This is a genomic window from Anaerolactibacter massiliensis, assembly GCF_900290205.1.
In the GTDB taxonomy this organism is placed as follows: domain Bacteria; phylum Bacillota_I; class Bacilli_A; order Erysipelotrichales; family Erysipelotrichaceae; genus Bulleidia; species Bulleidia intestinalis.
Genome location: NZ_OLMH01000001.1, coordinates 55,142 through 285,827 on the forward strand (window position 1 = coordinate 55,142; position 230,686 = coordinate 285,827).

General features: G+C 48.9%; 221 protein-coding genes, 2 tRNA genes, 1 other RNA gene and 3 other annotated features (2 of these 227 cut by a window edge). Of the genes, 154 read left to right on the top strand and 70 right to left on the bottom strand.

The genetic code is table 11. The features are described 5' to 3' along the window. Positions 1 to 2,602 carry the 5' portion of an insulinase family protein gene (locus tag C7E00_RS00320; RefSeq protein ID WP_105302383.1) on the bottom strand. It extends 269 nt beyond the left edge of the window, so the window shows 2,602 of its 2,871 coding nt (coding positions 1-2,602); the start codon lies at positions 2,600 to 2,602; its stop codon lies beyond the left edge, outside the window. Between the two features lie 102 nt (positions 2,603 to 2,704). On the opposite strand from C7E00_RS00320, the gene C7E00_RS00325 reads away from it, so the two are divergent. Together C7E00_RS00325 and C7E00_RS00330 are read left to right on the top strand one after the other, a co-directional pair. After that, entirely contained in the window at positions 2,705 to 4,288 is a 1,584-nt protein-coding gene (locus tag C7E00_RS00325) for an NAD(P)/FAD-dependent oxidoreductase (RefSeq protein WP_105302384.1), read from the top strand. A gap of 6 nt (positions 4,289 to 4,294) precedes the next feature. After that, positions 4,295 to 5,302 (top strand): nucleoid-associated protein, encoded by a 1,008-nt coding sequence (locus C7E00_RS00330; protein WP_105302385.1) that lies wholly within the window; start codon positions 4,295 to 4,297, stop codon positions 5,300 to 5,302. On the opposite strand, the gene C7E00_RS00335 is transcribed toward C7E00_RS00330, so the two are convergent. Genes C7E00_RS00335 through C7E00_RS00365 form a run of 7 tightly spaced genes read right to left on the bottom strand, consistent with a single transcriptional unit; the run spans position 5,303 to position 12,144 of the window. Further along, complete coding sequence (locus C7E00_RS00335) at positions 5,303 to 6,028, bottom strand: PrsW family intramembrane metalloprotease (RefSeq protein WP_105302386.1); 726 nt, start codon at positions 6,026 to 6,028, stop codon at positions 5,303 to 5,305. 2 nt (positions 6,029 to 6,030) lie between these two features. After that, positions 6,031 to 6,885 carry a 16S rRNA (cytidine(1402)-2'-O)-methyltransferase gene (rsmI, locus tag C7E00_RS00340; RefSeq protein ID WP_105302387.1) on the bottom strand — a complete coding sequence of 285 codons (855 nt, stop codon included), beginning with the start codon at positions 6,883 to 6,885 and terminating at the stop codon, positions 6,031 to 6,033. After that, positions 6,882 to 8,099, bottom strand: coding sequence for a regulatory iron-sulfur-containing complex subunit RicT (gene ricT, locus C7E00_RS00345; protein ID WP_105302388.1), 1,218 nt, complete (start codon positions 8,097 to 8,099; stop codon positions 6,882 to 6,884). Before ricT ends, rsmI begins: the two co-directional genes overlap by 4 nt. After that, positions 8,096 to 9,220 carry a hypothetical protein gene (locus tag C7E00_RS00350; protein WP_105302389.1) on the bottom strand — a complete coding sequence of 375 codons (1,125 nt, stop codon included), beginning with the start codon at positions 9,218 to 9,220 and terminating at the stop codon, positions 8,096 to 8,098. The genes ricT and C7E00_RS00350 overlap by 4 nt, the downstream gene beginning before the upstream one ends. Continuing rightward, entirely contained in the window at positions 9,210 to 9,842 is a 633-nt protein-coding gene (tmk, locus tag C7E00_RS00355) for a dTMP kinase (protein ID WP_105302390.1), read from the bottom strand. The genes C7E00_RS00350 and tmk overlap by 11 nt, the downstream gene beginning before the upstream one ends. Before the next feature lie 18 nt (positions 9,843 to 9,860). Then, positions 9,861 to 11,459: a HAMP domain-containing sensor histidine kinase gene (locus C7E00_RS00360; RefSeq protein WP_105302391.1), complete on the bottom strand. Its 1,599-nt coding sequence runs from the start codon at positions 11,457 to 11,459 to the stop codon at positions 9,861 to 9,863. Beyond that, positions 11,449 to 12,144 (bottom strand): response regulator transcription factor, encoded by a 696-nt coding sequence (locus C7E00_RS00365; RefSeq protein WP_105302392.1) that lies wholly within the window; start codon positions 12,142 to 12,144, stop codon positions 11,449 to 11,451. Before C7E00_RS00365 ends, C7E00_RS00360 begins: the two co-directional genes overlap by 11 nt. Before the next feature lie 179 nt (positions 12,145 to 12,323). Here C7E00_RS00365 and C7E00_RS00370 point away from each other — a divergent pair, with 179 nt between their 5' ends. Further along, the gene (locus tag C7E00_RS00370) at positions 12,324 to 12,836 is read left to right on the top strand and encodes a QueT transporter family protein (protein ID WP_105302393.1); all 513 of its coding nucleotides are present in this window, start codon (positions 12,324 to 12,326) and stop codon (positions 12,834 to 12,836) included. A 16-nt stretch (positions 12,837 to 12,852) separates the two neighbouring features. Beyond that, complete coding sequence (locus C7E00_RS00375; RefSeq protein ID WP_105302394.1) at positions 12,853 to 13,674, top strand: M15 family metallopeptidase; 822 nt, start codon at positions 12,853 to 12,855, stop codon at positions 13,672 to 13,674. Between the two features lie 86 nt (positions 13,675 to 13,760). Here the strand turns inward: C7E00_RS00375 and C7E00_RS00380 are convergent, their stop codons facing one another. From C7E00_RS00380 to C7E00_RS00395, 4 genes are read right to left on the bottom strand one after another with little or no spacing between them, the layout of a single operon-like run. Further along, entirely contained in the window at positions 13,761 to 14,459 is a 699-nt protein-coding gene (locus tag C7E00_RS00380) for a 5'-methylthioadenosine/adenosylhomocysteine nucleosidase (protein WP_105302395.1), read from the bottom strand. A gap of 8 nt (positions 14,460 to 14,467) precedes the next feature. Continuing rightward, positions 14,468 to 14,947, bottom strand: coding sequence for an S-ribosylhomocysteine lyase (locus tag C7E00_RS00385; RefSeq protein WP_105302396.1), 480 nt, complete (start codon positions 14,945 to 14,947; stop codon positions 14,468 to 14,470). A gap of 1 nt (position 14,948) precedes the next feature. After that, positions 14,949 to 16,907 carry an alpha/beta hydrolase family protein gene (locus C7E00_RS00390; RefSeq protein ID WP_105302397.1) on the bottom strand — a complete coding sequence of 653 codons (1,959 nt, stop codon included), beginning with the start codon at positions 16,905 to 16,907 and terminating at the stop codon, positions 14,949 to 14,951. After that, complete coding sequence (locus tag C7E00_RS00395; RefSeq protein ID WP_105302398.1) at positions 16,904 to 17,443, bottom strand: NUDIX domain-containing protein; 540 nt, start codon at positions 17,441 to 17,443, stop codon at positions 16,904 to 16,906. The genes C7E00_RS00390 and C7E00_RS00395 overlap by 4 nt, the downstream gene beginning before the upstream one ends. 71 nt (positions 17,444 to 17,514) lie before the next feature. Between C7E00_RS00395 and C7E00_RS00400 the strand changes: the two genes are divergently transcribed. Beyond that, positions 17,515 to 17,931, top strand: a complete 417-nt coding sequence (locus C7E00_RS00400) for a nucleoside 2-deoxyribosyltransferase (RefSeq protein WP_105302943.1) — start codon at positions 17,515 to 17,517, stop codon at positions 17,929 to 17,931. Here C7E00_RS00400 and C7E00_RS00405 read toward each other — a convergent pair whose 3' ends face one another. The 5 genes from C7E00_RS00405 to C7E00_RS00425 all read right to left on the bottom strand — a co-directional run bounded on the left by C7E00_RS00405 (position 17,932) and on the right by C7E00_RS00425 (position 23,019). Continuing rightward, the gene (locus tag C7E00_RS00405) at positions 17,932 to 18,699 is read right to left on the bottom strand and encodes a tyrosine-protein phosphatase (protein WP_105302399.1); all 768 of its coding nucleotides are present in this window, start codon (positions 18,697 to 18,699) and stop codon (positions 17,932 to 17,934) included. A 128-nt stretch (positions 18,700 to 18,827) separates the two neighbouring features. After that, complete coding sequence (locus C7E00_RS00410) at positions 18,828 to 19,880, bottom strand: hypothetical protein (protein ID WP_105302400.1); 1,053 nt, start codon at positions 19,878 to 19,880, stop codon at positions 18,828 to 18,830. Then, positions 19,880 to 20,776: a phosphodiester glycosidase family protein gene (locus C7E00_RS00415; protein ID WP_105302401.1), complete on the bottom strand. Its 897-nt coding sequence runs from the start codon at positions 20,774 to 20,776 to the stop codon at positions 19,880 to 19,882. Before C7E00_RS00415 ends, C7E00_RS00410 begins: the two co-directional genes overlap by 1 nt. 66 nt (positions 20,777 to 20,842) lie before the next feature. Further along, positions 20,843 to 22,426, bottom strand: coding sequence for a 2,3-bisphosphoglycerate-independent phosphoglycerate mutase (gpmI, locus tag C7E00_RS00420; protein WP_105302402.1), 1,584 nt, complete (start codon positions 22,424 to 22,426; stop codon positions 20,843 to 20,845). 113 nt (positions 22,427 to 22,539) lie between these two features. Beyond that, positions 22,540 to 23,019, bottom strand: a complete 480-nt coding sequence (locus tag C7E00_RS00425; RefSeq protein ID WP_105302403.1) for a PTS glucose transporter subunit IIA — start codon at positions 23,017 to 23,019, stop codon at positions 22,540 to 22,542. A 187-nt stretch (positions 23,020 to 23,206) separates the two neighbouring features. Between C7E00_RS00425 and C7E00_RS00430 the strand changes: the two genes are divergently transcribed. Continuing rightward, on the top strand, positions 23,207 to 24,373 hold the full coding sequence (locus C7E00_RS00430; protein WP_105302404.1) for a PhnD/SsuA/transferrin family substrate-binding protein: 1,167 nt from the start codon (positions 23,207 to 23,209) through the stop codon (positions 24,371 to 24,373). A gap of 69 nt (positions 24,374 to 24,442) precedes the next feature. Here the strand turns inward: C7E00_RS00430 and C7E00_RS00435 are convergent, their stop codons facing one another. From C7E00_RS00435 to C7E00_RS00445, 3 genes are read right to left on the bottom strand one after another with little or no spacing between them, the layout of a single operon-like run. Beyond that, on the bottom strand, positions 24,443 to 25,882 hold the full coding sequence (locus C7E00_RS00435; RefSeq protein WP_105302405.1) for a M20/M25/M40 family metallo-hydrolase: 1,440 nt from the start codon (positions 25,880 to 25,882) through the stop codon (positions 24,443 to 24,445). Between the two features lies 1 nt (position 25,883). Further along, positions 25,884 to 26,537, bottom strand: a complete 654-nt coding sequence (locus C7E00_RS00440; RefSeq protein WP_105302406.1) for a hypothetical protein — start codon at positions 26,535 to 26,537, stop codon at positions 25,884 to 25,886. Between the two features lie 10 nt (positions 26,538 to 26,547). Beyond that, positions 26,548 to 27,321: a DUF5058 family protein gene (locus C7E00_RS00445; RefSeq protein WP_105302407.1), complete on the bottom strand. Its 774-nt coding sequence runs from the start codon at positions 27,319 to 27,321 to the stop codon at positions 26,548 to 26,550. A gap of 147 nt (positions 27,322 to 27,468) precedes the next feature. Between C7E00_RS00445 and C7E00_RS00450 the strand changes: the two genes are divergently transcribed. The 6 genes from C7E00_RS00450 (at position 27,469) to C7E00_RS00475 (ending at position 33,128) form a co-directional block, all read left to right on the top strand. Then, complete coding sequence (locus C7E00_RS00450; protein ID WP_105302408.1) at positions 27,469 to 27,672, top strand: hypothetical protein; 204 nt, start codon at positions 27,469 to 27,471, stop codon at positions 27,670 to 27,672. A 362-nt stretch (positions 27,673 to 28,034) separates the two neighbouring features. Further along, positions 28,035 to 28,817 (top strand): phosphonate ABC transporter ATP-binding protein, encoded by a 783-nt coding sequence (gene phnC / locus C7E00_RS00455; protein ID WP_105302409.1) that lies wholly within the window; start codon positions 28,035 to 28,037, stop codon positions 28,815 to 28,817. After that, positions 28,814 to 29,659, top strand: coding sequence for a phosphonate ABC transporter, permease protein PhnE (phnE, locus tag C7E00_RS00460; protein ID WP_105302410.1), 846 nt, complete (start codon positions 28,814 to 28,816; stop codon positions 29,657 to 29,659). The genes phnC and phnE overlap by 4 nt, the downstream gene beginning before the upstream one ends. Before the next feature lie 16 nt (positions 29,660 to 29,675). Further along, positions 29,676 to 30,521 (top strand): PhnE/PtxC family ABC transporter permease, encoded by an 846-nt coding sequence (locus tag C7E00_RS00465; RefSeq protein WP_105302411.1) that lies wholly within the window; start codon positions 29,676 to 29,678, stop codon positions 30,519 to 30,521. Positions 30,522 to 30,623: 102 nt separating this feature from the next. Next, positions 30,624 to 32,144 (top strand): bifunctional metallophosphatase/5'-nucleotidase, encoded by a 1,521-nt coding sequence (locus C7E00_RS00470; RefSeq protein ID WP_105302412.1) that lies wholly within the window; start codon positions 30,624 to 30,626, stop codon positions 32,142 to 32,144. Positions 32,145 to 32,153: 9 nt separating this feature from the next. After that, positions 32,154 to 33,128 (top strand): hypothetical protein, encoded by a 975-nt coding sequence (locus tag C7E00_RS00475; protein WP_105302413.1) that lies wholly within the window; start codon positions 32,154 to 32,156, stop codon positions 33,126 to 33,128. Between the two features lie 45 nt (positions 33,129 to 33,173). Here C7E00_RS00475 and C7E00_RS00480 read toward each other — a convergent pair whose 3' ends face one another. The 6 genes from C7E00_RS00480 to C7E00_RS00505 are packed head-to-tail and all read right to left on the bottom strand — an operon-like array spanning position 33,174 to position 39,564. Continuing rightward, entirely contained in the window at positions 33,174 to 34,010 is an 837-nt protein-coding gene (locus tag C7E00_RS00480; RefSeq protein ID WP_105302414.1) for a hypothetical protein, read from the bottom strand. Between the two features lie 60 nt (positions 34,011 to 34,070). Further along, on the bottom strand, positions 34,071 to 34,433 hold the full coding sequence (locus C7E00_RS00485; RefSeq protein WP_105302415.1) for an FtsB family cell division protein: 363 nt from the start codon (positions 34,431 to 34,433) through the stop codon (positions 34,071 to 34,073). A 54-nt stretch (positions 34,434 to 34,487) separates the two neighbouring features. Further along, entirely contained in the window at positions 34,488 to 34,760 is a 273-nt protein-coding gene (locus C7E00_RS00490) for an RNA-binding S4 domain-containing protein (RefSeq protein WP_105302416.1), read from the bottom strand. Further along, positions 34,747 to 38,166, bottom strand: a complete 3,420-nt coding sequence (mfd, locus tag C7E00_RS00495; protein WP_167836403.1) for a transcription-repair coupling factor — start codon at positions 38,164 to 38,166, stop codon at positions 34,747 to 34,749. The genes C7E00_RS00490 and mfd overlap by 14 nt, the downstream gene beginning before the upstream one ends. A gap of 31 nt (positions 38,167 to 38,197) precedes the next feature. After that, a complete protein-coding gene (gene pth, locus C7E00_RS00500; protein ID WP_105302417.1) occupies positions 38,198 to 38,776 on the bottom strand; it encodes an aminoacyl-tRNA hydrolase in 579 nt (192 codons plus the stop codon). Continuing rightward, positions 38,773 to 39,564, bottom strand: coding sequence for a hypothetical protein (locus C7E00_RS00505; protein WP_135358118.1), 792 nt, complete (start codon positions 39,562 to 39,564; stop codon positions 38,773 to 38,775). The genes pth and C7E00_RS00505 overlap by 4 nt, the downstream gene beginning before the upstream one ends. A 166-nt stretch (positions 39,565 to 39,730) precedes the next feature. Here C7E00_RS00505 and rpmH point away from each other — a divergent pair, with 166 nt between their 5' ends. The 4 genes from rpmH to C7E00_RS00525 are packed head-to-tail and all read left to right on the top strand — an operon-like array spanning position 39,731 to position 41,798. Next, the gene (rpmH, locus tag C7E00_RS00510) at positions 39,731 to 39,865 is read left to right on the top strand and encodes a 50S ribosomal protein L34 (RefSeq protein WP_105302419.1); all 135 of its coding nucleotides are present in this window, start codon (positions 39,731 to 39,733) and stop codon (positions 39,863 to 39,865) included. A gap of 37 nt (positions 39,866 to 39,902) precedes the next feature. After that, positions 39,903 to 40,235, top strand: a complete 333-nt coding sequence (rnpA, locus tag C7E00_RS00515) for a ribonuclease P protein component (protein ID WP_105302420.1) — start codon at positions 39,903 to 39,905, stop codon at positions 40,233 to 40,235. A 22-nt stretch (positions 40,236 to 40,257) separates the two neighbouring features. Next, positions 40,258 to 41,157, top strand: coding sequence for a YidC/Oxa1 family membrane protein insertase (locus C7E00_RS00520; protein WP_105302421.1), 900 nt, complete (start codon positions 40,258 to 40,260; stop codon positions 41,155 to 41,157). Beyond that, complete coding sequence (locus C7E00_RS00525; RefSeq protein ID WP_105302422.1) at positions 41,154 to 41,798, top strand: Jag family protein; 645 nt, start codon at positions 41,154 to 41,156, stop codon at positions 41,796 to 41,798. The genes C7E00_RS00520 and C7E00_RS00525 overlap by 4 nt, the downstream gene beginning before the upstream one ends. Positions 41,799 to 41,829: 31 nt before the next feature. Here the strand turns inward: C7E00_RS00525 and C7E00_RS00530 are convergent, their stop codons facing one another. After that, complete coding sequence (locus C7E00_RS00530) at positions 41,830 to 42,831, bottom strand: aldose epimerase family protein (RefSeq protein ID WP_105302423.1); 1,002 nt, start codon at positions 42,829 to 42,831, stop codon at positions 41,830 to 41,832. 526 nt (positions 42,832 to 43,357) lie between these two features. On the opposite strand from C7E00_RS00530, the gene dnaA reads away from it, so the two are divergent. The 7 genes from dnaA (at position 43,358) to gyrA (ending at position 53,884) form a co-directional block, all read left to right on the top strand. After that, complete coding sequence (dnaA, locus tag C7E00_RS00540) at positions 43,358 to 44,737, top strand: chromosomal replication initiator protein DnaA (protein ID WP_105302425.1); 1,380 nt, start codon at positions 43,358 to 43,360, stop codon at positions 44,735 to 44,737. Between the two features lie 162 nt (positions 44,738 to 44,899). Beyond that, positions 44,900 to 46,033: a DNA polymerase III subunit beta gene (gene dnaN / locus C7E00_RS00545; RefSeq protein WP_235897249.1), complete on the top strand. Its 1,134-nt coding sequence runs from the start codon at positions 44,900 to 44,902 to the stop codon at positions 46,031 to 46,033. 14 nt (positions 46,034 to 46,047) lie between these two features. After that, entirely contained in the window at positions 46,048 to 47,853 is a 1,806-nt protein-coding gene (gene pepF, locus C7E00_RS00550) for an oligoendopeptidase F (protein ID WP_105302426.1), read from the top strand. A gap of 204 nt (positions 47,854 to 48,057) precedes the next feature. Then, a complete protein-coding gene (gene yaaA, locus C7E00_RS00555) occupies positions 48,058 to 48,258 on the top strand; it encodes a S4 domain-containing protein YaaA (RefSeq protein WP_105302427.1) in 201 nt (66 codons plus the stop codon). Then, a complete protein-coding gene (gene recF / locus C7E00_RS00560) occupies positions 48,255 to 49,340 on the top strand; it encodes a DNA replication/repair protein RecF (protein WP_105302428.1) in 1,086 nt (361 codons plus the stop codon). Before yaaA (C7E00_RS00555) ends, recF begins: the two co-directional genes overlap by 4 nt. Further along, positions 49,340 to 51,340, top strand: a complete 2,001-nt coding sequence (gene gyrB, locus C7E00_RS00565) for a DNA topoisomerase (ATP-hydrolyzing) subunit B (protein WP_105302429.1) — start codon at positions 49,340 to 49,342, stop codon at positions 51,338 to 51,340. Before recF ends, gyrB begins: the two co-directional genes overlap by 1 nt. A 12-nt stretch (positions 51,341 to 51,352) precedes the next feature. Next, positions 51,353 to 53,884 (top strand): DNA gyrase subunit A, encoded by a 2,532-nt coding sequence (gene gyrA / locus C7E00_RS00570; RefSeq protein ID WP_204378530.1) that lies wholly within the window; start codon positions 51,353 to 51,355, stop codon positions 53,882 to 53,884. A gap of 37 nt (positions 53,885 to 53,921) precedes the next feature. Here the strand turns inward: gyrA and C7E00_RS00575 are convergent, their stop codons facing one another. From C7E00_RS00575 to C7E00_RS00585, 3 genes are all read right to left on the bottom strand, one after another. After that, entirely contained in the window at positions 53,922 to 54,863 is a 942-nt protein-coding gene (locus C7E00_RS00575; protein ID WP_105302430.1) for a DUF1848 domain-containing protein, read from the bottom strand. An 11-nt stretch (positions 54,864 to 54,874) separates the two neighbouring features. After that, positions 54,875 to 55,111, bottom strand: coding sequence for a hypothetical protein (locus C7E00_RS00580; RefSeq protein ID WP_105302431.1), 237 nt, complete (start codon positions 55,109 to 55,111; stop codon positions 54,875 to 54,877). 150 nt (positions 55,112 to 55,261) lie between these two features. After that, positions 55,262 to 56,095 carry a hypothetical protein gene (locus tag C7E00_RS00585; protein ID WP_135358119.1) on the bottom strand — a complete coding sequence of 278 codons (834 nt, stop codon included), beginning with the start codon at positions 56,093 to 56,095 and terminating at the stop codon, positions 55,262 to 55,264. Positions 56,096 to 56,285: 190 nt separating this feature from the next. Then, positions 56,286 to 56,502: a binding site (T-box leader), on the top strand. Between the two features lie 32 nt (positions 56,503 to 56,534). Here C7E00_RS00585 and serS point away from each other — a divergent pair. The 40 genes from serS (at position 56,535) to C7E00_RS00785 (ending at position 92,031) form a co-directional block, all read left to right on the top strand. Continuing rightward, positions 56,535 to 57,839, top strand: coding sequence for a serine--tRNA ligase (gene serS, locus C7E00_RS00590; protein WP_105302433.1), 1,305 nt, complete (start codon positions 56,535 to 56,537; stop codon positions 57,837 to 57,839). A gap of 304 nt (positions 57,840 to 58,143) precedes the next feature. After that, a complete protein-coding gene (locus C7E00_RS00595) occupies positions 58,144 to 58,710 on the top strand; it encodes a YdcF family protein (RefSeq protein ID WP_167836404.1) in 567 nt (188 codons plus the stop codon). Between the two features lie 248 nt (positions 58,711 to 58,958). After that, positions 58,959 to 59,044, top strand: an RNA gene (gene ffs, locus C7E00_RS00600) — signal recognition particle sRNA small type. Between the two features lie 6 nt (positions 59,045 to 59,050). Continuing rightward, positions 59,051 to 59,551 carry a nucleoside deaminase gene (locus C7E00_RS00605; RefSeq protein WP_105302435.1) on the top strand — a complete coding sequence of 167 codons (501 nt, stop codon included), beginning with the start codon at positions 59,051 to 59,053 and terminating at the stop codon, positions 59,549 to 59,551. Positions 59,552 to 59,618: 67 nt separating this feature from the next. Next, positions 59,619 to 61,352 (top strand): DNA polymerase III subunit gamma/tau, encoded by a 1,734-nt coding sequence (dnaX, locus tag C7E00_RS00610; protein ID WP_105302436.1) that lies wholly within the window; start codon positions 59,619 to 59,621, stop codon positions 61,350 to 61,352. Between the two features lie 2 nt (positions 61,353 to 61,354). Continuing rightward, positions 61,355 to 61,654, top strand: a complete 300-nt coding sequence (locus C7E00_RS00615; RefSeq protein WP_105302437.1) for a YbaB/EbfC family nucleoid-associated protein — start codon at positions 61,355 to 61,357, stop codon at positions 61,652 to 61,654. A gap of 3 nt (positions 61,655 to 61,657) precedes the next feature. Further along, positions 61,658 to 62,251 carry a recombination mediator RecR gene (gene recR, locus C7E00_RS00620; protein ID WP_105302438.1) on the top strand — a complete coding sequence of 198 codons (594 nt, stop codon included), beginning with the start codon at positions 61,658 to 61,660 and terminating at the stop codon, positions 62,249 to 62,251. A gap of 22 nt (positions 62,252 to 62,273) precedes the next feature. Next, positions 62,274 to 63,941: a formate--tetrahydrofolate ligase gene (locus tag C7E00_RS00625; RefSeq protein ID WP_275656047.1), complete on the top strand. Its 1,668-nt coding sequence runs from the start codon at positions 62,274 to 62,276 to the stop codon at positions 63,939 to 63,941. A gap of 16 nt (positions 63,942 to 63,957) precedes the next feature. Then, on the top strand, positions 63,958 to 64,869 hold the full coding sequence (locus C7E00_RS00630) for a hypothetical protein (RefSeq protein ID WP_105302439.1): 912 nt from the start codon (positions 63,958 to 63,960) through the stop codon (positions 64,867 to 64,869). Continuing rightward, positions 64,859 to 66,739 (top strand): tRNA uridine-5-carboxymethylaminomethyl(34) synthesis enzyme MnmG, encoded by a 1,881-nt coding sequence (gene mnmG / locus C7E00_RS00635; protein WP_105302440.1) that lies wholly within the window; start codon positions 64,859 to 64,861, stop codon positions 66,737 to 66,739. Before C7E00_RS00630 ends, mnmG begins: the two co-directional genes overlap by 11 nt. Next, entirely contained in the window at positions 66,736 to 67,353 is a 618-nt protein-coding gene (locus C7E00_RS00640) for a hypothetical protein (RefSeq protein ID WP_105302441.1), read from the top strand. The genes mnmG and C7E00_RS00640 overlap by 4 nt, the downstream gene beginning before the upstream one ends. Further along, on the top strand, positions 67,343 to 68,608 hold the full coding sequence (locus C7E00_RS00645) for a glycoside hydrolase family 10-like protein (protein ID WP_105302442.1): 1,266 nt from the start codon (positions 67,343 to 67,345) through the stop codon (positions 68,606 to 68,608). Before C7E00_RS00640 ends, C7E00_RS00645 begins: the two co-directional genes overlap by 11 nt. 55 nt (positions 68,609 to 68,663) lie before the next feature. Further along, complete coding sequence (gene rsmG / locus C7E00_RS00650; protein WP_105302443.1) at positions 68,664 to 69,362, top strand: 16S rRNA (guanine(527)-N(7))-methyltransferase RsmG; 699 nt, start codon at positions 68,664 to 68,666, stop codon at positions 69,360 to 69,362. A 12-nt stretch (positions 69,363 to 69,374) separates the two neighbouring features. Further along, a complete protein-coding gene (locus tag C7E00_RS00655; protein WP_105302444.1) occupies positions 69,375 to 70,181 on the top strand; it encodes a nucleoid occlusion protein in 807 nt (268 codons plus the stop codon). Between the two features lie 19 nt (positions 70,182 to 70,200). Further along, a complete protein-coding gene (locus tag C7E00_RS00660) occupies positions 70,201 to 70,992 on the top strand; it encodes a ParA family protein (RefSeq protein ID WP_105302445.1) in 792 nt (263 codons plus the stop codon). Continuing rightward, on the top strand, positions 70,992 to 71,897 hold the full coding sequence (locus tag C7E00_RS00665; protein ID WP_105302446.1) for a ParB/RepB/Spo0J family partition protein: 906 nt from the start codon (positions 70,992 to 70,994) through the stop codon (positions 71,895 to 71,897). The genes C7E00_RS00660 and C7E00_RS00665 overlap by 1 nt, the downstream gene beginning before the upstream one ends. A gap of 81 nt (positions 71,898 to 71,978) precedes the next feature. Next, positions 71,979 to 72,869 (top strand): fructose bisphosphate aldolase, encoded by an 891-nt coding sequence (locus C7E00_RS00670; protein WP_105302447.1) that lies wholly within the window; start codon positions 71,979 to 71,981, stop codon positions 72,867 to 72,869. Between the two features lie 85 nt (positions 72,870 to 72,954). Continuing rightward, entirely contained in the window at positions 72,955 to 73,347 is a 393-nt protein-coding gene (locus C7E00_RS00675) for a holo-ACP synthase (protein ID WP_105302448.1), read from the top strand. 174 nt (positions 73,348 to 73,521) lie between these two features. Further along, positions 73,522 to 73,869, top strand: a complete 348-nt coding sequence (locus tag C7E00_RS00680) for a hypothetical protein (protein ID WP_105302449.1) — start codon at positions 73,522 to 73,524, stop codon at positions 73,867 to 73,869. 4 nt (positions 73,870 to 73,873) lie between these two features. Further along, complete coding sequence (locus tag C7E00_RS00685) at positions 73,874 to 74,593, top strand: F0F1 ATP synthase subunit A (RefSeq protein ID WP_235897246.1); 720 nt, start codon at positions 73,874 to 73,876, stop codon at positions 74,591 to 74,593. A gap of 20 nt (positions 74,594 to 74,613) precedes the next feature. Continuing rightward, on the top strand, positions 74,614 to 74,853 hold the full coding sequence (locus C7E00_RS00690; protein WP_105302450.1) for a F0F1 ATP synthase subunit C: 240 nt from the start codon (positions 74,614 to 74,616) through the stop codon (positions 74,851 to 74,853). Between the two features lie 16 nt (positions 74,854 to 74,869). Next, entirely contained in the window at positions 74,870 to 75,385 is a 516-nt protein-coding gene (gene atpF / locus C7E00_RS00695) for a F0F1 ATP synthase subunit B (RefSeq protein ID WP_105302451.1), read from the top strand. After that, the gene (locus C7E00_RS00700) at positions 75,375 to 75,920 is read left to right on the top strand and encodes a F0F1 ATP synthase subunit delta (protein WP_105302452.1); all 546 of its coding nucleotides are present in this window, start codon (positions 75,375 to 75,377) and stop codon (positions 75,918 to 75,920) included. Before atpF ends, C7E00_RS00700 begins: the two co-directional genes overlap by 11 nt. Beyond that, entirely contained in the window at positions 75,917 to 77,443 is a 1,527-nt protein-coding gene (gene atpA / locus C7E00_RS00705) for a F0F1 ATP synthase subunit alpha (protein ID WP_105302453.1), read from the top strand. The genes C7E00_RS00700 and atpA overlap by 4 nt, the downstream gene beginning before the upstream one ends. Before the next feature lies 1 nt (position 77,444). Next, complete coding sequence (atpG, locus tag C7E00_RS00710) at positions 77,445 to 78,299, top strand: ATP synthase F1 subunit gamma (protein ID WP_105302454.1); 855 nt, start codon at positions 77,445 to 77,447, stop codon at positions 78,297 to 78,299. 12 nt (positions 78,300 to 78,311) lie between these two features. After that, the gene (gene atpD, locus C7E00_RS00715; protein WP_105302455.1) at positions 78,312 to 79,703 is read left to right on the top strand and encodes a F0F1 ATP synthase subunit beta; all 1,392 of its coding nucleotides are present in this window, start codon (positions 78,312 to 78,314) and stop codon (positions 79,701 to 79,703) included. Further along, entirely contained in the window at positions 79,700 to 80,101 is a 402-nt protein-coding gene (atpC, locus tag C7E00_RS00720) for an ATP synthase F1 subunit epsilon (protein ID WP_105302456.1), read from the top strand. Before atpD ends, atpC begins: the two co-directional genes overlap by 4 nt. A gap of 390 nt (positions 80,102 to 80,491) precedes the next feature. After that, complete coding sequence (locus C7E00_RS00725) at positions 80,492 to 80,893, top strand: Hsp20/alpha crystallin family protein (RefSeq protein ID WP_105302457.1); 402 nt, start codon at positions 80,492 to 80,494, stop codon at positions 80,891 to 80,893. Between the two features lie 46 nt (positions 80,894 to 80,939). Then, positions 80,940 to 81,362, top strand: a complete 423-nt coding sequence (locus C7E00_RS00730) for an Hsp20/alpha crystallin family protein (RefSeq protein WP_235897245.1) — start codon at positions 80,940 to 80,942, stop codon at positions 81,360 to 81,362. Between the two features lie 195 nt (positions 81,363 to 81,557). Continuing rightward, positions 81,558 to 82,103: a hypothetical protein gene (locus C7E00_RS00735; protein WP_105302458.1), complete on the top strand. Its 546-nt coding sequence runs from the start codon at positions 81,558 to 81,560 to the stop codon at positions 82,101 to 82,103. Between the two features lie 10 nt (positions 82,104 to 82,113). Continuing rightward, positions 82,114 to 83,436 (top strand): tRNA uridine-5-carboxymethylaminomethyl(34) synthesis GTPase MnmE, encoded by a 1,323-nt coding sequence (mnmE, locus tag C7E00_RS00740; RefSeq protein WP_105302950.1) that lies wholly within the window; start codon positions 82,114 to 82,116, stop codon positions 83,434 to 83,436. Positions 83,437 to 83,438: 2 nt separating this feature from the next. Continuing rightward, entirely contained in the window at positions 83,439 to 84,221 is a 783-nt protein-coding gene (locus C7E00_RS00745; protein ID WP_105302459.1) for a TatD family hydrolase, read from the top strand. After that, on the top strand, positions 84,208 to 84,741 hold the full coding sequence (rnmV, locus tag C7E00_RS00750; protein WP_105302460.1) for a ribonuclease M5: 534 nt from the start codon (positions 84,208 to 84,210) through the stop codon (positions 84,739 to 84,741). The genes C7E00_RS00745 and rnmV overlap by 14 nt, the downstream gene beginning before the upstream one ends. Beyond that, positions 84,734 to 85,579, top strand: coding sequence for a 16S rRNA (adenine(1518)-N(6)/adenine(1519)-N(6))-dimethyltransferase RsmA (gene rsmA / locus C7E00_RS00755; RefSeq protein WP_105302461.1), 846 nt, complete (start codon positions 84,734 to 84,736; stop codon positions 85,577 to 85,579). Before rnmV ends, rsmA begins: the two co-directional genes overlap by 8 nt. Next, positions 85,576 to 86,430, top strand: a complete 855-nt coding sequence (locus tag C7E00_RS00760) for a 4-(cytidine 5'-diphospho)-2-C-methyl-D-erythritol kinase (protein WP_105302462.1) — start codon at positions 85,576 to 85,578, stop codon at positions 86,428 to 86,430. The genes rsmA and C7E00_RS00760 overlap by 4 nt, the downstream gene beginning before the upstream one ends. An 18-nt stretch (positions 86,431 to 86,448) precedes the next feature. Continuing rightward, on the top strand, positions 86,449 to 87,390 hold the full coding sequence (locus C7E00_RS00765) for a bifunctional UDP-N-acetylglucosamine diphosphorylase/glucosamine-1-phosphate N-acetyltransferase GlmU (protein ID WP_105302463.1): 942 nt from the start codon (positions 86,449 to 86,451) through the stop codon (positions 87,388 to 87,390). Positions 87,391 to 87,469: 79 nt separating this feature from the next. Beyond that, positions 87,470 to 88,438, top strand: coding sequence for a ribose-phosphate diphosphokinase (locus tag C7E00_RS00770; protein WP_105302464.1), 969 nt, complete (start codon positions 87,470 to 87,472; stop codon positions 88,436 to 88,438). 251 nt (positions 88,439 to 88,689) lie between these two features. Beyond that, positions 88,690 to 89,919, top strand: coding sequence for a toxic anion resistance protein (locus C7E00_RS00775; protein WP_105302465.1), 1,230 nt, complete (start codon positions 88,690 to 88,692; stop codon positions 89,917 to 89,919). A gap of 62 nt (positions 89,920 to 89,981) precedes the next feature. Next, positions 89,982 to 91,190 carry a MalY/PatB family protein gene (locus tag C7E00_RS00780; RefSeq protein ID WP_105302466.1) on the top strand — a complete coding sequence of 403 codons (1,209 nt, stop codon included), beginning with the start codon at positions 89,982 to 89,984 and terminating at the stop codon, positions 91,188 to 91,190. 127 nt (positions 91,191 to 91,317) lie between these two features. Beyond that, positions 91,318 to 92,031 (top strand): CHAP domain-containing protein, encoded by a 714-nt coding sequence (locus tag C7E00_RS00785; protein WP_105302467.1) that lies wholly within the window; start codon positions 91,318 to 91,320, stop codon positions 92,029 to 92,031. A 58-nt stretch (positions 92,032 to 92,089) separates the two neighbouring features. Here C7E00_RS00785 and C7E00_RS00790 read toward each other — a convergent pair whose 3' ends face one another. Beyond that, positions 92,090 to 92,485 (bottom strand): hypothetical protein, encoded by a 396-nt coding sequence (locus tag C7E00_RS00790; RefSeq protein WP_105302468.1) that lies wholly within the window; start codon positions 92,483 to 92,485, stop codon positions 92,090 to 92,092. A 72-nt stretch (positions 92,486 to 92,557) separates the two neighbouring features. Here C7E00_RS00790 and C7E00_RS00795 point away from each other — a divergent pair, with 72 nt between their 5' ends. The 3 genes from C7E00_RS00795 to C7E00_RS00805 all read left to right on the top strand — a co-directional run bounded on the left by C7E00_RS00795 (position 92,558) and on the right by C7E00_RS00805 (position 95,822). Continuing rightward, the gene (locus C7E00_RS00795) at positions 92,558 to 93,472 is read left to right on the top strand and encodes an ROK family protein (protein ID WP_105302469.1); all 915 of its coding nucleotides are present in this window, start codon (positions 92,558 to 92,560) and stop codon (positions 93,470 to 93,472) included. A 7-nt stretch (positions 93,473 to 93,479) separates the two neighbouring features. Next, positions 93,480 to 94,484 carry a hypothetical protein gene (locus C7E00_RS00800; RefSeq protein ID WP_105302470.1) on the top strand — a complete coding sequence of 335 codons (1,005 nt, stop codon included), beginning with the start codon at positions 93,480 to 93,482 and terminating at the stop codon, positions 94,482 to 94,484. 72 nt (positions 94,485 to 94,556) lie between these two features. Further along, entirely contained in the window at positions 94,557 to 95,822 is a 1,266-nt protein-coding gene (locus C7E00_RS00805) for a coiled-coil domain-containing protein (RefSeq protein WP_105302471.1), read from the top strand. 253 nt (positions 95,823 to 96,075) lie between these two features. Here the strand turns inward: C7E00_RS00805 and C7E00_RS00810 are convergent, their stop codons facing one another. The 4 genes from C7E00_RS00810 to C7E00_RS00825 form a co-directional block, all read right to left on the bottom strand. Then, positions 96,076 to 97,377, bottom strand: coding sequence for an IS3 family transposase (locus tag C7E00_RS00810; protein WP_105302472.1), 1,302 nt, complete (start codon positions 97,375 to 97,377; stop codon positions 96,076 to 96,078). Between the two features lie 20 nt (positions 97,378 to 97,397). Next, positions 97,398 to 97,838: a hypothetical protein gene (locus tag C7E00_RS00815; RefSeq protein WP_105302473.1), complete on the bottom strand. Its 441-nt coding sequence runs from the start codon at positions 97,836 to 97,838 to the stop codon at positions 97,398 to 97,400. 13 nt (positions 97,839 to 97,851) lie between these two features. Beyond that, on the bottom strand, positions 97,852 to 99,786 hold the full coding sequence (locus C7E00_RS00820) for an IS3 family transposase (protein WP_105302474.1): 1,935 nt from the start codon (positions 99,784 to 99,786) through the stop codon (positions 97,852 to 97,854). A 112-nt stretch (positions 99,787 to 99,898) separates the two neighbouring features. Then, complete coding sequence (locus C7E00_RS00825; protein WP_105302475.1) at positions 99,899 to 100,099, bottom strand: cold-shock protein; 201 nt, start codon at positions 100,097 to 100,099, stop codon at positions 99,899 to 99,901. Between the two features lie 242 nt (positions 100,100 to 100,341). Beyond that, positions 100,342 to 100,549: a binding site (T-box leader), on the top strand. Positions 100,550 to 100,590: 41 nt separating this feature from the next. On the opposite strand from C7E00_RS00825, the gene metG reads away from it, so the two are divergent. The 5 genes from metG (at position 100,591) to C7E00_RS00855 (ending at position 105,713) form a co-directional block, all read left to right on the top strand. Further along, the gene (metG, locus tag C7E00_RS00835; RefSeq protein WP_105302477.1) at positions 100,591 to 102,540 is read left to right on the top strand and encodes a methionine--tRNA ligase; all 1,950 of its coding nucleotides are present in this window, start codon (positions 100,591 to 100,593) and stop codon (positions 102,538 to 102,540) included. A gap of 190 nt (positions 102,541 to 102,730) precedes the next feature. Beyond that, positions 102,731 to 103,096: a GntR family transcriptional regulator gene (locus C7E00_RS00840; RefSeq protein WP_105302478.1), complete on the top strand. Its 366-nt coding sequence runs from the start codon at positions 102,731 to 102,733 to the stop codon at positions 103,094 to 103,096. Continuing rightward, positions 103,083 to 103,967: an ABC transporter ATP-binding protein gene (locus tag C7E00_RS00845; protein ID WP_167836405.1), complete on the top strand. Its 885-nt coding sequence runs from the start codon at positions 103,083 to 103,085 to the stop codon at positions 103,965 to 103,967. The genes C7E00_RS00840 and C7E00_RS00845 overlap by 14 nt, the downstream gene beginning before the upstream one ends. Continuing rightward, positions 103,960 to 105,426, top strand: a complete 1,467-nt coding sequence (locus tag C7E00_RS00850; protein WP_135358120.1) for a hypothetical protein — start codon at positions 103,960 to 103,962, stop codon at positions 105,424 to 105,426. The genes C7E00_RS00845 and C7E00_RS00850 overlap by 8 nt, the downstream gene beginning before the upstream one ends. Before the next feature lie 2 nt (positions 105,427 to 105,428). Next, a complete protein-coding gene (locus C7E00_RS00855) occupies positions 105,429 to 105,713 on the top strand; it encodes a winged helix-turn-helix domain-containing protein (protein ID WP_105302481.1) in 285 nt (94 codons plus the stop codon). Between the two features lie 109 nt (positions 105,714 to 105,822). Here the strand turns inward: C7E00_RS00855 and C7E00_RS00860 are convergent, their stop codons facing one another. From C7E00_RS00860 to C7E00_RS16710, 5 genes are all read right to left on the bottom strand, one after another. Then, positions 105,823 to 106,524, bottom strand: a complete 702-nt coding sequence (locus C7E00_RS00860) for a hypothetical protein (protein ID WP_105302482.1) — start codon at positions 106,522 to 106,524, stop codon at positions 105,823 to 105,825. Continuing rightward, positions 106,512 to 107,147: an ATP-binding cassette domain-containing protein gene (locus tag C7E00_RS00865; RefSeq protein WP_167836406.1), complete on the bottom strand. Its 636-nt coding sequence runs from the start codon at positions 107,145 to 107,147 to the stop codon at positions 106,512 to 106,514. The genes C7E00_RS00860 and C7E00_RS00865 overlap by 13 nt, the downstream gene beginning before the upstream one ends. After that, the gene (locus C7E00_RS00870) at positions 107,134 to 107,751 is read right to left on the bottom strand and encodes a hypothetical protein (RefSeq protein ID WP_105302484.1); all 618 of its coding nucleotides are present in this window, start codon (positions 107,749 to 107,751) and stop codon (positions 107,134 to 107,136) included. Before C7E00_RS00870 ends, C7E00_RS00865 begins: the two co-directional genes overlap by 14 nt. Next, positions 107,748 to 108,539, bottom strand: coding sequence for a hypothetical protein (locus tag C7E00_RS00875; RefSeq protein ID WP_105302485.1), 792 nt, complete (start codon positions 108,537 to 108,539; stop codon positions 107,748 to 107,750). Before C7E00_RS00875 ends, C7E00_RS00870 begins: the two co-directional genes overlap by 4 nt. Positions 108,540 to 108,897: 358 nt before the next feature. Next, a complete protein-coding gene (locus C7E00_RS16710; RefSeq protein ID WP_135358121.1) occupies positions 108,898 to 109,065 on the bottom strand; it encodes an AgrD family cyclic lactone autoinducer peptide in 168 nt (55 codons plus the stop codon). Positions 109,066 to 109,165: 100 nt separating this feature from the next. Between C7E00_RS16710 and C7E00_RS16715 the strand changes: the two genes are divergently transcribed. From C7E00_RS16715 to C7E00_RS00985, 21 genes are all read left to right on the top strand, one after another. Continuing rightward, on the top strand, positions 109,166 to 109,603 hold the full coding sequence (locus C7E00_RS16715; RefSeq protein ID WP_105302486.1) for an accessory gene regulator B family protein: 438 nt from the start codon (positions 109,166 to 109,168) through the stop codon (positions 109,601 to 109,603). Between the two features lie 85 nt (positions 109,604 to 109,688). After that, positions 109,689 to 110,960 carry a DDE-type integrase/transposase/recombinase gene (locus C7E00_RS00885; RefSeq protein WP_105302487.1) on the top strand — a complete coding sequence of 424 codons (1,272 nt, stop codon included), beginning with the start codon at positions 109,689 to 109,691 and terminating at the stop codon, positions 110,958 to 110,960. A gap of 216 nt (positions 110,961 to 111,176) precedes the next feature. Further along, the gene (locus C7E00_RS00890; protein ID WP_105302488.1) at positions 111,177 to 111,869 is read left to right on the top strand and encodes a LytR/AlgR family response regulator transcription factor; all 693 of its coding nucleotides are present in this window, start codon (positions 111,177 to 111,179) and stop codon (positions 111,867 to 111,869) included. 401 nt (positions 111,870 to 112,270) lie between these two features. After that, positions 112,271 to 113,110, top strand: a complete 840-nt coding sequence (locus C7E00_RS00895; RefSeq protein ID WP_167836408.1) for a GHKL domain-containing protein — start codon at positions 112,271 to 112,273, stop codon at positions 113,108 to 113,110. Positions 113,111 to 113,466: 356 nt separating this feature from the next. After that, positions 113,467 to 113,862 (top strand): hypothetical protein, encoded by a 396-nt coding sequence (locus C7E00_RS00900; RefSeq protein ID WP_135358122.1) that lies wholly within the window; start codon positions 113,467 to 113,469, stop codon positions 113,860 to 113,862. Positions 113,863 to 113,984: 122 nt separating this feature from the next. Continuing rightward, positions 113,985 to 114,692 (top strand): hypothetical protein, encoded by a 708-nt coding sequence (locus C7E00_RS00905; RefSeq protein WP_105302491.1) that lies wholly within the window; start codon positions 113,985 to 113,987, stop codon positions 114,690 to 114,692. After that, positions 114,683 to 115,318 (top strand): hypothetical protein, encoded by a 636-nt coding sequence (locus C7E00_RS00910; protein WP_105302492.1) that lies wholly within the window; start codon positions 114,683 to 114,685, stop codon positions 115,316 to 115,318. Before C7E00_RS00905 ends, C7E00_RS00910 begins: the two co-directional genes overlap by 10 nt. Further along, on the top strand, positions 115,290 to 115,943 hold the full coding sequence (locus C7E00_RS00915) for an ABC transporter ATP-binding protein (RefSeq protein WP_105302493.1): 654 nt from the start codon (positions 115,290 to 115,292) through the stop codon (positions 115,941 to 115,943). Before C7E00_RS00910 ends, C7E00_RS00915 begins: the two co-directional genes overlap by 29 nt. Then, the gene (locus C7E00_RS00920; RefSeq protein ID WP_105302494.1) at positions 115,925 to 116,584 is read left to right on the top strand and encodes a hypothetical protein; all 660 of its coding nucleotides are present in this window, start codon (positions 115,925 to 115,927) and stop codon (positions 116,582 to 116,584) included. The genes C7E00_RS00915 and C7E00_RS00920 overlap by 19 nt, the downstream gene beginning before the upstream one ends. A gap of 307 nt (positions 116,585 to 116,891) precedes the next feature. After that, positions 116,892 to 117,665, top strand: coding sequence for an NAD kinase (locus C7E00_RS00925; RefSeq protein WP_105302495.1), 774 nt, complete (start codon positions 116,892 to 116,894; stop codon positions 117,663 to 117,665). 44 nt (positions 117,666 to 117,709) lie between these two features. Further along, positions 117,710 to 119,266 carry a PTS sugar transporter subunit IIABC family protein gene (locus tag C7E00_RS00930; protein WP_105302496.1) on the top strand — a complete coding sequence of 519 codons (1,557 nt, stop codon included), beginning with the start codon at positions 117,710 to 117,712 and terminating at the stop codon, positions 119,264 to 119,266. Between the two features lie 56 nt (positions 119,267 to 119,322). Continuing rightward, a complete protein-coding gene (locus C7E00_RS00935; RefSeq protein ID WP_105302497.1) occupies positions 119,323 to 121,692 on the top strand; it encodes a helix-turn-helix domain-containing protein in 2,370 nt (789 codons plus the stop codon). A 16-nt stretch (positions 121,693 to 121,708) separates the two neighbouring features. After that, positions 121,709 to 121,909, top strand: a complete 201-nt coding sequence (locus C7E00_RS00940) for a DUF4339 domain-containing protein (protein WP_105302498.1) — start codon at positions 121,709 to 121,711, stop codon at positions 121,907 to 121,909. A 37-nt stretch (positions 121,910 to 121,946) separates the two neighbouring features. Beyond that, a complete protein-coding gene (locus C7E00_RS00945) occupies positions 121,947 to 123,107 on the top strand; it encodes an iron-containing alcohol dehydrogenase (protein WP_105302499.1) in 1,161 nt (386 codons plus the stop codon). Beyond that, positions 123,104 to 124,033: a DUF2238 domain-containing protein gene (locus tag C7E00_RS00950; protein WP_204378531.1), complete on the top strand. Its 930-nt coding sequence runs from the start codon at positions 123,104 to 123,106 to the stop codon at positions 124,031 to 124,033. Before C7E00_RS00945 ends, C7E00_RS00950 begins: the two co-directional genes overlap by 4 nt. 110 nt (positions 124,034 to 124,143) lie before the next feature. Further along, positions 124,144 to 125,559 (top strand): hypothetical protein, encoded by a 1,416-nt coding sequence (locus C7E00_RS00955; protein ID WP_105302500.1) that lies wholly within the window; start codon positions 124,144 to 124,146, stop codon positions 125,557 to 125,559. Between the two features lie 243 nt (positions 125,560 to 125,802). Further along, positions 125,803 to 127,140 (top strand): cysteine--tRNA ligase, encoded by a 1,338-nt coding sequence (gene cysS, locus C7E00_RS00960; RefSeq protein ID WP_420808591.1) that lies wholly within the window; start codon positions 125,803 to 125,805, stop codon positions 127,138 to 127,140. Then, complete coding sequence (locus C7E00_RS00965; protein ID WP_105302501.1) at positions 127,140 to 127,523, top strand: Mini-ribonuclease 3; 384 nt, start codon at positions 127,140 to 127,142, stop codon at positions 127,521 to 127,523. Before cysS ends, C7E00_RS00965 begins: the two co-directional genes overlap by 1 nt. After that, positions 127,520 to 128,233: a 23S rRNA (guanosine(2251)-2'-O)-methyltransferase RlmB gene (gene rlmB, locus C7E00_RS00970; RefSeq protein ID WP_105302502.1), complete on the top strand. Its 714-nt coding sequence runs from the start codon at positions 127,520 to 127,522 to the stop codon at positions 128,231 to 128,233. The genes C7E00_RS00965 and rlmB overlap by 4 nt, the downstream gene beginning before the upstream one ends. 92 nt (positions 128,234 to 128,325) lie before the next feature. Continuing rightward, positions 128,326 to 128,928 carry a sigma-70 family RNA polymerase sigma factor gene (locus C7E00_RS00975; protein WP_105302503.1) on the top strand — a complete coding sequence of 201 codons (603 nt, stop codon included), beginning with the start codon at positions 128,326 to 128,328 and terminating at the stop codon, positions 128,926 to 128,928. A gap of 233 nt (positions 128,929 to 129,161) precedes the next feature. Then, positions 129,162 to 129,992: a GH25 family lysozyme gene (locus tag C7E00_RS00985; RefSeq protein ID WP_105302505.1), complete on the top strand. Its 831-nt coding sequence runs from the start codon at positions 129,162 to 129,164 to the stop codon at positions 129,990 to 129,992. Here C7E00_RS00985 and C7E00_RS00990 read toward each other — a convergent pair whose 3' ends face one another. Beyond that, positions 129,993 to 130,598 carry an IMPACT family protein gene (locus tag C7E00_RS00990; RefSeq protein ID WP_105302506.1) on the bottom strand — a complete coding sequence of 202 codons (606 nt, stop codon included), beginning with the start codon at positions 130,596 to 130,598 and terminating at the stop codon, positions 129,993 to 129,995. A 65-nt stretch (positions 130,599 to 130,663) separates the two neighbouring features. Here C7E00_RS00990 and mutL point away from each other — a divergent pair, with 65 nt between their 5' ends. From mutL to C7E00_RS01040, 10 genes are all read left to right on the top strand, one after another. Further along, on the top strand, positions 130,664 to 132,472 hold the full coding sequence (mutL, locus tag C7E00_RS00995; protein WP_105302507.1) for a DNA mismatch repair endonuclease MutL: 1,809 nt from the start codon (positions 130,664 to 130,666) through the stop codon (positions 132,470 to 132,472). Beyond that, positions 132,469 to 133,380, top strand: a complete 912-nt coding sequence (gene miaA, locus C7E00_RS01000; protein ID WP_105302508.1) for a tRNA (adenosine(37)-N6)-dimethylallyltransferase MiaA — start codon at positions 132,469 to 132,471, stop codon at positions 133,378 to 133,380. The genes mutL and miaA overlap by 4 nt, the downstream gene beginning before the upstream one ends. After that, a complete protein-coding gene (locus tag C7E00_RS01005; protein WP_105302509.1) occupies positions 133,370 to 133,981 on the top strand; it encodes a zinc ribbon domain-containing protein in 612 nt (203 codons plus the stop codon). Before miaA ends, C7E00_RS01005 begins: the two co-directional genes overlap by 11 nt. A gap of 124 nt (positions 133,982 to 134,105) precedes the next feature. Continuing rightward, entirely contained in the window at positions 134,106 to 134,804 is a 699-nt protein-coding gene (locus tag C7E00_RS01010; RefSeq protein WP_167836409.1) for a Bax inhibitor-1/YccA family protein, read from the top strand. 149 nt (positions 134,805 to 134,953) lie between these two features. Continuing rightward, a complete protein-coding gene (locus C7E00_RS01015; protein ID WP_105302511.1) occupies positions 134,954 to 135,310 on the top strand; it encodes a hypothetical protein in 357 nt (118 codons plus the stop codon). Between the two features lie 60 nt (positions 135,311 to 135,370). Next, on the top strand, positions 135,371 to 136,072 hold the full coding sequence (locus C7E00_RS01020) for a hypothetical protein (protein ID WP_105302512.1): 702 nt from the start codon (positions 135,371 to 135,373) through the stop codon (positions 136,070 to 136,072). A gap of 10 nt (positions 136,073 to 136,082) precedes the next feature. Next, on the top strand, positions 136,083 to 136,736 hold the full coding sequence (locus C7E00_RS01025) for a CpXC domain-containing protein (RefSeq protein ID WP_105302513.1): 654 nt from the start codon (positions 136,083 to 136,085) through the stop codon (positions 136,734 to 136,736). 61 nt (positions 136,737 to 136,797) lie between these two features. Beyond that, on the top strand, positions 136,798 to 137,901 hold the full coding sequence (locus tag C7E00_RS01030; protein WP_167836411.1) for an LCP family protein: 1,104 nt from the start codon (positions 136,798 to 136,800) through the stop codon (positions 137,899 to 137,901). Continuing rightward, on the top strand, positions 137,898 to 139,454 hold the full coding sequence (locus tag C7E00_RS01035; protein ID WP_105302515.1) for an ABC-F family ATP-binding cassette domain-containing protein: 1,557 nt from the start codon (positions 137,898 to 137,900) through the stop codon (positions 139,452 to 139,454). Before C7E00_RS01030 ends, C7E00_RS01035 begins: the two co-directional genes overlap by 4 nt. A gap of 15 nt (positions 139,455 to 139,469) precedes the next feature. Next, positions 139,470 to 139,631: a hypothetical protein gene (locus tag C7E00_RS01040; RefSeq protein ID WP_275656048.1), complete on the top strand. Its 162-nt coding sequence runs from the start codon at positions 139,470 to 139,472 to the stop codon at positions 139,629 to 139,631. Here C7E00_RS01040 and C7E00_RS01045 read toward each other — a convergent pair whose 3' ends face one another. Continuing rightward, entirely contained in the window at positions 139,632 to 140,702 is a 1,071-nt protein-coding gene (locus tag C7E00_RS01045) for a GGDEF domain-containing protein (protein WP_167836412.1), read from the bottom strand. A gap of 137 nt (positions 140,703 to 140,839) precedes the next feature. Further along, positions 140,840 to 141,907 (bottom strand): hypothetical protein, encoded by a 1,068-nt coding sequence (locus C7E00_RS01050; protein ID WP_105302518.1) that lies wholly within the window; start codon positions 141,905 to 141,907, stop codon positions 140,840 to 140,842. 449 nt (positions 141,908 to 142,356) lie between these two features. On the opposite strand from C7E00_RS01050, the gene C7E00_RS01055 reads away from it, so the two are divergent. Genes C7E00_RS01055 through C7E00_RS01065 form a run of 3 tightly spaced genes read left to right on the top strand, consistent with a single transcriptional unit; the run spans position 142,357 to position 144,105 of the window. Then, the gene (locus tag C7E00_RS01055) at positions 142,357 to 143,181 is read left to right on the top strand and encodes an HAD family hydrolase (protein WP_167836413.1); all 825 of its coding nucleotides are present in this window, start codon (positions 142,357 to 142,359) and stop codon (positions 143,179 to 143,181) included. Positions 143,182 to 143,194: 13 nt separating this feature from the next. Beyond that, positions 143,195 to 143,710: an IS1/IS1595 family N-terminal zinc-binding domain-containing protein gene (locus tag C7E00_RS01060; RefSeq protein ID WP_105302520.1), complete on the top strand. Its 516-nt coding sequence runs from the start codon at positions 143,195 to 143,197 to the stop codon at positions 143,708 to 143,710. Next, positions 143,707 to 144,105 carry a (deoxy)nucleoside triphosphate pyrophosphohydrolase gene (locus tag C7E00_RS01065; protein WP_105302521.1) on the top strand — a complete coding sequence of 133 codons (399 nt, stop codon included), beginning with the start codon at positions 143,707 to 143,709 and terminating at the stop codon, positions 144,103 to 144,105. The genes C7E00_RS01060 and C7E00_RS01065 overlap by 4 nt, the downstream gene beginning before the upstream one ends. Before the next feature lie 14 nt (positions 144,106 to 144,119). Here C7E00_RS01065 and C7E00_RS01070 read toward each other — a convergent pair whose 3' ends face one another. Continuing rightward, positions 144,120 to 147,338: a DEAD/DEAH box helicase gene (locus C7E00_RS01070; RefSeq protein WP_105302522.1), complete on the bottom strand. Its 3,219-nt coding sequence runs from the start codon at positions 147,336 to 147,338 to the stop codon at positions 144,120 to 144,122. Between the two features lie 120 nt (positions 147,339 to 147,458). On the opposite strand from C7E00_RS01070, the gene C7E00_RS01075 reads away from it, so the two are divergent. The 3 genes from C7E00_RS01075 (at position 147,459) to C7E00_RS01085 (ending at position 149,065) form a co-directional block, all read left to right on the top strand. Beyond that, positions 147,459 to 148,067, top strand: a complete 609-nt coding sequence (locus C7E00_RS01075) for an MATE family efflux transporter (RefSeq protein ID WP_105302523.1) — start codon at positions 147,459 to 147,461, stop codon at positions 148,065 to 148,067. Between the two features lie 26 nt (positions 148,068 to 148,093). Next, complete coding sequence (locus tag C7E00_RS01080; protein ID WP_105302524.1) at positions 148,094 to 148,294, top strand: hypothetical protein; 201 nt, start codon at positions 148,094 to 148,096, stop codon at positions 148,292 to 148,294. Between the two features lie 498 nt (positions 148,295 to 148,792). After that, a complete protein-coding gene (locus C7E00_RS01085) occupies positions 148,793 to 149,065 on the top strand; it encodes a helix-turn-helix domain-containing protein (RefSeq protein WP_167836414.1) in 273 nt (90 codons plus the stop codon). Here the strand turns inward: C7E00_RS01085 and C7E00_RS01090 are convergent, their stop codons facing one another. The 3 genes from C7E00_RS01090 to sdaAB form a co-directional block, all read right to left on the bottom strand. Continuing rightward, positions 149,066 to 149,524: a CHAP domain-containing protein gene (locus C7E00_RS01090; protein WP_135358123.1), complete on the bottom strand. Its 459-nt coding sequence runs from the start codon at positions 149,522 to 149,524 to the stop codon at positions 149,066 to 149,068. It abuts the gene before it with no gap. A gap of 572 nt (positions 149,525 to 150,096) precedes the next feature. Further along, positions 150,097 to 150,963 carry an L-serine ammonia-lyase, iron-sulfur-dependent, subunit alpha gene (gene sdaAA / locus C7E00_RS01095; RefSeq protein ID WP_105302527.1) on the bottom strand — a complete coding sequence of 289 codons (867 nt, stop codon included), beginning with the start codon at positions 150,961 to 150,963 and terminating at the stop codon, positions 150,097 to 150,099. 1 nt (position 150,964) lies between these two features. Next, complete coding sequence (gene sdaAB / locus C7E00_RS01100; RefSeq protein WP_105302528.1) at positions 150,965 to 151,636, bottom strand: L-serine ammonia-lyase, iron-sulfur-dependent subunit beta; 672 nt, start codon at positions 151,634 to 151,636, stop codon at positions 150,965 to 150,967. Between the two features lie 223 nt (positions 151,637 to 151,859). On the opposite strand from sdaAB, the gene C7E00_RS01105 reads away from it, so the two are divergent. Both C7E00_RS01105 and C7E00_RS01110 read left to right on the top strand, forming a co-directional pair. Next, complete coding sequence (locus C7E00_RS01105) at positions 151,860 to 152,519, top strand: HAD family hydrolase (protein ID WP_167836415.1); 660 nt, start codon at positions 151,860 to 151,862, stop codon at positions 152,517 to 152,519. After that, positions 152,510 to 153,133, top strand: coding sequence for a histidine phosphatase family protein (locus C7E00_RS01110; protein ID WP_105302530.1), 624 nt, complete (start codon positions 152,510 to 152,512; stop codon positions 153,131 to 153,133). Before C7E00_RS01105 ends, C7E00_RS01110 begins: the two co-directional genes overlap by 10 nt. Here C7E00_RS01110 and C7E00_RS01115 read toward each other — a convergent pair. Continuing rightward, the gene (locus tag C7E00_RS01115; RefSeq protein WP_204378532.1) at positions 153,124 to 153,696 is read right to left on the bottom strand and encodes a TetR/AcrR family transcriptional regulator; all 573 of its coding nucleotides are present in this window, start codon (positions 153,694 to 153,696) and stop codon (positions 153,124 to 153,126) included. The two genes, C7E00_RS01110 and C7E00_RS01115, sit on opposite strands and share 10 nt — an antisense overlap. A 247-nt stretch (positions 153,697 to 153,943) precedes the next feature. Here C7E00_RS01115 and C7E00_RS01120 point away from each other — a divergent pair, with 247 nt between their 5' ends. The 6 genes from C7E00_RS01120 to C7E00_RS01145 all read left to right on the top strand — a co-directional run bounded on the left by C7E00_RS01120 (position 153,944) and on the right by C7E00_RS01145 (position 161,256). Next, positions 153,944 to 156,007, top strand: a complete 2,064-nt coding sequence (locus C7E00_RS01120) for an efflux RND transporter permease subunit (protein ID WP_105302532.1) — start codon at positions 153,944 to 153,946, stop codon at positions 156,005 to 156,007. Positions 156,008 to 156,034: 27 nt separating this feature from the next. After that, on the top strand, positions 156,035 to 160,033 hold the full coding sequence (locus C7E00_RS01125; protein WP_105302533.1) for a prolipoprotein diacylglyceryl transferase: 3,999 nt from the start codon (positions 156,035 to 156,037) through the stop codon (positions 160,031 to 160,033). A gap of 116 nt (positions 160,034 to 160,149) precedes the next feature. Beyond that, on the top strand, positions 160,150 to 160,302 hold the full coding sequence (gene rpmG / locus C7E00_RS01130; RefSeq protein WP_105302534.1) for a 50S ribosomal protein L33: 153 nt from the start codon (positions 160,150 to 160,152) through the stop codon (positions 160,300 to 160,302). A gap of 15 nt (positions 160,303 to 160,317) precedes the next feature. Beyond that, positions 160,318 to 160,503, top strand: a complete 186-nt coding sequence (secE, locus tag C7E00_RS01135) for a preprotein translocase subunit SecE (protein ID WP_105302535.1) — start codon at positions 160,318 to 160,320, stop codon at positions 160,501 to 160,503. A 2-nt stretch (positions 160,504 to 160,505) separates the two neighbouring features. Further along, complete coding sequence (gene nusG / locus C7E00_RS01140; RefSeq protein WP_154504377.1) at positions 160,506 to 161,087, top strand: transcription termination/antitermination protein NusG; 582 nt, start codon at positions 160,506 to 160,508, stop codon at positions 161,085 to 161,087. A 93-nt stretch (positions 161,088 to 161,180) separates the two neighbouring features. Beyond that, positions 161,181 to 161,256: transfer RNA gene (locus tag C7E00_RS01145), tRNA-Asn, on the top strand. A 281-nt stretch (positions 161,257 to 161,537) separates the two neighbouring features. Here the strand turns inward: C7E00_RS01145 and C7E00_RS01150 are convergent. The 3 genes from C7E00_RS01150 to C7E00_RS01160 are packed head-to-tail and all read right to left on the bottom strand — an operon-like array spanning position 161,538 to position 165,248. After that, positions 161,538 to 162,839 (bottom strand): IS3 family transposase, encoded by a 1,302-nt coding sequence (locus C7E00_RS01150; RefSeq protein WP_105302536.1) that lies wholly within the window; start codon positions 162,837 to 162,839, stop codon positions 161,538 to 161,540. 20 nt (positions 162,840 to 162,859) lie between these two features. Then, positions 162,860 to 163,300 (bottom strand): hypothetical protein, encoded by a 441-nt coding sequence (locus C7E00_RS01155; RefSeq protein WP_105302473.1) that lies wholly within the window; start codon positions 163,298 to 163,300, stop codon positions 162,860 to 162,862. A gap of 13 nt (positions 163,301 to 163,313) precedes the next feature. After that, positions 163,314 to 165,248, bottom strand: coding sequence for an IS3 family transposase (locus tag C7E00_RS01160; RefSeq protein WP_105302474.1), 1,935 nt, complete (start codon positions 165,246 to 165,248; stop codon positions 163,314 to 163,316). A gap of 228 nt (positions 165,249 to 165,476) precedes the next feature. Between C7E00_RS01160 and C7E00_RS01165 the strand changes: the two genes are divergently transcribed. The 14 genes from C7E00_RS01165 to C7E00_RS01230 all read left to right on the top strand — a co-directional run bounded on the left by C7E00_RS01165 (position 165,477) and on the right by C7E00_RS01230 (position 175,599). Then, positions 165,477 to 166,721 (top strand): ABC transporter substrate-binding protein, encoded by a 1,245-nt coding sequence (locus C7E00_RS01165; RefSeq protein WP_105302537.1) that lies wholly within the window; start codon positions 165,477 to 165,479, stop codon positions 166,719 to 166,721. Positions 166,722 to 166,817: 96 nt separating this feature from the next. Next, a complete protein-coding gene (locus C7E00_RS01170) occupies positions 166,818 to 167,693 on the top strand; it encodes a branched-chain amino acid ABC transporter permease (protein WP_235897242.1) in 876 nt (291 codons plus the stop codon). Between the two features lie 12 nt (positions 167,694 to 167,705). Then, positions 167,706 to 168,779, top strand: coding sequence for a branched-chain amino acid ABC transporter permease (locus C7E00_RS01175; RefSeq protein ID WP_105302538.1), 1,074 nt, complete (start codon positions 167,706 to 167,708; stop codon positions 168,777 to 168,779). Further along, positions 168,772 to 169,551, top strand: coding sequence for an ABC transporter ATP-binding protein (locus C7E00_RS01180; protein WP_105302539.1), 780 nt, complete (start codon positions 168,772 to 168,774; stop codon positions 169,549 to 169,551). Before C7E00_RS01175 ends, C7E00_RS01180 begins: the two co-directional genes overlap by 8 nt. Positions 169,552 to 169,556: 5 nt before the next feature. Then, positions 169,557 to 170,261: an ABC transporter ATP-binding protein gene (locus C7E00_RS01185; RefSeq protein WP_204378533.1), complete on the top strand. Its 705-nt coding sequence runs from the start codon at positions 169,557 to 169,559 to the stop codon at positions 170,259 to 170,261. Positions 170,262 to 170,266: 5 nt separating this feature from the next. Then, positions 170,267 to 170,950, top strand: coding sequence for a CBS and ACT domain-containing protein (locus C7E00_RS01190; RefSeq protein WP_105302541.1), 684 nt, complete (start codon positions 170,267 to 170,269; stop codon positions 170,948 to 170,950). 62 nt (positions 170,951 to 171,012) lie between these two features. Next, the gene (locus tag C7E00_RS01195) at positions 171,013 to 171,465 is read left to right on the top strand and encodes a hypothetical protein (protein ID WP_105302542.1); all 453 of its coding nucleotides are present in this window, start codon (positions 171,013 to 171,015) and stop codon (positions 171,463 to 171,465) included. 14 nt (positions 171,466 to 171,479) lie between these two features. After that, a complete protein-coding gene (locus tag C7E00_RS01200) occupies positions 171,480 to 171,998 on the top strand; it encodes a nitroreductase family protein (protein WP_105302543.1) in 519 nt (172 codons plus the stop codon). Between the two features lie 130 nt (positions 171,999 to 172,128). Beyond that, a complete protein-coding gene (locus C7E00_RS01205; RefSeq protein WP_135358124.1) occupies positions 172,129 to 172,518 on the top strand; it encodes a hypothetical protein in 390 nt (129 codons plus the stop codon). Positions 172,519 to 172,524: 6 nt separating this feature from the next. Beyond that, positions 172,525 to 173,019, top strand: coding sequence for an RNA polymerase sigma factor (locus C7E00_RS01210; protein WP_105302545.1), 495 nt, complete (start codon positions 172,525 to 172,527; stop codon positions 173,017 to 173,019). Further along, on the top strand, positions 173,003 to 173,632 hold the full coding sequence (locus tag C7E00_RS01215) for a hypothetical protein (protein ID WP_105302546.1): 630 nt from the start codon (positions 173,003 to 173,005) through the stop codon (positions 173,630 to 173,632). The genes C7E00_RS01210 and C7E00_RS01215 overlap by 17 nt, the downstream gene beginning before the upstream one ends. An 87-nt stretch (positions 173,633 to 173,719) precedes the next feature. Beyond that, entirely contained in the window at positions 173,720 to 174,460 is a 741-nt protein-coding gene (locus C7E00_RS01220; RefSeq protein WP_105302547.1) for a TVP38/TMEM64 family protein, read from the top strand. A gap of 21 nt (positions 174,461 to 174,481) precedes the next feature. Next, the gene (locus tag C7E00_RS01225; protein WP_105302548.1) at positions 174,482 to 175,033 is read left to right on the top strand and encodes an LOG family protein; all 552 of its coding nucleotides are present in this window, start codon (positions 174,482 to 174,484) and stop codon (positions 175,031 to 175,033) included. Next, a complete protein-coding gene (locus C7E00_RS01230; protein ID WP_105302549.1) occupies positions 175,030 to 175,599 on the top strand; it encodes a DUF4352 domain-containing protein in 570 nt (189 codons plus the stop codon). Before C7E00_RS01225 ends, C7E00_RS01230 begins: the two co-directional genes overlap by 4 nt. Here C7E00_RS01230 and C7E00_RS01235 read toward each other — a convergent pair. Further along, positions 175,590 to 176,870, bottom strand: a complete 1,281-nt coding sequence (locus tag C7E00_RS01235; protein WP_105302550.1) for a DUF308 domain-containing protein — start codon at positions 176,868 to 176,870, stop codon at positions 175,590 to 175,592. The genes C7E00_RS01230 and C7E00_RS01235 overlap by 10 nt on opposite strands. Positions 176,871 to 177,002: 132 nt before the next feature. Between C7E00_RS01235 and C7E00_RS01240 the strand changes: the two genes are divergently transcribed. Continuing rightward, entirely contained in the window at positions 177,003 to 179,300 is a 2,298-nt protein-coding gene (locus C7E00_RS01240) for a Tex family protein (protein WP_105302954.1), read from the top strand. Between the two features lie 226 nt (positions 179,301 to 179,526). Here the strand turns inward: C7E00_RS01240 and C7E00_RS01245 are convergent, their stop codons facing one another. Further along, entirely contained in the window at positions 179,527 to 180,366 is an 840-nt protein-coding gene (locus tag C7E00_RS01245; protein WP_105302551.1) for a pyridoxamine kinase, read from the bottom strand. Next, positions 180,363 to 181,784, bottom strand: coding sequence for an MATE family efflux transporter (locus C7E00_RS01250; protein ID WP_105302552.1), 1,422 nt, complete (start codon positions 181,782 to 181,784; stop codon positions 180,363 to 180,365). The genes C7E00_RS01245 and C7E00_RS01250 overlap by 4 nt, the downstream gene beginning before the upstream one ends. A gap of 198 nt (positions 181,785 to 181,982) precedes the next feature. On the opposite strand from C7E00_RS01250, the gene ppk1 reads away from it, so the two are divergent. From ppk1 to C7E00_RS01300, 10 genes are all read left to right on the top strand, one after another. Continuing rightward, complete coding sequence (ppk1, locus tag C7E00_RS01255) at positions 181,983 to 184,172, top strand: polyphosphate kinase 1 (protein WP_105302553.1); 2,190 nt, start codon at positions 181,983 to 181,985, stop codon at positions 184,170 to 184,172. After that, a complete protein-coding gene (locus C7E00_RS01260; RefSeq protein ID WP_105302554.1) occupies positions 184,169 to 185,827 on the top strand; it encodes a nucleoside kinase in 1,659 nt (552 codons plus the stop codon). The genes ppk1 and C7E00_RS01260 overlap by 4 nt, the downstream gene beginning before the upstream one ends. Before the next feature lie 31 nt (positions 185,828 to 185,858). Beyond that, entirely contained in the window at positions 185,859 to 187,625 is a 1,767-nt protein-coding gene (locus C7E00_RS01265; protein WP_135358126.1) for a DUF4091 domain-containing protein, read from the top strand. Positions 187,626 to 187,639: 14 nt separating this feature from the next. Continuing rightward, positions 187,640 to 188,092 (top strand): thioredoxin-dependent thiol peroxidase, encoded by a 453-nt coding sequence (gene bcp / locus C7E00_RS01270; protein WP_105302556.1) that lies wholly within the window; start codon positions 187,640 to 187,642, stop codon positions 188,090 to 188,092. After that, positions 188,089 to 188,844 carry a peroxide stress protein YaaA gene (gene yaaA, locus C7E00_RS01275; RefSeq protein ID WP_105302557.1) on the top strand — a complete coding sequence of 252 codons (756 nt, stop codon included), beginning with the start codon at positions 188,089 to 188,091 and terminating at the stop codon, positions 188,842 to 188,844. Before bcp ends, yaaA (C7E00_RS01275) begins: the two co-directional genes overlap by 4 nt. 87 nt (positions 188,845 to 188,931) lie before the next feature. After that, positions 188,932 to 189,507, top strand: a complete 576-nt coding sequence (locus tag C7E00_RS01280) for a ferritin family protein (protein WP_105302558.1) — start codon at positions 188,932 to 188,934, stop codon at positions 189,505 to 189,507. 186 nt (positions 189,508 to 189,693) lie between these two features. Further along, on the top strand, positions 189,694 to 191,154 hold the full coding sequence (locus C7E00_RS01285) for a GGDEF domain-containing protein (protein WP_167836416.1): 1,461 nt from the start codon (positions 189,694 to 189,696) through the stop codon (positions 191,152 to 191,154). Between the two features lie 72 nt (positions 191,155 to 191,226). Then, entirely contained in the window at positions 191,227 to 193,161 is a 1,935-nt protein-coding gene (locus C7E00_RS01290) for an IS3 family transposase (protein WP_105302474.1), read from the top strand. A 13-nt stretch (positions 193,162 to 193,174) separates the two neighbouring features. After that, positions 193,175 to 193,615 (top strand): hypothetical protein, encoded by a 441-nt coding sequence (locus C7E00_RS01295; protein ID WP_105302473.1) that lies wholly within the window; start codon positions 193,175 to 193,177, stop codon positions 193,613 to 193,615. Between the two features lie 20 nt (positions 193,616 to 193,635). Continuing rightward, positions 193,636 to 194,937, top strand: a complete 1,302-nt coding sequence (locus tag C7E00_RS01300; protein ID WP_105302472.1) for an IS3 family transposase — start codon at positions 193,636 to 193,638, stop codon at positions 194,935 to 194,937. 493 nt (positions 194,938 to 195,430) lie between these two features. Here C7E00_RS01300 and C7E00_RS01305 read toward each other — a convergent pair. The 3 genes from C7E00_RS01305 to C7E00_RS01315 form a co-directional block, all read right to left on the bottom strand. Next, positions 195,431 to 195,507 (bottom strand) — tRNA-Pro (locus C7E00_RS01305). Between the two features lie 55 nt (positions 195,508 to 195,562). Next, on the bottom strand, positions 195,563 to 196,912 hold the full coding sequence (locus C7E00_RS01310; protein WP_105302560.1) for an MATE family efflux transporter: 1,350 nt from the start codon (positions 196,910 to 196,912) through the stop codon (positions 195,563 to 195,565). Positions 196,913 to 196,950: 38 nt separating this feature from the next. Next, positions 196,951 to 198,732 (bottom strand): glycerophosphodiester phosphodiesterase family protein, encoded by a 1,782-nt coding sequence (locus C7E00_RS01315; protein WP_105302561.1) that lies wholly within the window; start codon positions 198,730 to 198,732, stop codon positions 196,951 to 196,953. Positions 198,733 to 198,800: 68 nt separating this feature from the next. On the opposite strand from C7E00_RS01315, the gene C7E00_RS01320 reads away from it, so the two are divergent. Together C7E00_RS01320 and C7E00_RS01325 are read left to right on the top strand one after the other, a co-directional pair. Beyond that, entirely contained in the window at positions 198,801 to 199,970 is a 1,170-nt protein-coding gene (locus C7E00_RS01320; RefSeq protein WP_167836417.1) for a CapA family protein, read from the top strand. Positions 199,971 to 200,030: 60 nt separating this feature from the next. Next, positions 200,031 to 202,433, top strand: a complete 2,403-nt coding sequence (locus tag C7E00_RS01325) for a phosphoketolase family protein (protein WP_105302562.1) — start codon at positions 200,031 to 200,033, stop codon at positions 202,431 to 202,433. A gap of 85 nt (positions 202,434 to 202,518) precedes the next feature. On the opposite strand, the gene C7E00_RS01330 is transcribed toward C7E00_RS01325, so the two are convergent. The 6 genes from C7E00_RS01330 to C7E00_RS01355 all read right to left on the bottom strand — a co-directional run bounded on the left by C7E00_RS01330 (position 202,519) and on the right by C7E00_RS01355 (position 209,408). Further along, complete coding sequence (locus tag C7E00_RS01330) at positions 202,519 to 204,129, bottom strand: glycoside hydrolase family 13 protein (RefSeq protein ID WP_105302563.1); 1,611 nt, start codon at positions 204,127 to 204,129, stop codon at positions 202,519 to 202,521. Continuing rightward, a complete protein-coding gene (locus C7E00_RS01335) occupies positions 204,130 to 204,675 on the bottom strand; it encodes a carbohydrate-binding protein (protein ID WP_105302564.1) in 546 nt (181 codons plus the stop codon). Further along, entirely contained in the window at positions 204,659 to 206,293 is a 1,635-nt protein-coding gene (locus C7E00_RS01340; RefSeq protein ID WP_105302565.1) for a glycoside hydrolase family 66 protein, read from the bottom strand. Before C7E00_RS01340 ends, C7E00_RS01335 begins: the two co-directional genes overlap by 17 nt. Next, positions 206,290 to 207,114, bottom strand: a complete 825-nt coding sequence (locus C7E00_RS01345; protein ID WP_105302566.1) for a carbohydrate ABC transporter permease — start codon at positions 207,112 to 207,114, stop codon at positions 206,290 to 206,292. Before C7E00_RS01345 ends, C7E00_RS01340 begins: the two co-directional genes overlap by 4 nt. 2 nt (positions 207,115 to 207,116) lie before the next feature. After that, positions 207,117 to 207,983: a carbohydrate ABC transporter permease gene (locus C7E00_RS01350; protein ID WP_105302567.1), complete on the bottom strand. Its 867-nt coding sequence runs from the start codon at positions 207,981 to 207,983 to the stop codon at positions 207,117 to 207,119. A gap of 90 nt (positions 207,984 to 208,073) precedes the next feature. Further along, on the bottom strand, positions 208,074 to 209,408 hold the full coding sequence (locus C7E00_RS01355) for an ABC transporter substrate-binding protein (RefSeq protein WP_105302568.1): 1,335 nt from the start codon (positions 209,406 to 209,408) through the stop codon (positions 208,074 to 208,076). A gap of 155 nt (positions 209,409 to 209,563) precedes the next feature. On the opposite strand from C7E00_RS01355, the gene C7E00_RS01360 reads away from it, so the two are divergent. Both C7E00_RS01360 and C7E00_RS01365 read left to right on the top strand, forming a co-directional pair. Then, positions 209,564 to 211,339 carry a cache domain-containing sensor histidine kinase gene (locus tag C7E00_RS01360; RefSeq protein ID WP_167836418.1) on the top strand — a complete coding sequence of 592 codons (1,776 nt, stop codon included), beginning with the start codon at positions 209,564 to 209,566 and terminating at the stop codon, positions 211,337 to 211,339. A 4-nt stretch (positions 211,340 to 211,343) separates the two neighbouring features. Next, the gene (locus C7E00_RS01365; RefSeq protein WP_105302570.1) at positions 211,344 to 212,858 is read left to right on the top strand and encodes a response regulator; all 1,515 of its coding nucleotides are present in this window, start codon (positions 211,344 to 211,346) and stop codon (positions 212,856 to 212,858) included. A 76-nt stretch (positions 212,859 to 212,934) separates the two neighbouring features. Here the strand turns inward: C7E00_RS01365 and C7E00_RS01370 are convergent, their stop codons facing one another. Both C7E00_RS01370 and C7E00_RS01375 read right to left on the bottom strand, forming a co-directional pair. Then, positions 212,935 to 213,408, bottom strand: a complete 474-nt coding sequence (locus tag C7E00_RS01370) for a pyridoxamine 5'-phosphate oxidase family protein (protein WP_105302571.1) — start codon at positions 213,406 to 213,408, stop codon at positions 212,935 to 212,937. 53 nt (positions 213,409 to 213,461) lie between these two features. Further along, positions 213,462 to 214,025 carry a TetR/AcrR family transcriptional regulator gene (locus tag C7E00_RS01375; RefSeq protein WP_105302572.1) on the bottom strand — a complete coding sequence of 188 codons (564 nt, stop codon included), beginning with the start codon at positions 214,023 to 214,025 and terminating at the stop codon, positions 213,462 to 213,464. Between the two features lie 124 nt (positions 214,026 to 214,149). Here C7E00_RS01375 and C7E00_RS01380 point away from each other — a divergent pair, with 124 nt between their 5' ends. From C7E00_RS01380 to C7E00_RS01400, 5 genes are read left to right on the top strand one after another with little or no spacing between them, the layout of a single operon-like run. Beyond that, entirely contained in the window at positions 214,150 to 215,880 is a 1,731-nt protein-coding gene (locus C7E00_RS01380) for an NAD(P)/FAD-dependent oxidoreductase (RefSeq protein WP_105302573.1), read from the top strand. Continuing rightward, entirely contained in the window at positions 215,867 to 217,126 is a 1,260-nt protein-coding gene (locus C7E00_RS01385; protein ID WP_105302574.1) for an NAD(P)/FAD-dependent oxidoreductase, read from the top strand. The genes C7E00_RS01380 and C7E00_RS01385 overlap by 14 nt, the downstream gene beginning before the upstream one ends. Continuing rightward, complete coding sequence (locus C7E00_RS01390; protein WP_105302575.1) at positions 217,123 to 217,488, top strand: DUF1667 domain-containing protein; 366 nt, start codon at positions 217,123 to 217,125, stop codon at positions 217,486 to 217,488. Before C7E00_RS01385 ends, C7E00_RS01390 begins: the two co-directional genes overlap by 4 nt. A gap of 4 nt (positions 217,489 to 217,492) precedes the next feature. Continuing rightward, positions 217,493 to 219,238, top strand: coding sequence for an FAD-binding oxidoreductase (locus tag C7E00_RS01395; RefSeq protein ID WP_105302576.1), 1,746 nt, complete (start codon positions 217,493 to 217,495; stop codon positions 219,236 to 219,238). Between the two features lie 6 nt (positions 219,239 to 219,244). Further along, a complete protein-coding gene (locus C7E00_RS01400) occupies positions 219,245 to 220,816 on the top strand; it encodes an FGGY-family carbohydrate kinase (RefSeq protein ID WP_105302577.1) in 1,572 nt (523 codons plus the stop codon). Positions 220,817 to 220,876: 60 nt separating this feature from the next. Here the strand turns inward: C7E00_RS01400 and C7E00_RS01405 are convergent, their stop codons facing one another. From C7E00_RS01405 to C7E00_RS16720, 5 genes are all read right to left on the bottom strand, one after another. After that, entirely contained in the window at positions 220,877 to 221,842 is a 966-nt protein-coding gene (locus C7E00_RS01405; protein WP_105302578.1) for a hypothetical protein, read from the bottom strand. 76 nt (positions 221,843 to 221,918) lie between these two features. Further along, positions 221,919 to 222,617, bottom strand: a complete 699-nt coding sequence (locus C7E00_RS01410; protein WP_105302579.1) for a YiiX/YebB-like N1pC/P60 family cysteine hydrolase — start codon at positions 222,615 to 222,617, stop codon at positions 221,919 to 221,921. Positions 222,618 to 222,812: 195 nt separating this feature from the next. Beyond that, positions 222,813 to 224,081 carry a GHKL domain-containing protein gene (locus C7E00_RS01415; protein ID WP_105302580.1) on the bottom strand — a complete coding sequence of 423 codons (1,269 nt, stop codon included), beginning with the start codon at positions 224,079 to 224,081 and terminating at the stop codon, positions 222,813 to 222,815. Beyond that, positions 224,081 to 224,776 (bottom strand): LytR/AlgR family response regulator transcription factor, encoded by a 696-nt coding sequence (locus C7E00_RS01420; RefSeq protein ID WP_105302581.1) that lies wholly within the window; start codon positions 224,774 to 224,776, stop codon positions 224,081 to 224,083. The genes C7E00_RS01415 and C7E00_RS01420 overlap by 1 nt, the downstream gene beginning before the upstream one ends. Positions 224,777 to 224,780: 4 nt before the next feature. Beyond that, positions 224,781 to 225,365 (bottom strand): accessory gene regulator B family protein, encoded by a 585-nt coding sequence (locus C7E00_RS16720; RefSeq protein WP_105302582.1) that lies wholly within the window; start codon positions 225,363 to 225,365, stop codon positions 224,781 to 224,783. Positions 225,366 to 225,581: 216 nt separating this feature from the next. Between C7E00_RS16720 and C7E00_RS01430 the strand changes: the two genes are divergently transcribed. The 4 genes from C7E00_RS01430 to C7E00_RS01450 form a co-directional block, all read left to right on the top strand. Further along, positions 225,582 to 226,568: a phosphodiester glycosidase family protein gene (locus C7E00_RS01430; RefSeq protein WP_105302583.1), complete on the top strand. Its 987-nt coding sequence runs from the start codon at positions 225,582 to 225,584 to the stop codon at positions 226,566 to 226,568. 103 nt (positions 226,569 to 226,671) lie between these two features. Then, positions 226,672 to 226,906 (top strand) — a binding site (T-box leader). Positions 226,907 to 226,976: 70 nt separating this feature from the next. Then, positions 226,977 to 228,299, top strand: coding sequence for a branched-chain amino acid transport system II carrier protein (brnQ, locus tag C7E00_RS01440; protein ID WP_105302585.1), 1,323 nt, complete (start codon positions 226,977 to 226,979; stop codon positions 228,297 to 228,299). A gap of 37 nt (positions 228,300 to 228,336) precedes the next feature. Next, positions 228,337 to 229,581 carry a nickel-dependent malate racemase, LarAH6 family gene (gene larAH6, locus C7E00_RS01445; RefSeq protein WP_105302586.1) on the top strand — a complete coding sequence of 415 codons (1,245 nt, stop codon included), beginning with the start codon at positions 228,337 to 228,339 and terminating at the stop codon, positions 229,579 to 229,581. A gap of 37 nt (positions 229,582 to 229,618) precedes the next feature. Next, positions 229,619 to 230,686: the 5' portion of an alanyl-tRNA editing protein gene (locus C7E00_RS01450; protein WP_105302587.1), read on the top strand. The gene runs 96 nt beyond the window's last position; only the first 1,068 of its 1,164 coding nucleotides appear in the window; it begins with the start codon at positions 229,619 to 229,621; its stop codon lies beyond the right edge, outside the window.

Sequence of the window (230,686 nt, forward strand, 5' to 3'; positions counted from 1 at the left end):
TCAGATCGTCCGAAGAAGCTGCCATTTCGCGGATCGCTGCCGGGACGTTCTGATAGACACTCAAGGACTTTCCGGGAGTCGGATCGCGATAGCTCCAGCATCCGGTGATGCCGCTCGGAGAGACGAGGAAGCCGGTTCCGTAGGCTCCTCCTTTTACGCGGATCTCTGTCCAGAGATATCCGTAAGTCATCATATGGGCTAGTACTCTTGCGTGTCCGCTGTATTCCGGAAGACGGATCACGGAAGCACTGTAGCCGATCTGAGCAGGAATCTCGATGCCTTCTCTTGGATCAGTGAGCAGCGGATAGTGGACGACACAGCGCTGGAATGGAATGTCATTCAGGGAATCGATGATTCTCCTGCATTCCGGAAGATTCTCTTCTCCGGAGATGCTCATGGTCAGCCGGTTTCTGCTGAAGATCACTTCCTGGTACATCTCTGCTTCATTAACGAATTCTGCGGAGAGCTGATCATAATGGTCGGCAAGCTCGCTGATCTTCTGTGCAGCGGTGATGCCGCTGAAGTATTCTTTTGCGGCATTATCGGCCGTGAAATGTGCAGCCGCTCTCAGAATTGCCGCACTATGCCCGCCAGCGATCAGGGTCTGGCGGTACTGTTCCTTTTCCTGCAGGACCATCGGCTGAATCATCGCCGGATCCAGAATAGTCTCCTGCAGAATCTCAAGAATCAGATCCACTGCTTTCGGAAGGTTTTCCTTCAGCACGCTGCAGGAACAAGCCAATACCGGAATGCAGGCATCCGGATGGCCGGCTGCGGCATAGACGTCTGCGTAGAATGACAGGTTTCCGACATAGCGGCGGATCTCCTGCTGCAGTTCCGGAAGAGTATGCGATTTCGTCGGCAGCCTGGACAGCAGATGGGAATACATGCCTGCATACGGAAGCTGTTCTTTTCTGAGACCGGCAGCGCTAAAGTACAGATTCAGATAGACAATGCCGCTGTCGCTCTCTGGATACAGCAGGATCGGAACATGGTGATATTCCTGTTCTTCCGGCTCCAGCGGAATCGGCTTTGCGGAGACTTCAGAGAGGCTGAGCTTCGGAAGAGAAGCTTTCTGCTCCGGAGTATCCGTGCCTGCCTGCCACTCATCCAGTTCGAGGTTCTCGGCAATATACTTGGTGATCTCCGGTCCCCAGGATTCCTTGACGGAATGAAGACGGGCTGCTTCTTTCTCGGCTCTCTTCTTTCCGAGATCCGGATCCGGGAGCGTGATCAGCAGAGAGAGATGATCAGGATCCAGGAATTCTTTCAGCAGATTCTCGAAGTATCCGGATTCTGTTTCTGCACGCAGTTCCTGATAGCAGCTGCCGCAGTTCAGATACAGTTCCGGATCGCCGCCATACATCCATGAATTATAGGAAGAAGCTGCCAGCATGACTCCGGCTGGTTCTTTCGGTTCCCGGTAATGGAATTCGTTCTGGCTGAGGGCAGCCAGGATAGCTTCATGATCAAGGCCATGTTCCGCAAGGTCACTGAGGGTGTCTTTGATAACTTTCTCTGCTTTTTCAGCAAGGGCTTCATCAGTATTGCGGACAATGACTGCGGCATATGGCTGCAGCATCGAATCGATGACCGCGATCTCGACATCCTGCCCCGCCCCTGCTTCGAGGACTGCTTTCTTCAGCGGAGACTCATTGTGTTCTGCAAGCACGCTGGAAAGTACATCCCAGGCCAGCAGTTTCTTCACGTCTTCATACGTTCCGATCACGCGGCCGAAGGTGATCTGCGTCTTGTTCTTCGGATCTTCATCCGGTGCGATTTCATAGAAGTTCTTTTTCCTGCATGCAGGTACATCTTTCTGCATCGGAATTGCCGGGGCACCATTGCTGTGGTCATAGTCCCGGAAGTATCCGTCAATCTTCCCGAGCACTGCATCGATGTCCAGATCTCCATCGAGGAAGGTCATGGAGTTGCCGGGATGATAGAAACGCTTATGCGTTGCCAGGAAGTCTTCATAAGAGAGGTCCGGAATATGTTCGGGATCTCCTCCGGATACATATTTATAGCAGTTATCCGGGAACAGAATGCGGTTCATCTCGTCGATGATGGTTTCATCGACGGAGGAGAAGGCGCCTTTCATCTCATTGAAGACGACGCCTTTATAGACTGGTTCGTCTTCCGGGTTGCGGATTTCATAGTGCCAGCCTTCCTGACGGAAGATATCCGGATTCGTATAGATGGCCGGGTGCAGAACGGCATCGAGATAAACGTCCATCAGATTCAGGAAGTCTCTGGGGTTGCGGCTGCTGACGGGATAGAAAGTCTTGTCAGAGCCGGTCATCGCATTCAGAAATGTCTGCAGAGAAGATTTCAGAAGATCGACGAATGGTTCTCTGACCGGGTATTTCCGGGATCCGTTAAGCACAGAGTGTTCACAGATATGAAATACGCCGGTATCGTTTTCCGGGATCGTGCGAAAGCCGATGCAGAAGGTCTTGTTTTCTTCTGCCCGGGCGAGCCAGCAGAGCTTTGCGCCGGTCTTTTCGTGTTCCATTTCATAGAGGGTTCCATGACGGTCTTCGAGCGGGCGTATGCGGGTCACGCGGAAGCCGTGCAGTTCATCATTGAGATTCAATTCCATGGGCAATCCTTTCTTTCCTTGTCCTATTCAGTGTATCACACTGCGCATCCGGACAAGTCTCTGGCGCCGCATGATAGAATAGTCCCGGAATGGAGCTGGAATATGCTTAGAATTGAAGTTCATACCCCTGTTTCTGATCAGGCAGATCCGATTGAGACCGCGATCAGGGAACATCATATCAAGGCTGCAGATGTGCATTCTGCAGAGATTGTTCATCGTTCGTTAGACGCAAGGGCCAAAAGAGCGCCGCGCTATGACTGGCAGATTGATCTGGAGCTGGAGAACGAAGCTTTTTATCTGAAGAAGCTGAAGGCAAGGCACACTGAGCCGTATCACTATCAAGTGCCTGAGGCTGGTTCAGAGGTTCTGGAGACGAGACCGGTCATTGCCGGGTTCGGCCCGGCAGGGATGGCGGCTGCTTATCTGCTTGCGGCGAAAGGATACCGGCCGATTGTCGTGGAACGGGGTCCGGCAATTGAAGACCGCAAGGCAGCGGTGGATTCGTACTGGAAAACCGGAGTGCTGGATCCGGAGAGGAATGTGCAGTTCGGTGAAGGCGGTGCCGGGGCATTCTCAGATGGAAAGCTGACGACCCGGGTCAAGGATCCCAGAGTGCGTCTGATTCTGACAGAATTGGTGAAGGCTGGTGCGGATCCTTCGATCATATGGATGAATCATCCGCATATCGGCACAGATGCGCTGTGCGGGATTGATGAGAATCTGAGAAAAGCAATCGAAAGGATGGGCGGAGAAGTGCGATTCATGACGAAGCTGGAGCAGATCGTCACGGATCATGGTTCTCTGAAAGAAGTGAAGCTGAGTGACGGGAGCGTGCTTCCGTGCCGGATGCTGATTCTTGCGATCGGTCATAGTGCCAGAGATACGTTCCGGATGCTGGAGGAGTGCGGGGTGCCGATGGAGGCGAAGCAGTTTGCGGTCGGGTTCCGGGCAGAGCATCTGCAGTCCTTCATCAATGCCAGACAGTACCGCAGCATTCCGGAGGGAACCGTTCTGCCGGCGGCGGAGTATCATCTGAGTCATACGTCTTCGCTTGGTAAAGGCGTATACAGTTTCTGCATGTGCCCTGGGGGATATGTGGTCGCGGCGGCGAGTGAGAAAGATACGGTGGTCGTCAACGGTATGTCGTATGCGGCAAGAGATGGCAGGAATGCCAACAGCGCCCTGGTCATTCAGACGGATGCGTCGGATTTCGGGGAAGGCCTGATGGCAGGCGTGGAGTTCCAGGAGCGCATGGAACATCTGGCCTTTGAAATGGGAAACGGAAAAGCGCCGTGCGAAACGATTGCGCATTATCTGGATCCTTCAGCCGGCAATGAGATCTTGGATGTGGTGCCGACCTATCCGCTGGGGGTGAAGATGCTGGATCTGCATCCCCTGCTGAATGAACGGATGAATCAGAGTCTTGCAGAGATGCTGGTGCATACCGAGAAAATCTTCCCGGGGTTTACGAAGAACGGGGCATTATTTACCGGCGTGGAGACGAGAACGAGTTCACCGGTACGGATATTGCGGAATCTTTCAACAATGGAATCAGAAGTCGCGGGATTGTATCCGTGCGGAGAAGGTGCCGGGTATTCCGGCGGAATTGTTTCGTCAGCGATTGACGGCGTGAAGGCAGCGGAGCAGATCATTGCCCGCTTTGCACCGCCGGAAGGATTGGAGTAAACAGTGATGTCAGAAGAACAAGATGAGGAACTGATTCTGCATGCGGCAGTGCTGCATATTCTGGATTTCAGGACCGGGGCTTCGGTATATTCCGAGCAGGTTCTGGATCTGGAGGATGAAACGGTATTCAGCTATGTGATGCATCAGATGGTGCGGGCGGTCAACGATATGCAGAACCGGGAAGGAACGTTCCGTGAGGACAGTTCCATGAAGAGAGTTCTGGAGCAGTATGCAGAGGGTGAACTGGATTTCCTTCCGTTTTCGATGCAGGCGGCGCAGACTGCTGAAGAAGTCATGAAGACGTATCTCGATCTGCCAGCAGACTGTCTGGTGCTGGACTATGAGCAGAATGGAAAGAGATATGCAGGCATCCTGTTCCTGGAAATTTCCAAAGCATTCACGCAGATCACGGAGCAGAATGAGCGGACGGTGAATACGATTCTCGAGTCGTATTCCGTGCTGCCTGGATTCTCGAAGAAGATCCGCTCAGCTGCCTTTGTATGCCTGGATGATTTCTCGATCCGCTTCCTGGATGAAGCTTCGAAGAATGCTGATTCTTCTCTGATGCAGGAAGTGCTCGGGTGCACGTCCGGAAAGTCTTCCGAAGAAGTGCTGAAGACGCTGACGAAGATCACGGAGCAGGTGGCAGAAGAACATGAAGAAAACCCGGCACTGATGGTGAGCCGGGTCAAGAACTATCTTCGTCAGACGACCGAATCTTCGCCAAGTGTGACGACGGAAGATCTTTCGTCTCATGTGTTTTCTGAATCAGAGGAACTGAAGACTGCGTTTGAGAAACGGGCAGAAGAAGAAGAGATTCCGGAAGAAGTGGTTCTGCCTAAGACTGCTGCAGTGAGAAAGCTGAAGAACCAGAGAATCCGGACGGATACCGGAATTGAGCTGACGTTTCCGACCGAATATTTCAGCAGTCCGGATTTCATCGAGTTCACGAATCATCCGGATGGAACGATTTCTATCGAGCTGAAGCATATCGGAAAGATCACGAACCGGTAGTCAGATGGCTAAGTCTTCCTGGGATTCCTTCTTCACTTCCCGGTAGACATAGCAAAATAGCGCGATGACGAAGATGGCAAAGACCGCGGTGGACAGAGATGTATTCACCATGATGCAGCCATCATAGAAGGCATGAAGCCCGGCAGCGGAAACAAATCCGGCCAGCAGGTTTCTGCTTCTGCCGACGTCGTCGCCATAGACGTCGCATACTTTTGCGCGGCCGTAATAGGAGCCGAGGAATACTCCGAAGGACAAGTGCGCAGGAATGGCGAGCAGAGCTCTTGACAGAGCGATGCTCAGACCATACTGAGCGATATAGAGAATATTCTCGAACGCCGCAAAGCCGAGGCTTACGAATACTGCATATACGACCCCGTCAAAGCGGTAGTTGAAGGCGGGCTGATTCCAGCTTCTGCGTTTCAGGAAATAGAACTTCGCTCCTTCTTCTGAGATTCCTACGAGGATGGCATCCGCGATTGCGGCAGATGCGGTTCCTTCGGAGATGGGAAGGGACGGAATCAGAAGATCTTCGCCGATCCATTCGAGCACCATCGCTGCAAGGGCAGCAAGCACGCCGCCGAACAGCAGAGAGACTAAGAGCCTGGCTGGCTCTTTTTCAATCTTGTCGTTCTGATAGATGAAGCGGAGCAGGACTGCGGCCGGAGTGATTGCGGCAGCCAGATAAATCAGCGCAGTGACAATCGGCAGGTCGTATACATGGCTCATAGTCAGTTCTCCTTGCTGTGGACAAGCTCGTAGATCTTATTTTTCGAAAACCCGGTTTCGGCAGCGACGTGCCGGATGGCTTCGGATTTGGTCATGCCGAGGGCAACATTCTCATTCACTTTGGAGAGAATCATGCCATAGTCAACATCTTTGGAGTAGTCATCATGGTTTCCGTCCATGATCACGACCATCTCCCCTTTCAGCTCTTCGCTGACTTCAAGCAGTTCCTTCACGGTGCCGCGCAGGAATTCTTCATGTACTTTCGTGAGTTCTCTGGCCAGGCAGCATTTCCGGTCGCCGAATACCTCGAGGCAGTCTTCGAGCATTTTCGTGATGCGATGGGGTGCTTCATAAAAAATCATCGTCATCGAATAGCTGCGGTATTCCTGCATCTTCTTTTTCCGTTCATGCGAAGAGGACGGCAGAAAGCCGATGAAGATAAATGGCTGCGCAACTAAGCCGCTGGCCACCAGGCCATCGAGCATCGCACTGCATCCGGACAGCGGAATGACGTTGTATCCGGCGGCGGCAGCTTCGGTCACGATGCGCTGGCCGGGATCATTAATGAGCGGATAGCCGGCATCGCTGATCAGGGCAACGTTCTGGCCCTGCGACAGCAGGTTCAGAATTCCTTTTGCACTGGAATCTTCGTTGAAGTTCTGATAGGCGATCAGCCGCTTATGAATTTCGAAATGCTTCAGCAGCTGACCGGAAGTGCGGGTGTCTTCGCAGGCGATGACGTCCACGCTGTTCAGCACTTCCACTGCTCTCGGGGTCATCTCATTGAGATTTCCGATCGGAGTCGGAACCAGAAACAGGGAAGGCTTCTCATTTTCAAAGCTCTTCTGGCGGTTCACTTGGCTTCTTCTTTCTCTGTCTCTGCCTTCTTCTTGGACTTGAAGCTGCGGACAGTCACATTCGGATTATTGGTTTCAGTATGCACCGGGTGCTTCGGACGGCGCGGCCCTGCCGTGCGGACTGCGGGTTTCTTCGGTGCAGATGCCTGCGGTTTCAGGCCGGCATGGGCATCGTTTCTTCTCGGCTTGCGGCGATCGGAAAGATCAGAAGCCGGAGTGACTTTCTTCGACTCGGAAGAGATGCCGCGGTTCTTCTCGGAATTGGTAGCCCGGAAGTCGGTCGGCGTCTCGACATTTCTGACGCCCGGGGCGATATGAGCAGGCTTTCCAGCAGAGCGCTGGGGACCTTTTCTGCCGACGGTCACGCCTTTGCGGACAATGGCCTTCGTGCGGAGGTCTTCAATCGAGATGACCTGGTAGGTCTCGCTGTTTTCAAGGCGGGCTTCATTGGACATGACATTCATGGATGCGACCCGGTACATGACGCCGTCATATTCCACGTGGGCACCCATTTTCGGCAGGCCTTCAGTCAGCTCTTTGTAGTTGTCGTTTTCATACTTCAGGCAGCACATCAGCTTGCCGCACATGCCGGACAGCTTCTCCGTATTCAGGGCAAGCAGCTGGGTCTTGGCCATGTTGATGGAAATGACGTCCATATGCGTCTTGAAACGGCTGCAGCAGCATTCCATGCCGCACATGCCGATGCCGCCGACCATCTTCGCCTTGTCGCGTTCGCCGATCTGGCGCAGTTCAATGCGGCAATGCAGCTGTGATCCGAGGCGTTTCAGAAGTTCCCGGAAGTCCACGCGCTGCTCAGACTGGTAGATGAACAGGATCTTGGAACGATCGAGCATGTATTCTGCTCTCAGCAGGTGCATATTCAGGCCGAGGTTCGTGATTTCTGCATTGCAGATCTCATAAGCTTCGCGGGAGTATTCCTTGTTGGTTTCATAGTCCTGCAGGTCTTCTTCATCGGCAATTCTGAGTATCGGTCTCTGGGGCATGCGGCATGGCACCATCTTGCTGGTGCACTGCGGGGTACCCTGGACTCTGCCGAGCTCGACACCCTGCTGGGTTTCGACGACCACGGCATCGCCGTTCTTCAGGTCCGGATTTTCCGTTCCGAACGAATAGGCCCGGCTGCTGTTGTCAAATTTCACGGATACGCTGTAGGTATAGTTCTTCGGCGTTTCCGCTGTTCTTGGTTCATTCATGATTCTACCTCCATCCGGTACATGGCCTGGGCGAATAAGAGGCTGAGGTCATTGTTCCGGTTCACGCGGTCGCGTTCTTCCATGGCGATCCGCAGTCTGCGTTCATAGATGCGCGGACTGTCGTTCATGGCAGCGCTTACTGCATTATGATACCATGCCGGTCCATCTGCGTCATGAACGAGCACGGACTTGCAGAACTGCATGACCATGCTGAAAAACAGCTGGAGCATATCGAGATTGGCATCTCTGGCATCGGCTGTCTTCACGGATTCATCGGTCTTCGAAGAACGGACCCGGTATCTGGCTTCATAGTCCACGACGAGAAGGCGCTGATCTCCCTGCACGTTCAGATACTGCTTCAGCATCTGCTTGGCAGTCTGATAGGCATAAGAGGCTGCCTGGTCGCCCATATTCCGGAAGTCGGAAGAGATGCCGGACAGGAAGAATGCGTCTTCGGGGTCCAGGCCTGCCTGTTCTGCCGCCTTGCGGTAGACATCGGCAGGCAATGGCCGGAACGGAACGATCACGCAGCGTGACCTGATAGTAGGAAGAATCCCCTCTGCATGGTCCGCAGTCAGAATGGCATAGACATCTCTGGCTGGTTCTTCGAGAAACTTGAGCAGGCTGTTCTGAGCACTGTCGCTGCTGTTCTCCATATGATCGATGATATAGACCTTCACGCCGCCTTCGGCAGCAGTGACGGAGAAACGGCTCTGGATCTCATCTGCTTCGTCTTTGGAGATGGCACTTTTCCGGTATCCGTCAATGAGAATCAGCGAACTGTAGTCGCCTGCGGCCATTCTGGTGAAGATCATCTGCTTTTCTGCAGAAAGATTTTCTTCTTCCGCAAGGCCGGTCTCTGTCTTGGCAAACAGGCTGCCCGCAACCAGAAAAGCCATGTCTTTCTTCAGGGAGCCTTTCGGCCCGAGAAACAGACATGCATGCGGGAGACTGCCGGTCTTCAGAGCCTGATCCAGAAAGCGGTATGCGGTTGGTTCATACTGGGCAAGAAGCTTTCTGATCTGTACCCGGTTCTGCCGGGACTCTGTTTCCTGTTCGATTCGCTTCGAGGCTTCCGCAATCTGTTCTTTCTCTTTTGCGGTCAGCTTCTTAGTCGCCATCCAGAAATCCTTTCACTGCTTCATAGGCATTCTGAATCACTTCTTCGACAGGTTTTGATGCGTCGATGAGAATCATGCGTTCTCTGTATTTCGAGATGACCTGCTGATAGCCTTCATAGACTGCCTGATGGAAACTGAGCTTTTCCTGATCGAGACGATCGAGATAAGCCCGATGATGGCTGATACGATCGAGTCCGGTCTCTGCATCAATGTTCAGGAAGATCGTTTTGTCAGGCATATGATTTTCAATCGCGAACTGATTGATGTCATAGACTGCCTGGATGCTGATGCCTCTTCCGACGCCCTGATAGGCAAGCGAGCTGTCAATGAACCGGTCGGAGATCACATGGATGCCCTGTTTCAGGGCGGGCAGAATCACTTCCACGAGATGCTGGCGGCGGCTGGCAGCGTAAAGCAGCGCTTCCGTGCGCACATCCATGGCCGTATTCTCGGGTTTCAGAATGACATTGCGGATCTGCTCGGCAATTTCGGAACCGCCTGGTTCTCTGGTATAGATGACCCGGTATCCGTCTGCCTGAAGCTTTTCAGTGACAGCGGTGGAGACGGTTGTTTTGCCGCTTCCGTCCGGGCCTTCGAAGGTAATGAATTTTCCTGTGCTCATAGAGCGATTATACCACGCTCAAAGAGTCCTAAGATGGATCGCGAAGCGGGTCTTCCAGGTCTCTGTTTCCGGAAGCAGCTCGATGGTTCCGCCTTCTGCTTCGATGATTTTCTTCGTGATTGCCATGCCGAGGCCGCTGCCTTTGGAATTGCGGGCATCATTGCCGGTCACGAATGGTTCGAAGATATGTTCTCTTGCATAGTCGGAGAGCCCGGAGCCGCTGTCTTCCAGAATCAGAACTGCAGTCTTTTCCTCTTTCTGCAGGGAAGCATGAATGACAATTCCGGCAGCATTATGACGGATCGAATTATTCACGATATTGTCGAGTGCTCTATGGAACAGAGCGGTATCCAGCATGCATGGAATCTCGGTTTCCGGCAGATCTGCTTCAAGCGTATCTCCTGAAAGCTCGCATTCCGGGTATTTGCCAGCCAGGTATTGACGGACCATTTCGGTCAAGTCCGTCTTCTGCAGATCAAGATGATAAGCCGGGTGATCCATCTTCGAGAACGTGTGGAACTCATTGATCAAGCCGGTCAGCTGCTCGCTTTTTTCTTCGATCAGCGACAGATACTGTTTCTCCTGGGACTCCGGGATCACGCCATCCCGGATCGCCCTGGCATAGCCTTCGATCACGGTGATCGGAGTCTTGAGATCATGCGAGATATCAGCCAGCATCTGCTGTTTTTCCTGCTCAGCCTGACGGCGTTCCTGCTCTGTTTTCTCAAGACGTGCACTCATCGTATTGAAGCTGTCGCACATCTCTGTGAATTCTGCTGGACCGCGATAGGCGATCTGCTCACCGACATTTCCTTCTGCAACCTCGGTCATCGCTTTCGACAGCATGGTGATAGGCTTGCGGAACCATCTGCTCAGCCACAAAACGAATACGAGCAGAATGATCACAAATGCTGCGATCAGAATCACGTCATACATCTGGATCACAAGATCAATCTTTGAATTCTCTCTGACCGTGCTGACCTTGGGAACTCCGACCAGAACGACGCAAGGTGATCCATCCTGCATGGTTTCGGAATAGACTGAAATCGTGCTGCCGCTGCTTTCGCCGATCAGCACCATGCGCAGGGTTTCTGAAATATGATCGCCGACCGGAATCTTATCCAGAGTGCTGTACGTAACCGTTCCGGTTGATACATCCACCAGAAACATTCCTTCAATGGAAAATGCACTGCCCTCTGCCGTGCTTTCCGGGCTGTAGGCAATGTATTCTCCCGTTTTCGCGCCATCTTCTTCCTGGTATTCCGTATATCCGATATAGCCATCGCCAATCGAAAGAATCGAAACATCCTCCGCATTGAGCAGAAGGTTTTCTGGTGATCCGGAGGATCCCGAGATGGGAGTTCCGTCTTCGCCGATCAGAAGATACCAGCCATTGCCATTCAGCCAGTTTTTCGGAATCGACGATTCTTTTCCATCCGCGGCATACTGCGCGATCTCTTCCCCATGAACAAAAGCAGGATTGGAATAGGAATTCGTGATGAGCTGGTTCAGGAACTTGCCGATGCCGCCCAGGGCTACCAGCACGATTGCCGCAAAGCAGGCATACTGGAAGACCAGCATCCAGAACATCGAGATGTTCTTTTTCTTATTTTTCATATTCAAAGCGGTATCCGAGCCCTCTTACCGTATGGATATACTGCGGGTTCTTCGCATCGTCTTCAATCTTGTCGCGGAGATTGGAGATATGGACCATGATCGTATTGTCATCGCTGGAAAAGTAGGTTCCGTTGATGGCGGTATAGACCTGCATCTTCGTGAATACGGTTCCCGGTTTCTCCATCAGCATCGACAGGATCCTGAATTCCGTCGGCGTCAGCGGAATGTTCTCTCCGCGCTTGGTCAGCGTCATGCGCTTCTGGTCCAGGACCAGATCTCCTGCTTCCAGCACTTCCGGAGAGGTTTCAGCTGCTCCGAGCTTGTAATACCTTCTTAACAGTGCTTTGATGCGGGCAATGATCTCAAGCGGGTTGAATGGCTTGGTCATGTAGTCATCTGCCCCGAGATCCAGTCCGATCACTTTATCGGAATACTGATTTCTGGCCGAAAGAATCAGAATCGGAAGATTGCTTTTCTCCCGCAGTTTCTGTGTCACGGCCCAGCCGTCCATCCTGGGCATCATCAGATCCAGCACGGCCAGATCGACCTTGGTCTTCTCCGCTATCTGCATGGCTTCGACCCCGTCTTCTGCCAGGCTGACTTCCCATCCTTCTTTTTCCAGATACAGCTTCAGAAGCTGCGCGATATCGCTGTCATCTTCTGCTACGAGTATGTGATATGTCATATGCACCTCTTGCACAAAGATTACCACGCAGATGCGAGGATTCCCGGTTTCTTAATGATATTTCAGAAAACGGAATCGACAGAAATCGAAGGCTGGTGTATTGTAAGTAGCCGAGGCAGAAATGCCTCCGTCAGTAGCGGCTACCTGACGTACACCTAAAATAAGGAGATTTTTCATCAATGAAACTGAATCAATTTACCCGCACTGCGATGATCGCAGCCATTTACACCGTTCTCTGCTTTATTCCGGGGTTATCGCTGATTTCCTTCGGAGCCATCCAGGTCCGCATTGCCGAAGCCCTCACGCTTCTGCCGCTGATCTATCATGACGGCATCTACGGGGTTACGCTGGGCTGTTTCCTGGCAAACCTGATCGGGGCTGCCACAGGCATCAATCCGACCGGATTCCTGGATGCCATCGTCGGCACCCTTGCAACCTTCTTAGCAGCTGAGTGCACGTATCACCTGAGAAATAAGCTGGTGAAAGGCATTCCTCTCTGGAGCATCCTGATGCCGGTCGTCTTCAACTTCTTCTTCGTGGGAGCAGAGCTTGCAGTGCTTTATATGCCGGACAATAAATTCCTCGGCACGATGATCTTCGGGGCTGAGGTTGCGGTCGGAGAGCTGATCTCCGTCTTCGTCGGCTATCTTCTGATCAGAGCACTTGAGAAACGCGGCCTCTTCAGAAGCTGAAAGGAGCCAGAAATCCATGGCACACAGAAAGAAAAGAATAGTCCGAATCGGCCGCATTCTGGTTCTTTTCGCAATTGCCGCAGGAATTGCGGCAGCAGTGTTCTATGGATTTCATATGATCCGTACGAGAAATCAGAAACAGGAAGCAGCTCAGGTTTCGCCCTCGGCACAGCCGGCTGCAACGCCTTCTGCTTCAGCAGAGCCGACCTATGATCCATCGTTATTCACGGATACCGACAGCCTGTTATTGATCGCAAACAAGAGCCACCGGCTTCCGGAAGGATATGAGCCTTCTGATCTGGTGGATGTCAATACGCTCGGGGGACATGGAAACATTGCCCCGATGATGAGAAAAGAAGCAGCGGAAGCGGAAGCAGAGATGACGGCAGCTGCTGCCGAAGATGGAATCTACCTGCAGTTCAGCAGTGCCTACCGCAGTGAAGAATACCAGTCGGAACTCTACTGGGGCTATGTCGCATCAGATGGACAGGAAGCTGCAGACACCTACAGTTCCAGACCCGGGTATTCCGATCATCAGACTGGTCTGGCAGCAGACTTCGTGGAAAACGGAAGTTCTGACTTCACCGCCGGCTTCGAGAATACCGAGAGCGGAAAATGGCTTTATGAACATGCCTGGGAATACGGGTTCGTGATCCGCTACCCGAAGGGCAAGGATGAAATTACCGGCTATACGTATGAGCCATGGCATTACCGCTATATCGGCAAGGACTGGGCAGCAAAGCTTCATGCGGTAAGCCCGGATGAAACAATTGAAGAATACTTCGGAGTATCCGGAGGAACAGAATATACGGATCCGATCAGCACTCCTGCTTCCTGAAGCGGAGTGCTTTTCTGAGATCGGAGTAGCGGAACGGCAGCTGCAGAAGCTGCCAGCTATGAAAAAGGACCGCGGTCTGCGATCCTTCAGTTTATTTTCTTCAGCATCTCGAATACTAAGCTTGCGCAGTGTTCTGCAGCCTTGGCTTCGAATTCGTCATAGGAGACCTGGACGCTTTCATCTGCTTTATCAGAGATTGCCCGGATGATGACGAATGGAATCTGATTAAGCCAGCATACCTGGGCTATGGCAGTTCCTTCCATCTCCGTGCAGTCACCATGGAACTGTTCTCTGAGTTCCATCTTTTTCTGATGGTCTGCGATGAAGGCATCTCCGCTCAGGATTCTTCCTTCAAATACCTGAACGTCCGGTGCTGCTTTCCGGATGCCTTCGACAGCCAGCTTCCGGAGGGTTTCATCGGCTGGAAACTGCACGATGCCGAGCTGAGGAATCTCGCCGGACTGATAGCCGAAGACTTCCGCGTGGACATCATGGTACATCGCATCTTTCGATACGACGAGATCGCCGATATTGATATCGTTGTTCAGAGAACCTGCGACACCGGTATTGAGGACATGCGTGACATGGAATACCGTGATCAGCAGCTGCGCGCATACGCCGGCATTGACTTTGCCGACACCAGAGCGTACCAGCACGACTTCCTGGGTTCCGATGGTTCCTTCGATGAAGGTCATCCGGGCGATTGTTTTCTCCTGGGTGATGTTCATCTGTTTCTTCAGAGAAGCGATTTCTACTTCCATCGCTCCGATGATTCCGATCTTCATTAGCTTCCTCACTTCGGATAGACCAGATGGGCCTGGTCGATATGTTTCAGCGTATTGTTCATGTAGCGTCTGGCAAGATATCTGGCCATGTTCAGATTCTGATCCAGATAGTTGCCGCAGTCTGATGGAGCAGCGCCCGGAATATCTCCTTCATAGTCCTGGATGAATGCGAACATCCGGATGATCAGCGGAAGAATGTCTTCGGAGCTGTAATTTCCTGCTAAAAGCAGGTAGAACCCGGTTCTGCATCCCATCGGGCCGAAGTAGACGATCCGGTCCTTATACTCCGGATCATTGCGCAGAAAGGTCGCACCGAGGTGTTCAATTGTATGAACCTCGGCAGTATTCATGACCGGTTCCCGGTTCGGGGCTGTCATGCGCAGATCGAAGGTCGTGATGACCGTATCTCCGTACTTGTCTTTTCTGGAGACATAGACTCCTGGTTCCAGGAGCAGATGATTGATCTTAAAGCTCGTGATTTTTTCCATTTCAGTTCTCCGTATGCTGGGTGAACCAGACAGTGATTTCGTTCAGTCTGCGGATGCGATGCTTCGGCTTGCCGGAACGGCTCAGTTCATGATTCTCGCCATGGAAGATGCACATTCTGGTTTCAACGCCGCGCACCGTGAGGGCCTGCATCATCTGCATTCCCTGTTCCAGCGGGCAGCGGTAGTCTTCATCGCTGTGAATGAAGAGAGTCGGAGTCTTGCACTGATCGGCATACTTCAGAGGAGAGTGTTCCCAGAGCTTCTCATAGTCATTCAGTCTGGAAGCACCGCACTGATCCGGTCCGAAGTACGGACCGATATCAGAGATATAGGACATCGAGATCCAGTTGGAGATGGAGCGCTGGCTTGCCGCACAGCAGAAGCGGTCGGTATGCGTGATGATCCAGTTGGTCATGAAGCCGCCATAGCTGCCGCCGGTTTCGCAGACTTTCTTCGGATCGATGTTCGGATACTTCTTCAGCACGGCATCGGTGAAGTCCATCAGATTCCTGAAGTCGACGGATCCATACTGATCACGGATATCGGCGAAGGCATCTCCTCTTCCATCGGAGCCTCGGATGTTCGTGAAGAATACGACGAATCCTTTCGCTGCCCAGACCTGCATCTCATGGAAGAAGGTTTCTCCGTAGACTGCTCGCGGTCCGCCATGAACATCAAGTACGGCGGGATACTTCTTCTTCGGATTGAATCCTTCCGGAAGAAGCACCCATCCCTTCAGCTTCTCTCCGTCTGAGGTAAAGGAGAGCGGCATCGGTCTGGCAATGTATCTGTCCTTAAGAAGTTCATCATTCAGATTCGTGACGCGCACGGCTCTGCCAGTTCCTTCCTGCACATAGACTTCAGCGACATGATTCCAGTCCTGATAGACTGCCGCAAGCTTCTTTCCTTTCACATCAAAGCTGCCGGTCATGCCTGGTTTGTCCCAGACGGTCTTCTGATGGAACTTCTCATCGAAAGAATAGATGCAGGTATGATCCATCTCGGTGGCTTCGGTATAGAGGAAAGATCCATCCGTGCGGAAATGTCCGCTGTCTTCCAGCGTATCGCCGCAGACGCTGTTATTCAGCGAGACTTCCGGGCGATAGACTTCGGTCAGCTTCTTATCTTTCAGAAGATACAGATTCATCGTCTCATTGACGCCATAGGCTTTCATGTCGGTGGCTTCTGCATACAGCTGTCCTTTCTGAATCCAGAGAGAGCCGAAAGAATGATCATTTCTGCCATAGAGAACCGCAGTTCTTCCGTGCTTGGTGTCATAGCTGTATACCTTTGAAGTCAGCGGCTGATTGCCAGCCCATTCCATGCCTGTGTAATAGAGCATCTCGCCATCTGCCATCAGGAAGCCGGTATCGAAGTCAGGCTTCGTGATCCGTTCGACCTGAAACTCTGGTTCTGTCTTCACTAAGAACAAGGCCGTGCGTCTGCGGTTCGTGAAGCCCATGCCGTTGAACCAGTATGGAACTTCATCCACGACCTGGTAGTCTGCTTCGGCTTTCTTCTCTTCGCTTCTGCGTTTCCTGGTTTCTTCATCTGCGCAATAGGCATCCGGATCTCTGCTGTCGATGAGGCCGAGTGCCGCATAGATCGGTCCGCTGACTTTCTTCATGGAAGTCAGAATGAACGGCAGCGTGATCCATGGTTCTGCTTCAGAGCCATGGATATTCAGACGGAACAGCTCTGTGGTTCCTTCTTTTCCCTTCGGGCTCTTCCGTTTCAGAATCAGGGTTTCATTGTCCTCCCAGAACAGAGAGGAAGCGTCCAGGGAATAGGTCATCTGTCTTGCCTTTTTTCCATCATAGAGCCAGACCGACGTATGATACGTATTCTCTTCCAGATCGCCTTTCGTCACATCAAAGCTGAGGTTCTTTCCATCCGGGCTGTAGTTCAGATTGCCCGGAATCCGGTATTCTGCAATATCGCTGATTTCAATCGGTTTCATACTTGTGCTTTCATCTCCCTGACCAGAAAGGTCATTGCAATCGTCTTGGCATCCTGGATCTTTCCCTGCACGATCAGAGCGGTGATTTCATCCAGAGTCATTCTTGATACATTGAGATATTCATCCGGATCCAGATGCTGGCCGCGATACTCGCCTTTGCGGCAGTAGTACATGTCGATGACTTCTTCATCATAGGCCGGGGTCGGCATCATCCTGCCAAGATACGTGAAGTCGGTTCCTTCATATCCGGTTTCTTCGATGATCTCTCTGGCTGCAGTCGTGAAGGGGTCTTCTCCCTTCTCTTTCTTGCCGGCCGGGTATTCGATGGTTTCCGTGCGCTGGGCATATCGCCATTGCGTCACGAGAAAGAATTTCCCTTCTTCGTCTTCCATGGCAATTCCTACGCCGCCCGGGTGTTCCACGACTTCCCGTTCGACGATCTTTCCATCCGGCATCTCTGCCTGGTCCATACGTACATTGATGATTTTTCCGCTGTATACAGTCTTTTCAGACACTGTTTTCTCTTTCAGATCCATGCGTGCCTCCTGCTTCAATATCTTAACGCAGGAAGCACTTTTCTGCGATAATGGGGAACAGAGGGAAGTTTATGAATCAGAAGGTATATTTTGCAGGATCAATCCGCGGCGGCAGAAATGATGCACAGCTTTATCAGGAATTGATTGCGCATATCAACAAGACCGATCACGTCCTGACCGAACAGGTCGGCGATCTGAAGCGTTCCATTCTCGAACAGGGCAGAGGAAAAGATCAGGCCATCTATGAACAGGATACAGCCTGGCTCAGAGAATGCGACCTGGTCATTGCCGAGTGCACGCATCCATCTTTAGGAGTCGGATATGAGATGGCTTATGCCGAGCAGTATGAAAAGCCGGTATATATCTTCTACCGGCATCAGGAATGCGAACTCTCGGCAATGCTTGCCGGAGATCCGTATTTCCATATTCAGTCTTATGAGATGAAAGCAGAGCTGTTCCGGATGATCGATGAGATCCTGAAACAGTGATCAGACCAGATACATATCCATGATCCGCTTCAGTCTGGAACGGTCCAGGCCGTATTCTTCAATCAGATAATTGGAATAAGATCCGTATTTCTCTTTAATGCCATCCAGTACTGCCTGGCCGATTTCTCTGCGCACGCCGGTCTGCATCTGAATCAGAGTTCCGAGTTCAGGACTCTTTTCGATCTGGTCATGGTATTCCTGCATGGTGGAATCAATGATGTCTTTCCGGTAGTCATTGGACTTCAGATAATCCTGAAGAATTGTTTCTTCCGGAATATTGAGTGCCATCAGAAGAACCATGGCTGCGACGCCGGTGCGGTCCTTGCCGGTTGCACAGTGAAATAATAGCGGTGTCTTTCCCTGTTCGATTGCGTTCATCAATGCATGCAGGGCTTCATTCTCAAATGGCATTGCCGCATAGTAGCGGACCAGTTTCCGAAGCTGCTCTACCGCTGCCTCGCCGGTCTGATGCATGCCATTGGGAGAGAAGTCGATCTGTTCCCCGAACTTGCTGACAGTATTGCTGTGCTGGATGATTTCCGTTCCTGGAACGATCGGATCCGGATGTCGCTTCTGTTCATAGTCTGCTCTCAGATCCAGGATATACTTCACATTCTGGTCTTTCAGAGCCCCGAGTTCTTCTTCATTCAGATGATAAAGACCGCCGGAACGGAAAAAGATCCCTTTTCTGATCTTCCTGCCATCTTTTGACTGATACCCGCCGAGATCGCGGACATTATTTTCCTTATTGATCTGATTGATTTTCATATTCAGAACACCTTGTTTTCATCTTAGCAGAGATTTGTGAGAATGGGATGAAAATGCATGGATGATTCCTGCGTGCAGGTATAAAAAAACCGACTCCGCTCTGGAATCGGTTTCCTGTCTGTTTCAGATCAGTATGTCTTCTGATTAGGGTTCAGCGTGCTGTCGACGCCGAAGCCTGCGATTTTCCAGGTGCCTCCGACATTGAGCATCGTCATCTGATAGCCGCAATGCCAGGTCCGGTCGACATCTCCATTGGAAGCGTAGTAGTCGAAGATGACATTGGCAATCAGGGAATCATCTGACTGCTTGACGATCTTCAGTGCTGCTTCATTGGAATAGGCAGGGGTTCCATGGGCAGTAAACCACTGGTTCTGAACTCCGGAGACTCTCTGATAGAAGTCGCTGTCGGTGATGGAGATTGCCGCAACGGCTCCGATGCCGTTGTCCTGGGCAGGCCAGCCTGCGCAGATCTTGGCGTCGCTGATCAGCGTATTGGCGAGATCGGTATCAGAAGCTGCGTCTTCGCCGACATAGATCGTATTGCTGGTGACGTCCTTGATCGTGGTGTATCCGCTCTTGCCGCTTACTTCGACAGTCGGTTCGCTGATCATGCCATCGGCTTCATAGACATCGACAAGCGGTGCAGAAGAGGTATCCGAGAGGCCGCTGTAATTGTCTGCCGGAACTGCTGTCTTGGTCTGGTGAGCACCAGCATCAAGTCCGTTGATCGTGATGGAGAGACCGGTCGGAGCTTCAATGGTATAGTCTTTCTGTTCGTTGAAGATGGTTGCAGTTGCCCATGTTCCATCGCTCTGCTGAACAGAACGGAGATTTGCGATATGGACATTGTCGGAATTGTAGAGCTTGTATTCCTTGACGGTATCGCTGTCGTTGACAATGGAATACTGCACGCTGGAAAGTCCGTCATAGACTGAATTCAGGGCAGCGTTGTAGTCGTTTTCGGTATTGAGGTGATCAACAACCTTCAGGGATTCGGTATAGAGGTCAGTACCCGCCTGGTATGCACCGATGTATTCCTTGATCAGATCTGCCGGAGCAGCTGCTTCTTCAGCAGTGGCGCTGATGAGGTTCTTCGGCATCACTCTTCCGAAGACAAGTCCGCTGACAGCTGCAGCAGAGATGACTGCGATTGCTTTCTTCCATGAAATGCGTGCGCTCATCAGTTGTTTCCCTCCCCTTCCTTGACCAGGAATACGGTAGGCAGATTGCGTGATCCGTACATGGATACGGTGTTGTTCACGTATTCGCCGTTATACATCATGGCACTGGAGTTGCCGCCGTCGAGGTTTGCGGCATTGATGGCATCATAGGCCTGGAATACCTTCACGACATCGCCGTATTCTGCGCCGAAGGAAGAAGGTCCTCTGCCATCGATGACCAGCAGCAGGAAGGTTCCGTCACCTGCCTGGCCGATGGCAGTACGAGGATTGAGCATCGCCAGGTTCGTGGTGCTGTAATCGAAGACGTCTTCGTAGTTATTGATATAGATCGGTCCGAAGGTCACTGCTTCCTGGACGCCCCAGCTCAGAGCATCCTGAGCAGTTGCGCCGGCGCAGACCAGCTTATTGTCTGAATCGATGCCGATGATATCGGAGTATTCCGTCAGACTTCCGGAGACGAGCTGACCTTTATGGATTACGATGCCCTGAGGCTGGCTGCCGTCGCCATGTCCGCCGACATCGATGAAGCCGCCGGCATTGATGCCTGCAACGGCATTGAAATCTTTCATATAGGTATCCAGATCCGGAGCAGCGCCGCCGCTGGCCAGGTTCGGATTGACTTCGACGGTGATGTCGCTCGGGTCGTGGATGAGCATCATCCAGCCTTCATAGGTAGAGCCGGAGATGTGCTCGATGCGGATGTCATCAATATTCTCGTCACCGGTGAATTCCGTGACTTCAATGTCAGCAGAAACCGGCTTGGTTTCACTTCCTCCTGAATTGGAGGTCGAAGCAGCAGCTGCAGTGCTGGAAGCTTCTCCGCAGCTGGTGCATACCAGAGCAGAGATGACGGCTAATACCGAGAGCTTCACGCCGTGCTGGGTATGATTCTTCATATTCTGTTTTCCTTTCCCATAAAAACGGGGAGCCGGAATATCCGCTCCCCGGAAAGTAATTCTGAATTACTTGATGATGGATTCGAGCCACTGTTCTGGCTTCTCGAAACCGAGCAGCTGAACAACAGTAGCAGCCACATTGGCAAGTCCGAAGTCACCGTCCTTGATCTCGGTTCCTTCCGGTCCGTTGTAGATGGCGAACGGAACTCTTGCCAGGGAATGCGAAGTCTTCGGCTTCGGTGTTCCATCCGGGTTGGTTCCCTTGTCGTACATCTCATCGGAGTTGCCATGGTCAGCAACGACAATGAGCGTATAGTCTGCTTTTTTGCAGGCATCCATGATGCGGCGCAGAGACAGGTCGACTGCTTCGACACCGATCAGAGTTGCTTCATAGTTTCCGGTATGGCCGACCATATCGCCATTCGGATAGTTGCAGCGCAGGAACTGATACTTGCCGCTCTCAATGGCAGCGATCATCTTATCGGTGACTTCTTCTGCCTTCATCCACGGCTTCAGATCGAACGGGATGACATCAGAAGGAACTTCTTCCCAGGTCTCCAGCTTGTCATCGAACTTCTCGGAACGGTTGCCATTCCAGAAGTAGGTCACATGTCCGAACTTCTGAGTCTCGGAGCATGCATAGCTGTAAACACCCTTCTTGACGAGGAACTCGGACATCGTGTGCTCGATGTGCGGCGGTTCAACCAGGAAGTGATCCGGGAGCTTGAGGTCTCCGTCATACTGCAGCATGCCTGCGTAGTAGACCTGCGGCTTCTTCGGCATCGGGAACTTGTCGAAGCCCTTGTTCATATAATCAAATGCCTTGGAGATCTCGACTGCACGGTCGCCGCGGAAATTGAAGAGAATCACGGAATCGCCGTCATCAATCGTTCCGACCGGCTTGCCATCCTTGGCAATGACGAATCCCGGCAGATACTGATCGGTATAGCCGCCTTCACCGCGGTAGGTTTCGATTGCTTCTTTTGCGGAAGCGAACTGTCTGCCATCGCCCATCACATGGATGTGCCATCCTTTTTCAACCATGGACCAGTCTGCTTCATAGCGGTCCATCGTGATGACCATACGGCCGCCGCCCGAAGCGATGCAGCCATGGAATGTATCATCATTGAGTTCCTTGAATACTTCCTCGAGCTGATCGACATACTTCAGGGCAGAAGTTTCCGGAACATCACGTCCATCGAGCAGGGCATGCACACGTACTTCATGGATGCCTTCCTTCTTGGCTTCCTTGATCATTGCGATCAGATGGGAGATGTTGGAATGCACGTTGCCATCGGAAAGCAGACCGATGAAGTGCAGCTTTCCATCATGTGCCTTCACATAGTCTGCAGCACCCTTCCAGGCATCGCTGCTGTAGATCTTTCCGGACTCGATGCTCTCATTGACAAGCTTTGCGCCCTGGGAGTAGATCTGCCCGCATCCTAATGCATTATGTCCGACTTCCGAGTTGCCCATGTCCTTGTCGCTCGGTAAGCCGACTGCAGTACCGCTTGCCTTGATCGTGGTATGCGGCCATTTCGTCATCAGTTCATCAATCTGCGGCTTGTAGGCATGAAGCACAGCGTTTCCGTTGTCTTTGTCTGTCCAGCCGACACCGTCCATAACTACCAGTACTACCGGTTTGCTCATATGTGTTCTCCTTTTCTTACCGCTTATTAATATAGCACACCGGCACTGTCCCTTCGGAAGGATTTCACAAAGCATTTATTAAGGTTTGGTAAAGAAAAAACCGGTTTCCCGGTTCAGTCTTCTCCGTATTCGATGATCGGTTCCGAGCAGCTGCGCTCCAGATGAATTTCGGTGCGCGTATGATCGGCTGCACATGGCAGAACGGTGATGACGCTGGTATCGAATTCCTTCTCATTGCTGGAAAGATCGAGTTCCAGGATCGGCTCGCCATGGCGTACCTTGGCTCCGCGGTTCTTCAGAATTCTGAGGCCGCGGATTTTCTGATCCCGGCTGCAGAGTCCGATTCTTACTTCGATATACTGGCCGTCAGCAGTACGGATCTGGAAGAGCTTGCCGCTGCAGTCAATGCGGGTGACTACTCCGTCTGCCGGAGCTTTCACCACGCCGTTTTCCGGCATGACTGCAAAGCCATCACCGATCATCCGCTCGGAAATCTGGTGATCGTGAACCATTGTAATCGGATAGATCTTTCCGATACATGGTGAGTAGATCTTCCCGTAAGCTGCCTTACGGCGGAACAGCTGTAATAACATAATCCCCCGAATGCTGTAAAAACAGCGCTACAATCTGCTAATTTACTCGTTTTTGATGAAAATGCAACTTCATTGGTGAAGTAAATTCTTACAGGAATGCATGTAACAATTTACTTGATGGTCAGTATTGTAAGAGCTTGTGCAATGCAAATATAATGTTCACGTGTTCAATACACAGGAGGAAGAAATGGAAATCAAGAAGTCTCTGGCTTCACTGCTGGCCATCGCAATGCTGGCAGGCTGCAGTTCTGGATCTGCAGCAACCTCAACCGCCGAAGCATCTTCTGATGCATCTGAAGAGGCAGCTACCGCAGCTGCAACTGCTGCCGCTGATGATGGTTCTCAGACCAAGGCAGCACCTGCTGAAACGGGATCCAAGGACATCGACAAGCTCACATTCCAGTTCGTACCGTCCAAGGACGCTGATGTCATCATCACCGGTACTGCTGGCCTGGACAAGCTGGTCATTGATGAAATGGCAAGCAAGGGCTACAACATCGGTTCTGTCGATATCTCGGTCGGTACTTCTTATGAAGCAACGGGTGAAGCTCTCGCTGCTGGCACAATCGATGTAGGCTGGCTGCCGGGCGGAACTTATGCACTGTATTCTGATGAGTGCGATGTCGTCCTGACTGCTACCCGCAATGGTCTGTCCAATGACTCCACCAATCCGGCTGACTGGAATGGCGAAGCAAACGCAACGAAGAAAGATGGACCGCAGGTTACTTATTATCGTTCTCTGATCTATGCTACTCCGTCTGAATATGGCAAGCAGCTTGCTGAAAAGGTCAACAATGGCGAAGCTCTTACCTGGGATGATCTGAACCAGGCTAACTGGGGTGTCATGAATGTTTCAAGCTCTGCTGGCTACATCTATCCGTCTCTCTGGCTCATGAACAACTATGATGGCAAGAAGATCACCGATCTCGATCATGTTCAGACTCTGGATTCCTATGGCTCTGCATTCCAGCAGGCTGCAGCTGAATCCCTCGACATCATTGTCTGCTATGCAGATGGCCGCAACGATTACGAAGCAGCGTGGACGCTGCCGACGGATCAGCAGGATGACACCGGCAAGCAGGGCATGGGACGTTCTGATTCCATCTGGAATGAACTGAATGTCATCGGTGTCGGCGACAAGATCTACAACGATACTGTCGCTGTTACCATGGCTAATCCGGATATCTACAACACCGAATTCATCACAGCTCTGCAGGATTCCCTGATTGATATCATCGGTACTGAGGAAGGAAAGAACATCTTCTCCGTATATTCTCATACCGGATATCAGAAGGCTGTCGATTCTGACTACGACATCGCTCGTGCTGCTCTGAAGGCAGTTGACGAGAACTGAATTCAGTCAATCATCTGCAATTGAAAAGATCGCGTCTGCGATCTTTTCTTATACCTGCATGAATGTGTTTCAGAGATTCCAGTTCTCTAAGAAGTACTGATAGAAATCAATTGCATCGCTCAGTGATCTGAGATCGGCATTCTCATTGTCACTGTGCATGCATGCAAGCTGCTGTGAAGTTAATCGTAACGGATAGAACCTGAGACAGTTCTCCGTCAGCTCTGCAAAGTGGCGATTGTCGGTTCCTCCGGTCATCACATAGGGAGAGATGCCGCAATCCGGGAACTTCTTTCTGATACAGGAGACCAGATACTGATACACGGCAGAATCCTGCGGAGTGACTGGCGAAGCTTCTCTTGAACTCAGCACTTCCAGCTCCAGATCATACTTGTCTGCCTTCTGCTTCAGGATTGCAAGACTGGTCTTCAGATCCTGGGTGAATCCGGTTCGAAGATTTGCGATGACATACGCTTCCGAAGGAATGACATTCGTCGCATCCGATCCTTTCATCTCTGTAAAGCAGATCGTCGTTCCAAGCAAGGCGTCTGCCTGAGCATTCACCTTCCCCATGGCCTTCGTCAGCAATCCCTTATACAGCCAGAGATTCGAGAACAGATACCGCATCGGGAATGAGAAGGAAGGCGCCATATCCTCGAACATCGCTTTCACATGCGGCGTGAACTTCCGTTCATACAGATGCGAATGATTCACTTCATGCATGAAGTCCGCAAGCCTTGTCACCGTGGTCGTCGCATGCGGCGCACTGGAATGTCCGCCTTCTCCCTTTGCGGTGATCTTCACATCGGCATAGCCTTTCTCCGTGATGCCGATGACGGCATACGGCCGATCCATTCCGGCCATTGCCTTATCCACAACTGCTCCGCCTTCATCCCAGGCACAGGCAAGCTTCACGCCATGTTCCTTCAGATACTGGACTGCAGTCTCTGCACCTGGTCCGCTGTTCTCCTCATTGACCGAATATTCCAGCCAGACGTCCCGTTCCGGAACGAATCCCTCTTTCAGCAGATTCTCGATTGCGGACATCTGGCAGAACTGATTGCACTTATCATCCATGACCCCTCTGCCGTAGATCTTTCCTTCATGAATCTCTCCGCCATACGGAGGATACTTCCAGTTCTTCTCATCAGCAGGAACCGTATCCTGATGTCCCATCATCAGGATAGCAGGCAGATCAGAATGCTTTCCTTTCCAGTGATAGAGAAGCACGCCATCCAGTACTGTTTTCTGAAGAGTCTTCGTACAGAGCGGGAATAATCCATCGACTACCTGGTGGTAGGTATCAAATGCAGAGAGATCTTCGCCAGGCAGTCTCGAGTCGGTATGAACCTGGATGAGCTTTGCAAAACGATGTCCCATCTCTTCCAGTTCTTCTTCGTTTCTGGAAGAAGGCAGACGTTCTGCTGCAGGTGATGCTTTGCAATATGCTGCGCGGAATAAGGTAACTGCAAGAAGAATCAGCAGAATGATCAGTATGATAAGTCCTGCCATATCAGATCTTTCCTCCCTTGTACAGCAGATGTCCGATTGCCATGGAAATCACGGCAAGGACAACGACCATGATCGAGACCATCGAAGTAAGCGAAGGAACCAGCCAGAAGATCACTGCAGCAAGGATCCATGGAATGATGGCAATCTTCGGATACTTCCGGATATAGACAAAACCCATGGCCCCGAACAAAGCAGAGACAACCGTCTTGAAGGCAGGCTGCAGAACCGGATTTTCTAAGAGCGGCGTCAGCGGAACAATCAGAAGGACGCCGGCGGCGATGACCAGGGTCGTGACAATCGTGCTCGAAGCGATTGCAATCGTGGAGATCACTTCGTTTTCATCGGTTCCCACTTCGGTTCCGGCAATGTCTCTGGCATTCATGGCACATGGTACTTTCAGGTTGGCAAGGTTGCCCGAGATAAAGCCGAGATACGTTCCGCCGGTTCCTAATAATGGTGCATAGGTAATCACTTCAAGGATTCCGGAAGGAATGTACTGAATCAGCATGGCCATGAGTGCTGCCCAGTAGCCGTCATTGAACGTGAATGAAGTATTGAAGACGAGGCAGACAATGAATGGCACTGCAATCATCAGGCCGAGCATGATGAATCCGGAGATTCTCCCGAAGCGATGCATCTGATCGTTATAGTTCATAATCTTCACCTCACAGGAATGTGCTCATGCCGGGGAACAGGAACTGGCCGAGAACGGCACATGCCATTCCGATCAGCATGCTGAAGGATAATGCATAGCTCTCCAGCCACTTGATCTGTTTCTTCTTGATCAGCATCTGGAAGAATGACATCGCTGCCATAGCAGTGCCGAAAGCGATGAGCGGAAGGATATTCGGTGTTCTTGTTTCTCCGGATACCTGCACCGATCTGAGATAGGACACTGCATCGCCGAGATATGCAGCGATCATGCCGATGAACATGGAAGACAGAAGAATATCTGATGCTTTCGGATCTCCTTTTGCCTTATTCAGAATCCTGTTCTGGTACTTTCTGAAGAAGAATAATGTGAAGATGAGACCGGACAGGATGGTCACGCTCATGCCGAGAACGATGGAGGCATAATCTCCTGCGGTCATCATATTGCTCGGCAGTTCTCCGATGCCTAATCCTTTGGCAAGGTTATTGGCCGTGGAGCTTTCATAATGCAGGGCGCCTAGAACGCTCAGTCTGATCCACGGGATCGGAATGCCAAGCGATGGTGCTAATGCCAGAACGCCGATCAGAATGCCGATGCTCGGCACGATCGTGAAGCTCACAGATGACTGCACGGCCTGTTTCATCACCTGTTCGTCCATGCCGATCTCCTTGCCATGTTTCCATGCTTTCTTCAGGTAGAGAACTGCCTGAATCAGCACTCCGCACACAATGATGACTGCCAGGAGATACATGGGAAAGGAATTCGCTTTTTCCAGAATCTGTTCCATATGGAAATCCCCCTGTTATTACATGTGATTATAGGGCACATTATCCTTTCGTGAAAACGGTTTCCTGTTGTTCTGAATTATGCATGCATGGGAGATGGATATGGATCAGGCGGATCCTGCTCTGGTAAAATAGTACCGGAGGACTTTATGGAAGATAGAGAATATGTCCGCAGGAATGAAGACCGGGATCTGGATGACCGGGATATGGTCCGGGAAGAAGAGATTCTTGCCCAGGATAATGTGAAAAGACATACCGGAGGATTCCAGGTCGTGAATACGATTGTGAGATGTCTGTTATTGATTGCGGTGGTTTTTGTGCTGATCAATCTGCTGATCCGGGCTTTTGCTTGAATGAATGAATTTCCCGGGCTGGACAAGGAATCATACCAGCCTAAGACCTTGAATCGAAACGCAGGAAACATTTCTGAAGAGCCTTGAATAGCTGCATCATTTCAAAACACAAAGAGGCGTTAAACCATGATGTTTAAAGGGTTTGCGCCTCTTATTCTCTTCTGAAACTGTCGAATACAGAATGATATATAAACATATCGGAAAACAGGGAAAATAACCTGAATTGTCCTGAGATCATAAATAGTGCTCAAAAACAGCAAATTCGGTTTTCATACCAAAAAGCCTCAGTGAGTTTACTGATTTATGCTTTCAACTGGCCAATCTTCTATTACAATATAGCCGTTAAACAAGGGGATAACTTCATGAGTATAGAGTTCAGAGATGTATCGAAGACCTACCCGAATGGGACCAAAGGGCTCCAGCATGTGAATCTCACCATCGAGCAGGGAGAATTCGTTGCCATCATCGGTCTTTCCGGTGCTGGCAAATCCACGCTGATCCGCACGATCAACCGGATGATTGATGTCACGGATGGTCAGCTGATTGTTGATGGAACAGATGTGATGACGCTGAAGGGAAAAGAGCTCAGAAAGTTCAGACGGAAGATCGGCATGATTTTCCAGTCGTTCAATCTGATTACCCGTTCTACGGTCATCAAGAATGTGCTGACTTCGAATGTTCCGGATATGCCATGGTATAAGGTGCTGTTCGGATATTATTCCAAAGAGCAGAAGATGAAGGCTCTGGAAGCACTGGATAAGGTTAATATCCTGGACAAGGCATACAGCCGCTGCGATGAACTTTCCGGAGGCCAGATGCAGCGTGTTGCTCTGGCAAGAACGCTGAATCAGAATCCTTCGATCATTCTGGCTGATGAGCCGGTTGCGTCCCTGGATCCGATCATGGCAGATGTGGTCATGAGCGACTTTGCAAGAATCAATCAGGATATGAATATCACGATTCTGCTGAATATTCATCATGTCGATCTGGCGATGAAGTATGCTACGAGAGTGATCGGAATCCGTCAGGGACATGTGGTCTATGATGGTCCTGCTTCCAAAGTAACCAAGGACGTTCTGGATGAGGTTTACCAGGGCAAGGAAATTCCTACCACGGAAAATGATAAGGGCGGTAAGAAAGCATGAGCACCGCAGAAAATTCCAGGCCTGCTCTGTTTGACCGGATTTTCAAGCCGGAGCATATCATTCTGGAAAATGGGCATACGATTGATCGTCCGAAAAGCAGAATGCCGCTCATTCTGACGGTACTGGTGATCGTGGTATGGATTTCGGTTGTCGCAACCGGGTTCAATTTCCATACGATCATTGACCGCAGGAATCAGCTGACGGTCATTCTGAGTCAGATCTTCCAGCCGAAGTGGAGCTATCTCGATAAGGTATGGAAGCCTTTGATTGAAACCATCAAGATGTCTCTGATGGGCACGGTCATCGGCTGCCTGCTTGGTCTGCCGATGGCGATCTTCGCTTCCACGAATATCAACAAGAATAAGCCAGTGGTCGTGATTCTGCGTCTGATCCTGGCCGTGCTTCGTTCCGTGCCGACGCTGATCTATGCATATATGTTTGCATTGATCTTCTCGCTTGGCGCATTTGCCGGAACGATTGCGATCGTGATCTTCACGCTTGGCATTGTTGCCAAGATGCTCTACGAGTCCATTGAGACCATCGACATGAAGCCGTATGAGGCAATGGTAAGTTTCGGTGCCAATACGCTGCAGGCGTTCTGGGCTGCGTGCATGCCGCAGATTCTGCCGACATATCTGGATGACTGCCTGTACTGCTTCGAGCTGAATGTTCGTGCTTCTTCGATTCTCGGCTATGTCGGTGCCGGCGGTCTCGGCGTGCTGATCCGCGAACGGACCGGTCTTCGTGATTATACGGATCTTGGAACGGTATTGCTGACGCTGTTCGTGGTCGTGCTTCTGATCGACTGGCTGAGCGACTGGCTGCGTTCCAAGCTGTCATGAGGAAGGAGGTTCCTAGATGAGTACAAAGAAAGAAAGCGGTGCAGAGCAGTCTGCCCGCATCCTGGAAACGCTCCAGGCAGAGCCGAACTACTTCTGGGCACGATTCATCACGTTTCTGATCCTTCTGGTTCTGGTCATCTGGAGTTCTTCTTCCATTCATTACAACGGGGTTGCCAGCAAGGGTTCTGAGGTTGCTTATGGAATTCTGAACGGCATCACGCATCCGGATCAGAGCATGCTGTTCACAACTTCCACGTCCGGGGTTCCTTATCTGATTCTGCAGACCATTGCGATTGCAGTGCTCGGCACGATCTTCGGCGGAATTCTGGCGATTCCGGTATCATTCTTAGCTTCGACGAATATCGTTCCGAAATGGCTTGCTTATATCTTCCGGGCACTGATTCTTCTGATACGCACGATTCCGTCTCTGGTATGGGCTCTTGTCTGGATCCGGGTTACCGGTCCTGGTCCGTATTGCGGTGTCGTCACGCAGTCGATCTGCTCGATCGGCATGATTTCCAAGATGTACATCACTGCTATTGAAGATCTGGATACCGGCATTCTGGAATCCCTGGATGCGGCTGGATGCACGACATTCCAGAAGATCAGATGCGGCATTCTTCCGCAGTTAAGTGCAAGCTTTATCTCGACGGTCATCTACCGCTTCGATATCAACCTCAAGGATGCGACGACGCTTGGCATCGTTGGTGCGGGCGGCATCGGTGCTGCTCTGGTCCAGGCGATTTCAGGAAACCGCTGGTCGATTGTCGGTTCGTTCCTGATTGCGCTGATCATCCTGGTCCTGATCATCGAATGGTGCTCCACGAAGATCCGGGCAAGACTTGCTCACGGCAGACAGTAATGTCAGTTCAGAGATGCGGGATTCCGCATCTCTTTTCTTGTTGAGAACGCATCAGCGTTTCGCCTATAATACATACGCAGATTGGGGATACAGACAAAGAAGATGAAAAACAGAATCCGGATTCTTGCGACCAGTGATTTGCATGGTTCGATTTATCCATACAGCTATGCCGATGGCAGTGAAACTGCCCAGGGCATGGCAAGACTTTCTACCTTGATTCAGTCGCTCAGGGATGACAATACCCTGCTGATTGATAATGGCGATACTCTCCAGGGAACGCCGCTTACCTATTTCCACTACCGCTATCATCATGACTGGATCTGCCCGATGACGACGGTCATGAATCTGATGGGCTACGACTATGTGAACATCGGCAATCATGACTTTGACTATGGCGAGCAGGCATTGCAGAATCATCTGAACCTGCTGAAGGCACCATGCATCACGAGCAATGTCAGCATCTCCGGTACCCCGCTTGGTCCGAATTACGTGATCAGGGAGATCGGCGGAAAGAAGCTTGCGATCTTCGGTGTAATCACCCAGTATGTTCCGCACTGGGAAGCGAAGAAAAATATCCGTCATTCAAAGTTCAGAGATGCGTATGAGACTGCTGCGAAGACAGTGGAACTGATCCGCGGCCTGGAGAAGCCGGATTATGTGATCGGGGTCTATCATGGCGGGTTTGAACGAGATCTGAAGAACGGATATCCGGTGGGCGATCTGACCGGGGAAAACGAGGGCTATGAGATGATGCGCTCGATTCCTGGTCTTGATATCCTGATTTCCGGCCATACGCATACCGCGGAATGCGGAAAGGCGTTCCATACGGTCTATACGCAGACCACCGATAGTGCGAAGGATCTTGCCTGCATTGATATTTATACGGATACCGGAGTGATTGAGCCGCAGATTCTGAAAGCAGACTGCGAACCGGATCAGAAGATTCTGGATGCAGTCATGAATGAGGAAGAAGAGTGCCAGAAGTGGCTGGATACGCCGATCGGCACTTCTAAAGTAAATCTGCAGATCACGGATGAGATGGATGCCCGCCTGCACAAGAGCCAGTGCGTCACGTTCCTGAATATGGTGCAGAAAGAAGCGACCGGGTCTGATCTGTCCTGCACGCCGCTGTTCCTGCATGCGACGGGATTTCCTTCTGAAATCACGATGCGCAATATTGTGAGTACCTATCTGTTTCCGAATACGCTGGTCGTGAAGGAAATTTCCGGGAAAGTGCTGAGAGAATATCTGGAGAAGGATGCGGAGTTCTGGTCGATCCGCAATGATGCGATCATCGTTTCGCCATGGATGGACTACCCGAATCCTCAGCATTACAACTATGACATGGTTGACGGGATCGAGTATACGATCCGGGTTTCGGAAGATCCCGGGCATCGGATCGAAAAGCTGACTTATCAGGGACATGAGGTCACGGATGACATGTCCTTTACCATGAGCATGAATAATTACCGGGCTTCCGGGGGAGGCAATTATTCGATGATCGCTTTCTGCCCGACGGTCAAGGAAGTTCCGATCTCTATGGTTGAGCTGATTGCAGATTATATTCTGGAACATAAAGTGATTGATTTCACGCCGGTGAACAATATCACGGTCGTGAAGTGAGGGGGTTCTATGAGCAATGTGTTTGATGTCATTCTTCTGACTGCCCTTCCGGCCAGCGGAAAGTCTGAAGTCAGAAGTTTTCTGGCCAATGTCGGGAAAGAACGACTCCAGAAAGAATTTCATATCGGCGAGAATCTGCAGCTGGATGATTTTCCTTATGTGAACTTCATGCGGCTGATTGATACAGCCCTTGCGGAGAATGGTTCTGAGAGAATCTTCTATGCGAGTGATGAAGATCCTTTCTATGACAGCAGAGACTGGGGCACTCTGATTCAGCTGCTGAATGAAGACTATCATCATCTCCTGAACCGTGAAAAGCTCTCTTCTGCAAGTCCTGCAAAGACCCTGTTCGAGCGGATTGACCGGGCAGCGCTGGCGGTTGGAATCCCGCCCCGCTTAGAGAAGCTGGATGATGCCCTGATTGCGAAGATTGCAGAAGCACTGGATGAGGAAGCACTCCGGATTCAGCATCTGACGGAAGATCAGTATACGGAGGACATGAACGATAAGACGATCATCATCGAGCTTTCAAGAGGAGGTCATGATGGGGCTTCCTTCCCGCTGCAGAATACCGAAGGCTATCAGTATAGCCTGCCGCTGTTTGCGCCGGATCTGCTGAGTCATGCGGCGGTTCTCTATATCCGCGTGGATCCGGAAGAGTCGAGAAGAAAGAATGCAGCAAGGTTTGATCCGGATGATCCGCAGTCTTCGCTGCATCATATGACGCCGGTTAAAGTCATGCTGAATGACTACGGGTGCGATGATATGCCGTATCTGATTGAACAGAGCAGAAAAGCAGATTCTGTCACGGTAAACAGCTACGGAAATCTGATCGATCTGCCGGCTGGAGTTTTCGACAACCGGACAGATCAGACGACCTTCTTAAGAGAAGATCCTTCTCATTGGGATCCTGCGCGGATTCAGAAAGTCAGCGATTCTCTCCGCAAGGCTGCGGATGCGATGTGGGCTGGCTATCGCCATTAATCAAAACAGGTCTTCATGCAGTTAAATGCAGAGGACCTTTTATTATTATTCAATTGCTTTCCTGCTCTGAAGGAAGCTCAGGACTCCTGCTGCAATCGGCCAGATCAGCCAGCTGACTGCCCAGGTTCCTGTCGCAAAGCTGAAAATCAGATAAATCGCTGTGACAGCTCCCCAGAAAGAAGAGACAGAGGCATTGTCTTTTTTGGCTTCCTGATTGTAATGTCCTTCCTGAAGCAGGCAGCTGAACCATATGCGCAGCGAAGAAGTGCGGACCAGAAGAGAGACTCCGTATCCGATCATGACCATCATGACTGCACACATCAGGAGTATCAGGGTTTCGCTGTCTTCATTCAGCGCAGCTCCGAGAATCACCGGAGCAATGCTGAAGACAATGAAGAGAATGCCTTTCGTCTTTGTATTCTGATTGGCTTGCTCAAAAGCTGTCTGCTGTTGTTTCAGCCAGTCCTCTGCCCCGTATTCCAGTTCAAATGATTCTTTCTTACAGGACTCATAAGGCTTCATGCGCTTTGAGGAAGAAATGAGCATGATGATTCCAGAAGCGATGAATGCCATCATCAGAAGCAGGCTCAGAAGAATTGCCGCATCTCCCAGAGTTCCCAAGGCAAGAACCGGAGCGATGCAGCAGATTTCCATCATGACTCCGATCCCGGTATTTCTCGAAGAAAGTCTGGCATCTTCTATGCATCTGCGTACTTCTTCATTGGAAAATACTGGCAGAATCTCTTCTTCTTCAGGTCTTTCCTCTCCCTGGATGTCATCATCCTGGAAGAGTTTCTGATTCTGATCATTCAGATAGTCTCTCAGCGGATTTTCGTCTGCATATGGAATCTGTGATAATTCCTGTTTCTGCTGTTCTGCCATCTCTTTTTCCCCTCATTGTTCCCCGAAGAACAAAAGAAAGAGGTTCCCCTCTTTCCATGGTCAGTTGCTGCTGCTTTCCGGCAGATAGAACACCTGCTCATCGTCTTTGGTAAGCAGATAAGTTCCTCTGGCATAGCTTGCGACATAATCCGGATCTTCCAGCTTTTCTTTCTCTGTGGTCAGATAAGAATTCTCATCCTGTACCTGCTGGTACTTGTCCTGCACTTCCGCGAGCTGCTTTTTCAGGTTGATGGTAGTATATACCTCTTTGAATACTTCCAGCAGCAGATATGCAGAAGCACCGATCACAAGGAAGCAGATGAACTTCAGAAACGGTGTATACTGCTTTTTCTTTTTCGGCTTTGCCTGTGTTTTCGTGTGTTTTGATGCAGGAGCCTGGTTCTTTTTCTTATTTTCTGCCATTCGTCTGTCCTCCTTTCCTGGTAAAGCTATTTATATCATGATTCAGGAATCCCATCAAGATTCCTCGGGCTTCATGATCGTTTCTTCCGAGACGACTTCATACATGTCCTGGGCGTCTGCTTTCTTTTTCACTTCTTCCGTGGAAAGAACGCGGACAGTCAGTTTCCGGTTTCCGAAACTGATCGTGACCAGATCTCCGGCATGTACCTCATGGCCTGGCTTGGCGGTCTTTCCGTTGATTTCTATTCTCTGATTCTCGGCGAGTTCCTTGGAGATCGTGCGCCGTTTCAGAATTCTGGATACTTTCAGATATTTATCTACTCTCATTTGCGCGGAGTGCCTCCTTTGCATGCATGATCACATCAGCTGCCAGACTGACGGTGCTCTTCATCTTCGGCAGGGTTGCAGAAATCTGACTGTCCGTGTAGCGAAGTGCAATATCCTTATTCAGATCGCTGAAAATCCTGAACAGCTTCACGCCATCAACCTGCTGGCTGAACAGCTTTGAAAATGTGATTCTCGTCTGACCTTTGACATCCCGGCAGCTGTCGACAGAAGGATCATTCACCAGAATATCGAGTCTTCTCTTATCAAACAGAGCCTGCACTTCTGAAGGAAGCTTGCCATACTGGTCGGTGACTTCTTCCCGGTATTGTTCCAGCTGCTCTATCGAGCAGATCTGATCGATTTTCTGGTACATCGAGATCTTGTCATAATCATCCGGTGCGAAGTTTTCCGGAATATAGCTTGTCTCCGGAATGACAGCATGGCGGAGTTCCTGCTTTTCTTCCTTGACGATGCCTTTCTTCTTCGCAATGGCTTCTTCCAGCATCTCGATGTACATATCAATGCCGACGGTATCGATAAATCCGGACTGATCCGGACCGAGCAGGTCCCCTGCTCCGCGGATCGTCAGGTCTCTCATCGCAATCTTGTAGCCAGAGCCTAGTCTTGCAAACTCCTTGACTGCCTGCAGACGCTTGGATGCGGTCTCGCTCAGCTGTCTGCGCGGCGGAATCAGAAGATAGGCATAAGCGACTCGGTCGCTTCTTCCGACTCTTCCCTTGATCTGATAGATCTGGGAAAGACCGAAGTCCTGAGCATTCTCGATGATCATCGTATTGGCATTCGGAATGTTGATGCCGTTTTCGATGATGGTCGTGCAGACCAGCACATTGATTTCATGCCGTGTGAACTGCATCATGACATCTTCGATGTCTTCCCGGTTCATTTTGCCATGCACGATGCCGATTCTCGCATCCGGAATCAGAGACTGCAGGGTGCGGGCAGTATTGTAGATCGTATCGATGCTGTTATAGAGATAGAATACCTGGCCATTTCTTGCCAGCTCTTTCTCGATGGCGTCTACGATCAGGCCTCTGTTCTTCTCCACGACATAGGTCTGCACATTGTAGCGATTATCCGGCGGGGTTTCGAGCAGAGACAGAGACCTGATGCCGACCAGGCTCATCTGAAGCGTTCTCGGAATCGGAGTGGCACTGAGCGTCAGAACATCAATGCCGTTCTTCATCTCCTTGATCTTTTCCTTATGCTCCACGCCGAAGCGCTGTTCTTCATCTACCACCAGGAGACCGAGGTCCTTGAACTGCACGTCTTTCGAAAGGATGCGATGGGTTCCGATCAGGATATCCACCCTTCCTTCTCTTGTATCTTTCAGAGTTTCCTTCATCATCGAAGGCGGAACAAACCGATCCAGCACCCGGACTGTAAACGGATAACCGGAAAACCGTTCTGAGAACGTATGATAATGCTGTTCCGCAAGGATCGTAGTCGGACAGAGGACAGCAACCTGCTTGTTCTCGCTAGCTGCCTTGAAAGCTGCCCGGACTGCGATCTCGGTCTTGCCGAAGCCGACATCGCCGCAGATCAGACGGTCCATCGGCTTGTCGCTTTCCATGTCACGCTTGACGTCTTCGACTGCTTTTGCCTGGTCCGGAGTCAGTTCATACTGGAATTCTGATTCGAATTTCTTCTGTTCTTCGGTATCCGGCTGATAGGCATATCCGATATGTGTTTCCCGGCTGGAATACAGGGAAACCAGACGTTCTGCAATGTTGGTGACATCTGCTTCGAGGCGTTCTTTCGTCTTTTCCCATTCGCCGCTGCCAAGCTTGTTCAGCTTCGGAACGACGCCTTCTCTGGAAACGAATTTTCTGACCAGGCGGAACTGTTCCAGAGGAACCAGCAATTCGGCATTGCCGCGGTAGATCACCCGCAGGAAGTCTCTTTTGACGCCCTGGATTTCCCTGGTCTCTATGCCCATGTACTGGCCGACGCCGTGCTGGGCATGGACAATATAGTCTCCTGGTTCCAGTTCTTCATAGGAGTGGATGACTTCTGCACTGCGGAATTTCTTTTCGAATCTGCCGGTATGATGATGAATTTCAAAGAGTTCTGAAGCAGTGATGACTTTGAGATTCTTCTCAGAGATCTCAAATCCCTCAGCCAGCGGATTCATCAGAATCTGGAAGCCTTCTGAAAGAGTACTGTCATCTGTTACGAGCTTGTACGGATGCTTGTATTCAATGCAGGCATCAATGAGCCTCGGCATTTCTTTTTCTTTGAGGCAGAACAGAACTCTGGAACCATCGTCCAGCAGCTTCAGCTTCAGATCCAGCGGCTCATTCGGCAGATGAATCTCAGAGATCCCGGAAGTTTTGTCATAGTACGGGTCTTCTTCCATACTGCGGCATCCATCAGCGACGCGGTGCAGATCATGCCACATGGAAAAACGCGGCAGCAGCTTCTTCTCCTGCACCATCTCCTGGATGTAGCTGGTAGTTTCTTCGATCAGTCTTCTGGTGCTTTCCTCAATGGCAGTGCGATCTGACCAGATCACCAGCGGATGATCCATGTAATCCAGAATCGAAGCGGTCTGATTCAATAATGCCGTATACGGATACATGCCGGCCTGAATCACACCATTCTTCACTAGTTCCAGATCGGTTTCCACGGATCCTCTGAGTGCATCGTCCCCTTTTTCTTCCAGAAGCCGTTCTGCTTCTTCCGTGATTTCCTGTACCTGGTCTTCGGTAAACAGGATATCGGAAGCCGGAACAATCTCGACATGATCTGCCGGGGTGATTGTCTTCTGCGTGGATTCATCGAAGAAGCGGATGCTGTCGATCTCATCATCAAAGAATTCAATCCGGATCGGATGATCATAGTTGATCGAATAGACATCTATGATACCGCCTCTAGCAGCAAACGAAAGCGGCTGATCAATGTGGCTGGCCTGCATGTATCCCCCTGCCTTCAGGCGCTTTCTGATTTCTTCCATATCTGCGTGGTCGCCTGGTTTCAGAGAAATGCAGCTGCTGCGGAATACTTCTGGCAGCGGCAGATGTCTCAGAAGCCCGGACGGGCTGGTGATGACAATCTGATCCGGACGATTCAGAAGTGATGCAAGGGTTTCTACTTTTCCTGCCATCATCTCCGGAGAAGAAGCAATTGCTTCAACTCTCAGAGATTCATCCGACCCGAAAAGCGCACATTGTCCTTCCTGCAGGAGGGATGATACCCTCTCATACAGTCTCTGTGCGCTGTAGAGATTATTTTTCACGACCAGAATCGGCCTTGGATTCTTCAGATAGGAGGCACTGAGAATCAGTGCTTCCTGAATCAGAGAATTCAGAGGCAAGGTTCCTCTGCCTGCATTCAGCTGTCTCAGAGCAGCATTGTCTTTCAGCTCTTCCAGCAGCTGTACCGGCATTCCAGATTCTTCCTGCAAACCATACCTCCCCTCATTGTTTCAGTCTGATATTGTATTTTGACATCACCTGATCAAATGGTTCGCTCACCCAGGCTTCTGCTGCTTCTGCTGCATCCTTCAATGCGGCCTGGTAGATTTCCTGTTCTGCTTTCGGAACCGGAGAGAGCACCCAGTCTGGTACTTCTTCGTGCACGCCTGGTTCACTATGGCCTACGCCGATGCGGATACGGGCAATCTGTTCAGTTCCTAATGCACTGATGATCGACTTCATGCCTTTCTGTCCGCCGCTGGATCCGTTCTTCCGGATCCGGACGGAACCGGCAGGCAGATCCATATCATCATGCAGAATCAGAATATCAGAAGGATCGATGTGATAGAAATGAACTGCCTGGGCTACTGCTTTTCCGGACTCATTCATATAAGTCAGCGGCTTCATCAGAATCACGCTCTCACCATGAATCACAGTCTTTGCAATCAGAGCATCCCATTTCTCTGTGGTTATATCCGTACCAAGATTTCTGCACAGATAATCCATGGCAAGAAATCCGCTGTTATGCCTGGTCTTCTCGTATTCTTTTCCGGGGTTTCCGAGTCCTGCGATCAGCTTCATTTCGCTTCCTCATCGGACGGTTTTTCTTCCGGTTCTTCTTCGCTCTTCTCTTCCGGAAGCTTCACATCCAGTTCTTCCAGCCAGCGCTCCCCTAAGCGCTTCTCGGAGAATGCCTTCATATCATCTACCAGGCTGTCAAAGCCTTCCTGGTTTCCTTCGTTCTGATAGATCTTTGCCAGCATGATCGTGATGCAGTTCTTATAGATACCGATCATATTGCGGCTGTAGCGGTATCCGCCATAGTCTCCATCCAGAACTTTCCGGAAGAAGTCCTTGCCGCAGTCATCTTTGTTCTCATACAGTTTCATCGCTGCCTGGTGCATGGCCAGCAGCAGCGTATCGGATAGCTGGCCGGATACGGTCTCCATCTTCTCTTCCAGAAGATTCAATAGTTCCGTATTCTTCCGGTAATAAAGACGATTCGGAATCGCCATATACAGATAGAAGAAAGAATCTTCATTCAGATCATAGCCGGAATCCTTCTTCGAAAGATCCCCGATCAGAACGGAAAGATCCAGGGCTTCAAGGTCTTTTCTGAAGTTATCATCCTTTTCGTAGAGAGTATCTCCCCAGAGCTTCATGACATATCCCTTCGCTCTGAATTCCGGGTCTTTCTGACCTGTGACATAGGCTTCTGCAGCCGGGAAGAACTGATCCGGTTCATGAACCAGATCAAGAAGATCAAGGATCTTCTGGTTCTTCTTCTGCCTTCCGTATAGTTTCACTACTCTCAGAATCATCACGATCATGAATGCAAACAAGATCAGTGTCATCAGTGTTCCTGTCATCAGTTTCTGCTCCTCATATGCTGTTCTATTATATTTCATTCAGGGGGCTGAATATACAGCCGAAAACCTTTTCATTATGCGAAAAACTTTGCATTGACAATCGAAATGCCCATAAGTATGATATATAAGCGATTGTTCTTAATAAAGAAGCGGGAGGTGGCATGAAATGAAAAGAACATACCAGCCGAGCAAGAGAAAAAACAAGTCGACCCATGGATTCAGAGCTCGCATGAGCACTCCGGGTGGACGTAAGGTCTTAGCTAGACGCAGAGCAAAAGGCAGAAAAGTTCTCTCAGCTTAACAGAAAGTGCCACCAGTCAGGTGGTATTTTTTATCTTATGAAGAAGAAAAACAGAGTTCGTAAATCCCAGGAATTCCAGTCCCTGATCCACGGCGGGAAAAAAGAAGCAAACATGAGCTTCGTGCTCTATCATGCCCAAAAGAAAGAAGAAGAAGCCAGAATCGGTATTTCTCTTTCGAAAAAGATCGGGTGTGCAGTGGATCGGAATCATATCAAACGCCAGGTCAGGATGATGTGTCAGGATCTGATCGACTTTTCTTCATGCCCGCAAGATGCCATTCTGATTGTGCGTTTCGGATATAAGAATCTCGATTATGAAGCCAATAAAAAGAACTTGGAAAAATTGTTCCTAAAGTCTACAATGAAATAGTTCTATTTATAAGGAGAACCTAATGAAATTCAATTCTTCCCGAATGAAAAAAGTCCTTCTCCTCAGTGCCGTTGTTCTGTTTGCGGTTTCCGCCGCCGGATGCTCGGTTCCGACTGATGAGACAGGTGCAGTAAAGCAGATCACCTCCTCCACGACGTTCAATGAAACAATGAATTCCGAGAACTGGTTCAGTGCCATTCTGGTCTGGCCGATGGCTCAGGTGCTGAATCGTCTCGCTCCTTCGATCGGCGTTGCGGGTGCAATTGCCGTGCTGACCATTGCTGTCAATGCGATCCTCCTGGTATTCACGCTGAAGTCCACAATTGCAACCCAGGAAATGCAGATGCTGCAGCCGGAGATTGAAAAAATCACCAGGAAATATGAAGGCAAAACCGACCAGGCATCTCAGATGCGCATGGCTCAGGAACAGCAGGCATTATACAAGAAGTACAACATCAATCCGTTCAGCATGATTCTGGTTACATTCCTGCAGTTTCCGATCATCATTGCGATGTATCAGGCTGTACAGAGAGCGACTGCAGTCAAGACCGGTACCTTCATGGGATTCAGTCTTGAGACAAAAGTGCTCGATGGAATCCGCGGGGGAATGTGGGGATATCTTCTGATCTTTGCAATCATGGGTCTGGCACAGTATGTATCGATGATGCTGCCGCAGAAGCTATCCAAGAAGCGGGCAGAAGCAGAAGCTGCCAAGCATCACCGCCGTCCTGATGCTCCGGCAAATTCTTCTCAGCAGAAGATGATGCAGATCTATATGCTGGTCATGATTCTGGTATTCGGTCTCATGTGGCCGGCTGCCATGTCTGTATACTGGACGATCTATTCACTGGTTACTATTGTGAAGACACTCATCGTGCAGAAGATTGTTGATGATAGACAGGCAAAGGAGGCACAGGCATGACCAACTATACTGGTACGACTCTGGAAGAAGTTCTGCAGAAGGCTGCAGAAGAAAAGAACTGCAATGTCGAAGCTCTGTCCTATACCGTGACAGAGCAGAAAGAGGATTCTGTTTCTGCTGATGTCTTCAGCAAAGATGATGTCAAAGAGTTCCTGTTTGATTATCTCGGCAATTACTTCATGGGCATCGATCTTGATATCGAGGTTGCCATTGAAGAGCGCGACGGAAGCTTCATCGTCAATCTGAATGCAGATAATAATGCTGTTCTGATTGGCCGTATGGGCAAGACGCTTGCCGCATTGAATACGGTGGTAAGAGGGGCTGTCAATTCTGAGTTCCGCAAGCGCATTGATGTGCTGATTGATGTCAATCACTACAAAGAAGACCGCTATCACCGGATTGCGTCTATTGCAAAGCGTACTGCAAAGCAGGTGCAGCGTTCTCATATTGATGCAGCGATGGATCCGATGCCGAACGATGAGCGCAAGGTGGTTCATAAGACGCTTGGAGAATGGCACAATATCAAGACGGAATCCGAAGGAGAAGGGGCAGCTCGTCACGTTGTGATCAAGTATGTTCCGGATGAAGAAACGGCAGAGCCGGAGTCCTCAGAAGAGCCTGCGGAAGAAGCAGCAGAATAGTTATGAAAAAAAGAGGAGCGATCCTCTTTTTTTAACGTCTGTTCAGTTCCATCCGGATGACCCAGCTCTTTGTTTCTCCGGCATGGAGAATCGGTTTCGGGCTTACCGGGAGATTGATCGCATCTGGGAAATACTCCGGCTCAAAGCATACTGCCCCGTGATCATTCATGACTTCCTGATGCTTGCCGATCTCACCATCCAGATAATTGCCGGTATACATATGCATGCCTGGCAGATCTGAATAGATCTTCAGATCGAGGAAGTCCGTACGGCATTCAGCAAACATACGGATGCCGGTGCCAGGTACTGCATAATGATGATCTATCCCTTTATTTGCAAGAATCTGCGGATCCTCTGATGCAAATGCCTGGGCAAGAGGATGGAACTCCCTGAAATCAAAATCTGTCCCTGCGACTGGTTTCAAAGGCAGCAGAGCAAGTCCGTCCGGATCATCATCCGCATATTCTGATGCATTCAGCTTCACTTCATGATCAGAGACAAGTCCGATGCCATTGAGGTTGTAGTAATTGTGATTGGTGAAGGCAAATACCGTATCCTGATCACTGCATGCGGTGACCTTCATCTCAACTTCATCTTCCAGAAGGGTATAGGTGACGGTGACATCCAGATTTCCAGGATAGCCTTCTTCCTGATCTCTGCTGATGCGATGGAAAGAGATTGAATGATCAGTTCCGCTGACTTCATAAAGCCTGCGGTCAAATCCCCAGCCGCCATGGAGATTATGCTTTCCTTGATTCGCCGGAATATGGTATTCCGTTCCATTCAGAACAAACATGGCGTTTCTGGTGCGATTTGCCGTCCTCCCGATAAAGCCGCCCATATGGCTGCCGGAAGAGAGATATCCTTCGGCATTATCATGGCCGAGCAGAATATCGATCCCTGTGCTTTTATCGATCAGAGACACCATAGTTGCCCCCAAATCAGATACCTTCAGAATCAGATTGTCATTTTCCAGCGTATAAAGGGAGACTGGATTTTTTTCTGAATCCAGACCGAATGAGATTTTATTCATTGCTGTTACCTCGTCATCACCATTATAACCATGTTCGCAGATTTTCGTCTTCTGTTAAGTGCATGTATTTTTTCCACATTTCGCAATTCCGCATGAATATGCCAGTTTTTCCACATTTCGGATCTGTTTTCCAGGGTATTTTAAGACAGTTTTCAACAAAGAATCCGCCATGTCTGAGTTTCAGTTTTCCACAATTGTGGAAAACTGTTGTTTTCTCATAAAATCGCATGATCATAGGCTTTTTAGATGTGCAGAACTTGTTGAAGATTTTTCTGTTTCTCAGACTTTTCAACATTTTTACCGGTTTTCAACATCGTGGAGAGATTCTCCACAAATCTTTCCACCGCAAAAGTTGTGGAAAACTGTCGATAACTTCAGAAAAGCCTTATTTATGCTGTATATTTAGCATATATTTGATTGTGGAGAAAAAAGTTATAAACATTTTTGCTGTGGATTTTATCCACAGCCGGGACTAAGATAGATCTGCATCAATTCCATTCATTTGATATGCAAGAAGGATTTTTTTATGAGCAGAAGCCGTGATCAGTATCTGAGCGATCTCTGGGATCAGACACTGAATGATCTGATAGCAAACCAGAAAGTAGAACCGGAGATCATCAATGCGTTTTACCGGACTGCGCATCTGGCTGAGCTGAATGATACGAAAGCAATCATTGTAGTTGCCAATATCATTGCTCAGCAGATTGTCTCGCAGTCTTCAGAACTCATCGGGTCTGCATTGATTGAACAGCTGAATCTGGATCATCCTCTGAATGTTGAAATCGTTCAGGAGTCTGATTTCCAGCGCCATTCTCAGGTCACTGAAGATGACATTGCTGAAGTCACGAATGATGAAGAATTCGCTTCCATGCCGATTCAGCCGGATCGTACGTTTGATAATTTCGTGGTCGGCGACTGCAACCGGGAATCTCAGGCGGCAGCACTTGCCTGTGCCTATAATCCCGGCAAGTATTTCAATCCGCTTTTCATCTATGGAAATTCCGGTCTCGGCAAGACACATCTCCTGATGGCGATCGGAAACTATGTAAAGAAGAATTATCCGGATAAGAAGGTCTATTATATTGAATCGCTGAAGTTCGTGGATAAGGTAGTCAAAGCCATTCAGAATAATAAGATCGATGCGTTCAAGCAGTATATGAGCAGCATGGATGTGCTGCTGGTCGATGATATCCAGTTCCTGGCGGGAAAAGAGAAGAGTCATGAAGTGTTCTTCTCCATCTATAACGAACTCGTCAATAACCGCAAGCAGATCTGCATCGCTTCCGATCGTCAGCCAAAAGAGATCAAAGGTCTGGAAGATCGTCTGATCAGCCGATTTTCCAGCGGTCTGTCCGTAGGCATCGATTCGCCCGAATTTGAGACCAGCCTGGCGATCCTGAATATGAAGATCAAGAACAGCGGCAATAATATTGAAGAAGTCGATGAGAGAGGGCTTGCCTATATTGCCAGCAATTTCTCCGGCAATGTCAGAGACCTGGAAGGGGCATGGAACCGGGTTCTGTTCTATGCCATCATGTTCCAGGAAGATAAGAGCTGCATCAAGTTCGAAACCGTCGTCAATGCCTTGAAGAATCAGGCAGTCGTATCAGATAAAACCGGTCTTTCTCCTGGAAAGATCATCAAGGCTGTCGCAGACTACTATGGTCTGACGAGACAGCAGATCACCGGCAAGACGAGAACAAAAAATATTTCCAATGCGAGACATATCTCCATCTATCTGTGCCGGAAGCTTCTGGATCTCTCTTATATCAAGATCGGAGAAGAATTCGGCGGCAGAGATCACAGCACGGTAATCAGTGCCTGTACCAAAGTCGAGAAGCAGATCAGGAAAGATACTGCAATGGCAACAGCCGTCGAGGAGATCAGAAAACAGCTGGGCAGCTGATTATCCACGATTCCGTCCACTTTATATCAACTGGCCGGAATGCTAAAATAAGCCCATCGGACCGTCATAATTGCAGGTTCTCCACAATTTCCACAGTCCTAATAATGATGATTTACCAGAAAAGAATATATATACATGCGCGCAAGACATGGAGGCGAAACTATGAGCGAAATGAATTTCCAGATCAGCAGGGATAAGTTCTACAATGCACTGACCATTGCGTCGAGAGCAATTTCTTCCAATTCACCGGTTCCTGCACTGACTGGAATCCTGATTACTGCAAGTGATAACGAGCTGCTGCTGACCGCAAGCAACGCGGTGATTTCCATTCAGATGACTCTGAGTAACGAAAAGGATCCGGATCTTGGTCTCAGCATTTCCGGAGAAGGATCGATTGTCATTGAATCCAGATTCCTGATGGACATCGTCAAGAAGATTGACAGTGATCAGATCAAGATCGAGATCATCGATGGAACGCTGACGCATTTCGAAGGAAATAAAGCAGAATACAAGATCAACTGCATCCGTCCGGAGGATTATCCTTCCATCGACTTCAGCGAACCTTCCACGAAGTTTGAGATCAATTCCGGAACGCTGAATGAGTTCATCACACAGACAGTTTTCGCTGCTGCAGTCAAGGAGACAAGACCTGTTCTGACGGGCGTGAACTTCAATTCGGATGGCAAGGAGATTGTATGCACTGGTACCGACTCCTATCGTCTTTCCAGAAGAACTGCTCCGATTGCTTCGGATCCGTTCATGATCACGGTTCCTTCCAAGACTCTGAATGAAGTGAAGAATATCTTCGCAGAAGATCAGACCGTGAAGGTGGCGCTGAATGACAAGAAGATCCAGTTCTCCAATGACAAAGTGATGCTGCAGTCCACGCTATTGGAAGGAGACTTCCCGGATACGAATCGCCTGATTCCGAACGATTTCACGCGGACCATGTTGATCAACAGAACGGTGCTGCTGGATGCGCTGGATCGAGCAGCGTTTATCAAGACGGATAACATCTCGACGATGAATCTGCAGATGACCGGAGCAGATGATATCTCTCTGTCCAACCGCAGCCAGGAGATCGGCGAGTTCCATGAAGTGCTGAATGCAGTGAGCTATGAAGGAGATCCTCTTGATATCAGCTTCTCGGGTCAGTACATGATGGATGCGCTGAGAATCTTCAAAGGCGAGAATGTGAAGATTTCCTTTACGGGAGTCATGAAGCCGTTCATCATCACGGAAGAAGATGATTCCAGCGTGATTGAGCTGATTCTTCCGGTACGTACCTATATGTGAGAAAGAGGAAAGATATGAGTGAAGAACTGAAAGAACGCAGAGAGATGGATCCTGAATTCCAGTGGGATCTGTCCAGTTTCTTTGTGAATGATGAAGCATGGGAAACTGCATTTGCAGAATTTGAAAAAGACCTGGATCAGATTTCTTTCTATCGCGGCAAGCTGAAAGATGCAGAGACCATTGCAGCATATCTGAAGAAAGAAGCAGAATCTGAGATCAGGCTGGAGAACCTGTTTGTCTATGCAAGCTCCAGGCATGATGAAGATACGCGAGACAGCAAAGCGCAGGCGATGTACAGCCGGGCATACGGACTCTATGTGAAGATGATGTCCGCAGCAAGCTTTGCAGAACCAGAGATTCTGAGTCTCAGTGATGCAGAGCTCGAGAAAATCAGAACTGCAGATTGTCTGAAGGACCATGCATTCTATCTTGAGAATCTGATCCGCCGCAAGAAACATACGCTGACCGCATCAGAAGAACAGCTGCTTGCCGGATTCGGCGAAGCATTTGCGGCAAGCTCAAATGCGGCGGGAGCCTTGATGGATGCGGATCTGACGTTTGAAGCTGCCGAAGATTCTGCTGGCGTGAAGCATGAGCTTACCGAGTCCAATTACATCCTGCTGGAAAACAGCCAGGACCGGGTGCTGCGCAGAAATGCATTCCGTAATTTCTATGCATCCTACAAGGGACATATTCATACGTTCGCTGCGACTTATACCGGGGCTGTGAAGACGGCAACCGCTGAAGCTGCTGCCCGTCATTATTCCAGTTCCAGAGAAATGGCGATGGAGAGTGATCATATTCCGGTATCGGTTTATGACAACCTCGTCGATACGATTCATGCACGCATGAATTCAATGTATCGGTACGAACGGCTGAGAAAGCGGCTTCTGGGAGTGGATGAGCTTCATTACTATGATTTGTATGCACCGTTAGTGAAGGGTGATACAAAGCATTATACGTATGAAGAAGCCCAGAAGATGGTTCTGGAAGCTGTGAAGCCGTTAGGAACGGAATACGGAAATACGGTAGCGCAGGCATTCCGGGATCACTGGATTGATGTGTATCCGAATAAGGGCAAGCGCGGAGGTGCATATTCTTCCGGCAGCTATACGAGCAATCCGATCATTCTGACGAACTTCACCGGCACGCTGGACAGTGTCTCCACCATTGCGCATGAGATGGGTCATTCCATTCATTCCTGGCTGACCAGACATACTCAGCCGGTATGGTATGAGAACTATACGATGTTCGTGGCAGAAGTTGCTTCTACGGTCAACGAGAATCTTCTGATCGAACAGCTGCTCAGCAGGGAACAGGAACCGATGAAGCGTCTGGCGCTTCTGAATCAGTACCTCGAAGGATTCAAGGGCACGGTATATCGGCAGACGATGTTTGCCGAATTCGAGAAAGAAGCACATGCGATGGCAGAGCGCGGAGAATCTCTCGATGCAGAAGCACTGAATCAGGTTTATCAGAACCTGATCAGACTGTATTTCGGAGAAGAACTGACGATGGATGATGAGGTTCAGTATGAATGGGCAAGAATTCCTCATTTCTATTCTCCGTTCTATGTCTATGTTTATGCGACTGGATACAGCACTGCCGCAGCGCTTTCTGAAGGAATCCTGAAAGAAGGAGAGCCGGCTGTGAAGCGGTACCTGGAGTTTCTTTCCATGGGCAGCAGTCAGTATCCGATTGATGAGCTGAAACATGCTGGTGTGGATCTGACGACGCCGGCACCGATCAATCAGGCTATTGATAAGTTCGATCGGATTCTGGAAGATGCAGAAAAGACAGCTGACAGAGCTGGTCTGTGACAGGCAATAGGAAATCGGTGATTCCGGTTTCCTTTTTTTATCATTCAGAGTATATGCATGCATGATGTTTTATGAGGGTGATCGGCATAGGTTTTTTCAAGCTGGTTCAGAGGGTCTGAAAACCGCCTGAAAGCGCCAGTTCATGCGGGTTTTGTGGTATAATAGATAAGGTCTTGAATGACCTGGAAATGAGTTCTCTGAAGCATGGCTGAAATACATACAGAATACATCAAGCTGGACCAGTTTCTGAAGCTAGCCGGCGTCATTAAAACGGGCGGAGAGGCTAAGCTTTTTATTGCGTCCAATGATGTTCAGGTAAATGGGGTCCATGAGGATCGCAGAGGCAGAAAGCTTTATCCTGGTGATATTGTCACTGTGAATGGGCGGAAGTTTTCGGTCGGATGATTGTGACAGATCTTCATCTCCGGAATTTCCGGAATTATGAGTCAGAGCATCTGACATTGTCTTCGGGTCTGAATCTGATTACCGGATGGAATGCCCAGGGAAAGACGAATCTTCTGGAAAGTCTGGTTTATCTTTCTCTGACCAGATCGCATCGGGTCAGCAGCGAGATACAGCTGATCAGGGATGGCTGTGCGTTTGCGGATATCGGATGCACGGTTGTCGACGCAGAAGAGAAAAAGCTTCGGGCAGTGATTCATCATGGCGGACATACGCTTTCCGTGAACCAGGTTCCGGTGAAGAGAAGCAGCGAGTTTGTAGGGCTTCTGAATGCGGTTCTGTTCAGTCCGGATGATCTTGGCGTTTTCTCGGATGCGCCGAGAGAACGGCGGAGAATCATGGATCAGGAGATTTCGAAGCTGAATGCGTCGTATGTATATCAGATGAACCGGTACCGGAATCTTCTGAAGGAGCGCAATACGCTGCTTAAGTCGTATCAGCCGGATCTTGCTTATCTGGATGTGCTGGATGAGCAGATGATCCAGGAAGAGATTCCGATCATCAGAGCCAGAAGGGCGTTTGCGGATGCGATCAATGATACGATCCAGAGTCATTATCAGGATCTGTCCATGGATCAAGCAGAGGCCTGCGTGGTGTATCAGACCAGTTTTGCTGAAGAGGATCTTGAGAAAGAGCTGAGAACGCTCTATCAGGAGAATCGTTCCAGAGATCTGGATAATCATGTGACCGGGATCGGAGTGCATCGGGATGATCTGGTTTATATGCTGAATGGAAAGAATGTGGTCCTGGCTGCCAGTCAGGGACAGAAGCGCCTGATGATGCTGGCATTCAAATGTTCCATTCTGGATTATATTTGGAAAGAGACCGGAAAGAGTGCGGTATTTCTGCTGGATGATGTGCTGAGCGAACTTGATATGAAGAGACAGGTGAGACTGATTGAGCGGATACAGAAGCCCTATCAGTGTGTGATAACGGCTACGGAGGTTCCGGCGTTTCTGAGAGATGGAACGCATAAGGAATTCCGGATCGAACATGGCCATGTGCTGGATGGGAGGAATACGTGATGGATGAGCAGGAAAAGAATGTGACAGTTCCCGAGGAAGAAGATAAGGACCATGCGGTTCTCGGAGAAGAGCTGAATACCAAAGTGACCCATGAGTACAGTGACAGTGATATTCAGGTTCTGGATGGTCTGGAGGCTGTCAGAAAGCGTCCTGGCATGTATATTGCGAGTACTTCTGCAAAAGGTCTTCATCATCTGGTATGGGAAATTGTCGATAACGGAATTGATGAGGCAATGGCTGGGTATGCGGACACGATCCGGGTGACGGTAGACAAGGATAATATCATCACGGTAGAAGACAATGGCCGCGGCATGCCGACGGGAATCAATGCCAAGACCGGAAAGTCCACGATCGAGACGATCTTCACGGTGCTGCATGCGGGCGGCAAGTTCGGCGGCGGTGCGTATAAGGTGTCCGGCGGTCTGCATGGTGTCGGTGCTTCGGTCGTCAATGCATTAAGTGAATGGCTGGAAGTCTATGTATATCATGAAGGAAAGATCTATTTCATCCGGTTTGAGCATGGCGGTCATCCGGCAGAGCCTCTGAAGGTCATCGGCGACTGCGATCCTGCAAGACATGGATCTACCGTACGGTTCAAGGCAGATCCGCTGATCTTCAAGGAGACTACAGTCTATGATCACAATACGCTGAGAGACAGGCTTAGACAGCTTGCGTTCCTGAATAAAGGAATCCGGCTCGTATTTGTCGATGAACGGGAAGAGGATCCTGAAAAGAGAAATCATGAGTTCATGTTCAAGGGAGGTCTGAAAGAGTATGTTTCCTTCCTGAACAAGAATCATACGGTGATTCATCCGGATGTGATTTACTGTGAAGGTCATGAGGATGGCATCGAGGCTGAAGTTGCAGTTCAGTACAATGATGGCTATCAGCCTGCGGTCTATACGTTCTGCAACAACATTAATACGGTTGAAGGCGGAACGCATCTCGAGGGCTTCAATCTGGCTCTGAATCGTGTGATCAACAAGTATGCCAGAGATAACGGATTTCTGAAAGAGAAGGATGACAATCTCACGACGGATGACTGCAAGGAAGGAATCACGGCGGTCATTTCCGTCAAGCATCCGGATCCGCAGTATGAAGGACAGACCAAGACGAAGCTTGGAAACAGCGAAGTGAGAAAGATTGTTTCGGATATCTTCGGCACTTCTCTGGAACGCTTCCTGATGGAGAATCCGGACCAGGCAAAAGCGATCATGGAGAAGGCTACGCTTGCATCCCAGGCGCGTATGGCTGCGAAGAAGGCACGTGAGCTGACTCGCAGAAAGAGTGCGCTGGAAGTAGGTTCTCTGCCTGGCAAGCTGGCAGATTGCTCGAGCAAGGATGCAAGTATCTGCGAAATCTATATCGTCGAGGGTGACTCTGCAGGCGGTTCTGCCAAGCAGGGAAGAGATTCTCATTACCAGGCGATTCTGCCGCTTCGAGGCAAGATTCTGAATGTCGAGAAAGCGCGTCAGCATCGGGCGTTTGAGAATAATGAAATCCGTTCCATGATTACTGCATTCGGATGCGGGATCCTGGATGAAGTGGATACGAGCAAGCTGCGTTACAACAAGATTGTCATCATGACCGATGCCGATGTCGATGGTGCGCATATCAGAACGCTGCTGCTGACGTTCTTCTATCGCTATATGAAGCCGATTGTTGAGCAGGGCTATGTCTATATTGCACAGCCGCCTCTGTATAAAGTGCAGAAAGGCAATGCGGTGAAGTATGCATACACGGATCATCAGCTGGAAGTGATCAAGGCTCAGATGGGTTCTGGTCTTGGCATTCAGAGATACAAGGGACTTGGTGAAATGAATCCGGAACAGCTCTGGGAGACGACCATGGATCCGAAGAACCGGACGCTGATCCGGGTGACGATTGATGATGCCGAGGCTGCTGATCAGAACTTCAGCATGCTGATGGGAGAAGAAGTGGAGCCCAGAAAGAATTTCATCATTGAGAATGCGAATTTCGTAGAGAATCTGGATATCTGAGGAGGGTGAACTATGGCTAGAGATGATTACATGGAGTTTGACGAGTCACAGTTTGACCCGGGGCATATTACTGAAACAGAACTGTCCAAGGAAATCCGCAGAGACTTCCTGGATTATTCGATGTCTGTTATCGTTGCCCGTGCACTTCCGGATGTAAGAGATGGACTGAAGCCGGTACAGAGAAGAATTCTGTACTCGATGAATGAGATGAACAACGGCCCGGATAAGCCGTATAAGAAGTGCGCGCGTATCGTCGGCGATACGATGGGAAAATATCATCCTCATGGTGACAGCTCGATTTACGGGGCGCTGGTCTACATGGCTCAGCCGTGGAATATGCGTCAGGTGCTCGTAGATGGTCATGGCAACTTCGGTTCCATGGATGGCGATGGCGCAGCCGCCATGCGTTATACGGAAGCCCGGATGTCGAAGATTGCAGTAGAGATGCTGAGAGATCTCGAAAAGAATACCGTCGACATGCAGGATAACTATGATGGAGAAGAGAAGGAGCCTACGGTTCTTCCTTCAAGGTTTCCGAATATCCTCGTCAATGGTTCTTCCGGTATTGCAGTAGGCATGGCGACGAACATCGCACCTCACAATCTCGGCGAAGTGATTGACGGCATCCTTGCGGTCATGAATAATCCGGAGATCACGGTTATGGATCTGATGAACTATATCAAAGGTCCGGATTTCCCTACGGGTGCATATATTCTCGGCAGAAACGGAATCCGGAATGCGTTTGAGACGGGCCGCGGAACGGTGATTATGCGGGCAAAGACCAAGATCGAGGAGATGCCGAATGGCAAAAAGCGCATCGTGGTCTATGAGATTCCTTACATGGTCAATAAAGCTGCCATGGTGGAACGTATTGCTTCGCTGGTAAAGGAAAAGCAGATTGAAGGAATCACCGATCTTCGCGATGAGTCCAATATGGATGGCATCCGTGTCGTGATTGAACTGCGCAAGGATGTGCAGCCAGATGTGCTTCTGAATCAGCTGTATCGGCTGAGTCCGCTGCAGTCCAATTTTGCGGTCAACAATGTTGTCCTGATTCATGGTGCTCCGAAGCAGGCTGGAATCATTGAAATTCTGAAGGAATATATCATGTTCCAGGAAGAAGTGATTACCAGGAGGACGCAGTTTGATCTGGACAAGGCATCCGCAAGAGCACATATCCTGGAAGGATTGAGAATTGCAGTAGATAACCTCGATGCGATTATTCATACGATCCGTGATTCCAAGGATGCTAATGAAGCAATGCCGAGACTGATGAATGGATTCGGGCTGGATGAGATCCAGGCAAAAGCAATTCTTGATATGCAGTTCCGCCGACTGACTGGTCTGGAGAGAGAAAAGATCGAGAATGAGTATCAGGAACTTCTGATTAAGATTGCTGACTACCAGGATATCCTGGCTCATCATGAACGCATTGAGAAGATCCTGAAGGATGAACTGACTGAGATCAAAGGAAAATATGCGGATCCGCGCAGATCTGAAATCATCAATGCACCGACGGATATGGAAGATGAAGATCTGATCCCGGTTGAAGATGTCATCATCACGATTTCAGAGAATGGCTATATCAAGCGGCAGACCAGGGATACCTACAAGGTGCAGAATCGCGGCGGCAAGGGGATCAAGGGCATGAGCCTGAATGAAGATGATCTGATCGATCAGTTCGTTGGCATGTCTACGCACGATAACATTCTGTTCTTCACCAGCAAGGGCAGAGTCTATCGCTTGAAGGGTTATAACATTCCGGAATATAGCCGGACCAGCAAAGGCATCCCGGTGATCAACCTGCTGCAGCTGGAGAAAGATGAGAAAGTCCGTGCGCTGGTTCCTTACAGCAATGATGCAGAAGCGAAGTATCTGTTCTTCGTAACAAAACTCGGACTGGTGAAGAGAGTTCCGATCGAGGAATTCTTCAGCATTAACAAGAATGGCAAGATTGCCATCACTCTGAAAGAAGATGATGAGCTTGCCTTCGTGAAGGGAACTGCCGGGAATGCAGATATCCTGATTGCTGGGACCAATGGCAAGGCAATCCGCTTCCGTGAGGATGAAGTCCGTCCTTCCGGACGTACGGCAATGGGTGTCAGAGGCTTCAATGTGGATGGAGGGTCCGTTATAGGCATGGCTACCTCAGAAGAAGGAAAGAAGATTCTGACCGTATCTGAGCATGGCTACGGCAAGATGTCTGATCTCGGTGAATACCGTCTGACAGGCCGCGGTGCGAAGGGCGTGAAAACCATGAACATCACGGAGAAGACCGGAAATCTGGTATGCATGAAAGCAGTGAACGGCAACGAAGACTGCATGATCATGACTGATGATGGCATTATCATCCGGATCTCGCTGGCACCGCTGTCTACCACGGGCAGAAATGCACAAGGCGTGAGATTCATCAAGGTTGCTGACGGATCCAGAGTCTCTACAGTTGCAATTGTGGAACCGGAAACAGAAGAACCCGAAACAGAGGAATCTGGTCCGGAAGCTTCCGGGAAACCTGAACCTGAGAATTCTGAAAAGACTGAATAGTCAGATGAAAAGCAGAACACTAAGTGCTCTGCTTTTTTCAGAAGAGGCGTTCCTGATATGCTCTCTTGCGATAGCTAACCTGCTTTCCTTCGACCAGCTCATCGTCTTTCTGCAGGTGTCCGATCAGCATGGATGAATAAGGATCATGCATGGAGCGGTTGCGCAGGATCGTGCTGCGTGAATGATTGGCATAGCAGTACCTGCATCCATTCGGACATGTATCATAAGCTCCGATTGCCCGCTGATCAATGCACCTACATCCGGTTCCTGGTCTTGCATTATGGCAGGGAATCTGTTTCAGAGGCATGTCTTCTGCTTCGCTCAGAATCTCTGTGCTGAGGCATCCGCTTCTTCTGATTCCGTATCCCGTATAATCATCCGGATCTCCGCAGGTAGAAATCGTCATGCCATAGGATGCTGCAATTTTCCCGAATCCTTCTGCCAGGATGAGACGATCTTTCCTCGAAACAGGCTTCAGATCCGGAAACGTGACCTTCAGCTTCCCATACATATAGACAAAAGAGAAGATGCATCTGGAAGTATAAGGAGACAAGGCAGAAGCCATTGCTTCAAACTGCTTCAGGTGAGATTCAGCGCTATAAGGACCATAGATCAGCACCGGATCATAACGCCAGGCTGTCCGTTTCTTACCGACGATGTCTGACAGTTTCCGAAAGGTATCGACCGAAGCCTGTACCGAAGGAACATTCGGTTCAATATCTCTTCCATATGCAGTAATGGTATAAAAACAATAAACAGGGTACTGACCCATGATCTCAGGCAGATAAGGAAGGATCGGTTCATAGTTCTTGGAACAGAATATGATCGCGTCTACGATCTCCGGACTGATCCGATATCGGTTCACCCTTTTTGGATAAAAAGGGTTTCGTACATCTACGAAACCCTCGTGAAGCCGATTCATGAACCATGGAGTGTAGTATTGGACAATATCTGTTCTCTCTCCGGCAGTCAGAATCATATAAACTGTGATTACTTTGCTGCTTTTCTGACAACTGCCTTTTTAGCTTTCTTGGCCTTGGCACTTTCCATGTCTGCCAGAATCAGGTCAGTGATGTAGGCCTTTACTCCCGGCTGTTTCTCAAGCCAGCTGATGATCTTCTTCTCCGAGTCCTTGCTGTAGCGGATGGAGAAAGAACGGTAGTTTTCGCGATTGTACGCATTGTTGTACTCCAGTTTCTTTTCGTAAGTGTTCTTTTTTCTTGGCATAATTGTTCTCCATCGACGCTTCCCTTAGGGCGTCTTTTTGTGCTGACATTATAGCATGCATTTCTTTTCATTCATGCATACGGGTAGAAATAAAACCATTTTTTATTATTCTATGCATTCAAAAAATGTTATTTTTAAGTCTGTTTCTGGTCAGTATACTTCCGGAAGGCGGAATCTGTCATCTATGCGTGCAAGCTGTACACGGTGGATGATTGGCTGCACTTCGCCATTCACATCTGCAAGCATGTCAAGCTTCACGGTGCCATCTGTTTCCTTCGCTGCAATGATGTAGTTCGGGTTGATGGAATAGGAAGACTTCTGTTCCGTCAGAATCGTTTCTGCACAGTACAGTTTTCCATCCTGTTCCAGAAAGGTAGAACTTTCTCGCTCGAATGCCGCTGGGTAGTAATTCTCTTTCAGGTAATCCTGCGTAAATACCTTCTCTGCAATTGCTTTGACGTCATTGATCGTCTTCGGATCATAGTCTCCCATTGCCTGAACCTCATGATATCCTTTGACAGGCCCTTCTTCTTCGGAGACTTTGACATTGATACCCATCAGCCAGCAGAGGACCTCATTTTCCTGTGCAAGCAGATCAGTCAGTGCTGAACGGTATTCCGAGTACTGCGGATCATCGGCTGTGACCAGAGAAGGATCTATTTCGAACTGAATGCCGCCATTCATCCAGAAGCTTCCGCCTGTAGGGTTATAAATCATGAAGTATACCTGGTATTTGTCATTGACCAGGTACATGCCGGTGTAATAGATATTGCTGGTAGAAGAATCTACTTCGACCTGGATCAGATCATCCAGGGAGCTGATCTCTGGAAGGGAGATCAGTTCAAGAGGAAGACTGGGAAAATGGATTCCCTGGTTTTCCAGTCTTTTTTCTGCATCTGAAATCGTATCCGTCTGGTAATCTGCAATGCAGTTCTGGATCATTTCCAGTTCTTTTTCTTCGTCTGTTCTGGTATCTTCACTCACAACCGGGCCATAATATTCATCCTGTGTGGTGGTCTGTGAGGTACTGTTCTGTTTGGAACATGCACTCAGAAAGAGTATTCCTGTGAGCATGAATATGAGGTGTTTTTTCAAGGAATTTACCTGCTTTCTGGTACATGATAGCATCTTTCTGCAGACCTTGACAAACCTGCCTGCCGATGCTTAAATGAAGCCATAAACAGTGATGGGAACAAGTAGTTTCCTGGTATTCTTTCAGAAAGTCAGCGGATGATGCGAGCTGACAGATGCCGGAATGAAATCCTTCCCGGAGTGAAACCAATCCTTTCCGGTGGCAGCCGTTATCTGCCAGTCTTGAGTGGTCTGAATTGTTTCACGTGAAACAATTTTGGCAAATAGGGTGGCACCGCGATCAACACATCGTCCCTTATCGGATGGTGTTTTTTATTTTCAGGAGGACTATATGATTGATATCAAGCTTATTCGCGAAAATCCGGAACTCGTGAAAGAGAATATTCGCAAGAAATTCCAGGATGAAAAACTTCCGTTAGTTGATGAAGTTGCTGAATTCGACAAGCAGTTCCGTGATGCAAAGACAAAAGGCGATGCACTTCGCGGCGACCGCAATAGGATCTCCAAGGAAATCGGACTTCTGATGAGAGAAGGCAAGAAGGACGAGGCTGAAGCGGCCAAGCAGAAGGTAAAGGATCTTGAGAAGGAACTCCAGGATCTGGAAGAGAGCGAGGAAAAGCTTCAGGATGAAATCAAGAAGAGAATGATGGTGATTCCGAACATCATTGACCCTTCTGTTCCGATTGGAAAAGATGATTCTGAGAATGTTGAAATTGAGCGCTTCGGTGAACCTGTAGTGCCTGACTTCGAAATTCCATATCATACGGATATTCTGGAATCCCTGGATGGCCTGGATCTGGATAGTGCAAGAGAGACATCAGGAAATGGATTCTATTATCTGATGGGAGATGTTGCTCGTCTGCATTCTTCCATTCTGAGCTACGCACGTGACTTCATGATCGGCAGGGGATACACATACTTCATTCCGCCGTTCATGATCCACGGAAATGTCGTCAATGGCGTCATGTCCTTCTCTGAAATGCAGAACATGATGTATAAGATTGAAGGCGAAGATCTATATCTGATCGGTACTTCCGAGCATTCCATGATCGGCCGCTTCATGAATCGTACGCTGAAGAAAGATCGTCTTCCTTATAAGCTGACCTCCTACAGCCCGTGCTTCCGGAAGGAAGTCGGTGCGCATGGCATTGAAGAGAGAGGTTTGTATCGTGTTCATCAGTTTGAAAAGCAGGAAATGGTGATTGTCTGCGAGCCGGAAGACTCCAAGAAGTACTATGATGAGCTCTGGCATAACAGTGTAGACTTCTTCCGTTCTCTGGATATTCCGGTCCGCACGCTGGAATGCTGCTCTGGAGATCTTGCAGACCTGAAAGTTAAGAGCTGCGACGTTGAAGCTTGGTCTCCGCGTCAGAAGAAATACTTCGAAGTAGGCAGCTGCTCCAACCTCGGTGATGCCCAGGCAAGAAGACTAGGCATTCGCATCAAGGGAGAGAAGGGCAACTACTTCGCTCATACTTTGAATAACACGGTTGTTGCTCCGCCGAGAATGCTGATTGCCTTCTTTGAAAACAACCTTCAGGCTGATGGGACTGTAAGAATCCCTGAACCGCTTCGTCCTTATATGGGCGGCCAGGAAATTCTTGTCCCGAAGAAAGAAAAGAAGAACACTCTGTAATCTTCAGAGTTCTTCCCTCGTAAGACAGGAGAGTCAGACTCCTGTCTTTTTTATGAAGAAAGGGAAGATATAATAAGAGAGAACAACTAAAAATGTTTCACGTGAAACAATTGCCAAGACTATGAAGATACTGGAGATAGCAGGTCTGTTCGGAACCATATGGTTTCTATGCACAGAAGGATTAGGATACTGGAATATCGGAACAAATACGGGTCTGATTGTCTCAGTACTGATATTTCTGGCGGCAAAATATCACTGCCAAATCAGAGAATGGTGCAGCAGACATAAGAGCAGATTTTATAAAGTGATTTGCTCCATCTTATATCTAGTCATTGCTGCTGTCATTTCCCTGGCAGTGATTACAACCGGTCTGATCCTGTCCGTTCATAGCAATGGTCAGAAGGAGAACAGCACGGTAATCATTCTGGGAAGCGGCGTCAATGATGATGGCAGACCATCAGATGTAATGCGTGAGAGACTGGATACTGCACTGGAATATCTGAATGATAACCCTCATTCAGCAATTATCGTTTCAGGAGGGCTGGACGATCAGAGAGGATACACAGAAGCAGAATCCATGAAAGATTACCTGATCGAACATGGAATCAAATCCGACCGAATCTATCTGGAAAACCAATCTCATTCCACCAGAGAAAATATCGAATATTCTGAAACAGTCCTGCAGAATAATCATCTCAGTGCCTCCGTCCTGATTGTCACTTCTGACTTCCATCTGTATCGAGCAGGATACCTTGCCCGGCATTACCATCTGGACTACGAATTGCTTGGTTCCCCGACTCCGTGGTATGTTCTGCCTTCTTACTGGATTCGTGAAATGTATGGAATTCTCCATGAATGGATTGCAGACTAATTCCCTAACGTCAAGATGTGGCATCTCCGAGGGCAGAACAGGGAAAATCTGATCAGAAAAATTGTGATGCTGAAATGAACGATGAACGAAAATGAGATTGGTAATGATGTGTAAAATAAAAATTCGATTCCGGAAAACGGACGTTTCAGCATTGCATGCCAGAAAATGGCTTATTTATGCAGGTTTCAGAAGGTCCTGAAAACGCTGATTCCGGAAGTTGATGAAAGCTTCTGTTTCCGGTATAATCACATTGGTACAGCAGACATGGTATACAACCTGGTCAGGTCCGGAAGGAAGCAGCCATACCTACTTATGTCTGCGTGTACCACTTTTTATTTCTATGAAAGAGAAGACTGCAGAAGATTTCATGAGACTTGCACTCCGTGAAGCGGAAAAGGCGAGAGTGATTGATGAAGTTCCGGTCGGGGCAGTGATCGTCCGTGATGGGAAAGTCATTTCGCGTGCACATAATCTCAGAGAGAAAAATCAGAAGGCAGATGCGCATGCAGAAATGCTTGCAATCCGGAAAGCTTCGTCAAAACTCGGGACATGGTGCCTGGATGACTGCGATCTTTATGTGACCCTGGAACCATGCATGATGTGCACCGGGGTAATAGGTCTTTCAAGGATCCATGCATTATATTATGGAACTAGTGATCCGAAAGGAGGAACGGTAGATTCTCTGATCCAGATCAAGACGATCCGCCATATCGGAACATATCCGAAGGAGATCCATTCCGGTATTCTGCAGCCAGAGTGCTCTGCGATTCTCTCTGACTTCTTCCGGGAAAAGAGAAAGAAGAAAAAAAGAGACAGAAATGAGTTCAGAAAGGCTCAATAACTGTATATCCCGTGCCGTTTATGTGTACGGGATTTTGTTATAATTAAAGTAGTTTGTGAGGAATTCCATGAGTCGTTTGGCACTGTATCAGAAATATCGTTCTCAGACATTTGATGAAGTCGTCGGCCAGGAATATGTCGTTCGCTCCATCAAAAATGCACTGAAGGAAAATAAAGTAGGTCATGCATATCTGTTCTGCGGTCCTCGCGGAACCGGAAAGACCACGATGGCTCGTCTGCTTGCCAGGGCAGTGAATTGCGAGAATCCGGCAGAAGCTCCCTGCGGCCATTGTGCAAACTGCAGAGCGGCAATTGAGGGAACGCACCCTGATATTATTGAAATCAATGCGGCAAATGAAACGCATGTCGAAGATATCAGAGATCTGATTGAACGGTCCCGTCTTGCACCGATGATGGGTAAGCATAAAGTCTATATCATCGACGAGGTTCATCAGCTGAGTACGAGTGCTGCATCCGCACTGCTGAAAACTCTGGAAGAACCACCGGAACATGTGATCTTCATTCTGGCAACAACAGATCCTCAGAAGCTGATCAATACGATTATTTCAAGATGCCAGAGATTTGATTTCTCGAAGGTGGATACGACGCTGATCAAAGATCATCTGCTTTTGATTGCATCAAAGGAGAATTTCCATCTTGATCAGAATGCGGCAGAGAAGATTGCAGAACTGTCGGATGGCGGCATGCGCGATGCCTTGAGTATCCTCGAGCAGGCAGCTTCTTATTCCGCTGATAATATCACGGAAGAATCTATCGATGAGATTTACGGACTTGCATCTGCTGAAGAGAAGATCGGTCTTCTTGATGATATCTTTGCAAAGAATCTGGCTGGAGTCCTGGATCGGATCATCAACTCAGAACAGCATGGAATTGATCTGAAACGTCTGACCGCAGATCTGATCAGTGCCTTGAAAGATGGGGTGATCTGGAATTACACCTCGGATGCTTCGCTGCTTCATGTGCTGACGGAACAGCAGGCTTGTCATGTATCAGAAGGACACTCTTCAAGAGAGCTGCTGGATATGATACGCACGCTGATGGATGCGCAGAACCAGTATCGCAATGCGCAGAGCACCGCTCAGGTATTCGAGATTGCATGCATGGAGCTTATGACGCCTTCTGAAGCGGTGATACGAACTTCTGAACCTGCAGAAGAAAAACCTTATGTACCTGAAAAGAAGAAAGAACCGGAACCGGTGAGCTTCCATGCAAGCATGAAAACGGAACCGGCTGATACGATTCCTTCGATAACTCCTGCGGAAGAGAAACCAGAACCCGTTTTGAAGACGGATTCCGGAAAGAAAATTGAATTGCTGGATCTCGATCACCTGACGGCATTCCTTGTCTCCTGCACAAAGGCAGACAAGAAAGCAGATGATGAGATTCTGAAAAAGCTGACAGGCGGAATTCAGATGAATCGCTATATCGGAGTGCTTCGGCAGTGTGATCTTGGTGCTTCCGGTGCGGATCGCATTCTGTTCATCTGCAGAACTCAGGCGGTGGTCAATCAGATTTCTGAGGCGGATTTCAACCGCGGGTTCTATGAATATCTGAAATCAAATGGAATTGATAAGATGCCGTTTGCAGCATCAGCGGATCTGTATGCGGAAGTGAGAAGTCATTATGCTTCGCTGATGAAGGGCAAAGCCCTTCCGGAAGCGATGGTGGTTCATCGCTATGAAGAACCCGAGAAGAAAGTAGAAAAAGAACTGACTCCGGAAGAGAAGACTCTGAAATTATTCGGAGCAGAGAATGTGGAAATCATAGAAGGAGATAAATGAGTATGGATATGCAGAGACTGATGCAGCAGGCGCAGCAGATGCAGCGAAAGCTTGCAAAGATTGAAGAAGAGCTGGACGCAACAATCTATGAAGGAAAGAACAATGGAGTGGAAGTCAAAGTAAATGGAAAGAATGAAGTGACTGAAGTCTCCATTGATGAAGATCTTCTGGATAAGGAGAACAAGGATATGCTGCAGGATATGGTCATGCTTGCAGTCAATGATGCGCAGGCAAAAGCAAAAGCTGATCGGGAAGCGAAGATGGGCTCTGTGACACAGGGCGTCCGCATGCCGGGGATGTAAAGAATGTATCCGGCTAGTCTGGAAAAACTGATCGAATGTTTCCGGAAACTTCCAGGAGTCGGTGCTAAGACTGCGGAGCGTTATGCACTTCTGATCAGTGAGATGGAAGAGTCACAGGTCAGGGAATTTGCAGAAGCACTGATTGATGTGAAGGAAAAGCTGCATCATTGCAGCATCTGCGGAAATCTTTCTGAAGGAGAAGAGTGTTCGATCTGCAGTGATCCGGATCGGAATCATAAGCAGATCTTCGTAGTTCAGTCTCCGAAGGATGTGATTGCCATGGAGAATACGGGAGAATATCACGGAGTCTATCATGTGCTGAATGGACTGATTTCTTCCACCAAGGGAATCATGCCGGAGGATCTGAATCTTGATTTGCTTGTGGAGCGCGCCATGCATGCAGAGGAAGTAATCATCGCTACCAATGCAACGATGGATGGAGAAACAACGGCAATGTATCTGGATCGTCTGCTGAAGCAGAAGTGTCCGGGTTTATTGGTAACCAGAATTGCCCATGGCTTGCCGGCTGGGGGAATGCTTGATTACGCAGATGAGATGACGCTGAGCCATGCGCTGTCTGATCGCAGAAAAATGTAAGGAAGGAAAGGGAGCTGGAATTATGAACAATGATCTGACAATTGCACAGGCAGCAAAACTGGAAGACATCTTCACGATTGCAGATCGTGCAGGGATCGACCGGAAGTATCTGGAACCTTATGGAAATGATAAAGCTAAGGTCTCTCTGAAGATTCATGATGAAATCGGCTCCCGTCCTGATGGAAAGCTGGTCCTCGTCACAGCGATCACGCCGACGAAAGCCGGAGAAGGAAAATCAACCACGACGATCGGTCTGGCAGATGGTCTTTCAAAGATCGGAAAGAAAGCAATGGCATGTCTGCGTGAACCGTCTCTTGGTCCGGTATTCGGTCTCAAGGGCGGTGCTGCCGGAGGCGGCTATGCGCAGGTTGTTCCGATGGAAGAGATCAACCTTCACTTCACCGGGGACATGCATGCAATCACGACGTGCAATAACCTGATTGCTGCCGTTCTCGATAACAGCATTTATCAGGGAAATGAACTGAATATCGATCCGGAGCAGGTTGTCTGGAAGAGATGCATGGATATGAACGACCGCACGCTCCGCGATATCACGATTGCGCAGAACAAGAAGACCAACGGAGTCGAGCGCAAGGATCATTTCGTGATCACAGTTGCGTCAGAAGTCATGGCAGTTCTATGCCTGTCTGAGAATCTGAAGGATTTCCAGAACCGGATTGGTGAGTGTATCGTAGCATATACGTATGATCATAAGCCGGTGACGGTAAAAGATCTGAAGGTTGATGGTGCTGCAGCAGTGGTCATGAAAGAAGCAATCAAGCCGAATCTGGTACAGACGCTGGAACATACACCGGTTCTGATCCATGGCGGTCCGTTTGCCAATATCGCTCATGGCTGCAATTCCATCATCGCAACCAAGACAGCTCTGAAGCTTGCAGACTATGTTGTGACAGAGGCAGGCTTCGGTGCGGATCTCGGAGCTGAGAAGTTCTTCGATATCAAGTGCCGCACTGCCGGTCTCAAGCCGGATGCGGTTGTGATCGTTGCGACGGTAAGAGCTCTGAAGATGCATGGCGGAGTTGCGCAGGAAGATCTGGAAAAGGAAAATGTGGAAGCCATGCTTGCAGGTGCTTCGAATCTCGAAAAGCATATCGACAGCATCAGCCAGTATCATGTTCCGTATATTGTCGCGATCAACAAGTTCGCGAAAGATACTCCGGCAGAAGTGGAAGCACTTCTGAACTGGTGCAGAGAAAAGGGATACCCTGTTGAAGAGTCTGATGGCTGGGCAAAGGGCGGCGAAGGAACGAAAGAGCTTGCTTCGCATGTCGTGAAGCTCTGCGACGAACCGAATGCATTTGCGCCCCTGTATGATGTGAATGATTCCATCGAAAACAAGATCTCTCTGATTGCACAGAAGATCTACGGTGCAGATGGAGCTGAGTTCTCTCCGGAGGCAGAAGAGAAGATTGCATTCTACAAGGAACAGGGATGGGATCATCTTCCAATCTGCATGGCCAAGACGCAGTCTTCGCTGAGTGATAATCCGGATCTCAAGGGCAGACCGACAGGTTTTGTCATCCATGTCAGAGATCTTTCTATTTCAAAAGGTGCTGGGTTCATCGTTGCGTATACGGGCTCTATTCTGACGATGCCGGGACTGCCGAAAGATCCGGCAGCGCTGCATATGGGAATTGACGAGAACGGAAACAGCTACGGAATCTTCTGAGAATCAGGGGTAGGAAATGAGTTCCATTGCGTATGCGACTGATCAGAAAATGATTGAATATCACCGTCTTTGCGGAAGCCGCAATATCAATTTCTGGCGGCTTTCTGCACGGACCGGGTTTTCAGATTTTCATAAGGGAGATCTGCTGTTTTTCTATGCCCGCGGATTGCGGGGAAAGAAGAAGGGTCTGGTCGGGTATGCGCATTTCGACAGCATGCATACGCTGAATCTGAAGCAGATGTGGAACCGCTACGGAACGCTGAACGGATATGACAATCTGCAGGATATGCAGAGGACAATCGAGAAGGCGTCGAGAGATCATAAAGTTCCGGAGAAGATGACGGGCCTGTATCTGACGGATGTCGTGTTCTTTCTGGAACCGGTATATCCGAAGGATATCGGGATCACGATCAATGACAAGCTGGAAAGCTTCACCTATCTGGATCAGGATGATCCATCGGTTACCGTCCGGATTCTGCAGGAAGCTGAGAAGATCGGAATTGATGTATGGTCCAGTTCGCAGAGCCGGGAGCGGGAGACGATTTTCCGCAAGGATGAACTGCGTCAGCAGATGGCATTCATCCATTCCGAGATTCTGGATCCTTCGCTGACCAGATCAGAAGAATCAAAAGCCAGGAGTCTTGCAAAGAGATGTCTGGAAGAGCAGAAAGACTTTGAGCTGATCCGGGGAAGCCATACGGATCTGATCCGCATTGATGAGAAGAAGATGATCGTTGCGCTGCCGTTTGTTTCGCAGGCAAAAGATCATTCTGAGCGGCTGCTCGAATTCCTGGGAAGAGTGACGTATTATAGACTGCGGATCTCAGCAGAGAAGCTGAGGATACCGAAGACGGAATTCCGGATCCTGGAAGAAGAGGCACATCCGGAACTGGAGTCTTTCCTGGAAGAGCTGAACCATGAAGAATGATTATCAGGTAATTGTGATCGGCGGGGGCCATGCGGGAATTGAAGCAGCTCTTGCCTGTGCGCGTCTGGGGCATCGGACCCTGATGCTGACACTGAGTATTGAGAATATCGGCAAGATGCCATGCAACCCTTCGGTAGGAGGTCCTGCCAAGGGCATTGTCGTGCGCGAGATTGATGCGCTGGGCGGACAGATGCCGATTACGGCAGACCGTACTGCCTTGCAGTTCAAGATGCTGAACAGTGCGAAGGGCCCTGGGGTCAGGGCATTGCGGGTGCAGTCAGACAAGCTTGCTTATAAAGCGATGATGCAGGAGGTATGCCTGCATCAGCAGAATCTGACCGTCATGGCAGGAATGGCCGTGCGGCTGAATGTGCAGGACAGCAAGGTCACGGGAGTTACGCTGAAAGACGGAAGTATCATCACTTCCGATATCGTGATTCTGACAACCGGCACCTATATGGCTGGTCTGAACATGATCAGTGCTGAAGTGACGCCGGGCGGACCGGATCGTGAAGAGACGACGAATGAGCTTTCGCAGTCTCTGCGGGACGCAGGGCTGCGCACGTTCCGTCTGAAGACCGGAACTCCGCCGAGAGTGCTGACTGCTTCGATTGATTTTTCAAAGACGAAACTGGAGCCGGGAACAGATGCGTTCCTGGCGTTCAGCGAGACGACGGAGCACATCCGCCCGTTCAGTGAGCAGGTGCCTTGCTACATGACCTGGACGACTCCGGAAACTCATGAGATCATCCTTTCAAATCTGAACAAGTCTTCGATGTATTCCGGTGTCGTGAAAGGTGTAGGCCCGAGATACTGTCCGTCCATTGAAGACAAGCTGGTGCGCTTCAAGGATAAGCCGAGGCATCTCTTGTTCCTGGAGCCGGAGAGTCTTTCTCTGGATACGACGTATGTGCAGGGATTTTCCACTTCTCTGCCGAGAGACGTACAGGAGCGCATGACGCATACGCTGCCTGGCTTTGAGTATTGCATCATCAAGAAATATGCATATGCAATTGAATATGATGCGGTGGATCCCATTCAGATGAAGCCGTCGTTTGAGAATAAGTACATTGAGAATCTGTTTACAGCCGGTCAGGTGAATGGAACTTCTGGTTATGAAGAAGCAGCCGGTCAGGGTATTCTTGCCGGCATCAATGCGGCGAGAAAGCTGGAAGGAAAAGAGCCGCTGATTCTCGGCAGACAGGAAGCTTATATTGGTGTCCTGGCAGATGATCTGACGACCAAGGGAACGCTGGAGCCTTATCGTCTGCTGACCTCCAGAGCAGAGTTCCGGCTTCTGTTACGGCATGACAATGCAGAGCAGCGTCTGATTGAGAAGGGCTATGAAACCGGTCTGATCAGTGAGGAACGGCATGATAAGTATCTGGAAAAGCAGGCAAAGCTGAAGGAACTGAAAGATCATCTCTCGAATCTGACAGTAGAACTGGATGATCCGAAGGTCATGGCATATCTGAAAGAAAAAGGATATGAACCGGAAGGCCATATCGGCGAAAATGCTGAGAAGCTCGTGAAGCGGCCTGGCGTGACCAGCAGGGAGCTGCTGGAATGCCTTGGCGAAAATCCGGATCCGCGGACTGCTGAGAAAGCAGATATCGAGATCAAGTATGAGGGCTATATTGCCAAAGCAGAGCGGGAAGCGAAGAAGCTTGCAGCGATGGATTCGCAGAAGCTCGGCGTGAATTTCCGCTATGAAGAAGTTGATAATCTTTCCATCGAGGGAAGACAGAAACTGATGAAGTACAAGCCGGAGACGATGGGCCAGGCATCCCGGATCAGCGGGGTGAATCCGGCTGACCTTGCAGTACTGGCAATTGCGATCCGGCAGGGGAAAGGAGTTGCGAAATCATGAGATATCAGGATGTTGTTTCTTCTGTGTGCATCTATGGTCTGGAAGAGTCTGTGAAGGGATTTGAAGGAGAATCCGATCTTCCGGAGAAGTGTGATGAGGTTGCTGAACGGAATCTCCGTCTGGCGGATGTGAAGGCAGGCAGAGACAGTTTTCTGAATGGCGTGATTGTTCAGTTTGATCTGACCTTGACGAATAAGGCATGGAAAGATGCGGAGCGGTACCATTTTCTGACGTTTGTCAGCAGCCAGTCTTCGCTGCATCGGATCACGAAATTCGATCTGGATTCTGCTTATATCGAATATGTGGATCCGCGCATCATCGAGATCATGAAGGAAAAGACGAAGGCCTACAATGATCTGCAGGCTGATATTCAGAAGCTGAGTAAAGAAGGCAAGGATGTTTCCACACTCAAGGATCTTGCCAATCAGCATTATCTGGAGATCATGTATTCCAATCCGGATGGATTCAAGATGACAGCTCGCATGACGACCAGCTACCGGCAGCTGAGGACGATCTATGCACAGCGCCGCAATCATCGTCTGCCGGAATGGCGGGCATTCTGCGACTGGATCGAGACATTGCCGAGTGCGGAGCTGATTACTGATGAAGCATAAGGGAACTCTGGGAAAGCTGCTGCTGAGCAGCTTTCTTCTGCTCTCCGGATGCGGATCAGCGGCTGTGGAAGAAACGGCGACGGCTTCGCCTTCTGCTTCTGCAGAAAGCAGGCCGACGCCTGTGCCTGCGGTCAATGCATCCTATGAACCGGTAAATCATTCACCGGAATATGGGGTATGGTGGTCTTATATCGAATACCGCTTGCTCTGTTCTGAGGAAGATGAAACGGCATTCCGGGCTACGGTCGAAGAAGCGGTCCGGAACATGCAGGATCTTGGTATCAATACGATCTATATCCATGCGGTTGCGTTTACAGATGCGCTGTATGATTCAGAGATTTATCCGCGCAGCCGCTATATGCCGGATACGTCATATGATCCGCTGGCGATCTTCCTGGAGTATGTTCATGCGGCCGGGATGCATGCGGAGGCATGGATCAATCCGATGCGTTCCGTGGCAGTCGGCGAAGAAGATCTGCTGACGGGAAATAATCCCATCAGGGGATGGATTGATGAGAATAATGAACGGGTCCGGCCGGTATCTGGCAGATGGTATATGAATCCTGCTTATCCGGAAGTCAGGCAGCTGATTGTCTCCGTGGTGCAGGAGATGCTGTCGAAGTATGAGCTGGATGGCATCCACATGGATGATTATTTCTATCCATCCGGAACCGAGAAGAAGTTCGATGCCTATGTTTATTCGACGGCACAGAAAGAAAATCCGGATCTGACCCTGGAAGCATTCCGGGTGGCAAATGTGGATCAGCTGGTCAAGGAGATTCATGATGCGGTGAAGGCAGTGAATCCTTCGATTCGCTTCGGAATTTCTCCGGCAGGAAATAATGATAATAATCATTCTCTTTACTATGCTTATCCGGAAGACTGGGTAGCCCAGGGAACTGTGGATTATCTGATTCCTCAGATCTACTGGGGATTCCTGCATCCGGTAAAGCCTTATGAGTCCACACTTCAGGAATGGCTGAAGATCACCGAAGGCAGCGATGTGCTCCTGATGCCGGGGCTTGCGGCTTACAGCATCGGCGAGACGTATGATCTCGGCAGTAAGAAGGCAAACCGGGAGTGGGTCACGAATGATGACATGCTGGAACGTCAGACGGCAATGGCACTCGATACCTATGGCAGCAGCGGCGTGGTGTATTACAGCTATTCTTCGCTGTGGGCGCCGACGGAAGATACCAAGAAAATTGTGGAAAACGAAATTGTCCACATAAATAATTACATTTCGTCCCGCTGATGTCTTTCACCCGGGAAATAATCGTTGTAGAATGTCTGTACTGTGAGGTGAATTCATGACTCTGGAAGAATTGCGTCAGAAGGCGGGAGAGCTCGGGATCTCTCTTACGGATGAGATGCTCAGTCAGCTCAGTCAGGATGCAGTTCTTCTGAGGGAATGGAATGAAAAAATGAATCTGACTGCCATCACGGAGCCGGAAGAGGTATATCAGAAGCATTTTCTGGACAGCTTGATTCCGTTAGGCGAGGCAGAGATTCATGGCACGGTATGCGATGTGGGGAGCGGGGCCGGATTTCCCGGGATCATCTGGGCGATTGCGCGTCCGGACCTGAAGCTGGTTCTGCTGGAACCAACCGGGAAGCGGGTAGCGTTTCTGAATGAAGTCATTTCCCAGCTGAAGCTGCAGAATGTCATTGCGGTCAATGAGCGGGCAGAAGATTATGCAAAACAGCATCGGGAGTCCTTCGATGCGGTTACGGCAAGAGCGGTTGCGCCGCTGCCTGTATTAGCGGAATTATGCATTCCGCTTCTGAAGAAGAATGGTCTCTTCATTGCGATGAAAGGAAGCCGGGGCAGAGAAGAAGCAGAAGAAGCGAGACATGCGGTTTCCGTGCTTGGTGCAGAGAATGAGAAGATGGTCGATACTTCTCTGGAAACAGGAGATCTGCGCACGAATCTGATTTACCGGAAAGTGAAGAGCACCCCGGCAGAGTATCCGCGGCCTTATGCCCGGATTCATAAGAAACCGCTTTGATGGAGAGCAGTTATGGCAAGAAAGAATCTGTTTGACTTTTTTGATAAGAGCCGGACTGGTCAGGTTGTCAGTCTGCCAGTCAGTGACATTCATCCATCCCGCTATCAGCCGAGAGTCCGTTTTGATGAAGAAGCGATCGAGGAGCTCAGTGCTTCGATTCAGCAGAATGGTCTGATCACGCCGATCACGGTGAGACAGACAGAAGATGGCTATGAAATCATTGCGGGAGAACGGAGATGGCGGGCATGTCAGCTTGCTGGCATGAACGAGATTCCGTGCTATATCCTGTCGCCGGATGAAAACCAGGCCGCCGAGATGGCTTTGGTGGAGAATATCCAGAGAGAAGATCTGACAGCAGTGGAAGAAGCTAAGGCTTATGTGCAGATTATGCGGCAGGCAGGTTTTACACAGGAGCAGGTTGCCGAGCGGGTCGGGAAATCTCAGTCTGCTGTGGCCAACAAGATCCGTCTTCTGAATCTTCCGCAGGAAGTGCAGGATGCGGTGGCTGACCGCAAGCTTTCAGAGCGTCATGCCAGGGCATTGCTTGCTCTGCCGGCAGAGAAGCAGACGAATGCATATCACTATATAGAAGAACATGGTCTCAATGTCAGGCAGACAGAGGCTTATGTGGAAAAGGTGGCAGGTCCTTCCAGAACGCACAGGCGTCAGAAGACCAGAGGATTTACGAGAAATATTCAGATCGGGGTCAACTCGGTGAACAAGTGCGTGAGCATGATTAAGAAAATGGGAATCGATGTCGTTACGGAGACGGAAGAAACCAGTACGGACGTCCGCATCATCGTGCGGTTCCCCAGGTAATGAATAAGGGGAAAGTGTTATGGGAAAGATTATTGCGGTTGCCAACCAGAAAGGCGGTGTTGGCAAGACCACTACCAGCATCAACGTCAGTGCCGGGATGTCCTATGTGAATAAGAAAGTTCTTCTGGTGGATTTTGACCCGCAGGGCAATGCGAGCAATGGCATCGGTGCAGCCAGAGTCGGGTTTGATCGGAACCATTCCGTGTATCAGGTTCTGATGGGCGATGATTTGGTAAGCAGCGCAGTCGTTCATCTGGATATGCCGCCGCTCGATCTGCTGCCGGCGACGATTGATCTGTCCGGGGCAGATGTGGAAATGGCGAGTTCTGAGTATACGGTAGGCAGAGAGAATCTTCTGAAGAAGAAGCTGGATCAGGTGAAGGATCAGTATGATTACATCATCATTGACTGCCCGCCGAGTCTGGGCCTTCTGAATACGAATGCTCTGACGGCAGCCGATTCGGTTATGATTCCGGTGCAGTGCGAATACTTTGCGCTGGAAGGACTGACGCAGCTATTGAGCACGATCCGGCTGGTGCAGAAGCTCTGGAATCCGCATCTCTCGATTGAGGGAGTGCTGCTGACGATGTTTGATGTCCGCACGAAGCTGAGCGTGGAAGTGCAGCAGGAAGTGCGGAAGTATTTCAAGGAAAAAGTATACCGGACGTATATTCCGCGCAATGTCAGACTGAGCGAAGCTCCTTCCAGAGGCCAGAGTATCTTTGAGTATGATACGCGCTCAGAGGGTGCGAAGGCATATATCAGCCTGGTTCAGGAAGTGATTGCGCAGAATGAGAAGGGAGGACACTGATGGCGAAAGACAGGAAGAAGGAGCCTGCTCTCGGAAGAGGTCTGGACTCCATATTCGGTCATGATGTGGAAAAGTTCCTGGATGATATCCAGAACAATGCGACAGAAGCTCCAGGCAGAAAAGAAGTAGAAATTCCAGTCGGAGAGATTCGTCCGAATCCGTATCAGCCTCGGAAGGAATTTGATGAGAAAGCGCTGAATGAACTGGCAGATTCCATCAGGCTCCATGGGATCTTCTCACCGTTGCTGGTGCGCAAGAGCGTGCAGGGCTATGAACTCATTGCCGGAGAACGAAGACTTCGAGCAGCGAAGATTGCGGGCTTGGAAACAGTGCCTGCGATCTCGGTAGACTTCACAGAAGATCAGATGATGGAAATTTCCCTGCTGGAGAATATCCAGAGAGAAAATCTGAATCCGATGGAAGAAGCAGCGGCATTTGATTCTCTGATCCGCAGGCTTGGCTATACACAGGAAAAGCTTGCCGAACGGGTCGGCAAGTCGAGAGAATACTGTGCCAATATGCTGAGACTTCTGAAATTGCCGCAGCCAGTGCAGGAGATGGTGACTGCCCGCAAGCTGACGATGGGGCATGTCAGACCGTTATTGAGTCTTGGCTCGGAAGATCAGATGTATGAGGCTGCTCAGGTCATTCTGAACAAGAAGATGAGTGTCCGGGAAGCAGAAGCTTATGTCAAGCAGCTGCAGGGCGATCAGGCTAAGATACATAAGAAGAAGGAACCGGAAAAGGATCCGATGATCCTGGATCTGGAAAGCCGCATGAGCAGCAGGCTTGGCACAAAGGTTACAGTCAGCGGGAAGAATCTGAGCATCCATTTCACGGATACCGATGATCTGAACCGGATCCTGGAACAGCTTGGAATGCTGGAAGAATCGAGGCAGGAGTAGTTCCTGTCTTTTCTTATGACTTCTGCTGAATACGTTCCGGGAAAAGTGCTATAACGGCATTGACAGGAGGTAGAAGTTCATATGAATGAAAAACAGCTGAATCGTATGCACAGCGGGCTTGGATTTGTTGCCGCACTGGATCAGTCCGGAGGTTCTACGCCGAAGGCACTGAAGGCCTATGGCCTGAAGGGAGACGAATGGCATAATGACGAGGAGATGTTTGATCTGGTTCATCAGATGAGAACCAGAATCATCACCAGTCCTGCGTTTACCAGCGAGCATATCCTTGCTGCAATCCTGTTTGAGAATACCATGGATCGCAAGGTGGAAGGCAGGTATACTGGCGACTATCTCTGGGAAGAAAAGGGAATTGTCCCGATCCTGAAGATCGATAAGGGACTTGCCGAAGAAGCAGATCATGTGAAGATGATGAAGCCGATTCCGGGACTGGACGAGACGCTGGAGCGTGCCCACAGAGAGCGTCATATTTTCGGCACGAAAGAGCGTTCCGTGATCTATGACTATGATGAAGCAGGAATCCGGAAGATCGTGGATCAGCAGTTTGAGATTGCAGGGAAAGTAAGCAGTCATGATATGGTTCCGTTCATCGAGCCGGAAGTGGATATCCATAATCCGCATAAGGAAGAGTCAGAGAAGCTCTTGAAGCAGTGCTTCTTCGAGCATCTCAGCAAGCTGCCGGATTCTGCAAAGGTGATCTTCAAGCTCACGATTCCGACAGTCCCGGATTTCTATCAGGATCTGATGAAAGAGAAACATGTGGTCAGAGTCGTCGCCTTGTCCGGCGGCTATACCCAGGACCATGCATGCGAGCTGCTTGCCGAGAATCACGGCATGATCGCTTCGTTCTCAAGAGCGCTTGCTCAGGATCTGCGTCTGCAGCAGACCGATGAAGAATTCAATGAGACACTGAATTCTGCCATTGAGAAGATCTACCAGGCATCAATTGCCTGAATCTGATATGGAAACTGCAGGGAGAGCTGGTCAGCCAGCTCTTTTTTCTGGTCCGGCACAATGATGTTTCTGATAAGATGAAGCTATGCTGAAAGGAATCGGGACAGACCTGGTATATATTCCGAGAATCCAGAAGATTCTGGATCAGGGAGGAGAAGCAGATCCTTTCTTCCTGCGTACTTTCACAGAACATGAACGCATGGAGGCTTCTTCGCGGGCAAAGAAAGCAGAGTTCTATGCTTCAAGGTTTGCAGTGAAGGAAGCGGTGTTCAAGGTGCTTGCCCCGATTCTGAAGGATCAGTCGCCTGATCTGAGAAAGATCGAATCCCTCCATCATGAAGATGGTTCTCCGTATGTAAATACGGAAGGGTATCTGAGACCATACCTGGAACAGGCAGGAATCAGAATGATTCTGATCTCAGTATCCGCAGATCATGAATATGCGTCAGCGATTGCGGCGGGTGAAAGCGTACACTGATGCAATCCCGGAAACAAGGTGACATAATGGGATTTATGTTGATTGATGAATTCCGGATGGCCGGCTAAACTCAGATTATTCACAGATGTGAGCAATCACACTTGTGAAAAAGAATGAAAGTTTGAAATTTCAGATTGTGTAAACGCTTTATGGCGGGTAAAATGAATTCTGGTTATGAATGACCGCAGCTGGAAACTATGCTGGATTCTGACAGGGATCGGGATTCTGACAGGACTCCTGGATCGAGCATATGCGCTCGGATTTCTTCTGGGAGAAGCAGTCTCCATCCTGCTTTATCGGCATAATGAGTCTTTCTGGACAGAAATTCTGCATCAGGGAAAGACCGGAAGATGGACGGGCATGGGAACGTTTGCGATTCACTATGCAATCATGGCTGCGGTGCTGATACTCTGTGCAAAGCTGCCTGGCATCTTCAATATCTTCGCATGTGCTTTGGGATTGCTGATCATCAAGTTCAGCATTCTGCTGGATGCAGCAATAGGCAGAAAGAAGGAGCAGTAGAAAAATGGAACTGACAGTGCAGACAGATGTATATGTCATTATTCTTGAGACCATTCTTCTTGGAATTGCATTTGTTGTGATCGGGAAGAAGATTGATAAGCTGGATCCGATGCAGAAACCGAAAGGGTTTCTGGGAGCAGTGATCCTTGGCTGCAATTCCGTGTTCCATTCGGTCGAACAGAATGTCGGCACAAAGACTTCAAAGAAACTGACTCCGTATATTCTTGTATTGTGGATTTATATCTTCTTCTCCAATATTATTTCCCTCTTCGGACTGGAGTCGCCGACTGCGAATCTGAGTGTCACGCTGCTGCTGGCATTTATCACCTGGGTGCTGATCCAGATCACGGAATTCAGGTATGGCGGCGTGAAGGCTTATTTCCATTCGTTCATTGAGCCTCTGCCGGTGATGCTGCCGATGAATATTATCGGCAAGTTCTCGACGATGATTTCGATGTCGCTGCGTCTGTTCGGCAATATCACGTGCGGCGGCATCATGATGCAGCTGATATATCTGGGTGCGCAGCTGCTCAGCAATAAGATTGCTTCGTGGTTCGGCGCAGCCGGTTCGGTGTTCAACTTCATGGCACCGGTGCTGACCCCGCTGCTGCATGCATATTTTGATCTGTTCTCTGGTTTCATTCAGACACTGGTATTTGTTACGCTTACGATGGTGCTGATCGGCAATGATATGCCGGATGAAGCAAAAACAATCGATAGATAAAACTGAAGGAGGAAAAATCTATGGATGGAAAGACAGTAGGAGATGGACTTGTTGCAATCGGTGCAGGAATCGCCGTTCTGACAGGTTTCATGACCGGCCGAGGCGAAGGTGAGGTTGCAGCGCATGCCTGCGATGCAATCGGAAAGAATCCGGAAGCGGAGTCCAAGATCCGTTCGACGATGATTCTCGGTATTGCTCTTTCTGAGACTTGTGCAATTTACGGACTGCTGGTCGCTATTCTTCTGATCTTCGTCTACTGATCGGAGTGAGTGACCGATGCTAAATGTAGACATTATCGGCAAGCTCGTGCCGAATGTCCTGACGTTGATCGTACAGTTATGCAGCACTCTGGTCCTGTTTCTGCTCGCAAAGAAATTTTTATGGAAGTCGGTATCTGGTTTTCTGGACAAGCGCCAGGAGAAGATGCAGGCAGATCTGACTGCATCTGAGACTGCGCGCAGGGAAGCGCAGAGCGACCGCGAAGCTGCGGCAAAGCAGCTCAGCGATGCTTCCGGAAAAGCGGAGGAGATCGTCAATGCGGCAGTAAAAGAAGCGCAGAGTGAGAAAGATCAGATTCTTGCTCAGGCTGCTAAGGAAGCTGATCAGGAGAAGCAGAAGGCTCATGAGCAGATTGAGCTGGAACGCTCCCGGATGTATGCAGGCATGCGCAGGGAAATGGTAGATGTGGCCATGGCTGCTGCCAGCAAGCTGATCGGTGAGAAGAGCGGTGCGGATCTGGATCGTCAGGCAATTGATGAATTTGTAAAGGAAGCTTCCGGCCATGACGAGTGAACTTGCGAATCGCTATGCCCAGGGGCTGTTCAGCCTGGCAGAGGATGAAGGAACTGTAGAGGAAAAGAAGGAAGCGTGCGAAGCGCTTCTGGAGGTTCTGGATCAGTGTCCGGATTTTCTTATGTTCCTGCAGGCGGTCCGCGTGACGGAAGAAGAGAAGAAGGCGATGATCTGCAAGGTGTTTTCGGGTCGTCTGGATCAGGATATGGTGCATTTCCTGGAGCTTCTCGTAGACCGGGGAAGAACGTATTATCTCCGGGAGATGCTGCAGGCTTATATCGTGCTTGCCAACGAAAAGCTCGGCATTGAGACCGCAGAGGTTTCTTCTGCAAGAAAGCTGAGCAAAGAAGATCTTGAGCGCATCCGAAAAGCTCTGGAGACGAAGACCGGAAAGCAGGTTGTGCTGAAGAATCAGGTGGATCCGAAGCTGATTGCTGGAATTAAAGTCCGGATCGGGAATCAGGTTACGGACGCAACTATGAAGACAAGAATTGAAGGACTCAGAGAGTCGTTGCTGAAAGGAGGACTGGCATGAAGCAGATCAGACCGGAAGAGATCAGCTCCCTGATCAAACAGCAGATCAGGGATTATGATGAAAAGCTTCATTCGGATGATGTAGGCTACGTCATCAGTGTCGGTGACGGAATTGCCATGGTCCAGGGCATTGATCAGGCAATGTCCTCAGAACTTCTGGAGTTCCCGCATGGCGTCATGGGTATGGTCATGAACCTCGAAGAAGATCATATCGGTGCCGTACTGCTTGGCAGTGATGTAGGAATCCGTGAAGGTGATGAAGTGAGACGTACCGGCCGCATTGTTGAGGTGCCGGTCGGAGATGCGATGCTGGGCCGGGTGGTGAATGCCCTCGGACAGCCGATTGATGATAAGGGAGAAATCCATACGGAGAAGACTCGCCCGATTGAGCGGGTTGCTCCGGGAGTCATGACAAGACGTTCGGTTTATCAGCCGCTGATGACTGGCCTTAAGGTCATTGACTCGATGATTCCGATCGGCAAAGGTCAGCGTGAGCTGATCATCGGAGATCGGGAAACCGGCAAGACGGCAATTGCGATTGATACGATCATCAATCAGAAGGGCAAGAATGTCTACTGCATTTATGTTGCCATCGGTCAGAAGGAATCCACGGTTGCACGTCTGGTGCAGAAGCTGAAGGAAAATGATGCGATGAGCTATACGGTGGTCGTGGATGCGAGTGCGTCTGAGACCGCGCCGCTGCAGTATATTGCGCCTTATGCAGGCTGTGCGATCGGCGAAGAGTGGATGGAGCAGGGCAAGGATGTTCTGATTGTCTATGATGATCTGTCCAAGCATGCAGTTGCTTATCGTACGATGTCGCTGCTGCTCCGCAGGCCTCCGGGACGTGAAGCATATCCTGGTGACGTATTCTATCTGCATTCCAGATTGCTGGAGCGGGCTGCCAAGCTGAATGATGAGCTGGGCGGCGGTTCTCTGACGGCTCTGCCGATCATTGAGACGCAGGCGGGTGATATCTCCGCATATATTCCGACGAATGTCATTTCCATTACCGATGGTCAGATCTTCCTGCAGACGGATCTGTTTGCAAGCGGTGTAAGACCGGCAGTAGATTCTGGTCTTTCTGTTTCCCGTGTCGGTTCGAATGCGCAGACGAAGGCGATGAAGAAGGTTTCTTCTTCGCTGAAGCTGGAGCTTGCTCAGTACAATGAAATGCTCAGCTTTGCGCAGTTCGGGTCCGATCTTGATGCAAGCACGAAGAAGATCATCGAGCATGGTGCCAGAATCACGGAGCTCCTGAAGCAGCCGCAGTATCAGCCGATGTCCATGGCGGAGCAGGTGCTTTCCCTGTTTGCAGCGAAGAATGGGTATCTTGATCAGGTAAAGACCGAAGAGGTTTCTTCGTTCGAGCGCAAGATGCATGCGTATTTCAAGGCAAATCATCCGGAAATCATCGATGAGATCGAGAAGACTGGTCAGCTCAGTGATGAATTGAGTGCAAAGATCTCAGAGGGAATGAAGGAAATCACGGAACAGTTCAATCTTGCCAGAGGAGTGAACTGATATGGCTACCTCGAAGCAGGCGCTGCGTTCCCGCATCAAGTCTGTCAACAGCACGCGCAAGATCACGAAGGCAATGGAGATGATTGCCAATGCCAAACTGTTCAAGCAGCGCAATGCGATGGAAGCGAATCGGGAATATTCAGAGAGGCTTCAGGAAACCGTGAATGAGATTGTCGCAAGGAACCCGGATGTGGATGAAGTATTCATCACCCGGCGTTCAGAGAATCCGAAGAAGTTCACGATCGTATTCTGTTCTGATCTGGGGCTTTGCGGGGGCTATAACTCTGCAGTGCTGAAGATGGCAAGAGAGACGCTGAAGCCGGATGATCCGATGATTCTGATCGGAACATCGCTTTATCGGCAGTTTCAGGAACAGGGGTTCCATCTGCTGAATGAGGAACCAATCAGTTCTGATCGCCTGGATTTTGCAAAGCTCAAGGAACAGGTGAAGATCGGCGTGCAGATGTATCTGAACGAAGAAGTCGGCACAGTTCAGGTGCTGTATACGAAGTTCATCAATACGATGAAGTTCGAGCCTGCTGAAGATGTGCTGCTTCCGTGCGAAGCGAAGCTTGATGACAAAGAGCCGGCTGGCGAGCATCAGGAGACATTGTTTGAACCGGATCCGATCACGATCCTGGATCAGCTGATTCCGATGATGATCGAAGATGCTGCATATTCGGACTGGATGGAATCCACGACGTCAGAACAGGGCAGCCGCCGGGTAGCGATGAAGAATGCGACAGACAATGCAGATGATCTCAGCGAATCGCTGATGCTGGAATACAACAAGGCAAGACAGGCTGCGATCACGCAGGAAATCACGGAGATTGTCAGTGGTTCCAATGCAGTGTAAGGAGGGAATCGAATGAGTGAAACAGGAAAAATCGTGCAGGTCATCGGACCTGTCGTAGATATCCGCTTCCGGCCGGAGAACTTGCCTTCCATCCGGAATGCAATCAAGATCGAGGCTGGAGACCACGAGATGACCGCCGAGGTTGCACAGCATATCGGAGATGACATCATCCGCTGCATCGCGATGTCTTCGACCGATGGACTCGTCCGCGGCATGACCTGCATTGATACCGGTGCTCCGATTGAAGTTCCGGTCGGCGATGAGGTGCTGGGACGGATGTTCAATGTGCTCGGCGAGCCGATTGACGGACTGGGACCGGTGAATGCGAAGAAGCATATGCCGATTCACCGCGAGGCTCCTGCCTTCGCAGATCAGACCACAGGGTCTGAGATTCTTGAGACCGGCATCAAAGTCATCGACCTGCTCTGCCCGTATTCCAAGGGCGGCAAGATTGGTCTGTTCGGCGGTGCCGGTGTCGGCAAGACTGTCCTGATGCAGGAACTGATTCATAATATTGCCATCGAGCATGGCGGCCGTTCCGTCGTTGCGGGTGTCGGAGAACGTACCCGTGAAGGCAACGACATGTATTATGAAATGAAGAATTCCGGTGTCCTGAAGAATACCGTTCTGACCTATGGCCAGATGAATGAGTCTCCGGGTGCCAGAATGCGGGTCGCGCTTTCGGCACTGACGATGGCAGAATATTTCCGTGATGAAGAACATCAGGATGTGCTGCTGTTCATTGATAACATCTTCCGTTTCACCCAGGCTGGTTCGGAAGTATCCGCACTGCTCGGACGTATGCCGAGTGCAGTCGGCTACCAGCCGACCCTGGCAACGGAAATGGGCCAGCTTCAGGAGCGCATCACGTCGACCAGACAGGGATCCATCACTTCCGTGCAGGCAATTTACGTGCCTGCTGACGACCTGACTGACCCTGCACCGGCGACGACCTTCTCTCATCTCGATGCTCGTCTGGTCCTGGATCGTTCGATTGCCGCATTAGGCATCTATCCGGCAGTTGATCCGCTTGGTTCTTCGTCCCGTATGCTGGATCCGCTTGTCATCGGTGAGGAACATTATCAGGTTGCCCGCCAGGTACAGCAGATTCTGCAGCGCTATAAGGAACTCCAGGATATCATCGCAATTCTCGGTATGGAAGAACTCGGCGAAGATGACCGCAAGGTTGTCAACCGGGCCCGCCGGATCCGCAACTTCCTGTCGCAGCCATTCTCCGTGGCAGAACAGTTCTCCGGTATCCCGGGTGTCTATGTGCCGGTCAAGGATACGGTACGTTCCTTCCGAGAGATTCTGGATGGCAAGTATGACGATCTTCCGGAGCAGGCATTCCTGTCAGTCGGAACGATCGAAGACGTTGTCAAGAAAGCAGAGACTCTGAAATGAGTACGATCCGCTGCCGCATCATGACTCCGAAGGGAGTCTATAAGGAAATGGACGCTTCGATCGTCAACATTGAGACGGAAGCGGGCCAGCAGGGTATCCTGCCGGAACATATGCCGTTAGTCACAATGCTGAAAATCGGCAGAATGACCACGGATGAAGATGGGAAACGCCAGGAATATGCCATTGCGGGTGGTCTGTTCTATTTCCGCGGCAACAAGGCGGAAATACTGACCGACGCAATTGAAGAAAAGAGCGAAATCGATGTAGACCGTGCCAAGGCCGCTAAAGAGAGAGCAGAAAAACGCCTCGCTTCCGCTGATCCGAATATTGATCAGAAGCGAGCGCAGGTTGCTCTCATGAGAGCGATCAACCGGATCTCTGTCGCGGAAAGAAAATGAGTCAGGAAAAGAAAGAACCATTTCTGACTGCCGCTGCTGCAGTGATTCTGATGACCGCAGCGGGGTGGCTTGCCGGAAAGCTGCAGAAGAATTCCGGGAAGAAAGATCAGAAATAATCAGAAATGACCGATGCGGGTAAAAAGCATCGGTTTTTCGTTTCCAAAAGCTCCGACAATTAGCAGATAGAAATGATATCTGCTATTGCTTGTGATAGGAAAAAATGTTCATATGGTCCTTATCACTTTTGCTTAGAATGAACAATAATGCTTTAATTAAGCCGTTATTTCATCATAAAGAAAAATTGTAAAAAATTAGCACTCAACTATTGACACTGCTAACCAAATGACTATAACAATAGGTGTAAGGTGAAAGACCTCGGGAGGTAATGATATGAGATATTTACCAAGAAAAAATGTATTCGATGATTTCTTCGATGACAGCTTCTATGGAAACGGAAATCTGATGAAGACAGATATCCGTGAGAAGGATGGCATTTATTCCCTGGATGTCGAACTGCCGGGGTACAAGAAAGAGGATATCAAGATCTCTCTGTACAATGGCAATCTGACCATCAATGCAGAGCATAACGAGACCAAGGAAGAGAAGGATGCCAAGGGCAATATTCTCCGTCAGGAGCGTTATGCAGGCAGTCAGAGCAGAACTTTCTATGTTGGCGATGGTGTGAGGGAATCCGATATCCACGCTAGCTACAATAACGGTGTGCTGACCGTTACAGTGCCTTCTGCTGAGAAGAAGGAAGAGGAAGAAAAGAAGTATATCAGCATTCAGTAATCAGTGCATTTCATTGATTGATGCAGATTGAAAAAGGAGATGACTCATGATGATGTTTATGCCTGATGTCAGAAATGATTTTGATCTGTTCGATGATGTATTCCGTTCTCCGGTGTTTGATCTGGAGCCGGCAATGAAGACTGATATTTCCGAGAAAGACGGAAAGTACCTGATGAAGACGGATCTTCCTGGATTCAGCAAGGAAGATATCAAGGTTTCTCTGAAGAATGGTACCTTGACCATTCATGCACAGCATGATTCGAACAAGGATACCAAGGATAAGAAGGGCAGGCTGATCCGTCAGGAGCGCTACAGCGGTGCTTATACCAGAAGCTTCTATGTAGGTGGCCAGGTAAAGGATACCGATGTGCATGCGTCCTATAAAGACGGTACGCTGAGCCTTGAGTTCCCGGCTTATGATGAAACGAGAAAGCTAGAGAACAAGGCTGAACCGATCGCAATTGAGTAAGCAATGTCTGCTGCAGAGTGCAGCAGTGAAAGTCCATACGTCCTGAAAGGACCGACTTCTTCCGGAAGATTTCCGGTACCTGCGAAAAACAGGGATATAGATAGAGACAGCATCGTCTGAGATGATCAGACGCATCGTGCAAGCCAGGCAGAAAGTGTCTGGCTTTTTTTATATAATGTGTGTACCGGAGGGTTTATGACCAGACGATATATTCAGTCTTTTATCTCAATGAAATATGCCAGAGTCCTGCCGATGCTGTCGTTTGTGATCTTTGCCTGTGCCTTCATCTATTTCAGAAGGGGAACACAGAACGCGAAGACTGCAGCACTGATTGCAGCATGCATTCTGATTGTCGTGATGTTTTTCTATTACAAGGCGAAGTTCACCGTGAACCGGGAATGGAAGAAGATTCCGGATGCGAAGGAGTTTGATGATTCGATCATGCTCGGCTATGCGTTCCTCCTGGAGCAGCGGATGCTGGTATTCGACCGGAATCATCTTCATCTGTATGTCTATGAGAATCTGAAGAAGGCATCGCTGCAGGAAGAGAATCATGGGAAGCTGATGATGCATGTCACAGACGGGAATGATGATTCTGCGTTTGAACTTTCCACGAAAGAGCAAGCCGGAAGAGTTGCTGCATTTCTGAAGGCCCATCATCCGGATCTGGAACTGGAAGGAGTGAATGCCGCGGGAGAAGGGACTCTCCGCAGCATTGATCCTTACCGGAATGAGAAGTGAAGGCATGCCTATGAATGAGACCATTGCAGCAATTTCCACTGCTCCGGGTACCGGAGCAGTATCCATGATCCGGATCAGCGGACCTGATGCATTTGCGATCGCTTCTTCGTTAAGCGGGCAGGACTTCAGCAATATTCCGGGATATACGATCCGTCATGGCGATGTCAGAGAAAACGGAAAGATCGTGGATGAAGTGCTGTACAGCTTCTATCGGGCGCCGAAGTCTTATACGGGTGAGAATGTCGTCGAGATCAGCTGCCATGGCGGAGTGTATATCACCCGCAAGGTTCTCTCCTTAGTTTTCGGGGCAGGTGCGAAACCTGCACGCAGGGGAGAGTTCACGGAACGGGCTTATCTGAATGGCAAGATGGATCTGAGTGAAGCAGAGGGCATCAATGATCTGATCAATGCCAGGGATTCTGTGAATGCGGTATCGGCTGTGCATTCGATGAAGGGAAGCGTGAAGCGGATTCTTGATCCGCTGGTGGAATCGCTGACACAGATTCTGGCACAGATTGAAGTGAATATTGATTATCCGGAATATGAGGATGTGGAACAGCTGAGAGATGAAGAGATTCTTCCGAAAGCAGAGAAGTGGCTGGAACAGATCAATCAGCTGATTGATACGGCAGAGAAAGCGGTGATGATCCGTTCAGGGATTGATACGGTGATTCTCGGAAGACCGAATGTCGGCAAGTCTTCGCTGCTCAATGCCCTGCTGGAAGAAGATAAGGCAATCGTTACTGAAGTTGCCGGAACGACGAGGGATCTGGTGGAAGGATCGGTCAGAGTAGGCAATGTGACGCTGAATCTGATTGATACAGCGGGCATTCATGAAAGCAGCGACCGGATTGAGCAGATGGGAATCGAGCGTTCGCTGAAGGCACTGAAAGAAGCAGATCTCGTGATCCTGGTTCTCGACAGCAGCCAGGGCATCACGGAGGAAGATCGGAAGCTGATGGAGCTCGTGAAGGATCAGGAATATATTCAGGTTTATAACAAAGCAGATCTGAATCAGATTCCAGGAACAGTTTCCATCTCGGCAAAGAATCATGAGATTCAGCCGCTGATCGAAGAGATCGAGAAGCGGTTTGCGGAAGGAATTGCGGCTGCCGGAAGCGATACGCTGAACAATGAGCGTCAGATCGGTCTGGCCATTCAGGCAGAAGAAGCCATGAGTGCTGCGATCAGCGAACTGAAGGAAGGAGCAGAGCCGGATCTTGTCACGATTGATCTTCAGAAGGCCTGGGAGTCGCTGAAGGAAATCACAGGAGAAGCAGGCAGAGAGAATTTTCTGGATGAGATATTCAGCCGGTTCTGCCTTGGAAAATAGCTATGAGATATGTTGACAGTCATGCTCATATCATGAGTGAGGAATTTCAGGAAGACTTTGATGCCGTGATTTCTCGCATTGAGGAAAAGCATATCGACCGGGTGATGATCATCACGCTGAAGCCGGAGGAGACAGAGAAAGCAATTGCCTTTGCGAAGAAGGATCCTGTCCGCTATCAGGTGGCTGCAGGCATCTTCATGGATGATGTGCTGAATGTGAATGAAGAAGTATGGAACCGGTTTGTTTCCATTGCAGAACAGCCGGAAGTCATTTCGATCGGAGAGATCGGTCTGGATTATCACTGGGAGAAGGACCCCGGAATTCATGAATTGCAGAAGGAATTGTTCATCCGGCAGATTGATTTAGCCAACCATCTGAAGAAACCGATTCTGGTGCACAGCCGGGATGCTATGCAGGATACGTATGATCTCATGAAGGCTCATCGTTCCAGAGGGCTTCTCCATTGTTTCTCGGGAACGAAGGAAATGGCGATTGAGTTCACGAAGCTCGGCTATTATATTGCGCTGGGCGGAGCGCTGACGTTCCATAACAGCAGACATGCCAAGGAAGTATGCAGGGCGGTGGATGCGAAGTATCTGCTGACGGAGACGGATTGTCCGTATATGGCACCGGAGCCGGTCAGAGGGACACGAAATGAGCCATCGAATATTCCGTATATTCTTGCATGCATGGCGGAGCAGCGGGGCGTGGATGAAGAAACGATGAGCGAACAGGTCTTTGCGAATTATGAACGCTTCCTGGGAGGTCAGGATGAAGAAGATTGAACAGGTGATTGTGGTGGAAGGCAGACATGATACGGAGAATCTGAAGAAGTACTATGACTGCGAGACCATCGAGACGCATGGAACCTGCCTGTCGGAATTCACGATCCGTCTGATTCAGAGAGCTCAGAAGGCAAGGGGAGTGATCGTGTTCACGGATCCTGACAGTCCTGGCAACCGGATCCGGCATGCGGTCAATGAGGCAGTGCCGGGCTGTCTGAATGCATATATCGACAAGGAACTGGCTAAGACCGCGCATAAGGTAGGAGTGGAACATGCCGGCCAGCAAGCGCTGGAAGATGCACTCTCTCATCTCGTGAAGGAACGCCCTGATCAGGAAGAGGAGCTCACGATGCAGGATCTGTATGAGCTCGGCCTCTCTGGAAGAGAGAACAGCAGCCAGCTGAGAGAGCAGGTCGGAAGAGCGCTCCATCTGGGCAATGGCAATGCCAGGACGATGTGCTCGCGGCTGAATAGTCTCGGCATCACGAAAGAAAAGCTTCAGGAGGTTCTGAATGGCTGATCGTTATATATCTGCTCCATCCAGGACGAAGGAGATCCTGGAGAACTATCACCTGCGTGCAAAGAAAGGATTCGGCCAGAATTTTCTGGTGGATCCGGTAATCGTGGAACGCTGTGCCATGGTGAGCCATTGCGAAGGGGCAGTGATTGAGATCGGTCCCGGCATTGGTTCATTGACGGAGCAGCTGGCCAGATACAGCAGGCATGTGACGGCGTATGAAGTGGATCCGGATCTGATTCCGGTTCTGGAAGATACTCTGTCTGCGTATGACAATGTCGAGATCATTCTTCAGGATTTTATGACGGCGGATCTGGATGCCAAGGTGGCAGAACTGAAGAAGGAGTATGGCAGTGTCTCCATCTGTGCCAATCTTCCGTACTACATCACGACGCCGGTGCTGTTCAGGATCTTTGCGAACGGACAGATCCCGTATATTACCGTCATGGTGCAGAAAGAGGTCGGAGAACGGTTTGCGGCAAAGCCGAATTCTCCGGAGTATTCGGCGCTGAGTGCAGAGGGGCAGTATCTGTATGAGATCCGCAAGCTGTTCACGGTGCCGGGCAGATCGTTCAATCCTTCTCCGGCGGTGGATTCGGTGATTATCCAGTTTTCCAGAAAAGAGATCCCGGATACGCAGGAAGAACTGAATGCGTATTTCGATCTTCTGAGAGGCTGCTTCAGACAGAGAAGAAAGACCATCAGCAACAATCTGAAGGAATACTTGCAGGATGCCGGAAAGAGTGCAGAGGCATTGAAGAAAGCGGGCATTGATCCTTCAAGAAGAGCACAGTCATTAAGCGGGGAAGAGCTGCGGAGAATTTACGAGGTGCTGAAATGAAAGAACGTTGTTATGCAAAGATCAACCTCTGTCTGGATGTCGTGCGCAGAAGAGAGGATGGATATCATGATCTGAAGATGGTCATGGTACCGATTGACTTCTATGATGTGCTGGAGATGGTTCCGGCCAAGGAGACCACGATTTCCCTGAACCGGTATTATCTGCCGGTGAATGACAAGAATACCGTGATCAAGGCAATCCATGTGATGCAGGAACATTTCGGGATCACGCAGCAGTATGCATGCGTGCTTCAGAAGCACATTCCGACCCAGGCCGGGCTTGCCGGGGGCAGTGCGGATGCGGCTGCGGCAATCCGCATGATTGCACGCATGGAACATCTCTCGACGACCCGTGAAGAACTGATTGAATGTGCAAGAGAAGTCGGAGCGGATGTCCCGTTCTGCCTGATCTCGAAGCCGGCTCTGGTCGAAGGCATCGGCGAGAAGATCGAGCCGTTCCCATGCCATCCGGATTTCGGCGTTCTGCTTGTCAAGCCGAAGCGGGGCGTCAGCACGAAGACTGCATTTGAGAAGCTGGATTTCAATACGATCGTGCACCCGGATGTGGAAGCGATGAAGAAAGCGCTGGAAGAGAATGATTATGATGGCGTGATTGCTTCGCTTGGAAACAGCCTCGAAGAAGTATCTCTGAACCTCGTGAAAGAGATCCGGGAAGTGAAGGAAGCGATGGTGGATCTCGGGTTTGATGGTGTGCTGATGTCCGGAAGCGGTTCGACGGTATTCGGCATCACGAAGAGTCCGCGGCTATTGAGAGATGCTTCCGAAACCCTCAGGGCGGATAACTGGTTTGTGCGCACAACCCGGATTCTTTCATCGGGGGCAGGCGTATAATAGGTCAGGGGAATTCATATGAAGAATGCAATTATTCTGGCAGCAGGAAAAGGAACGAGGATGAAGTCCGATCTTCCGAAGGTGCTGCATCAGGTACTGAAGGTTCCGATGGTTCAGCTGATTCTGAACAGTCTGAAAGAAGCAGGGGCAGAGCGGATCATCACGGTGACCGGCTACCGGCATGAGCTGGTTGAGCAGGCACTGGCAGGGCAATGTGAGTTTGCACTGCAGGATCCGCAGCTTGGAACAGGACACGCAGTCATGCAGGCCCGCCAGCTGGAACATGAAACAGGAACGGTGCTAGTCGTCAATGGCGATGCGGCAGTCATTCAGCCGGAGACGCTGAAGCGTCTTTATGAAGCAGTAGAACACGCGGACATGGCCGTGCTGACGGTTTCTCTGGAGAATCCTTCTGCTTATGGAAGAGTGATCCGGAAAGCGGATGGAACGGTTGAGAAGATCGTGGAATTCAAGGACTGCACGGAAGCAGAGAAACAGGTTCATGAGATCAATACCGGGATCTATGCATTCCAGACTGAGAAGCTTGAGGCTGGTCTGAAAGAGATCCGCAATGACAATGCCCAGCATGAGTATTACATTACGGACCTGGTTGAGATCTTCCGCAATCATGGCTGGAAGGTGAATGCTGTCGCAGCAGAGAATCCGGAAGAAGTGCAGGGTGTCAATGACTGCGCCGAGCTGGCTGCTGCTTCGAAATGGCTCAGAAAGCAGATCAATGCGAAGTGGATGAAGGCTGGGGTTCAGATGATGGATCCGGACACCGCATACATCGGACCGGAGGTCACCTTTGGTCATGATGTGATTCTTCATCCGTGCGTGGAACTCTATGGAAAAACCACCGTCGGAAACAATGTCGAAATCGGGATGGGTACCTCGCTGACAGATGCTGAAATCCCGGATTTCACGAAGCTCGGGACGGTAGACAAGAAGGCTTTTTAAGGGTAAACTACAAGACGCAAACGAAAGGCTGTCATCTTCTGTTCGGGGCCTTTCCGATAGAGTAAAAAGGGAGACTAACATGGTTAAGGAAACGGTCATCTTCGCTCTTACATCCAGCACTGATCTGGCAGCTGCAATTGCTAAAGATCTGGGCCTGCCGCTTGGCAAAATCAAGGTCGAACATTTCGCAGATGGGGAGATCATGGTAACGCCGCAGGAGACTGTGCGCGGACGCTCAGTATTCATCATTCAGAGTACCTGCCCGCCGGTGACCGAACACCTGATGGAAGTTCTTGTCTGCATTGATGCGCTGAAGCGTGCCAGTGCCGGAGAAATCAATGTCATCATGCCGTATTACGGCTATGCGCGCCAGGACCGCAAGGCTGATGCTCATCAGCCGATCACGTCCAAGCTGGTCGCAGATCTGCTGCAGACTGCTGGCGCAGACCGGATTGTAACGGTGGATCTGCATGCAGCACAGATCCAGGGATTCTTCAACATCCCGATTGATGATCTGACCGCAATGCCGCTGCTCGGAAGATATTTCCGCAACAAGAATCTTGACCCGGATAAAGTAGTCGTCGTATCTCCGGACCATGGCGGAGTAGTCAGAGCACGCAGAATGGCAAATATCCTGCATGCGCCGATTGCGATTGTCGACAAGCGCAGACCGCGTCCGAATGAAGTGGAAGCTCAGAGCATCATAGGCGATGTGAATGGCAAGGACTGCGTGATCGTGGATGATATCTGCGATACGGCTGGTTCTCTCTGTGCGGCATGCGACATGCTGAAGAGGAATGGAGCCGAGCACATCTATGTGGGCATCACTCATGGTGTCTTCTCCAGAGATGCAATCGAGAAGATAGAGCGTTCTCCGATTGACGAGCTCGCGATTTCTGATACGATTCCGCTGAGCCCTGAGAAGAAGGCTAAGACCACGAAGATTGTTCAGCTTTCCATGGCTGATGTGCTTGCTGAGACGATTGATGCGATTCAGAATCATACTTCTGTATCCCGCGTCTACGACATGTACGAAGATCAGAACTGAAACCGATTGAAGTGCGATTCCGGAATCCGGGAATGCACTTTTTTTCTGCGTGAAAAGCCTGTGAGCTGGATTCAGCAATTACTGATCGCTGGTTCCGGATCATAGAAGCTGGAATCGTGTTTCAGAAAATGTTCATGTTTTTCTTGGAAAGACTTGGTTCTCAGCATAGATCCCTGCTGAAAATGGCACAGGTGTGAATCCGCGTCCATGATATACTGAAACAGACAAGAGAAAGAAGAAGGATCGATCTGATGAGTGAGACACAGGCACAGGAACAGAAAATCACATTGACACTGACCCCTGAGGAAGTGAAGGAAGAACAGCAGACCCAGCTTCAGAATCTGGAAGAAGAAAAGCAGGAAGAACCGAAGAAGGGAAAGACCTTGGAGGAGATGTATCAGGATGCACATCTTTCTGAGGCAGAACGCAAGACCGTAGAAGACTTTTCTGAAAAGATCAATATCAGAGATACAAATACCATTCTGGAATATGGCAGTGCTGCTCAGAAGAAAGTGCAGGACTTTTCTGATTCTGCACTGAAAAATGTGCGTACCAAGGATCTCGGAGAGATCGGCGATCTGATGACGACACTGGTTCAGGAACTGAAGAGCACAGCTCCGGATGAAGAGAAAAACAAGGGATTCTTCGGCGGATTGTTCAAGAAGAGCGGAGATAAAGTTTCGCAGTATAAGGCGAAGTATGACAAGGCAGAAGTCAATGTCGATAAGATTGCTTCAATTCTGGAAGATCATCAGATTCAGCTGCTGAAGGACATTGCTCTGCTGGATCAGCTGTATGACAAGAATGCACAGAATACGAAAGAGCTGTCTATGTATATTCTGGCCGGCAAGAAGAAGCTTGCGGAAATCCGTCAGAATGAACTGCCGGAGTTAGTAGCCAAGGCAAATAAGAGCGGTCTCCCGGAGGATGCGCAGGCAGCGAATGATCTTGCCCAGGCATGCGATCGGTTCGAGAAGAAGCTTTATGATCTGGAACTGACCAGACAGATCAGCGTGCAGATGGCACCGCAGATCCGCCTGCTTCAGAACAATGACACGCTGATGACCGAAAAGATCCAGTCCACGCTGGTCAATACGATTCCGCTCTGGAAGAACCAGATCGTGCTGGCCCTTGGCATCGATCACAGCAAGGAAGCGATGGAGGCAGAGCGTGCGGTCACGAATATGACCAACGATCTGCTGAAGAAGAATGCCGAGACGCTGCATCAGGCAACGGTGGATGTTGCAAAGGAATCCGAGCGTGGAATTGTCGATATCGAGACGCTCCAGCATACGAATGAGGAACTGATCAAGACGCTGGATGAAGTCCTGGAGATCCAGAAGGAAGGCCACCAGAAACGGCAGGCTGCAGAAGAGGAACTTCAGCGGATCGAAGGAGAGCTCAATGCAAAGCTTCTCGAGATCAATGTGCAGAAAGATGTCACAAAAAACGGCAGCATCGAAGCCGGAAAGCAGCAGTAGCAATCGTCTGCGGAGAGAGTACTCTCCGCTTTTAAAAAAGAAAAAGGAAAGGATAGGATCATATGAAATACGATTTCACGAGCATTATGGACCGGCATGGCAAGGACAGCATCGCTGTAGATGTTCCGGAAAAAGGAGGACCTCAGGGCGAGACCAGAGAGGGATTCGACCGGATTCCGATGTGGGTTGCCGACATGAACTTTCCGACCTGCCCGACGATTCTGGAAGAGATGCAGAAGCGGGTTGCGCATCCTGCGTTCGGGTATTTCAGCCCGACGGAGGAGTACTATCAGTCGATTATCCGCTGGCATTCTGTCCGCAATCATGTGGAAGGCATCAAGCCTGAGAACATCGGCTACGAGAATGGCGTGCTTGGCGGGGTCGTGAGTGCTCTGAATGTGCTCTGTTCCAAGGGTGATAAAGTTCTTCTGCACAGCCCTACGTATATCGGCTTCACGCATGCACTGACGAATAATGGCTATGATATGGTGCTTTCTCCGCTGGTGAAGGATGAGAATGGTGTCTGGCGCATGGATTATGAAGATATGGAAAAGAAGATTTCCGAACAGCATATCCATGCGGCAATCATCTGCAATCCTCATAATCCGTGCGGAAGAGTCTGGACGAAGGAAGAACTGGTCAAGGCTATGGAAATCTTCGAGAGACATCAGGTCTGGGTGATCTCTGATGAGATCTGGAGCGATCTGATGCTGAATGGGCATGTCCATACCCCGACCCAGTCAGTCAATGAGTATGCGAAGATGCATACGGCCGCAGAATATGCGCCGAGCAAGACGTTCAATCTTGCTGGTCTGGTGGGTTCGTATGACATCATCTACAACCCATGGCTCAGAGATCGGGTCAACAAGGAGTCTTCGCTGTGTCATTATGATTCGATGAATGTACTCTGGATGCATGCCTTGATCGGTGCTTACAAGGATGAGGGCATGGAGTGGACGGATGAACTGAAGTCCGTGCTCAGCGACAATGTCAACTTCGCTTATGACTTCATCAAGGATAAATTCCAGGGAGTCACGCTGTCCAAGCCGGAAGGAACTTATATGCTGTTCCTGCATTGCGAAGACTGGTGCAAGGAGCACAATATGACCATCGAGCAGCTGCAGCGCAAGGGCGTGGAGTATGGCGTTCTCTGGCAGGATGGCAGACCGTTCCATGATCCGTATGGGATCCGCATGAATCTGGCGCTGCCGACCAGCCGGGTAAAAGAGGCATTTAATCGTCTGGATCGATACGTATTCAACGCGAAGTAATCATCAGCAGGGTACATTCTCTCTATGAAACAAATGAAAATAACTTTGTGGAAGAGAGAATATGAAAGTATTTTCACATAATGCGATGTTGCGCGCTTACATTGCTTTATGTTAAAACTACTGGTGTATGAAAAAGCTCCTGAAGACAATTATCGCCGCAGGAATCTCGTTATTCCTCCTGGCGGGTACGCAGCCTTCCTTCGCGTTCATCAACGCTGAAGAAGGAGATGGAATCACTACTTATACAGCAGGCAATCCTTACTACGGCGGATGGTCCAACTGCACATGGTCTGCATGGCAGCTGGTATATCAATCTACCGGATATGCACTTCCGTCTCTCGGCAATGCCGGAGAATGGTTCTACAACGCGATGATGATGGGATATGAAGTCTCTCAGACGCCGCGTGCTAACAGTGTCGGTGTCTGGACAAGCCATGTCGTCTACATCACGCAGTATGATGCGGATTCGAATATGCTCTACATGCAGGAAGGCGGATTCCTCGGCGGCTATAACGAAGGCTGGATTGCAGCGAATAGTTCGAGAAGCGGTCAGGGCTTCCTTGGGTATATCTATATCCCGACCGATGGCTATACTCCGGTTGCGATCAGCTGGGATGACCAGGCTGCGATCGCAAAGGCTTATCAGCAGGCAACGCAGCCTCAGGAGCAGTCCGCAGTTTCTGTTACCGAAGATGAAGTGACAGAGATTGAGAAGGATGTTGTCAGAGTCGATGATGCGCAGTCTGATGAGACCGCGAAGAAAGAAGATCAGCAGGCAGCTGCAGAAGTAAAGGCGGAAGATAAGCAGCAGACTTCTTCCGAAAAGCTGAAGCTGTACTGATATCAGAAAACTGAAGAACTGAAAAAGGCGGTGATAGAATCATCGCCTTTTCTGTTAGTCAGTTCTTCGGATTATGGTCCAGGACGTCCGGGATGACATTCTTTTCAAGATCATCGATCGTTTCGCGGAAGGCAGCAGGAATGACCACTGCGAGAGTATGATCATCAACCCGGTAGGTGATCATGATCGGGTCGCCATGGTATTCCATGATGGCCGTGATGCAGGACAGATCCAGACTGCGGTAGCGGGAGATAAAGGTGTCCCGGGAGGGCAGTACCGGAATTTCCATCGGAGTGTAGTGATTTCTCAGAAAGAGAATCACGCCATGGCTGCTGATATCATCGTCCTTCAGAATGTCCCAGACACAGCCGAGCATGTCTTCATGAGATAGGTCTGCAGCAGGGTACAGGTATGTGTAGGAGTCGTCTGCCTGTATGATATTTGTCTCTTTCATGGATAGAAATCCTCCTGAATCTCAATCACATTGTAGCACGATGAGTTTCATGTTCCGTGGTATGATGGAACCATGAAGCAGATACTGACCCTGGATCTCGGGGGATCATCCATCAAGCATGCACTGCTCAGTGAGTCGGGCAGCTTTCTTTCAGACTATGGCAGGCATGAGACGGATACGGAAAGCGCTGACGGTCTGAAAGAGAAGCTGAAGGAGCTTCGCAATCAATATGCCGGACAGTACGAAGGGCTGGCGGTTTCGATGCCTGGAAAGATCAATACCAAAGAAGGCCGATGCGTGACTGCCGGAGCTTACCATCGGCTGGATGGCACGGATATGAAACGGTTTCTTGAAGAGATCTTCGAGGTTCCTGCGGTCATTGCGAATGATGGCAAATGCGCAGCATATGCCGAGGCGGAATCCGGATCATTGAAAGACGTAGCCAACGGGGCTGTCATCGTATTCGGCACCGGGATCGGCGGCGGCATCGTGCTGAATCATAAGGTCTGGATGGGGAGCGATTCCGGGGCTGGCGAGCTGAGCTGGCTGCCGACGGATTTCAGAGGAATCTTTCAGAAAAACAGAGAACTGTATACCAGTATGTGGGGCGGAAACTGCTCGGCACACGCCCTGACGGTACACTTTGCAGATAAGAAGGGCATTCCGGAAACCGAGATGGATGGGGAACGGTTTTTCCGGGATCTCAAGGCTGGAGATGCTGATGCGGCCGAGGTATTCCGGGACTTTGCACAGCAGTGTGCTGCGGGGATCTTCACCATGCAGTCGATGCTGGAGCTGCAGCGGTTTGCAATCGGCGGCGGCATCAGTGCAGAACCGGAAGTGACAGAAACGATACGGGCATATCTGGATGAACTCTTTGCAGAGAGTTCCTGGATTCCCTGCAGCAAGCCGGAGGTTACGGTATGCAGATATGGCAACCAGGCAAACCTGATCGGGGCGCTGAATTTCTATCTTGATCAGCAGTGAGGGGATTATGAAAACAAGACAGAGCATTATCCTGATGGCAGCGTGCATCATGCTTGCAGGCTGCGGCAGTTCGTCTTCTGAAGCAGAAGACACCACGAGCCAGCCGGCTCTGACATCGGCACCGGTCGTGACCGTCGAGAAGATTTACAGCGATCTCGGGTATGATGAGACCATCGAGCAGGGACTTGATGTCGATCATTCCAGTTCGGTCAGCGATCTGACACTGTCAGAGATCCGTTCATGGTCCATGGGCAGCGGCCAGGCATCTCAGAATGAGACTTGGTATGTGAAGACGGAAGGAAACGCCCAGACCTGGGTCAGTGAGGGAGGTTCTGTCACGAAGCTGATCTTTGATGATCAGGGAAGAATTCTTTGCTGGTACAGCCAGGTAGGGGATGAAGAGAGCGAGTCACAGTATTACTACGAAAATGATAAGCAGATTCAGGTATATACGGGGGTGACGCCGGCGGTGGTCACGCTGAGCCGGGATTATGATTATCCGATCTATTTTCCGATCAATTCCACGGATCGCACGGTGACGTATACCAAGACTTCAGATGGTCTGATCATTGAGGCGGCTTCGGAATCGAATCCGGCTTATGGCAGCTCGAAGAGCCGGAGCGTGTATGAATATTATCCGGATGGAACAGTATACCGGCAGCTGACGTATGATCGCAATGATCAGCTGGAGTCGGTAGCAGTCTATGTCTATGCGGAAGAATCCGAGGCAGAGGCAGATTTCAAGGAACATGCCGATGCGGATGCGGCGAAGAAAGCGGAAGAGCTTGGAGATAACCGCCCGGATCAGCTGCAGTATCTGGAAGTGCTTCTGAATGATACGCCGGTGCGCTATCGGGCATCGGATGATGGCAGCATCTATATGCGGTTCAATGCCGGGATCTATGTGTATGTGGCAGACACCAGGGACGTGGATGGAACAACCTGGTATTCCGATGGTACCTACTGGATCAAAGGTGATTCGCATGTCTTGCTGAGAACTGCAGAAAAATAAACACAGACAGACCTCTAGATGAGGTCTGTTTCAATCAGAGAGGTCTCGTGTGATATGATTCTTGCGTGACACATGAACAGAACAGATAAACAGAGAATGGCTGCAGAGACCATTCAGAGATACAGAGTTTCAGAAACGATCCGCAAAGCCGACGTGCTCAGCCGGCTTGCGAAACCGGATGATCTATATGATGAGAATGGCGTGATCTGTCTTGGACACTGGGGCATTATTGCGGTATTTGCCTCAAAGCCGGACCTGGAGAAGACGATGGGAGCCGAGGCGATTCCGGTTTCCGAAGAAGAGCAGATGCTTTCTCTTTGCGCGAAGATCCAGGAAGAGACTTCAGAAGTATCGTTTTCGGATGCGAAGAAGGAATATCTCGCCGCGACACGGGTGTTTCAGAAGCGTGCCAGGGAGCAGGAAGAGAGTCATAAGCTTGTCCACCGGCTGAAGGCAGCCCGCCGCAGCGTGAAGCTGCAGAATGACTGGCTCGGAAGAGAAAATGCCCTGCGTGCCCGCCGGGCAGAGTCCAGCACGCGCATGCTGGAGGACTATGAAAAGGCTGCAAAGGAAAATGCGGCGAAGCAGAAAGAGCTGATCCGCCAGCTGACGGAGCTTGGCGAAGAAAAGTCTCGCAATGAGAAGAAGATCAGTGAATGCGGCTTTTCTTCGAAAGAATACTCGGAACAGCTGGATCAGTATAAAGAAGCGGTCCGTTTCCGCGATCATCTGTTTCACCGGGACTATGTCCGTGAAATCGAACAGCGGCGGAAAGAACTGAAAGAAGCGATGGCGGAACAGGAACGGATTCGCCTGGAGTTAGAAGCGGAGCAGCAGAAGCTGAATCAGCAGGAAGCAGATCAGAAACAGGAACAGGAAGCACTGCAGCACGAACAGGAGAACCTGACCCAGGAGAAGAACCAGGCACAAGCTGCTCTGGAATCCGCAAAGAGCGATCTTGCGTCGGGAACATTCATGCTGCAGCAGAGTAATGTGCAGACAGACTCGATGGATCTGAAGATCGGCAGAGCACAGAAAAAAGCGGAGGCAGCTGAGAAAGCACGGAAACAGGCAGAGCAGGATCAGTATGAAAAAGCAGTGAAGCTGCTGCACGCATGGCGGGCAGAGTCGAAGGTGCTGAAGTACCAGTTCTGCGGCATGCTTGCAACGGCTGAGATGACAGAGTCTCTGTTCTTTGCTTCAGAGATGCTGTGTGCTTCCGGAACGGCTGCACTGAAGTGGCTGAGAGAGATGGATCCTCAGGCAAAGTACGGGATTCTGTGCACTTCTGACTTCAGAGATCCGGAGGAGTGTTTCCGGAAGATCATTCAGCTCTGAGAAGAACAAAAAAGAGACTGCGGCATAAAGTGGCCCCGTTGTCAAGGACAGTTTTCTGACAGTTCGGGTTTCTGAGGGTCACATGCATTGATCAAGACGGAAGACAGCTGAATCATAGCTGTCTTCTTTCTGTATTCAGCAGGTTTCAGAGAGATGTTTCCGGATCATCAGTGCTCGGATGATTCATTCTGCGCATGACGAAAACATCTTCTGGCCAGGGGAAGTAAGCTGCTCTATTCTTTCTGTGCCTGTATCAGTAAAGAGCGTCCATTTCTGTGACGTAGTCAAATGGCGGTGTGTTCTTCCATTCCTGCGGATTCTCAAGCTTCTTCTTCAGTTCTTCATCTGCTGTTTCGTAAGCTTTTCCTGCTGCTCTCACTCGCTCCAGAAGTGCTTCCAGTTCTCTGATTTCCTCATTGGAGTCTTCAATGAGCGTATTCAGTTTCTGAATTTCTTTCTTCAGCTTCTTCTGATCTGTCGCAATGATGTGCATCGGAAGGAGCTTCTTTTCTGCTTCCTTCTTCTTCTGAACGTTTTCTTCCCGCTTCTTCTTCAGATAGTTCAGATGATCCTCTACCAGGCTTTCAACCGGCCTCATCCGATCTCCTGCGATACCGTAGTAGTTATCTAATGGATAGACTCCTGTAGTCTTGTACTGATAGAACTCCGCAGGAGTAAGACCGGCAAGATCATACTGATAAGCTTTCTCATTGTAGTGGTGCATATAGCCTGCAATCAGATCTCTGACTGTCTGATAGTCCGGACACATCTCGATCAGCTTCAGAAGCTGGCACTTCATTCTTCCGAAGAAGGATTCCATCGGTGCGTTGTCCTGGCTGTTCCCTCGCCTGGACATGGACTGCACGAAGCCGTCATCTTCGAGCAGCTTCTGAAAGGTAACGGACAGGTACTGACTCCCCTGATCGGAATGAATCAGAGCGTCCGGATGATTCAGTTCGCTGCGATGCTGGTCCATCATACGGTGATAGGCTTCTGTAACCAGAGAGACATCCATATGCCTGCTTACTGCTGATCCCAGGATTTCCCTCGTGAATCCATCCTTGAACGCACACAGATAGCAGAGCTCGCGATTACTTCCATAGTAGAGATAGGTAATGTCTGTCAGGATCACTTTCCGCGGGCTGTCACCGAAGTCACGATCGACATAGTTCTGCTTGGCATCACATGGATGGAAATGAGTTGCCTGTCCCTTATAGGCATCTTTATGAGGGACATATGCGGTAATGCGCATTTCTTTCATCAGTCTGGTGATCCGTTTTCTGCTCACCCTGAGATCGTAATCACGCCACAGGTAAGTACGGAAGGTCCGCGCTCCGGGAATTCCGCAGTGCTTATGGATGATTGAGATCATCTTCTCCTTGATCTCCCGGTCTTCTTTCTGCGTTTTCGTTTCCACAGGATTCTCAAATCGTTTCTTCCAGCTGTAATAGCCGCTGGAACTGCAGCCGAAGATCCGGAACAGATCTGATGCCGAGAACTGATGAACATGTCCTGCTGGCTGAGTCTCCTGCTTCTGAAGAGTGTAATACACCATTCTGAACTTCTGATGGTTCTTCAGTTCGGATTCGATGATGTATTCGTCTCCGCCAATAGTTCGTGTACTTTTTTTTCCAGTTCGAGCAGTGCTTCCAGATAAGCTGTCCGTGCTTTGTAATAAGCGGCTTCTTCCTCCGGCGTCAGATCTCCCATCTCATCACGGGGAATACTCCCGTCAAATCTGGAAGGATCAACGAACGATCCGTCTTTCTCCATCTCTCTGGCACGCTTGGCAGCACTGTTTGCACGATCAGTACCCAGTTCCTTTACCGGGAAGCCGAGTGATTCATAAGCTTCCACTCCCGTCATTCCTTTGTTCATCTGCTGACACATCCTGATATAGAACTCCGTCTTGTAGATCAGATTCGTTCCGTGAATGTCCTTCACGTATTCGTTCTTCTCTGCAATTTCCTGAATGGCACTGCGTTTCTCGTAATACTTCGTTTTCTTCTTACCCATCTCTATTACCTCTCTATGATTCCGATGGTATCACAGCACCAAGATCTGCAGCGTGCTTCCGTGCCTTTTCTGCAGACCTGGCCATCATGCGGTCATACTTTGCCTGTTCCCTGGAAAGGTATTCCTGGTATTCCTGCTCAGAAAGATTGTTCAGATAGACGGCAAAGTCCATCGGTGTCTTTCTGCCGCGGTTCCATTGCGGCCGTTCAAAGTTGTAATAGTCAATGTAGTCATTGATTTTCTGCCGGATCTCAGACGTATCATGGGCATCGGAGAAGTCAGCTTCATCTTTCATATGCCCGAAGAAGGATTCCATGGATGCGTTATCCCAGCAGTTTCCACGCCGTGACATGGACTGAACGAATCCCATCTTCTTCAGCTTCTTCTGAAACGCATCGGAAAGATACAGTGCCCCCTGATCGGAATGAAATACCATTCCTGTCGAACAGACGGTATTCTGATCCTGATCTTTCATGATTCCGCTCAGCATCTCATCAGTAAGGTTCAGATCCTGTGTATCGCTTACTGCAGAAGACAGAATCAGGCCGGAAACACTGTCTTTGATCGGAGAGTAATAGGAAGTATTTCCCCGGCAGTCTTTGATATAGGTGACATCTGTCATGACCTGTTCATAAGGTTTCCCAAGACGAAATCTGCGCTTCAGCACATTCTCTTTCCGGTTCCTCTGAAGCAGTTCTCTGGCTGCCTGCCTGGATTTCTTCGGTGCTCTGACCGTACACAGCAGTCCGGCCTTTCTCATCAGCCTCTGAACTTTCTTGCGGTTCATGACCGTCTTCTGCAGCTTCGGCATCATCATGGTCACCATGCGGGTTCCTTTCGGATATCCGCGGTATTCAATCACTTTCCTGATCCGTTCAATGTCTTTCTCATCCTGACGCTGTTTTCCGTTGGAAACATAGTATCTCAGACGATAGAAGCGAGAGTGGCTGAAGCCGAGGATTCTGCACGCACCGCTGATCGAGAATCCTCTGACGTAAGGGAAGGCTTTCACCTGATCATGAATGAGATCACACACTTTCCGGAGAGTCTCCGGAGAAGTAATACGAAGGCTTTCTCTTAGCTCACTCATTTTTCTCTCTTCCATCTTCTCCATCAGCTCGCACAGTTTCTTCGCGGTGCTGAGATCCAGAGCGGCAAGATGAACCTTTCTGTTAACACGATCCGGCTTCCAGTGCAGAAGCTTATATCGAATCCGCATCAGTTCTCCCGCGCTGAGCAAGTCTGCAGGAATCTCAAATACCTGCATTACATCCAGAATCGGAAGGTCTCTGATCAGATAAGCACATTCATAGAATTCTGATCGGAGGGAAAGTTTTTTCCGGGTGACTGTTCTGACCCAGGAACAGCTCTTCAGTTCAGAAATCACTTCATCGGAACGGAAAAATTTACCCGTAACAGGTAATTTTCCTTCCAGAAGGAGTTTAAGCCTATGGATTCTCTGATAACCGATCCGGTTCGGATCAATGCCGTGCTCCTTCAGAAGCGTTCTAAGGTCAGTGCCAGGATATCTCCTTATCGCTTCTTTAACGAACGCATCTGAAAAAGAGATGCCGCCACGAGCTCTGACGAATACTCCGGTGTCAATGAGCAGCTGGATTTCTTCTTCTGAAAGCTTCGGCGCAGAAACAGAAATCGAAGGCCCATTTCCATTGGTGGGGTGACCATGTTTTCTGAAATTCTCAGTCAGTTTCTTAATCACTTGGTTCCCTATCATTTTCGTGGAGATTCCATTGTTCTCCAGGAACTTGCGGATCTCGTGATGAGAGACATACCAGTCATACATCCGGCATCTGAACTCATAGGTGAATGCGATGTGATTCGTCCGGATGAATTTCACATTCGGATTAGCCTGGAGAATCTGGATTTCCTCTGGAGAGAAGAATACATAATCAGTTTTAGGATTGCGTTTTCTGGATTTTCTGCCCATAAAAATGGCCCCTGCAGGAGGACCTCAGCACTGTCAGAGTGCTGTCCTTTCTACAGGGACCACTTTAGCATGATGTCACAGTCTCTTTTCTTCTTCTGCGCGATGTTTATCTTTACAGTTTCACAACGTTGGAAGCCTGCGGGCCGCGGTCGCTCTGCGTGATGTCGAACTGAACAGACTGTCCTTCATCAAGAGTCTTGAAGCCTTCGCCCTGGATTGCAGAATAATGAACGAATACGTCCTTGCCATCATCAGTTGTGATGAAGCCGTATCCCTTCTCTGCATTGAACCACTTTACCTTGCCTGTAGCCATTACTCTAAAAAATCTCCTTTTCAATTGTACTCGGCCTCTAAACAAAAATTCCATGCTTCAATCGAACTTCGATTTCTGCATGAAATCTTGGTTGAGCTTGAATACAGTTATTAATTTAACATTTCTTTGAAAGACATACAAGTGTTTTTTCATAGAGGGAAAGTGAAAAAAATTACATTCCTATGCGGTTTTCGGCGTCTCGTATCTTTTCAAAGGAGCGTTTCTTTACTATAATATTTTCACGAAAAGCGACGAAAAGAAGAGTAGTCCGGAAGAAGGTCTTCCAGAGAGCAGAAATCTGGTGAAAATCTGCGGCAGGAATCCGGATGAAGATGGCCTTGGAGCTGATTCTGTGAAGAGCAGAGTCCGGGGATTGCCCGTTAACGCGCATGGAGTGGTCTGAGCAATCAGGCAAGACAAAGGTGGTACCGCGTGCAAGGCGTCCTTTCGCAGGGCGTTTTTCTTTTTGAAATTCCAGGGAGGTGGAAACCATGGAGAATAAGGGACCTTATTACATTACTACTGCGATTGCCTATACTTCCGGCAAACCGCATATCGGAAATGTCTACGAAATCGTACTGGCAGATTCCATTGCCCGCTACAAGCGGCAGATCGGCTATGATGTCCGTTTCCAGACCGGAACAGATGAGCATGGTCAGAAAGTAGAAGAGAAGGCAAAGCAGGCAGGCGTATCCCCGAAAGAGTTCGTGGATAAAGTATCTGCAGAGATCCGTCAGCAGTTCGATGTCATGAATCTCTCTTATGACAAGTTCATCCGCACGACGGATGAGGATCATGAGCGGTCGGTGCAGCATATTTTCAAGAAGCTGTATGACCAGGGTGATATCTACAAAGGCAAGTACAAGGGAATGTACTGTCAGGAGTGCGAGGCATTCTATACAAAGAGCCAGCTGACGGCAGATGGAAAGTGCCCGGTCTGCGGTTCTGATGTCAAGCCGATGGAAGAAGAAGCATACTTCTTCCGCATGAGCAAATATGCGCCGAGACTGATTCAGTATATTGAAGATCATCCGGAGTTCATTCAGCCGGAGAGCCGCAAGAACGAGATGATCAACAACTTCCTGAAGCCGGGTCTGCAGGATCTCTGTGTTTCGAGAACCAGCTTCACGTGGGGCATTCCGGTTTCGTTTGATCCGAAGCATGTGATCTATGTATGGATTGATGCGCTTTCCAACTATATTACCGGTCTTGGCTATGATCCGGATGAGCCATATACTGAGCTCTACAAGAAGTACTGGCCGGCAGATCTGCATCTGGTCGGAAAGGATATCATCCGCTTCCATACCATCTACTGGCCGATCATGTTAATGGCACTTGGCGAACCGCTGCCGAAACAGGTATTCGGTCATCCGTGGCTGCTGACTGGCTCGGATAAGATGTCGAAGTCCAAGGGAAATGTCATCTATGCAGATGATCTGGTAAATCTGTTCGGTGTTGATGCGGTGAGATACATCATGCTGCATGAGATGCCGTTTGCTCAGGATGGTCATGTTTCCTATGAGCTGATGATTGACCGGATCAATTCCAATCTGGCTAATAACCTGGGCAATCTCGTCAACCGCACGATTTCCATGCAGAACAAGTATTTCAATGGCAAGGTGACGAATCCTGGTGTTTCTGAACCGGTGGATGAGGAACTGAAGCAGAAAGCAATGGAAACCGTGAAGACGGTTGATGCCAAGATGAGCGAGCTCAGAGTGGCTGATTCGATCGATGCGATTTTCGAGCTGCTGAATCGCAGCAACAAGTATATTGATGAAACCACGCCATGGAGCCTGGCTAAGGATTCCGAGAAGGTTTCCCGCCTGGCTACGGTGCTCTACAATCTGCTTGAAGCCATCCGTATTTCTGCAGTTCTTCTGAGACCGTATCTCCCGGAGACAAGCGAGAAGATTCTTGATCAGCTGAATACGCAGAAGCGTGACTATGATTCCATTCAGGAATGGGGCCGGATGGAGACTCTGATCTCCGTGACTCCGACTCCGGAAATTCTCTTCCGGAGACTGGATGAGAAAGAAGTCATGGCCAAGGTTGCGGTCATTGAAGAGAAGCAGCAGGAAGCAATGCGCAAGCTGAAGGCAGAGACTGAAAAGAAGCCGGAAATTGCCATGGAAGACTTCGGCAAGCTCGATTTAAGAGTAGGCAAGGTGCTCTCCTGTGAGAAGCATCCGAAGGCTGATACCCTGCTGATCGAGAAAGTAGATCTTGGCAATGGCGATATCCGTCAGATCGTATCGGGTCTTGCCGGAAGCTATACGCCTGGCCAGATGATCGGCAAGAGCATCGTTGTGATTGCCAACCTCAAGCCTGCAGTCATCCGCGGGGTAGAAAGCCAGGGAATGCTGCTGGCAGGAAAGAACAAAGACGAGATTGCAGTCGTCGAAGTAAACGGTCTTGAGCCGGGCACAAGAATTCAGTAAAACGAATTGTTCAGAATTTCTGAACAGTGCACTTGATCAGGTGTTATCTGCGAAAAAAAAGAAGCCGGATTTGCGGGAAGTCATGATTCCTGTGAATCCGGCTTTTTCTGTTCCTGTTGACATCAGATAATACAGATGGTACAGTTCAATCAGATAGTACAGATAAGACAGATGATCGAAGGGAGGCCGCATGTTCTTATTGAATATTCAGAGCAAAGTTCCGATCTTTGAACAGATTGAGACACAGATCATGCGTTTCATAGAAACGGGTGTGCTGGCACCTGGGGATCGGCTGCCATCGGTGAGGCAGATGGCGATTGATAACGGGATTAATCCTAATACCGTTGCCAAGGCTTATGCAAAGCTCGAGCAGGATGGCTATGTCAATAACATCCCGAAGAAAGGGGTTTATGTGGCAGAAGTGAAGCAGACACGGATGATCGATGATCGGGTAATGGCTGTCATGAAACAGTGGAGAGAGGAAGGAATCGCAAAAGAGACGATTCTGACATGCGCAGATGCTGCATATGGGGAGAAGACAGATGCTGAAAATTGAAAATGTATATAAAAACTTCGGAACAACTGAAGTTCTGAAAGGATTGAATCTGGCCGTACAGGAAGGTTCCGTCTTTGGCCTCGTCGGGGTCAACGGGGCAGGCAAAAGCACGCTGCTGAGACTGATCTCCGGTGTCTATGAAGCAGATCAAGGTACCGTTTCTTTCAATGACCATGATACATTCCGGGATCCGAATATCCGCCAATCCATCTCCTTTGTCAGTGATGAGCCTTATTATCCGATCGGGGCGACGATTACGTCGATGAAGAATTTCTATGCTTCACTCTATCAGTTCGATGAGGCGTCATTCCGGAAGTACTGTGAGATCTTCGGGCTGAATCCATCGATGCGGATTCTGAACCTGTCCAAAGGGATGAAGCGAAGAGCAGCCTTGCTGTTTGCGCTTTGCACGCATCCGAAGCTATTGCTGCTGGATGAGGCTTACGATGGTCTGGAGCCGATTGCCCGGCTGCATTTCAAGCAGATTCTTGCAGATCTGGTGGAGGATGAGAAACTGACGGTAATCATTTCGTCGCATAATCTGCGGGAACTGGAAGACATCTGCGACAGCTATGGCATTCTGGAAGATGGTGTGATGCTCACGTACGGAGACCTGATCGCTTCCCGTGAGAATATCAATAAATATCAGGCTGCCTTTGCTGGCAATGTGCCGGCAGATGTATTCAAGGATCTGGATGTGCTGCATCTGGAGATTGAAGGGCGTGTCGTCAAGGCGGTCATCCGGGGCAGTCAGAGTGAGGTTCAGAAGAAGATCGAAGCGCTGAAGCCGGTGCTGATCGATGTGCTGCCGGTGAGCTTTGAAGAACTGTTTATCTATGAAGTGGAAAAGAAGGGAGAGCATCATGAATAAAAGCTATTTCCGATTTCTTGTGCGGTATCATCGGGTGCCGCTGGTGTTCTTCTTTATCTTCTACATGACGATTGCGCTGTCTTCCTTCATGACAGGTCCGTCTCTTTATGCACCGGATCACGGAATGAATTCGATTCTGTCCAGTACGTTTACGGCATGCATGGTCATGAGCGTTCTGCTGACGTTCGGCATTCCCATTTATCTCTTCACCTGGATGCACACCAAGAAGAGCTGCGATGTCTACGGAGCTCTTCCTTATACGCGGAAAGAGATGCTGGTAACGTCAATGACTGCTGCCTTCCTTGTCTGTTTCGGATTCTTTTTCCTTGGAACAATTATTCCAGCGATCATCGGGCTGGCACACGGGGAGCTGTATCTGTCTGGCTATCTGATTGCACTAGCAGAGATGGCCCTGGGAAGTGCGGTCCTGCTATTGTTCAATACCGGGTTATATCTGGTTGCCAACAATGCACTGGATGGAGTGGTCATGCTGGGAGCGTATCATTTTCTGCCGGTGATGATCATGCTGACGGCAGGAAATGTGTTTTCGAGCCTTGTGGCAGGGCTCAGCACTCCTGACCTGGAGAAGATCAGCTGGCTGTCACCAGTCTACACAACAGGCAGTCTGGTGAGCAGTGCTATTTCAGATGCACTGCCGGTAAATCTGAATGTGCTTGGGCAGGATTCCCTGCTTCCTCGGACACTGATCCTCATCGGGTTCCTGCTGGTTTCCATTCTCCTTCTGAAGGCAAATTATCTTGACCGCAGACTTGAGCGGGCTGAACAGCTTTCAGACAATACTCTTGCATATCCGCTGGTGATCCGGATTTATACGGCACTGTGTCTTCTGATCCTGGCAGCAGGCACGTTCAGAGGCGATGTGGAATTCATGATGTTTATCCTGATCTTTGCGGCATTCCTGGTCTCGCAGTTTGTATATCGGAGAACGATCCGGCCGAACTGGAAGATGATCATCCAGTTTCTGATTCTGACGGCGAGTGCATTTGCGATCGCTGGCATCGGCTGGCAGACGAAAGGATTTTTCATGGCAGAGCGGCCGATTGATTACAGCAATGCACAGTCGATTTCCTATTATACGTGGAACGATGATGATGAAGGCAGCGTAACTTTGGAAATAGATCTGAAGGTTGATGACAGCGATACACAGGCCGCAGAAATGTTAGATAAGCTGCGTCAGAAAAGCATCGATGAATTTTACGGCAGAAGGGAAGAACAGGAAGACGATCTGGAGAATCAGTTCTCCAGCTATGGCACGCTCTCCATTGAAACAGATGAGGGAAGCTGGACCTATGACATCAATGCGGCAGATGCGCTTTCCATCGATGATCTTTGCACACTGGCAAAGTACGGCACCCTGTCAATCGATCAGTATTCTTATTCCTCGGGTATGGAGAAAGAGCTTACGCTCGATGAATATCGTGAGCTGATCGGAAAGTAAATATGAATCTTCGTCTGAATCAACGAGACCGGATTGTCTATGCGGATGGCGAGGCATTGCATCTGACGAAAAGTGAGTGCGGCATCCTGTCGGTGCTGATGGCGCACCCGGACTGTGTCGTGAGCAGTGAGCAGATCTACCGCGAAGTCTTTGCCCAGGAGCCCTATGCATGCAGAGGAACGATCTATGTCCATGTGCGTCATCTGCGTGCAAAGATTGAGCAGGATCCCGATTGTCCGCAACATATCCTGATGGCCTGGGGCAAGGGGTATCTGTATCATCCCTGATCCGGAAGAAGGCAGATCATCCTGCAAACGATTTGCCAGCAGAAAAGCATCGGGCAGATTATATGAACTGGTCTGTCCGATGCTTTTTCTGCGTGAGATTATTCATCCATTAAGATTCTGCAAGCATCATTGCCCGGTTATAAGAAACCTGCTGTGCGTCATTCAGCCGACTGACCACTTCCTGGGGTTCTTCATCCGGATAGATCTGCTGCAGAAATTCTTTCAGTTCGGGAGTGTCAAATTGGTAGAGAACAGGGTCATAAATAGAAGAAATCTCCATCTCAAGTGCGGCTGGTTCTTCCCGATAGGCATCAGAGATCTTCCAGCAGCTGAAATCCGCAGTAGTGAAAGTATAGACACTGCTGAGCGAATTGCCTTTGATATCACCGATATATTCTGCGCCGATTTCAAGAAGCTTCTGACATCCCGAATTGCAGGTAAGAGAAAGACCATCAGAGTTCAGATCAGAAATGCTGCAATCCTGGACAATTTCAATTTCCTGTTTATCCAGAGTTCCTTCATAAATCTGTTCAACCTGAACTTTCAGAAGAATCGAACGTCCGGCAGTTCTGAAGGATAGCGGACGAAATCGTATTACTGTACCATCAGAATCAAATAAGCCTGCATATTCTTCAGGGTTGCGAAGCAGAGAATCAGCTGTGCCCAGCACATTCAGAGATTCGGAAATAGTCAGATCATCTGTGATTTCTGCTTGCGGCCTGACCTCCTTTGAAAGAATCCTTCCGAACAGAATACTGCACGCAGGAAACAGCAGAAGCCATGCATACTTCAGCTTTTTCAGATGCGGCATATATGATGCTCCTCGATTTCGTAGATTTCATCAGAAAGCATTTCAACTTCTGCTGCGTCATGGTTGACGTAGAGGATCAGTCTTCCTTCCTCTCTCAGCTTCATCAGAAGGCTCATCAGCAATTCTTTTGATTTTCTGTCAAGACTGTTGGAAACCTCATCCAGAAGCAGAATCTGCTGTTCTTCCATGATTGCCTGAATGATCGCAAGCTTCTGCTTCATTCCAAGGGAATACTTTCCGACCGGCATATTTCTTGCTGAATAGATTCCGAAAGTCCTCATCCACTGAAGCATCTCTTCTTTTGTGACCTTTTTGCGGAATCCTGCCAGATATTTCAGATTCTCCAATCCGGAAAATGATTCAATGAAAGAAGGCTTTTCGATACTGACGCCGATATTATTCTGATAGACGTCCGTGCGCAGAACAGGCTTTCCATTAATCTTGATTCTGCCAGCATCCGGAGTCATAAGGCCGCAGATGCATTTGAGCAGAACCGACTTTCCGCTTCCGTTCGGACCAGTCAGTCCGATGATCTTTCCGCCTGTCACATGCATGTCTGCATGGTCGAATATGACAAGCCCATTGAATCCTTTGCATAGTCCGCAGATCTCAATCTCCGGCATCCTCGCTACCTCCTTTTCCGGCATTCAGAATGATTGCAATTGCAAAGCCAAGACACCCGCATAGCATTGCAAGAGACAGCGGGGTGTATTCGAATAGATTGACTCCTTCGATAAATGCAGAAAGAATCCGCAGAAACAATTCTGCTGTAAGAGTGATCAGCAGTGCATTGACGTATCTGCCAGACATGCAGAAGAGAAAATCTTTCAGCAGTGTCCAGAAACATGACCATAGCAGAATCTTCATCATGCAGAATGACCAATTGGTGATACTGCCTGCAAAAAGATCAAACACCAGCAGAGGAATGAAGCTGATCAGAAAATACAAGAAGCAGATCAGCAGATCCAGCTCCACCATGGTAAACATGGTATCACGCTTTCCATGCATGCGTACATGGACATACTGTGAGTGTGTTAAACGATAGGCAGACGTCTCATTGATGATCATCATGGGGATCGGGATCAGCGTGAAGATGCTCTCGGTGTAATAGATCGAGATCATTTCAGCAACCGGAGAACTTAACCCTGGAATCAATACGGAAGCGATCAGTACCAGATTGCATAGCAAGAGGATCCTGGTCATCCTGAATTTCAGAATCCATTTCATATCGCGATGTCCTGGTCTGACCGCTTGCGAATGACACGGCATAGCAGAACCACAAGAAGAATCGGAATCAGAAGACGAAACAGACTATCCATTGCAAATCCGAGCGGACTGCTTCTGGCAAGGATCTGAGCAGAATCCGAATAATTCACCAATGTTCCGATTCCAGAAATCGAGGTGGCGATAATCGAATCGAGAATCATGACCAGAAATGGAGCACAGCGGATCAGGACACCGTTAGAAGAATAGGTCGAGATCAGAAACCCGCAGAGAGAGAATGCAATATTGTAAATGCAGATCACTGCAACGTAGTAGCTGATAAAGATAAAAGGATGACTGAAATAGGCCAGAGAAAACTCGACTCTGGAAGAAGGAATTGATACCACCGCTGCCATCGATGGATCGGCGGACTTCATCGTAATAAATAGACATCCAGCCGCACTCAGAAAAAACAGAACCACATCCAGAGCGGTATTTCTGATTACTTCATTTCTTTTCCGGAGAAGGAAAGGTTTCTGAGGAGTTCGCACAAACAGATACTGGGCAGAAGGACGATAGAACGCAAACATATTCCCATTCAGAAATCCGCATAGCAGGGGAATCCCCCAGATCATGAAGTTAGGAATCAGATTCGCTGCTGAATAATTGAGGATATACCAGTCAAACATTCTGATATACTGTGCCCCATACTTCTTCTTCATGTCGAGAATCATGATCCACTGAGCAATGAATCCGGCTGAAATGATAATTGCAAGACGTAAAGCTCGTTTCTCTTTTTTTGAATGAGACATGAGTGCTCCTTTCCAGACCAGATCCTGGCAGCATGCGTTTCTGAAGTTCTAAGAACGTTTTCTGCCGCAAGTTGTTTTATATGATCAGGTGTTCTTTTCATCTGAAGGATTGAGTGCATTCATGAGAATAGGCCTCCCTCTTCAGAAAAAGGATATCGGTGCTTGCGATAGGAATGATCATGTCTGAATCAGCCGATATCCCATACCGTTTCATGAAAAGGCCTATCTATACTTGTAAGGAAAATACATCCTTTCAAATAATGCCTTCATGTGACTCCATATATGTGAATGCACTGTAAAAGCAGAATACGCAAGCCAGAGGTAATGTGATTCTGTAATAAACTGACATAATATTAGCTCAGCTAGGATCAACGTTCTTAAGGCGTACCTGTATCTTCGTTTTTCGATATTTCCGGAAGTCTGGCTGATAATAACCGTGGAAGGAAAGCGAGGCGGATTCAGCTTTTCCAACGAAGATCATAAAGTGAGCTATTAGTGAAAATAAATAAGCTGAAATGGATTTCATAATTTAAATAATAATTGAGAAAACTGACTTCAGTGATGGCTTGTGATGAAATGGCGAAAAACGTGATGAACGGTTTACTCTGTCTGTTAAACTGAAATCAATGATTGAAAAACTGGCAGACCATATCGCGGATCAAATCGATTCACAGCTGCAATTGAGTGATGCTGATAGAGAGAATCTATTCAGAAGGATCCTAGTAGTCTTATGTGATGCGGCTGATTTTTTTCCTATCCTTGTATTGTCTTTCATTTTGAATACAACAGGTACGGTGGCGTTTTATATCCTGCTTTCTTCTGCGCTTCGGCATTATTTTGGCGGGATGCATGCAAAAACATTGCCGAGATGTGTCTGCACAGGACTGATAATATATTATGCATGCATGGTATCAGTTCGGCTAATCAATCAGATATGCTTTATTTCAAGCTTTGGAGTTGCTTCTTTCTGCTTCCTGGCAAAAGAAAGCAGAAAGGGAAAGACATTCAGACAATCCATAAGATTGAAATTGAATGTTCCAGGTTTATCTGTCATAGTTAAATGAAAATGTCCCACACGTGATCAAATGAAAATGTCCCATTGATTTCATGTCTCTTCCGAACTAATGCATTCATCTGGAGGTGATCCAGATGAAGAAGATCAAAGACAAAGTCAAGGCTCTGGAATTACTGCAGCAGAGGGATTCAAACCCTAAGATTACATGCCAGTGGATAGCTGATCAATGCGGTTACAGCAGGAAGCAGATTGAACGATTGTCTGCCGAGAGAAAGGAAAAGGATACGTCCGCTATCCTAACTCACGGCAATACCGGAAGAAAGCCGGCAACCACTGCCTCCGACCAAGAGATCAGGTACCTTGAGGAACTTAAGAAGACGTATCCGTCAATCACCATAGCACAATTCAGAGATATCTATCTGGAAGACGTCATCAGAAACAAAGATATGGAAGCTGACGTGGTGAAGTATGGGCTGAAGGAACGCAGCAGATCCTGGTTCCGCGAACTGTTTGTCAGAGAAGGATGGAAGTCCCCTGCAGATAAACCGATCAGAATGGATGGCTCCCGCGTCACGCATTCAACGAGGCCTCCAAGAGCACATATGGGAGAACTGATCCAGATTGATGGAACTCCGTACGACTGGTTCAACGACGGAAGAGACTATGTACTGCATCTGGCTGTGGATGATGCCAGTACCAGAGTGCTTGCAGGATACTTCATGCCTGAAGAATGTGCACGCGGATATGCCCGTATGATGAAGCTTGTTCTGGAGAATTACGGTATTCCGGAAGCGCTGTATTCGGATAAATTCTCAGTGTTTCGCAGCGTTAAGGCAGGTACACCGACACAGTTTGCCAGAATGATGGATAAGCTGGGAGTAACGATGATCTTTGCGAATTCTTCCCAGGCAAAGGAGCGTGTGGAACGCTATAACGGCACCGCGCAGATGAGGCTTCCGAATGATTTGATTCGATGGAAGATTCCTCATAACTACGACTTTCTGAATGACTGGTTCAACAGGAAATATCGGCTCTATCTGAATATGAAATTCTCATATCCGGTGAAGGATCCGAACGATCTGTTCCGCCCAGTACCTGCTGACTTCAACTATTCGAAAATCTTCAGAGCTGAGTATCCGAGGCAGATCAGGAACAACGTATTCTCAATGGGAAACAGTCTGTATACAGCAGTTACAAGCGATGGAGAGGTAGTCCGCTTCAATCAGAAGCAGAGTATTACAGTTTATGAAGATGCGATCACAGAAGAGATCTACATTGAAAGATACGGAAAGCATTACACATGCATGAAGGTTGGGGAGCGGAAGCGCGACAGAATCTATTCAGTAAATAACGAGAAAGAACTTCAGAAAGTTCTCAATGAGATGGCGGAGGAGAAAAACAAATGATTGTGATATATAAAAGCTTTATAACAAGATGGGACATTTTAAAAAAATCTTAACATGTTCCAGGTTTATCAGGAAAAACAATTCTGCTTCTGATACTTCCATTTATGATGGCGATACTATCACTTTATGACAGAATCTTTGTAAGAATTGCGGTATATCTGCTCACTATTACAGCGATTCAGGTATTATTACAGAAAGAGGGGATTAATAAGTGAGATGGAGCCTTTAAAAGTCGCAATCATTGATGATGAAAAGAATGATATTGAAATAATCAATGAAAAGATCAATTCGATTTCGAAAAAGAAAAATATTCCATTTAGCTGTTCCTCATTTCTGAGTTCGGATTTACTTCCGGAGATGCCGTTTGATCTCTATGTCATCGATATTGATATGCCGGAGATATCCGGATTTGAGTTATCCAGGAAGCTGTCGGCATCTTATCCGTTCAGCAAAATGATCTTCTGTACCAATCACAATGATCTCGTATTCAGTGCGTTTGAAATCAACACGTTTTATTTTGTCAGGAAAGATCATCTGGAAGAAGATCTCAGAAAAGCATTTGATAAATACTTCAGAACATGTTATCTCGGCATTTTTCAGGTGAATGATAATCGTCGTATTCCGCTGGCAAAGATTTTATTTCTGGAAATTTCAGGAAATAATCTGACGATTACCTTTCAGGATGGCAAAGAAATAGAGACACGAAAAACACTGAAGTCAGCATTAGAACAGTTCCCATCTGATCAGTTTATTCAGATCTCAAAATTCTGTGTGGTTAATCTCAGCTATGTGCAGGATGTCAGCGGGATGGATTGCATATTGAGTAATGGGAAAAAACTTCAGATCTCCAGATCAAGGAAAAAAGCAGTTCTGGAGAAGTTCGATCAATTCCTGGCAAGCAGATTATGAATGCTTTTAATACGGTGATCAATTTATATGAGACGTTCCTATTCGCTGCCCTGTTTTATCGTGTTTCAGATAGCTCCTCCAGGCAGAAACTTATCCCATGCGGAATATACTGGATTTTCACCTTCATTTTCGTGCAATATGCAAATCGAGTATCGATTACACTTGGATTTTATCAGCTAATTGTGGATGGGGCCGGAATCATGTGCTTGCTTGCGGCTTCAAAAAAACGATTCAGCCAATGCCTGATTCTTGCTGTGCTGCCAGACTTGCTGGTTGCCGTTTTCAATACAACTATTGCCGTGATGGGGTCGATTATTCTGTTCCATGAAGTTGATGGACCAAGGCTGGTGAGTTCATATTCTGTGCAGATGACTGTACTGACAAAGATTGCTGAAACCTTTATGTTTTCAGCAATAGCAAGAGTCCTGAAGAGGAAATCGGTTATTCAGCTGAATGCACTTGAGGAGTATCTGATCGGAAGCATGCTTATTCTGTGTGTTGCAATCATTGATTCTATTGAAGCGATGCTCTTCTATAAAGCTTATGATCCTGCAAGTCTTGCGGTTACTATTTTCTGCATCGGCACATTATCATTGCTGGTAATCGTGGTGCTTGTACATTTCAATCAGAGAAATACACTGCTGCAGCAACAGCAGAAAGAAAATATGATGATTTCTTCCGAGCTATTATCGGCAAAAGGCAAAGTACGTGCGCAGTCAGACTTGCTTTCTCTTCGTCATGACTTATCACATGTGATCACGCTCCTTCAGAATCAGTATGCGGACGATGAAAACATCATAGCATTATCCGAAAAGCTGAAAGAGACGGATATTCCGGTATCGACTCCAAGTTCTGCAGTCAATCTGATCTTGAATGCAGAACGTCATAAAGCAGCACAGAATCAAATCGAAGTGAGCTATGTGCTGAATATTCCGGAGAAACCATTCGTGACGGATGATGATCTTTATGTTCTACTAGTCAATCTGATGGATAATGCAATCGAACATATCGGGGCAGAACGACGCATAAAGCTGGAAATTTTCTCAAACAGAGAAAGGTTTATAGTGAAAATAGAAAATTCAGCAGAAGCAGACACTGCTGAAGTAAAGAATTCAGAAAGCCACGGATTCGGACTTTCGGCAATACGATCAATTACGTCCAGATATGGCGGAACTTGTTCATTTCAAAAAGAGAATGAGGAGTTCGTGGCATTCGCTGTTCTGCATCATAACGAAGAATAGAGATAAAACTCAGTGCTGGATTCCAGATACTATCTGAAATCCCTTGTGATAAGTTGCTGATTATCGGGATAACATGCATAAAAGAAACTGCGACAATGAAGTAAACTATGCATATGAACACGAATGAAATAGATAATGTATTTATGGAATCTGTTCCAATTCGATGCTAACAATTCAATAAAAATGCATGTTGAATATGAGATTGCACAGAATTGATATAGTCACATAGATCGAAGAAGAATGGAGGTTATGATGAGAAGAACCGGCATTCAATGAATCCCGGGATATTCTCCCGGGACAGTATTGATTCATTCAATTTCTCTGACATCAGATTCAGGATTAGGAAAGGGACGATTATGAGGAAACTCAGAAGAGTCCTCAACGTGGTATTGCTTTCGCTTTCTATCTTCTGTGTGCCGGTTCTTGCTAGAGATACAGATGTGAATCTGGTAAATTTCTATATTCCTGCACAACAGAAACTCGCGGAATATTACCTCGATGCTTATTGCCATGGAAGGTATCTCTTTGTAAACCTGGTGAAAACGGGGAGTAAAACTGACAAAGTAAATTTCCGGGCGGTTGACAGCTCTGAAACACAGCTGACTACTTGGGGAATGGCAGCAGAAGGAGGAGGAAAGGCAACTGCTGTCTTCACTGATAACAGAGTTGAAAGAACAGTCCACAAAGTATATTTCAAGAGTGCCGAATACAATTGGGGCGGATATACCATCAACGGCACGATGACATACTAGAAAGTGAAAGGGGCTGCTTGCATAGAGCCCTTTTAGGTAAAGAGATGAAGAATAGAATTGTTGATCCAGATAAATGGTTGACGGTTATGGCATTGGCGTTTGGTATAGAGATTTATCGGTTCTTGTCTCAGCGGAACATTCCGGATCTTTCTGCTCTGGATTTCTATGTGCTGAATGCACTGAACAGCTCTCTGGTTGAGAACCTGCTCTGCTGGCTGGTGCCGCTGCTTGCGGCATTCGCCTGCGGCAAGCAGTTCAATGCGTATTATCCGCTCAGAAAAGCAATCTTCACTAGAACGGATCGGAAGAAGTTCGTTCTGCAGAAGGCGGCAGAGTCAGCAGTAAGTTCATTTCTTCTGGTGCTGTTTTTCTATCTCTGCTGTTTTCTCTTTGATGTGATTATTGCAGAAACTGCCTGCCCGGGAATCCATTTCGGGGTTTCTCTGAATCCGGACAGCGTGATGTTTCCGGAATTGTATTATGCACATCCGATCCTCTATTTAGCTTATTATGTGCTGATGATTTCCGGATATGCAGCTGCTTTCGGCATGGCCGGTTTCCTGATCAGCTGCTTTACCAGAAACAGGGTTGCCGTTGCGATTGGTCCGTTTGCGGTAATGATTGTTCTTTCGATCGGACTGATGGTGATTCCGAATGGATATGGGGCGCTGTTTGATTTCACTTCCGTTTCGCTGCTTCGTAAAAGCACTCTGAACTATGTTTCCAAGCCTGTTCAGTCCTTTTTCAATTTTATCGGCCCGATGATCTATCTTGTGTTTTTCCGGCTGCTGATCAGGACCGCTTCCGGAAAGGAGAAGCTATGGCAATAGAATGTTTCCGGCTCCTGCAGAAAATCAGACGGTTTCAGATTCTGCTGATTGTTTCTCTGATCCTTGTGATTTCTGCATATCTGTTTGCAGTCTATGGCTGGAATAGCAGGGATTCATTTCTGTTTGCGATCAATGATTATATTCTGCCGCTGATGATGATACCGCTGTATTTCATTGCATGCATGGAAGCAGATCATGTTCTTCATCTGCAGTCTGTACAGGTCAGAAGAGATCGTACTGGCAGGAAGATGGATCAGTTTCTGACAGAGATGCTCATTCTTGCTGAGTACATGGCTCTTTATCTGGTTCTTCCAGTCATGATCGCAGGGTTTCAGTCACCGATGGTTTCCTGGTTTCTGAACAGCAGTCTTTGCATGATGCTGTTTGCCGGAGCTCTCAGACTGATGCTGATGCAGGTGGTGAATTGCAGCACGGCAGCGTTTCTGGCAGTTCTGATTCATATTGTGCTGAAAGTGATCAACAACTGGGTGTTCCTTGCCGGGACTCCCTTGCTGGATACTCCGGCAGGAGTATGGATCCGCTGGGGAATCAGTATCTTGGGTTATTTCTTATTTTTAATGAACAGGAAGTGGGACTATGATCAGAAGAGAACTGACGCTGACTGAGGTCGGCAAGCGATTCGGAAACCAGGAAATTCTCCGGAATGTGAATCTCTCGATCTCCGGAGGAACCGTAATGGGATTGAAGGGAAGAAACGGCTCCGGGAAATCCGTGCTGCTGAAATGCATGTGCGGACTGATGGCACCTTCAGAAGGAACCATTACGTATAACGGGAAAGCCGTTTCTTCAGATACGATTTCTGATTTCAATTTCGGCGTGTCCATTGAGAAGCCGGAACTGATCAATGATCTCAGCGGACTTGCTAATATCAGGTTTCTGGCTTCTTTCCGCAAAGTGGTTTCAAATGCGCAGATTCAGGCCTGGTTTGAACGGTTCGGACTGAGCTCTGCTAGGAACAAGAAGGCTGGAGACTATTCCCTCGGGATGAAGCAGAAGCTGATGCTGATTCAGGCATTCATGGAAGATCCGGATGTGATTCTGCTGGATGAGGTCACGAATAGTCTGGATCTGCAGTCAAGAGAGATTCTGTTTGACGTGATCCGGGAAGAACGAGTAAAGGGAAAAGTGATCCTGCTGGTAGATCATGACCTGGAAGAACTGAAGGAGATCAGCGATTCCATCATCACGATCGAGAAAGGAGAGATCCGGCCATGGGATTTCAGAAAATAGCTGGAGGACTGCTGGTATTCTCTCTGCTTTCTGCAGGCGGAGGATACTTTCTGCGCGGGAGCTACCCGATCACACCATCTGAGGAACTGGAACAGGTTTATCCGGTCACAGTAAGTCCGCTTGCTGCTGTGTTTTCGTATACAGATCACACAGAAGAATATGGCAGTTCCTTTCTGCAGGGAGAAATCATTGAAGGAACTCCATTATCCAGAAAATGTTCCGGAACTTCCATCATCACCACCGTACAGGTCAGCCAGGTATTTTCAGGAGAACTGGAAGCAGGAAAGATGATTCAGGTCATTGAACCATATTCGCTGGCTGGAGAGATGGAATCCACTTATTCGGGATATCTTCCGATGATGATGAACCAGGAGTATCTGCTGAATCTTTCCAGGCTTTCCGGAAATCTGTATGCCATCCGGGCAAATGAGCTTGGGTGCTATCCTGCAGCCGCCTTCAGTACCATAGAGCTGAGTGAGGACATGACGCTTGGGGCAGATCGGCAGTATGAGACAGTTCTGGTACTTTCAGAGAACTATGATTCGGAGGTTCTGTCTGCTTCAGAAACAGATGGATACCGGCAGGCAAGAAAGGATTCCATGCAGAGAGCTGAAAGTTATCTTGGAACTGATGCCGGATGATTTCAGCATCCCTTTTCGGGTATAACCGTTCTTAGCTTGTGTATATGATGCACAGGCTTTTTCTTGTTTTCGTTCTGATTCAGTGGATCATTCTGTCTGTGCATTCGCTTCTCTTTGCATCATGGCACAAAATGAAGTGATGATGGGACTTGACACTCCCACAGGCTTCAGCCGTGGGAGTGTCAATTGCAGGAAGAGTCGTCTGGTGCGAAGGCTCCTATGGCTCTGGCAATCCGCACAAGCGGTTCCGTGCAGAATCCGGTCTTCGGGAATACCAGAATGACGGCTGGTGTTTTATACTTTTGCTATGAAGAAATTTACGGTGATTGCACGCCCGGATCCGGAATCCGAGAGATTGAAAAAAGAACTGATCCAGCGCCTGAATGGGAAGGATCATGTGCTGGATGAAGAACATCCTGAGATCGTCTTCGTAGTCGGAGGGGATGGAACGTTCCTCTATGCGATTCACTATTATCTGGAACAGCTGGATCACGTGCAGTTCTATGGGATTCATACCGGGACGCTGGGATTCTATACGGATTATCATGATGGCGAATTTAAATTATTCCTGAATGCATATCTGAATGGCTCATGCTGGGAGAAAGACTATCCGATGCTGAGAGCGGATACGGATCTCGGCACATATTATGGAGTCAATGAGATCCGGGTAGAGAATGCGGCAAGAACGCAGGATATGAATGTCATCATCAATGGCAGGAAGTTCGAGGAGTTCAGAGGTACTGGATTATGTATCTCTACTCAGCTGGGCAGTACTGCATATAATCGCTCGCTTGGCGGAGCGGTGATCCAGGATGGTCTGGATCTGATCCAGATGTCCGAGATCGGCGGAATTCATCATAATAAATATCGTTCTCTCGGAGCTTCGTTCGTGATGAAGCGGGAGACGGAAATCAGACTGGAGTCTCATAGTTTCACAGGAGCGCTTCTGGGAGCGGATTCTGAGGTGTTCAGCATGGATGCGATGCATGAAGTGAAGATTGCTGTTTCAGACCATAAGAAGGTCAGAATGCTGAAGAGCAGAGATATCTCCTATTTTGATCGTCTGCAGAGTCTGTTCTAGGGACTGAAGAATCATGATAAAATAGGTCAATAAGGAGCTTTCAGATGCGCAATTGGCATTCGCTGTATGAAATCTTGTACTTTCCGATCTGTGTGATGCTGGCAGCACAGGTTCTGCTCGGACTCGGAAATCTGCTTACGAATGAAGTATTCGAATCGTTTATCCGGATTGATAATGAATTCATCACCCTGCTTGCTCAGACCGGAATGCGTCTCGGCACGTTTCTGCTGGTGAATTTCCCACTGCTGTTTCTGATCAGGCTGGTAGCGAGAAAGAATGGCAGTGCGACCACGATCATCTCGGCATTTTCGGGCTATGTGGTCTTCCAGATTGTCACGATGTACTTCGCAACGTCTTCTATGCCGACGACGGCTTATTCCTCGATCTTAGGAATCTCATTCACGGCTGCTTCGACGGCCTTGATGAGCGGCGGCGTGCATTATCCGCTGCAGACGGGACTCGCAGCTACGGCCATTGTTTCGATTATCACGCTGCGCAGCTATTCGAGATCCAGGATCCGCAGTGAATACGGTTTTTTCTCGTTTATTTCAAAAGATACGTTCTGCGTGATCAGAACGATGTTTTTCAGCACGATCTTCGGCATCATCATCGCTTATATCTGGCCATATATCATTGAGGCTCTGCAGGCAGCGATCACTTATATTGCCAGCGATACGACGAATCCGGCGAATCTTGCGGTATTTGGAATCATGGAGCGTATGCTGAGCGTGCTGAACCTCGGCACGATCATCCGGTCGCCGTTCTGGTACGGGACCAGCGGCGGTTCCTGGATTTCCATGGCGGGAACGAATATTGCCGGTGATGTGAATATCTGGACTGCGCAGCTTGCGGCAGGATCGATTTCAGGAATGACCGGAAGGTTCATCACGCCATATTATGTGCTCAATTTGTTTGCGATTCCGGGGCTTCTATGGGGAATGTATTCGATGCAGACAGATCGGCTGGAGCGCAGAAGAACGAGAATGCTTTATATTCTTGTTACAGCGATGTCGTTATTGAGCGGCACGCTGCTGCCGGTGGAACTGATGCTGTTCTTCCTCTGCCCGCTGCTGTTTCTGTTTCATATCGGATATACCGGAGTTCTGTTCGGGGTATTCCAGTCAATGCATACGTATCTCGGATTCAATTACAGCGGAACAAGCACGATCACGGCAATGCCAGGAACGCTGCTGGAGTATCTGAGCTATATCGGAAACAGTTCACTGACTGATACGCTGATTAAAATCCTGATTGTCGGAGGAATTTCCTTCCTGATCTATTTTTTCTTCACGAGGCTCTACTTCCGCCGTCTGGCCCTGGACGTATTCCATACGGGCGGAAAGGATCGGCTGGTCATGGGAACCGTTGAAGCACTTGGCGGAATCGAGAACGTGAAGCTGATTCATTCTTCGGCAGACCGGGTTGTGGTCAGCCTGTATGATCCGACGAAACTGAATGTCAATAAGCTGCGTGAGCTCGGCAGCATCCGGATCACGGAAACCAGAGCGGGCTATTCAATTGCATATGGAGCAGCTTCAACAATGGTGAGAATCGGCATCATTGAATATATGCGTGACAGCATCCGCAGCGTCAATCGGTAAAAGTTGAAAAGAGGTCATAGCGTCATTAAAATGAAGACCGGATAAGGAGATTGTCTATGGAAAATCGGCTTCCTGAAAAACTGACTGCTCTGCGCAAGCACCTGAATTATGCGCAGGGAGATCTGGCCGCCAGACTTGGCGTGACCGTCCAGGAATATATGAACTGGGAGAATGGAAATTCTGTTCCTTCGATTTTCCTTCTCAAGGCTCTGGCTGATCTGTACGGGGTTCCTCTGCAGGATCTGGCGGATAATGCGCGTTCGGTTACTCTGCCGAGGCTGGATGAGGACTTTGACAGCGTGCAGATTCCATTTGCGGATCTGATGAATCCGGATGCACAGCCTGGCAATATCAATCAGACGCGCATGGATATCGATCAGACCATGCGGTTTGAGGAGAATACGCCCAAGACAGATGATACGCTGGAAGTGACTAAGACCAGAGATCTCAGAGATGCAGCTTCTGCAGATTCCGGTTCCTTTGAGTCCACAACTGTCAACAGGATTGTTGATGATGATTCCGAAGAGGGAGAGGAAGCAGAAGAAGAGGAAGAAGTAAAAGAAGCTCCGCGCAAGCCGAAGCAGGCAGCTGCGAAGAAGAAGCAGCCTGCTAAGATGGATCAGAAGAGATTGTATCTTCTGATTGCGATTGCGGCAGCTGCAGTGATTCTGATTGTCATGATCGTGAATATGCTCGGGGGCAGAAGCAGCGATACGCTCTCGGCGGGTGATACAAACCGTCTGGCTCTGGGCAATACCTTCTCGATCTATGTCGAAGATGGCGGAGATGTCACAAAGATGGGTACTTCGGTTCCAGCAATTGAAACCGGAGATCTTGTTCAGGTCAGTGCCGGTCCTACGTGGGCAATCGGCCTGAAGAAGGACGGAACGGCTACCTGTGCCGGATCGAGCAGTGCCTGCTCGGTCTCCAAATGGACGGATCTGACCATGGTGGCTGCCGGAACTTCTCATTCTGCTGCCGTGAAGTCTGATGGCACAGTCGTCTGCTCGGGCAGTGACAATGCATGTTCCGTCAGCGACTGGACGAATATCAGCAAGGTTTATGCAGGCAATGAATTCACGATCGGCCTGACGACGGACAAGACGCTCAAGGTTGCAGGAACGCTCAGTGTTTCTTCTCAGCTGGAGTCTCTGACCAAGGTGCAGAGTGTTTCAATCAGCGATTCGTATATTCTCGTTCTGTTCTCGAACGGAACCGTCAGCTGCTACAGCATCAGCGGAACAGCGCCTGATACTTCGAAATGGAGCGGTATGACGCAGGTGGCAGCTGGAAATACCTTCGTGGCAGGCCTTTCCGGCGGCAAGATCACCGTGATTTCAGATTCTGATGACAGCAAGATCAGCGATAGCGTTAAGAACTTCAGCGGCGTGAAGTATATTGCCGCAAGAGGAAATACGCTGGTCGCATTAAGTTCTTCCGGCACGATTGTCGGTGCCGGCGATAACAACTACAGCGTGTATACGGAAAGCAGTGAAGCTGCTCCGACTCCTTCTGCAGAAACAGAGAAGCTTGCTCAGGCTGCGAATGTGCAGTTCTCCGTGACCGCCGCAAATCTCACGATTACCTGGAATGCAGTTCAGAATGCGGATTATTATACGGTGACTGTCAGCACGACTCCGCAGACTTCTGTGAAGGCGGCGAAGAATTCCGCAAGCATTTCTTCTGATAAGCTCGACAACGGAACGACTTATACGATCACGATCACTTCATGTTCCAACAACACAGACAAGTATGCGAATTCCGATGCTCTGTCTGTCAGCTATACTTACACCGCAAATCAGATCAAGCTGGCAACTCCGAGTGCCAAGGCAGTGCAGAGCAGTTCGAATACGGATGTGACAGTAAGCTGGGATGCAGTTCCAAACGCGGATTCCTACACCGTTCAGTTCCAGGATTATTCGAATACCGTAAAGGATACTTCCGTCACCCTGAGCAATATGCCTGTCGGAACCTATACGATTCAGGTTATTGCCAACCCTGCAGATGGCGAGAAGAAGTATGCAAGCAGCGATGCCGGTTCAGTGTCCATTGAGGTCAAGACGATCACAACGCCGCTCGGCACGACGAGTCTGAACTCTTATGCAGTCAATCCGGACCACAGCTGGACGATTACGTGGAATGCTGTATCAGGGGCTGCTTCGTACAATGTGACGATTAATGGCGTGACCCATAATACGACGACGAATTCCATTAACTGGACGGATGCGCTGAGCAATGGCACAAGCTATTCCATTACTGTAGAAGCAGTTCCTGCTGATACGACAAAGTATTCTTCTTCTACCAGCAATCTCGGAAATATTACCTACCAGTATACTGATCCGACTCCGACGCCAACCCCGACGCCAACGTCTAATGAGGGGACGGAGAGCGGCAGCGGCGGCGATGGTCCGAATGGCAGCAACTGATTGAAAGGAGACCGTCATGGCAATTGCAGATAATAGTGACAAGGTCTGGTATTACGCCAAGGAAGATGGGCAGAAGTACGGACCGTATACCGATGAAGAACTGATCAAACTGATCCGGAACGGCATCCTGTCGGAAAATGATCTGATCTGGATGACGGACCTGGATGACTGGATTTCGGTCGGCAATTCGATTTACAGCTTCTATCTCACACATTAAGAGGGTTCAGAACCCTCTTTTGTGTTACTGTAAGGACATGGAAAACTTTGATTTCAGAATACCGACAGAAGTGCTGTTCGGAAAAGGACAGATTGAGCATCTTGCGGATGCGATGAGACCGTATGGGGATACGGTGCTGCTCTGCTATGGCGGAGGATCCATCAGGAAGAACGGAGTATACGACGACATTCAGAGAGTGCTGAAGGGATTTAAGATCGTGGAATTATCGGGCATTGAGCCCAATCCCCGGATTTCCACGGTAATCAGGGGAAGAGATCTCTGCCGTAAAAACCAGGTGAAGATTGTTCTGGCAGCGGGCGGAGGATCGGTGCTGGATTGTGCCAAGATGGTTGCGGACTGTGCCGTGAATGATGCAGATCCATGGGAGATGGTCATGAATCCTGCTCTGATTCACGGGTCACTGCCGGTGTTTACGGTGCTTACGCTTGCGGCTACGGGCTCTGAGATGAACAATACCGCTGTGATTTCCTGGCCGGAGAAGAAGCTGAAGAAGGGCTGCAAGTCTCCGTATCACTATCCGGTTCTTTCAATCTGTGATCCTTCTTATACGTTCTCGGTCTCCAGAAGACAGACTGCGGCTGGTTCTGCTGATATCATGAGTCATATCATGGAGAACTATTTCAGCCGGGTGGAAGATGCGGTGATTGCCGATGAGCTGGCCGAAGGACTGCTCAGGACTGTGATCCAGGAACTTCCGAAGGCACTGGGAGATCCTCATAATTATTCTGCAAGGGCAAATCTGATGTGGGCAGGAACACTCGGCATCAGTCAGATCACTTCTGCCGGAAAGAAAGGATCCTGGAGCTGCCATCCGATCAGCCATGAGCTGAGTGCATTTTATGATGTGAATCATGGCGAATCCCTGGCGATCATCACTCCGCACTGGATGAGAAGAATCCTCACACCTGCGACCGTGAAGAGATTCGATCGGTTTGCAGAGAAGGTATGGAATATCCAGGAAGAAGATCCGATGAAGGAAGCAGAGATGGGAATTGATGCACTGCAGGCTTTCTTTGCGTCGTGCGGACTTCCTTCAACGCTTCGCGAGATCGGGATTCCGGATGATTCTCTGGCAGAATCGATGACAGATGAGGCAATCCGTATGAAAGGATTCGATTCTGCTTTCGTGAATCTCAGCAGAGAAGATATACTTGGAATTATCAGGGATAGCTTATGAAACTGAATCAGAGGATGGAGATAGATCCTTCTCCGGAAGAGAAGGAAAGACAGGAAAGAACGCAGAAGCTGGTCTATAGCTTCGTGAATATCACGATGTGGGCTTCTGTGATCATCATCGGCATTCTGATCGCGACTGCGCCATCGGAAGTTCCGGATGGGGCACCAGAGTATGTGCATCCGAAGGCGTATTATACGCTGATGTTCACCGAGTCGATTCTCGGCGTCATCTGCATGAATCTGCCATCGAAGGTGGAGAAGAATCTGAAGATCAGAATTCCATCAGGAATGCTGATTCCGTTTGAGATCTTCCTGTACTGTGCAATCTTCCTGGGAGAGACAAGAAGTTTCTATTACAATGTTCCGCATTGGGATACATTCCTGCATTTCTTCAGTGCAGGCATGCTGGGTACGCTTGCATTCTCCATCATCTCGATTCTGAATGACAGCGAGCATGTGCCATTCAATCTGTCCCCGGGGTTCATCGCATTGTTTGCATTCTGTTTTGCAGTGACCTGCGGCGCATTGTGGGAGATTTATGAATTCACGTTTGATGGCATTCTCGGATTGAATATGCAGAAGTTCATGACTGAGGATGGGGTTCCGTTTGTCGGCAGAGCCGCATTGGCAGATACGATGAAAGACATTATCGTGGATGTATGCGGTGCTGCTCTTGTATCGCTGTTCGGCTATTTTTCAATGCGCAAATATACCACGAAGTGGGTAGATAATCTGCAGCTGAAACGCGCAGAGCCGAAAGACCCGCCTCTCAAGGAGATTCCTATGCAGAAGGAGTCTGAAAGGAAGGAGAAGATCAGTGAACCGGAACTGACTATCCGTTCTTCTGAGAAAGATGCGAGAGAGTTCATCAGAGATTTCCCGAATGCCGCAGACATACCGGATTCAGAAGTGAAGAAGGATTGCTGATATCGACATGATCAGGATCCTTTTTCTGACTTGGCAGCCTGGCAGAGAAGAAATTTTTTGCGTGGTTCCGGGTGTCGTATAATAGGAGAGAATTTCAGGAGAATCAGGCGATGAAGAACAGACAGACAGGGAAAGAACTGCTTGCAGGAATACTATGTGTGATGCTGGCGGGATGCGGAGGCAGCACTTCTTCAGCAGAAGCTACTGCATCACCCTCTGCGAGCAGTCAGCCAGCTGGTGTGGCTGCTGCACCGGGGCCGCGCAGAGAATATACGAACAATGAGACCCCGGGGAATGCTCTGGAGGTGAATGGCAAGAAGGCTGCTTATGACAGGATTTCCGTCACGAAGATCGGCGATGGCACTGAAGAATCCGAAGCGAATGCGGATAATGCGGCGATCAGCGTGAAGAACAGCGGACAGGCGACAGTTTCCAATGCGGAGATTGAGACGAATGGAACGTATGCATACGGACTCTGCAGCATCGGCAGCGGAACAGCGGTTCAGATTTCAGATTCCACGGTGTTCACGAGCGCTTCGTATTCAGATGGAATCCGGGCTGCTTCCGGTTCTTCGGTATCGGCATCCAATCTGGCTGTTACGACGCATGGTGATTACTCGCCAGCGCTGCAGGCGGATGGAGATCAGAGCAAGCTGACCGTGGATGGCGGGACCTATTCAGCATATGGAATCCTTGCTCCGGCGATTCAGAGCAGCGGCAGTGTTACGGTTTCCGGTGCCGAGCTTTCGGCAATCGTATCTCCGGCTGTGATCATTGACGGGCCGCATGAGGTCACGCTGGTGAACTGCACCGTGACGGGAGATCATACAAGGACAGCAGAAGATATTCATCCGAGCACCTATCTCACGTATCAGCGCGGTTCGAATTATGTGGATGTCAATGAGTATCAGGCAGTGCTGTTCTATCAGACATCTGGAAATACGGATGGGAAGTCTGCTTCGTTCACGATGAACGGCGGAACGCTGAACTGTGAATACGGAACGGTGTTCCGGGCTTATTCCAGTGCGGATGTGTATCTGAATGATGTGGCGATCAATCCGTATGACAGCAATCTTCTGATTGCTTCGCAGGGAGCTGGCTCAAGCGGTGCCAATGTGAACTTCACGGCTGAGAATCAGCAGCTGAATGGAAACTTCACGATCAGCAGCGGATCGACGCTGAACCTGATGCTGAATGACGGAACGGTATTCAATGGGGCGGTCAATCCTTACAGCAGCTATGGCGGCGAGGTATATGTAGACCTGGAAGGAAATGCAGAGTGGACGCTGACCGCAGACAGCTACGTCAGCGGGCTGACTTGTTCAAAGACGGCAGTGAAACTGAATGGCTTTACGCTGACCGTGAATGGCGAAGCATATACGGAAGGAACCGCGATGAACGGAACCGAAGTGGCGAAGGAAGAGACGACTTATACGACACCGACTCCGACCCCTACGCCGACGATCTGGACTGCTCCGGAGACGACGGCACCGGCAAGTGAAGAAGGAACGGAACAGACCTGGTAAACTCTGACAGGTTAGGATATAATTCGGATAAACCTGAGAACGGAACTAGTATCTGCAGGAAAACGCGCAAGAGAGTGGCATGCATGGTGGAAATGCCTGGCGGAAGAGCTGCAGGGAATGCATCCGGGAGGGACTGCCCGATAAGGTAGGGCAGAACGTAGATGTCCTGCGTTAAGGGGCAGCCGCAGTAAAAGTGGAAAAGCAGAAGCGCCTTTTATGGGCGCTTCTTTTCGGGAGGAGACAATGATCAGACTTTATAACACGAAGGATCTTCAGGTAGAGGAATTCAAGCCGATTCATGAGGGACATGTGGACATGTATGTATGCGGACCTACGGTCTACAACTATGCGCATATCGGCAATGCCAGGCCGATGGTCGTCTTTGATGTGCTGAAGCGTCTGTTTGAGGCAGAGGGATATACGGTGAAGTATGTTTCGAACTTTACGGATGTGGATGACAAGATCATCAATAAGGCAATTGAGGAAAATGTCAGCGAATCGGTGATCACGGATCGCTATATCAAGGCATATCAGGATCTGAGAAAGCAGCTGAATACAGAGCTTCCGGATGTGACGCCGAGAGTTACGGAGACGATGGATGGCATCATCTCCTTCATTGCGGATCTGGTGAAAGCCGGGGCTGCATATGTCGCTGACAATGGCGATGTGTACTACAGCGTGGACAGTGATCCGAAGTATGGAGAGATTTCGCATCAGAAGCTGGATTACCTGGAGGCAGGTGCCCGCATCGATGTGAATGAGGGAAAGAAAAATCCGTATGACTTTGCCTTATGGAAGAAGACAGACAAGGGCATCCAGTGGGACAGCCCGTGGGGAAAAGGAAGACCGGGTTGGCATACCGAGTGCGTTGTGATGATCAATCAGAATCTCGGTGAGAAGATTGATATCCATGGCGGCGGTGCCGATCTCAGATTCCCGCATCATGAGAATGAGTGCGCGCAGCAGGAGTCGCTGCATCATAATACGCTGGCGAATTACTGGGTTCATAATGCGATGATCAACATCAACGGCGAGAAGATGTCGAAGTCGCTTGGCAATACATTATGGGCAAAGGATGTGCTGGATCGTCTTGGCACGAATCTGACCAGATGGCTGATGTCTTCGGTGCATTACCGCAAGGAACTGAACTTCAGTGAAGAGACGATTGATACTGCCAGAAAGGAACTGGAGAAAGTTCTGACGCCGATCCGTCAGTACGATATCAAGTCGCAGCTTGCCAAAGAAGCAGAACCGGAAGGATATGAGGAGGCTTCTTTCCGAGCCTTCCTGGATCAGATGGATGATGACATGAATACGCCGAATGCGTATACGGTGATTTTCGAAACGGTGCGCAGGCTCAACAGTATGCTCAGGACGAGAGAGCCGGACTGGAAAGAAGCCGGAAAGTTACGGAACAGCGTTGTGAAGATGCTGGACATTCTTGGCATCAGGGTGGAAACACCGGTGGTGAGTGAAGAAGACCGGAAGCTGTTTGCAAAGTGGAATGACGCAAAGCAGGCAAAGGATTTTGCGGCAGCGGATGGCTATCGGGCAGAGCTGATGGCGAAGGGATTGCTCTGATGAATGTAAATGAGTGTTCCGGAAGGACGCTGGCCTATCTCGGAGATGCAGTCTGGTCGTATCTGGTGCGCCGGTATCTGATTGAACAGGGCGAAGGAAAAGGCTCGCAGCTGCAGAAAAAGACGATTCATTTCGTGAGTGCCGGGGCACAGGCTTCGTTCTACGACCGTCTTCATGAAGAACAGTTCTTTACGGAAGAAGAGGAAGAAGTGTTCCGCCGGGGGCGGAATGATCATTCCGGCGTCGTGCCGAAGAGTGCTTCGGTCGCAGTATACCGGAAGTCGACGGGCTTTGAGGCGATCATCGGCATGCTGGATCTGCAGGGAAAAGAGGAACGGATCAGAGAGCTGTTCCGGAAAGTGACAGAAGAGGATACGTTATGACTCAGCTGATGTATGGAAAGAATGTAGTCAGACAGCTGCTGATGGGAGATCGGAAGGTCTATCAGGTTTATCTGGCTGCGAAGGATCCTGAAATCGAGGAACTGGCAGGAAAGAAACATGTTCCGGTGAAGTTATTGGATAAGCATGCACTGGAAAAGATGACCAGGAGCGATCATACCCAGGGGGTGGCTGCCGAGATTGAGGATTATAAGCTTTATACCGTAGATGATCTCGTGAAGGAAAAGAAAAATCAGTATGGGTTTCTGATCATGCTGGATGAGATGGAGGATCCGCATAATCTCGGTGCAGTGCTGAGAACAGCAGATGCGGTTCAGGCTGATGGAGTGATCTTCAAGAAGACGCATAATGCCGGTCTGACTCCGTCAGTGGCAAAGGTTTCGGCTGGTGCTGCGGATACCGTGAAGTGTGCGGCAGTGACGAATCTGACCAGAACTGCCCAGGATCTGAAGAAGAAGGGATACTGGATCATCGGCGCTGATATGGATGGCGTGGATTACCGGTCTCTGAAGTATGACTTCAATGCAGTGCTGGTCATCGGCAATGAGGGAAAGGGAATTTCCAGACTTCTGCAGAAAGAATGCGATTATGTTGTTTCGCTGCCGATGGAGGGAAAGATTTCTTCTCTGAATGCGTCAGTATCTGCGGGCATCCTGATGTATCAGATCTGGAGCAGCAGGAATCCGCTCTGAGTGGAAAACCGGTGAGAAACCGGGGAGTAAACCGGAAGGATGGAGGAAGCGCACGCAGGAACAAGGGCTAGGCTGATTCCGGGAGGAATGCTATGGCACGAAATTCCTATGAGCTGCTTTACTTCTATCATCAGAATCAGAGCGATGGTCTGCGGGTGCTGGCGGCCGAACATGAGCCGATGCTGAGAGCACAGGTGAATCAGATTGTTGCGTCCAATCGCATGATGGCACTGTACCGGGAGGAATTCCTGCAGGAATCCAGAATCATGCTGGTGGCGGCAGCAGAATGCTATCGGTTTGATCAAGGCTGTTCATTCCGTTCTTATCTGCAGCTGATTGCGAAGCGGAAGATATTCCAGAGAATCAAGCATTACAACAGCAGTGCGGATGTTCCGTTTCATACCATGGTTTCTTTAGACAGCGAGATCTGCGAAAACACGACGATCTATGATGTTGTGAAGTCGCGTGATCTGCTTGCGGAACCGGAGTATGCACTGAGCTACAAGGAAGCAAATCTGCGCCTGAATCAGACCGTAGAGGGACTGAAGCCGATGGAACAGAAAGTGCTGAGAGAATGGGAGTCCGGGTCTTCATATGAGGAATCCTGTCAGCGCCTGCATCTTTCCTACAAGGCTTATGACGGCCGCCTGCAGCGGGTGAAAGAGAAGGTGCGGGCAAGCCTTCATGAAGCATAGAGCATGAATCAGCATCCTGATCCCTGCAAGTCCTGCAGGGATCTTTGGATGCATGCCATGTACCGCCAGATCATAATCCGCTATCGGGTGAAATCAGATGGCCGCATGGTTTTCCTGGAAATTGACAGCAGTCTGCTTTCAAGGTTCGCTTTCTGGTTGCCAGAGATTCCTTCTGCCCATTTCTGCATGGAGGCTTGCCGCAGACAGGAGGCTCAGCATGATATAATGCCCAGGTGAGAAAGAAGAAGCGGCGCAGAAGAATCAGAATCTCCAGAGTGGCAGTGCTTGCATTGACCGTATTTCTGCTGGTCATGCTGGCAAAGACACTCTTTTCGTATGAACAGACGTCTTCGGAAGCAGCCGCCACAGCAATCCCGGATCCGATCTGGCGTAATGACTATGACTGGTCTTCGCTGAAGGAGCAGGATGGTCATCTGGCATTTGAAGATGATTCCTATACGTCGAAGTTCGGAATTGATGTATCTTTCCGCCAGCAGGAGATCGACTGGCAGAAGGTAGCGGCAGCTGGTGCAGAGTTTGCGTTTATCCGGGCTGGATACCGGGGCTATGAGACAGGCGAGCTGCATACGGATGATTACTTCACGGCGAATATGGAGGGGGCTTCTGCGGCGGGAATCGAGACAGATGTCTACTGGTTTTCGCAGGCAGTAAGTGTCGAAGAAGCACAGGAAGAAGCAGCGTATGTCCTGAATCTGATTTCTCCGTATACGGTCGGTACGGTGGCGTTTGACATGGAGATCGTGTCTGATCATGATCGCATCCAGGGCCTGAATGCAGAGGAAAAAACTGCCATTGCGGCAGCGTTCTGCAGAGTGATGAAAGAAGCTGGGTATTCTGTTCTGGTATATGGGTCTGACAGCTGGATGTATACGTCGATCCATATGGAAGACCTGCAGGAAGAAGTAGACTTCTGGATTGCTGGGTATGGGGAAGACTATCCGGATTTCATCTATACGTTTGTGATGTGGCAGTATTCCAATACCGGAACCATGGATGGGATTGAAGGAAACTGTGATCTGGATCTCTGGCTGATTCCGAAGTGATCAGACCGGAGTTTCCTGAATATCAGTCCCGATGAATTCTGCCTGGACCGTTCCGCGGGTGCGATCCCGGATCTGTTCCGGAATATCATCGCTCATGCTGGCAAACGTGCAGGTCACTTCTTCTGCATAGGAGAATTCCGGCTGGATCATATTGGTGCGGAGCCAGGATTCCAGAGTGCCGGAAAGGGAATAAGGATAGACGACGCGATAGAGGTTCACAGGAACCTCTTTTACTTTCGGGGCATGGGAGAGAGCAGAAGCGGCGATGCCGCCATAGGCACGGATCAGGCCGCCGGTGCCGAGCTTGATGCCGCCGAAGTAGCGGACGACGCAGACGGTCGTATCGGTGAGCCCGGATTTCAGGAGACTTTCCAGAATCGGAATGCCGGCGGTTCCGGATGGCTCCTTGTTGTCGCTGGAGCGCTGGATCTGGTTGGAAGGACCGATGAGATAGGCAGTGCATACATGCGTGGCATCAGGAAATTCATTGCGGATGCGGGCAATGTAGGCACGTGCTTCTTCTTCGGTTTCGGTGCGGGCAGCACAGGCAAGAAATCTGGATTTCTGAATGACTTCTGCTTCCCGGTATTCCTGGCTCAGTTTCATGAGCCTATTATAGCGGAAGCTCTGCGGTCAGAGAGAAACGAAACCATGCTATAATTTTCTCACTTATGGGAAGAATACATCAGCTGGATGCACAGACTGCCAATATGATCGCTGCCGGAGAAGTGGTGGAGCGGCCGATGGGAGTCATCAAGGAACTTGTGGAAAACTCGATTGATGCAGGTTCCACGCGGATTTCGGTTTCTGTAGAGAATGGCGGCATCGATCGGGTCACGGTCAGCGACAATGGCTGCGGCATGGACAGCGAAGATGCCGTGAACTGCTTCGGCAGGCATGCGACTTCCAAGATCAGAGGGCAGAATGACCTCTGGGATATCAGTACGCTCGGCTTCCGGGGCGAAGCGCTTCCGAGTATTGCCAGTGTGTCAAAGCTGACGCTGGTGACGAGTGATGGCACGGATTCCACCCGGGTGAAGATGGAGTATGGAGAACTGAAATCTGCAGAGCCCTATCCTTCGGATCAGGGCACGGAGATCAGCGTGGAGGGTCTGTTCTACCGGACCCCGGCAAGACTTAAGCATCTGCGTTCCGGAGCGTATGAGAATTCGCTGATCCAGGACATCATCATGAAATTCGCACTGTCGCATCCGGAAATTGCCTTCACGTTTCTTTCAAATGGCAGAGAAGCGTTCCGTACTTCCGGAAGCGGAGATCTGCAGGAAGTCCTGTATCTCTGCTGGGGAAGGGAAGCTGCGGAAAAGGCGATTCCGATCAATATGGAGGACTTCGATTACAAGGGCAGCGGTTATCTTGTGAAGCCGGAAGTGAACCGTGCTTCCCGGAATTTCATGCAGGTATTCCTGAATGGCAGAATGGTGAAGACCTTCCGGCTGTATAAGTCGATTCTGGATGGCTATGAAGCATATCTCCCGCAGGGAAGGTATCCGCTGGCAGTGGTGAATATCTCGATGGATCCGCACCTGCTGGATGTGAATGTGCATCCAAGCAAATGGGAAGTAAGGCTTTCGAAGGAAAATCAGCTGGAATATCTGATCCGGGATTCCGTAGCAGAAACACTTTCCAGGCAGATGCTGGCACCGAAAGTGCGGCGTGCACAGGAAGCACCTGCAGCAGCGCAGATGCGGATGGAATTTGACGCGTTTCAGCATGCGCCTGCAGCAGTACAGAAGCCAGCAGCACCGAAGCCGTCTGCAGTATCGGAACCGGAAGAGAAGAAACCTGAATCGGCAGAAGAGAAGAGCCTCACTGCAGAACCAGTGAAAGAGATCAGAAAAAAGATCCGGGAAGAAACCCTGCAGGAACCTGCTGGGCAGTATCCGGAACGTACGTTTCCTGAGATGACGGTCATCGGGCAGCTGCATTCTTCTTATATTCTCTGCAGCACAGAGCAGGGACTTGCGGTCATCGATCAGAAAGCTGCTTCCCAGCGAATTGCCTATGAGAAAATCGAACGTCAGATTCAGAACAATGAGACGATGCAGGATCTGCTGGTGCCGCTGACTCTGAAGACGTCGGATGATGTCGTGCAGAGGCTTGCTGAGCTTAATGCCTTTGCGGAAGACCTGCGGATCTCTTTTGAATCCTTCGGCCCGGATACGCTGCTGGTCCGCAGCATTCCTGCATGGATGAGCGGCCTGGAAGAAGAAAAAGTGCTTTATGATGTGCTCGATCTGTTTGCGGAAGAAGAAAAGGCAGGGATCAGAAGAATTGCCGGAAAGAAGATCGCAGAGCTTGCCAGCACGCATGCAATTCATGCATGCAGGAAGCTCGCTTTGGCTGAGATGAATCAGTTCCTGCAGGATCTCTCTGCCTGTGCGAATCCGTATCAGAGTCCTTCGGGGCATGCAACGTTCGTGATCATCGAGGAAAGGGATCTGGCAAAGGAGTTCCGATGAAGAAGGTGCTTGTGATTGCCGGCCCGACTGCTTCCGGGAAGACCTCGTTCTCGCTTGAGATGGCAAGGCTTCTGCATGGCAGAATCATCAGCGGCGATTCGATCCAGGTATACCGCGGACTTGATATCGGCTCCGGAAAGGTGACGAAGGAAGAGCGCGGAGACATTCCGCATGAGCTGATTGATATTCTGGATCCGGATGAGCCGTACAGTGCCTGTGAGTTTCAGAAGATGGCAAGACCACTGATTGAGGAGCAGGATCCGTTTCCGATCATTGCCGGAGGGACTGGATACTACCTGAAAGCATGTCTCTACGATTATACGTTTGAAGCAGAAGAAGGGGATTCTCCGGCAGATCCGGAACTGGAACAGCTTGACAGTGAAGAGCTCTATGCGATGCTGGTGAAGCAGGATCCGATTCAGGCACAGAAGATTCATCCGCATAACCGCAGAAGAATTCTCAGAACGCTGACGATTCTGAAGCGGACCGGGCATCGGCAGAGCGAAGTGGAGCAGAATCAGAAACATGAGCCGATCTATGATGTCTTCATTGCCGGCTGCACGATGGATCGGGATGTCCTCTATGAACGGATCAATCAGCGGGTAGAGCAGATGTTCCGGGATGGCCTGGAAGAAGAAGTGAAGGGATTGCTGGAAAAGGGATATACGTTTGATGATCCGGGCATGCGGGGAATCGGGTATCAGGAATTCCGGGAATACTTTGACGGAAGCAGGAGCCTGGAGGAAACGAAAGAGCTGATTCAGAAGAACAGCAGGCATTATGCAAAGCGGCAGTATACATGGCTGAATCATCAGATGCCGGTGCACTGGTTCAATAGTCTTGAGGAAACAGAACGCAGCCGGATGAAAGAAGAGATTCTGGACTGGAGGAGAACGGATGAGAAGTAACAGCAGAAAGATCAGACAGCAGATCATGCAGGTATATCTTCTGAATGGGCTCGAGGCGGGATGTCTGATCGGCATCGTGATTCTGCTCTATGCGCTGGAACTGCCTTCCTGGTTTCAGCAGGATTACCGGATTCTTGCGATCGTGATGACGGCTGTCAGCGTTGTAGTCGGATTGCTATTCGGAAGATCGAAGTGGGCGGGATTGAAGCGCCGCCTCTTCCGGGCACAGGCAGGACATGAAGATTCGTTTGACGATGAAGAGTTCCGCATGGTGGATCACAGCGGCACGCTCTATACCGGCGGTGCCTGGCTGCTGTACCGGGAAGGACTTGATTGCCGGATCTATTACCGGAATTCGATTGAATCCATTGATCCTTATGGAGAACATGGCGGAAAGAGAGTCAAGGTATGGCTCAGCGTGAAGCTGCAGAACCGGCAGGATCTTGAGGTCCTGGGCTATGAGGCAGGAAATCCGGATGCGGCGGATCTATTGGCAGAATGGCTGAATCCGGTGCCTCAGAAGAAAGTATGCAGGGCATGCGGAGCACCGAATGATCCGGGTGCGAAGTACTGTGCCTGGTGCGGCAGTCCCCTGGATTGACAGAATTGCGGATCTGTATTCTCTTATCTGAAGTTTTGTTCACATTTCTTGAAACAGACCTGGTTTTCAATATGATGAGAATATCCCTTCAAAGGGGATTGTTCCGGAAAGGATGGAATCTGAAATGAGTGAGTTCAATCGTGAAGCTTATGTCGGCGAAGCTGGCGGCTTGAAGGCATATATCACAAAAGTGATGACCAAGATGGGCATTGCGATGGTCATTACGGCAGCAGTAGCGTTCGCAGTCTATGCAAGCGGCCTGTATGTGGTTCTTGCCAGCAGCCTGATGTTTCTGATTGTTGCAATCGTGCAGCTGGTTCTGTGCGGAAGCCTCAGTGCAAGTCTTTCGAGAATGGATGCCCAGGGCATGACCGCGAAATTCTACGGATATGCGGCACTGACCGGTGTTACCTTCTCCATTCTGCCTCTGGTCTTTGATGTCAGCACGATCTTCTATGCATTTGCATATGCGGCAGTCATGTTCTTTGCCTGCGCAGTGATCGGTCATACGACGAATGTGGATCTGTCGAAGTTCAGCGGTCTGTTCATGGGTGCGATGATTGCGATGCTGGTGGCACTGGTATTCGCAATGTTCATTCCGGGCATGAATCTCGCAATCAGCTATATCGGCATCATTCTGTTCCTCGGCATCACGGCATGGGATATGCAGAAGATCAAGAGCTACTACTATGGAACCAATGAGGGCTATGGTGTTGCCGGAGAGTCGCTTGCCGTATATGGTGCATTCTCTCTGTACCTGGACTTCATCAATGTGTTCCTGTATGTGCTCAGAATCTTAGGCGTAAGATCTGACAGAAACTGAGAGCATTCATCAGTAAGAAATGAACACGATCCCCGGACGGTATTGTCCGGGGATTTTCATCGTTGTGTGCCCGGCATGGGCGATAACTAGGTGGTGAAAGACCGAATCAGTATGAATCCTGAGTAAACGATTGAAAGAAAGGAGATGCTATGAAAACAGAAAACCAGAATATGGGCTGTCCACAGAGGAATAGTACGGAATGCGAAAAGTATGTGGAAGCGTCGAGCATCTTCCATTCGGAAAATGGGGGAAAGGGAGTGCAGCTGCAGGGCCGAACACCTCATGGAAGAGATTTACGAAATCAAAAATACCGAGCTCCATTTCTCACGCGAATCAAACTTCAGATCTCAGGATTTACCTGCAGATCATTTTCTCATTATTCATGGCTAACCGATGTCAGCAGTTTTTTCTTTTGTGCTTCCATCCGCTCAGCAGAGGAATTCATGGAGGAAGATACCAGACTGCATAGTCTGCAAGAACCCTCTGAAAAATTAATTTTTATTTGAAAAAGATCCGGACTATCGTATTTTTCTGATTCCGATATTATTCTTTGGGCGGAGGGAAGCGTGATTCTTTCTAAACTTGGCTTCCGGGATTATTTTCATAATTACTTAGTTCTGGAGGCCGATACCTTAACGGATTCTCTGAAAGACAAGATTGCTGTTGCGGAGGAGGACTGCTATATGCTGTGTTCCAGCTATATCAGCAGAACCGGTGCGCTTCTTTTCAACGTGCTTTCGATCGGAAGCACATGGACAAACTGCCGGAAGGGGCTGGAACAGGAGGAAATGCTGAGCATTTTCGATCCGTATATCCTGAGAAACCTCAGGACCAGGAAGATCATTCCGGAAGAGGCAATGAAGCAGAAGAATATACCGTGGATCCGGAAACAGGAAGAGGATGCCGGAGAGAGGCTTGCTGAGACCAGAGAGAATGAGATGCTGGATGGCGTCCGGAATGATTTCTACCCGGATATCGTCAGAACCGGAATTCTGACAGAAGCAGGGATTCGGGAGTATGATATGCAGGTAGACGGATTCAACGGTCCGTTTGTAGAAGGAAGACTGCTGGATCAGACGAAAATCCGCGGGTTTCATCAGGGACAGCTGCTGAGAGCTCTGCCCTATAAGGCAGGAAAGGGATTCCGGCTGCTGTGCGTGTTTGCCGGGGATCCGCTTTCAGATGAAGATGAAGAGGCTATGGAACGACTGAGCCGTGAGGGAATGGCGGTGGGATTCGGATTTGCTGGCAGGTTCTTCCGCAACTGAGGAGTGAAGAATGAGTGTTTCCAGAAATGTGAAGTATACGTGTCCGTATTGCGGCAAGGAATTTGAGATCGAAGTCTGGGATTCGATCGATGCCGATGAAGATCCGGATCTGAGAGATCGGTGTGTTTCCGGAGATCTGTTCCGGGTTTCGTGTCCGCATTGCAAGAAAGAGTTTATGGTGCAGTTCCCGCTGGTCTATATCGACAGGGACCATAAGTTCGTGCTCTGGCTGAGTCAGAATGAACCAGGTTCTGATCTGAAGAGCCTGACGGATCCGCTGGTTTCCAGGGGATATACGCTGCGCAGATGCCCGACGCTGCAGGAATTCTCGGAGAAGATCCAGATCCTGGAAGACGGGGCGGATGACCGCATGGTGGAACTTGCCAAATATGACAGCTTCATCGAGTTTGTGGATAACGGCAAGGGCAAGGCAGAAGATGTTGCGGCAGTGGAATATCAGAGCCTGGATAACGGAGTCATGAAGATCAATGTCCGTACCGGTGCTGAGGGAGATAAGGGCATGGCATTCATCATCCCGGTTTCCTTCATGCAGGATGAAATGAATCAGAATCCGGAGCGGTATGAAGTTGAGAACCGGAACTTCCCGGCAGTCAACACGGCATGGATCACGAGTCTGTTCCAGAAGCCGGACGGGAATGCCTGATTCGTGTTCTGGCAGAAGGCATGTTAAAATTACAGCTCGGATAGCATTCCGGGCTTTGTTTATGAAGAAAACTTATATTGATTTGAACGAATATCTGGAAGAGCTCGATGAGGGCAAACACCAGACCGGAAGAAAACCAGGAAAGACTTATGCACATCCTCATGTTTCCAAACCCGAACCTCAAGAAGAACCAGAGGAAGAGGAGGAACAGGAAGAAGAACAGCCGGCAAGGAAGAAGAAACATCCGGTCCGGAATTTCTTCCGGGTGATTCTGATCCTGCTGATTGCAGGGTGTGTGCTGCTGGGAGTGGAAGTGAATCATCTCTTTTCCCTGACGCAGCCGCTGAACAGCACTTATTCAGGAAATTCTGCTTCTGCAGATGTCTTTTCCGTCATGATGGTCGGCGTCGATACCAGAGGCAGCGACTATGAAGGCCGCAGCGATACGATGCTGATGGTGACCATTTCCAGAAGTACGAAAAAGATTCTGATCACGTCCGTGATGAGAGATATTGCAGCAGAGATTCCGGGATACGGGACTGCCAAGCTCAATGCGGCATATGCATATGGCGGCATCGATCTTCTGCATGAGACGCTGGAGAATCATCTCGGACTGCGTTTCGATCGGGCTGTCATCGTGAATTTCACGACCGTCAGAGATGCAGTAGATGCGATCGGCGGAATCGATGTGACCATCGATGATGAAGAGATGGCTGCCATGAACCAGATTATCTGGATCATGAATCAGGAAGTATTTGCTGAGCCTGCTTATTATGATCTGCTGGAAACCTCGGGAGAGATTCATCTGAATGGCAAGCAGGCACTTGCTTATGCAAGAGATCGCACGAGTGCTCGCTCTGATTTCGATCGTACGTCGAGACAGCGCACGATGGTGCAGGCATGCATGGAACAGATCCGGTCTCTGAATCCGCTTCAGTTATTGCAGGCAATGGAGAAGATCATGCCGGAGCTTGTCACAGACTTTACGGAGCAGGATCTGATCAGACTGCTGCCGGTACTGCTTTCTTTCTCTTCGTATTCCATTGAAGAATTCTCCATTCCGCAGGACGGTACTTATACCTCGGGCTATATCGGTGAACAGCAGGCGCTGATCATCGATGCAGAAACGAATCGGCAGATGTGGGAGGATGCACTGAACCAATGATCTTATCGCTGGAAGATGTCAGTTATCGCTATGAGACAGAACCGATTCTGGATCATGTGAACTTTGTCGTGAATGAGAAAGAGAAATGGGGCGTCGTCGGCTTGAATGGAGCCGGCAAGTCCACATTGCTGAAGATCATGGCAGAAGCGGAAAAGCCGGATTCAGGAACCGTGACGGTACTGAAGAAGTACCGGGTTTCCTACTGCCCGCAGTCAATGCAGTTTGAACCAGGAAAGTCGGTCTATGAGACGGTGAGCAGTGCCTTGAAGGAACCGGCTGAGGTTTATCAGATCCGTTCGGTTCTGAATCAGTTCGGAATCACAGATCAGGAACAGAAGATTGAAGTGCTGTCCGGCGGTCAGCAGAAGCGGGTAGCACTCGCGATTGCCCTGATCCGCAAAGCAGATCTGTATCTGCTGGATGAGCCGACGAACCATCTGGATCAGTCGATGATTCTCTGGCTGGAACGGTATCTGTCGCATATCTCCGGGGCATTGGTCATGGTGACGCATGATCGGTATTTTCTGTCGAGAATCACGAATCATATGGTGGAGATCGATCGCGGTCATCTGTATACGTATGATGGAAACTATGCGGATTACCTGGAACAGCGTCAGATCAGACGACAGCAGGCGCTGGCAGAAGATCAGAAGCGGAGAAATTTCCTGCGTCATGAGATTGAATGGATCCGGGCTGGTGCACCGGCTCGCTCCACGAAGCAGAAGAGCAGAATCGAGCGGTATCAGAAGATTGCGTCACAGGAGGAATTCCAGGAAGCAGGTGTTCTGGAACTGAAGTCTGCGGTTTCCAGGCTTGGCCGGAATACGATTTCTGCTGAGCATATTTCTAAGGCTTATGGAGATAAGGTTCTGTTCCGGGATTTCAGCTTCAATCTGGATCGCATGGATCGGGTCGGAATCATCGGACCCAATGGCTGCGGCAAGAGCACTTTGCTGAAGATTCTGATGGGACAGGTGCAGCCCGATACCGGAACGGTATCGATCGGGGAGACCGTGAAGATCGGATATTTTGCTCAGCAGAATGAAGTGTTCAAGGAAGACCAGAGGATTATCGACTATCTGGAAGAGTCCGGCAAAGTCGTGATGACTGCAGATCGTGAAGAGATTACTGCGGGACAGATGCTGGAGCGCTTTCTGTTTCCGAAAGACAAGCAGTATCTGCCGATTTCGAAATGCTCCGGCGGAGAAAAGAGAAGACTGTATCTCTGCTCCGTATTGATGAAAGCTCCGAATATTCTGATTCTCGATGAACCGACGAATGATCTGGATACAGATACGATGACAATTCTGGAGGATTACCTGGAAGACTTCCGGGGCGCAGTTCTGGAAGTGAGTCATGATCGCTATTTCCTCGATCGGACGGCAGATCGTCTGTTTGTGTTCCGCAATGGGGAAATCAGAGTCGTGCAGCAGGCATACTCAGATTTCCTAGAACAGGAAGAGAAAGTAGAGAAGCAGAAAGAAGCTCCGGTTCAGAAGAAGCCGGAGAAACCTGTTGCGAAGATGTCTTATAAAGAGAAAAAAGAACTTTAGGATCTCGAGAAGAAATTGCCGGAAATGGAAGAAGAAATCCGGAAGCTGGAGGCTTCGATGGAAGGCATCACGGATTATGAAAAAATACAGTCTCTCAGTGAACAGCTTGACCGTAAGCGCAATGAAAAAGAAGCGGCCGAGAATCGCTGGCTGGAATTATCTGAGAAAGCAGAATGATCATGTTCTGCTTTTCTTTTTCTCATAGAGTTTCTGATCAGCCGCATTGATCAGATCATATACTGTCTTCATGTCATCCGTGCATCTGGCAATGCCGATCGAAGCAGAGAGGGTATACGGAAGATTGTGCAGCGCTGAGGTTTCGTTCAGCAGAGAATGAATGGAGTCAGCAGTCTCGGATGCTTCGGATCCGGTATCAGCTTCCATGCAGATGATGAACTCATCACCGCCATATCGGCCGATGATGGCCCGCTTTTTCAAGGGAATGCATGCCTGGCGGAGCACATCGGCCAGCGTGCGCAGCGCATTGTCTCCTTCCAGGTGCCCGTAGGTATCGTTGATTGCTTTGAAGTGATCAGCATCGATCATCATCAGATACTGATGGCTGCGGGACTGTCCATGCATACGATCAGCAATGGAATTGAGCAGACGTTTGCGGTTGTTGAGGCCGGTCAGAGAATCCAGGGAGATGAGATCTTCCATTGAATCCAGATACAGCATCAGCATATCCAGGGTAATGCAGCAGCAGGCAACGGGCAGGAATGGATAGAAATACTGAATGATTCCGGCGGCGGCAGGCATGATCGGAAATACTGCCAGCATGCGCAGGTAATCTTTATCGATATATTCTTTCCGTTTCAGCACTGCCTTCAGGCTTCTTACTTCAGCCAGCACGACAAAGGAATAAGAGAAGAGATACTGGAGGAGAAACAGCGGCCCGCGGGTATAGATGCGTTCTGCACCTGCAGAAAAGAAGAATCCGTACCGGAAGTTGAACAGATTCAGAATGAACTGGATGATTGCCAGAAGCAGCGTATGAAAGGGAACTTTCTCAGATGGTTCTTTTCTGGACAGAGCGTCGAAGTACCAGAACCAGCTCATGCACATCAGGGTGGAAGAGAGAAAATAGATGGATTTCAGGAGGAGCAGAGAAATTGCAGCATAAGGAATGATGCCGGCAAGCATCAGCTGGCAGAGCGTGTCCGTGATAAAGAACAGGAGGACGGTGATGGAAGAATAGAGAAAGACTCTCTGGGCTTTCATCTGAGAAGCAGTATTGGAACGTATCATGATCACTGCGACAATAATGCAGCAGAATAGGTTGATTTCAAGGTAAAGCGCTTCGTATTGCATTACAGTCATTATAAAAGTGAACAGGATTCAGTTCAAATACAGATCAGCAAGAGATGTAAAAAAGCCGGCAGGGATCAGTGCCCGATGATTTTCAGAAGGGCATCACTGCCGAGGGTCTTCTGGATGGATTCGATCTGAATTCTCTGCGGAATCGGATAGCGGTCTTTCCAGTCACCGATCCAGTCTTCTTTCATGAGCTTCTCACGAAGTCCTGCATCATTTTCCCGCAGGGCCTGATCCATCACATAGGAACGGACGAGACCGTATCTGGAAAGCTGATACGGGGTGATGCAGGAAGAGATTCCAGCTTCCTGACATGCGCTCAGCAGCATATGGTGCATTGCCCGGTAGTTGTATTCCAGATGCCTGGAAGTCAGAAAGAAGTTTCTCGTATCCGTGGACTCTCCGGTATAGGAATAGTAATCGAGCAGGCTCTTCTCGAAGTCTTCTGAGAAACAGAATGTTCCAGTATAGCTCCAGGTGATCGTGCGGCCAGAAGAACGGCGCACATAGCGGACCGGATAGTTATCGAGGAAATAAGAGGATTCTTTCCAGAACTTCGAAGTGTTTTCCAGGAAGGTTCCTTCTTCGAGGTGCACGGAAATCGGACCGGATTCATGCCGGCGTCTGCCGGTGAAATTGCTGATCTTCAGATTCTGGACCTGCGTAGGCGTCAGCCCGATATTCATCATGAGTCTCAGAATCAGGGCATCTTCTTTATCCAGTTTCGGAAGAACTGCACGCAGCTTGGCAACATCAGAAGAAGATGGGAACATCTCCATCGTGTATTCCGTGCGCTTGCGTTCCTCATTCTTCAATAAGCCGCTGAAGGGATTCTTATAATCAGGCCAGAGGTCAGGATTGCTTGCAATTCTGGCACTGATTGCGCGCAGAGTTGCTTTGTAGCGATGGGCGGTGTTCGGGGAAAGTGTTCCGGCTTCCTGGCGTTCATCCAGGAAACGGAAATATTCCTCGGCATCTTCATGGCTCATCGTGGTGATGCGGAGCCTGCCGTTGTCATACGAATGGAGAAGGTTCAGAACCTTCCGGTAATCATTGACGGTGGAGGTATGGGATTCAAGTCCTTCGGTGACAGTATTCCATTCTTCCTGGCTGAGGCCAACAGGGATTCTTGCGTTCATGTAGCTGCTTATGCAGAAGAGAACTTCTGCTTGTCCTTTCTCCCTGATCAGGCAGGGGATGAATGAAAACCACTAAAATGACGCCGTGGTCAAAGCACAGTCATATTACACAGGTAAGTTTCGATTTTCAAGCGGAAAAATTGTCTGCTGAACAAAAAAGCAAAATTTGATCATAAAACAGTGGAGAAAAGACAGGGTCCGCGGAGATCAGGAAAGCGCATTCACATAATCTCACACATTTCTGACAAACTTCTGCGATACCGGCTGAGTACTATGATAATGCAATCAGAAATGGTTGCCCTGAAATACTCGCTCCCCCCTTTAGCAAGTAGTTCAGCGATTCTATCCCCTATATAATAAGAAGAGAGAGACCCGCGAGGGTCTTTTCTCTTGGTACAAAGGATAGGAATGATATGGAGAATCGATTATACTTTTCGTGCGGGAGAAGTATGAAATATATATTCCTGGATATTGATGGAACGCTGTTCAGTTCCAGAATCAACGGAGTTCCGGAATCTGCGCTGAAAGCAGTGCGGATCGCCAGAGAAAAAGGCAGCCGGATTTTCTTATGCACGGGCAGAAGTCTTGCTGAGTGTGCAGATTATTTCCGTTTTGATACGAATGGATTCCTGTTCGGAGCAGGCGCGATGATCTATGCTGATGGGAAACGGATCTATGATCATCCGTTTGAAAGCAGTGAGGTGCAGAAGATCAAGGATCTGATCCGTTCCTGCGGGTTCTGCTGGATGGCAGAAGGTGCGGCAGGTGCTTATTATGATGAAGACTCCAAGTACTACATTGCCAAGTATTATGTAGGGCATGAAGTGACGGATCCGGATGAGGCACGGTATCTCTGCGTGAAGCATAACGTTTATCCGGAGATGTATGAAGACGCTGATGAGAAGATCTACAAGTTCTGTGCCTATGCGCCGTATGACAGTGATTACAGCAGGCTGAGGAACAGCCTGCCGGATCAGTATGCGCTGAATTTCTCTTATCATTCTCCGGAGATGTTCGACTGTGCAGAGATCACGGATAAGACCATCAATAAAGCAACCGGGATTCAGCGGGTGCTGGAATATTATCATGCGGATCGTTCGGAGGCTGTCGGAATCGGCGACAGCGAGAATGATATACCGATGATGCATGCATGCGGCATCGGTATTGCGATGGGCAATGCAATGCCTTCGGTGAAGGAACAGGCTGACTGGGTCACAACCGATATTCTGGATGACGGGATCTGGAATGCGTTTGAGCATATCGGTATTTTGTGAGGGAGGAAAAATCATGGGAGAAGTAATGTGTCCGCATTGTGGCAGCAAGGAAACGGTGAAGAACGGGGAAAGCTATCAGTGCAAGGATTGCGACCGGGTCTTCGGCAGGGATCATGAGACAGATGATGGTCTGAATCTGGAAGAGGTCATGACTGGCCTGCGGTTCAGCTATGAACAGTCAGAAGATCGCAGCATTCATATGCGCTTTGCGGAAGAAGAGAATGTTCCGGATGTGGTATATGAGTTCTATACTGCGGAGAACGGGAAGATTTCCAAGGAAGCAGATGTCATCAGCCTCAAGGAGTGGAACGAGCTGAAGCATATGCTGATCTATAATCTGTTTGTATGCGACTGGGATCGTCAGTATTTTCCGGTCAATGATGGTTCTGAACCTCTGATCGGGCAGAGATGGCGTCTCGATCTGATTCTGCAGGGAGAGGATCAGGAGATTTCATATCGCGGAGATGGGGTGCTGCCTCCGTATTTCCGTCAGCTGACAGCCCTTCTGAAGAAGTACGCAAAGTCATGAAGACCATCCGGGTTGCGGCTGCAGTCATCCGGAGAGGAAGTCAGATTCTGGCAGCAGAGCGCGGGTACGGAGAGTTCAGGGATGGCTGGGAATTTCCCGGAGGAAAGATCGAATCGGGTGAGACTGCTGAAGAAGCCTTGAAGCGCGAGCTGAAAGAAGAGATGAATGCGGAAGTGATCGTGAATGAGAAGATCACGACAGTGGAAATGGATTATCCGGAGTTTCATCTCTCGATGGATGCGTTTCTGGTTTCTCTTGCAGACGATCATTTAGAACTGCTGGAACATGAAGCTGCATGCTGGCTGGATTATCAGCATCTGGATGATGTGAACTGGCTGCCGGCTGATCAGGAGATTGTCCGGGTCCTGAAAGAGAAGTATATGAAAGGCTGCTGAGGCAGCCTTTTGTATCAGCCGAGGATGGACATCAGCTGTTCTTTTGTGATAGATGCACTGCTCATCTCTTCGCCGGAAAGGATTTCTCCGGCAAGGTCTGCTTTCTGTTCGGCAAGTTTCAGAATGCGTTCTTCGATGGTGTCTTTGACGATCAGGCGGTAGACGGAGACAATCTTATCCTGGCCGATGCGGTGAGCGCGGTCGGTTGCCTGGTTTTCCACAGCCGTATTCCACCATGGATCATAGTGGATGACGATATCTGCAGCCGTCAGGTTCAGACCGGTTCCGCCGGCTTTCGTGGAAATGCAGAAGATCGGAACATCATCGTTCTGGAACTGTTCTACCATTTTGCTGCGTTCTTTGATGGTGGTGGAGCCAGTCAGCAGGTGATACCGGATTCCGCGTTCTTCCAGGCGCCTGACCAGAAGATCAAGCATGGTGGTGAACTGGGAGAAGAGCAGGATCTTGTGGCCTTCGCTGGCGGCACGGTCAATGAGATCGATGCAGAGGTCTTCCTTTGCGGAGTTTCCCTTGTACGTATCATAAACCAGCGCAGGCGAGCAGCAGAGCTGACGGAGTCTCGTGAGTTCGGCAAGTACTGCGATGCGGTTCTTGCGGAATTCTTCGTCGCTCTGTTTTCCGAGCATGATCTTCAGACGCTGCACGCGGGCATCGTAGAGTTCTTTCTGTTCGCCTTCCAGCGGAGCATAGGATACTTCTTCCAGCTTGTCGGGAAGGTCTTTGAGAACGTTCTGCTTGAGTCTTCTGAGAATGAATGGGGCAATCATCTCACGCAAGCGGTTCATGGTCTCTTCATCCTGATCCCGGACGATCGGCAGTTCATAGGCATTGCGGAAGTGGCGGTACGTGAACAGGAATCCGGGCATCAGATAATCGAAGATCGACCAGAGCTCGCTGAGCCGGTTTTCAATCGGGGTTCCGGTCAGGGCAATGCGAAAGGAGGCATTGATTTCCTTGACGGAAGATGCTGCCTGGGTAGCCGCATTCTTGATGTACTGAGCTTCATCGATGACTTCGATATCGAAGTGATGGCCTTCATAGAGTTCGACATCACGCTTGATGGAGTCATAGCTGGTGATCAGAATCTCATTGGCAGTATGAGTATGAATGAGTTCTTCTCTCTGGGCGGCATTGCCGATGACCATGACCGTTTCAAGATCCGGAGCGAACTTCGTGAACTCATTGGACCAGTTGTAGACCAGCGAAGCAGGACAGATGATCAGGGTGTGATGCTTCGGAAGAGACTTGATCAGGGAGATAACCTGGACGGATTTTCCTAAGCCCATCTCATCCGCGAGCAGTCCGGCAAAGCCATTGTGCTGCAGGGCAGAGAGCCAGCGGAATCCGGCTTTCTGATAGTCTCGAAGTACCTGATCCAGTTCTTCCGGAATCGGATAGTCCGTGAGCTCAATCGAATGAATCTGCGAGACCAGGTTCCGGAAATATTCATCTCTGGAAATCAGCAGGCTTGTATCATTCTCGGCTGCCTGGTCCAGAACCATGGCCCGGTATTTCGGAATGGACACTTTTCCTTTCCTGATCTGGGCATTGGAAAGCTGGAGCTGTTCATTCAGCTTTGCCATCTCTGCCATCTCGTCTTCGTCGACGTTCAGGAATGTGCCGTTCTTCAGGCGGTAGTATTTCTTCTTCGGCGTATAGCGGGAAAGGATCTCCGCAAGGTCTTCCAGGGTTCTGTGATCCTGGGAAAGATCCAGCTGCAGCAGATCATGATTCACAGAGATGCCGACTGAGATCTTCGGCATCGTGCGGACGGTGATCTTCTTCAGTGCGTCTGTGATGAATACTTCTGCTTTCTGACGGATCTGCTCGATGCCATTGGTCAGAAGATTATAGAGCTTGTCTTCGTCATCTGCTAAGACAAGGCGATGGTGTTCCTGATCGAAGCCGGTGAACATCGCAGAAATCATCTGATCAAACTGCTTCTCAGTTCTGATATCCCGGTATTCGCGGCCTTTCTCATAGCCTTCGAGGAGATTGAATTTCTGATCTTTATAAATTGCATAGACTTCGCAGGTGATGAAGCTGTCCTGGGGCATGTCCAGGTAGACCTGGAATTCCGGTTTCGGGGGAAGATATGCTTCGGGGCTGAAACCGATCGCCTGAACCTGCGGCTGTTCGGAGGGTGTCATCGTGCTCTGCAGGAATCCGCGGATATCCTTCTCAGCAAGAAACAGATCTGGTTTTCTGCTGATGAGATTCTGCAGGCGGATGCAGTTTCTGGAATGATCCGTCAGCGGAGAACGGAGAATCTTCTTTTCTTCCGGTGCTATGAAATAGAAATACCGGAGTCCGGAGAAGACCAGATTGTTTTTCCCCGACAGCGTATAGCCGTCTTTCGTCTTCTCAAGAGAGAACCCGAACTCCGGATTCCCGTCTACCAGGGTCCGGATGGTTTCCGGGTACGTGCTGCCTTTCGGTTCGCTTACGAACAGCTTCATGTTCCAGACAGATTCCATGAAGGCGTCTACCTGGTTTTTAGGAATCAGATAGCCGCTTTCGATATCGGACGTATAACCATCCCAGTAATATTCCGAGTGGCTGGTCAGAAATTTCTGATACAGGAGATTGATCAGAGGCTGACACTCCGGGACAAACGATTCGATGGAGGGAAAGAAATCCAGTTCCTTGCCATAGCGGATCTCAGTATGATTTGCCATTGCGGACGTTAGTTTCCCTACATCTTTCAGCTTGTACTTCCGCAAGCCAGTTCTTCCGATCTTCATATCAAGTGCGACGGAATTCGCACTGCGATTTCCTTCTGAAAGATGGACTTCAATCTCGACATCGCCGGACTGATCCGTGGCTGAAACAGAAAGTGTATCTGAAATGAAGTCTTTCAGATCCGGATCAGTATCTTTTTCCCGCCAGTCAGGCAGTTTTACATGGCCTTCTTCAACCGCTGTAAGGAACATGATGATCATGGCAGTCGAGTGCTGGCACGGATGCCAGAATCTAAAGTCCGGGCAGTCGCAGCTGGAATCGATGATCCGGTTCATGGAGATGTTGTAGCGCAGCGTCGTCCGGAAGATCCGGCCGGTGCTGAAATCTTTCACGTTCCCGGTCATTTCAATCACAGGGAGCTTATCAATCGTGTATGAAAGATTCCTAATTCCCCTGTAATTCAGAACCATCTGAGCAATCTCAACCGTACTCGGATTGAGGCTCCTAAGCAGATCATCAAGTTTTGACATCAGTTTCTCCGTATCCTCTAATTTTATCTGAAGTCAGAATCTTATGGGCGTTTATTTGTTTTTCCGGCAGAATCCTGATTCTCATTGAAACGGAGAAAATGAACAACTATCATACAATTCATGAGAAAAACGGTCAGTTCTGACATGACATCAGGAGATCTGCGCAGACAGATCATCACGTTTGCGTTTCCGATCTTCCTCGGAAATCTGTTTCAGCTGTTCTACAACACTGCAGATTCTTTCATTGTCGGAAACTATGTCGGCGCAGAAGCATTGGCGGCTGTATCCTCTACGAGTGCGCTGATCTCGATCCTGGTCGGGTTCTTCCAGGGTTTTTCGGTAGGTGCAGGGATTGTGACTGCCCGCAATATCGGAAAACATGATGAAGAAGAAGTTCAGAAAAGTGTTCATACTTCCGCGGCCATGGGACTTGCGCTGACCGTGCTGGTTTCGATCCTGGGAGTTCTGATCTCAGAGCCGATCATGAAGCTCATGAATACGCCGTCTGATATCCTGAACGATGCGGTGACGTATCTGAGCATTTACTTTGCCGGAGCCGTCGGTCTGATCATGTACAACATGTTCGTGAGCACGCTGCAGGCATCGGGAGACAGCCGGAATCCGCTCTATTATCTGATCATCAGCTCGCTGCTGAATATCGTTCTCGATATTGTCTTCATCCGCAATTTCCATCTCGGCGTTGCCGGGGCAGCGTATGCGACGGCCTGACTCAGATCATCAGTGCGCTGCAGGCAATGGCAAACCTGATGCACCGGAAGGATTCTATCCATCTCAGCCTCAGAAAAATCCGTTTTGATCAAGAGATCCTGACGCAGATGATCCGCTTCAGCGGAATCGGTTTCTCAATGTCCGGGGCAAAGGAAGAAGTCAGAAAGAGTGCGGACTATATAACAGACTCCGTTTCAGAGGCGATTGAAATCCTGAGAAACCGATAAGAAGAAAATCATCATAGCATGCATGAGGAACCAGGAGGGAAAATGGCAGGAAGTAAGCGGATTACGTTAACCTCTGATCTATGAACACTCGCTGCGAAATGTGGCGATTTTTTTTGCAAAGTCCATTTCCGACGCTCTTACAAGTAACCGGCGAGAAAGCCCAAGTGCTTCAGCCGTGGGAGTGTCAAAATTGAGATTCCATTGAAAAACCACACTGATGATTTTCTGAATCATCAGTGTGGCCTTTCTGCTTAACTGAAGCTCATATCAAAGCCCTGTTTCCTGACTGTAACTTAATGCCCTTGGCTGCCTGGAAGGACTGGTCGAAAAGAACAGTCTCTCCATCGGCATCACACGGCTTTATGAAAATCTGGTTGCTTCCAAGCTGCTCTGCTGGCAGAGCCTTCAGGCCATCACCTTAGGCTGGCGTACTCTGAAGCAGAACCTGACTTCAGTTGAAAAAACGGCTACTATACTATCATGCCGATGATGGATCTGATGACCTTCGAGGATCCGTGTCTTCTGCAGATGATGGACTCTGAGAAAGATGACAAGCAGGAACAGCTGCAGACGCTCTACTTTTGTCTGAAGTACGCAGGCAATACGAGCAAAGTCGGGCAGAAATTGTTTCTCCAGCGCAATAGCGTTCTCTACCGTATGGAAAAGATCCAGCCTTCTGCAAATCTGAATTTTGAAGATTGGGAAGAAGACATGCGGCTGATGCTTTCCTTTGCGTTCCTCATAAATCTGGGAATGCTGAAATTCGTCTGATTACCAGAGGTAGATGTAGCCGAGCAGAGCCTGAGTGCTTCTGCTGGTATAAGCAGGGAACCAGCCTTCATGGTATCCGCCCATGTATCCGCCTTCAATGATATAGACACTGTTTCCGTCTTCGCTGACAGCAGATACATAGCCGACATGATGAGACCAGCAGACAATAGAACCAGCCTGAGGTACCGAAGAAACCGTATAGCCCATTGAAGCAGCACTGTCATACCAGTTCGAAGCACTTCCGAAATCAGGCAGTGCGACGCCGGCATAAGTATTGGCCAGCTGCCATGCGGACCAGGTGCAGTTTCCCCATCCGCCATAATACGGATTCACCGCAGCTGTTTCCTGCCAGGAAGTATCTTCCCATTCTTCCGCATATACAGGTACGGAAGCTGCCATGGCGAACAGAGGCAGGCAGAGCAGGGCGCTCATCAGTTTGCGCATCAGTTTATTTTTCAAAATTGTGTTCTCCTTAGGCACGCATTTCTGCAGTGCTTGACGGAAATATACCGGAAAAAATTGGCACGATCAAGGTTGAGAAGAGCTGAACTAGTCATGCTGAAATCGATTTCATAATAACATCAAACATGCATGCATCAATGATTAAAAATGATGTAAATCGTCTGTCATAAACAAAATCAGAAGTATGCATGCAGACATGCATACATGCTTATCACTATAAATACCTAACTGACAGAATATGTGACAATTCACATAAAGTGTATAAAAACGGCTTTAAATTCACAAAATCTGATCATTAATGCACAACCGTACTCTTCATAACATGCATATAAAACCATGCGTGAATGTACAATGAAATGATTGACAGAATACGATATAACCGCATGAACAGATGACTTGCAATCATTATTCTCATGAAATTGATCACTGCAAATGATGAGAAAAGCACTGCATATGGTCCGGATGCCTCAGAATGGATCAGAAATCAGGGGATCCGGGTTCTGAAAAGACAAAAAAGCAGCTGAGGTTCCGCGGCTTCAGGCCAGGAATTTCTCGGCTGCTCATTTCTGCTACATTGACATCTTCTGCGTGATTTCCTGTGCTGCCGGAGTTGCGGCAAGACCGCCTTTGGCGGTTTCCCTCAGTTCGCATGGCATCATATGACCGATGGAGCGCATCGCGTCAATGACCTGATCAGGCGGTATTTTTGATTCGATGCCTGCCATTGCCATTTCGGCTGATGTGACCGCATTGACGCTGCCGATCACATTGCGCTTCACGCATGGCACTTCGACAAGCCCTGCAACCGGATCGCAGCTGAGGCCGAGGAGGCCTTTCAGAGCGATGGCGGCAGCGTTGGTGATCTGCTTGCCCGATCCGCCCAGCAGATAGGTCAGAGCACCTGCGGCCATCGCACTGGCGGAGCCGATCTCTGCCTGACAGCCGCCTTCTGCACCGGAAAGACTTGCCCGTCTTGCAATGACCCCGCCGATTCCTCCCGCTACGAAGAGTGCTTCGGTCATCTTGTCATCGCTGAGTCGGTTGCGTTCCTGAATGCTGAGCAGCACTGCCGGAACAACGCCGCAGGATCCTGCTGTCGGTGCAGCGACAATGCGCTTCATGCATGCGTTGGATTCGGCAATACGCAGAGCTCGTTCCATCACTGCGGAAACGAATTCCCCGACGATCATCTCACCATTGGCACGGCGTACATGGATCTTGTAGGCTTCGCCTCCGACCAGGCCGCTGGATGATTTCAGATCCGGGTCATATTCAAAGTCTGATTCCTTCATGGCGAGATACATTTCCTTCATCTTCTGAAAGGATTCTTCTTCCGTTCTTCCTTCTTCGCGGCAGTCATGTTTCTGAACTGCTTTCCAGAACGGTATATTCTGTTCATCTGCTCTTCTGATGATTTTCTCCAGGGATGAATACATCTCAGTTCACCTCCTTCAGGCTGAGATAGGTTACTTTCAGAATGCCTTCCTGTGCTGCCAGCCAGTGCAGATCCTGATCTGGGATTTCCTGATCGAGTTCCAGTACGGTGACGGCGTGGCCTCCCCTGATATCGCGGTCCAGCTGCATCGTCGCGATATTGATTCTGCTGTGATACAGCATCTCTGAAATCAATGCGATCTTTCCAGGGGTATCATCGTTCTGGACAATCAGCGTCGGATGATCTCCGGAGAACACCGCTTTCAGCCCGTCAATGCGGCTGATCATGATCCGGCCGCCGCCGATCGAAGACGCAATGATCTCCAGGGTCTTGCCGGACTTTCCGGTCAGATTGAGCTTCACGGAATTCGGATGAGCGGATTCGCCGAGATCCGCAGCTCCGAACGTAAGCTTCAGGCCCATGGCATCTGCAATTCTGAACGCATCCGGGATCCGCGGATCATCTACCCGCATTCCCATCAAGCCAGCAGTCAGTGCCCGGTCGGTGCCATGTCCTTTTCCGGTTGCCAGAAAAGACCCATGGAAATAGATCCCTGCCGAGACAATGGGCTCGCCCATCAGGCATCTGGCAACTTCGCCGATCCTGGCTGCGCCGGCGGTATGAGAACTGGATGGTCCGACCATAACCGGCCCGATGATATCAAACAGCTGCATATTCGTGTCTCCTTAGCTGCTTCTGGAAGCAGCGCTGCAATCCCGTTACACAATATCACACTATCTTTCCTGCCGACATGAAATCCGCTCATGATCCGGAGAATGCTTTCATCAGTTTCCGAAAACTGATCAATGCTCTCAACGTATGCGCTTACATGCGTGCAGATTGCGCTATATACATATTTTTTCATTTATAATAACGAATGGAAAAGGTGAAGAATCTATGATCAAAGCAGTATTTCTGGATTATACGGGAACGATCCTGCAGGAAGGCGGACCGGATATTGAAGAAATGACCATGCGCTGTGCCAAGAACAGCAATGTGAAAGACCCGAGAGCCATGATGGAATGGTGGTTCCGCAATCTTCGCATTGAAGAAGAACGCAGCTATGGGGATTCCTTCCGCTCGGAAGAAGATATCTGCATGGATCTTCTGAAAAAAGCATCACGGGAACTTGGGCTGAAAGAAGACCTGAATCAGCTTCAGCAGCTGAATATCAACTACTGGATGTATGCTCCGCTCTATACGGACGTACTTCCGTTCTTTGAACGGTGCACGAAGCCGATCTACATCATCTCCAATAACAGCGACCGATATATCAGCGTCTGCCTGAAGCGCAACGGCCTGCATGTCAATGGCATTGTCTGCGGAGATATGGTGAAAGCATACAAGCCACATAAGGAACTGTTCGAGAAGGCTCTGGAACTGAGCGAATGCAGTCCGGAAGAAGTAATTCATATCGGCGATTCCATCAATGATATGAAAGGCGCTTCTGATGCCGGCATCACGCCGATTCTGCTGGATCGGAAAAAGAAAGCAGACCACTCGGATTTCAAAGTGATCCACAGTCTGCTGGAAGGGATCCGCAGCGTATGCGAGTAACCTTCTATTACGTCAGACATGGCCAGACTCTCTTCAACAAAATCCGCCGTCTGCAGGGAAGCTGTGACAGCCCGCTCACCGAGCAGGGCATCCGGGAAGCTGAGAAAGCTGCAGAAGCACTCCGTTCGGTTCCGTTTACAAGAGCCTACTGCTCCAGCAGCGAGCGGGCTGTCGATACGGCAGCGATCATTCTGAAAGAACGGTCGCTGAAGGCAGAGCCGATGAAAGGACTCAAGGAGTTTGACTTCGGACTGATGGATGGCGCACTGATTGAGCAGGTGAAGCCGGAGATGACGGAGCGCAGAAAAAAAGATTCGTGGAAGGATATCGGCGGGGATGATACCGAATCCATCACGAATCGCATCATCAGAACGTTCTCCGAGATTCTCTCGGAGTGCAAGGATGGCGATCGGGTGCTGATTGTGTCCCATGGAAGCTACTGCCTGCATATGCTGAAGCCGCTGTTCGGCATTGATCCGGTGAAGTTCAGGGAAGAACGTTCCAAAAACGGAGCGTTTCCGGTTCCTAACGGAGGCATCATGAAATTCGAATGGGCAGATGGCAGCTGGAAGATGCTGGAACTGCCGACAGAACCAGAGAAGTTTCACGACTGATCTGGTTTTTCTTTAACCTCCTGCTCACGCATGATGGCCCGGATACTCGGATAGAGATACGTTTTTAGCTCGGCAATCGGCATCGGTTCGCTGTAGAGGATAGAGCTGTAGCAGGTGCTGCTGACGAGTTCGATGATCAGATAGATCATGACGAGGGGATCCTTGTATTTGACGGAGGATTCCTCGATGGCATCATTGAAGACCGTTGCGAAATCAACGGTATCGTTTTCGCTGGTCAGGACGTTCCTGAAGACTCCCCATGACAGGTTCTTATATATAAAGGATAGCGTCGGCTTGTCTCTGGTCAGCTGATCGATGATGTTGTCGGACATGCCGATGATTTTGTCTTCCATAGAACGGATTTCCGGCTGTGCTTCGATTGCCTGCTTTGCTTTCAGGAAGATCTGAGCAGACTTATGAGCAATGATGTGGTTGCGGATGTCGTATTTATCCTTGAAGTAGGAATAGAATGTTCCTTTCCCCAGACCGGCCCGTTCCGTGATATCGGAAATGGTCGTATGGTTGACCCCGTTGGAAGAGAACAGATCAAAAGCGGTGCTCATCAGAGCATCTTTTTTGATTCGTTTGTTCTTTGCTGCTTTTCCGTCCGTCCTCATATCTTTATTGAAATATAGCCATTTTCCGGAAAGAGTCAATTTTTCTGGCCAGGAAATGACTGAAGGTCGCAAAACAGAACGCGGATTCTGTATAGAAAAAATTATTGACCAATAGTCGAGTAGCACATATAACAGAGTGCGGATGATTTCGACTGTTGGTCGAAAAAGTCAGCGGATAGAAAGAAGTGAGGATATGGGAAAGAAACTGGGGAAATTTGTCGTCAAGAATAAAATCCTGATTCTGATCGTATCTGTACTGCTTCTGATTCCTTCGGCAATCGGCTACATTCACACGAAAGTCAACTATGATATCCTGACTTATCTTCCGGATACCATAGAGACCATGAAAGGACAGGATATCCTGAAGGAAGAATTCGGGACTGGTGCCTTCTCCATGTATATCGTGGAAGGAATGCCGGACAAGGATGTTCAGAAGCTGGAAGATCAGATCAAGGAAGTTCCGGGTGTCAAGAATGTCATCTGGTATTCCGATGTGATGGACATCAGCATTCCGAAAGAGATGCTTCCGGATGATATCTATGAAGCATTCAACAATGGGGATGCGACGATGATGTTCATCCTGTTCGATGATACGACATCAGCAGACGAGACAATTGAAGCAGTCCGCGAGATCCGCAAGCTGTCGAATGAGCAGTGCTTCGTCAGCGGCATGAGCGCAGTGCTTGTGGATACGCAGGATCTGGCAGAGAGCGAAGCACCGATCTATGTCATGCTGGCAGTGCTCTTATGCTGCATCTCGCTGATGCTGTCGATGGACAGCTACCTGGTTCCGTTCCTGTTCCTGGCATCGATCGGCATGGCCATCGTGTACAACCTCGGCACAAACCAGATACTTGGCAGCATCTCCTATATCACTAAAGCACTTGCGGCAGTCCTTCAGCTTGGCGTGACGATGGACTACAGCATCTTCCTGTGGCACAGCTATGAGGCAGAACTGGAAAAAGGCAATGAGCGGAACGATGCGATGGTGAAGGCAATTGATGAAACACTGTCTTCTATTCTCGGATCTTCGATCACGACGATCGCCGGCTTCATAGCCCTCTGCTTCATGAGCTTCCGGCTTGGCATGGATCTTGGCCTGGTGATGTCGAAGGGCGTGCTGTTCGGTGTGATTTCCTGTGTCACGATTCTTCCTGCGCTGATTCTCGTGTTTGATAAAGCGCTGAACAAGACCAGACATAAGGCCGTGCTCCCGGATCTGAAGGGCATTGGCAAGCATGTCACAAAGCATGCATATAAGTACATGGTCATTGCCCTGGTTCTTCTGATCCCGGCAGTCTACGGATATGTCCATATCCCGGTGTACTACAACCTTGGCGGAACGCTTCCGAAGACTCTGGACAGCAGCATTGCCAATGAGAAACTCGAAACCCTGTTTGACGAGAATGCAACTCATATCCTGATGGTTCCTGCTGATGAATCGGCCAAGGACATCAAGAAGATGTCTTCGGAAATGGAAGATGTCGATGGCGTGAAGTGGGTGCTGGGACTCGATACCGTCAAGGGATCCGCAATTCCGGATGACATGATTCCGGATGATCTGAAGAGCAGTCTCAAGAGCGAGAACTGGCAGATGATGCTCATTGGCAGCAAATATGCGGTCGCCACTGATGAGGTCAACAATCAGGTTACGGAACTGACTGCCATCGCAAAGAAATACAACAGCAATTCCATGCTGATCGGAGAAGCAGCTGCTACCAAGGATCTGATCTCCGTTACGGACCATGACTTCAACTGGGTATCTTCCGTATCGATCGGCATCATCTTCCTGATCATTGCATTCGTATTCCGCAGTGCTTCGCTGCCATTCATCCTGATTGCAACGATTTATCTTGGCATCACGATCAACATGGCAGTGCCGTTCTTCACCGGCCGTGAGGTGCCGTTCATCGCCAACATCGTCATCGGAACGATTCAGTTAGGATCTACCGTCGACTATGCAATCCTGATGACCACGCGCTATCGCCGTGACCGCACGAGAGGCGTTGAGAAGCAGAAAGCAGTTGAAGATGCAGTGCAGGCAAGTGCAAAGTCCATTCTGGTCTCTGCAATGAGCTTCTTTGCAGCAACCTTCGGAGTCGGCATGTATTCCAATATCGATGTCATCCGTTCGCTCTGCATCCTGATGGCAAGAGGTGCAATCATTTCCATGGGCTGTGTCATCTTTGTCCTGCCGAGCTTGCTGCTTACATTCGATAAGCTCATCACCAAAACATCAAAGCCTCAGAGAGGCTGATCCATCCAGCAGAAGGAGAAGAAATCTATGAACAAGAAACTGAGCAAAGTTCTTCATACCGGAATTGCGGCAGCGATGATGCTGAGCATGGGCAATTTCGAGGTATTCGCAGAAGAAACAGATTCAAAGAATAATGGCGGAAACGAAACGGAAACGACTTCCGGCAATACAGAAAAGATCAGCATCAATAATGACAGCAATACCGAAGGAAAAGATGAAACGGTCTATGTCATCACGGATGCGTCTGGCGAAAAGCAGAATGTCATCGTCAGCGACTGGCTGAAGAATGGCAGTTCTTCGGATATCATCAAAGACTACACAACCTTGAAAGATATCGTGAACGTAAAGGGAGATGAAACCTACAGCACGAACAATGATGGTTCTATTTCCTGGAACGCAGAAGGCAATGATATCTACTATCAGGGAACCACGGATGCAGAACTTCCGGTAGCGGTGAAGATCAGCTATCAGCTGGACGGTGCAGACATCTCTGCAGAAGATCTTGCTGGCAAGAGCGGACATGTGACCATCCGTTTCGACTATGAGAACAACAGCACCAAGGATGTCACGATCAATGGCAAGAAGACAACGATCAAGACTCCGTTTGCAATGGTGTCAGGACTTGAACTTCCGAATGATAAGTTCACGAACATCCAGGTAGAAAATGGCAAAGTCATCTCAGAAGGTGACAATGCATTTGTCATCGGCATGGCATTCCCTGGTCTCAAGGAAAGCCTGGATCTCGATGATGACAAAGATCTGAAAGACAAGATCGGCGATATTGAGATTCCGGAGTATGTTCAGATTGAAGCAGATGTTACAGACTTCTCGCTTGAGATGACCATGACACTCGCTTCTTCAAGCTTCCTGTCTGATCTGAAGGTTGATGATGACGGAACCCTGGATGAGCTCAAGGATAATATGAATACCCTTCAGAGCTCCGCCCAGGAACTGGTTGATGGGACACAGACCCTGAAAGATGGAACGGGTGATCTGGTCAGCGGTGTCGGCAAACTGAAGAGCGGTTCCTCTGACTTGAATGATGGTGCAAAGCAGCTGGCTGATGGACTGGTTACATTTGACAATACTCTGGCTTCTAACGCAAAAGATGCAGAATCTGCCTCTGCAGCAGCCCAGAAGAAAGCTGAGGCAATGATTGCAAGCCTCGAAAAGCAGCTTGCAAATCCGATGGCTCTGGTCAAGCAGCTGCAGCAGCAGGGAATTCTCACAGAAAAGGGAGAGCTCAATTCTGATGTAGCAAAGAAGCTGACAGCCCTTGGGGTTCTGAAGGAGAATGGAGAAATAAACGGTCAGAAGATCAGGGAACTTGAAGCGATGATTTCTGCTTTGCAGAATGCAGGTGTAATCAATGCGGATGGTACTCCTACTGCTGTAGTGACAGGTCTTCTGAAGACTGCAGGAGTCATGAATGAGAGCGGTATAATCGATGCCCAGAAGCTTCAGACACTGATCGGAACTCTGGAAAAAACCGGCACTATTAATACGACAGGTTCTCTGACACCTGAGACAAAGGCAATGCTGAACAGTCTCGGCGTGCTGGATGCGAATGGAAACCTGGATGCTGCAAAGTATGCAGAGGTCAAGAAAAATGGAGATCAGCTAATTGACCAGCTGATTGAGGCAAATGTGCTGACAGTGGATTCTTCCACGGGCAGCGTTTCGATGAACCAAGATCTGGTCACCACTCTTGCCAAGCTAGGTATTGTGAAAGTGAATCCTAATACCAGAAAGCCGGAAGGGGGAATCGATCCAAAGGAACTTGGCGCTGCAATGCAGCTTACTTCTCTGGTGGATCAGCTGAAACAGACTGGGATTGTCAAAGATGACAAAGATGACAAAGATGACAAAGATGACAAACTCAGTGATACATATACTTCATTGATTGCTCAGAAAATCATTGACCAGGATGGCAAACTGACGGATACCGCTAAGACGAATCTCACTCAGACGATCACAACGCTGACTCAGCTTGGCGTAATCGATTCAGAAGGCAACCTGGATCAGACAAAGCTGGCTCAGCTCACTTCTCTTCCTGCAGAACTTAAAGAACTCGGACTGGTCAAGGATGATGGAATGGTGAATGCGGAAGCAGTTACTCTGCTTACATCCCTTCAGAGCCAGCTCGCATCTATCAGCTGCATGAATGATGATGGAAGCGTGAACCAGAAAAAGCTTGACGCCTTGGTTGCTCAGCTAAAACAGGCTGGAATCATTGGTAAAAACAACCAGATTGTAAACGAGAAGATTCAGAACTATGAATCTCTGATCGGTACTCTGATTAGTCGTCGTTTATTAAACGAGAAGGGCTTAGATACTACTACGCTTTCTGCTGCTAACTTATCTAGCATTGCCGCTCTTCTCACCAACGGAATGATTACCGTAGACAATAAAACTGGAGTCGCATCGTTTGCTACTGATGCAAAGACGATTGCAATCTTGAGCTCTGAACAGTATAAACTTTTAAACGGAGATGGAACACCGACACCTGAAGGAACGCAGATGCTCGGTCTGGTCCCGCTTGCTGTTCAGGCTGGCTTGGTAACTTCTTCAGATAACAAAGAATATGCCGCGAATTTGACTGGCCTGGAAACGGATACTGCACTTATCTCTCTTGCTCAGTCTGCTGGTCTCATTTCGAAAGACGATAAAGGAAACTTGGCTGTTAATGAAGATAAGGTCAAGAGTTTGCTTGGCATTCAGAAGCAACTTGCGACTGCAGGACTTCTTAATGATGACGGAACTTTGAATTCTGATAAGATCACGCAGCTTTCCAATATGTCTGCACTCGTCAAAAAGCTTGCGGCTGCAGGTATTACAGATGAACAGGGAAATGTAAACAAAGCAAAGCTTGATGCGTTTATAGAATACTGCAAAGCAGGTACCAGCAATTCTTATACTTCGATCTCCGCAGAAGCAGTAACAACAAATTCTACTGAAACAAGAGAAAACAATGCTGTAGCTCAGATCGAGACTGTGACAGAGGAAAAGATGGAGCCTGCTGATACAGCAGCTGATGAGACTGAAGCACCAGATCAGACTGCTGAAGATAAAGCAGCAGATACTGCTGCGACTGTAGAAGCTGCACCGGCAGCGGATACGGCAGCTACAGACACTCAGGCATCAGTGAATACTGAATCCAGCTCAGATGAAACGACAGAATCTGTAGAGAATTCTGCTGCATCTGAAGCAGAAAAGACAATTGCAGATCTCAAAGCACAGCTTGCTGCAAAAGATGATGAGATTGCTTCATTAAAGAATGATCTCCAGGCAGCAAATGATGCGAAAGCGAAAGCAGAGCAGTCTGCTGCAGATGCAGTTGCACAGGCAAATCAGGAACGTGATGATGCAATAAAGGCAAAAGAAGATGCAGAAGGCAAGCTTGCAATTGCACAGCAGGCTCTGACTGCTGCAACAGCAGATAAGACAGGAGATTCCGGATCTGATAATACAGCAGCTGATAACAGTGCAGTTACCCAGAGTGCAGATATGAGCAATGTGACACCTGCTCAGATGGCTGCAGTCCTTGCTTCGTCCAGTTCTGATACAGGTGACTTCTCTCTGACAGAAGAACAGATTAAAGCAATTCTGACAGAATACACGAAGACAGTTGCTGAAGCTGCCGGACAGGCTGGCGCAAAGCAGGCAATTGATACGATTCGCTCGAATGCGGATTACAAGAAACTGATCGATGGTGCTCGTCAGCTCAGTGATGGTGCTTCTGAACTGAACAGCGGCGTGAATACACTGCAGACTGGGGCTCTCCAGCTTGATGATGGTGCTCAGGAACTGCTGGATGGCATGACGAAGTTCAAGGAAGAAGGAATTGATCAGCTGGCAGATCTCTTCGGGGATAATCTGACTGATGTGGTTGATCGTCTGAAGGAAGTCTGCGATGCTGGTGCAGAGTACAGCAGCTTTGCAGGCAATGATGATAACGGAACGAATACCGTGAAGTTCATCTTCAAGACGGATGCGATCAAGTCAGCTTCTGACAGTGAGAACTGATCACAGCAGAAGGGCGGAGAAATCCGCCTTTTGCGTATCAGAAAGCAGAAAAACGAGTGTTGACGGTAGCGATTGGCGTGTGCTACATTAGTTAAGCATTTGAGGAGTTTTTCGTTATGGCAAAGGACGACAAGGTTATTCTGGCATGCAGCGTATGCCTGTCCAGGAACTACACGACTTCCCGGAAGAAAAACAGCACCAAAAGACTGGAGCTTATGAAATACTGCCCGAAGTGCGGTAAGAAGACGCTCCATAAGGAAACCAGGTAGGAGGCTTCATATAGTATGGATAAAACGTTCAGCTGGAGCGGTATTAAAAAGGAAGCGAAGCGGGTTCGCTGGCCGAAGACAAAAGATACGATGTCTAATACCGGAGAAGTTGTGATTTTTACGGCTTTCTTCGCTGTATTCTTTGTTCTTTGTGATCTTCTGGTAAGCGGACTGATTCAGACGATCGGAATCGGAGCGTAATCATGACAGAAGAGAAGAAGATCAATCCGGTAATTGATGACGAGCACGAAAAGCGCTGGTATGTAGTCAATACGTATGCCGGACATGAGAACCGTGTCAAAGAAAATCTGGAAAAGCGTGTGGAGTCCATGGGCATCCAGGACAGCCTGTTCCGGATTGTCGTTGCGGAAGAGCCTGAAATTGAGATCAAGAATGGCAAGACCATAGAGAAGATGAAGAACATGTTCCCGGGATATGTCTTTGTGGAAATGAAGATGACCGATGAAGCATGGTATGTTGTCCGTAATACACCAGGAGTCACCGGATTCATCGGTTCTTCCGGCGGCGGTGCTAAGCCGTTCCCGGTTTCTCCGGTAGAGATGGAATCCATTCTGAGAAGAATGGGCCAGAGCGATAAGAAGGTCACCGTCGACTTTGAGGTTGGCGATATGGTCAAGATTCTGACCGGACCGTTCTCCGGCATGGAGGGCAAGGTCAGTGCGATGAATGATCAGACGCAGACTGCAAGTGTCATGACAATGCTGTTTGGCCGTGAGACGCCGACGGATATCGCATACAACGATCTCGAGAAAGTAAAAGAGTAATCTGAAGCCGTTTTCCTGCATTGGAAACGGCTTTTTTCGACTTTCAAAAAGGACTTGAAACAAAGGGGAGTGAATGGTATATTATTGGAGCACGCCTCAATAGCTCAGTCGGCAGAGCATGCGGCTGTTAACCGCAGTGTCACAGGTTCGAGCCCTGTTTGAGGCGCCATTTTTATGAAATAAGCCAAACTTGCCTGGCTGAATAAGAAAGGGACTGCTGGTTAAAGTGGCCCCGTTGTCAAGGACAGTTTTCTGACAGTTCGGGTTTCTGAGGGTCACATGCATTGATCAAGACGGAAGACAGCTGAATCATAGCTGTCTTCTTTCTGTATTCAGCAGGTTTCAGAGAGATGTTTCCGGATCATCAGTGCTCGGATGATTCATTCTGCGCATGACGAAAACATCTTCTGGCCAGGGGAAGTAAGCTGCTCTATTCTTTCTGTGCCTGTATCAGTAAAGAGCGTCCATTTCTGTGACGTAGTCAAATGGCGGTGTGTTCTTCCATTCCTGCGGATTCTCAAGCTTCTTCTTCAGTTCTTCATCTGCTGTTTCGTAAGCTTTTCCTGCTGCTCTCACTCGCTCCAGAAGTGCTTCCAGTTCTCTGATTTCCTCATTGGAGTCTTCAATGAGCGTATTCAGTTTCTGAATTTCTTTCTTCAGCTTCTTCTGATCTGTCGCAATGATGTGCATCGGAAGGAGCTTCTTTTCTGCTTCCTTCTTCTTCTGAACGTTTTCTTCCCGCTTCTTCTTCAGATAGTTCAGATGATCCTCTACCAGGCTTTCAACCGGCCTCATCCGATCTCCTGCGATACCGTAGTAGTTATCTAATGGATAGACTCCTGTAGTCTTGTACTGATAGAACTCCGCAGGAGTAAGACCGGCAAGATCATACTGATAAGCTTTCTCATTGTAGTGGTGCATATAGCCTGCAATCAGATCTCTGACTGTCTGATAGTCCGGACACATCTCGATCAGCTTCAGAAGCTGGCACTTCATTCTTCCGAAGAAGGATTCCATCGGTACGTTGTCCTTGCTGTTCCCGCGCCTGGACATGGAATGCACGAAGCCGTCGTCTTCGAGCAGCTTCTGAAAGGTAACGGACAGGTACTGACTCCCCTGATCGGAATGAATCAGAGCGTCCGGATGATTCAGTTCGCTGCGATGCTGGTCCATCATACGGTGATAGGCTTCTGTAACCAGAGAGACATCCATATGCCTGCTTACTGCTGATCCCAGGATTTCCCTCGTGAATCCATCCTTGAACGCACACAGATAGCAGAGCTCGCGATTACTTCCATAGTAGAGATAGGTAATGTCTGTCAGGATCACTTTCCGCGGGCTGTCACCGAAGTCACGATCGACATAGTTCTGCTTGGCATCACATGGATGGAAATGAGTTGCCTGTCCCTTATAGGCATCTTTATGAGGGACATATGCGGTAATGCGCATTTCTTTCATCAGTCTGGTGATCCGTTTTCTGCTCACCCTGAGATCGTAATCACGCCACAGGTAAGTACGGAAGGTCCGCGCTCCGGGAATTCCGCAGTGCTTATGGATGATTGAGATCATCTTCTCCTTGATCTCCCGGTCTTCTTTCTGCGTTTTCGTTTCCACAGGATTCTCAAATCGTTTCTTCCAGCTGTAATAGCCGCTGGAACTGCAGCCGAAGATCCGGAACAGATCTGATGCCGAGAACTGATGAACATGTCCTGCTGGCTGAGTCTCCTGCTTCTGAAGAGTGTAATACACCATTCTGAACTTCTGATGGTTCTTCAGTTCGGATTCGATGATGTATTCGTCTCCGCCAATAGTTCGTGTACTTTTTTTTCCAGTTCGAGCAGTGCTTCCAGATAAGCTGTCCGTGCTTTGTAATAAGCGGCTTCTTCCTCCGGCGTCAGATCTCCCATCTCATCACGGGGAATACTCCCGTCAAATCTGGAAGGATCAACGAACGATCCGTCTTTCTCCATCTCTCTGGCACGCTTGGCAGCACTGTTTGCACGATCAGTACCCAGTTCCTTTACCGGGAAGCCGAGTGATTCATAAGCTTCCACTCCCGTCATTCCTTTGTTCATCTGCTGACACATCCTGATATAGAACTCCGTCTTGTAGATCAGATTCGTTCCGTGAATGTCCTTCACGTATTCGTTCTTCTCTGCAATTTCCTGAATGGCACTGCGTTTCTCGTAATACTTCGTTTTCTTCTTACCCATCTCTATTACCTCTCTATGATTCCGATGGTATCACAGCACCAAGATCTGCAGCGTGCTTCCGTGCCTTTTCTGCAGACCTGGCCATCATGCGGTCATACTTTGCCTGTTCCCTGGAAAGGTATTCCTGGTATTCCTGCTCAGAAAGATTGTTCAGATAGACGGCAAAGTCCATCGGTGTCTTTCTGCCGCGGTTCCATTGCGGCCGTTCAAAGTTGTAATAGTCAATGTAGTCATTGATTTTCTGCCGGATCTCAGACGTATCATGGGCATCGGAGAAGTCAGCTTCATCTTTCATATGCCCGAAGAAGGATTCCATGGATGCGTTATCCCAGCAGTTTCCACGCCGTGACATGGACTGAACGAATCCCATCTTCTTCAGCTTCTTCTGAAACGCATCGGAAAGATACAGTGCCCCCTGATCGGAATGAAATACCATTCCTGTCGAACAGACGGTATTCTGATCCTGATCTTTCATGATTCCGCTCAGCATCTCATCAGTAAGGTTCAGATCCTGTGTATCGCTTACTGCAGAAGACAGAATCAGGCCGGAAACACTGTCTTTGATCGGAGAGTAATAGGAAGTATTTCCCCGGCAGTCTTTGATATAGGTGACATCTGTCATGACCTGTTCATAAGGTTTCCCAAGACGAAATCTGCGCTTCAGCACATTCTCTTTCCGGTTCCTCTGAAGCAGTTCTCTGGCTGCCTGCCTGGATTTCTTCGGTGCTCTGACCGTACACAGCAGTCCGGCCTTTCTCATCAGCCTCTGAACTTTCTTGCGGTTCATGACCGTCTTCTGCAGCTTCGGCATCATCATGGTCACCATGCGGGTTCCTTTCGGATATCCGCGGTATTCAATCACTTTCCTGATCCGTTCAATGTCTTTCTCATCCTGACGCTGTTTTCCGTTGGAAACATAGTATCTCAGACGATAGAAGCGAGAGTGGCTGAAGCCGAGGATTCTGCACGCACCGCTGATCGAGAATCCTCTGACGTAAGGGAAGGCTTTCACCTGATCATGAATGAGATCACACACTTTCCGGAGAGTCTCAGGAGAAGTAATACGAAGGCTTTCTCTTAGCTCACTCATTTTTCTCTCTTCCATCTTCTCCATCAGCTCGCACAGTTTCTTCGCGGTGCTGAGATCCAGAGCGGCAAGATGAACCTTTCTGTTAACACGATCCGGCTTCCAGTGCAGAAGCTTATATCGAATCCGCATCAGTTCTCCCGCGCTGAGCAAGTCTGCAGGAATCTCAAATACCTGCATTACATCCAGAATCGGAAGGTCTCTGATCAGATAAGCACATTCATAGAATTCTGATCGGAGGGAAAGTTTTTTCCGGGTGACTGTTCTGACCCAGGAACAGCTCTTCAGTTCAGAAATCACTTCATCGGAACGGAAAAATTTACCCGTAACAGGTAATTTTCCTTCCAGAAGGAGTTTAAGCCTATGGATTCTCTGATAACCGATCCGGTTCGGATCAATGCCGTGCTCCTTCAGAAGCGTTCTAAGGTCAGTGCCAGGATATCTCCTTATCGCTTCTTTAACGAACGCATCTGAAAAAGAGATGCCGCCACGAGCTCTGACGAATACTCCGGTGTCAATGAGCAGCTGGATTTCTTCTTCTGAAAGCTTCGGCGCAGAAACAGAAATCGAAGGCCCATTTCCATTGGTGGGGTGACCATGTTTTCTGAAATTCTCAGTCAGTTTCTTAATCACTTGGTTCCCTATCATTTTCGTGGAGATTCCATTGTTCTCCAGGAACTTGCGGATCTCGTGATGAGAGACATACCAGTCATACATCCGGCATCTGAACTCATAGGTGAATGCGATGTGATTCGTCCGGATGAATTTCACATTCGGATTAGCCTGGAGAATCTGGATTTCCTCTGGAGAGAAGAATACATAATCAGTTTTAGGATTGCGTTTTCTGGATTTTCTGCCCATAAAAATGGCCCCTGCAGGAGGACCTCAGCACTGTCAGAGTGCTGTCCTTTCTACAGGGACCACTTTAGGTGCAGTCTTTTTCTTTATATCTGAATGAAAAGAATTGCACAATATGGAAAATATTTCAGAAAATCTGAAAATTATATGAATCAAAGTGTTGAAATGGTGAAACCGTGACTCTATAATAGGAACATCTTCTTCAGAAGATAGAAAACGAGGGAAGGAATTATGAAGTTTGAAAAGTTCTTCAAAGGAGGACTGGCGGTTGCGATGGCAGCGTCATTAGCAGCCTGCGGAAGTTCTTCCAGCACATCGTCCTCGACCGCTGCAGCTTCTGACACTGCGGCAGCCGAATCTGCTTCTGCTGCTACTGCAGCTACCAGCTCCAAGCCGTTTGTTCTCGGTGGTTCCGGTCCTATTACCGGTGACGCTGCAGTGTATGGTCTGGCTGTCATGCATGGCGCTCAGATCGCTGTTGATGAGATCAACGCAGCTGGCGGCAAGGTAAGCTTCGATTTCCATTTCGAAGATGACCAGGCTGATGGCGAGCAGGCCGTTTCTGCTTATAACACTCTGGTTGATGATGGCATGCAGGTTTCCCTGCTGACCACGACTTCCGGTGCTGGCCAGTCGGTTGCTCCGCTGTACAAGGAAGACAATATCTTCGCAATCACTCCGTCCGGGTCTTCGACCGCAATCGTATACCAGGATGCGACCAATGAAGCAAATCCTTATGGCAATGTTTTCCAGATGTGCTTCACGGATCCGAACCAGGGCCGTGCTTCGGCAGACTATATTGCAGAACATAGTGATCTTGGCACCAAGATTGCTGTCATCTACCGCAACGATGATAACTATTCCAATGGACTTTATACGAAGTTCATGGAAGAAGCTGAAGCTAAGGGACTTTCAATTGTCTATCAGGGTGCGTTCCAGGAAGGCACCACCGACTTCTCGGTTTACATTCAGGGTGCTCAGTCAGCTGGTGCTGATCTGGTATTCCTTCCTATTTATTACCAGCCGGCTTCTCAGATTCTCTCAGCAGCTAGCAATGCTGGCTATGCTCCGACCTTCTTCGGATGCGATGGCATGGATGGAATCCTGACTCTGGAAGGTTTCGATACTTCTCTTGCTGAAGGACTGTATATGCTTACACCGTTCTCTGCTGATGCTTCAGATGAGAAGACACAGAGCTTCGTTACCAAGTACAAGGAAGCTTATGGTGAGACTCCGAACCAGTTCGCAGCTGATGCTTATGACAGTGTTTATGCAATTGCACAGGCTCTTGAGGCTTCTGATGTGACAGCTGATTCTTCCACCGATGATATCACAGCTGCTCTGATTGCACAGTTCACCTCGATGACATTCGATGGCATTACCGGTACTGGTGTCACATGGTCTGCTGATGGTACAGTTTCCAAGGATCCGAAGGCTGTTGTGATCAAGGACGGTGCTTACGTCAGCGCTGAGTAAGACAGGATTTACTGAATAAGATAATGGAGGCTGCCAGCACGCACTTGCATTGGCAGCCTCTGTTTCGCATATGATAGTAGAGGGAGGTAACAGCATATGATGTCTTTTCTGTCATACCTGATCAGCGGACTCGGACTGGGAAGCGTATATGCGATTATCGCTCTGGGCTACAGCATGGTTTACGGCATTGCCAAGATGCTGAACTTTGCCCATGGCGATATCATCATGATCGGCGCATTTGCCGCATATTTCTGCATATACACGTACCATCTGCCGGTATTCGTGGCAGTCATTATTTCAGTGGTGGTCTGCACGGTACTTGGTGTAGTGATTGAACGGCTTGCTTACAAACCGCTCCGCGAGGCTTCGAGTCTTTCGGTTCTCATCACGGCAATCGGCGTATCCTATTTTCTGGAGAACGCTGCGATGATGCTGTGGGGAACGGATACGAAGATTTTCCCGACGATTCTGAGCGGTTCTCTGAATGTCGGGGGAGTCAATATCTACTACACAACCCTGGTCACGATTGCAGTCTGCATTGCCATCATGCTGGTACTTACCTGGTTCATCAACAACACGAAAACCGGACGTGCGATGCGTGCATGTTCTGAAGATAAGGGTGCTGCTGCTCTGCAGGGAATCAACGTGAACAAGATCATCTCGATCACGTTCGCGATCGGTTCCGGCCTTGCGGCAATTGCAGCGATCCTGCTTTGTGCGACGTTCCCTTCTGTCTATCCTACCCTCGGTTCCATGCCTGGCATCCGTGCTTTCACGGCTGCTGTTCTCGGCGGCATCGGTTCGATTCCAGGCGCATTCCTCGGAGGAATGCTGCTGGGTGTCATCGAGAACCTCTCGAAGGCATATATCTCTGCACAGCTCTCTGATGCCATCGTGTTCGGCGTCCTGATTGTCGTGCTTCTTCTGAAGCCGGCCGGACTGCTTGGCAAGAAGGTCAATGAGAAGGTATAAGGAGGAGACCGTATGAAGAAGAATGCACTTTCATCTATCTTCGGACCGAAAGTCCGCAAGCGTACGATCTCTTATGTATTGGTTCTTGCGCTGTTCGTCATTGTCCAGATTCTGAGATCCTCCGGATCTCTGACTCGTCAGATCACATCCCTGCTTGTGCCGGTATGTGCATATACGGTTGCAGCAATCGGCCTCAACATGAACGTCGGTATTTCCGGAGAACTGAACCTCGGCCAGGCTGGATTCATGAGTGTCGGCGGATTCAGTGCCGTCGTATGCTCTTCCGTTCTTTCAGGTTCTGTTACCAGCGGTCCGGTCAGACTGCTGATCTCGATCGTTGTCGGCGCATTGATTGCAGGCGTGATCGGCTGGCTGATCAGCATTCCGGTTTTGAAGCTGGAAGGCGACTATCTTGCGATTGTCACCCTGGCATTCGGCCAGATCATCATGGCGCTGATCAACAACATGTATATCGGCTATGACAGCACCGGGCTTCATTTCTCGTTCGTGAATAACACGCTGAAACTTGGCGAGGGCGGAGTCATGATCGTCAGCGGCCCGATGGGAACTGCAGGCATTCAGACCCTCTCAAGCTTCACTGCCGGCGTGATTCTGATCGTCATCGCCTTGATCATCGTCTACAACCTGATCTATTCCAAGAGCGGCAGAGCCATTCAGGCATGCCGTGACAACCGCATTGCGGCAGAGACCATCGGCATCAATGTCGCCAAGACCAAGACGCTTGCCTTTGTGGTATCGGCTGGTCTGGCCGGGGCCGCCGGTGCGCTTTACATGCTGAACTATTCTTCTGTTGCGGCAACTAAGTTCGACTTCAATACTTCCATCCTGATCCTCGTTTATGTCGTGCTTGGCGGTCTTGGCAATATGACCGGAACGATCATCTCCACAATCGTGCTGGTGATGCTGCCGGAGATGCTGCGCTTCCTATCCAGCTATCGTATGCTGATCTATGCACTCGTGCTGATTGCGATCATGCTGATCTCCAATAATGAGAAGCTGAAGACCTGGGCAGAAGAATTCAGGGAAAAGCACTTTTCAAAGAAAGGAGTGAAGACCAATGAGTGAAGTCAAGTCTGAAACTCCGGTTCTTGAAGTAAAGGAACTCGGAATCGATTTCGGCGGTCTGACAGCTGTCAATGATCTGAACATGTATGTGAAGCCGGAAGAGATCTATGGTCTGATCGGCCCGAATGGTGCCGGCAAGACAACGGTATTCAACATGCTCACAAGAGTCTATCAGCCTTCCCGCGGCAAGATCTATCTGTGCGGAAAAGATACGGACGGCATGGATACGATCGCCGTGAACAAGGCAGGAATTGCCCGTACGTTCCAGAATATCCGTCTGTTCCAGAACATGACGGTTCTCGATAACGTCAAAGCAGGCATGCACAATGCAATCACGTATTCTCCGTTTGACAGCATCATCCGCTCTGGCAGATTCCGTCAGCAGGAGAAAGAAGTCGAAGAGAAAGCACTCTCCCTGCTTGAGATCTTTGAACTGAAAGACGAAGCAGATACCGTTGCTGGTTCGCTCCCGTATGGTCCTCAGAGAAGACTTGAGATTGCAAGAGCGATGGCTACGGAACCGAAACTGCTGCTTCTGGATGAACCGGCCGCCGGCATGAACCCGCAGGAAACCGAGGAACTCATGAAGATGATCCGGTTTGTCAGAGATCATTTCCATATCTCAATTCTTCTGATCGAGCATGATATGCGTCTGGTCATGGGCATCTGCGAAAGGATCACGGTCCTGAACTACGGCACGCTGCTTGCCCAGGGCACGCCGGCAGAGATCCAGGCGAATCCGGAAGTCATCAAGGCTTATATAGGAGATTAGTGAATATGCTGAAAGTGGAAAATCTGGTCGTGCGCTATGGCATGATTGAAGCAATCAAGGGAATCTCCTTCGAAGTCAATGACGGCGAGATCTGCACGCTGATTGGTGCGAACGGTGCCGGCAAGACGACAACGATGCATACGATCTCAGGTCTTCTGAGACCGGCATCCGGAAAGATCGAACTGGATGGGGTTGATATCACGAAGGTCCCGAACTACAAGATCGTCGAGATGGGTATTGCCCAGTGTCCGGAGCGCCGCCGCGTATTTGCGCAGCAGACGGTTGAGGACAACTTGATTCTCGGAGCGTATACCCGCAAAGACAAAGACGGTATTGCCGCAGATATGAAGAAGGTCTATGAGCTCTTCCCGCGTCTTCTGGAGCGCAAGAAGCAGCTTGCCGGAACGCTGTCCGGCGGCGAGCAGCAGATGCTGGCCATGGGCAGAGCGCTGATGGCAAAGCCGAAGATCATCCTGCTGGATGAGCCTTCCATGGGTCTTTCTCCGTTACTGGTCAAGGAAATTTTCCATATCATCGAAGATATCAACAAGCAGGGCGTCACGGTGCTTCTCGTTGAGCAGAACGCAAAGATGGCGCTTGCGATTGCTGATCGTGCATACGTGCTGGAAACTGGTAGAATAACATTGCAGGGAACCGGAGCGGAGCTTGCAAACGATCCGCGGGTCCAGAAAGCATATCTCGGAGGCTGATCATTATGTATGTTAAGGATTTCATGACGAAGAATCCGGTTGTCATCACCAAGGATACTTCCATTCGCAAAGCACTCGATCTGATGGCACACCATGATTTTCATCGTCTGCCGGTTGTTGATGAAAACGGCAAGCTGATCGGATTGGTCACAGGCGGACTCGTAGACGAAAGCACAGGCGTGAAGTCCACGTCGCTGTCGGTCTATGAGCTGAATTATCTGCTGCAGAAGACACCGGTTTCCGACATCATGATCACGGATGTCGTCACGATTGATCCGGACGCCTTTGTCGCAGATGCCGCCAAGAAGATGATCGATCACAAGATCAATGTGCTGCCGATCATCGAGGCAGATGGAAAGATCACCGGCATCATCACGGAAAAGGATATCTTCCAGGCGTTTGTGGAGCTGCTGGGCTACGGAACTCAGGGAACCAGATTCGTATTCCATATGGAAGACAAGCCGGGCGAATTCGCAAAGGTATGCGCTCTGTTTGCACAGGAGAATGCAAACCTCGAGAATCTTGCCATTTACCACAATGCTGAGCGCGGCACGGAAGTAGTCGTGAAGGCAACCGGCGAAGTCTCTGTCGAGAAGATGCGCCAGGTTCTGGTCGATGCGGGATATGAGATCACGGATATCTTCCAGAATAAGAAAGACGGCACCACTGAGCATTTCAAGGTGAAATAAGCATTCTGCATAGCCAGGCAATGTCCTGGCTGTTTTTAGAAAGAAAAATATGAGGAGTTCTGATGGATTATTATGATCTTGTGTTCTACATTCTCGATCTCATGATTCTGATTATGGAAATCCGCATGATCCGGGTTTCGCAGAAAGTTGAGATCAGGACCAATGCTGGTCCGCGCTGGCTGATTCCGGTACTGTTCTGGGCAGTTGCAGCAGTGGGAATGTTCAATTATTCAGGTATTTTCCGCATCGCCCAGACGATTGCTCTGGTCGTGCTCGGCATCGTCTACTGGTTCATGCAGAGCGGTCTGTCCCCGGATGGCATCGTGATTATCGGAAGACTTTATCCGTGGAATAAAGTATCAAAGGTCCACATCGATGAAGCAGAGAAGAACGTGACATTCAATATCGGCAAAGGACCGGTAACTGTTCCGTTCAAAAAGGCCGATATGAAAGAAGTGCGTGCCTATATGTCCAGGCATGGCGGCATTGCAAAGAAGAATGTCAGGACCAAGTGAAGAGGTGAAAGCAGATGAATGAAGTTATCCGTGTTCTGGAAAACCGGAAGAGCGTCCGCGGCTATAAGCCGGAACTGATTCCGGAAGCAGATCTGAATCAGATTGCTGAGGCTGGTCTGCATGCCCCGAGCGGCATGAATCGCCAGTCGGCAAAGCTGGTTGTCATCACAGATCCGTCTATCATGAAGCAGCTCAGCGAGATGAATTGCAGAATCATGGGCGGTGAGAAGGATCCGTTCTACGGTGCTCAGGAGATGATTCTCGTACTGGCAGACAAGACTGCTCCTACGTATGTGTACGATGGTGCTCTTGTGATGGGCAATCTGCTCAATGCGGCTTATGCACTTGGCTATGGTGCCTGCTGGATTCATCGGGCCAAGGAAGAATTCGAGTCGGAAGAAGGAAAAGAACTTCTGAAAAAATGGGGCATTGAAGGAGAATGGGAAGGCATCGGCCACTGCATCATCGGCTATCCTGTGGATCCGATTCCGGCTCCGGTCCCGATCAAGGAAGGAAGAATCATAAGAGTCTGATTAGATTCTGCTCTTCTTCTGCAGCAATTTCTTCTTCTGATCTGTTTTCATAATAGGGAGGAAGAAAGATACGAAGAAAGCAGCTTTATTGTATGCATGCATTCTGCTTGCAGGGTGTGCAGAAAAGAATATGAATACTGCGATCGCAAATCCATGGACAGATGCTGCGACTTTGGAACAGATGGTTTCAGCAACCGGAATCTCTTTTGAGGTGCCTTCTTCCATTGAAGGAAATGCACTGTGTTCCTATCGCTATATGGAAGGCCTGGATGAAGCAGATTATGAAGGAGAGATCACGATCCGGAAAGGAAGCGGCTGTGAAGATGTGAGCGGAGACTATAACGAGTATCCGTTCAGTTTGGAAAGTGATGGAGTTCTTCTGAAAGGGATGACCGAAGGAATCTATGAGAATGCGGTCTGGAGTGCAGATGGATACAGCTATTCCATTACGATGAATCCGGGCACGGAGAACGGATTCTCTGAAGAAGTCATCCTGGGCATTGTGAATAAAGTGAAGTGAGGGTTCATGAGCGAACCATCTTATGCAGAACTGAGGGCAAGGAAAGTGCTGTCCGAGTACGGAGACAGTATTTTCAGACTGGCTTTTACGTTCGTGCATAATGCGCAGGATGCGCAGGAAGTTGTTCAGGATACGCTGATTCAGATGCTGAGATATGATCCTTCGTTTGACACGGAGAAGCAGGAAAAGGGCTGGCTGCTGAAGACAGCTGCCAACCTGAGCCGGAACAAGCTGAAGTTCAATAAAGTCCGGGAGACTGATGAACTGGATGAGCGGCTGAAGGCAGAAGAGAAACCGGATCTCGCATTTGTATGGGATGCGGTGAAGACTCTTCCGAGGGATTATCAGAGTGCGATCTACCTGTTTTATAAAGAAGGATATTCGACAAAAGAGATTGCAGAAATACTGAAGAAGCGCGAGAGCTCGGTGCGCTCCGATCTTGCCAGGGCCAGAAAGCAGCTGAAGCTGATTCTGAAGGAGGATTATGACTTTGAGGAATAAGTATGATGAGCTGATGGAAGAAGTTCATCTCTCTTCTGAGAAGCAGGAAGAGATCCTGAAGAATATTGCCGCTGCAGATCTGAAGCCGAAGAAGAGATTCTTTGCGAGATACGGAAAACAGCTGACGGCTGCAGCAGCAGTGCTTCTTCTGGCAATCGTTCTGATCCCGCAGGTGCAGATGAGATCTGCAGTGGTGAGCCAGGATTCTGCCCCCGAAGGGTTAGCGCTTGCAAGTGCGGCAGAAGAAGTGCCCGATGCAAAGACGCTGAAGAAAGAAACCGGACTGACCTTCACCGAACCGAAGCTGCCGTTTGAAATCACTTCCGTGTCATATCTGAACTACGGGGATATGGCAGAAGTGATCTATACCGGAACGAGAAATGAAGCGGTCTACCGGATCGGCAGCGGAGAAGAGGACAACTCCGGAGACTATACGGAATACCAGGAAACAGAGGAACGGGAGATTACCGGGGTGAAGGTTCGGGTATCCATCGACCAGGATGGAAATCATCTGGCTGTCTGGAGCAAAGACGGAGAATCGTATTCGCTCTGCTTCACGACTTCCGTAAGCGAGGAAGAGATGAACCAGGCAGTGGAAAGCTCGTTGGAATGAGCGGGGAACTGTAAGGGCTTCCTGCTTTTTTGCGTCGACTTTTGGCCATTTCTGTGTCATATTATTGTCTAGCGAAGAGAGGCATGCATGAGTTCATCAGACGATATCAAGAAACAAAATGCCCAGCGTGCGCTAGCGATTCTTGCGATCGCAGCGGTCATCACGCTGACCATCTGGCTGATTGTGCGCCTCTTCGGAAAGCAGTTCACTGTTCTGTTCCAGATGCTGAATCGAGGCGACGAGGATGAGATTGCGGCCTACCTGAATGCCCAGGGGAAATGGCAGGGAATGCTCAGCATCTACCTGATCTCGATCCTGCAGGTTGTTTCCATCTTCATTCCGGGCATGGTGATTCAGCTGGCTGCTGGTCTGGTATACGGATGGCCAAGAGGCTTTCTGATGACCTATACCGGCTTTGTCTCAGGGAATGTGCTTGTTTTTCTCGTGGCGAGAAAGCTTGGAAGCAAAATCAATGATCTGATGCCGAAGAGTGCGAAGTCCAACTGGCTGGTAGATAAGATCAACGGGGCAAACTCTGCATTTGTGATCGGGCTTGCCTGCCTGATTCCGGGAGTGCCGAATGGCATTATTCCGTATCTGGCCTCAACGACTGATCTGACTCCGAAGAAGTTTGCGTTCGCCATTGCGGCATCGTGCTGGATTCAGATTCTCTGCAACTGCATTGCTGGTCATTTCCTGGTGCGCGGAGAATATCTGTTCATGATTCTGTCCTTTGCGGTTCAGATTCTGATTATCGTCCTGGTTGCGTCCAACCGGGAGAAAGTTCTTGCCTGGGGCAGCAAGTTCACGCACCGTCATTCCAAGTAATAGTTCCGGAAAGGAATCTGAATGAAGATTACAGTGTTTCTGGGCTCTTCTTCCGGAGCTCGCCCGGAGTTTGAACAGGAAGCGGAAGAACTAGGTGCCTGGATTGCAGATCAGGGGCACGTGCTGGTATATGGCGGTGCTTCCTGCGGCACGATGGGCAGTCTGGCCAGAGGGGCGATCCGCCATCATGGAACGGTGATCGGCATCATGCCGCAGTTCATGGTTTCTCATGGCAGGCTGCTGGATGGCCTTTCGGAAACGATCGTGGTCCCGGATATGGAAACCCGGAAACAGAAGATGCTGGAACTCGGGGAAGTATATCTGGCGATGCCTGGGGGACCGGGAACGCTGGAAGAGATCGCAGATGCATATTCGCAGGTTCGCCTTCAGATCCATCATGGAAGGCTGATCTGCTATGGACCGGATGGTTTCTGGAAGCCGCTTCAGAGTCTGATCCTGGAAATGAAAGAATGCGGATTTGCCGATCAGAATGCGGCAGATCTGATTTCTTTTCCCGGGACATATGCAGAACTGATTGAGCTTCTCACGGAAATTGCAGGAGGGAAAGCATGAGAAAAGCAGCTGTAACAGCATTGGCCGCAGTACTGGTTCTCTCCGGATGTTCAGCCGCAGAGCAGACTGCGACGTCGGCTCCGGCAGAAAGCACCGCAGCAGTTCAGAATGAAGTGACTTCTGCCAATGGATACGGACAGGGAGAAACAGGCGACCTCATTCATACGTCATTCTTCGACTGGACGGTGAATGATGCCTGGCAGACCGATGAATATGAAGGCATTACGCCTGCTGCTGAGCATTCGCTGCTGGTGGTCAATATGACGCTGACTGATACAAGGACAGAGGAATCAGTTCCGATGTATGATTCAGACTTCCAGGTTCAGTGGGGTGGATCTGAAGATACGGATTTTGCGGTTCCGGTCACTTATGAGAGTTCAATTGAAGGCGGCGAAACGATGTTTGCGGCCCAGTATACGCTGGAGCCAGGTGCGCCGGTCACGAATAATCTGGTATTCGAGGTTCCGTCGGGATATACCGACTTCTCAATGCTGTTTCAGGAATACTTCTCAGATGAATCGCTGGGCGATCTGTTCTGCGTGAAGTTCTCAGCAGTCTACCGCTGAGGCTTCTGATACAGCGTGCGGCTGACGACGATGGAGTTCGGATTCAGATATTCGCTGTTCAGAAAAGACAGATAAGCGCCTGGCGTGACAATGCCAGACAAGTCGATCAGGTTCAGATCCTTGTTGCGGATCAGCGTATCGGCCAGCAGCACGCAGTTGGTATATGTGACAAAGTACGTGCGGAACTGTCCTTTCGTGAACTTATAGAACTGGCAGTGCGTATATTCATAGACTCTGCTTGCATAGTCATGGAATCCTTCGAAAGGGATTCCTTTTTCTTCGCAGATCTGTGCTTTCGGTTTCCATGGAATCGTGCGTTCCATCATATGGGCGATATTCTGTTCCAGCTGCTTCTTTTCTTCTGCAGTCAGACAGATGCCATAAGAGAGAATGGTCTTATGCTCAACTTCGAGGTGCTGATTGCGGAACGCTTTTTCTTCCGATACCATCAGGACTCCGTCCCCATAGATGCCGAACATCTTCCTGGCCAGAGGATCATGACAGCCATAGGAATAGATCGTTCCCTGATAAGCAATATCCAGATGCCCGAGAATCTCCGGGCCTTCGCCTTTCAGGTATACATAAACGCGGAGATCAGCATCCGGTTCTTCCGGCTTGAGCTGCTGACCGGATTCCTTGATGAGCTTTGAAATCGAGATGTATGCCCGCAATGGCAGGAAGATCGAGAAGAATACCGGCATCGGAACCGAAAAAGCTCTGCGTTTTTCCGGGGTGACATCCGGGTTGGTGACCAGCAGATGATAGGCCAGAGAGATCAGGCCGCTGCCGATAAAGTAGATGCCGGCAAAGAGGGTCAGCAGATCTGTCTTCGCATTCAGGTTCCTTCCGAAGATCATGAAGATGCCGAGCAGGGCGGAAATGATTCCTGATGCCAGCATTCCGGCTGCTCCGCGCAGCTCGTCTCTTTGATCGACGTGCCAGGTGACGAGGTACACATATGCGTGCAGCAGCATCCACCAGCCGTAGAAGACATGAACCCAGTGGAGATAATCATCCGGGGTCAGCAGCAGATATACGGCAAAGCCGACCTGGATCGCAATCAGCAGGTACTCCATCTTGCTTCCGCTCTTGTATCCCCGGATGATTGACCAGGCAAGGCCGAAAGCAGAATAAAAAGAATAGCTGATGGTCAGAATATAGAGGATGCGCCAGCCGGTGACGTGGTTGGTCAGAAACAGGATTCCGATTGCACAGACCATGAGGTCTTCTGCACAGTTTCCGATCCGATCAAACCAGTTTCTGTTCTTCATGTAGGGTATCTTAGCACGAATTGCGAAAGAGAAGCGCATGCAAGTGCTTTGCGGAATACAGAGGCGCCAAGCTGTCAAGGGCTGTACTTTCAGGAGAGTATGATAAGATTGATGGGCAAAGGAGTTTTCATGATGGACGAGAAAATTGTAAAACAGCTTGCAGGAGATCTGAAGATCAGCGAGAAGCAGGTCACGACGGTGCTCAGCCTTCTGGAAGAAGGAAATACGGTTCCGTTTATTGCCCGCTACCGCAGAGAGCAGACTGGTGGTCTGGATGAAGAGCAGATTCTTGCGATTGATAAGCAGTACCGCTATGAAGTGAACCTGGCAGAGCGCAAGGAAGCAGTCCTTGCACTGATCGAGCAGCAGGGCAAGCTGACAGATGAGATCCGTGATTCCATCCAGGCCTGCACGAAGCTTTCCCAGGTTGAGGATCTCTATAAGCCTTATAAGCAGAAAAAGAAGACCAGAGCCGGCATTGCGATCAAGAACGGACTGCAGCCGCTTGCCGACTGGATGCTGTCGCTGCCGGAGAGCGGAGATCTGAAAGCCGAAGCAGAGAAGTATCTCAATGAAGAAGTGAAGACGGCAGAAGATGCGATCCAGGGAGCAGAGGACATCATCGCTGAAAATGTCAGCGATAATGCGAAGCTCCGCTGGTCGTTCAAGGATACGATTGCCAAGACCGGCGTTCTGGTCACCAAGCTGAAGAAGGGTGCCCAGGATGAGAAGCATGTCTATGAGATGTACTACGATCGTTCTGAGAAGATCACGACGATTGCGGATCATCGCATCATGGCAATTGACCGCGCAGAGAAAGAGAAAGTCATCACAGTGACGTTCTCCTATGATATGGAAGCACTGGAACAGCAGGCATTCCGGACTTATGAGAAGGGTCAGAATAACGTTGTTCAGGCAGAACTGGAAAAGGCCATCAAAGATGGCTGCGAGCGTCTTCTGTTCCCGTCAATCGAGAATGAGATCAGAAACGATCTGAGCGATCGCGCGCATAAGAGCTCGATTGAAGTATTCTCCATGAATCTGGAGAAGCTTCTGCTGCAGGCGCCGCTGAAGGGCAGAGTCGTGCTCGGCTTTGACCCTGGTTTCTACAATGGCTGCAAGCTTGCGGTCATCGATGAGACCGGACATATGCTGGACAACGTCATCATCTATCCGTTCAAGGGCAAGACCGATAATCCGGAAGCCATTGCAAGAGCAGATGCGAAGCTATTGGAGCTCATCAATAAGTATCATGTCCAGATCATCGCCATCGGAAATGGAACGGCCAGCAGAGAGAGCGAGAAGCTGATCTCCAATCTGATTCATGACAACAATCTGAAGGTACAGTATGCCATCGTCTCGGAAGCAGGTGCTTCGGTCTGGTCTGCCCAGGAAGGTGCGAGAGAAGAATTCCCGGATCTCGATACCGAGTCCCGTTCGGCAGTATCCATTGCAAGACGTCTGCTGGATCCGCTGGCCGAGCTGATCAAGATCGATCCGAAGGCAATCGGAGTCGGTCAGTACCAGCATGATCTTCCGGAGAAGGATCTGACTGAGCGTCTGGATGAAGTGGTCATGAAGGCAGTCAACCGCACCGGCGCGGATGTGAATACTGCTTCGAAGGAACTCCTGACGCATATTTCCGGACTCAATGCCGGCATTGCCAAGGAAATCGTCAATTACCGCAATGAGAACGGCAGATTCACGAACCGTAATCAGCTCAAGGAAGTCAAGAAACTCGGCCCGAAGGCATTCCAGCAGTGCGCAGGCTTCTTACGCGTCGTGGGCGGTGATGAACCGCTCGATGAGACCAGCATTCATCCGGAGTCTTATGATGCGGCCCGCAAAGTCATGCAGGCATGCGGAATCACGACCCTCGGAACTCCGAATGCGCAGTTCCCGGAAGATAAGGTCAGCACGCTCGGCATCGATCCGTATACGCTGAAGGATATCGAAGAAGCCATCCGCCAGCCGCTGCGCGATTACCGCGATCAGTTTGAAACCGCATTGCTGAGAAGCGATGTGCTGGAGCTCAAGGATCTGAAGGTCGGCGATCAGCTCAGCGGAACGGTCCGCAATGTAGTGGACTTCGGCGCCTTCGTGGATATCGGTCTGCATGAAGATGGACTGGTTCATATCTCCCACATGTCGATGAAACGGATCTCGCATCCGAGTGAAGTCGTATCCGTCGGCGATATCGTCACGGTTTATGTCTACGGCATTGATGAGGCTAAGGGCAGAGTGCAGCTCAGCCTGCTGCCACCGGAGCAGATTGAAGCTAGGGATGCGGCAAACCGCAATGCATGGAAGAACCGCAAGAAGAGCCGGAATCGTCCGGAATCCGCTCAGCGCAAGCCGGAGCCGAAGAAGCCGGTCACCATGGAAGACGCAACCGCAAGGCTGTTAGAGCGGTTCGGAAACAAGCACTGATTCCTGCATGCATACTGGATTGTGTGAAGTATCCCATAATGCTTGCATTCTGAAAGGAAAGTGAGTACTATGCTAATAAGCAGAAACGATCAGCAAGATCATTGAGCAGTACCGCAAGGTATCAGGAAAATGTTTTTGTGTTTGACTGTCTGCTTATTGTCCTCGGGTGATGGGTGATGAGTAACTAAGCCCAGTGACAGTAAAAAACGTCTGATCTCGTTTGAGGTCAGACATTTTTTGTGAACGTCATCTGAATCAGATCCGGCAGAGCCTGCTCGAAGTTCACGCCGTAGCGGTTATGATCAGGTTCCTGAAGCGTGCAGGCGATGCTTTTCTGAACGAAGCTGCAGGCAATCTGCATGGCTTCCGGAAGCTTCTTTCCTCTGCACAGAGCTCCGAGGAACGTGCTTGCCCAGAGATCGCCGGTCCCATGGAACTGCTGAGGTTCTTTTTCGGTCATCGCTTCATGGAACGTATTATCAGTACGGGAATAGGCAATGGAGCCGATCTTTCCGATCTCCGTGCTGATGCCAGTCAGCACGGCGGTGGAACAGCCGAGGTCCGCAAGCTTTCTCAGCATGGACTGCAGCTCTTCGTCAGAGAAGGATTCCTGATAGGGAATGCCCAGCAGCAGACAGGCTTCCGTCAGATTCGGGCAGATAATCGAAGCTTTGCGGCAGAGCTGTTTCATCTGCTGCACGAAGTCCATTGAAAAGCCTCGATACAGCTTTCCGTGGTCTGCCATGCATGGATCCACGAGAATCAGAGCGTCTTTCCCGAACTGATCGAAGAGATCCATGGCATAGCTGATCTGCTTTGCGGAACCAAGATACCCGGTATAGATTGCCGAGAACGTGAAGTGTTCTTCGTTCCATGCATGAAGAATCGCAGGAATCTGATCCGTCAGATCGCAGAATGAGACATGCTTGAACATCGTATGGGAAGAAAGAACTGCCGTCGGAAGCACCGCCGTTTCCAGTCCCATGGCAGACAATACCGGCAGAGCAGCCGTCAAGGAGCACTTGCCGACGCAGGAAATATCCTGCATGGTCACGATCCGTTTCATGCCTGAGGCTCCTTTCCGGAATCAATGCGTTTCAGCCATTTTCCCCGGTAAAGCCGGATCAGGAACAGAACACCGCGGAAGCAGAGTTCTGTTGCCATCGCATACCAGACACCCGGAAGGCCGAGGGATTTTGACAGAATAGAAGCTAGCGTGATGCGCACGCCCCAGATCGAGACGAGGTTCAGAATACCTGGCACTGCCGTATCTCCCGCTCCGCGCAATGCGCCGGTTGCGACGATCGATGCCGCAAACAGCGGTTCGGCATGAAGCTCGATGCGCAGGACTCTTGCCCCGAGTTCCTGGACTTCTTTGACCGGAGTGAGAAAGGAAAACACATACGGACAGAGATCATACATGAGCAGACCAGAGCATGTCATCAGCGCGATGCCGCTGAACGTTGTCAGCCAGGCAAAGCTCTTGGCAAGATCCTTGCGGTCCGCGCCAAGGGCCTGACCGACCAGGGTCGTGGCGGCGGAGCCGATCCCATAGCCTGGCATGTAGCAGAAGGATTCTGCGGTGACCGCAAAGGAATTGGCAGCGATTGAAATCGTTCCTAACGGAGCGACGATGCGGGTGGAGAATACCTGTGCAGCTGAGAGGGCTGCCTGTTCCATGCCCATCGGGATCGCGATGGCTGCCGCTTCTTTGAGAACCGGCTTCTGAAGCTTCCAGCTGCCTTTATGGTGTTTCAGGCTGAGAACCGGGGAATGGAAGACGGCCGCAATGACCATCAGGATGCCGGCAAAGACATACGAGAATGCAGTGCCGTAGGCTGCTCCCGCCACCCCCAGACCTGCACCTGGAACCGTGATGCCGCAAATTGTCAGGGAAGGAAAGATCAGGAAGTAGTTGAAGACCACGTCGCTGGCACATAAGAGAATCGACAGGAAGCTCGGAGTCTTCATGTCGCCGGAACACTGCAGCATGCTCTGGCAGAGAAAATAGAGTTCTCTGACCGGCAGGAATAAAGCATAGATGCGGAAATAGGCAGATGCGTCTGCCCAGATCGAAGGATCTGCGCCGAGCCATTTCGGCAGGTGGAAGGAAATAGCGAAGGCGATGGCAAGCAGACCGCTGGAGATAAGAAAGGTGACAATCAGGGACTGGCGGAATACGGATCTGGCATGTTCGGCATCTCCGGCTCCGATTGCATGGGCGACCTGCACGGAGAAGCCGTAGGCAGAAGCGTTGATCAGTCCGCCGATCAGCCAGGTGCTGCTTGCGACCAGACCGATTGAAGCACTTGCTTCGGCGCCGAGGCTTCCGACCATGGCGGAATCGATATACTGCATGACGATTTCCGAGATCATGGCAAGGATGGCAGGGAGGCTCAGCTTTGCGACAATCAGAAGCTTTTCAGAAAGAGAGATTTCCTGGTGCTCGCGCATGCGGGCTGCGAGGTCGATCGATTTGCTCATGAGAAATATTATATCTTCTGTTCAGAATGCTGGGAAGGCGGAATCAGAGAATACGAATCCAAAGATCTGCAGTCTGCGGCAGGAGCGATCGGTGCTATATAATAGAGAAAGTAAAGATAATACGGCCAGTTCTCGTAATTTAACGCGATTTTAACATCTGTTCTTTACCATGAACTTGCGTGACTGAGGTGATAGGATATGCAAAAAAATATTTATCTGGAAGGTTATACCCAGAATCGTGAGATTTCCTGGCTGCGTTTTGATGACCGCTGCCTGATGGAAGCGAAGGATCCAGCGGTGCCTTTACTGGAGAGGATGAAGTTCATTTCGATCTTTTCTTCGAACCTGGATGAGTTCTTTTCAGTCCGGGTCGGAAGTCTGACGGAACTGAATCAGGTTCATCCGGATCAGATTGATAACAAGACGGGCTGGAATGCCGAGACGCAGCTCAAGAAGATCTATGCCTATTCGGGCAAGCTGTGCCGCAAGCGGGAAACCGTCTATCAGGATCTCAAGCAGAAGATGAAAGAGGCTGGCATCGAGGATCTTTCGATGTCGGACTGGACGGAAGATGATACGGTCTGGCTCAAGAAGTTCTTCCACAGCTATGTGGAACCGATTCTTGGTGCGCAGATTGTCGATACGAGACATCCGCTTCCGCAGCTGCAGTCCGGAGTGGTTTATGCGGCCGGCATCATGAAATGGAAGGGGTCCCAGGCATATGCGATGGTTTCCGTTCCTTCTTCGCTGCCGAAGATCGTTCAGATTCCTTCGATGGATGGAAGCGTCCGGTTTGCCCACATGGAAGATGTTGTGCTTGCCAATATGGAATCCGTATTCCGGGGTGCAGCGATCAAGGATCGCTTCAAGTTCTATGTGATCCGCAATGCGGATGTCAGCGTGGATGATGATACGTTTGATGATCAGTTTGAGGACTACCGGGAACTGATGTCGGACATGCTGAAGAAGCGGCGGAAGATGGATATGGTGAGAGTGGAAGTCTCGGATATTCCTTCAGCACCGATCCGGAAGTATCTGTTCCGCCAGCTGAAGATCACGGATTCGATGGTCTATCGGTCCGAGATGCCGCTGGATCGCAAGTATATGTTCCAGATTGCAGATTTCCTCCCGGAAGAGAAGAAGAAAAAGTTCCTGTATCCGGAATATACGCCGAAGCTGAGTCCTGCGTTTGATTATCAGCAGAATCTGTTTGATCAGGTTCTGAAGAAGGATGTGCTGCTTTCCTATCCGTATGAGTCGATGGATCCGTTCCTGCTGCTGGTGAGAGAAGCGGCGAATGATCCGAAGGTCGCTTCGATCAAGATCACGATCTACCGGCTGGCCAAGCGGGCAAGGCTTGTCGATTACCTGTGCCTGGCGGCAGAGAATGGCAAGGAAGTGGATGTGCTGATCGAGCTGAAGGCAAGATTCGATGAGCAGAACAATATCGACTATTCCGAGAAACTGCAGGACGCGGGCTGCACCGTATTGTATGGGTTCACGGACTACAAGGTTCATTCCAAGATCTGCCTGATCACGAGACTGAAAGAAGAGAAACCGGAACATGTCGTGCTGATCGCAACCGGAAACTTCAATGAGAATACGGCGAAGAGCTATACCGATCTTGCTTATCTGACAGCCCGGAAGGATCTCATCAGGGATGCGGTCATGTTCTTCCAGAATATGATGATCGGAAGACTGGATGGCCATTACCGGCATCTGCTTGTTTCGCCGGTATCACTCAAGAGCGGGCTGCTGAATCTGATTGATGAAGAAATTGCCAAGGGATCGAAGGGACAGATCACGATCAAGCAGAACTCCATCACTGATGAAGATCTGATTGCCCGCCTGCAGAAGGCAAGCGAAGCCGGCGTGCAGGTGCGCATGATCGTGCGCGGCATCTGCTGCATCCTTCCGGAGGTTCCGGGAAAGACGGAGAATCTGACTGTGAGATCGATTGTCGGAAGATACCTGGAACATTCCAGAATCTACCGCTTCGGCTCGGGCAGGAATGAGAAGATGTATATCTCTTCGGCAGATATGATGACGCGCAATACGGAACACCGGGTTGAGATCGCAACGCCGATCATGGATGCTTCGATCCGCAAGCGGATTGATGATTATCTGGACCTGTGCTTCCGGGATAATACGAAGGCAAGACGGATGACAAAAGATGGCAAATACCATCATGTCCATGATCATATGCCGCCGCTGAATTCCCAGGAAGAGATGATGCGGCTGACGAAGGCGTCTGATCAGACAGTTCCGTCCATGCGTCCGGCTCATGCGGCAATGTGCGGAAAGATCTTTGATACGCAGTACAGGCCGTCTGAAGAAGAACCAAAAGAGAAGAAAGTGAAGAAAGAGAAGAAGAAAAAGAAATCATGATTGAGATTGCGGTGAAATGCAGAGGCCTTGATGACCTGCATCTGACATACCAGAAGCCGGTTCTTTTCGAAGAGATCGTGAAGGCGGTGCAGCCGCAGGCTCCGTACAGGATCTACGGCGTGCGGTTCTGCCATCAGCTCAGGCATATGAAGGAAACAGCGGATCAGTCCGGCGTTCTGGAGGTGCTTGATCTGAGAGATCCGGAAGGGAATATGATCTATCAATCGTCTCTGACTTTTCTGTATCTCAAGGCAATTCATGATCTGTTCGGAAGCGATGCAGATGCGATCGTAAAGAACTCTCTCTCCAAGGGACTGTTCACAACGATCCGGGCAAAGCAGCTTGGCAGGGATACGGCTGATCGGATTGAAATTCGCATGCAGGAACTCGCCGATATGGCACTGCCGATCACGCGGATTCCTGAAACCAGAGAGAATCTTCTGAAGAAGAGTGACTTCCGGAAAGACCAGAAGAAACTTCTGGAGACTGCGCCAGATCTGAAGGAACTCTATCTGTACCGGCTTGGCGAACAGGAAGAGCTGTTCTATGAACCATTAGTCCCGGATACGTCTTATCTGACTTTATTTGAAGTGCGCCGGTATATGAACGGGTTCCTGCTGCGGTTCCCGCATCCATCTGATCCCGATGACATTCCGCCGTTTGAAGAACAGAAACTTCTTTATGAAGCATTCTCGGAAGAAACCCACTGGAACCGCCTGACGGGCATTGAATATGCCTCGGACCTGAATACGGCCGTGAAAGAAGGAAAGGCCCAGGATCTGATTCTGCTGAATGAAGCCCTGCATGAGAAGCGCATTGCAGAAATCGCTTCCCGGATCAAAGAACAGGGAAGCCGTCTGATTCTGATCGCCGGTCCTTCTTCTTCCGGAAAGACGAGTTTTGCCAAACGCCTGCAGATCCAGCTGCGTGTGCTCGGGCTGAAGCCGCTGTATCTCGGTACGGATGATTACTATGAAGAGCGGAAGAATATTCCGCTGAAAAAAGATGGAACCAGAGACCTGGAAGGACTGGATGCGCTGGATCTGAACCTGTTCAATGAACAGATGGAAAGCCTGCTCAGCGGGAAGAAGACGGATATTCCGGTTTATGATTTCGTGACCGGAACGAAGAAGTTCGGAACCAGGATCACGTCAATCGAAAGCAGTCAGCCGATCATCATGGAAGGACTGCACTGCCTGAATCCGGACCTGACCAGCGGAATCCAGAATGATGTGAAGTTCCGGATCTATATCAGCCCGCTGACTCAGATCAATATCGATGAGCATAACCGCATTCCGACTACCGATGCGAGAATGCTGAGAAGAATTGTCCGCGATGCGCAGTTCCGCGGCGAGAGTGCAGCGGAGACGATGCAGAGATGGCCGAGTGTCAGGGCTGGCGAGGATCGCAATATCTTCCCTTTCTGCCAGGAAGCAGATGTGTTTTTCAACAGTGCGCTGATCTATGAACTGCCGGTTCTGAAGCACTATGCAGAACCGCAGTTACAGGAAGTGACAGAAGATCAGGCTGTCTATCCGGAAGCAGTCCGGATGCTGAGGTTCCTGAGTTTCTTTGAGGAACTGAAAGATGATCAGGCGATTCCGAACAACTCGATCATGAGAGAATTCATCGGCGGATCAATTCTGGTACACTGATGGAGTGAAATGGATTCTGGTCATACTTCTGATGATACAGACAATCCTGCCGGTCCATGCGGAAGGCGGATCGTTTTCTGCTGTCTTCAGCGATTCCGGAAAGCTCGAACAGGCTTCTGAATCCTATGCATATCAGGATCTGGATCATGCGGTCATCGATGTCTGGCTGGACGATCTTTCGTCTGCGAAAATTGCCGTGACCGCAGAAGCAGGCATGACGATCTCGGCTTCCGTTTCTGCTTTCAGCAGGAAAAATGGCGAAGTGCTTTCTGCAGATTCCGTCTCGATCGGATGGCTGGCAGATACGGAAGCAAGTCTTGGAACCAGAGAAGGTTCGCCATCGATTTTGGTCCCGGACCGGATCACTGCTGAGACGGAGAAGATATTCTCTGCGGGCGAGACAGGATATCTCTGGATCACGGTGCGGACGGATTGCAATACGGCTGCAGGAACCTATGATGGAACGATTGTGCTTCGCAATGGTACTTCTGAAGAAACATGCAGGCTCAGGATCCGGGTATCGTCTCTGGTCAATGAAGAGAACTTCTCTCTGGATCTCTGGCAGTATCCGTATGCATCCCTGCGCTATTATCAGATTCTGAACCATGAAGAAGCGTTCTCAGCAGCGCATCAGAATGTGCTGAGGCAGACTCTGCGTGCCTACTATGATGCTGGCGGCAGGACAATCACTGCTTCGATTCTGGATGAACCTTGGAGTCATCAGACTTATGATGATTATCCCGGCATGGTCCGCTGGAGCAGAAATGCAGAGAATCAGATTGTGTATGACTATTCCGCGTTTGATGCGTGGGTTTCACTCTGCATGGAAGAGGGGATTGATAAGCGAATCGAGTGCTTCACGATCCTGCCATGGAATAACAAGATCACCGTGCATCATGAGGATGGAACCGCAGAGGGAATCACTGCCATTCCGGGAACTGATGAATATACCTGGATCTGGTCGGCATTCCTGCGTGATTTCATTGCTCATCTCGAAGAGAAGGGCTGGAAAGACAAGACCGTCATCGCGATGGATGAACGCGATCCTGCCATGGTGCAGGCAGCCATTCAGGTCATTCTGTCGGTGACGGGAAGCGACGGGAAGCCGCTTGGCATCTCTGACTCCATCAATTCTCTGATGGAAGATGTCTCGTTCTATGATGACATCGATATCCTGTCGGTGAGCCTTGGATGTTTCTCTGACTCCGCTCTGATCAGCGAACTGATCAGCCATCGCAAAGCATTCGGCAAAGAAACGATTCTCTACAACTGCTCCGGAAATTATCCGAATGCGTTTGCATTTTCAAAACCGGAAGAATCACTGTGGGTCATGTACTATGCGGCAGCACTCGACTTTGATGGATATATGCGCTGGGCTCTGGATGCGTGGAATGAAGACCCTCTCTCTTCTGCAGACTATATGCCGCTGGAATCGGGAGATACGTTCCTGCTGTATCCGGGAGAGAAAGATGGAAATGGCATGGATCTTTCGGAGTCCGTTCGGTTTTTGATGATTGCACAGGGTATCCGCAATGCCAGGAAGGCACTGTATCTGAAGGAACATCTGGAAGAGAAAGAGCTGTTTGCGGAAGGACTGGAGTCCATCCGCAGAGCTGCTGGTTCCTATCATGCGTACGGAGCGATGACGGCGGCAGATGGTTCTTCTGAAATCATCTCTTCGGAAGCATCCCGCATGCAGGAACTGATCCGTCTTGGTACGATACTCATGGAACGGGAAGCTGCAGGAAGCGATCCTGGATTATATGTCCTGCGGCTGAAGAAGATAGCAGAACAGTAAGGAGAAGAATCGTTATGCTGAAAATCGGAACAGAAGCACCGGATTTCACTCTGCCGGATCAGAACGGCACCATGCACAAACTCAGCGACTACCGCGGGAAGAAGGTCATCCTGTATTTTTATCCGAAGGATAATACGTCCGGATGCACGAAAGAAGCCTGCGGGTTTGCAGAGCGCTATCCGCAGTTTCAGGAAAAGGATGCCGTGATTCTAGGAGTGTCCAAGGACAGCGTGGCATCGCATAAGAAGTTCGAGCAGAATTATCAGCTTCCGTTTACCCTGCTTTCTGATGAGAACAAGGAAGTGCTTCAGAAGTATGAGGTATGGAAGGAAAAGAACATGTACGGAAGAAAGACCATGGGGGTCGTTCGCTCCACGTATCTCATTGATGAGAATGGCATCATCGTGAAAGCCATGGAGAAAGTCAAGGCAGCAGACAATCCGCAGCAGATGCTGGAGGCACTGTGATCGTCATCCTTTCGCCTGCCAAGAAGATGGTGGAAACCGGAGACGATTTCCAGCCGGAGCAGATGCCGGAGTTTCTGGAAGACACCATGAGGCTGAGAAAGGCATTATGCTCTCTTTCAGAAGCAGAGAGAAAGAAGCTCTGGAACTGCAGCGATGCATTAGCAGAGAAAGCAGAACAGCTGCTGAAGAATGATCCGTCGCATCCGCAATCCGCGGCAGTATTTTCGTATTCCGGGCTGGCGTATCAGCATCTTTCGGCTTCGTCGATGGATGATGATATGCTTGCATGGATCAGGACTCATCTCAGAATCCTGTCGGGTTTCTACGGCATTCTGAGACCGTATGATGGAGTGGTTCCCTACCGGCTTGAGATGCAGGCGCAGCTTGCCTGCGGCAATGCCGGGGATCTGTATGAGTTCTGGAGTGACCGTCTCTATCAGACGATCAAAGACGAGCAGATCTTTAATCTTGCCTCAGAAGAATACAGCAGAGCAATCCTGCCGTATGCGAAGAAGGGACAGGTCATCACCATCACGTTCCTGCAGGAACATCACGGGAAACTGGTTACGAAGGGATCCTATGCCAAGATGGCAAGAGGAGACATGACCAGGTGGATGGCCGAGCAGAACGTGAGCGAGCCGGAGGAACTCCGGAAATTCAATCTGCATTATTCCTATTCCGAGGATCTTTCGGGTGCAGAAGAATATGTATTTATCCAGAAGCAGAAAGAATCAGGAAAGGACTGGGAGTAAAACCGGTCATACTGCTTGCGGAGTACTTGTTTCAATGTTATGAATATAGCGTGTCAGGGGTGACACGAGAAAGAAGGAGAACTTTTCATGAAATACAGATGCACAGTTTGCGGTCACATTTATGATGAGGAAAAAGAAGGAGTAAAGTTCGCTGATCTGCCTGAGACATGGGTATGCCCGATCTGCAAGCAGCCGAAGTCCAAGTTCGAACCGGTTGAGGAAACCGAAGAGCTGACCTGGGCAAGCGAACACAAGGTCGGCATTGCCAGCGATGTTCCGGAAGAGATCAAGGAACAGCTCCGTGCAGAATTCCAGGGCGAGTGCTCTGAAGTCGGCATGTATCTGGCAATGAGCCGTGCAGCAATGCGCGAAGGTCTGCCGGAGGTCGGCATGTACTATCGCCAGGCTGCGTTCGAAGAGGCTGATCACGCTTCCCGCTATGCAGAGATGCTCGGTGAAGTTGTTTCCGACAGCACGAAGAAGAACCTCGAAGCACGTGTCATGGCAGAAAACGGAGCAACTGCTGGCAAGACTGCTCTTGCCAAGAAGTGCAAGGAACTGAACCTTGATGCGCTTCATGATTCCATTCACGAGATGGCTCGTGATGAAGCACGTCATGGCAAGGCATTCAAGGGCCTGCTGGACCGCTACTTCAAAGACTGAACATCGTATTACTGATCATATTTCCTGCATGGAAGCATCAGCTTAGCAAAGGCTGGTGCTTTTTTCTGCCTTCGTGAGATGCAGGCGCGGCAGCGTAAGATGCACGAAGGCGGGAATGATGGAAGGTTACAATGTCAGAAAGAACAGGGGTATCTGAATGGGTACCCTGCGAGGGGCAGAGAGCAGATGAAAACCAGGAACAGACGTCTCTGGATGGCAGCGTATACAGTGATAGCAGTGTTTCTGCTGGTACTCTGGACGGCAATTCAGGTTCATGGAAACCGCCGCAGGGCAGAACACGCTTCTGAACTGCTGATGGCACAGGCAGAGAAGATCATACAGACAAACGAAGAAGAAGAGAAAATTCTGACCGAGTCTCTGAAAGAGAACTACATGACCAGGGCAGAAGCGGTGGCGTATATCCTGGATCATGGCGGAGGAACGGAGGATCTTGAGGAAATTGCTTCGCTCATGAAGGTGGATGAGATCCATATCTTCGACGAGACGGGCACGATTATTTCCGGAACGCATCCGGAATTCTATGGGTTCAGCTTCGATTCGGGAGAACAGATCGGCTATTTCAAGCCGATGCTGGAAGATCAGGAACTCACCATGTGCCAGGATGTCATGCCGAATACGGCTGATGGCAGGCAGATGATGTATGCCATGTGCTGGAACAGCACGGGCGAGTATATGGTCCAGGTCGGAATCAATCCGGTTCGGCTGCTGGAAGAACTGCGGGCAAATGAGATTCCGGAAGTAATTGCCGGGATGACTCATTATGAAGGAACGGCGCTGATTGTCGCGTCTATGGAGGGCACGATTCTCGGGGCAACGGATAGTTCCATGGAAGGCATGACGCTTGCAGAGGCAGGGATTGCCCCTTCCCGGACGGATCATTTCTATACTTCTTTCACTGCGGAGGTAAATGGCCGCAGATGCTATTGCAATGTGCAGATGAGCGGAGATTATATCATCGCGGTGGCGCAGGAAGTGAGCATGGTGAATGAAGATCTTCCTGCTTCGCTGATGATGCTGGTGATTTACCTTGCTGGCGCAGGAATCCTGATCCTGGTTCTTGTCGGGGTGATGAACAGGCGGATCAGACATGCACATGCGGAGGCTACCACAGATGTCATGACCGGTTTCCTGAACCGCAGAGCATATGCAGAAGCGATGAAGCGCGAGCAGCTGAATACGGATCCTCTCAAGGTCTATGCATTCATCGATATCAATGGTCTGAAACGGGTCAATGATACACTGGGACATGATGCTGGAGATGAACTGATCATCGCAGCGGCGCAGTGCATGCAGAAGTGTATGGGCCCGTATGGTGACCTTTACCGGATCGGCGGGGATGAATTTGCTGCATTGCTGAGAGCGGATGCAGAGCTTGAAAAGCAGATCCGGGAAGAGTTCCATCAGGAAGTGAGCAGCTGGCAAGGAAAGCTGTCAGATCGTCTTTCCGTATCGTGCGGCTGTGCTTCCAGAGCAGTTTATGTCGGTGCTTCAATTCAGGATCTTGAGCGGTATGCAGAAGAAGAGATGTATGAAGCAAAGAAGCGGTATTATCGGGAGAACAGCCGGGAAGACCGCCGGAAAGAAACAACTGGAAAGTCTGGAATGGAAACAGGGGTCGGGTTCTGAGAATCTAAAGTGGTCCCTGTAGAAAGGACAGCACTCTGACAGTGCTGAGGTCCTCCTGCAGGGGCCATTTTTATGGGCAGAAAATCCAGAAAACGCAATCCTAAAACTGATTATGTATTCTTCTCTCCAGAGGAAATCCAGATTCTCCAGGCTAATCCGAATGTGAAATTCATCCGGACGAATCACATCGCATTCACCTATGAGTTCAGATGCCGGATGTATGACTGGTATGTCTCTCATCACGAGATCCGCAAGTTCCTGGAGAACAATGGAATCTCCACGAAAATGATAGGGAACCAAGTGATTAAGAAACTGACTGAGAATTTCAGAAAACATGGTCACCCCACCAATGGAAATGGGCCTTCGATTTCTGTTTCTGCGCCGAAGCTTTCAGAAGAAGAAATCCAGCTGCTCATTGACACCGGAGTATTCGTCAGAGCTCGTGGCGGCATCTCTTTTTCAGATGCGTTCGTTAAAGAAGCGATAAGGAGATATCCTGGCACTGACCTTAGAACGCTTCTGAAGGAGCACGGCATTGATCCGAACCGGATCGGTTATCAGAGAATCCATAGGCTTAAACTCCTTCTGGAAGGAAAATTACCTGTTACGGGTAAATTTTTCCGTTCCGATGAAGTGATTTCTGAACTGAAGAGCTGTTCCTGGGTCAGAACAGTCACCCGGAAAAAACTTTCCCTCCGATCAGAATTCTATGAATGTGCTTATCTGATCAGAGACCTTCCGATTCTGGATGTAATGCAGGTATTTGAGATTCCTGCAGACTTGCTCAGCGCGGGAGAACTGATGCGGATTCGATATAAGCTTCTGCACTGGAAGCCGGATCGTGTTAACAGAAAGGTTCATCTTGCCGCTCTGGATCTCAGCACCGCGAAGAAACTGTGCGAGCTGATGGAGAAGATGGAAGAGAGAAAAATGAGTGAGCTAAGAGAAAGCCTTCGTATTACTTCTCCTGAGACTCTCCGGAAAGTGTGTGATCTCATTCATGATCAGGTGAAAGCCTTCCCTTACGTCAGAGGATTCTCGATCAGCGGTGCGTGCAGAATCCTCGGCTTCAGCCACTCTCGCTTCTATCGTCTGAGATACTATGTTTCCAACGGAAAACAGCGTCAGGATGAGAAAGACATTGAACGGATCAGGAAAGTGATTGAATACCGCGGATATCCGAAAGGAACCCGCATGGTGACCATGATGATGCCGAAGCTGCAGAAGACGGTCATGAACCGCAAGAAAGTTCAGAGGCTGATGAGAAAGGCCGGACTGCTGTGTACGGTCAGAGCACCGAAGAAATCCAGGCAGGCAGCCAGAGAACTGCTTCAGAGGAACCGGAAAGAGAATGTGCTGAAGCGCAGATTTCGTCTTGGGAAACCTTATGAACAGGTCATGACAGATGTCACCTATATCAAAGACTGCCGGGGAAATACTTCCTATTACTCTCCGATCAAAGACAGTGTTTCCGGCCTGATTCTGTCTTCTGCAGTAAGCGATACACAGGATCTGAACCTTACTGATGAGATGCTGAGCGGAATCATGAAAGATCAGGATCAGAATACCGTCTGTTCGACAGGAATGGTATTTCATTCCGATCAGGGGGCACTGTATCTTTCCGATGCGTTTCAGAAGAAGCTGAAGAAGATGGGATTCGTTCAGTCCATGTCACGGCGTGGAAACTGCTGGGATAACGCATCCATGGAATCCTTCTTCGGGCATATGAAAGATGAAGCTGACTTCTCCGATGCCCATGATACGTCTGAGATCCGGCAGAAAATCAATGACTACATTGACTATTACAACTTTGAACGGCCGCAATGGAACCGCGGCAGAAAGACACCGATGGACTTTGCCGTCTATCTGAACAATCTTTCTGAGCAGGAATACCAGGAATACCTTTCCAGGGAACAGGCAAAGTATGACCGCATGATGGCCAGGTCTGCAGAAAAGGCACGGAAGCACGCTGCAGATCTTGGTGCTGTGATACCATCGGAATCATAGAGAGGTAATAGAGATGGGTAAGAAGAAAACGAAGTATTACGAGAAACGCAGTGCCATTCAGGAAATTGCAGAGAAGAACGAATACGTGAAGGACATTCACGGAACGAATCTGATCTACAAGACGGAGTTCTATATCAGGATGTGTCAGCAGATGAACAAAGGAATGACGGGAGTGGAAGCTTATGAATCACTCGGCTTCCCGGTAAAGGAACTGGGTACTGATCGTGCAAACAGTGCTGCCAAGCGTGCCAGAGAGATGGAGAAAGACGGATCGTTCGTTGATCCTTCCAGATTTGACGGGAGTATTCCCCGTGATGAGATGGGAGATCTGACGCCGGAGGAAGAAGCCGCTTATTACAAAGCACGGACAGCTTATCTGGAAGCACTGCTCGAACTGGAAAAAAAAGTACACGAACTATTGGCGGAGACGAATACATCATCGAATCCGAACTGAAGAACCATCAGAAGTTCAGAATGGTGTATTACACTCTTCAGAAGCAGGAGACTCAGCCAGCAGGACATGTTCATCAGTTCTCGGCATCAGATCTGTTCCGGATCTTCGGCTGCAGTTCCAGCGGCTATTACAGCTGGAAGAAACGATTTGAGAATCCTGTGGAAACGAAAACGCAGAAAGAAGACCGGGAGATCAAGGAGAAGATGATCTCAATCATCCATAAGCACTGCGGAATTCCCGGAGCGCGGACCTTCCGTACTTACCTGTGGCGTGATTACGATCTCAGGGTGAGCAGAAAACGGATCACCAGACTGATGAAAGAAATGCGCATTACCGCATATGTCCCTCATAAAGATGCCTATAAGGGACAGGCAACTCATTTCCATCCATGTGATGCCAAGCAGAACTATGTCGATCGTGACTTCGGTGACAGCCCGCGGAAAGTGATCCTGACAGACATTACCTATCTCTACTATGGAAGTAATCGCGAGCTCTGCTATCTGTGTGCGTTCAAGGATGGATTCACGAGGGAAATCCTGGGATCAGCAGTAAGCAGGCATATGGATGTCTCTCTGGTTACAGAAGCCTATCACCGTATGATGGACCAGCATCGCAGCGAACTGAATCATCCGGACGCTCTGATTCATTCCGATCAGGGGAGTCAGTACCTGTCCGTTACCTTTCAGAAGCTGCTCGAAGATGACGGCTTCGTGCAGTCCATGTCCAGGCGAGGGAACAGCCAGGACAACGCACCGATGGAATCCTTCTTCGGAAGAATGAAGTGCCAGCTTCTGAAGCTGATCGAGATGTGTCCGGACTATCAGACAGTCAGAGATCTGATTGCAGGCTATATGCACCACTACAATGAGAAAGCTTATCAGTATGATCTTGCCGGTCTTACTCCTGCGGAGTTCTATCAGTACAAGACTACAGGAGTCTATCCATTAGATAACTACTACGGTATCGCAGGAGATCGGATGAGGCCGGTTGAAAGCCTGGTAGAGGATCATCTGAACTATCTGAAGAAGAAGCGGGAAGAAAACGTTCAGAAGAAGAAGGAAGCAGAAAAGAAGCTCCTTCCGATGCACATCATTGCGACAGATCAGAAGAAGCTGAAGAAAGAAATTCAGAAACTGAATACGCTCATTGAAGACTCCAATGAGGAAATCAGAGAACTGGAAGCACTTCTGGAGCGAGTGAGAGCAGCAGGAAAAGCTTACGAAACAGCAGATGAAGAACTGAAGAAGAAGCTTGAGAATCCGCAGGAATGGAAGAACACACCGCCATTTGACTACGTCACAGAAATGGACGCTCTTTACTGATACAGGCACAGAAAGAATAGAGCAGCTTACTTCCCCTGGCCAGAAGATGTTTTCGTCATGCGCAGAATGAATCATCCGAGCACTGATGATCCGGAAACATCTCTCTGAAACCTGCTGAATACAGAAAGAAGACAGCTATGATTCAGCTGTCTTCCGTCTTGATCAATGCATGTGACCCTCAGAAACCCGAACTGTCAGAAAACTGTCCTTGACAACGGGGCCACTTTAATCCGGTCCTTTTCACTTTGAACTGGAAGAACCTGCACGCAGCAAAGGTGATGGTCATATTCAGGAAGTGAAAAGGACAGTGACGTGATTGCGAAGCTGAGAAGCGTCGGCAGCAAGCCGGAGTACCTGCGGAAGCTGATTCGAGAAGACATCCAAAAGAATCATGCATGATGCGGCTCAGCTATGACGCATTTTCATTGAATTATCGTGCCATTTTAGTGCTGCAGAATAAGAAAACCGCATAGCTATGCGGTTTTGAACACTATGGTCGGGAATACGGGATTCGAACCCATGACCTCTTCGTCCCGAACGAAGCGCGCTACCAAACTGCGCTAATTCCCGTGCTTTTCAGCATGTGCTATTATAGCAAATTAATTCTCAAAAAATCAACTGAATCTCAGTATTCTCTGCATAATTTTCTGAAAAGCTTCGGCCAGATCAGGAACATGGCGATTGCGGTGATGACCCACGAGATCGGGAAGCAGAGATAAAGAACTTCCAGAGTCGGATAAGCACGCCAGATCGTGAGGATATAGAATACCCGGACAGCGACAATGCCGATCATCATGACCAGAGTAGGCGTATTGCTGTAGCCAATGCCGCGCATGGAAGCGGCGGGAATGTCCAGGGCTGCGTTGATCCAGAGCCAGAGCACGACATAATGCAGGCGGACCATACCGGCAGAGATGACATCCGGGTCATTGGTATACAGGGATAGCAGCTGGTTTCCGAAGCCGGATACCAGCAATCCTGCCGCTGCAGAGGATCCGGTCATCAGAATCAGCGTGACGTGCATGACTCTTCTGACCTGCTTCATGTCTTTTGCCCCGGCCGCCTGGGAAGTGAAGGTGATGCACGCATTGTTGAAGGCGTCCATGGCCACATAGACAAATCCTTCCAGGTTGAGGGCAGCACTGTTTCCGGCAACGGTGATGGAGCCGAACGTGTTCATGGCAGTCTGGACCGCAATATTGGAAATTGACCACATCATGCCCTGGATTCCGGCAGGAATGCCGATCTTCATGATGCGCTGGAAGATCATCGGATCCATGGAGATTTCAGAGAAGACCAGACGCGTATCATCCGTTTCACGGACCAGGGCAATCGTAACCATGACCGCCGATACTGTTTCTGAGATCACCGTCGCAATCGCAACGCCTGCGACCCCCATATGAAGCTGAATGACCGTGAACAGATTCAGGATGATATTCAGTACTCCTGATACAGCCAGGTACAGAGTCGGTCTTGCAGTATCGCCCTTGGAACGCAGAATCGCAGACCCGAATGAATAGACCAGCAGAGGAATACTGCCGGCAAAGTAGATGCGCATGTAGAGGGTGCTCTGATCAATGATGTTTTCCGGAGTGCCGATTGCCCAAAGAAGAGGATTGCTGATGAAAACGCCGGCAGCAGTGAGAATGAGTCCTCCGACAAGCGCAAGGAAGTAGGAAGTATGAACGGCTGAAGACAGATTTCTGTGGTCTTTTCTTCCGATCATGTTGGCAATGACGATATTGGCGCCGGTAGCCAGACCATTGAACAGAGCGACCAGAAGATTGACCAGAGGACCGGTCGCACCGACTGCTGCCAATGCGTCTGCACCGCTGAACTTTCCGACCACGATCGTATCGGCAGCGTTGAAAGCAATCTGCAGCAGATAGCTTGCCATCAGCGGAGCAGAGAAGATCAGAAGATTCTTCAGCAGCGGGCCATGCACCATATCCATGGATTCAGATTTTCTCTTCATAGATCGTCCTTCTTCTGTCTGAAGGGATTATAGCAGAATCACTTTTTCAGAAGAACATCCTGGATCCGCTGCAGATCCGTTCTCTGACTGAGTTCTTCTTTTACTTCCAGGGAACGGTCAACTTGATTCGTGATGATGGAGTCTGCGTCGCTGATCAGAAAGTGACGGATCGAGCTTCTGCTGTCGACTGTCCACACGCTGACTTTCTTTCCGATCTGATGGATTGCTGCGATTTCTTCATCGGTTGCCACTTCTTCTTCAATGACAAGCCAGTCGACATTCATGGAGCCGATATCTCCGAATGAGAAGTGATAGATATAGCCGGTTTCCATTTCAGGGTAATTTTCTTCAATATATGCAACCGGTTCATAGGAGATCGAGGTGATCACGGTCCTTTCTTCCAGGCTGTATTTCTTTACCAGGGCAGTGACGTCTTCTGCCATCTGAGCATCTGCTGTGGACCCTTTGAGTTCAATGTAAAGCTGATAGCCCGGAATCTCAGAGACTTGTTTCAGCATCTGCTCAAGCGTGGGAATGGGCTGATCAGGAAGATCATTGCCGGTGGTATTCCGGACTTTCAGCTTCTGAATCTCTGCATAGGTCAGATCCGAAGGAGCAGATGAAACTCCGCACAGACGCCGGAAGGTTGTGTCATGAAAGACGATGTACTGTCCGTCTTTCGTGCGCTGCACATCGATCTCACTGCCATCTGTTCCTGCTTCTTCTGCCTTGGTGAGGGCAAGCATCGTGTTCTCGCTGGCAAGGTTGCCGCCCGCCCGGTGAGCGATGATCTCGGTCTGTGATTCCAGCGGGAAAAAGGTATCAAAGCCGACATCCAGAACGATGGATGCGGCAAGCAGAGCAGAAGGAATGATCACTCTGAGCTTCCTCTGGTGCAGGAAAGAAGGAAGCGATTCTTCCTGGAACCCGGCGGGCTGCTTCAGAAGCCGGTAATACCAGCGGGTGATCAGATACATGAACAATGGAGTCGAGATAACCCGGAAGAGAAACAGAATGATGACTCCGTTCAGATTGAAGAGCAGATAGAGAAATCTCTGAATGCCGGTATGAGAGACATATCTGGAAATCAGCCAGTCCGGCAGAGTCAGAAACAGGGCGTCGACTCCTTTCCCGAGTCCGTAGAACAGAATTGTCAGCAGCAGGAACAGAATCAGAAACCGGATGAAGAAGGACTTCGTCAGTTCGGCAGAATGCAGAAATGCATTCTTCGCACTGTCTTTCTGCAGAACCATGAAATGAATCGTGAAGATTCCTTTCGTGATCAGAATGGCAAGACAGGCAATTCCGATATCATAAATAGCTCTTGTAACCGGATTGCTCATGAGGTCGACGGAATAGACATTCGGAATATAGAAGCCTTCGGTGAGCGTGATCGAGAAGCCGATATTTGCCAGAGGGACGCCGAATGTGACAGCCAGAAGAATCAGAAGACCGGAAGGAGTGAAGAACTTCGGCAGGAGTTTCAGGCTATGCATGCAGGAAGTCAGGATGCGTTCTTTCTGACCATGAATCTTCAGATCCGTGATGCGGATCAGAGCTCCGATATCAAGACAGATATACAGAGCACATGCCAGGACGCCCAGTGCTAAGAGAGCCCACCCCTGCCACCTGGAGAAGAAGACGCGGTAGTTGCCGTTCGTGATGGCGGCTTCGCCTGCCGAGGCAACGAAAAAGAGGCCGATGCGATTCAGCAATGCGGTCAGGACAGCCAGCAGAATCGAGACAGTCAGCTGATATGGAAATACCCAGAGGAGGGTATTCAGAATCTGTGCAGACAGGGTATGAAACCACTTCTTCATGTACAGTATTTTACCGTCTGATGGGAAGGTATGTTAAAGTAAAAGCGGTTCAGAGGGGAAAAGAGATCATGGGTAAATGGAGGCTGCGCCCCTGGGTAAAGGGAAGCATTGTCCTGCTGGCTGCGGCAGGGGCTTTTGCATTGACTCATCTTAACCTTTCCGAGGAAGAAGAGATTGCGGCAGTACCATCTCCTTCGGAAACACCGCTTCCCTCTGCAGAACCGGAAGTATATACCGCAGATATCTTCATGACCGGGGACTGTCTGATTCATGGAGCAGTTTACGCAGATGCCAGGCAGGCAGATGGAAGCTATGATTTCCATCCGATGCTGGAGAATCTTAAAACGTGGACGGATGACTATGATCTCTGCTATTACAACCAGGAATCCATACTTGGAGGTACAAAGCTCGGGCTCAGCAGCTATCCGATGTTCAACAGTCCGCAGGAAGTCGGAGATGCAATGACTGACAATGGGTTCAATCTGGTTTCGCTGGCGAATAATCACAGCCTGGACAGAGGAGTGTCCGGAATTGAAAGTTCCATGAAGTACTGGAACAGCAAGGAACAGGTCGTGCATGCCGGAACGGGCCTGTCTGAAGAAGAGAGAGATTCCATTCCGGTCTATGAGGTGAATGGGATCAGCTATTGTTTCTTATCATGGACGTATGGCTGCAATGGTCTGTACCCTCCCTCTGATATGCCTTATCTCGTGAACATTTATACGGATCATGAAGAAGAACTGCTGGAACAGGTAAGAGAAGCAGATCAGAAGGCAGATCTCGTGATTGTGGCCATGCACTGGGGCGTGGAGTATACGCTTGAACCAGTGCAGGAAGTCAAGGACCTGGCTCAGCAGCTGGCAGATGCAGGGGCGGATCTCATCATCGGCAATCATCCCCATGTGATTGAACCGATTGAGTATTTCGGGGATACGCTCTGTTTCTATTCCTTCGGGAATCTGATTGCCGCACAGCTTGATACGGAAGATCGGATCGGCATGATCGGTGCAGTCACGGTCACCAAGACCGTGCAGCCGGATGGGGAAACGGAGATTTCTCTTTCGGATGCCAGGGCAGATCTGACATTTATCTGCTATGATTCGAATATCAGGAACTTCAAGGTGGTGCTTATGAGGGATCTGGACGACAGCCAGCTGGCGGATCATGAGGCAATCTATGACAAATATCAGAAGGTGTTAACGCAATATGATGGAAGAATTCAGATTGGTATGAAATAATCTTCTTGTCCAATAAATTATTATTGACGTCACAGATTCATATCGAAAGGAGATATTTGCATGACGGAGAAACCCAACGCAGTACCCGCGGATCAGTGTGCAGAAAAAGGACCGATCACCGATGACCTTCTGCGCAGAATGAATGACTACTGGAATGCGGCAAACTACCTCGGAGCTGCTCAGCTGTATCTGCTGGACAACCCGCTTCTGAAGAAACCTCTTACCAGAGACATGATCAAGCACAAGATTGTCGGACACTGGGGAACAGTGCCTGGACAGAACTTTGTGTTTGTTCACTGCAACAGAGTCATCAAACGTTATGATCTGAACATGATCCTGCTTTCCGGTCCGGGACATGGCGGCAACTTCTTTATTGCCAATGACTGGCTGGACGGATCTTATACAGAAGTCTATCCGAATATTTCACAGGATGAACAGGGCCTGCAGCGCATGTTCAAGCGCTTCTCGTTCCCGGGCGGAATGCCTTCCCATTGTGCTCCTGAAACACCGGGCTCCATCAATGAAGGCGGCGAGCTGGGCTATTCCCTGGCGCATGGCTTCGGCGCGGTATTTGATAATCCGAGCCTGATCGCAACCGTAGTGGTCGGCGATGGCGAAGCTGAAACGGGGCCTCTGGCAACGTCGTGGCATTCCAATAAGTTCCTGAATCCGATCACGGATGGCGCGGTTCTGCCGATTCTGCATCTGAATGGATATAAGATTGCTAATCCGACGGTTCTTTCGAGAATCTCTCATGAAGAGCTGGAAGACCTGCTGAAGGGCTATGGCTGGAAGCCGTACTTTGTAGAAGGCGATGATCCGATGACGATGCACCGGCTCATGGCTGAGACCATGGACAAGGTCATTGAGGAGATTCTTGCAATCCAGAAACATGCGCGTGAGACCGGCGATGCGGAGCGCCCGAGATGGCCGATGATCGTGCTGCGCACCCCGAAGGGATGGACCGGACCGAAAGTCGTTGATGGCAAGAACATTGAGGGCACGTTCCGTGCGCATCAGGTTCCGATCGACATGTCCAAGCCGGAACATACGAAGATGGTGGAAGACTGGCTGAAGTCCTATCATCCGGAGAAGCTGTTCAATGAGGATGGTTCTCTGCGTGCTGATCTGAAGGAGCTTGCTCCGAAGGGCGATCAGCGCATGGGGGCAAATCCGAATGCCAATGGCGGCAAGCTTCTGCATGATCTGGTAGTCCCGGATTTCCGGAAGTATGGTGTTGATGTCAAGGAACATGGTGCAGTCGAAGCCCAGGATATGACTGAACTCGGGAAGTTCGTCAGAGATGTGTTCCGGGCCAATGAGAAGACAAGAAACTTCCGTTCCTTCTCACCGGATGAAGCACTGTCCAACCGTCTGAATTATGCGTTTGAAGCAACGAATCGTCAGTGGAATGGCGAGATGCATGATTATGATGAGTTCCTGGCAAGAGATGGCAGATTCTTCGACTCCATGCTGTCGGAGCATATGTGCGAAGGCTGGCTGGAAGGATACCTGCTGACGGGCCGTCATGGCTTCTTTGACAGCTATGAGAGCTTTGCCCGCATCATCGATTCCATGGCTGCTCAGCATGCAAAGTGGCTCAAAGTATGCAACCAGCTGAGCTGGAGAGAAGAAATTGCTTCTCTGAATATCATTCTGACTTCTCATATCTGGCAGCAGGATCATAATGGCTTCACGCATCAGGATCCTGGTTTCCTGGATCATATGGCAAACAAGAAGGCAGATGTTGTCCGTCTCTATTTACCGCCTGATGCAAACTGCCTGCTTTCCTGCTTTGATCACTGCATCCGCTCCAAGAACTATGTCAATGTCATGGTCGCTTCCAAGCATCCTCGTCCGCAGTGGCTGAGCATGGATGAAGCAGTCAAGCACTGCACGCAGGGCATCGGCATCTGGAGCTGGGCTTCTACGGACCGCGGCGAAGAACCGGATGTCGTCATGGCATGTGCGGGTGATACGCCGACCCTTGAGACCCTGGCAGCAGTGCAGATTCTGCATGAAGAGATTCCGGATCTCAAGATCCGTGTCATCAATGTCGTCGACCTGTTCAAGCTGCAGCCGGCTACGGAGCATCCGCATGGTCTGACTGATGCAGAATACGACATGCTGTTCACGAAGAACAAGCCGATCGTATTTGCGTTCCATGGCTATCCGACGCTGATCCATGAGCTGACCTACCGCCGTCATAACCGTGATCTGCATGTACGCGGATACAAAGAAGAAGGAACGATCACGACACCGTTCGACATGCGTGTGCAGAATGATATCGATCGGTTCCACCTCGTGCAGGATGTATTGCTGAGATTGCCGCAGTATGGCAATAAGACTGCTTATCTCTATCAGAAGATGAGCGATAAGCTGGTTGCTCACAAGCAGTTCATCGATGAGTATGGCAGAGATATGCCTGAAATCGAGAACTGGAAGTGGAAACCGCTGGACTGATAACAGTATCAGAAACAGAAAAGATCGATGCGTGATTGCACCGATCTTTTTTAATGAGCGAACATACTGAGCGTTAAATACAATCTTAAATATGATTGAGAACTATAAAAGACTGATATGGGGAAAGATGCGTAGTGTAAGAACCAGGTATATTGGAAATCAGAAGTTCAGGAGAACTGCCAAGCAGCTCTTTGGGGAAATCTGAGGGTTGATCGCTGAAGTTGCAGACAACCAGGAGACGTTCATTCCTGCTCATGCGTTCATAAGCAAATATTTGTGGATGAGATTCCAGAAGCAGGCGGAATTTACCTTCTGTAAAAACATCGTATTGTTTTCTGAGCCGAATCAGCTTCTGATAATAGTGGAAAACGGAATCTGGGTCAGCAAGCTCCTGCTGCGCATTAATGGTATGGTAGTTCGGATTAACCTTCAGCCAGGGGATTCCTTTTGAAAATCCTGCATTCTTTGAATCTGACCATTGCATCGGAGTGCGTGCGTTGTCTCTGCCACGAGCATAAATAGACTGCATTACCTCATCTTCAGAATATCCTTCCGCAATTCGCTCATGATATAAATTCAAGGTTTCAACATCCTTATATTCTTCAATTGGCAGCCGGATATTTGTCATTGCAAGCTCTTCGCCCTGATAAATATATGGTGTTCCTTGAAGACCATAAAGCAATGTAGCAAGCATTTTTGCTGATACTTCACGATAATTCCGATCATTACCCCATCTTGAGACAATTCTAGGCAGGTCATGATTATTCCAGAAGAGACTATTCCAGCCACAATTGAACAAGCCGGTTTGCCACTTTGAGATTACTCGTTTCAGATCTGAAAGACGAAGAGGAGCGAGATCCCATTTCTCTTTTCCTTCTTGCTGGTCAAGGAGAATATGTTCAAACTGGAAAACCATCGAGAATTCTTTCCCGCTAGGGTCACTGAATTCTCTGGCACTCTGAATATCTGCTCCCCATGCTTCTCCGACGGTAATCAGATTCTTTCCTCCGAACGTGTTTTGGTTCATCTCCCGGATATATGCATGAAGCATCGGACCATTAGCAGTAATTTCCAAGTCAGGCTCTTTTGCAATCTGATCTATGACGTCGAATCGAAAACCTCCCACTCCTTTTCCGATCCAGAAATTGATGATTTCGTATAGCTGTTTCCGTAATTCGCTATTATCCCAGTTCAGATCTGGCTGCTGATCTGCAAATTGGTGAAAGTAATATTGTTTAAGAGCAGGAACGTATGTCCATGCTGAACCTCCGAAACCTGCTCGCATGCGATTCGGAGGGGACTCCGGACTTCCATCACGGAAGACATAGTAATCATGAAATTCTGAGTCTCTTGATTGGATTGCATTCCTGAACCAGGAATGCTGATCAGAGGAATGATTAAGCACAAGATCCATAATGATCCGGATATTTCTTTTTTTCGCTTCTGAGATCAGAAGATCCATGCTATCCATAGTTCCGAACATCGGATCTATCTGTCTGTAATCAGAAACGTCATATCCGTTGTCAACCTGCGGAGAAAGGCAGACCGGGCATAACCAGATTGCATCAATACCTAATTCCGAAAGGTAATCAAGCTTTGAAGTGATTCCGTTCAGATCTCCGATTCCATCCCCATTCGAATCAAAGAAGCTTTTAGGATAGATCTCATAGATAACCGCTTTTTTCCACCATTCCATTTACTGAACCCCCATCTGATCAAGGTTGATGAATCCGTTGTCTGCAGATTCTGTATAGAGGACAAGACGCTGCAGACCGGGAGCAAAATGAATTGTGACAGTACTTTCATTCCAGGTATCCCAATCAGAAGTCGTAGGAAAAGAAATATACCCGGTATCGTTTCCATCAACATAGATGTGCCGGACTGGCTCGCCTTCTGCAACTGCACTATAGTGGAAACCGAACTGATAATCTCTTTCCTCTTCAGTCTGGAAATCAAATGAAACACGATCAAACTGCTCTCCATACTGATCGACAAAACCAGTACCAAGATAATCAGAATGATTAGTATTGATTCCTGTATTGGCTAATAGCGCATTTTCTGGCTGCAGGACATTGCTATTATTGTTATCTGAGCAGTCCAGATCAATCATGTCCCAGTATTGAAGCGCTGGGACCGAGAATTGAACAAACTTTCCTCTTTCATCAGTTTCTGCAGAGAATAGACATGTCGCAGTGAGAATAGAAATCGTCAAACAGGTTAGTATTCTAATGATCTTTTTCATTGCTGTTTATCCAGATTATTTTCAAAAGATTCAATTTGCTGATGGCGAAGGTTACGAATAATCCATGCTGATCTGTTTCCTCGCTGTAGGTAACTGGAAGTGCATCAGGCTCCTCTGGAGATGCACACCAGATATTAACCGGAAGAGTATCAACCTGGATTCTGAAGACGATATTATTCTGAGGAACAGGTTCGCTTTTCCCCTGATTCCAATACGGATCCTGATTCCCTATCAAGTTAATCAGAAAAATACATTTTCTTTTTTTTTTTTCTTTCAGAATCATCCAGATTTTATCTGGTTCTCCATAAGGAGTTACAGGGTGAGAAACGCACCGATATTCATAGTTGTCCCAGCAGGTATGTGTGAAGGAAACATCATCCATGGTATGATCGAAAAGAATTTCTTCATAACGGATCATGAAATCACTGTAAGATCTCAGCATCATTTCCTGAAGATCTGTCAAAATGGAATGATCACTGTAGTATCCCTGTGTCAGGATACCGTGATCATCTCCGAGAAGAAGACAAGTCGCACCAAGAACCATGCATGCTGCAGAGAGATATAGGGATGCGTACATTGCACAGATCGGATTGTCTTCTCTGAAAGGCTTCAGATATGCGGCAAGGACGATTGGCTTTTCTGAAACAGAACGTATTTCGCGGACAATCTGCTGAAGGTGACTGTATTGCTCATAGGGTGGCCACACTTCAACATATACTGCATTCTGATCACATTTTGCAGTCTCAAGAACAGGCCAGTTTCCCACATTATTGAAAATCAGGCTTACTTGCTGTGAAGGGCCTAATGCATTTCTGGTTTCATTAATCAAAGAAGGAATTTCTTCTTTTAGATATATCAATCTTTTCCCATTTTCTCTTTGAACATATGCAGTTTTCGGGAATCCGTAAGTATCCATGTGAATACCATCAAAGTGCATCTGAGAAATTGCAGACTGATATTCATGGATGATGTGTTTTCGGTATTCTCCATCACGGGAAATATCCATGAGATAGAATTTTCCGATGAAGACAAATGGCTGGAGCAAAGAGTTCAGCATAGCTTCATCAGGATGGGAATAATAGTAGCCTTCGCTTGCTGCATAAATAGCTCCATATGCGATTGCTTTGATGCCTGAAGAATGGCATTGAGAAATCAGATCGTTCAGCACATTCTTCTTGATGTGTTTACCCATCATGTCTTCATACTCATCGTCATCAGAGACAAGATGATCATGACGGAACGACCAGTCGTAAAATTGAATTGCGTTGATATGGAATTTTGCAAGCCATCTGATGCAATCGGGGTTGTATGAATTAAATTCAGAGAGAAACCCATAACGAACGGTCTTCTCTTCCTGATTGCAGATTTCAAAGGATGTAGATAGTACTTTGTCTTTTAATATTACCTGGACACCGTAGCATTGAAAATGATCATGGAAAAATCCTAGATTCAGCTCGTTATTTCCGGAATGAAGGTCCCATTTAAGAGATTTAACACACTCTTGCAGGTGAAACAGATTGACAAGCCCTATTTCGTCTTCTTCCACCTGATCAAGGGATATTATTACCGGATCAGAAGAAGTATAAGTTCCTCGGCATGTATAGAGTTCAGGCTTCATCCTTTTAGAGCTCCTTCGTTTAATCCTTTTATCAAGCTCTTCTGGAAGATAAGGAATACGATAACAACAGGGACAATCGCAATTACTGCAGTGGCAGCCATCAGATTCCAGTGTGCACCTGCAAATTGCTGGAAATATACAGATAGTGCCTGAGGGACATTATGCTTATCACTGCTCTGAAGGAAGAAAACTGCCTGGGAATAATTGTTCCAGATTCCGAAACCATTTAGAATGACAACAGCAGAAATAGATGGTTTGAGAAGAGGAAAGATAATATGCCAGAAAGCTTTCATCTGACTGCAGCCATCTATCATTGCTGCTTCCTCTAATTCTTTTGGAAGTGCTTTGATAAAATTAGAGAAGACAAATACGGCCTGAGGGAAAGCGAGAGTCGCCAGGACTACAGATAACCCCCAAAGCGTGTTGACTGCATTAAGCCGAATCATTAACGTGTAAAGGGGAACAGTAATGATGATTCCAGGAACCATCATGCAGCCGATCAGAATTCCATAAACTGTTTTATTGAACTTGCTCGGAATGCGGGCAACTGCGTATCCTGCCATTGCCCCTAAAACTACAATCATGATCAAAGAAGAGAAGGTAATGATTCCAGAATTTAGCATAGCTCTTGAAATGTTAGATTTCTGCCATCCTTCTGCATAGTTTCCAAGATAAAAATCCGGAATCAGAGCCTGAATGTCATACATATTTTTCCCGGGTTGATCAAGAGAAAGAATGAGCAATATCACAAAAGGACATAATGACATCAGACAGATTGCCCATACAAGAATTGTTCTAAGAATTTTCCATATATGTTCCATGATTATCCCTCTTGAGTTTTTGTGAAATGAAGGCTGATTGCAACTGGTATTACTACAATGATGAACATAATCAAGGCAACAGCAGTGGAGTATCCAGTTTTTGCGCCATAGCACATGCGCATAATATAAATACTTAGCGTTTCAGTAAGATACCCCGGACCTCCTCCGGTAAGAGACATCACGATATCAAATACGCCAAGAGAACCGATGATATTCGTTACAACATTGATTCTGATAGCAGGCATCAGGAGAGGCAGTGTAATTTTCCAGAAGCATTGCCAGCTGGTTGCACCATCTATTTTGGAGGCTTCGAAATATTCTTTGGAAATGTTCTGAAGCCCAGCAAGATAAATGATCATAGTCATGCCTGCATATTGCCAGACATTTACCAGAATCAGGACGATCATGCAGGAAGAATATGATGCCTGCCAATTTCCAAACCATTCCGGGTGCCCAATCAACTGAACGAAATTATTGAAGACACCTCTTCCAGGCTGCAAAAGCAGATACCAGATATAGCCCATAATTAATGGCGAAATCACTGCAGGAAGATAAATACAAGCACGGATGAAAGTTCTTCCCTTTATAGAAGAATCATTCATGAGAAGTGCATAAATCAATCCGATAACATTGAGCAAGGGTGCACTTCCTAGAGCAAACAATACGGTGGTCTTGATATCATGAAGAGCACGCTGATCATGAAAGAAATCAATGAAATTCTGAAAGCCGACAAATTCAGGAGCTGAAATGCCATTCCAGTTGGTAAAGCTCATGCCAATTCCTTTGCATAAGGGATAAACAAAGAACAATCCATAGAGAATTGTAACTGGAAGAATCATCAGCTTACTGTAGTTGAATTTTTTCTTCATATGCGAAAATACCTCAGAAAAAGGATTAATTAGCTTGAAATATGGCATGCCTTTGCAGGCATGCCATTACAATCTCGAACTGAGCGAAAATCAGTTCCCCATTCCATCATTCCACGCTTTGGTATAAGCGTCGGCAAATCCTTGCGCATCGTACTGCCCAGCAAACAGCCCCTGGAGCAGGCGGCCGGCATCATCGCCAGAGAATCCTGCTGGTTTCTCGTTGGTGAATCCAATATTTGCCGCATTATTGAGAGCATTGTTTACTTCCGCAACAATTTCGCTGGGTGCCCACTCTGCATCTACATCGTTGAATGCACTCGGTGCTTTTGATGCTTCACTATATTTTTTCTGATTTTCAGGAGAGAACAGGAACTCAAGGAATTCAATGCATTCATCTTTGTATGGCGTTTCTGAAGAAATGGAATAACCGGAATCTTCGGCGCTGAGCACCACTGGTTTTGAATCAGGCATATAAGCAGGGTAAGGAGCGAATCCAAGATTATTGATGATATCTGGGTTTGCTTCGAGAATGCCTGATAAAGCCCACATTCCGTTAGAGAACATTGCTGCTTTCCCAGAGGCAAAGTCCTGAACACAGTTGTCACTTGTGGCAGTGAGAACATCCTCATTGATAAGTCCTTCGTTCTGAAGATCAAGCATATCCTGTGCAAATACAACCATGGGGCCATCCGGATCATCAAACCGCAGCTTGCTCTGGTCATTGGAAAGCATTGCCTTCTTTGCCTCGATTGTGCCAAGCGTTGATTTGATGTAACCATGTGGCACGAATTCAATCCAGTGACCGAGATGCCATGCTTCACTTCCAAAGATAAATAGAGGAGTTACATCAGGCTGTGTTTCCTTGATTGCTTCGAGCATGGTTTTGAAATCATCATAGTTTGCGGGGAATTCTTCATAGCCAGCTTTTTTCAGTATTTCCTTGTTGTAAAAGATTCCAGCCATCGTCCGGTTTGTGCAGATCCGATAAACTTTTCCGCTTTCTACATCTGTAACTGCTTCTTTCATTTCCGGACTCATGCGATCCCAGAATTCGTTCATGTCCGTCAGATCCATGTATTTTCCTTCATCCACGAATTCCTGCTCATAAGTGGTCATAATATCTGGGACTTCATCAGAAGCAAACTTGATCTTGATGACATTGCTTGCGTCTTTCTGATATTCCTGTTCAACTTCAATGTGATCCTGCGAGGAATTGAAATCATTAATGATTTCATTCATGACATCAATTGTTTCAATTTTCCCGGTAAAGAATTTCAGGTGAACCTTTTCTCCGGAAGTGTTCGAAGAACTTTCAGAAGCGCTTGGGCTTCCACTTACAGATGCCTGTGAGGAAGAACCGCATCCTGCCAGCATACAAGCGGACAGGAATACGACCGTTCCACGTTTTAAAAAATTGTTATTCATCTTTTTCTCCCTTTGACTTCGAAACCGCGGTTTGCATTTTTATATTAGCTTTAAGAAGAATTGAAAAGATTCCGATTATTTTGGATTCTGGTGTCGTTTTTTTGGATAGTTGTTATTTCCGGTTCTTCTTTGAATATACTTAAGTTATGAAAAAAATGTATAACTTATCATTTCGGACAAAAATAATATTACCAGTTGTCGGTGTCGTTTTTGCTTTTGTCACATTGTCTTCATATTATTACTATTCGTTTTACTCTAACAGACTCCTAGAGCAATCATCAAAACAGACACAGCAGATTATTGATCAAGCCTCAACCAATATTTCAAATTATATAGATGAACTTTCTAGAATTACATTGGCGCCATATTACGATGGACATGTGCTGGAGATTCTGAAAGAATCTGAAAATGATCCATCTCAGTCATTGAATAATACGAGACAGATCGAATCATTTCTTTCTTCGGTAATGACTCTTCCTCGGAAAGAAGTGCTTAGAGCATATATTCTGACAGATCAGAAAAGCTATTCTTATATTCGCACACCTTTTGATATGCCTGAAGTTTCGACGTATCAGGAATCAGATTGGTATATCCAAGCCGCAAATTCCACGAAGCCAATCTTCCTTGAACCACGATTTGAACATGTATATGGTGAAAAGACAACGCCAGTGTTTTCTCTTGTCCGTCAGCTGCGAAGCATGGATGGGAAGTATACAACGCTAGGAGTAATTAAGGTCGATGCTGATTTTTCGGGCATTAAAGAAATCTGTGATCAGATAAATCTAGGGGATGACGGAATCATCTATATCCTTGACTCCAGTAATCAGGTTATGTATGAAACGAGGAATACTGCAAAATTTTCGGGTTTTTCTCTAGCCTCAGCGCTTACTAGCTCGGATGTATATGACGATGATGGAAATCGATATTATTCTGCAGCAACTGCTGTAAATAATTATGGAATCAAAGTTGTGGCCCTCCAGTCATATTCATCTTTTCTTCATCCTCTTCGGAGAAATCTGATCAGAATGATGCTGTTTTCAGTGATCTTCATTGCAGGCATCAGCGTGTTATTTATTCTGATTATTAATCATCTTCTGGAGCCGATACTATCGATCGTTGATCTCATGAAAGAAGTGCAGAAAGGGAACCTTTCAGTTCATTCTGCAGTTCGCTCAAATGATGAAATCGGATATCTCGCTTCGTCATTTAACCAGATGGTAGACAATCTCTCGCTGTATATTGAGAAGAACACAAAGCTATCAGAGGACGTCTATCGAGCCCAGTATCTTCAGAAGGAAGCACAATATAATGCTTTATATGCACAGATCCGGCCTCATTTTCTTTACAATACGCTGAATACGATTTCTCTTCTGATCAAATGTGATGAACAAGATCAGGCTGTTAATGCAATCGAGCTCTTCTCGATTTACCTGAAAGGGATCATGAATGCCGATAAAATCATCACCCTGGAAGAAGAAATGAAGATTTGCAGCTCATATTTAAGCATTGTGAAAATCAGATATCAAGATAGGCTTGAATATTCGATTGGAATAAACCCTGAGCTATACGGGCAGAACATCCCTGCACTAACTATTCAGCCGATTGTAGAAAACTCGGTAAAGTATGCGTGCGAATATAACAGAGATGTTACTCATATCCGTGTTGCCTCCAATTTTTATGATCAGGCTTATGAAATAGTGATTTCTGATAACGGGCCAGGAATGTCTGCTGAAAAGCTGGCAGAGATTAATAAAAAGCTAGAAGAAATCAATACGTCCCCGGAAAAGGAAACATCAGGAAATATCGGGCTGATCAATATTCAGAAAAGACTTCGTCTGAAATATGGCGAAAGAGGAAAAATTCTAGTAGCTTCAAATCCAAATGGGACAACAGTAATACTTTCGCTGCCCTATTTACCTCAAGGAGAATAACAATATGTATCATGTTCTGGTGGTTGATGATGAGCCTTTGATGAGAACTTATTTATCAAGGTGCATACCGAAATTCTGCTCTGATTTTGATGTGCCTGCTGTTTCCGGAGATGGAATTGATGCGGTGAGAAAACTTGGTGAGCTGAATTTTGATGTATTGATTACTGATATCAAAATGCCAGGTATGGATGGATTGGAACTAACTCAATATTGCAGGAAGCATTACCCGAATATGGCTGTGGTAATTATCTCTGGTTATACAGATTTTGAGTATGCACGTAAGGCGATTCAATATCAGGTGATGGATTATCTTGTGAAGCCGCTCATTGACAGCCAGCTTATTGCAGTATTGGGAGAGATCAGCAGTCGACTTTCGGACTCGTGCGGCAATTCGAATTTCACTAGAGTATTCTGCCCGGATAATCCTGCAAAAGGAAGTATGATTCAGACAATTCTTGATAAGAATACCGAAAGAATAAAAGCGATGATCGATGACCGTCAGATTCAAAGCGATCTAGTAAAAAGATATTATTGCCTGATAAACAGTACGCGTGTACAGACCATTGAAAAATCATCGGAATTCTATCAGTACCAGTTATTTTCGAAAATCTGCGAACTTGCAAAGAATGACCGTATGATTCCGCTCTTTACAAAAGATCAGAATTCTCTGGTTTATTTGGAAGGATCTTCTGCAAAGAATATACAGGATCAGGCAATGGATATTTCAGCAAAGCTTGTATCTGCTTTTGGAGAGAACGCTCTTTCTGTTGTGGTGTCTGAACCGATTGATGATGTATTATTGCTACCCGCTTCATATGAAGAAATTCTTAAGGATAATTCATTGACGGTAATTTCTGATAAAGGCGTTTATTTCGAATGGCAGGAAATGCTGCTAAGGGCAAAATATCAGCATCTGCAGACGTGCAGTAATCAAATTATTGAAGCATATCGTGATGGGGCTCCTGACCAGGTGAAGGTCCATCTTGATATCCTGTTTGATAGTATTCCGATCTCAATGAATCGATTTGTGTTCATCCAGCTGATGAAATTCTTATGCAACGGTGCAAATGTTTCAACTCCTTATCAATACTTTGCGATTCATAAGGATGAGATCAATAACAATACCTTCAGAGCACTGTTTTCTGAGGCATTCATTCAGACGATGGAGAGAAAAAAGATTGGTTCCAGTGCTCCGCTGATCCAACAAGCTGTAGAATTCATCAAGCTTCATTATCAGGAAAATATATCTCTGAGTGATGTTGCTAGAGAATGCAATGTCACAAGCAGCTATCTTTCCGATCTATTCCATAAAGAAATGAATCTGCCTTATTCCAAATTCCTAACAAGTCTGAGAATGGAACAGGCGAAGCTTCTGTTAGAAACATATGATTCAATCAGAATTTACGATGTGGCACAGAAAGTCGGTTTCTCCTCTTCAAAACACTTCATTAAGGTGTTTAAGCAGTACTTTGGTATTTCACCGGCACTATATCAGAAATATCACGAATCGAGAAAGTAGATGAAAAGCAGGCTGCCAGTCAACAAACTACTAAAATGTTTGACACCTAATCAAAGCTTCTGACGGCTAGTCTATCTCAGGATTCATTAACTTTCTTGCCGGTCATATGATCGATCGTCAGTTCCAGCATCTGCACAGTTCTGCAATAGGTGTTTACCTCATCCTCAATATACTCCGAATCGTCCGGAAAATACTTCATTCCCAATTTCCTGAGGAAGGAAGCTGCCTCATCATCAGCTTCCATCAAACGGATCGTGCCGAAGACGGTAACGCTTTCCACATCCAGCCCGCGCTTGACAGAAGATGGGACTCCATGCGTGAAGACATTGAAGGAAACCTTCGGATTTTCCTGAATGATGTCCATTTTATGCCCGGCCTTAGAACCATGAAAATAGATTCTTCCGTTTTCATAATAATAGTTCAGCGGGATGGCATAGGGCTGACGATCGCTTCCGCATACGGCAAGCACGCCTCTTCGCCCTGATTCCAGAACTCTGATGCAAGCGTCATCTGACATCTGCTGCTTGAATCTTCTCATCTGAGGATACATCACGATCCCTCCTGTATATTCGATGTTATTATCCTATCGCACTGCATGCGAATTCAGTGAATATATCTTCGGATTTCATGTTCGGTCTTCCGGATGAAGTCTTCAGTATCCACACATGGGTTTTTCAGATTCTTGTGAATCAGGAGACCATCGGAAAGAATCAGAATCAGCCACGAGGCATATTCTGCATCGACGTCTGGATTGCGCTTGGCAATCAGTTCTCCGATTTCCTCTGCAAAGTGTTCATATCGTTCCAGCAGCCGCTGTCTGGCGTGTTCATTGCCTTCGGTTGCCTCATAGATGAAATGAAGACGGATCCCGACATTCTCGGTATCTCTCTGCAGAACGTATTTGACGAGTCTGGGCAGAGAAGTGTCTTTTGCAGTATTGGAAGTCCAGGCATCCAGCTCTGCCTGCTGTTCTTCCAGATAGCGGTCCATCAATGCGAAAAGCAGATCTTCTTTATTCGGAAAGTGGTAGTAAAGAGTGCCCTTGGAGACATGAGCTTTTTCGGCAATTGCCGCAAGTGACAGATCTGCGCTTGCTGTTGTTTCCAGCAATGCCTGTGCTGCATCGAGTATTTCTTTTTTGACATCATCATTGCGAGGAGCGGCCATTGGGGAATCCTTCCTTTCACTGATTGACACTATGATACCAGAATGCTATGATGCATGCGTAATGAGTCGGCCAAGTAACCGACTAAAGCAATTCTAACATCATTGAAAAGAAAGGAACAGAATCATGCAGACAGAATCTTTGCAGAAGAAGCTGAACGCACGCTTCCATGCGGATCTGAATGTCCGGATTGAAGATCGCAGCATCTTTGTTTCCGGCACTCTGAATTCCTGGCAGGAAATTGTTGAGGCGTGTTCGATGTGCGTCTCCAAGAAGCCGGGTTGGCATGTCGTCAATGACATTCAGCTCTCCGGAGTCACCATGCCGAAGATGCGTCTTCCGGAGCTGGAAGATCAGGAACTGGAGGGGAAGAACCCGGATGTTCTGATTATCGGAGGAGGCATTTCAGGTACCAGCATTGCCAGAGAACTGATGCGATATCAGCTGAACGTGCTGCTGGTGGATAAAGAGGCAGATGTTGCCTTGCATGCTTCAGGAAGAAATGATGGCGAAGTCCATCCTGGGGTGGATCTTGCCAGAGGAACTCTGAAGCAGAAGTATGTGGTCCGCGGGAACCGGATGTTTGATCAGGTCTGCAGAGAACTGGATGTTCCATTTCAGAGATGCGGACAGTATGTTGGTTTCCTGGATCAGAAGCTGTATCCGATCCTTGCAGCATACGCGTGGCAGCGGAAACATATCTGCGGGGTGGATGATACGCGCCTTGTTTCCAGAGAAGAACTGAAACAGGCAGAACCGCATCTGAATCCGGAGTTCAGGTTTGCTCTGTACAATCCGATGGCAGGCTCGGTATGTCCTTACGGACTGACGATTGCCTATGCTGAGAATGCGGTGCAGAATGGCGCAGAGATTTCTCTGAATACCGCAGTGACAGGCATGGATGTCAGCAATGGCAGGATCACTGCAGTTCATACGAACCGAGGAACAGTCTATCCGAAGATCGTGATCAATGCGGCGGGGGTCTTTGCTGAAGAGGTTGCCCGCATGGCACAGGATCGTTTCTACTCGATTCATCCGCGCAGAGGAACGAATTCAATCATGGATCATAAGACAGCTTACCTTTCAGAAGGGATCGTATCCTGGAAGCCGATGAAGAAAGAACATACGCATTCCAAGGGCGGCGGCATCGTGCATACCGTCAGTGATAATCTGCTGGTCGGACCAGATGCAGTGGAAACGTATGAGAAAGAGAACTTCGCAACGAATCCGGAATCGATTGATACGGTATTTCAGAAACAGAATACCACGTGCCCTGATCTGAACCGGAGAGAGATCATCACCTACTTCACAGGAATCCGTGCAGCAACTTTCGAAGAAGACTTCATCATCGAAGAAGGAAGAAAGACGCATAATCTGATTCATGTGGCAGGCATCCAGTCACCTGGTCTGACCACTGCGCCGGCAGTGGCAGCAGATGTGAGTCATATGGCAGAGCAGATGCTTGAACATGCAGGCATGAATGTCCGGAAGAATGAGTCCTTCACCCCTATGAGAAAGGGAATTCCTCATATGAAGGATCTTCCGCTGAAAGAGAGAGATGAGATGATCCGGAAGAATCCGGATTATGGGATCGTCATCTGCAGGTGCGAAGAAGTATCGAAGGGAGAAATCATCGATGCGATTCATAACCCGCTTGGCGCAGTATCAGTCGATTCCGTCAAGAAGCGGGTGAGACCTGGCATGGGCAGATGCCAGGGAGGCTTCTGCTTGCCGCTGATCATGCAGATCATTGCGGAAGAGAAGCATATTCCGCTGGAAGAAGTGAAGAAGAGCGGCAGTCGTTCCTGGATTGCCTGCAGAAAGACAAAGGAGAGTGGTCAGGATGAAGCAGATTGATGTGACGGTCATCGGCGGCGGACCTGGCGGACTTGCGGCTGCGATTGCGACAAAGAAAGCCGGTTCAGAAGTACTGCTCATTGAGCGGGAGGCCAGGCTTGGCGGAATCCTGAAGCAGTGTATCCATGATGGCTTCGGGCTCATGCGGTTTCATGAGAAACTGTCAGGGCCTGAATATGTGGAACGGTTCATCGCAGAATTCCATAGTCTTGGGATTCCATCGGAGATTCTGACCTTCGTGACAAAGATCGAACGGAAAGAGAAGCTGTTTGAGATCACGTATGTGAATCAGAAGGGTGTTTCTTCAGTCTGCTCAAAGACGATTGTGCTGGCTACTGGGTGCCGTGAGCGTACGGCAAAGCAGGTATTCATTCATGGCACAAGACCTGCTGGGGTATTCACAGCCGGAACAGCACAGCATATGGTCAACCTGCAGGGAATCATGCCGGCTCAGAAGTGCGTGATCCTCGGCAGCGGCGATATCGGTCTGATCATGGCGAGGAGACTGACCCTTGAAGGCGCAGAAGTACTTGGAGTCTATGAAGCAAAGAGCACACCGAGCGGATTGACGAGGAATCTGGTGCAGTGCCTGGATGATTTTGGAATTCCGCTCCATCTTTCGACCACCGTGACCAGAGTATTCGGAGCAGATCGTCTGGAAGCAGTTGAGATCAGCAAAGTTGATGAACAGATGCACCCGATTCCAGGTACCGAAGAGAGAATTGACTGCGATGCGCTGATTCTTTCGGTTGGCCTGATTCCGGAAAATGAAATTGCAGAATCCATCGGGACAGAGATGGACCGCCGCACCAAGGGACCGTCGGTGGATGAGACATTGATGACCAATGTCCCGGGGGTGTTTGTGTGCGGCAATGCGCTGCATGTGAATGACCTGGTGGATTATGTCTCGGAGAGCGGTGAAACAGCAGGATCTGCTGCCGCTGCTTATGATGGCAGCGAACATGCATGCATCAGGATGGATGCGGATCAGTCGCTTCTGTATCTGGTGCCGCAGCGGATTTTGAAAGCAGATCCGCAGAATCAGCCGATCACCATCTATTTCCGCACTTCCAAGCCGATGGAGAAAGCTCGCTTTGTGATCATGGATGGGAATAAAGAAGTGTTCAGCAGAGCATTCAGCCATCTCCGGCCGCCGGAAATGCAGCGCCTGATTCTGCCTGGAAATCTGGATGGATTGCGCCAGAGCAGCACCCTGAATGTGATGCTGCAGGAGGTAGCGGAATGAAAGAACGGAAGATGACCTGCATCGTCTGCCCGAATGGCTGTGCATTAACGGTGAGAGAAGAAAACGGGACCATCATGGTTGAAGGCAATAAGTGTCCGCGTGGGAAGGCATTCGGAGAGAGTGAAATAACATGTCCGATGCGCACGATCTGCACGACGGTCAGAACGATTTTCCCGGAAGTGCCGGTATTGCCGGTGCGGGTGTCATGTGAGATTCCGAAAGATAAGATCTTTGATGTCATGAAGGAAATCAATCGGGTTACGGTCACCGAGCGGCTAGGCACGGGAGACCCGGTGATCCGCAATGTACTGGGATTGAATGCCGATGTCATTGTGACCAGCAGCATTCTGAAGGAGGGATAATTCTATGGCAGTGAAACCGTATCAGGGATTTGAACCGAAGTGGGTGAAGGAGGCAGCTCCGGCAGATAGCTATCGCTCGATTTTCCGCTGGGGAGATCCGGAGTTTGTGAAGTATCCGAAGGAATCTCTGTATAAGCTGATCAAGGAAACGTTCCGGATGACGGATGAAGATTTCTCGCATTATGACGGTTCGATCGGCATGGAGAAAGTAAAGCTGGATCAGCCATCGAAGATTTCTGCGGAAGATCTGAAGGCATTGCAGGAGATCGTCGGAGAAGAAAATGTGACGACGGAGGATTATCCGCGGCTGGCAGTTGCGTATGGAAAGACTGGCTATGATACGCTGCGCCTGCGCCAGCATCAGATTGATTCCCTGCCGGATGCCGTTGTTTATCCGAGTACGCATGAAGAAGTGCAGAAGATCGTGTCTTACTGTTCTGAACATCATCTCCCGCTTTATGTCTATGGAGGCGGCAGCAGTGTCACGATGGGAGTTGAACCGACCATGGGCGGAATATCGCTTGATATGCGCAAGCGCTTCAACAAGGTAATCTCTTTCAACGAGATTGACCAGACGATTACCGTTCAGGCCGGGATGTCAGGGCCGGATCTGGAAAAGAATCTCAATGAGGCGGTGCAGCGGTTCGGTGCAAAGCGTGCTTATACCTGCGGGCACTTTCCGCAATCGTTTGAGTACAGCAGCGTCGGCGGCTGGACGGTGACCAGAGGTGCTGGCCAGAACAGCACATACTATGGCTGCATCACGGATATCGTGCTTTCGCAGAAATATGCAACACCGATCGGCGAAATTCAGACTTCTCACTATCCGCGTCAGGCAACCGGACCGGATCTGAATCAGATCATGATGGGGTCGGAAGGAACCTTCGGAGTTCTGACGGAAGTGACCCTGAAGGTGCATCGGTATATGCCGGAAAATCGGAAGCGTTTTTCTTATATCTTCCGGGACTGGCCGACCGCGATGGCTGCTGCCAGAGAGATGATGCAGTGCGAGGCTGGCTTTTCTTCCGTGTTCCGTCTTTCTGATCCGGAAGAAACCAATCTGATGCTGAGACTGTACAATGTCGATGAAACGCCGCTCTGGAAGCTGCTCAATGCAAGAGGCTTCAAGGATATGGAGCGCTGTCTGTTTCTGGGCTATACGGATGGGGAGAAGGGATATTCGGCAAATGTTGCTAAGAACATCCGCCGGATTGCCCATCAGTATGGCGGCATGAGTCTGACTTCATTTGTCACGAAGAGCTGGGAGAAAGGCAGATTCAACGATCCGTATCTCAGAGACACGATGCTGGATTTCGGAATCATGACGGATACGCTGGAATGCACTGTAAACTGGAGCAACATGGAGCAGGTTCACCGGGATGTGAGGAAAGTATGCCATGCTCTGCCGAATACGATTGTGACGACCCATATGTCACACTGCTATCCGCAGGGTGCGAATCTGTACTTCATCTTCATCACTCGCATGGACAATGCCGAAGAGTTCCGGAAATATCACGCATCGATTCTTGATGCAATTCAGAAATCAGGAGCTGCGATGAGCCATCATCATGGCATCGGCAAGATGTTCGGACCGTGGCTGGAAGGCAGTCTCGGTCATAAGGAATATGGTGTGATCAAGGTCCTCCGTGATTACTTCGATCCGGAGCATATGATGAATCCGGGCGGAACGCTCGGCCTGGATGTACCGGAAGACAGGAAACACTTCCAGCGTGAGGATATTCCAAGGTGAAGCATCATGTCAGACCATTGCGTTCTAGTATTTGATGTAGGAACCCAGAGCTCAAGGGCAATGATCGTGGACCAGAAGGGATCTGTTCTCGCAATTGCCAAGCTGCATCATGAGCCTGCATATGTTTCGCCGGAAACGGACTGGGCAGAACAGGATGCAGATTATTACTATGAAATGATCTGCAGAGCGGCACAGCAATGCAGAAGAGAACATCCGGATCTGTTCATGGAGATCGAAGCGGTTTCCATCACGACCATCCGGGATACGGTGATCTGCCTGGATGAGCACATGAAGCCATTGAGACCTGCGATCCTGTGGCTGGATCAGAGAATTGCATCCGGGACACCGGAAGTCCCGTTTTTGACTGAAGCAGCCATCCGGGCAGCCGGAATGAATGAGACTTTTCTGATGCAGTATCAGAAATCGCACTGCAACTGGATCCGGGAAGAAGAACCGGAAATCTGGGCCAAGACGAAATACTATGTGCTTCTGAGCACGTATCTGATCTATCGTCTGACTGGCGAGCTGAAAGATGCTGCTGCAAGCATGGTTGGACATATTCCGTTTGATCATAAGCATCGCCGGTGGATGAGAGAACGGGATCTGACTTATCCGGTCTTCCCGATCAAAGGGGAAAGCTGCTATGCCATCCAGGAATCCGGTACGATTCTCGGCACGATCTCTGCATCAGCGTCTCATGACTCTGGCCTGAAAGCAGGACTGCCTGTGTATGCGTCCGGATCGGATAAAGCATGTGAACTGCTCGGACTTGGCTGTTCTGATGATTCAAGGGCAGCCATCGGATTAGGAACTACCGCAACGATTTCCTATATGTCAGATACCTATCAGGAACCGGAACGATTCATTCCTGCCTACGCGGGTGTGATTCCGGGAAAGTGGAATCCGGAAATCGAAATCTTCCGCGGGTACTGGCTGATTTCGTGGTTCAAGAAAGAATTTGCTTCCCACGAGATGGAAAAGGCAGAGGAACTCGGCATCTCTGCAGAAGAGATTCTGAACCGCAGCCTGGCGCTGATCCCGGCGGGCTGCGACGGATTGATCATGCAGCCATACTTTACTCCGAACGTCACGATGCCGACCGCAAGAGGCGCAATCATCGGCTTCAGCGATGTGCATACCAGAGCTCATCTCTACCGGGCAATTGTGGAAGGCATCAACTTTGCACTGATCGACGGCATGCGCCATATCGAAAAGCGCCGCGGCAGCAAGTTCACCTCCGTAGCAGTCGGAGGGGGCGGATCGCAGAGCAATGAGATCTGCCAGATCACTGCAGATATGTTCGGACTTCCGATTCTGCGAACAGAATCTTATGAAGCAACCGGCATCGGCTGCGCAATGGCTGCAATGGTCGGCATGGGAATTTTTGACTCCTATGAAGCAGCAGTGAAAAGCTGCGTGCATTACAAAGATACCTTTGAGCCTCGTGAGAAAGTGACTGAAATCTACAACCGTCTTTATGATGATGTCTATCAGCGTACCTACGGACACCTCAAACCGCTCTATCAGAAGCTGCATGAGATCTATCATGACAGCAAGCTGATGGATCGCAACTTCTGAATCATGCATGCATAGAAAAAGAATGGCCGTCGCAGGACGGTCATTTCAATACACAAAAATTCAGTTCCTGAAGAACAGAACAGAAGCACTGTCGGTGTCTGAAAGGGCAATAGTATTCTGCTCACCGGAAACCGGATTATAGGTTTCGATCCTGTTCCGGAATACAAAATAGCAGAGACCGTTATGGACAGCGGCAAATGGTGTCTGCGGCTGTTCTTCTGAAGTGTCCGGGAATTGCAGCAGATGCTGGGAACCATCGCTGATGGAATAGAGTTCCCATGCATAGCTTCCGTAGCTGGAAGGATCTGCTGCGATTACCAGGTACTCTCCGCATGCTGCGATGGATTCTGGAGAAGTAAGCTCCAGGGATACCGTGGCAGTGATCGATTGCGTATCCAGATCGAAGATCGCCATTTCGTTGTTGGAATAGGAAGTGTATGTCGAGGGATCATATCCCTTTGCCGGACTGCATAGATAAAGATCATTGCCCGCTTCTATCATGCTGGTATAAGAACCATCATATAGACCTAGATCGACATCCTGCATTAGATTCATGGAATCATCCAGAATATAGAGATGGTTTTCCGCAGATCCATAGGATGCATCAGATGGGACGATTCCGACCAGAAGATAGATCTTTTCATTGTCAGATAGAATCTGATTGACGACTGCAATTCCGGAATAGTCACTGAAGGTCTTGGAATCGACCTCTTTCAGATTGAAGTCAAAGCGATGAATGATGAACTGATCGGGAAGCACTTCGACGCCATAGCAGTACTGATCATCGATCGTCTGAGCATAGTAATTGCCTTCTTTGCGAGTGATCTCAAGCGAAGATTTGCTGATCAGCGCAATCTCTGAATTATTCCTTCTGTTTGCTGAAGTCTGTGTGAAGTAGTACTCGTTATTCTCAGAAAGAAATCTCCCGCCGAAGTAATTGAGGCCCTTGTCTTTCTTCCGATCTGCAGACTTGATTGTTGAGAAGCTTTCATCCGTGTAGAAGTATTTGTCTTCAGAAACAACCATGGCGCTGCAGTCAGGGACCTGATATGCAGAGCATGCAGATAATAAGCTTGAAGAAATTAAGATGGGCAGTATATATTTAGTTTGCATTTCTACGATAAACAATGCTTACATTACTAGTGTCAAGTAGCTCAAACGGATGAATAAAGCCTGGCCATTTAATGGTATCGAGATTTACGCCAGAAGTATCTTTATAAGCGGCGTAAACCAAATGTGAACAATAATATGCATCGCGATTTCCTAAAGTTGTTGGAAATTTATAGGGCTTCCCTAATTGGGTGGCTGCCCATACTGCTGCATCATGATCTTGCTGGACAGTAGTAGCATGTACTCCTGCTTGCCAGACATTTTTGTTAGGGAAACGAGAAGCCCAATCACCATATCTTACTTGAACCCCAACATTTGGATTTGCCTCTATTGTTGCTCGATAATATGGGGCGGCGGCAACAATTCCGGCATGGCCATTATTAAACCAATCAACAGATGCATAAGAATCTGTAACACAAATTACTCCATCTCGCCATGTCCAAGTACCTGTCGTCGATACTCTTTTTTGTTCCATGACTGGATATCTTAAAGTACTCTTATCCGCTGAAAGCTGAACTGTGTTTGCTCGATAGATAAGCTCTTCTGCCCATTGCTCTTCAATTTTCTCTGGACTAGGCGTTTCTGTTGTAGTATCTCCTTCATCTGGAATGTTTTCTTGAGCACTGACATGTAATGGATCGCAGGTAAAACAAATTGCAAGAGAGATTAATAATTTAGCGATTGATTTCATTAGCCTAAATTCCTCCTTTTCAAATAATCAGGCTGATACATACCGTGGAATGATGTTGCTGCCAAAGCGTTTTTTCCAATTAGTACAATTAATTTGTGAATGAAGTACATAATTGCAATCCTCCTTGTCTAAAAATACCATCTAGGAGAAAACTGAAAAGACTGCAGATGAAAAATGGAAGAATTTGGAGGATAATCAGCAAGAGAATAAGACAACACGTGCGATGAAATAATTATCGGTGATTAAAAAGTTTGTCTTTCCATTGTATTTTTTTGCCACTTTGTCAATTGCGGTTAAACCAAAACCATGGTTATTTCTCTGACCTTGACTTAAGTATTCTTCAAACTCTGAAATTTCTGCTTCCGAGACAGGATTTGTTATTTTTATAATCCAAAAGTTATTATTAGCTTTGATATTCACCCGAATATCACCTCCAACAATATTGTGGCCGATGGCGTTGTCGAGCAGATTAGTGACTAGAACAGTAAGATCTTCATTTGAAACAAAATCTGAATCGTCGGTAATATTGAAACAGCAAATGAGATGATTGCCATAAGATTCTGCTTTTTCACGTTCTAGATTAATAATATAGTTGAGCAGGGGACTACATGTTTCGATTGGAAGAACTGCATCGTTGAGCATTCTTTCACATTGATAGATAGTATTGCTATCCTTTGAATTTGTGTTAGCATCTTTTTTCACTAGCTCAAGGATGTGAAGCAAGTCATGCCGAGATTGACGAAGTTTTTCTTGAGATTGCAACGAAGTCTGCGCAATTTTCAATTCATAATTCAGCATCATATTTTTTTCCTTTTCTTCGGCAAGACACTGATTTCGGCAGCTGATTTGATGCATTATCCACAGCATACATAATGAAAAGAGTCCTAAACAGAGTATTGCGATGGCAAGCCTGTTGCCGTTATAGGAAGCGTAAAACATCAGAGCATCAATTGAATTGAACGCAGTTATGCATGTGAGACACATCACGATAATGATATATTCCTCTTTTCTTGTTATGGTTAGCGGATTATTAACATATTCTCTCGAAATAATGAAAAAGAGGATGCATTGGATTATTTTTGAAATAATAATTATCGATATTTTATATTTCTCCATCAGCAGACTGTAATCAATTTTGTGAAAAATAATAAATGACGAGAAGATAAATAGATACAAATTGATGACAGCAGTCATGAGGTCTGGAAGCATTGCTAGCCAGGCTTTTCGCTCTGCAGAGTAATCAGATGAAAAAGACAATACTGCAAAGGCAACCAAGTAGAACAAGAATGCGTAATAGCCGGCAGTTACAGATTTTTGATTGATTATCTGAATCAGAATGAAGTGGAGAATTACATAAATCAGCAAACTGATTATTCGACGTTTCTTATTCTGGTTGCTAACTATGTAATAGAAAGCACCAAATTGAACTGCTTCCACAAAATTGATAATACTGTTAAAACTCATTATATATTCTCCAAAAGAAACGTACTATATGCTTCTTTTAAGTCTTTTAATTTAGCCCTGCTTGCATGGATATGACTGCCGTCAGAAAGAATGACAATATCTTTTTCGATTTTCTTAATGCCACCAAGCTGGATGATTGCAGAACTTGATGCTAATGCAAATCTAGTGATTGGAAGAGAAGAAGCTGCTGATTTCAGAGATCTATGATCTATAAGATCTTCATGATGAAGACAATGAATGATGACAGAATTGCCATAAGTCGAAATGCAGAGTATTTCCTCATAAGGAATAGATTTTGTGACAATATTGTTCTGAAAAATATGATATGAAGAACTATTCTGCAAACGAAGGTATTTTTTCAGCATTAGTGAAAGATCTGATGACAGGTGGTTTTTCCGAATAAAAAAGAATGCATTTAGGTTGTATGACTGGAATACGAGGTCTTCATGACTTGTGCAGAATACTATTTTCGATTTTGAAGAAAACCTTGTGATTCTTTCCGCCACTTCGAAACCATTTTCTGCGGGAAGATCAATGTCTAGAATATAGATATCTGCCTGATATGGTTCTTTGATGTCATGCGAGGTTGTGTATGTCTCGATGGAACTCTGAAATATTTCATGGCTTGTTTTCAATAGCTGTTCGCTTATTTCCGCCAAAAAAGCGGGATCATCATCGAGAAGTACAATTTTCATAAGTCTACCTTTTTGAAATCATTTCCTGGGAAGCTGAAAGTGCTATTAGCACTGAATTTATCACTATGATCCAAAAGAAACATATTGATAATAAATCGTGTTTGAAAAAACAAATTATTTCTGTAAAAGAATAAATAATAAGCACAATGATTGACATGTTACGATTATAAATAAAACTGCTTTTTGAGAGAGAAGCGGATTTGGAAGCTGTTATGCATGTACCGATAATAGTAAATAAATCACATAGCAACGTAATGATTACTCTCATTTGAATGGATAAAGAAACTTGTGTTAACTGGTAAAAAGCAATGAAGAGAAGTGAGTAAAAGATGGAACATAGTACGGCGTTGGGAGCGTGAATACCGCCAGTATATTGCCTTAATATGGATAAGAAAACAATAAAGAAAAAAGAATAAAAAATAGTATGGAATAAAAGTATGCCAATGAAGACGACAGGGATAAAATCGACCAAATCATAAAGGATAACAAGGTATCCAATATAGTGCGGATAATGATCATCCGAGTTTACTGATGATTTTGAAAGATATTGAGCAATTTTATCAAACATAATATCAAGCATTGAATGCATGTTTTTTTTAAAGTCACCCGCAGAAGATAGTTCCCATCTACATTAGAAAGTGTTATGAAGTAGGAATAACCCAACTATACCATAGGGTGACAATGCAGTCACTATTCTGACGGAATATGCATCAGGTTCTTCGAAATTCCCAGGGATTGTTCATCAGATTTTCATCCTGCCGGATTCATGATGCTGGTAAGATAGAATTCATATACAAGAGGGGATATGAAGACAATCGAGATTGCAGCTGCCGTTCTGGTCTGCTTTTCTGCTTCTGTATCTTCCGCAGTTCCGGTATCTGGTTCTTCCATGATCAGTAATTCCTGGAACGAGAAGCGGAAGGTTCATACACTGCAGAGGAGAATCAGCACGGCAATCAATGTATATGCAGAAAATGGAACAGTTCCAAGGATCCGGCATGAAGAGGGTGTTTATGAGGGAGTGGAATACGATATCCTGCGGGTAGATCCGGATGAGCATACCTTTCTGAAGGTGGACTATTCAGAAACACCGGAGTATCTTGATGAGCTTTATGACCCGGACCTGGAGAAAGAAGGGTTTACAAGAGCGGCAGGAATCAACGCGGGTTTTTTCGATAATACGAAAATTGCCTATGGAAGACCGGTCGGCGGAGTGATGGTCAATGGCGAATGGACAAACTGGAATGGGGAAGAGAATACGCCGGCATATGGGTCTGGATTTGCCACGGTTTATTTCAATCGGGGGAAAATGGAGATTCGCTATCATGGCTGGGAGAATGGCGCCTGGAAAGGAGATGAAGACTGGTCATACTGGTGTGGATATGCAATCGAAGCAGAGAATGCAGTTTCCGGTGCTTTCACGTATTTCATAGACGGGAAAGAGCAGGATATCACAGATGGCGAACATGGCGTGATCGATTATCACAAGACCAGAAGAGCATTGACGATTCTTGCACAGAAAGAGGATCTGCAGTATCTGCTGATTGAGTTCTATGGAGGCATTTCTGAGGAAAAGGTATTGGAATTTCTGAGGGAAGAAGGAGTCAGGGATGCGATCCGGATGGATGGCGGAGGTTCAACATCCATGGTATATCTTGAGGCAGAAGTGAATCAGGAGTATCCGGTTTGTCCTGCGGATCCGGATCTGCCGCAGTTTGGGGCTGAGGCGATTGCAGAGAGACAGAGGCGGGGGACTGGCTTTGTGGCAGGAGACAAGAAGTATTTCTGGTGAGTCATGAAAAAAGTTGCATCTTCTTTCTGCAGAATTATTTTTTCTCGGTCTTGCAATGGGAAATACGATTGACACGAATGATTGCTCCGATTATGATCAGACCAGAAAGACGTTGAGGAAGAAAGTCCTGCTGCATACAATGCCAAGAGAGTCCGGAATGGTGGGAACGGATGAGATGCGCAACAGGGAAGTCACTTCGGAGTCTGCGGGTGAAGAGATTCTGCTAGCCTGTCACGCACGGCTGCGTTATCGGCCTATGGCTTGTCGGAGCCGGAAGAGCGGCATGAATCATCATGCAAATTGAGTGGTACCGCGGTGTATTTGACATCGTCTCAATACAGTCTGAGACGGTGTTTTCTTTTCTCGGACTGGTTGAATCCGGCAGAGAAAGGGAGAGATAGTACAATCATGAAACACAGACTTACCAGACGTGACATCCTGCTTGTCGGCATTACCCTCTTTTCAATGTTCTTTGGTTCCGGGAATCTGATTTTTCCACCGTACCTCGGGTTTGAGGCTGGCACAGCAACCTGGAAGGGACTGGCCGGAATGTCAGTAACTGCTGTTCTATTTCCGGTACTCGGAATCATCGCAATTGCCCGTTCGGGAGATCTGATGATGCTTGCTTCGAGAGTCGGGAAGCGATTTGCAACGGTCTTCACGATCCTTGTGTTTCTGGCTTTAGGACCAGGCCTTGCAATTCCGAGAAATGCAGCAGTGTCATTTGAGATGGCGGCTGCCCCGTTTATGAAAGTAATTCCTCTCTGGGTCAGAATTGCATATTCGGCGGTATTCTTTGCAATTGCATTCCGGATGTCGATTCATCCGGAGCGGCTGACGAATACGCTCGGAAAGATTCTCGGGCCGGTACTGCTTGTCTTGATTCTGATCCTGGTCTGCGGCTGTTTCGTGAATTTTTCCGGGAGCTATTCCACACCGGGCGGCGGCTATGAAACATCTCCGATGGTCCGCGGATTCCTGGAGGGGTATAACACGATGGATACTCTGGCGGCTTTGAATTTCGGAAATATCATCGTGCTCAATCTCATGAACAGGAATGTGACGGAGAAGAAAGATCTGGTGAAAGCTGCTTGCTATGCAGGGATGATTGCCGGAATTCTGCTGTTTGTCATCTATGCAGCAATGGCGAATGTCGGAGCAATGAGCGGATCTCTGTATTCTGAGGCATCGAATGGTGCGGCAGTGCTTACCAATATTGTCGGCAGTCTGTTCGGCAATGCCGGGATCCTGATCCTTGGAATCGTTTATGTGCTTGCCTGTCTCACAACATGCATCGGGCTGTTATGCAGCTGTGCAGAATTCTTTGCGGGGATCTCAAAGATTTCCTATCGGTCATGGGTGATTCTGTTTACGGTGGCTAGTTTTGCTATGAGCATCGGCGGTCTGGATCAGATTCTTGCATTCAGCGTTCCGATTCTGGTTGCACTGTATCCGGTTGCGATCGTGCTTGTGATTCTCGGACTGCTGAATGAGAAAATCGCTTCGGTACCGAAGATCTATCCATGGACCATTTGGTTTACCGCAGCTGTGTCGGTTCTTCTTGGCTTGCAGTCTGCTGGTATTTCTATCCCGGTGCTGAGTGATGCGATTGCCTCGATTCCTCCTTCGGCAGACCTCTGCTGGATCATTCCGGCATTGATCGGCGCAGGAATCGGAATTCTGAGATCGAAGGGGATGACTGCAGAACAGATGCAGGAACGAGCGGGCTGAACTCCATTATAATGAGACTGCAAGGAAGGTATCTCTTATGAAGCTGGAACTGGGATTCGGCAATGGCACTCAATCGGCAGAAGTACCTGATCGGAATCTGAAGCAGATTCTGAAATTATCAGATCTTCCGGAAACGGGAGACGAACAGGCTCTGATTCATCAGGCACTGGAACACCCGATCGGCACCGGGCGCCTGAAAGATCTCTGTTCCAGAGGAGAGAAAATCGCGATCGTAACCAGTGATCTGACCAGACCGATGCCGTCATGGAAAGTGCTGCCTGCACTTCTGGATGAATTGAATCAGGCGGGAGTTCCGGATTCAGATATTGTGCTTGTATTTGCCTTAGGCAGCCATCGGCCGATGCGTGAAGCAGAGATGCAGCATGTGATGGGAGAGACGTATGGGCGAATCGCCTGCGTGAATTCTTCAGAGTGCGGGTTCAGGAATCTCGGTACAACAACCAGAGGAACTCCGGTCATCATTTCAGAAGCAGTTGCAGAGGCGGATCGGATTATCTGTCTCGGCAATGTGGAGTATCACTATTTTGCGGGTTATTCCGGCGGGGCAAAGGCAGTCATGCCAGGCTGCTCGGTCAGAGAGGCAATTGCCTGCAATCACCGATTCATGACGGATCCCGGAGCTTATGCCGGACATCTGGATGGAAATCCGGTCCGGGAAGACATTGAAGAAGCGGGCAGGATGGCGGGGATTGACTTCATTCTGAATGTGGTAGTGAGCCCCAGGAAGAGAATTCTGCATGCAAGTGCAGGTGATCCGATTCTGGCTCATCGGGATGCCTGCCGGTTTCTGGATTCGATCTATCAGGTTCCGATCAGAGAACGCGCTGATATCGTTCTGGTCAGCCAGGGCGGATCTCCGAAGGATCTGAATCTGTATCAGACCCAGAAGGCACTGGCCAATGCTGGGCATGCGGTGAAGCCTGGCGGCATCATCATTCTTGCTGGTTCGTGCCGGGAAGGATTCGGGGAATCTCATTTTGAAGACTGGATGAGACATAAGTCTCCTTCCTTGATGGTCCGTGAAATCCAGGAGCACTTCATACTCGGCGGACATAAGGCGGCTGCGATTGCACAGCAGGTGCTGAAAGGAGAAATCGACCTGGTCAGTGAGATGGATCCTGCAATTGTGAGAGAGACATGTCTTATCCCTTATGCGAGCGTGCAGGAGGCACTGGATCATGCGCTGAATGAAAAAGGACCGGATGCGTCGGTGATCGTGATGCCTTATGGCGGCAGCACGCTTCCGGTGCTGAAAGGATAAGTTTCCGGTAGAATAGGCATAGTGAGGAATACAAGTGATGCAGGAAATGAATGAGCTGTTCTGCCGTGATCCCTATTGCCGGGAGTTTGATGCAGAAGTGGTGAAATGCACTCCGAAGGGGCCATGCTACGAAGTGGTTCTGGATGATACCGCGTTCTATCCGGAGGGCGGCGGCCAGCCGGGAGATCATGGAACGCTGAATGGCATTGCCGTTCTGGATACGCGTCGAGTGAACGGTGAGATTGTTCATGTGACCGATGCTGTGCTTGAAGCAGGCCAGAAGGTTCATGGCATTCTGGACTGGGAACGCCGGTTTGACCATATGCAGCAGCATACTTCCGAGCATATTGTCAGCGGGCTGATTCATCAGAAATACGGATATGAGAATATCGGGTTTCATCTCGGACCGGAAGTGATCACCTTGGATTTCAGCGGGCCGATGAATGAAGAGAGGATGAAAGAGATTGAAGATGCTGCAAATGAAGTAATCTGGAAGAACGTACCTGTGGAAATCTCGTTTCCTTCGGAAGAAGAATTAGAGAAACTGGAGTTCCGCTCCAAGAAAGAGCTTCATGGAACAGTAAGAATCGTAACGATTCCAGGCGCAGATGTATGTGCCTGCTGCGGAACGCATCTTGTCAGGACTGGCGAAGCCGGCATGATCAAGCTGCTGTCGCTGCAGAACCGCAAAGACGGTGCCAGGATCGAGATGACGGCAGGTAGAAGGGCATTGCGGGACTACCAGACCATTTTCCGGAATAACCGTCAGATTTCGCATCTGCTTTCTGCAAAGCCGTATGAGACTGCCTCTGCAGTCAGCCGGCTGATCGAAGAACAGGGAAAGCAGAAAGCTGTTCTGTCGGCATTGAGTGCTGCCTATGCAGAAAGCAGAATGGGTTTATTTGAATCAGATCAGAAGCTGCTATTGGATTTTGAGATGAGCATGGATTCCAATTCGATGCGCCGATTTGCCAAAAGGCTGATGGAAGAGAAACATTGCCATACTGCTGCTGTCTTCTCTGAGGATCCGGATGCGGTGCATTATGTGATTCTGTCTGATGAAGTGAATCTCAGAGATCTCAGCAGAAAACTGAATCAGAAACTG

Bases quoted from the DNA above. Each gene is read 5' to 3' on its own strand.
- C7E00_RS00365 (WP_105302392.1), bottom strand. From the start codon at position 12,144: ATGACATATCACATACTCGTAGCAGAAGATGACAGCGATATCGCGCAG.
- C7E00_RS01280 (WP_105302558.1), top strand. From the start codon at position 188,932: ATGAAATACAGATGCACAGTTTGCGGTCACATTTATGATGAGGAAAAA.
- C7E00_RS01385 (WP_105302574.1), top strand. From the start codon at position 215,867: ATGAAGCAGATTGATGTGACGGTCATCGGCGGCGGACCTGGCGGACTT.
- C7E00_RS00870 (WP_105302484.1), bottom strand. From the start codon at position 107,751: ATGAAATGGATTCTGAAATTCAGGATGACCAGGATCCTCTTGCTATGC.
- C7E00_RS00440 (WP_105302406.1), bottom strand. From the start codon at position 26,537: ATGAACTATAACGATCAGATGCATCGCTTCGGGAGAATCTCCGGATTC.
- C7E00_RS01045 (WP_167836412.1), bottom strand. From the start codon at position 140,702: ATGATACGTTCCAATACTGCTTCTCAGATGAAAGCCCAGAGAGTCTTT.
- C7E00_RS01205 (WP_135358124.1), top strand. From the start codon at position 172,129: ATGAATACTGCGATCGCAAATCCATGGACAGATGCTGCGACTTTGGAA.
- C7E00_RS01070 (WP_105302522.1), bottom strand. From the start codon at position 147,338: ATGTCAAAACTTGATGATCTGCTTAGGAGCCTCAATCCGAGTACGGTT.
- C7E00_RS00445 (WP_105302407.1), bottom strand. From the start codon at position 27,321: ATGGAACAGATTCTGGAAAAAGCGAATTCCTTTCCCATGTATCTCCTG.
- C7E00_RS00860 (WP_105302482.1), bottom strand. From the start codon at position 106,524: ATGCCGCATCTGAAAAAGCTGAAGTATGCATGGCTTCTGCTGTTTCCT.
- dnaN (WP_235897249.1), top strand. From the start codon at position 44,900: ATGAGCGAAATGAATTTCCAGATCAGCAGGGATAAGTTCTACAATGCA.
- C7E00_RS16715 (WP_105302486.1), top strand. From the start codon at position 109,166: ATGATTGAAAAACTGGCAGACCATATCGCGGATCAAATCGATTCACAG.
- C7E00_RS00665 (WP_105302446.1), top strand. From the start codon at position 70,992: ATGGCGAAAGACAGGAAGAAGGAGCCTGCTCTCGGAAGAGGTCTGGAC.
- rnmV (WP_105302460.1), top strand. From the start codon at position 84,208: ATGAAGAAGATTGAACAGGTGATTGTGGTGGAAGGCAGACATGATACG.
- C7E00_RS01075 (WP_105302523.1), top strand. From the start codon at position 147,459: ATGAGAAAAACGGTCAGTTCTGACATGACATCAGGAGATCTGCGCAGA.
- C7E00_RS00685 (WP_235897246.1), top strand. From the start codon at position 73,874: ATGGAACTGACAGTGCAGACAGATGTATATGTCATTATTCTTGAGACC.
- C7E00_RS01320 (WP_167836417.1), top strand. From the start codon at position 198,801: ATGGGTAAATGGAGGCTGCGCCCCTGGGTAAAGGGAAGCATTGTCCTG.
- C7E00_RS00630 (WP_105302439.1), top strand. From the start codon at position 63,958: ATGAGTTCCATTGCGTATGCGACTGATCAGAAAATGATTGAATATCAC.
- C7E00_RS00840 (WP_105302478.1), top strand. From the start codon at position 102,731: ATGTTCTTATTGAATATTCAGAGCAAAGTTCCGATCTTTGAACAGATT.
- C7E00_RS00645 (WP_105302442.1), top strand. From the start codon at position 67,343: ATGAAGCATAAGGGAACTCTGGGAAAGCTGCTGCTGAGCAGCTTTCTT.
- C7E00_RS00785 (WP_105302467.1), top strand. From the start codon at position 91,318: ATGAAAAAGCTCCTGAAGACAATTATCGCCGCAGGAATCTCGTTATTC.
- C7E00_RS00805 (WP_105302471.1), top strand. From the start codon at position 94,557: ATGAACAGAACAGATAAACAGAGAATGGCTGCAGAGACCATTCAGAGA.
- C7E00_RS01110 (WP_105302530.1), top strand. From the start codon at position 152,510: ATGCGAGTAACCTTCTATTACGTCAGACATGGCCAGACTCTCTTCAAC.
- C7E00_RS01155 (WP_105302473.1), bottom strand. From the start codon at position 163,300: ATGGGTAAGAAGAAAACGAAGTATTACGAGAAACGCAGTGCCATTCAG.
- C7E00_RS01200 (WP_105302543.1), top strand. From the start codon at position 171,480: ATGAATGAAGTTATCCGTGTTCTGGAAAACCGGAAGAGCGTCCGCGGC.
- C7E00_RS00410 (WP_105302400.1), bottom strand. From the start codon at position 19,880: ATGAGCGCACGCATTTCATGGAAGAAAGCAATCGCAGTCATCTCTGCT.
- C7E00_RS00465 (WP_105302411.1), top strand. From the start codon at position 29,676: ATGAGTACAAAGAAAGAAAGCGGTGCAGAGCAGTCTGCCCGCATCCTG.
- C7E00_RS00895 (WP_167836408.1), top strand. From the start codon at position 112,271: ATGTTTTCAGCAATAGCAAGAGTCCTGAAGAGGAAATCGGTTATTCAG.
- secE (WP_105302535.1), top strand. From the start codon at position 160,318: ATGGATAAAACGTTCAGCTGGAGCGGTATTAAAAAGGAAGCGAAGCGG.
- C7E00_RS01215 (WP_105302546.1), top strand. From the start codon at position 173,003: ATGACTTTGAGGAATAAGTATGATGAGCTGATGGAAGAAGTTCATCTC.
- atpG (WP_105302454.1), top strand. From the start codon at position 77,445: ATGGCTACCTCGAAGCAGGCGCTGCGTTCCCGCATCAAGTCTGTCAAC.
- C7E00_RS00725 (WP_105302457.1), top strand. From the start codon at position 80,492: ATGAGATATTTACCAAGAAAAAATGTATTCGATGATTTCTTCGATGAC.
- C7E00_RS00815 (WP_105302473.1), bottom strand. From the start codon at position 97,838: ATGGGTAAGAAGAAAACGAAGTATTACGAGAAACGCAGTGCCATTCAG.
- ppk1 (WP_105302553.1), top strand. From the start codon at position 181,983: ATGCAAAAAAATATTTATCTGGAAGGTTATACCCAGAATCGTGAGATT.
- C7E00_RS01420 (WP_105302581.1), bottom strand. From the start codon at position 224,776: ATGAAAATTGTACTTCTCGATGATGATCCCGCTTTTTTGGCGGAAATA.
- C7E00_RS01160 (WP_105302474.1), bottom strand. From the start codon at position 165,248: ATGGGCAGAAAATCCAGAAAACGCAATCCTAAAACTGATTATGTATTC.
- dnaA (WP_105302425.1), top strand. From the start codon at position 43,358: ATGAGCAGAAGCCGTGATCAGTATCTGAGCGATCTCTGGGATCAGACA.
- C7E00_RS01085 (WP_167836414.1), top strand. From the start codon at position 148,793: ATGACCTTCGAGGATCCGTGTCTTCTGCAGATGATGGACTCTGAGAAA.
- gpmI (WP_105302402.1), bottom strand. From the start codon at position 22,426: ATGAGCAAACCGGTAGTACTGGTAGTTATGGACGGTGTCGGCTGGACA.
- C7E00_RS01125 (WP_105302533.1), top strand. From the start codon at position 156,035: ATGAACAAGAAACTGAGCAAAGTTCTTCATACCGGAATTGCGGCAGCG.
- C7E00_RS01315 (WP_105302561.1), bottom strand. From the start codon at position 198,732: ATGAAGAAGTGGTTTCATACCCTGTCTGCACAGATTCTGAATACCCTC.
- C7E00_RS01195 (WP_105302542.1), top strand. From the start codon at position 171,013: ATGGATTATTATGATCTTGTGTTCTACATTCTCGATCTCATGATTCTG.
- C7E00_RS00935 (WP_105302497.1), top strand. From the start codon at position 119,323: ATGGAAAATCGGCTTCCTGAAAAACTGACTGCTCTGCGCAAGCACCTG.
- C7E00_RS01230 (WP_105302549.1), top strand. From the start codon at position 175,030: ATGAGAAAAGCAGCTGTAACAGCATTGGCCGCAGTACTGGTTCTCTCC.
- C7E00_RS01150 (WP_105302536.1), bottom strand. From the start codon at position 162,839: ATGGTGTATTACACTCTTCAGAAGCAGGAGACTCAGCCAGCAGGACAT.
- C7E00_RS01180 (WP_105302539.1), top strand. From the start codon at position 168,772: ATGAGTGAAGTCAAGTCTGAAACTCCGGTTCTTGAAGTAAAGGAACTC.
- C7E00_RS00530 (WP_105302423.1), bottom strand. From the start codon at position 42,831: ATGAATAAAATCTCATTCGGTCTGGATTCAGAAAAAAATCCAGTCTCC.
- C7E00_RS01225 (WP_105302548.1), top strand. From the start codon at position 174,482: ATGAAGATTACAGTGTTTCTGGGCTCTTCTTCCGGAGCTCGCCCGGAG.
- C7E00_RS01380 (WP_105302573.1), top strand. From the start codon at position 214,150: ATGCAGACAGAATCTTTGCAGAAGAAGCTGAACGCACGCTTCCATGCG.
- mnmG (WP_105302440.1), top strand. From the start codon at position 64,859: ATGAAGAATGATTATCAGGTAATTGTGATCGGCGGGGGCCATGCGGGA.
- C7E00_RS00525 (WP_105302422.1), top strand. From the start codon at position 41,154: ATGACCAACTATACTGGTACGACTCTGGAAGAAGTTCTGCAGAAGGCT.
- C7E00_RS01030 (WP_167836411.1), top strand. From the start codon at position 136,798: ATGAAGAAAACTTATATTGATTTGAACGAATATCTGGAAGAGCTCGAT.
- pepF (WP_105302426.1), top strand. From the start codon at position 46,048: ATGAGTGAAGAACTGAAAGAACGCAGAGAGATGGATCCTGAATTCCAG.
- atpF (WP_105302451.1), top strand. From the start codon at position 74,870: ATGCTAAATGTAGACATTATCGGCAAGCTCGTGCCGAATGTCCTGACG.
- metG (WP_105302477.1), top strand. From the start codon at position 100,591: ATGGAGAATAAGGGACCTTATTACATTACTACTGCGATTGCCTATACT.
- C7E00_RS00415 (WP_105302401.1), bottom strand. From the start codon at position 20,776: ATGAAGAATCATACCCAGCACGGCGTGAAGCTCTCGGTATTAGCCGTC.
- C7E00_RS01285 (WP_167836416.1), top strand. From the start codon at position 189,694: ATGAAAACCAGGAACAGACGTCTCTGGATGGCAGCGTATACAGTGATA.
- C7E00_RS00700 (WP_105302452.1), top strand. From the start codon at position 75,375: ATGACGAGTGAACTTGCGAATCGCTATGCCCAGGGGCTGTTCAGCCTG.
- C7E00_RS00990 (WP_105302506.1), bottom strand. From the start codon at position 130,598: ATGAAACTGAGCCAGGAATACCGGGAAGCAGAAGTCATTCAGAAATCC.
- C7E00_RS00490 (WP_105302416.1), bottom strand. From the start codon at position 34,760: ATGAGAGTAGATAAATATCTGAAAGTATCCAGAATTCTGAAACGGCGC.
- C7E00_RS00800 (WP_105302470.1), top strand. From the start codon at position 93,480: ATGAAAACAAGACAGAGCATTATCCTGATGGCAGCGTGCATCATGCTT.
- C7E00_RS01370 (WP_105302571.1), bottom strand. From the start codon at position 213,408: ATGTATCCTCAGATGAGAAGATTCAAGCAGCAGATGTCAGATGACGCT.
- C7E00_RS00825 (WP_105302475.1), bottom strand. From the start codon at position 100,099: ATGGCTACAGGCAAGGTAAAGTGGTTCAATGCAGAGAAGGGATACGGC.
- C7E00_RS00900 (WP_135358122.1), top strand. From the start codon at position 113,467: ATGAGGAAACTCAGAAGAGTCCTCAACGTGGTATTGCTTTCGCTTTCT.
- C7E00_RS00520 (WP_105302421.1), top strand. From the start codon at position 40,258: ATGAAATTCAATTCTTCCCGAATGAAAAAAGTCCTTCTCCTCAGTGCC.
- C7E00_RS00475 (WP_105302413.1), top strand. From the start codon at position 32,154: ATGAGCAATGTGTTTGATGTCATTCTTCTGACTGCCCTTCCGGCCAGC.
- C7E00_RS01300 (WP_105302472.1), top strand. From the start codon at position 193,636: ATGGTGTATTACACTCTTCAGAAGCAGGAGACTCAGCCAGCAGGACAT.
- C7E00_RS01330 (WP_105302563.1), bottom strand. From the start codon at position 204,129: ATGGAATGGTGGAAAAAAGCGGTTATCTATGAGATCTATCCTAAAAGC.
- C7E00_RS00890 (WP_105302488.1), top strand. From the start codon at position 111,177: ATGGAGCCTTTAAAAGTCGCAATCATTGATGATGAAAAGAATGATATT.
- mnmE (WP_105302950.1), top strand. From the start codon at position 82,114: ATGAATGAGACCATTGCAGCAATTTCCACTGCTCCGGGTACCGGAGCA.
- C7E00_RS00575 (WP_105302430.1), bottom strand. From the start codon at position 54,863: ATGATTCTGACTGCCGGAGAGAGAACAGATATTGTCCAATACTACACT.
- C7E00_RS00855 (WP_105302481.1), top strand. From the start codon at position 105,429: ATGAATCTTCGTCTGAATCAACGAGACCGGATTGTCTATGCGGATGGC.
- C7E00_RS00385 (WP_105302396.1), bottom strand. From the start codon at position 14,947: ATGGAAAAAATCACGAGCTTTAAGATCAATCATCTGCTCCTGGAACCA.
- C7E00_RS01115 (WP_204378532.1), bottom strand. From the start codon at position 153,696: ATGAGCACCGCTTTTGATCTGTTCTCTTCCAACGGGGTCAACCATACG.
- rpmH (WP_105302419.1), top strand. From the start codon at position 39,731: ATGAAAAGAACATACCAGCCGAGCAAGAGAAAAAACAAGTCGACCCAT.
- sdaAB (WP_105302528.1), bottom strand. From the start codon at position 151,636: ATGCAGCTGTTTGATATCATCGGGCCGGTTATGGTCGGACCATCCAGT.
- C7E00_RS00930 (WP_105302496.1), top strand. From the start codon at position 117,710: ATGCGCAATTGGCATTCGCTGTATGAAATCTTGTACTTTCCGATCTGT.
- C7E00_RS00615 (WP_105302437.1), top strand. From the start codon at position 61,355: ATGGATATGCAGAGACTGATGCAGCAGGCGCAGCAGATGCAGCGAAAG.
- miaA (WP_105302508.1), top strand. From the start codon at position 132,469: ATGAAGAAGGTGCTTGTGATTGCCGGCCCGACTGCTTCCGGGAAGACC.
- recR (WP_105302438.1), top strand. From the start codon at position 61,658: ATGTATCCGGCTAGTCTGGAAAAACTGATCGAATGTTTCCGGAAACTT.
- C7E00_RS01335 (WP_105302564.1), bottom strand. From the start codon at position 204,675: ATGAAAAAGATCATTAGAATACTAACCTGTTTGACGATTTCTATTCTC.
- C7E00_RS00735 (WP_105302458.1), top strand. From the start codon at position 81,558: ATGACCAGACGATATATTCAGTCTTTTATCTCAATGAAATATGCCAGA.
- C7E00_RS01245 (WP_105302551.1), bottom strand. From the start codon at position 180,366: ATGAAACGGATCGTGACCATGCAGGATATTTCCTGCGTCGGCAAGTGC.
- sdaAA (WP_105302527.1), bottom strand. From the start codon at position 150,963: ATGTATTCATCCCTGGAGAAAATCATCAGAAGAGCAGATGAACAGAAT.
- yaaA (WP_105302427.1), top strand. From the start codon at position 48,058: ATGGCTGAAATACATACAGAATACATCAAGCTGGACCAGTTTCTGAAG.
- C7E00_RS01355 (WP_105302568.1), bottom strand. From the start codon at position 209,408: ATGAATAACAATTTTTTAAAACGTGGAACGGTCGTATTCCTGTCCGCT.
- phnC (WP_105302409.1), top strand. From the start codon at position 28,035: ATGAGTATAGAGTTCAGAGATGTATCGAAGACCTACCCGAATGGGACC.
- C7E00_RS01190 (WP_105302541.1), top strand. From the start codon at position 170,267: ATGTATGTTAAGGATTTCATGACGAAGAATCCGGTTGTCATCACCAAG.
- C7E00_RS00480 (WP_105302414.1), bottom strand. From the start codon at position 34,010: ATGGCAGAACAGCAGAAACAGGAATTATCACAGATTCCATATGCAGAC.
- C7E00_RS01240 (WP_105302954.1), top strand. From the start codon at position 177,003: ATGGACGAGAAAATTGTAAAACAGCTTGCAGGAGATCTGAAGATCAGC.
- C7E00_RS01265 (WP_135358126.1), top strand. From the start codon at position 185,859: ATGATACAGACAATCCTGCCGGTCCATGCGGAAGGCGGATCGTTTTCT.
- C7E00_RS00425 (WP_105302403.1), bottom strand. From the start codon at position 23,019: ATGTTATTACAGCTGTTCCGCCGTAAGGCAGCTTACGGGAAGATCTAC.
- C7E00_RS01350 (WP_105302567.1), bottom strand. From the start codon at position 207,983: ATGAAGAAAAAATTCAACTACAGTAAGCTGATGATTCTTCCAGTTACA.
- C7E00_RS00845 (WP_167836405.1), top strand. From the start codon at position 103,083: ATGCTGAAAATTGAAAATGTATATAAAAACTTCGGAACAACTGAAGTT.
- C7E00_RS01410 (WP_105302579.1), bottom strand. From the start codon at position 222,617: ATGAAATCAATCGCTAAATTATTAATCTCTCTTGCAATTTGTTTTACC.
- C7E00_RS01080 (WP_105302524.1), top strand. From the start codon at position 148,094: ATGGCAAACCTGATGCACCGGAAGGATTCTATCCATCTCAGCCTCAGA.
- C7E00_RS00745 (WP_105302459.1), top strand. From the start codon at position 83,439: ATGAGATATGTTGACAGTCATGCTCATATCATGAGTGAGGAATTTCAG.
- C7E00_RS01310 (WP_105302560.1), bottom strand. From the start codon at position 196,912: ATGAAGAGAAAATCTGAATCCATGGATATGGTGCATGGCCCGCTGCTG.
- C7E00_RS01400 (WP_105302577.1), top strand. From the start codon at position 219,245: ATGTCAGACCATTGCGTTCTAGTATTTGATGTAGGAACCCAGAGCTCA.
- C7E00_RS00360 (WP_105302391.1), bottom strand. From the start codon at position 11,459: ATGAAAAATAAGAAAAAGAACATCTCGATGTTCTGGATGCTGGTCTTC.
- C7E00_RS01290 (WP_105302474.1), top strand. From the start codon at position 191,227: ATGGGCAGAAAATCCAGAAAACGCAATCCTAAAACTGATTATGTATTC.
- recF (WP_105302428.1), top strand. From the start codon at position 48,255: ATGATTGTGACAGATCTTCATCTCCGGAATTTCCGGAATTATGAGTCA.
- gyrB (WP_105302429.1), top strand. From the start codon at position 49,340: ATGGATGAGCAGGAAAAGAATGTGACAGTTCCCGAGGAAGAAGATAAG.
- C7E00_RS01015 (WP_105302511.1), top strand. From the start codon at position 134,954: ATGAAAACAGAAAACCAGAATATGGGCTGTCCACAGAGGAATAGTACG.
- C7E00_RS01170 (WP_235897242.1), top strand. From the start codon at position 166,818: ATGATGTCTTTTCTGTCATACCTGATCAGCGGACTCGGACTGGGAAGC.
- C7E00_RS00940 (WP_105302498.1), top strand. From the start codon at position 121,709: ATGGCAATTGCAGATAATAGTGACAAGGTCTGGTATTACGCCAAGGAA.
- C7E00_RS01185 (WP_204378533.1), top strand. From the start codon at position 169,557: ATGCTGAAAGTGGAAAATCTGGTCGTGCGCTATGGCATGATTGAAGCA.
- C7E00_RS01005 (WP_105302509.1), top strand. From the start codon at position 133,370: ATGAGAAGTAACAGCAGAAAGATCAGACAGCAGATCATGCAGGTATAT.
- C7E00_RS01235 (WP_105302550.1), bottom strand. From the start codon at position 176,870: ATGAAGAACAGAAACTGGTTTGATCGGATCGGAAACTGTGCAGAAGAC.
- C7E00_RS00875 (WP_105302485.1), bottom strand. From the start codon at position 108,539: ATGTCTCATTCAAAAAAAGAGAAACGAGCTTTACGTCTTGCAATTATC.
- C7E00_RS00400 (WP_105302943.1), top strand. From the start codon at position 17,515: ATGAATCAGAAGGTATATTTTGCAGGATCAATCCGCGGCGGCAGAAAT.
- C7E00_RS01050 (WP_105302518.1), bottom strand. From the start codon at position 141,907: ATGAACGCAAGAATCCCTGTTGGCCTCAGCCAGGAAGAATGGAATACT.
- C7E00_RS01210 (WP_105302545.1), top strand. From the start codon at position 172,525: ATGAGCGAACCATCTTATGCAGAACTGAGGGCAAGGAAAGTGCTGTCC.
- rlmB (WP_105302502.1), top strand. From the start codon at position 127,520: ATGACTCAGCTGATGTATGGAAAGAATGTAGTCAGACAGCTGCTGATG.
- rpmG (WP_105302534.1), top strand. From the start codon at position 160,150: ATGGCAAAGGACGACAAGGTTATTCTGGCATGCAGCGTATGCCTGTCC.
- C7E00_RS01250 (WP_105302552.1), bottom strand. From the start codon at position 181,784: ATGAGCAAATCGATCGACCTCGCAGCCCGCATGCGCGAGCACCAGGAA.
- C7E00_RS00330 (WP_105302385.1), top strand. From the start codon at position 4,295: ATGTCAGAAGAACAAGATGAGGAACTGATTCTGCATGCGGCAGTGCTG.
- C7E00_RS00770 (WP_105302464.1), top strand. From the start codon at position 87,470: ATGGTTAAGGAAACGGTCATCTTCGCTCTTACATCCAGCACTGATCTG.
- gyrA (WP_204378530.1), top strand. From the start codon at position 51,353: ATGGCTAGAGATGATTACATGGAGTTTGACGAGTCACAGTTTGACCCG.
- C7E00_RS00485 (WP_105302415.1), bottom strand. From the start codon at position 34,433: ATGGCAGAAAATAAGAAAAAGAACCAGGCTCCTGCATCAAAACACACG.
- C7E00_RS00395 (WP_105302398.1), bottom strand. From the start codon at position 17,443: ATGGATCTGAAAGAGAAAACAGTGTCTGAAAAGACTGTATACAGCGGA.
- atpA (WP_105302453.1), top strand. From the start codon at position 75,917: ATGAAGCAGATCAGACCGGAAGAGATCAGCTCCCTGATCAAACAGCAG.
- C7E00_RS00810 (WP_105302472.1), bottom strand. From the start codon at position 97,377: ATGGTGTATTACACTCTTCAGAAGCAGGAGACTCAGCCAGCAGGACAT.
- C7E00_RS01395 (WP_105302576.1), top strand. From the start codon at position 217,493: ATGGCAGTGAAACCGTATCAGGGATTTGAACCGAAGTGGGTGAAGGAG.
- C7E00_RS01405 (WP_105302578.1), bottom strand. From the start codon at position 221,842: ATGGTTGTTTCTGAAGACAAATACTTCTACACGGATGAAAGCTTCTCA.
- atpC (WP_105302456.1), top strand. From the start codon at position 79,700: ATGAGTACGATCCGCTGCCGCATCATGACTCCGAAGGGAGTCTATAAG.
- C7E00_RS01430 (WP_105302583.1), top strand. From the start codon at position 225,582: ATGAAGACAATCGAGATTGCAGCTGCCGTTCTGGTCTGCTTTTCTGCT.
- C7E00_RS01035 (WP_105302515.1), top strand. From the start codon at position 137,898: ATGATCTTATCGCTGGAAGATGTCAGTTATCGCTATGAGACAGAACCG.
- C7E00_RS01060 (WP_105302520.1), top strand. From the start codon at position 143,195: ATGGGAGAAGTAATGTGTCCGCATTGTGGCAGCAAGGAAACGGTGAAG.
- C7E00_RS00405 (WP_105302399.1), bottom strand. From the start codon at position 18,699: ATGAAAATCAATCAGATCAATAAGGAAAATAATGTCCGCGATCTCGGC.
- rsmG (WP_105302443.1), top strand. From the start codon at position 68,664: ATGACTCTGGAAGAATTGCGTCAGAAGGCGGGAGAGCTCGGGATCTCT.
- C7E00_RS00670 (WP_105302447.1), top strand. From the start codon at position 71,979: ATGAATGAAAAACAGCTGAATCGTATGCACAGCGGGCTTGGATTTGTT.
- rsmA (WP_105302461.1), top strand. From the start codon at position 84,734: ATGGCTGATCGTTATATATCTGCTCCATCCAGGACGAAGGAGATCCTG.
- C7E00_RS01345 (WP_105302566.1), bottom strand. From the start codon at position 207,114: ATGGAACATATATGGAAAATTCTTAGAACAATTCTTGTATGGGCAATC.
- C7E00_RS01105 (WP_167836415.1), top strand. From the start codon at position 151,860: ATGATCAAAGCAGTATTTCTGGATTATACGGGAACGATCCTGCAGGAA.
- C7E00_RS00865 (WP_167836406.1), bottom strand. From the start codon at position 107,147: ATGCCGGAGATTGAGATCTGCGGACTATGCAAAGGATTCAATGGGCTT.
- C7E00_RS00660 (WP_105302445.1), top strand. From the start codon at position 70,201: ATGGGAAAGATTATTGCGGTTGCCAACCAGAAAGGCGGTGTTGGCAAG.
- C7E00_RS00470 (WP_105302412.1), top strand. From the start codon at position 30,624: ATGAAAAACAGAATCCGGATTCTTGCGACCAGTGATTTGCATGGTTCG.
- dnaX (WP_105302436.1), top strand. From the start codon at position 59,619: ATGAGTCGTTTGGCACTGTATCAGAAATATCGTTCTCAGACATTTGAT.
- tmk (WP_105302390.1), bottom strand. From the start codon at position 9,842: ATGAGCACAGGAAAATTCATTACCTTCGAAGGCCCGGACGGAAGCGGC.
- C7E00_RS00350 (WP_105302389.1), bottom strand. From the start codon at position 9,220: ATGGCGACTAAGAAGCTGACCGCAAAAGAGAAAGAACAGATTGCGGAA.
- C7E00_RS00675 (WP_105302448.1), top strand. From the start codon at position 72,955: ATGCTGAAAGGAATCGGGACAGACCTGGTATATATTCCGAGAATCCAG.
- C7E00_RS01065 (WP_105302521.1), top strand. From the start codon at position 143,707: ATGAAGACCATCCGGGTTGCGGCTGCAGTCATCCGGAGAGGAAGTCAG.
- C7E00_RS00390 (WP_105302397.1), bottom strand. From the start codon at position 16,907: ATGAAACCGATTGAAATCAGCGATATTGCAGAATACCGGATTCCGGGC.
- C7E00_RS01340 (WP_105302565.1), bottom strand. From the start codon at position 206,293: ATGAAGCCTGAACTCTATACATGCCGAGGAACTTATACTTCTTCTGAT.
- C7E00_RS01415 (WP_105302580.1), bottom strand. From the start codon at position 224,081: ATGAGTTTTAACAGTATTATCAATTTTGTGGAAGCAGTTCAATTTGGT.
- C7E00_RS00795 (WP_105302469.1), top strand. From the start codon at position 92,558: ATGAAGCAGATACTGACCCTGGATCTCGGGGGATCATCCATCAAGCAT.
- C7E00_RS00605 (WP_105302435.1), top strand. From the start codon at position 59,051: ATGAAAGAGAAGACTGCAGAAGATTTCATGAGACTTGCACTCCGTGAA.
- C7E00_RS00850 (WP_135358120.1), top strand. From the start codon at position 103,960: ATGAATAAAAGCTATTTCCGATTTCTTGTGCGGTATCATCGGGTGCCG.
- C7E00_RS00760 (WP_105302462.1), top strand. From the start codon at position 85,576: ATGAAAGAACGTTGTTATGCAAAGATCAACCTCTGTCTGGATGTCGTG.
- C7E00_RS00920 (WP_105302494.1), top strand. From the start codon at position 115,925: ATGGGATTTCAGAAAATAGCTGGAGGACTGCTGGTATTCTCTCTGCTT.
- C7E00_RS00730 (WP_235897245.1), top strand. From the start codon at position 80,940: ATGATGATGTTTATGCCTGATGTCAGAAATGATTTTGATCTGTTCGAT.
- C7E00_RS00580 (WP_105302431.1), bottom strand. From the start codon at position 55,111: ATGCCAAGAAAAAAGAACACTTACGAAAAGAAACTGGAGTACAACAAT.
- C7E00_RS00955 (WP_105302500.1), top strand. From the start codon at position 124,144: ATGAAGAACAGACAGACAGGGAAAGAACTGCTTGCAGGAATACTATGT.
- C7E00_RS00910 (WP_105302492.1), top strand. From the start codon at position 114,683: ATGGCAATAGAATGTTTCCGGCTCCTGCAGAAAATCAGACGGTTTCAG.
- C7E00_RS01260 (WP_105302554.1), top strand. From the start codon at position 184,169: ATGATTGAGATTGCGGTGAAATGCAGAGGCCTTGATGACCTGCATCTG.
- C7E00_RS00915 (WP_105302493.1), top strand. From the start codon at position 115,290: ATGATCAGAAGAGAACTGACGCTGACTGAGGTCGGCAAGCGATTCGGA.
- C7E00_RS00950 (WP_204378531.1), top strand. From the start codon at position 123,104: ATGAAACTGAATCAGAGGATGGAGATAGATCCTTCTCCGGAAGAGAAG.
- C7E00_RS00780 (WP_105302466.1), top strand. From the start codon at position 89,982: ATGAAATACGATTTCACGAGCATTATGGACCGGCATGGCAAGGACAGC.
- C7E00_RS00965 (WP_105302501.1), top strand. From the start codon at position 127,140: ATGAATGTAAATGAGTGTTCCGGAAGGACGCTGGCCTATCTCGGAGAT.
- C7E00_RS00435 (WP_105302405.1), bottom strand. From the start codon at position 25,882: ATGGCAGGACTTATCATACTGATCATTCTGCTGATTCTTCTTGCAGTT.
- nusG (WP_154504377.1), top strand. From the start codon at position 160,506: ATGACAGAAGAGAAGAAGATCAATCCGGTAATTGATGACGAGCACGAA.
- rnpA (WP_105302420.1), top strand. From the start codon at position 39,903: ATGAAGAAGAAAAACAGAGTTCGTAAATCCCAGGAATTCCAGTCCCTG.
- C7E00_RS00430 (WP_105302404.1), top strand. From the start codon at position 23,207: ATGGAAATCAAGAAGTCTCTGGCTTCACTGCTGGCCATCGCAATGCTG.
- C7E00_RS00820 (WP_105302474.1), bottom strand. From the start codon at position 99,786: ATGGGCAGAAAATCCAGAAAACGCAATCCTAAAACTGATTATGTATTC.
- C7E00_RS00325 (WP_105302384.1), top strand. From the start codon at position 2,705: ATGCTTAGAATTGAAGTTCATACCCCTGTTTCTGATCAGGCAGATCCG.
- C7E00_RS00790 (WP_105302468.1), bottom strand. From the start codon at position 92,485: ATGAAAGAGACAAATATCATACAGGCAGACGACTCCTACACATACCTG.
- phnE (WP_105302410.1), top strand. From the start codon at position 28,814: ATGAGCACCGCAGAAAATTCCAGGCCTGCTCTGTTTGACCGGATTTTC.
- C7E00_RS00975 (WP_105302503.1), top strand. From the start codon at position 128,326: ATGGCACGAAATTCCTATGAGCTGCTTTACTTCTATCATCAGAATCAG.
- C7E00_RS01010 (WP_167836409.1), top strand. From the start codon at position 134,106: ATGAGTGAGTTCAATCGTGAAGCTTATGTCGGCGAAGCTGGCGGCTTG.
- C7E00_RS01055 (WP_167836413.1), top strand. From the start codon at position 142,357: ATGAAATATATATTCCTGGATATTGATGGAACGCTGTTCAGTTCCAGA.
- C7E00_RS01220 (WP_105302547.1), top strand. From the start codon at position 173,720: ATGAGTTCATCAGACGATATCAAGAAACAAAATGCCCAGCGTGCGCTA.
- C7E00_RS00945 (WP_105302499.1), top strand. From the start codon at position 121,947: ATGGAAAACTTTGATTTCAGAATACCGACAGAAGTGCTGTTCGGAAAA.
- C7E00_RS00775 (WP_105302465.1), top strand. From the start codon at position 88,690: ATGAGTGAGACACAGGCACAGGAACAGAAAATCACATTGACACTGACC.
- C7E00_RS00335 (WP_105302386.1), bottom strand. From the start codon at position 6,028: ATGAGCCATGTATACGACCTGCCGATTGTCACTGCGCTGATTTATCTG.
- mfd (WP_167836403.1), bottom strand. From the start codon at position 38,166: ATGCCGGTACAGCTGCTGGAAGAGCTGAAAGACAATGCTGCTCTGAGA.
- C7E00_RS01375 (WP_105302572.1), bottom strand. From the start codon at position 214,025: ATGGCCGCTCCTCGCAATGATGATGTCAAAAAAGAAATACTCGATGCA.
- C7E00_RS01325 (WP_105302562.1), top strand. From the start codon at position 200,031: ATGACGGAGAAACCCAACGCAGTACCCGCGGATCAGTGTGCAGAAAAA.
- atpD (WP_105302455.1), top strand. From the start codon at position 78,312: ATGAGTGAAACAGGAAAAATCGTGCAGGTCATCGGACCTGTCGTAGAT.
- C7E00_RS01295 (WP_105302473.1), top strand. From the start codon at position 193,175: ATGGGTAAGAAGAAAACGAAGTATTACGAGAAACGCAGTGCCATTCAG.
- C7E00_RS16720 (WP_105302582.1), bottom strand. From the start codon at position 225,365: ATGCATTCAATGCTTGATATTATGTTTGATAAAATTGCTCAATATCTT.
- larAH6 (WP_105302586.1), top strand. From the start codon at position 228,337: ATGAAGCTGGAACTGGGATTCGGCAATGGCACTCAATCGGCAGAAGTA.
- C7E00_RS01025 (WP_105302513.1), top strand. From the start codon at position 136,083: ATGAGTGTTTCCAGAAATGTGAAGTATACGTGTCCGTATTGCGGCAAG.
- C7E00_RS00505 (WP_135358118.1), bottom strand. From the start codon at position 39,564: ATGACAGGAACACTGATGACACTGATCTTGTTTGCATTCATGATCGTG.
- C7E00_RS00640 (WP_105302441.1), top strand. From the start codon at position 66,736: ATGAGATATCAGGATGTTGTTTCTTCTGTGTGCATCTATGGTCTGGAA.
- C7E00_RS00370 (WP_105302393.1), top strand. From the start codon at position 12,324: ATGAAACTGAATCAATTTACCCGCACTGCGATGATCGCAGCCATTTAC.
- C7E00_RS00380 (WP_105302395.1), bottom strand. From the start codon at position 14,459: ATGAAGATCGGAATCATCGGAGCGATGGAAGTAGAAATCGCTTCTCTG.
- brnQ (WP_105302585.1), top strand. From the start codon at position 226,977: ATGAAACACAGACTTACCAGACGTGACATCCTGCTTGTCGGCATTACC.
- C7E00_RS01360 (WP_167836418.1), top strand. From the start codon at position 209,564: ATGTATAACTTATCATTTCGGACAAAAATAATATTACCAGTTGTCGGT.
- C7E00_RS01120 (WP_105302532.1), top strand. From the start codon at position 153,944: ATGGGAAAGAAACTGGGGAAATTTGTCGTCAAGAATAAAATCCTGATT.
- C7E00_RS01165 (WP_105302537.1), top strand. From the start codon at position 165,477: ATGAAGTTTGAAAAGTTCTTCAAAGGAGGACTGGCGGTTGCGATGGCA.
- C7E00_RS00885 (WP_105302487.1), top strand. From the start codon at position 109,689: ATGAAGAAGATCAAAGACAAAGTCAAGGCTCTGGAATTACTGCAGCAG.
- C7E00_RS00680 (WP_105302449.1), top strand. From the start codon at position 73,522: ATGAATGACCGCAGCTGGAAACTATGCTGGATTCTGACAGGGATCGGG.
- C7E00_RS01365 (WP_105302570.1), top strand. From the start codon at position 211,344: ATGTATCATGTTCTGGTGGTTGATGATGAGCCTTTGATGAGAACTTAT.
- C7E00_RS00450 (WP_105302408.1), top strand. From the start codon at position 27,469: ATGGAAGATAGAGAATATGTCCGCAGGAATGAAGACCGGGATCTGGAT.
- C7E00_RS00690 (WP_105302450.1), top strand. From the start codon at position 74,614: ATGGATGGAAAGACAGTAGGAGATGGACTTGTTGCAATCGGTGCAGGA.
- serS (WP_105302433.1), top strand. From the start codon at position 56,535: ATGATTGATATCAAGCTTATTCGCGAAAATCCGGAACTCGTGAAAGAG.
- C7E00_RS00375 (WP_105302394.1), top strand. From the start codon at position 12,853: ATGGCACACAGAAAGAAAAGAATAGTCCGAATCGGCCGCATTCTGGTT.
- bcp (WP_105302556.1), top strand. From the start codon at position 187,640: ATGCTGAAAATCGGAACAGAAGCACCGGATTTCACTCTGCCGGATCAG.
- C7E00_RS00625 (WP_275656047.1), top strand. From the start codon at position 62,274: ATGAACAATGATCTGACAATTGCACAGGCAGCAAAACTGGAAGACATC.
- C7E00_RS16710 (WP_135358121.1), bottom strand. From the start codon at position 109,065: ATGAAATCCATTTCAGCTTATTTATTTTCACTAATAGCTCACTTTATG.
- pth (WP_105302417.1), bottom strand. From the start codon at position 38,776: ATGAAGCTGATCGCAGGACTCGGAAACCCCGGAAAAGAATACGAGAAG.
- C7E00_RS01175 (WP_105302538.1), top strand. From the start codon at position 167,706: ATGAAGAAGAATGCACTTTCATCTATCTTCGGACCGAAAGTCCGCAAG.
- C7E00_RS00925 (WP_105302495.1), top strand. From the start codon at position 116,892: ATGAAGAAATTTACGGTGATTGCACGCCCGGATCCGGAATCCGAGAGA.
- cysS (WP_420808591.1), top strand. From the start codon at position 125,803: ATGATCAGACTTTATAACACGAAGGATCTTCAGGTAGAGGAATTCAAG.
- mutL (WP_105302507.1), top strand. From the start codon at position 130,664: ATGGGAAGAATACATCAGCTGGATGCACAGACTGCCAATATGATCGCT.
- C7E00_RS00765 (WP_105302463.1), top strand. From the start codon at position 86,449: ATGAAGAATGCAATTATTCTGGCAGCAGGAAAAGGAACGAGGATGAAG.
- C7E00_RS01390 (WP_105302575.1), top strand. From the start codon at position 217,123: ATGAAAGAACGGAAGATGACCTGCATCGTCTGCCCGAATGGCTGTGCA.
- C7E00_RS00655 (WP_105302444.1), top strand. From the start codon at position 69,375: ATGGCAAGAAAGAATCTGTTTGACTTTTTTGATAAGAGCCGGACTGGT.
- ricT (WP_105302388.1), bottom strand. From the start codon at position 8,099: ATGAATGAACCAAGAACAGCGGAAACGCCGAAGAACTATACCTACAGC.